Here is a 230,686-nt window from a genome sequence, read left to right on the forward strand (position 1 = left end):
GCAATTTTCTCACGTATGGTTACTGTTTTTGTTTGATCAGAATTTAGAAGCAGGATGGAAGCCGACGGTACGTCCCCCTCGTTTGGGCGGAAACGAACGTATTGGCGTGTTTGCTTCACGTTCTACCTTCAGACCCAACGGTATCGGCATGTCCGCAGTGGAAGTCAAAGGCATCAATAAGAAAGGCGATCAGGTCTATTTAGATCTTGGTAACGTAGACCTAGTCGATGGCACACCAATTATCGATATTAAGCCATATATCCCTTACTCGGATTCGATTACAGAAGCACAGGGGGGTTACGCAGAAGAAGAGCCCGAAACATCTCAGGTAGACTTCTCTTCCATTGCACTGGAAACACTCGAAAAGCGTAACGATACTGGTTATGTGAAAACAGTTCTCGAGCAAGTTCTGGCACAAGATCCTCGTCCGGCTTACAAGAAAAACAAGCCTGACAGCAAGGAATATGCGGTAAATTTGTTCGATTTAAACGTCAAGTTCACGGTTAGCGATAACTTAATAACAGTTACTGCGATTGAAAGCTTTTGACAAAGGCATTTGGCTGATATTATAGGCGGCTAACAATTTTCCCCTCGTGGGACCTTCATACTCCTGCCCATTCTGGCTTGAGTATCTAACTTTAATAAACGGATAAATTTAATGCGTACCAGTAATTATCTTCTTTCTACTCTGAAGGAGACTCCAAACGACGCAGAAGTAGTGAGCCACCAGCTCATGCTACGCGCGGGTATGATCCGTAAGCTGGCTTCAGGTCTTTACACCTGGCTGCCTACTGGTCTACGTGTGCTGCGTAAAGTCGAAAACATCGTTCGTCAAGAAATCGACAATGCAGGTGCAGTCGAAACTTTGATGCCCGTTGTTCAGCCGTTTGAACTATGGGAAGAGACAGGTCGTTCTGAGAAGATGGGTCCTGAGCTACTTCGCTTTACTGACCGTCATACTCGTCCGTTTGTTCTTAGCCCTACAGCTGAAGAAGTGATCACTAGCCTTGTGCGTAACGAAGTGAGCTCTTACAAACAGCTTCCGCTAAACCTGTACCAAATCCAGACTAAATTCCGTGATGAACGTCGTCCACGTTTCGGCGTAATGCGTGCACGTGAATTCTGCATGATGGATGCATACAGCTTCGACATCGACAAAGAAGGTCTAGAGAAATCTTACCAAGCGATGCACGATGCTTACTGTAAAGCATTCGATCGCATGGGTCTTGAGTACCGTCCAGTACTTGCTGACTCTGGCGCTATCGGTGGTAGCGGCTCTCAAGAGTTCCACGTACTTGCTGAAAGCGGCGAAGACCTAATCGCATTCTCTACTGAGTCTGATTACGCAGCGAACATTGAAAAAGCAGAAGCAGCAGCGCCTGCGGGTGATCGCGCAGAGCCAACTCAAGAGATGACACTGGTTGATACACCAAACGCGAAAACAATCGCGGAACTTGTAGAGCAGCACGGTCTACCAATCGAGAAGACGGTTAAAACTCTATTCGTGAAAGCGTCTGACGAAGTTGATGCTGACATCATCGCTCTTATCGTTCGTGGTGACCACGAGCTAAACGAAGTGAAAGCAGAAAACCTACCTCAAGTTGCTTCTCCACTAGAGATGGCATCAGAAGAGGAAATGCGTGCACTTATCGGTGCTGGCGCTGGTTCTCTAGGCCCTGTAGGTCTTAAGCTGCCATTCATCGTTGACCGCTCTGTTGCTGTAATGAGCGACTTCGGCGCGGGTGCAAACATCGACGGCAAACACTACTTCGGTATCAACTGGGATCGTGACGTTGAACTAGGTCAAGTTGAAGATCTGCGTAACGTAGTAGAAGGCGATCCAAGCCCATGTGGTCAAGGTACGCTAATGCTTAAGCGTGGTATCGAAGTTGGTCACATCTTCCAACTAGGTAATGTTTATTCAGAAGCAATGAACTGTGGTGTTCTTGGTCCTGACGGTAAAAACGTAATCCTAGAAATGGGTTGCTATGGTATCGGTGTTTCACGTGTTGTTGCTTCTGCAATTGAGCAAAACCACGACAAATACGGCATCATTTGGCCAGACGCACTAGCGCCTTTCCAAGTAGCTATCGTTCCTATGAACATGCACAAGTCTGAAGAAGTGAAAGAAGCGGCTGAGAAGCTATACGCTGAACTGACGGCTATGGGTATCGAAGTACTATTCGATGACCGTAAAGAGCGCCCAGGCGTAATGTTCTCTGATATGGAACTTATCGGTATTCCTCACACTATCGTGATCGGCGATCGTTCAATGAAAGAAGGCAACTTCGAGTATAAGAACCGCCGCACTGGTGAGAAAACCGCAGTTGCAATGGCAGACATCGTTGAGCACGTTAAAGCTCAACTTCAATAAGCTGCACTAAGCACATTGTACTGAATACATAGCGATGAAAAGGGTTGGCTTCGGTCAGCCCTTTTTTACGTCTGTTTTTATGGGTATAGACCCTCTCTGATATTTGCGTTGTTAATCTTTGGTTCAGATTCATCACCTTACACTGGATTTAATCTAGTAAGGAGGTCACTCATGGATCTAAAAAGTCTTCTTAACCAAGCGCTCAAATCAGACCTACTCAAGCAAGGCGCCGATGCTCTTGGTAAACAAACTAACAATATCAAATCTTCATCGAGCTCTAACCAACTGAAAACACTTGGTGCGGGCGCAATTGGTGGCGGTCTTATCGGCATGCTAATGGGCTCTAAGAAAAGCAAAAAGATGGCGAAGAAAGTGGGCACTGGAGCTCTAAAAGTCGGTGGCGCAGCGGCGTTAGGTGCTCTGGCTTACAAAGTCTACAACGATTGGCAAGCGAAGCAGGATACGCAAGGCGTCAACGAAACCTTCGATCCTGATGACAACAAACACGCGAAACTGATCCTTAAAGCCATGATTGGTGCAGCCAAAGCTGATGGTCATGTCGATGAACAAGAGATGGCTCGTATCGAACAAGCCCTGACAGAAATGGGCGCGGACGAACACGTAAGACAACTGGTTCATCAAGAACTTCACAAGCCTCTTGATCCTGCAGAAATTGCGCGCTTGGCAACATCACCGCAACAAGCATCAGAAATTTATCTCGCGTCATTGATTGTGGCAGATGAACAAAACTTTATGGAAAAAGCCTACTTACAAGAGCTTGCGAAGCAGCTCAATCTTTCTCCAGAAGTCACACTTCAATTGGAAGCACAATTACAGTGATGAATGTTTGCTCAAGTTGTCTGTGAATTTGAGCCAAAACAATTCTCTGCTTTGAGTTTCAAAACGGCTATGTGTATATTTGAGAGCAGTTATCATTTATTAAGGATTTAGCCATGCAAGTATACGGCTGTTGTGATTTGGTTCGTGAGCTTTACGCTCAAATTGGTAGTGGCGACCAAGCTTACGTTCCTCAAGCAATCTCATGTGCAGTAAGAGCACTAAATGATGTTGCTGCTGACGAGTCTTTACCAAAAGACGTTCGTGATAAAGCAGCATTTGCTGCAGCAAACCTACTGATCTCTGATTTCGAGGATAAGTAATGAATCTAACGAACTTCGAATCCATGGATCCAATCATGCTGATGAGCATCGTCAACATGAAGCTGCGTGATGACTTTGGTGGTGATCTGGATAAGTTGGTTGCATTCTTTGATATCGACCGAGCTGCACTTGAAGCAAAACTAGCTACGGCGGGCTTTGACTTTCTGCCTGACGCTGGCCAGTTCCGTTAATCGCTAACCAATACGGACAACGTAAGCAACGAATAGAAAAAAGGGCTTGATGCATTCATCAAGCCCTTTTCTTTTGTGCTTTGCGTAAGCTGATTAGCCGAACGAAGCCCAGATAACTGTCGCGACCAGAATCGGACAAACAAACTTCACGTATGCCGGCCACAGCTTACCGAACCAACCTTGAGTGAACTCCGGACAGCCTTGCTCAAGTTCTTTAATCTTCGAGTGACGGTTCCATACCCAACCACCAAATAAACAGAACAATAGCGCCGCCATAGGCTGTAAGTATTGCGTTGCGATAGTCGCAACCATGCCAAACAAAGCACCAAAGTTAAATACGATAACCACACTAAATAGCGCAATCAGACCACCTAAAACCCAACTCGTCGTGCTACGTTTGGTGTTAAATCGCTCACCCACCAATGCCACTGGGCATTCAAGCATCGAGATAGATGATGTCAGTGCCGCAATCGTCAGTAGTAAGAAGAAGACGATTGAGAACAGTTGACCAAGCAAACCTAAGCTATCAAACATCAATGGCAGAACAGTAAATACCAGCGTATCAGAACTCAATAGCGAACCATCTTCTGCGTAGATTTGAACGCCTTTTTGCATCGCAACGAACATCGCAGGCATCACCACGAGACCCGCAATAAAGGCAACCGCGGTGTCTACCATGGTTACGTTCATTGCCATCTTCGGTAGGTTCTCTTTCTTGCTTAAGTAAGAGCCGTAAATAAGCATCGAACAGCCACCAATGGTCAGAGAGAAGAAGCCCTGTCCCATTGCTGCAAGAATAAGCTTGCGATCCCATACTTTCTCGAAATCAGGCACTAGGTAGTGCTTCAAACCTTCCATCGCACCGTTTTGCGTCATGATGTAGATGAACAGCAGACCAAATAGAACAAACAGTGCAGGCATTAGTCGTGTAGACCATTTCTCAATGCCTTGCTTCACGCCGCCTTGTACGATCAAAATGGTTAATACATAAAATGTAATCGTACCAAACAAATTGCGCTCAACACTGAAGCCTTTCAACCATTGTGTTGCTGCCTCCATGCCCATAATGTCGGTAATAGCCCCCAACATAAAGCAAATCAACCAGCCGCCAACAATCGAGTAAAATGCCAAAACGGCACTTGGCACACTCAGACCAATCCAACCAACAAGACCACCAAGCTTTTTGCCTATTGGGTTGCCTGTTAGAGAGCGCATACTATCAACTGGGTTGGCTTGACCATGACGACCGATCGCCATTTCAACCACCAGCATTGGAAATGCAACGATAAGAATCATCACCAAGTAAACCAACAAGAAGGCACCACCGCCGTTACTTGCTGCTTGAGTAGGAAAACCCCAAATGTTACCTAGACCCACCGCAGCACCAGCTGCCGCTAAGATGAATCCAAGACGAGAGCCAAAATGCTCACGAGGCTGAGAAGAAGTTTGTTGTGTCATACCACTCACACAAAATACCAATGAACTAGCTGACTAGTACACTATAGCAATATCGTCTACTCAACAAGAGTGATTAGGTTAATTACTCGACAATCGGATCAATTAGCAGACATTCAGTTTGTAAATTTCCACGTACATCTCATATTCACCACGTATCCGTTTTTGTCCTTTTGATGAATTTATAAATCAGCGTGAAGTGAGCCGAAAAATAATGAGTCGGCTTGTAAAGCATGAATAGTTCAGCGTGATTTCGTGTTGAAAAGTGAAACATAACGCTTCGATTTTCTCTCCTGAGGTCTATTTATCAACTAGTTATCTAACTATATCTGTTCATGTTCTTGCGAACATCGAGTAACTCAAGGAGAGAAAAATGAAGTTCACTCTACTGCATGGTGCAGTGATAGCGACCCTTAGTGTTAGCTATCAAGCTCAAGCCTACAATTGCCAAACTTTACCTGTATGGGATAACACAACGGTTTATAACTCCGGTGACCAAGTGCAAACCAAAGGGGCTGCGTATGAAGCGGCGTACTGGACACAAGGTAATGATCCGGTAAACAATTCAGGTCCATGGGAGGCTTGGAAAGGTCTTGGTCAATGTGATGGTGGCAGTACAAACCTACCTCCTACGGTGTCCTTCTCTTCTCCCGCGAATAATGCGCAAATCCCAGAAGGCAGCGTGATCACCTTATTAGCCAATGCCGCAGATGAAGATGGTCAAGTCGCTCAAGTTGAATTTCTTGCCGGGAACCAAACCGTGGCTATTGTAACCCAATCCCCGTTTCAAGCTGACTGGACAGCATTGGAGGGGGTCTCTCAGTTAACGGCGATCGCAACCGACAATGAAGGTGCCGTAACCACAACCAATGTGTCTATCTTCGTTCAACCACAAACCGAACTACCACCGCCAGTCGTTTCTCTAACGAACCCAACAGGCACAGAAACACCAAGTGTAGGTGACACTATTTCGGTAACCGCCGATGCAGCAGACAGCGATGGTTTAGTCACCCAAGTTGAGTTCTTCATAAACAACCAATCGGTTGCCGTCGATACCACTGCACCGTACGAATACGTCTGGACTGCAGCAGTTGGAACTCATACCTTTAAAGCGCAAGCAACCGACGATTCAAACCTATCGACCATGAGTCAAGAAGTCTCACTCGTCGTCAGTGACTCCAACTCTGGTGGTTGTGCAGACGCCGTGCCTTATGTTTCCGGTAACCGCTATGAAGTCGCTACACTAGTCTCTAACCTCAACCAGAAATACCGCTGTGATGTTGCAGGTTGGTGTTCTTCTGATGCAGCCTGGGCTTATGAACCGGGTGAAGGTTTGTACTGGCAAGATGCGTGGACTGGCTTAGGAGCCTGCTCAACGCCGCCTCAAGTTGCTATTACCGCACCAAGTGAAGGTCAAGTCTTACTTGCTAGTAGCAATGTTGAGATCTCAGCAGATGCCAGTGATGCAGATGGTAACGTGAGTCAAGTTGAGTTCTTTGCTAATAGCACCAGCTTAGGCGTGGTCGCTCAAGCGCCATATTCCGTTTTATGGAATGCAACGCTAGTTGGCACAAATCAACTTAAAGCCGTTGCAACAGACAACGATAATAATATTTCCGAGTCTGTTGTTAACGTGACAGTGAGTGACCAAGACTTGGTGATTTCATTGACGTCACCGAGTGCAGGTCAAACCGTAGGTTTAGGTAAAAATCTCGTCCTAAGCGCGGATGCAACCTCATTAACCTCCGGCGTTAAACACGTCGATTTTATGGTGAACGGAGCAATTGTCGCAACAGACACGACGGCACCTTACTCGACGAACTGGACACCAGCCGCGATAGGCAACTTTACGGTAAGCGCTCAAGCCACCGACCTTTCAGGCACAACAGCACTCTCTGATGCAGCTTCAATTACCGTGGTCGAGAAAACCGAGAAACGCCACAAGTTGATTGGTTACTGGCACAACTTCGTGAACGGCGCAGGCTGCCCTATCCGCTTAGCTGATATGTCTGATGCATGGGATGTGATTGATATTGCCTTTGCAGAAAATGACCGCAACAGCGATGGTACCGTACATTTCAACTTGTACTCTGGAGACATCTATAGTGATTGTCCTGCATTAGATCCAACCCAGTTCAAACAAGACATGGCTGCATTGCAAGCCAAAGGTAAGAAGTTTGTTCTATCTCTTGGTGGCGCTGAAGGTACGATTACACTGAACACCGACCAAGATGAAGCAAACTTTGTATCGAGCCTGACCGCACTGATTGCCGAATGGGGCTTCGATGGTTTGGATGTAGATCTAGAAAGTGGTTCTAACCTACTGCATGGTTCGCAAATCCAAGCGCGTTTAGGCCGAGCTTTGTTGCAAATTGAACAGAACATGGGCGGCGATATGTACCTCACCATGGCACCAGAACACCCTTACGTGCAAGGTGGCTATGTGGCTTACAGCGGCATCTGGGGCGCATACATTCCAGTGATCAATGAGACACGCAGCACGCTCGACCTACTACACGTACAGTTGTACAACAATGGTGGTTTGCCAAACCCTTACTTACCAGGATCGGCACCAGAAGGCTCAGTGGATATGATGGTGGCGCAATCTAAGATGTTGATTGAAGGCTTTGAATTAGCAGATGGCACCATGTTTGAGCCACTGCGTGATGACCAAGTCGCGATTGGCTTGCCATCGGGACCGAGCTCAGCTAACTCTGGTCAAGCACCAACACAGAACATCCTTGATGCGTTAGATTGCTTAACCAAGGGCACTTCATGTGGCACAGTGAAACCAGCGTTCAACTACCCGAACTACGCTGGTGTGATGACATGGTCAATCAATTGGGATGAACACGATGGCTTTAACTTCTCAAAACCAGTGGGTGACAAGTTAACTCAAATGAATGCTGAATAACTCGAATAGATACTGAATAGTACCCATGTAAAAAGAGCGCCGATAATAGGCGCTCTTTGTTGTTTCTGCTTCGCAAATTAAATCGTGAAGACTTGATAGTCTTTTAGCTCTGGAATTTTCTTCAGCAGATCCTGTTCTTCACCAGCCATATCATCCAGTGATTCACACAAATCTTCCGCTTGTTTCTCTACGTCTTTCGAGTGCTCTGCTAGGCGTTCTTGTACCTTAGCTTGCAGTTCTGTCATGCTTTCAGACAGTGCAGTTAAATTCAAACCACCATCTTCTTTCATCTTGGCAGACAACGCATCAAAAGCGCTGGCTAGGAATTCTTTGTTGAAAATTTCTTGTGCCTTCTCGAAGTCCTTTGACCACGATTCTGTCATCGACTCAAAACTGTCAGCAGGCAGAATAAAATCACCATCTTTGTAGTAACGCGCTTCCACATCTGCGAAGAAGTCCTTTATCGCGACTTTAACATTATCAAACGAGTCTGGCGCATCAAGACTGACCGCAATGTCATCAATAATGTCGTTCGCTAATGCTAAGCCATCACTTGCCAGTTGTTTTGCTTGGGGAATATAAGCATTCATCTTCTCGCGGTAATTCTCGATTGCCGCTTTCTGATCATCATCAAGCTCAATCAGTTCGCCTTTAATGAACAGGTTATTGTCTTCATCGACAACCGCTTTTTCACCATTGGTATGTACGATTTCTAAGTTCTGACCATCCATACGAACTTCGTTGTTAATATCGACACGACACTGGGCTGCATAGCCACTGGCGCTGATGGTCAACAATGAGAGTGTGAGCAGTTTCTTCATTACTTTCTCTTTTTTCATGATTATTCCGCTTAACTATAACAACCAACTATGGATACGATGTCAGCAAATCGTCACGACTTCATAACAATTTGTTTTATCTCCAATTTTTACATCAATCTCTTCCCCTTCTTCTCTGCCAATCAAAGCACGACCAAGGGGAGATTTTGGAGTAAGTACAAATACCTCTTTGCCTTGCCATTTAACAGTCAGTCCACCAGAGCAAGGACCGATAAAAAAGGTTTTTTCAACATCGTTCTCGTCGACTAATTCCACATAAGCACCAACCGCGATACGAGCATTGACAAAGTCACGTAGGACAAGAGCACGGTACTGACGAAGCTCTTCTTCACTTTCTTGCACACGCATCGCTTGCCCGTGCGCCAGATACGAAGCTTCAAGTGCTAGGGTGTCGTACTTGTGCTCTGGCACTGTTTCTTCATCGGTCGCGGCGTCAATGGCTCTTTGTGTCGAGGCGTGAGCAACGTGCAATTTATCTTCAAGTTGTTGAATGATTATTTGGACTAAATCAGCTTTGTTCATACTTTTAGGGCGCGCGTTAGGCACTCAGGGTGTGTTAATGTAACCCAGTTTATCATCAAACCAAGGTTTCCCTATTATGCAAAGTGCCTCGCTTCAGCAAACGCTTCAATCTGTGTTCGGATTTGACTCATTAAGACCCGGTCAACAGCCGGTGATTGAAGCAGTGATGAACGGACACTCGGCAGCAGCCATCTTTCCGACTGGTTCGGGGAAATCACTTTGCTACCAACTTCCTGCAACCCAGTTACCACACCTAACACTGGTGATTTCACCACTTCTTGCTCTGATGAAAGATCAGCTCGGTTTCCTGCAAAGTAAAGGCATAGCTGCGGCATCTATCGACAGTAGCCAAAGCCGAGAAGAAGCGCAGCAAGTTATGGCCGGCGTGAAGAATGGGCAGATTAAGATTTTGATGATTTCGGTAGAGCGGCTCAAGAACGAACGTTTTCGTGAATTCATTCGTCAGATTCCGCTCTCTTTGATGGTTGTCGATGAAGCACACTGTATCTCGGAATGGGGTCATAACTTCCGTCCTGACTACCTTAAACTGCCACAATACCAACGTGAACTGAATATCCCTCAAACGCTCTTGCTAACCGCAACGGCAACGCCAGCGGTTATCGAGGACATGCAAAACAAGTTTAATATCGCTGGTGAGAACATTACGGTTACTGGCTTCTATCGTCCTAATCTCGATATTTCTGTGGTGCCTTGCGACGAAGAAAATAAGCAAACGCAACTGAATGACATCATTGCTACAACACCTAAACTACCGAGCATCGTGTATGTCACTCAGCAACAGACCGCTGAGCAAGTTGCCAGCTCTCTTATCCGTTTAGGCATCAATGCTCACGCTTATCATGCGGGTATGAAGAGCGACATTCGTGAGAAAATTCAACAACAGTTTATGGACTCGCAAATCGACTGCATTGTCGCAACAATCGCATTTGGGATGGGGGTAGATAAATCTGATATTCGCCGTGTTATTCACTTCGATTTACCAAAATCTATCGAAAACTACGCACAAGAAATTGGGCGCGCCGGACGTGATGGACAGCGTTCGGAGTGTATTCTTTTGGGCAATACCTCCGGCTTAACGGTATTAGAGAACTTTGTTTACGGTGACACGCCAGAGCCAAGCTCAATCAATTATGTACTGGAGCAAATTCGCGAGAACACTCCACAGTGGGAGGTGATGGCGTTGCGATTGTCTCGCGACAGCAACATTCGCCAACTTCCGCTAAAAACCTTATTAGTTTACCTAGAGCTAGCAAAAGTAATTGAAGCCAAATACAGTTATTTCGCAGAATATCGCTTCAAGTTTTTACAAGAACAAAGTTTCATCCTCAATCAGTTCCAAGGTGAGAGACGTCAGTTTGTTGAAGCCATTTTTGCTTGTTCAACCAAAGCCAAAGTATGGTGCCAAGTGGATTTAGAAGCATTATGGATGAACTATCAGTCTGAGCGCAGCCGTGTGGTTGCGGCGCTAGATTACTTCCACCAAAATGGCTGGATTGAATTAGAAAGCAAACAGCTTACAGATGTTTACTCGGTTCTCCCTGCCACTCAAAGCCAAGAAGCTATCTCTCAGCATTTAATTGAGTTGTTCCAATCCAAAGAACACAAGGACATTGAACGAATTCATACTATGTTGAGTCTGTTCCAATCGTCAGACTGTTTAAGTCACCAACTGGCGCAGTACTTTGCCGATCACGATGCTCCAACTCAATGTGGTCACTGTTCAGTGTGTCGTGGACAAGTCGCATCTTTTCCTCAACCACAACAAACACAACCTGAATTGGCACACCTATCCACTTGGGTTGATGAATTTGTCCAGCTTTCACCAACGGCGATTAGCAATACAGCTGTCGCACGCTTCTTATGTGGAATTAGCACACCAATTATCACGCAACTGAAAGCGAGCAAGTTACGCGGTTATGGGTCAATGGCAAATGTTTCTTTTGAACAAGTACTAAAGCAGGTTGAATTAGCGCGAGCTTAGAAGAAACTCAATTGACGCGCTTGTTGCTCAGGCTTGAGCATCACACTTAAGCCTAATAAGCGTATCTCTCGACCATTTTGGCGCTTGAGTATATCTCTTAACAGTTCTTTAAAGTCATCGAGCTCTAAATGAGGGTGGATGTGCTCAATTGTCGTGAGTTGAAAATCGGCAAATTTGAGTTTAATACCCTGTTTGATAATAGACTTATCTGGACTGGCTTTTTCCAAACGTTTCTCTAGTTCAGGGTAGAGCTTGTCTTCAATCACCTGCCAGCATTCATCGTAAGTCACAATGTTTTCGCTAAAGGTGCGCTCGACCCCAACCGACTTACGTTCACGCTCAACCACCACTTCACGATCGTCGATGCCATGACTACGTTTCCAAAGCGAAGCACCTTGGCGTCCAAATTGACGTAGCAGCTCACGATAGTCGCTGTTTTTGATATCCTCACATAGGTAAAAGCCCGCTTGATGTAGCTTCTCCAAGCTCACTTTACCAACTCCTGGAATCTTTTCTAACGGCAGTTTGTCTACGACTTCTTGAACCTTTTCTGGCGGAATAACAAATTGCCCATTGGGTTTATTCATGTCTGAAGCCACTTTGGCAAGAAACTTAATCGGTGCAATACCTGCCGATGCAGTAAGTCCAAGCTCATTCCAGATATCATTGCGGATCGATTCTGCGATTAAGGTTGCAGAACCCCGACAAGCAGTCGAGTCAGTCACATCAAGATACGCCTCATCAAGTGATAGTGGCTCGATAAGTGGCGTGTATCGCTCGAAAATGGTACGGATCTGTTGGGACACTTGTTTGTATACGTGCATTCGTCCCGGGACGACGAGCAAATGGGGGCAAAGTTGAAGCGCTCTGGCTGTTGGCATCGCACTGCGCACACCGAATTTACGCGCTTCATAGTTACAGGTGCTGATCACGCCGCGTTGTTTCTCATGACCGCCAACGGCAAGCGCAATACCACGATAACTGGGGTTGTCACGCATCTCGACCGCTGCATAAAAGCAATCCATATCAACGTGAATTATTTTTCTGACTCGCTCAATCACGTTCCGCACACAAATAAATACTGTTTAAAAAAACAGTATAGCTGTAAATACACGTATTGGAAATAGTGTTATCTGGAGTCAGGTAGCAACAATTTTTCATGGCATTAAAGTGACATTTCATTATTATTGACTTCTATAACACTAAAGTTGATTTATATACGAAAGTAGGGAAACTTTTTGAGTAATAAAATACTGGTCGTCGAAGACAGTCGCGCCTTTAATAACTACTTACAACAAATCTTAAATCAGGCGGGTTATGAAGTACTTGCTGCCGAAAGCTATGCGGAAGCACAATCTATTTTAACGTCTCAGCCTGAGCTTCTCTGTGCAGTTTTAGATTACTGCTTACCGGATGCGCAGGACGGTGAGATCATCGATTTAGTCCTTTCTCACCAACAAAAAGTCATCGTGCTTACGGCGATGTTACAAGATGATGCTCGTGAAAAGATGCTGGCAAAAGGCGTACTCGATTACATCTTAAAAGACAGCATGGCCTCCGTTTCTTACCTTCTTCCTCTGATTAAACGCCTGACCAACAACCAGCAACACAAATGTCTGGTTGTTGATGACTCAATGACGGTTCGCCGCCATGTCGTACAATTACTTGAGCATCAATACATCCAGACATTGCAAGCCGAGAATGGTCAACAAGCAATCGAAGTTATTGAACAAAATCCAGATATTACCTTGGTTCTGACCGACCATGATATGCCAATCAAAGATGGCATCACTATGATCCGAGAGCTTCGCCAAAAGCTCGATAAAAACCAATTGGCGATCCTTGGGATCTCTGGAAGTGATGACCACTCAATGACAGCGCGCTTTCTAAAAGCGGGAGCAAACGACTTTCTGTACAAGCCTTTTAATCAAGAAGAGTTCTTTTGTCGGGTCCATCAAATCTTGGATATGAAAGAAGCCACAACAGATTTATTTAGAATGGCGAACCAAGATTCACTCACTGGCTTATGGAACCGTCGCTTTTTATTTGGGCAAACATGTGACAACGATGAGCAACGCAATATTGCTATGCTAGATATCGATTTCTTTAAGAAAGTGAATGATAACTATGGTCATGATGGTGGCGATGCTGCACTTGTTATGGTCGCCAATATATTAAAAATCTATTTTCCTGATGATGTGATTGCACGATTCGGGGGCGAAGAGTTTTGCATCCAAGCCTACGGCAGCTACGACGACTTTGTGACACGTTTAGAGCAAATGCGTCAACGCGTAGAGAAAACTCCGATTCCTTATCAAGATGACCAGATTCAAGTAACCATCAGCGTCGGTGTTTCAAACATCAAGGGCAATTTAGATCAGCAAATTAAAATCGCGGATGACCGTTTGTATCAAGCGAAAGGAAACGGGCGGAATCAAACCGTATCTCAGTAGACGGCACTTAATGTCACCAACCTAATTCAATATTCAAACGGAAACCAAAGCCGAAAAAACAAAACCCAGCCATTGGCTGGGTTTTATCATTTTTATTATCGCATATTAAGCAATGCGATCTTTTTCCCATGCAGCAAGCTTCTCTGCGCGGGCTGCTTCACGTGCTTCGCGCTTCTTACGTGCATCACATGGTTCTGGGCAGTTACATACTTTCTCAATACCAACCGCACCTAGACCGCCACAGCTGCCTTTCACGACCTTCTTTTGGAAGATGTAACCAACTGCCATCGCTGCAATTACCGCAACAAAGACAGCAAAAGTAATTAGAAATGTACTCATAAGGACATGCTCACTTCTGTTGTTATTTCTTCATGAACGGCTTGTATGCTTCCGAAGCCAGCTCTTTAAAACCATCATCCGTTTTCACAATCATGAAAACAGGAATATTATTCTCATTTGCGATTTCCATGCCTTTGTCTTCACCTAGCACCATAAGACCAGTTGCAAGACCATCAGCTGTCATCGACGATTTATCCAGTACCGTTACAGACACCACCTTATGATGGATTGGTTTGCCCGTATGCGGGTTAATGATATGAGAGTATCGCACACCATTGCTCTCAAAGTAATTACGATAGTCACCGCTTGTTGCAATTGCCATGTCACCTGGTTCAATAATCTCTTGAATTGAACGCTCATCAACGGTTGGTTTTTCAATCGCAATACGCCATGGCACACCTTCACGGTTTATGCCTTTCAAACGCATTTCACCGCCAACTTCCACCATGTAGTTATGAATGCCTTCTGATTGCAGGTAATCTGCCACAACATCCACACCCCAACCTTTGGCAATCGTCGATAAGTCAACGTACAAGTTTGGAATATCTTTCGACAGCTTGTTACCTTCAACAGAAAGGTGATGGATACCAGTATTCGCTTTACGAGCTGCTAGCTCTTCATCTGTTGGAACCACATCTGGGCGCGCTTCTGGACCAAAGCCCCATAGGTTCACTAGTGGACCTACGGTTACGTCTAATGCACCTAGAGTAAGACCGTTCAAGCGAATCGCTTCTTTCACTACCGTTGCTGTTTGTGGCGATACTTCAAATGGCTCGCTAGTTTTATGTTGATTAAAACGGCTAAGCTCTGAATCTTCACGGTAAGTCGACATTTGATCGTTCACTTCTTCTAGCAATCGATCGATTTCAGTCTGAAGCGCTTCTGGTGAAGGTAAACCATCTTGCTCGATGTATTTAATGTTGTAAGTAGTCCCCATCGTTGGACCACTTAAATGAATTTGATCCGCAGGCTGCTCACAGCCAGCCAAAACCAATAGAGAAGCGAATGCAACAAGCCATTTTTTCACTTGTTTACTCCTATTATCGTTAAATTGATATGGAAAATGGGTTCTCTTGAGATAAACCGATTTCCTATATCAACTGTTGAATATCATTTTGTTTGTTACAAAAAATAATGGCTAGCCCTTATAGAGCTAGCCATAGATTCAATCACTTGGGAGGATTAACCACCGAAGTCATCTAGAAGGATGTTCTCATCCTCTACACCTAGATCTTTTAGCATACCGATTACAGCAGCGTTCATCATAGGTGGACCACACATGTAGTATTCACAGTCTTCTGGCGCTTCATGATCACGTAGGTAGTTCTCGTAAAGAACATTGTGAATGAAGCCAGTGTAACCATCCCAGTTATCTTCTGGCATAGGGTCAGACAGTGCACAGTGCCATACGAAGTTATCGTTCTCAGCCGCTAGGCCATCGAAGTCTTCTACGTAGAACATTTCGCGCTTAGAACGTGCACCGTACCAGAATGACATCTTACGCTTAGAGTGCAGACGTTTTAGCTGGTCGAAGATATGAGAACGCATTGGAGCCATACCTGCACCACCACCAACGAATACCATTTCAGCATCAGTGTCTTTCGCGAAGAACTCACCGAATGGACCTGAAATCGTACACTTGTCGCCTTCTTTTAGAGACCAGATGAACGATGACATGATACCAGGTGGTACATCAGGATTATTAGGCGGCGGCGTAGCGATACGCACGTTCAGCATAATAATACCTTCTTCTTCTGGGTAGTTAGCCATTGAGTAAGCACGGATCGTATCTTCGTTTACCTTAGACTCGTAACGGAACAAGTTAAATTTGTCCCAATCTTCACGGTACTCTTCAGGTACATCGAAGTCAGCGTACTTAACGTGGTGAGCTGGTGCTTCAATCTGGATGTAACCACCAGCACGGAAAGGTACTGATTCGCCATCTGGAATTTGTAGCTTAAGCTCTTTGATGAATGTCGCTTTGTTATCGTTAGAGATAACTGTACATTCCCACTTCTTAACGCCGAAGATCTCTTCAGGAAGCTCGATGTCCATGTCAGTTTTCATTGCAACCTGACACGCTAGACGCTCACCTTCACGTGCTTCACCTTTAGTAATATGGTCAAGCTCGGTAGGTAGGATGTCACCACCACCTGATTTAACTTTTACGCGACACTGACCACAAGAGCCACCGCCACCACAAGCAGAAGATACGAATACGCCAGCACCAGCTAACGCAGATAGTAGCTTACCACCTGGTTGTGTAACGATCGCCAGTGAAGGGTCATCGTTCACAGAAATTGTAATGTCACCTGTTGGTACAAGCTTAGACTTAGCGAAAAGAATCACTAGTACTAGCGCAAGTACGATCAGAGTAAACATCACTACACCAAGAATAATGTCCATTGACTATTCCTTAATTGTTGCGGTTTACCCGACTTACAGTTGAACACCAGAGAAAGACATAAAGCCTAACGCCATAAGACCTACAGTGATAAACGTGATGCCTAGACCACGTAGACCTGGAGGTACATCTGAGTACTTCATCTTCTCACGGATACCTGCAAGAGCGACGATCGCTAGCATCCAGCCCACACCAGAACCGAAACCGTAAACAACAGATTCAGCAAAGTTGTAGTCACGTTGTACCATGAAAGATACACCACCGAAGATCGCACAGTTTACTGTGATCAGCGGTAGGAAGATGCCTAGCGCGTTGTACAAAGGTGGGAAGAAACGGTCAAGAACCATCTCTAAGATCTGTACAAGTGCTGCGATTACACCGATGAAGGTGATGAAGTTTAGGAAGCTAAGGTCTACGCCCTCAACTAACGCGTTCTCTTTCAGAACTAGGTTGTAAACTAGGTTGTTCACAGGAACCGCGATAGTTAGTACTACCACTACTGCAACACCTAGACCGAAAGAGGTCTTAACTTTCTTAGATACGGCAAGGAAAGTACACATACCTAGGAAGAAAGACAGTGCCATGTTTTCGATGAAAATCGATTTAACTAGCAGACTGATGTAATGTTCCATGACGCCCTTACTCCTTCGCTTCTACTTGTTCTGGTTTCAGAATACGGATTACCCAGATTAGGAAGCCGATTAGGAAGAATGCAGATGGTGCTAGTAGCATCAGACCGTTTGGCTGGTACCAACCACCGTTGCTCACTAGAGGTAGAACTTCCATGCCGAATAGCTTGCCTGAACCGAATAGTTCACGGAAGAAACCTACAGTGATAAGAACGAAGCCGTAACCTAGACCGTTACCGATACCATCAATTAACGATGGGATTGGCGCAGATTTCATTGCGAATGCTTCAGCACGACCCATTACGATACAGTTCGTGATGATAAGACCTACGAATACAGATAGCTGTTTAGAGATATCGTATAGGTAAGCTTTAAGCACTTGGTCTACCACGATTACTAGCGATGCGATGATTGCCATCTGAACGATGATACGCACACTGTTAGGAATGTGGTTACGGATCAGAGAAACAGAGAAGTTAGACAATGCAGTTACGAAAGTTACCGCTAGTGTCATTACAAATGCTGTTTCTAGTTTAGTTGTTACTGCAAGAGCAGAACATACACCAAGAACCTGCAGCGCGATCGGGTTGTTGTCCAACACCGGCGCCATAATGCTCTTTTTAATGTTTTGTGCGCTAGACATTAGTTCAGACCTCCGTCACGAACTTTTGCTAGGAAAGGACCAAAGCCCATGTCACCTAACCAGAAGTCAAATGTACCTTGAACACCGTTACCAGTTAGTGTCGCACCAGATAGGCCATCAACGCCGTGTTCAGAACCTTCTGGAGCACCACCTTTAACAATCTTGATTGCTGGTTTGTGGTTCTCGTCGAATAGTTTCTTACCAACGAATTGAGCACGCCATGCTGGGTTTTCTACTTCACCACCAAGTCCAGGAGTTTCACCTTGCTCGTAGTAAGTAATACCAGACACAGTGTTACCGTCAGTTTCAACCGCAACGAATGCGTACATCATAGACCATAGACCGTTACCGTGAACTGGAATGATAACTTTAGAAATGTCATCACCACTTTTCACTAGGTAAACGATACCTGTGTTAGCACGACGTAGGATCTTAGCTTTGTCTTCATCAGCCGTTAGCTTGATAGACTCAGCAGGATCTTTAGCTGCTTTACGTTGGTCGTAGTTAGCTGCTGTAGAGCCGTCTTCAGCTTTCTCTACAAAATCACCAGTTTTGAAGTCAACTAGACGAGGTTCGATGTACTCAGCAAATAGCTCAGGAACTTTCTTACCTTCAGCGTCGATACCCGCAACTTCGATGATCTTAGATTGCTTATCTAGTACAGCGTTAGCTTTTTGCTGGTCACGCAGACCCACTGCTGCTGTTGATACGATGATTGAACAAACAAGGCTCAACCCGACAACAACACCCAGCGTCTTTTTAATGCTGTCGTTATTACTTGCCATAGCGTGCTAGTCTCCGCTTGATGTTCTTCTCGATAACTACATGGTCGAACAGAGGTGCGAACAGGTTCGCGAATAGAATCGCCAGCATCATACCCTCTGGGTAAGCCGGGTTAACTACACGGATCATCACACACATTGCACCGATTAGGATGCCGTACCACCATTTACCACCGTTAGTAAATGAAGCTGATACTGGGTCAGTTGCCATGAAGAACATACCGAATGCAAAACCACCTAGAACTAGGTGCCAGTGCCATGGCATGTTGAACATTGGGTTGGTGTCAGAACCGATCACGTTGAATAGTGTCGATACTGCGATCATACCGATCATTACACCTGCGATGATGCGCCATGAAGCGATTCGCATGTAAACGATCATCGCTGCACCGATCATTAGAGCAAGCGTTGATACTTCACCAATTGAGCCTGGGATGTTACCGATGAATGCATCCATCCAAGTGATAGGAGCGCCAGTGATGTTGTTGATCAATGCGCCGCTACCGCCGTGAGCCCATTGGCTAAGAGCAGTTGCACCAGAGAAGCCGTCAGCCGCAGTCCATACTACGTCACCCGAGATTTGCGCTGGGTAAGCGAAGAATAGGAAAGCACGACCTGCAAGAGCAGGGTTCAGGAAGTTACGACCTGTACCACCGAAGATCTCTTTAGCAACAACAACACCAAATGTGATACCTAGTGCCGCTTGCCATAAAGGTAGCGTTGGTGGAACGATAAGTGCGAACAGGATAGAAGTTACAAAGAAACCTTCGTTAACTTCGTGCTTACGCACCATACAGAAAAGCACTTCCCAGAAACCACCAACAATAAATACTGTTGCGTAGATTGGTAGGAAGTAAGTCGCACCTAGTAGCATCTTACTGCCAACGCCAGCTTCCGCACCGATGGTGCCACCAAGCATTTCTGTTAGCCAGTAGTGCCAGTTACCTGCGATAACTGTCGCTAGTTGGTCACCAGCGTACATGTGGTTAAGTGCTGCGATAGCTTGGCCACCCGCATTGTACATACCCCAGAACATTGCTGGGAATACTGCGAACCAAACCATGATCATGATACGTTTTAAGTCAACGCTATCACGAACGTGCGAGCTACGTTTTGTTACTAGACCTGGCGTGTAGAATAGTGTTGCTGCTGCTTCGTACAGTGCAAACCACTTTTCGTGCTTACCGCCTGGTTCAAAATGATGCTCGATATCCTCAATGAATTTCTTAAGCATGGATTACCCTTCCTTCACGATGGTATCTAGGCATTCACGAAGTAACAGACCGTACTCGTATTTACCAGGACATACAAAGGTACACAATGCTAGATCTTCTTCATCCAGTTCAAGCGCACCAAGTGCTTGAGCACTATCAGTATCGCCTGCACATAGATCACGAAGTAGCAGTGTCGGTTCCATATCAAGCGGCATTACGCGCTCGTAGTTGCCGATTGGAACCATTGCACGGTCACTACCGTTAGTCGTTGTTGTCATGTTGAACAACTGACCTTTGAAGATGTGACCAAGGAAAGATTTCGTGATTGAGAACTTGTTTTTACCAGGTACAGCCCAGCCAAACAGTTCTTTGTCACGACCTTCGCGTAACACAGAAACTTGTTGGTGGTAACGACCTAGGTAGGCATGTGGACCAGACGCTTGAGTACCAGAAAGTACCGAGCCTGAAATCACACGAACTTCACCAGGCATCAACTCGCTGTCAGTTAGGTCTTCAAGAGAAGCACCAACAACTGTACGAAGAAGACGTGGGTTGTTCACAACAGGACCAGCTAGAGACACAACACGATCAGTGTAAAGCTCACCCGTTAGGAAAAGCTGACCGAACGCGATAACGTCTTGGTAGTTGATGCTCCATGCCACATTTTCTGCATTCACTGGGTATAGGAAATGCATGTGGGTGCCAGCAAGACCTGCTGGGTGAGGACCATCGAAGACGTGTTCTTCTACGTTTGACTGAGAAGAGCGTGGCAAGCTAGTGCCAGACTTACATACGTAAACCTTGCCTTCTGTCAGGGCTGAAAGAATGTCTAGACCGGCAACGAATGCTTCTTGTTGTTCATTGATGATCAACTCAGGCTGTGCTGCTAGTGGATTAGTATCCATTGCAGTTACGAAAATAGCCTTAGTAGCAGACTCGATTGCTGGAACCTTGCTAAACGGACGAGTACGTAAAGCGGTCCAAAGACCAGATTCAACCAATTGAGTCTTGATCACTTCGCGATCTAGACCTGCTAGTTGAGCTGCTTCGAACTTATCAAATGTAACCTGCTCTTCGCCTGCTACTTCAATCACTACTGATTGAAGTACACGCTTAGCGCCACGGTTAATTTCGATCACTTTACCGGCTGCTGGAGCAGTGAACTTCACGCCAGGGTTCTTTTTGTCTTCAAAAAGAACTTGCGCTTTTTTCACTTCATCGCCAACGCGGACATGCATGGTAGGACGCATGCCAACGTACTCTTCGCCAAGCAAGGCGACTTTTTTGATGGTCTTACCATCATTAATCACCTGGGATGGAGCTCCTGCGATAGGAAGATCCAAGCCCTTCTTTATTGTAATCATACGCACTTGCACTACTTTTATCGGGAAAAAGATTCTTTTGATTGCGTAACTTTTAGACACGACATCAGTGTCCGGTTTTGATGTTGTTTAAAACATCAAAATCGCAACATCCTATTAATTATCTCGTCACAAATATTAGGCGAGATTTATCAGGTGCCGTAGTCTAGCATTTTTTAGGAACTTGATGCCATGACCAATCTTAGGAAAGGAGGGTTTATTTCGGTAGAACAAGGTCTAAAAGGTTAAAGAATAGTCATAAGTTTGACCGAACGCACAAATGCCAATTCCCATATATTTGATATGGAATAAAAACATTCATGCTTTGAAACATGCATTAATTTTCATTCATTTGTTGAAACACTGTTAACACTTTTTATAACCTTTATTTGTGCCACATTTTTGTCCCGAAAAGATGTAAAACAAAAAAAGATGGCCGAAACCATCTTTTTAAATCAGTGTTTTAATCGCGCTCTAGCGACCGCCACCCATACACATAGGACTATCTGGTGCCCCATCTTGTTCAAGCTTCCACTCTTCGTTGGTGTAAGTGTGGATCGCTAATGCATGAATGTGATTATCGAGCTCATCAGCCAATACAGTATGTACCTGACGGTGACGTCCAATAAGGCGCTGACCCGCAAATGCATCACTCACCACAATCACTTTGAAGTGACTTTCAGAACCCGGCGGAACGTTATGCATATAGCTCTCATTGATCACTTTCAAATAATTAGGTTGCAGCTCACTGTGCAGTTTCTTTTCTATGATTTCTTGGATCATATTCAGTCCTCATTGATGCCAATTCGGTAAGTATATACTCTAGTTTACTAAATGAAATCAACGAAACGCCCCGCTGCGAGTTCTTCAACGCCAGGTAGTTCGCTAAAAGCCTGTGAAAATCAGTAAATTTGACAGCTTTTTGTATCTTGAATCTTCATCATTTGCGACAATAATCACTAATTTCCGAATCTACTTACGTTTAGTTATGAAAACCGAATTGAATCTTCATGATCGTAGCCTGACCCTACATCGTTTCCCAATGCGCTCTAATGAGACTCTTCAAGCATGGGACGCAGGTGATGAATACCTCATCAATCACGTGGAAGAACTTGCACTGCCTGACAATCAAAATATCGTGGTTATTAACGATAACTTTGGTGCGTTGGCTTGCTGGTTTTCAGACAAACACAATGTCACTTTAGTCAGTGATTCTTTTATCTCCCACAAGGGAGCACAACAAAACCTAGAGCAAAATGGTGGCAACAAGGTCGCATTTCTCACCACCATGGATGAGATTCCTGCGAATGCAGACTTGGTTTTGTTACAGCTACCTAAAAGCAACCGACATCTTGTTTGGCTGTTGAGTCAATTGCGTAAAACGTTGCCCGCGACCTGCCCTATTATTGCGGTCAATAAAGCGAAAGAGATCCATACTTCGACACTGAAATTATTCGAAAAATACTTAGGCGAGACAAAAACCTCTCTAGCATGGAAAAAACACCGTCTAGTCTTCTCACACGCAAATGCGCAACCTGTTATGGAAGTAGACCCAATGACAGTATGGGGAGTTGACGGCGAAAACATCGAACTCAAAAACCTGCCAAATGTTTACTCTGGTGAAAGCCTGGATTTAGGGGCACGCTTTATGCTTCAACACCTCCCTCAAGATTCGGAGCTAAAACACGTCATCGATCTTGGTTGTGGTAATGGTGTTCTATCCGTAAAGATGGGGCAATTGAATCCCCAAGCACGCCTGACTTGTGTCGATGAGAGCTTTATGGCTGTCGAGTCTGCGAAACAAAACTTATTGGCGAATTTAGGAGAAGAGCGTGATATTCAGTGCATTGCCAACAACTGTTTGGATGGATTTAAATCAAGCAGTACTTGTATGGTGATGTGTAACCCGCCTTTCCACCAGCAGCAAGCGATTACTGATCACATTGCATGGCAAATGTTCTGCGATGCCAAACAAATACTGAACCAAGATGGCAAACTATTGGTCATAGGAAACCGTCACCTTGGTTACGATGCGAAGCTAAAACGTCTATTTGGCGACAAAAATGTGAAATTAGTCGCTTCTAACAATAAGTTCGTGATTTTACAGGCAACGAAAAATCCTGCTAAATTAGGCGCAAAGCAATAAAGTCCTGACTTTAGCAAAATGTTTAAAAGGAATAATAAGATGAAAAAACTGGTACTCGCGGCTTCGGTTGCTTTGCTTGCTGCATGTTCAGCGCCACAACAACCTCAACTGAATCTGATGCCTGAAACGACATTAAGCACAAACCCTATCGTACAAGGTAAGAGCTATAGCCTAACCAGTAAAGATGTACGCGCAGCACAATACGTTGCACTTGTTGACAACGGTCGTTCAAACATTTTGCCTCTTCATGCAAAGCAAAACCTACGCATTTCTCTTGAAGAAGCGCTAGAGAAGCAGTTCTCTTCTCAGGGCTTCCACTCTGATCTAAACAGCGACAATTCGATTGAGCTGCAAGTTCAAGAAGCGTTGGTGAACGTGAAGCATTCAGTGATGGAAAATCAAATGGATGCAAAAGTGGTACTAGAGATCACGGCGGAAACTCCGCAAGGCAAGCTTGTTAAGACCTATACTGGTACAGCTAAACGTTCGGGAACATTAAGCGCTTCAGATTCAGATATTGAGCAAACATTAAATGATGTTGTTGCTTTAACATTGAAAGAAATCGCGAATGACCCTGAGCTTCGTCAATACATGCAGGAGCGATTCTAATGCTACGCAAAGTTATTCTTTCTCTCGCGCTATTGAGCTGCAGTGTTTTCGCCGGTCCGAAAGTTGCGTTTGAAACAACACTGGGTAACTTCACCGTTGAGTTAAATGAGGAAAAAGCGCCAATTACTGTCGCTAATTTCCTTAAATATGTCGAAGACGGTAGCTACGAGGGCACCATTTTCCATCGAGTGATCCCTGGCTTTATGGCACAAGGCGGCGGCTTCAACCAAGATATGCAAATGGTGAAGACATACGCTCCAATTAAAAACGAAGGTAACAATGGTTTAAACAATGACCGTGCTACTATCGCGATGGCTCGTACCAACGCCCCAGACTCTGCTACTCGCCAGTTTTTCATTAACCTAGTAGATAACGACTTCTTGAACTATGGCGCTCGCCCACCGGGTTACGCTGTGTTTGGCGAAGTCACTGAAGGCTTTGACGTCATTCAAAAGATGGCACAACAGCCAACCAAATCTGTCGGTCGCATGCGCGATGTCCCTGATACGCAAATCGTCATCACCAAAGCAACACTGCTCAAATAGCCAAACTCATAAGCCCTTTGAATATTCGAAGGGCTTTCTCTTTTAGTGGCTCAATTTTAACGGATTGATTTATGTCTTCATTGCCTTCCATCACTTGGTTGGAAACGGTAAAAAGTTACCTTGATAAACGCCTGCTTTGGGTTTTCATGTTGGGTTGCTCCAGTGGCTTCCCATGGGTACTTATTGGTTCAAATATGTCGGGTTGGCTGAAAGATGCAGGTCTCACTCTGTCTGCTATTGGCTACTTCGGCAGTGTATTTGCGGTGTACGCAATCAACTTTATGTGGGCTCCTTTGGTCGATCGCGTCAAGCTGCCTGTATTACATCGCTTGCTAGGGCAGCGTCGTAGCTGGATCTTTCTATGCCAAAGTGTCGTGCTGGTCGCGACTCTATTTATTGCAGGTGTAAACCCAGCGGAAAACCTAGTTTTCACCTCACTGCTCGCACTGTGTATTGCCACCGCGTCAGCAACACAAGACATTGCGATTGATGCATTCCGTATTGATAGCTTTCCAAAATCAGAAGATTCGAAATTACCGCAAGCCTCCGCAATGGCAGTAATTGGTTGGTGGACTGGCTACTCTTTACCTGGTTATTTGGCATTCATCAATGCAGACAGTGTCGGTTGGAATGGCGTGTATTACGGCATGGCGTTTATTGTCATCATTTTGATGCTCTTCACTTTGCTGGTAGGTGAACCGAAAACACAGCGTGAACAACTTCAATCGGAAGCAGAGCAGCGCCATAAAGAAGTAGTTGGTTCTAAATTAGTCGCTTGGTTTACCGTTACCGTTGTAGAACCTTTCTTAGATTTCTTCAATCGAAATGGTGTTCGTGTTGCCATCACGCTTTTATTGTTTGTTTTCCTATTCAAGATTGGGGAAGCATTCTTAGGTCGTATGTCCATCGCTTTCTATAAAGAGATAGGTTTTAGCAACGAGCAAATCGGTTACTACTCGAAACTCATTGGCTGGGGTGCGACCATGTTGTTCACCTTTGTCGGCAGTATGTTCAACGTTAAGTTTGGTATTGTACGTGGCTTGATGATTGGTGGTATTGCAATGGCAGCAAGCAACCTGATGTTTGCTTGGATCGCGAAAGTCGGACCAAATGAACACTTGTTCTTGGCGACGATCATTGTTGATAACTTCACGACGGCATTCTCGACAGTGGCGTTTGTATCATTCTTGACGATATTGACCGGTCAAGCTTTCTCAGCGACTCAATACGCATTGTTGGCGTCGCTAGGTAACTTTGGGCGAACAACATTGGCGTCATTCAGTGGCGAACTGGTCGATTATCTGAATGATTGGACCACATTCTTCGTTATTACTGCCGTAATGGTTGTGCCAAGCTTGATCATGCTCTATTCATTGCGACACTACTTTACTGAGTTGCTGGAAAAGGCAAAACAAAGAAATTAAAGAAAAGATGATGAAGAAAGCCACCGAGATAAGGTGGCTTTTTGTTTGAGTTCCTAGCTTATGGATACATGCCTTTACCAAACAGATTGAAGATTCTCGCGACACCCTGTGTGAATATCATTGGCTCGGTCAGTACCGTCAAACATAAGCAGTCTTCACCGGGCTTAGTAAAAGGGCTATGTTTTACTGACGCATCTCTTACCAGCATATCTCCCACTTCGTAGTGACCATCTTCATCACTGAATCCACCATGGAGTACAAGTGTCGATTCTTGTCCTTTGTGCGTGTGCTGCGGAATACGAACATCTTCACTTATATACATAAGGTTAACGCGCGCATCTTCCCCTAAATCCAATTGAGCGCTATACACTTTTCCACCGTAACTCTTCCACTCCCCCACTAAATCTGAAAAGCGACTGAGCGTTTTCGGAAGCTTGAAATCTTTACCCGCAACCGCCACCTTCGCTACATCTTTAATAATAATGCTATCTGGTTTGGGTTCTGCCGTAATAATGTCGTTAAACATACTGTCAAACTCTGCATCGTATTCTGGTGAAATGTCATCAACGACAACATTCGCCTGTGCAGCTTCTAACTGATTTACATACGCTCGGCATTTGGAACAGTTTTCTAGATGTGTGGCAACCACCAGACCAGAAACTGCATCAATACTTCCGGAAGCGTAAGCTTCTAACAAGTTGTTATCTGGATGTTTGTTCATAATTGCTCCGTATGCATTGAATGCCTCAACTTCTCTACCGCGAGTCTCAATCGTGATTTCACGGTCCCCAAAGGTATGTCAAACAACTCAGCGACTTGTTGGTGTGGCAACTCTTCGAGGTATACTGCCTGCAAAACGTCCCTTTGATTCTTCGGCAGGATGTCTAAAAACTTCACCACCTGATCTTTGAGCATGTCTTGCTCTGGCGAATAATGGTCCACCAAATCAGGCGGGTAATAATCTGATGGCCAAATGTCGTCAGAATGGATGTGTAGGTCCTTACCCTTTTGCTTTCTTAGTAAATCAAAACAAAGGTTACGGATAATGGTGTAAATCCATGTCGACAAAGCACTCTTGGTACCGTCGTATAAATGAGCCTTTTGCCATACCGTTGCCATGGTTTCTTGCACCATCTCCATCGCAACTTGCTCGTTACCGACATGTTTGTAGGCGAACTGCTTAAGTTTTGGTGCATAGAAACGAAATACGAAAGCAAAAGCGTCTTTATCACGCGCTTTCACTTTATTCATGTATTCATTCCATTCGCTTCGCCCCAATTTTTGTGGGCTTTCACTCATCATAATCAGCCTTAATTGTTGGGAGGAGTCGCCCCCTCCCATCCTATGTTACTTGGTAATGTCACCAACAAGCAGACCAAAACCACCATTGTCATCAATTGCAATCGCCTGATATACCATGCCATTTTCTAGTGTAGGCAAAGGCGCAGGACCAATGACCGGAGTTTTATCACCTGGCGCTGTTACGGTTACAAAGTAATCGCCAGCAGTGACGTAAACATTTTGAGCACTATCTTTATACGCAAAGTTAGCTAATGCTGGATCACTTTGAGAAATATCTTGCGACGGTGTTAGATAAACATCCACACTTGCGGCTGCTGGATTTGCTGCTGCGTGAGTGACATTCAGTACCGCGCTTGTCGCAATCGATCTTCTGTTATCCGATACCACAAGAGGCTCTACCGCAAGTGGTACCGCAGTACCCACAGCGTAAACACTGTAAGACATGCCACTATCCAAAGTTACATCAGCATCGATAATAGGGTCAGTTAGCCCCGCATCAACTGTTGCATTGTAGGTACCTGCATCAACCGAAAGGTAATTAGAGATATCTTTAAACATCACGTCGTTAAGTACGACATTGCCATCCAGCGCGACGTCCACATTTGGTGCACCATCGACAAGATGCCCTACTCTCAACTCAGATTTGCTGCCTGTATTTAAAATAATAGACGACCCCATACCATCTAGCACTAGTAGCTTGACTGGTGAGCCCGAGATCGTGCCGCCGGTTTTAATGGCAGCAATGGTCAAATCTGCGTTTGCAGGGAGCGGTATGGTACCGGAGTCAAAAGCAACGTTACCACCTGCAACAAGACGAACTTGGTAATCACCTGCAGCAATATTGAGGACGTCTGTCGAGTCTTTATACCCAAGAGTGGTAATAGGCGAAGAAGAAGCAAGGTCTGCACCCGAGGCTGTTACATACAGGTCAACATCACCTACACCAGCAGCCGCATGCACAACTTGTACATCCAAACTGTTTTCATCAGCCATCGACATTGCGCTTCTTGTCACGATCAATGGCTCCACTGGATTAGCCGACCCCATTGCAGCATCACCAACAACAAATGCGGTGTATTTAAGGTCTGAGTCTAAATCCAACGACGTCTTATCAACCACGGTTGCAACTTCACCACCTGGCAGTTGTACGTCAACTTGTACCGAGTTTGTACCCTCGCGCAGTTTTACGTAACCTGAACCCACACCGTAATCCACCCCGGTTAACGCTGCTTGGTCGTTAATCCAAACATTCGCTAAAGGGGCATCTGCCGACGCGTGTACCGCTTGTAAATTCGAATATTCAATCGAGTCGCTGTCTGAACCACACGCAACAATCCCTAGCACAGCAACCAAAGTTACTGCGGTTTTAGTTAGTCCTTTCATATCCTAGTCTCTCTTTTCGGTGGGGCGTCTATGGCTTGATTGAGAAATTCCAATGCTGGCAGACAATCTTTTGCACCAACCAGCTTCTCAAACAACGCGCTGTCGAGCGGCAATAATTCAAGCCAACGTTGGGTGACCCACGAAGCATCATCATAAAAACGATGCTGGTAGAGCCTGCCCACCTGAGGAAACTGTTCATATATATGATCGAGCTGCTTGCTCAAATAAAGAAAGTTGGGAGTGGGCGTTGGTTCGCACCAATTTTCAATCCACTCAACCTCAGCATGACGAAGACCATCTGAATCTGCTCGTACGCGCGTGACAGTAAAACGCTTTTCACCAACAACGGTGATACCAAGAAGCCCATCACTCAATGTTTCGAAATCAACGATGGTGACCAAAGTACCAATAGACGACACATTCCCTACTGCTTTTGGATCCTCTCCACTACCAACAAGGCAAACGCCGAACCCGACATTTTGAACGCTGCATTCTTTCACCATGCGTTGATACCGTGGCTCAAAAATGCGCAAATTCATTTTTCCTTCTGGCAGTACAACCGAGGTTAAAGGGAATAACATGACTTCTTTCATTAAATCGTCCTCTTTGATTCCCAAACTCATACGAACGGTGTATTGGAGAGATCACTAACGATTTATGTTGGTTAATCGACTGGCTTAAAAAGTCATAAAAACGTTTACGCAAACGACATGCGTCACATATTTATTGCAAAACGATGCAACAAACAAAAAGTTCCGTGAAATAAACTTATTTCGTGACGAGCCTCACTAAAAACCTTCATTTTTGCATCCTTTATCACTTTCATTTGGGATTTTTATCGCTATTATTCCCGCCAATTGGAAAGCGCAGCAAAGATTGCGTGTTCTGAATCATTACAAACATAGAGAGTCCCCTTATGCGTAAATCACTTTTAGCTCTTAGCCTTCTAGCGGCTACTTCAGCTCCTGTAATGGCTGCTGACTACTCAGACGGCGACATCCACAAGAACGATTACAAGTGGATGCAATTCAACCTAATGGGTGCATTTGACGAACTTCCAGGTGAGTCTTCACACGACTACCTAGAAATGGAATTTGGCGGTCGCTCTGGTATCTTCGACCTATACGGTTACGTTGACGTATTCAACCTAGCGTCAGACAAAGGCAGCGACAAAGTTGGCGATCCTAAGATCTTCATGAAGTTTGCTCCACGTATGTCTATCGACGGTCTAACTGGTAAAGACTTGTCTTTCGGTCCAGTTCAAGAACTTTACGTTGCAACACTATTTGAGTGGGATGGTACTGATTACAAAACTAACCCATTCTCAGTAAACAACCAAAAAGTTGGTATCGGTTCTGACGTAATGGTTCCATGGTTTGGTAAAGTAGGTGTTAACCTATACGGTACTTACCAAGGTAACCAAAAAGATTGGAACGGTTTCCAAATCTCGACTAACTGGTTCAAACCATTCTACTTCTTCGAGAACGGTTCTTTCATTTCTTACCAAGGTTACATCGATTACCAATTTGGTATGAAAGAGAAATACTCAAGTGCTAGCAACGGTGGCGCAATGTTCAACGGTATCTACTGGCACTCTGACCGCTTCGCAGTGGGTTACGGTCTAAAAGGCTACAAAGACGTTTACGGTATCAAAGACTCTGACGCACTTAAGTCAACTGGCTTTGGTCACTACGTAGCTGTAACTTACAAGTTCTAATAGAACCCATAAGTTCCCCAAAAATGGCGCCTTCTGGCGCCATTTTTATTTGCTTTCCTTTTTTCCCTCATTATCCTTGCAGCAAACCTTTTTAATGAGAGCGTTTGGTGAATATTCTTATCCTTGGACCTGGAGCCGTTGGCTCACTCTGGGCGACCAAATTCCAACTTGCCGGACACAACGTCTCCTTGTGGGGAAGAACCTCAGATAGTAAGCAACTGCTTCAACTTGATGACTCTCCTGCAATTAATTTTGCTAATCAACACCTTCCTTCTGTACAAGCCGCAGACCTGATTGTTGTGACAGTAAAAGCATGGCAAGTGGACGAAGCGATAACCCCTCTTTTGCCGTATATCAACACTGATACCATTGTAATGCTGATGCACAATGGCATGGGAACAGCACCACTTTTGGAAACAAAGCTCACTGATAACCCTATCGTGATTGCAACCACCACACACGGTGCCTATAAACCAAGCAAAGCACAGGTTCTTCATACTGGTCATGGTCACACCCAATTAGGTGGTTTTAATACCAAAGGCAATCAATGCGAATTTCTCGCGCAAGTGATGAACCACGCTTTACCAGAAGTCAGTTGGAACCCAAACATCAATGCTGCGCTGTGGACCAAGCTTGCGATCAATTGTGCAATCAACCCCCTGACAGCCATCCATCAATGCAAAAATGGTGATCTTGCTGCTCCTGAGTTTGCAGTGACATTAAAAAGCATCACTTATGAGTTGGTAGCAGTCATGAACAAAGAAGAGATAAAGATCGATTTTGACTCTTTACATGCCACAATTATGCAGGTGGTTAACGCTACAGCTGCAAACTACTCTTCTATGAGACAAGATGTCCTTCACCAACGTCGTACCGAGATAGACTTTATTACTGGTTATTTGCTGCAAGCTGCCGAAAAACACCAAATTAGTACGCCAGAGAACGCAAAACTCTATCAACACATCAAACAGATTGAACAAAGCTGGACAGAACAATGAACAAAAAGATCTTAGTACCTATCGCTCCGGGCACAGAGGAAATGGAAGCGGTAACCGTTATCGATATGATGGTTCGTGCTGGCTATGACGTGACGGTAGCAAGCGCAGACTTCGATGGTGCTCTTATAATGAAAGCCTCTCGCGGTGTAACACTGACAGCGGATTGTAAATTGGTTGATATTGCTGACGATGAGTTTGATGCAATTGTTCTGTCTGGTGGTGTTGGCGGCGCAGAAACCTTCCGTGATAGCACCATCATGATTGAGATTCTGAAACAGCATATGTACGAAGGAAAACTGGTTGCCGCGATTTGTGCAGCGCCAGCTTTGGTTTTGCAACATCACAACCTTTACCCTGAAGCCCTGATGACATGTCATCCAAGCTTCCAATCTCATATTCCTGAAGACAAATGGCGAGCTAAACGTGTCACCATGGATGTGAATCACAACCTACTGACAAGTCAGGGACCAGGAACTGCACTTGAGTTCGCGATGGAAATCATTATCAAACTTTCCGGTAAAGAACATGGATGGATGGTTGCTGAGCCGTTAGTCACTATCCCAACACTGCATTATCACGAACTCGGTGACGAATAATGTTTGACGTAAACGCTGTACGCGAACAGTTCCCAGCCCTAAATCAAGACGTCAACCAATCGCCTTTGGTTTACCTTGATAGCGCAGCAACAACACAAAAGCCACAGTGCGTGATCGATGTGATTAGCCGTTACTACAGTGCACAAAATGCTAACGTGCACCGTGGCAGTCACAGCTTAACAGCCAACGCGACCAGTCAATTTGAAGCGGCTCGTGAAACCGTTGCGAAGTTCATAGGGACAAGCAGTTCAAAAGAAATCATTTGGACTAGAGGCGCAACCGAAGCACTAAACCTAATCGCACAAACTTATGCTCGCAGCACACTCCAAGCAGGTGATGAAATCCTGATCAGTGAAATGGAACACCACGCGAACATCGTGCCTTGGCAAATTGTCGCGGAACAAACGGGCGCGAAAATCGTTAAAGTTCCGATGACCTCCGATTGCCAATTCGATATCAATGCGTTTGAAACACTATTGTCGGAGCGCTGTAAAATCGTGGCGTGTGCACAAATCACCAATGTCACTGGCTCTCGTCAACCTATCGAGAAAATCATCGCAACGGCACATGCAGCAGGTGCGGTTGTTGTTGTTGATGGTGCTCAAGGTATCGTTCATGAACCGTTGAACTTGGCAGAGCTTGATGTTGATTTTTATGTCTTCTCCGGTCACAAACTGTATGCCCCCGCTGGGATTGGCGTACTGTATGGCAAACTTGAACTTTTAGAAGCAATGCCTCCATGGCATGGCGGCGGCAAAATGGTCGAAAGAGTCTCGTTTGAGAAAACCACCTTCTCTGCCTTGCCGGGTAAGTTTGAGGCAGGCACACCAAACGTCGCCGGCGCGATTGCTCTAGCGAAAGCCATCGATTGGTACCAAAGCTTCGACCAAGCCGCAGTAGAGGCACATCTGCATTCTCTGCAGGACAAAGCTTACCAAGCACTAAGCCAGTTGGACGACATTCAAATCCTCGGTTACCAACCGAGCGCTTCAGTACTTACCTTTGTGATGGATGGCGTTCACCACCAAGACATTGCCACGCTGCTTGATCAACAAGGTATCGCTGTTCGTGCCGGGCATCACTGTGCGCACCCTCTGATGGATGCGCTCAACGTTAAAGGCACGGTGCGCGTTTCTTTTGGTATCTACAATACGTTAGAAGATGTTGAAAAGCTGATTGCAGCAGTCGAGAAAGCGGTCGATATGCTTTAACAATCAAGATACCAATCTAGATACATAGAAAAAGGGTTGAAACCACTTGGCTTCAACCCTTTTCTTTGTTTTGTTCTTTGCGCGATTTTAACTAACGCCAACTACTGAGCCTGTGTTTTGATCTGCTCAACAATCGCTTTCAAACCATTACCACGCGATGGGCTTAGGTGAGCAATTAAACCGAGTTTTTCGAAGTAAGCATCAATATCAAACGCTTGAATTTGCTCTGCCGTTTTACCGTCGTACGCCGCCATCACCAAGGCAATCAAACCACGTACAATACGCGCATCAGAATCAGCACAGAAGTGCCATACACCGTCTTGCTCTTTGCTCACCAGCCATACTAGGCTTTCACAGCCAGATACCGTAACTTGCTCTGATTTAAGCTCTTCAGGCATTTGAGGCAACTTTTTACCCCATTGAATTACCTGACGGTAACGGTCTTCCCAACCTTTAAATTGCTGCATGGTTGCAGCGATGTCTTCACTGGTAATGTCAGTGCCAAACGGCGAAACAGGAAAATCAGTCATGATGCGCTCTCTTCTCTGAATTACTTCTTATGCTTTTGGATCAGCTTTTCAACGATACGAGATACCGCAACAAAACCAAACGTTGCTGTTACAACCGTCGCTGCGCCAAAACCACTCGCACAGTCCATACGTTTTGGACCTTCTGCTGTCGATTTCACGCCGCATACTGAACCATCGGCTTGTGGGTACTTCAATTGCTCGGTAGAGAACACACAATCGATACCAAACTTACGTGCTGGATTTTTCGGGAAGTTATGATGACGACGCAATGTGTCTTTGATCTTCTTAGCCAGTGGATCTTGGATTGTCTTGGTCAGATCTGCCACCATGATTTGGGTTGGATCGATTTGACCACCAGCACCGCCGGTTGTGATCACTTTAATCTTGTTACTACGGCAGTAAGCCAATAGCGACGCTTTTGCTTTTACGCTATCGATCGCATCCAACACGTAATCGAACTCTTTGCTCAAGTACTCGTGCTGGTTATCTGGCGTGATGAAATCGTCAATCAGATTGACCTTACACTCAGGGTTAATCAGCTTAACACGCTCTGCCATTACTTCAATTTTGCTTTGACCAACCGTGCCAGTCATCGCATGAATTTGACGGTTAATGTTAGTCACACACACGTCATCCATATCGATAAGCGTCAACTCACCAATACCAGTACGTGCCAGCGCTTCTACCGCCCATGAACCAACACCGCCAATACCAATCACACACACGTGTGCAGCACGAAGAATTTCTACTTCGCTGTTGCCGTAGAGACGACGAGTGCCACCAAAACGTTGGTTGTAGCTGTCAGATGCCGGAGTATCGAGTTCACGCATATTGAAGTTCCAGATGATCGATAGAAAAACAAAGAGTGCGATTTATACGCACTCTTTGAGGAAATGTCTAGATGATGAGAGGTGATTCCTCTCACTAGGCGCTTATTGTAACTTCTCTGGTGGTAAAGCCCAAGGCGCTTGCGTTGGTGTGTTTTCCAAACCCAACTTCCATACTCGACCAAAGTGCTTGTAATGACCCGCTTCGGTACCTGCACGTGGCCCCATACCATGGTACAAGTCGAGATGGTTTTGTTTTACCGCTCCGCCAGTGTCCAGCACAATAAGAAGGCGGAGTTGGTGCGCACCACTCCATGTACCGTCTTTATTAAGTAACGGTACTTCTGCCAAAATTGGCGTACCCATAGGAAGAATCGAGCGATCGCCCGCCACCGATGCCATTGGTAATAGAGGGATACCTGCAGAACCCGTTACCGGCGCATCCGCTTGTGGCGCGAAGAAGACATAAGACGGATTTTGCTCAAGCAACTCACGAACCGTTGCTTCATCGTTTGCCATTACCCATTCTTTGATTGCTTTTAATGACATCTTTTCACGTGGTACTTCTCCACGTTCAATCAAAATTCGACCAATGCTCACATAGGCTTTGTTGTTCTTGCCTGCATAAGCAAAATATTCCAACGTGTCATCATCTTCAAAATGAACAAAACCGCTGCCCTGCACTTCCATCATAAATGGGTCGATCATATTTGGCGCGTAACCCAACTCAAGCCCTTGCCCTTCTAGTGCGCCATTGTAGATTTCGGCACGAGTCGGACAATCTGAACTACACGTCGGCTTGCCATACACTGGGTATTTAAACTTTTCATTTGGCTCATGGCGTAATTCCATCACCGGAGAGAAATATCCAGTGAACAACACGTTGCCCTTTTTATCCCCACCACCAAGTTGCGCAGCCTGAATGCCATATGCACTCAAAGCTGTCGTATCGCCACTTTGCAATGCCCACTCGCTCAATTTTTCATACAACGGTTGGTACATTTTTGCCATTGAAGGAGAGTTAATCACCACCTGCTCTGCTTGCTTATTGAATTCAGTAAAGTCTTGCGGTTTGTTTGATTCCACCACATCCGTTTTATTTAGGATGTTTGGAAACTCGCCATCTAAATATTGTTGAGCGCGATCGTTTTGATCGGCAGCACAACCAAATAGCAAAGCTAAAGAGACGATAGGAAGGAGTTTTTTAAGCACGTGTTTTTTCCATAAAAGAAGATAGCAAAAGGATGGCAAACAAATGCACACGACGCAATTGAAAAGCTGCGACAAAGTGTATCAGCGCTAAGGCAAATGCTCTGTTTGCTGTCAATTTATCCATTTAAACTGGGTTGAGAATAATAACAGCAATGGAATCAAACGATTGTCCGGAAAATGTTTGTGAAAAGTCGCAAGAACATAAAGATGTGACAAAACGCGACGTCCTGCCATCATGCAACGAATCGCGCTTTAAAAGAGTGGGTTATCGAACCGCTAAGTTAGAGTGCCCTTCTAAATGAAAAACGGGCAGATAATGGGCATTCGCATCTAATTTCATCTCGGCATAGTGCTGCCCGACAAACTCAAAAGTGCGAACAGTTGAACCCACTTTATAAGACAAGCTATCACCATCGAACTCAAAGTCAGTAGCGACCGTGGAGCCACGAACCATCACCCCTCGTTCACTCAGGATGAACTCTTCGCGGGCATAAGGTGCAACATCTTGCTCCACCCACTTGCCATAAACGGTAGATTTAGGAATCGGCGGATTTACATAGCGCGTAATTAAGTCGCCGTACATCAAAAGAACGGCAATTGTCCCAACAAGCGCAGTTAACATCAGAGAACGTTCTGTCCACTTGCGTAATGTCGATTTGGTTGATGAATTTTGCTCGGTTTGAGCAGTGATCGCAGCATTCTTATTTACAACTGAAGACATGAGGCTCACGTAATTAAACTAGACCGGAGCATTGTACCCTCTTCGCCCAAACAGAACCAAGTATCATACTCTCGATGTTTGGACTCTATTCCAAAAAATTGCCTTGCCAACAATTGAATAAAAAGACAATATTAGAGCATAAATAAACACAAGGAATGGCTGTAGTGAAAATTCGTAGTACTGCTCTGGTTAAAGGATTCCGTCAATCCACGCCCTATGTAAACGCACACCGTGGAAAAACCATGGTGCTGATGTTAGGCGGCGAAGCGGTTGCTGATAAGAACTTTGGCAACATTATCAATGACATTGCATTGATGCACAGCCTTGGCATCAAAGTCGTCATCGTCTATGGCGCTAGACCACAGATCAATCAACTGCTGGAAAAACAAGACCTTACTACGCCATATCATAAGAATATCAGGATCACCGACGAAGCCGCACTTTCGGTAGTTATGCAAGCAGCGGGACAACTTCAGCTAGCCATTACCGCACGCTTATCTATGAGCCTTAACAACACACCAATGGCAGGCACGCAACTTAACGTTGTAAGCGGTAACTTTGTCATCGCTCAACCTCTTGGTGTTGATGATGGCGTCGACTATTGCCATAGCGGTCGCATCCGTCGAATCGATACCGATGCTATTCACCGTACACTCGATCAAGGTTCGATTGTGTTGCTCGGTCCTATTGCCAGCTCAGTAACTGGTGAATGTTTTAATCTGCTTTCTGAGGAAGTGGCGACTCAACTTGCGATCAAGTTAGGAGCAGATAAATTGATTGGGTTCTGTTCAGAACAAGGGGTCATTGATGACAATGGCAATGCGGTGGCGGAATTATTCCCTATCGAAGCCGAACATGTCATTAAAAAACTCACTGAAAATACATCCCCAGACAGCGATTACCACTCTGGAACTCTGCGTTTTCTTAACGGTTCGATTGCAGCTTGCCGAGCTGGAGTACCTCGAAGCCACCTTATTAGTTACAAGGTGGATGGCGCGCTTATCCAAGAATTGTTCTCTTTTGATGGTATCGGTACACAAGTCGTCATGGCAAGTGCAGAGCAAGTGCGCGGAGCCAATATTGATGATATCGGTGGTATCTTAGAATTGATTCGACCTTTGGAAGAACAAGGCGTGTTGGTGAGACGTTCCCGAGAACAATTGGAGCAAGAAATTGGTAAATTTACTATTATCGAAAAAGACGGTCTGATTATCGGATGCGCCGCCTTGTATCCCTATGTCGAAGAACGCAAAGCAGAAATGGCGTGTGTCGCCATCCATCAAGACTATCGCGATGGCAATCGAGGATTGTTATTGCTGAATTATATGAAGCATCGCTCTAAGTCTGACGACATCAACCAAATCTTTGTGCTCACTACGCACAGCTTACATTGGTTCAGAGAACAAGGCTTTTATGAAGTAGGCGTCGATTACCTACCAGGAGCAAAGCAAGGTTTGTATAACTTCCAGCGCAAGTCAAAAATCTTAGCTTTAGATCTGTAGAAACAACGAGCAAGGGCACGAAAACTACATATCTTATTATGCAAAGCATTACATTGATACTGGTCGCAATTTAACCTTTTCAATATACATACTGTTGGTTATACTCTGTTCAATGTTTGATTGAGTTTTAATCAATCAACAGTATGGATCTAGGTGAATGTTCTTCACCCTAAAGTGCTGAGAGCTTTGACAACTCAGCACGATACATCAAGGACAGCTGTTACTCTTAAAATGAATAAGATGAGCACTGTTATGAGAACCATTATTTGCAATTCGCTTCAAAGCTTTTGGGATATGGCAGACAACCAGTTTTTGGAAGGGCTTGATGTCCATTGCGTGTTCCCCGTCAATGATGCCATCAGAGATTTTATCTTGGCTTATCAGCAGCAGTACAAAATTCGCAGCGTGTCATTTACCAATGCGTTTACACAAAATTAAAAAAGACCGAGCATCGTGCTCGGTCTTTTCGTACGTATGCTCAGTAAAAGACCATAATTAATAACGTCGAGAATATAACGAATAGAATGATTAGCAGTATCAACCAAGCTAACCTTAATCAGCCATTGAGGACTTATGCTGCGTACATCGCTCAGTCCTCTTTTTCGACCAAGTCGAGGAAACGCGATGGCAGCCAGAAACCAAAGCCAGCTCAACCTCAGTATAATGCTTCCGTGTATAAGCGTATTGCTTAATCTCTTCAGGAGTGGCACATGTCAGAATTATACCGACAATCAGATACCAAAAAATGAGCAGACCACCAGCTATAAAAAATACGACAAACGATAGATCTACCAAAGACATGTTAAGTCCAACTACCTTTGATAATTAAGAGATGGATAGCCATGTAATCATTGAAATAATGACTGTTAACATCAGAAGCAACATTACCGTTGTATAAAACACACACACATAAATAAACCCTCGTCCGCACACACTCCGAATATCTGCCAGCCCTCGCTTTCTTCCCAACAGGGGGAAACATACGCTAGCGATCAAACCAACTCCATAGATAAGAGAGCCAAAATGAAAACCGGAACTGATGGCTAGCTCAACTTCAGAAAAATGTCGCTCATTGAAAGCGTATTGCTTTATATTTTTGGGTGTAAAAAAGACGAGAAAAGCACCTAACACCACAAACCAGGCTAATAACGCCCCCCCCGAGACAAAAAAGGTAACAAACGCAATATCTAATAACTGCATACGTCACCAATTCCTGTATTTGCAGCAATATTAATATCCGAATAATGTTCCTTATAAGTTCTTGCGGCCATTTTACCTATAGTGTAACTCCCAAAAGAAGACACTGTACCCAGCACTAGTGCACTGACCCAGCCAACAGGCGTTGCAAGAACAACTAGAGCTATCGCTGCGCCTGCGAGAGTGCCAACGGCTGTACTCGCCGCGGTTTCTACGATAATCGAACTCCTCTCTACATCAGTTTTAGCACGTGCAATTTGGTCACAAGCCAACCCAAGATTCACAGCGGTTAGAACCGTTCCTCCTTTTGCTACCGCTTTTGACAACTTAGCAAGTTTGTCTGTATTTTTCTTTATAGCAGATGTTGCTGGAACTCCCCCCTTCCTTGAAATCCTCATTGATTCACGCGCTTTCTGACCGTTAAAGAAGAGCTTTTCTGTGGGACCTAGATTTTTTGCGACCGTCTCCAACAGCTTTCTTCTGCGATAGTCATACTGACCTTTTGTTAATCTACCGGCTTTATAGTCTTGATAAAGTCCATCGAGCTTTTTGAGTTCTGATATGTTCCCTTTAGATTCACTCCCTAACAAAAATCCCATTGAAGCAAAACTAGCACCTATTCCAGCACTTGCAGGTCCCCAGTTATCATCTAACCAAGACAGCGCCCAAAAAGCTTCTCGCTCAGGTATAGATAATGCTTTAACTGTAGAATCAAACTGTTTTTGGTCTGCTTCAGAGATAGTTTGGGCATTTGCACTAATTGGTCGACTTTCAACACCAGTCGGAGTGTTTAACTTTCTAAGAATGAGCGATTGTCCAATCTTTATCTTATCGGGGTCATTGACTTGAGGGTTATCTGAGGTAATTTGCTGAAGTGCAGCTTTATATTCATTACTTCCATATCTGACTTGATAAAACTTGAGTATTATTTTTGATAAGGTATCGCCTGGTCTTACGCTATAGATCGAAGTATATCGATTAACGCTATTGAAGTGAGTTGTGTTCATGGAAAGCCTTAAGTGCACCAAAATGCATAAGATGATATCGCCAAGAATTCCAACACTTCAATTTTGAAAAAGAATTGCAGACATAAAAATGGCGGGATTACGACCCGCCACATAAAAAACATATTCAGTTCGTGAAAAATTCTCATTTTTGAATGAGTAAACTCAATTTCTAAGTCGCTCAACCAACCCACTTGCTCGAGTGGTTTTTACTTTAATACCGCGCTTGAGGACATTCATCTCAGCGTATATCGCAAGGCGTTTCTTCGCGCGAGTAATTCCTGTGTAGATCAGCTCGCGAGTGAGGATTGGACTGAAATCTGGCGGCAAAATCATTAGCGTGTACTCAAACTCACTGCCCTGTGATTTATGAATGGTCATCGCATATGCGGTTTCGTGCTCAGGGACTCGGCTTGGTAGTACCGACTTCACGCTGCCATCCGGCAGTTCAAAGAACACTTTGAGACGCGATTCACCTTCGCTGTCGTCTCGCATACAAATGCCAATGTCACCGTTATACAACCCCAAGCCATGATCATTACGCGTGACCATTACTGGTCTACCGTGATACCAAAGTTCATCTTGGGTTTGAATCAACTTACGTGCCGCGAGTGCTTTTTCGATACGCTGGTTTAAACCGGTCACACCAAAATCACCTTCACGGATGGCACACAATAATCGGCATTGATTAAAGGTATCCAACACGGCTTTGGCTTTGTGGGTCAGCGTTTCTGGCTCCCCAGCCTTCTGGTCAATCTCTTGCTGTCCGATGCGTTTTAAATAACGACCATATTCGGCAACCAAAGTCTGCATCATCTGATTGTAGTTTTGACTGCTCAGTGCGAAATGCTCGATATCAGCAAAATCACGATTCCACACGTCGTCTACTTTTGCGGCTGAGCCTGCATTGACCGCTTTCGCTAGCTGACCGATACCAGAACGGGCATCGAATCGGTAACTCTTTTGCAGCATACACAAACTATCGGCAATCGAAGCATTACTGTTGGTGCTGTACGCCAAGGTGTCAAAGCCTGTTAACTTCGCGACTGCAGACGCCTGCTCTTTGCCGAAGCCAAATGCGTGGAACGAACAGATATCACCTAGCACCGCACCTGCCTCTACCGATGCTAACTGGTCTTTATCTCCCAGTAGAATCAAACGCGCATGCTTTGGCAGCGCATCGACGACTTTGTACATCATCGGCAGATCGACCATGGAGGCTTCATCCACCACTAAAATATCGAGGTGCAGCGGATTTTGTTTGTTGTGACGAAACTCTGCACTGTTCGGGATCGCGCCCAACAGGCGATGCAAAGTGCTCGATTCGGTTGGAATCTTCGCTTTAAGCTCAAGCTCCACTGGCAGCTCTTGAATCGCTTTACCAATAGATTCCGTCAAACGCGCTGCCGCTTTACCTGTTGGCGCCACCAGCTTGATGGTGAGGTTTTTCTCTTGTCCTGCTTGCTCAATCAATGCGGCAAGCAGTTTGGTTACCGTAGTGGTTTTACCCGTACCCGGACCACCGGAAATCACCGCAAAACGACGCGTCAGTGCTACCGCTGCAGCGACCTTCTGCCAGTTAACACAAGCCGATAATGGTACAAGCTTGTCCAGCACTTGTAGATCGTGAACTTGTTTCGCTTGGCAGACTGCCGCATCAATGGCTGACCAATCAAGACTGTCTACAGTGACCACATCCAAATGGTCACAGACTAATTGCTGGCGTAGCACCTGGTTACTGGTTCCTGCCTCTGTCGCTTTGGCTAATGCATTGAACAGAAAGTGGTACTGACGAGCGAATAAATGATGCAGCAACTCAGACAAACGTGTGAACTCTTGAGGCTGTAGATTTACAGCCGCGCTGAGTTGATTGAGCTTGTCCGCCAACGTCACTTCATAGTGCCAGTAACGATGTAAGTAGAGACGCTCACCATCAAACATCATTGGCAAGGCTTCACCTTGAGCACCAACCAAGGCTGACGCTTGCAAAAGCTCAACCCAGTTAACACCTTGCAGCCGAGTATTAAGCGCTAACGCAGATTCACCAAACAGACCAAGCTTACTGGCAAGGTCCGCTGGTTGCCCTTGGCTATCAAACAGAGGCAAACAGATGTGTCCTTTCCCCAACTCACTGCTGACCACGCCAGCAATAAATGCCAGTTCTTGGCTGTTCGCTTGTTGCTCAACTTGCGAATAGATAAAGCGCGCGAACTGGAAATCCAACTGGCGAATCGCCCCTTTATTTGCTGGCGATTCTAACGTTGCCAATAGATCTGGTGTTGCCGCTAGATCTCGTGTTGCCACTGGGCTGCTTTGCTCAGAAAGAAGATCATTGGTTTTCATCAAATTAACTCCATCTGACCCGATTCGCTGGATCGCGTGTCAGGTGCTTGACCATCAATCAAATGATCCATCTCTTGTAAAAATTCAAAGGTTGGCTTGGCAGAAAAAACACCATGATCACTTTGCCCATCCATACCACGCAAGAACAGGTAATAAACGCCGCCAAAGTGCTGTTCATAATCATAATTTGGCAATCTGCTACGCAAGAAACGATGCAGCGCCAAAGCGTAGATTTGGTATTGCAGATCGTAGCGATGATCCGCCATCGCCGACTTCAACGCATCGCCATGGTAATGGAATACATCATCACCTAAGTGGTTCGATTTCCAGTCGAGGACGTAGTATTTGCCTTGGTGCTCAAACACCAAGTCAATAAAGCCTTTCAACATGCCTTGCACGGTTTGGAAACCCAAATCGCCCGCTTTGGCAGACAGCGGATCATGACGTTGAATCACGCGGTTCAATGCAGGTGCAGACAACACTTCAATCGGCAATAAGAATTCCATCTCAACCAAACGTTGCGCCGGACCTTTTTGATTGAGCAGCAGGGCTTTGCTATCCAACGGCGTTGCCAGCACGGTATCAATCAACTGTTGCAGGATTGGCAGCCACTCTTCATCAAGCTGTTCACTTTCCATCAAGCCGAGGATGATTTGGGTGTTCTCTTCCGTTGTCGCGGGCTGAGTAAACTCAATTTCCTCAAATAAGCTGTGCAGAAAAGTACCCGGACGTGCGCCACGCGGGAAGTTGAAGATAGAGCGTTCTGGCTCAACCAATTCCGCCTCATCTTGCTCTTCTGAAGAATCGATATCAAAGCCGGTAATTTCAATCGTCGCGTCATGCTCAGCATGATGAGAACCTTGTTTAACCAAGCCCGAGTAACTGGTGATTCGCCAGTTTCTATCAATTGGGTTTTGCAGCTCTTTAGCTGTCAACGCTTCTAACTCGGTTTGCTCCGCAACATACATCTCGTCATGTTGCTTTGGAGGATCACAAATCACGACGTTATCAAGATTCTCTTGTTGCTTCTTCAACCCAACAAACAGGTCGTTGATGCCACCCTCTTGACCATTTTGCACCAAGTAACCAATCGCACTGTGATGCACGCCGGTTGGCTCTTTGGTTGAGCGACCATTGCGCAGCGGCGAAGCGCCAATAAAGCAGGCATACACGGCTCGCGTTAGCGCTACGTATATAAGACGCAAGTCTTCAGCAAGGCGCTCTTTATCTGCTTGTTTTAACGACGCATCATTGCCCGTGATATCAAGTACGGTGCGATCGTTTTCAGCGTCGTAGTATTTGGCTTCACTTGCTTCTCGGTAACCAAACACAAATGGCAAGAAGACCAAGTCATACTCCAGACCTTTAGATTTGTGAATGGTGACGATTTGCACCAAGTTACGCTCTGATTCCAGACGCTGAATTTGGTCATCACTGCCACCTAGCCCATGTTCTGCATCGCTGATGGATTGCGCTAACCAACGCAGCAAACCGTGGTCGCTGTCTAATTCGTTGCTCGCTTGCTGCAATAGTTCACCAATGTGCATCAGATCGGTAAGTACTCGCTCACCGTTCTCACTTTGCGAGCTCGCCCCTTCTTCTAGCAAACGCTCAGCAATATGACGCTTACTGATCACTGCTCGCAGCATAGGAAGCACACCACGTTGCACCCAAAGCTTACGGTATTCTTTGAACTCGTTAACCGCGTTTTCCCACACGGTTTCATCGTTGTTGAGGGCGTCTAAGCTGGCTGCATCTAGAGCAAATAATTCTGATGCTAGGCTGGCACGCAATGCTCTGTCATTTTCTGGCGTTAACACCGCTTGCAGCAAACGCTGTAAGTCTTGTGCGACGGAACTGGTAAACACGCTATCGCGGTTAGAAAGATACACGCTGGCAATGCCTTGGTCTGCTAACGCCTGTTTGACCATGCGACCTTCGCTACCCGTTCGCACCAATACTGCAATGTCGCCCGCTTTGACTGGCTTTTGCTTTTCGCCATTGACTAGGCACGCTTGACCTTGTTGTGCCGCGGTCAAAATGGTTTGAATTTGGCTTGCTGTCGCCTCAGCCATAGCGGTGAGGTATTCGCCTTTGGGCAAAGGTTTATCTTCCGCTTCTTGCAGCCAATAAGTCAGTGCAGGTTGCTTTTGACCACCTATGGTCCAAACGCGTTTGTCAGCGCTTGGGCTGTAATCCACAGGGTGGAATGGAATGTCGGAGTCATAAATAAACGGGCTATCTGGCAGAGCAAAAATCTGGTTCACTGCCAATACCATATCGGCACTTGAGCGCCAGTTGGTGCCAAGCGTGTAGTGAGCACTAACTTGGTTACGAGCCTTGATGTAAGTGAAGATGTCCGCTCCACGGAAACCGTAAATCGCCTGTTTCGGGTCACCGATCATAAACAAACCGCACTCAGGATTATCCAAATAAATGCGACTGAAAATGCTGTATTGCAGTGGGTCGGTATCTTGGAATTCATCGATCATCGCAACCGGATAAAGCGTGCGAATGCGCTCTGTCAGTAGGGCGGTTTCATCGGTATCAATCGAGGCAGAAAGCTGAGTCAGCAAGTCATCGAATGACAACCATTGTTTCTGATTTTTTGCTTTTGCCAGCATCACGCGACAATGCTCAATTGCGTGAGCCAATAGCGGCGCTTTTAAACTGATTGGGTTGGCAAGGAAAGCTTCAATCGCCTCAAACACAGGGTGCTGTGGCGTAGTGCCTTTCGGAGTTTTCTCAAACAACACATTCTGGGCGAACTTCTCCAGCTTATCTGGATAGTCATAGCCCGTGGTTTCTGTCGCAGCCCATGCGTTGACCGCTTCTAACCATGTCGGCAAAGACTTTTTGGTGTAGCTGCGTTTGTTGACGTCGGAATCAGAAATCAGTGCGAGGAAGTCCTCTTGGTTATCACGCCATTGGGCTTTCAAAGCATCAATTTGCTTTAAGTTTTGCTCATGCAAATCGGCAAGGCTACCTTCCATTGCAGGAACAGAGAGACTTAGCGGCGCGCCTGTGAGGTAGTTGCTGATGTCATACAACAGATCCGATGGCGAGCCCCAGAGTTGGCGTACTTCTCCAGCCAAAGCGAATGGCAGAGGGTAGAAGTTACGACGCCAGTAATCGGCAACCACTTGAGCTTTAAGATGACTTTCGTCCGTAACAAACTCATTGTTGAAGCGACTACCGGATTCAAATGCGTTCTGCGTCAGCATGCGTTGGCAGAAACCGTGAATGGTGTACACCGCGGCTTCATCCATTTGGCGCTCTGCTTGCAAAAGGATCTCGGCGGCTTGCTTATGATCCTCAATTTCTTCCAATAAAGGTTGAATCACAGGATCTGAGCTTTTACCACGAGCGAATGCGATCCTCGCGTCGTGAATACGCGCACGAATACGATCACGCAGCTCCGCCGTTGCGGCTTCGGTAAAGGTCACCACCAGAATTTGATCCACAGTCAACGGCACGCGATGTTTCGTATTGGTAGTGCCATGCCCTAGTAGGAGTCGCAGATACAAACCCGCGATGGTAAAGGTTTTACCCGTGCCCGCCGAAGCTTCAATTAGCCTTGCACCATGCAGCGGAAAAGTCATGGTTTGCAGTGGAGTTGGAACTGACATTTGCGCCATAACGCTGAATCTCTCCAAGTATTCAACAAGGACATGTGGATCTTCAAAGGCGTTTCGCATCTAAAGATCAACAAACCCTATAATGTGATCTATCGTTAAAAATTTTATTAATGAGTCTAATAGGTTGGAATATTTAAACCTTTGTGGGATCTCACTCACGGTTATCATCACGGAGTACCGTTAGTATGCGCCTCACGAGATAAGCCAAGCCATTCAGGCGGCTACACTCAAACGAATCATGGTCCCTCTGACCTTGTGGCCGTACAGCGAACGCCCTACAAAAAATAATGATTTTCTGGCGGCCACCCTACTCTCTTCTTTATCTAAATAATCCAACTTATTCTTATACCCAAGTGACTTCAAGATACACGCTCCCGAAGGGCGAGTTGTCTTGGCTCGTATACTTCGTTGACGATTTTTAATTTAGAGCCACTAGATCTTCAAATCATCGCCTCGCCTACAAGCCAAGTCAATCTCGCAGAACCAAGCATCTTGAGGTTACTTGGGTATACTTTCAGCATCCATCGCCGTCAATCTTGCGCCTTGAAGAACCAATGCAGTCAGTGTGCGAACTTCTGCTGCAAGCTCATCATTCCAAGCAGACCAAATACGCGAAATATACGCATTGTTTCCTTCGCCTGGGCTCATGTACCCATCATTGAATGCGTCCGCCATTTTCTTCAGCGATTTCTCTTCGTCATCAGCCCAGTGGCCACGACTAAAGCCCGCCTCGACACACGCCAGTGCTGTTTTCGGGAAATATGGCAATGGCTTAGTCATGCCTTCAAAAAACAGACGTACTAATTCAGCAAGAAATTGTTTCGCTTGCTCAGCGTCCGCCATTGCAGGGTAAACTAAATGCACCGCGCCTTCCTTGCGGTCATAACCGATAACGTGGGTCTTTCTAGCCTGACCAGAGGCAGACATAGCAAGATGATCAATCCATGCAGCTAGGTAATCCTGCGCACGAATTTTACCGCTGCGGTAGCGAATCAAACCGGACTGATAGCATTGAGTTAACCAACCGGTTAGACGGATGTTTTTTCCTTCACCAAGCACATCGAAGGTAAGGTCGATTTCTAAATCGTCTTGCGGTGCGCCGGATAAAAACGCCAACTTATCCACCAGCTCTTCCGCTTGCACGCGGTTGGTTTCAAACTCGATATCACCAAATGCCCCAACCGGTAATTTGCCTTGCGCGCGTTGCTCACTCATGAAGTGCTTGAGTACGTCTGCTTTTGCGGACGGTTGAGTAATGGCGGTTTCGAGCAAGGTTTCTAATAACTCATCGCGCATCTGATAGCTTTCTAAGCCACCTAAAACAAACGGCTCATCGTCTTCCATCACAGGTAACGGCGGCTCGAACATCACTTTCAAACGACGGTTAAAGAAATACTGTACAGGCAAACGCCAGAAGCGTTGTAATTCCACCAAGTCCAATTCGATTGGGAAGGTTGCGCCAAGTAAGTAATCATCCAATGCGCGGTTAAACTCGCCACGCGCATGACCTTGCGATTGATTGCTTTGGGTCAACGCCGCTGGAATCCACTCTTTGGCATAGCTTGAGTGAGAACCTTGGAATGCACTTGGGCTGAATGGCACCATGGCATGCACGTTCACTAACTCGTTGAGTAGTTTATCTCCCGAGTCATCGACGGGCTGGTCTTGATCGCCATCTAGGCAGTAGTTCTGATGGCAATATTCCATCAATTCAGACACCAGAACAGACGGTACTCGTTCGGTGTTATCTTGAATAGAACGCCCAACGTAACTGATGTACAAACTTTGCTGCGCAGACAACATGGCTTCTAAGAATAGGTAACGGTCATCGTCTCGGCGTGAACGGTCGCCCGGTTTAGTACGACCCGTCATTAAGTCAAAACCTTCTGGTGGCATTGAGCGCGGGTAGACCCCATCGTTCATACCCAGCAGACACACGGTTCTAAATGGGATCGAGCGCATCGGCATCAAAGTACAGAAGTTCACTTGCCCGGCAAGGAAGCGCTGGCTGACTCGTGTTCCTGACAGCTTGTTTTGCAGATACTGGCTAACAATAGAAGGCGACAAGGCATCATCAAATGCCGCATCGGTTAGCTGTTCTTTCAGTTGGCTTAAAGTATCTCGAATCGACTTGAGCGCCATTTCCCCTTCTAGCTCAACAGAGAAGAAGTCATCCAACATCGCCACCAAGGTTTCACGCCATGCATCAATCGACTGAACATGGGAAAGTTTGCGACGATATTGGCTAATTTGTTGAATAAAGTGGGCTAACTTACCAGCAAGTTCTGCGCCCATGCCTTGCACTTCATTGTATGGCGAGAGGCTACCCTCTTGCGCTTCAAACAAACCGGCAGATTCTGGCATCGCGTAGCCTAATAACATACGCTGAATACCAAATTGCCATGTATTTTGGCGTGTTTCTGGCAGTTCAAATTCGCTGCCCGTATGGCTATCTAGCCCCCAGCGAATGCCGGATTCTTCTACCCATTGTTTGGCTTGAAGGAAATCATCTTCGCTTAAGTCGAATCGCTTCAAAATCGCCGGCGTTTCTAACAACTCAAGTAATTCAGAAGCCAAGCAACGTGTATTCGGTAAATTAACAAGTAGCATGAAAGCCGCCAAAATTGGGCTTTCTTGATCGGCCGTTCGGTCTGAAATCGAGTAAGGAATGAATCGTTCACCCGGCGCATTGCCGAATACCGCCTGAATCGCAGGGCTGTAGGCATTGATGTCTGCCACCATGATAATAATATCGCGCGGTTTCAGTGTTGGGTCAGCATCGAACATTGCCAAAAGCTGATCGTGTAGCACTTCCACTTCTCGCATTGGACTGTGGCAAGAGTGCAAGCTCAGAGATTTATCACCCAAACTCACCACTTGTTTGTGCTGACTGCTGTCGATTTGCTCGTCGTCTTGGTGCTCTTCTAAATTAAGAATGTCAGCTTGAAGTTGATGGAGCAGACTGTCGCGCTCAACATCAACAAAAGCTTCTATCTCATGGGATTCAAGCTGCGACAACAGATACATGTTATCGCGTCCAAGTTTGCCCATCGAAGCCAACAAACTGTTACCCACCACATCAGTATGCAGCTCATCCACCACGTTTTCTTCTAGTGAACCTTTTAGCTGCTCAGTCTCACCTTGCACTTCAGAATGGTCTTCTTGCCACACCACGTGCTGACGATGTTTTGCTGCTAAGCGAGCTAGGAATTTACGGTCGCGTACTTCACCCCAGTAATAACGACAGGGGTTAGTAAACATCAGATGGACATCAATATGTTCACCAATGGCTTTTAGCGCATCCATGTAACGTGGTGGCAGTGAAGAGATACCAAACACAAACAGACGCTTCGGCAGATGATCAAAATTGCCGTTGAAGTTTTCGAGCGTATCAATGAAGTGTTCGTACAAATTGGCACGATGATAAGGCGATTGCCCAAGGGTAACCGTGTGGTCGTACAATGCCTGCCACAAAATCGGCTGCCATGGATGCTCGTCTTCAAGTTCAGGCACCGTTTCTCCTGCTTCCCAGCTTGCAATCCACTCTGGGCGGTACACCAAATAGCCATCAAAGATATCGGCAATTTTCTCTGCTAATTGATACAGCTTGGAGTTGTCACTATCGTCTTGAAGATAACGTGCCAAAGGTTCGAATGACGCTTCGTTCAACAAACCCGGAAGCAAGTGCATCAGCTTCCACGTCATGGCTTCTTTGTTGAAGGCACTGCGCTTTGGCACATCAGCCAATACTTGGGTAAACATTTCCCAGATAAAGGTCGCTGGCAGCGGAAACTCTAGGTTTGCCGCAACACCAAACTCTTTCGCCAATTCCATTTTTAACCACTGAGACATACCCGGGCTCTGCACCAGAATTTGCTCTTTTTCGAATGGGTTTTCTAATGGGTTGATGCGAATCAGTTCAACAAGAAGTGATTTGAGAACATCGACCTGATTGGAGTGATAGACAGTAAACAAAGTAAGTGCACCGAATGCCAATGGAAACTGCTAGCAAGCTTAGCACAGCCGCATTTATTCCTAGAGCGATCTCGATAGCTTAAATAACAAAAGGTTAGAGAACACTCAAACTGTGCTCAAATAACCAACAACTGACATTTGTAAGCAACGTCTTACACGCAAATACAAAGCGTGACATCAGTCACAAGTATTTCATGATAAAAAACACTGTTTTATAATCATCACAAATTTTTATAACAATACCCATCATATTGAATATTGGTTTGAAACCAACAATTGGAGGCGAAATTGCACCTCTCTTCGGTGGATATCCACTCTAAGTTCAATTAAATGGGCGAGAAATACTGGAATATCAAAGTATGTTACGCAAACTTTCTTCTAATAGTGCTTGGCTGATGGCTTTTTTTGCCTGCTTTGCTCTTTATCTGTCGATCGCTTGTTACCCATTTTTGCTGTCAAATAGCCAAGCAGAACCGCTCACATTTCTGCAAAAGTACTACTTAGTCGCGACACAACTAGGCTGGCTGGGATTAATTGCTATGCCAATGATGTTAGGTTGTTTATTGCTATCTTTTCTGCCGACACGCATGTTTAAAGTCGTTGTGATCGCCATTGCAATCGCAATCTTGATCATGCTGAAAGTCGATATCCTCGTTTTCCAGCAATACAAACTGCACATCAATGGCCTACTGATCCGCATGTTCTTTGAAGGCGGTCGTGACGTATTTGAAATCTCTTGGATGAGCTGGCTGATCTTTGTTAGCGACATTGCACTGCTTATCATTGGTCTCGCATGTACCGTTTGGCTTAGTCACAAACTTGTTCAGAGCCGGGGGAAGTTTATCCTGCTCAGCATTTGGTTTGCTTTGCTGCTAAGTAGCCAGATGATCCACGCTTATAAAAATGCGCTCTACGATGATGAAGTCAGCCAATTTTCAAATAACTGGCCACTATATTATCCACTCACTGCACGCCAATTTATCTACCGTCACGGTTTAGTTGACCAAAGCATCGCATCTCAAAACCGAGTAGAACTCAAGAATATTGAAAGCAGTTCACTCAATTACCCATTGGCGCCTATTAAAGTCGAACGCAAAGATAAACAACCTAATGTCCTTTTCATACTGGTTGATGCGTGGCGCTACAGCGATGCAACACCTGACATCATGCCAAATGTCAGCAAGTTCACCGAAAAAACGGTCAACTTCTCTCAACACATGAGCGGTGGTAACTCTACTCAAGCGGGCATTTTCAGCCTGTTCTACAGCTTACCAGCAACGTATTGGAACAGCTTTTATGCGAGTCAGAAATCGCCTGTATTCATGGATACATTGCAAAACCAAGGCTATCGAATGGGCATTTTTGGCTCCGCACCATTAACCAGCCCACCTTTGTCTCGCACTGTCTTTAAGAAGGTGAAAGATCTTACGTTAAAGCAGACTGGCGAAACACAAATCGAACGAGATCAACAGATCACCGATGAGTTTATTCAGTTTCAAAAGCAGGATAGCGACAAACCATACTTTAGCTTCTTGTTTTATGACTCTGCCCACGGCACCAGTTTCCCAGAACCTGAATTTGCCAAATTCAAACCTTACTGGGAGCGCGTCGATCATATTCTGCTCGATAACGATTTTGACGCCTCGCTTTACCACAACCGCTATAAGAACTCGTTATATTTCATTGATAGTTTGATCGAAAAAGTTCTGAAAAACGTTGATCTGGAGAACACCATTATCGTGATTACCTCCGATCATGGGGAGGAATTTAACGATCATAAAATGAACTACTGGGGTCATACGGGTAACTACAGTGATACTCAAGTACACGTGCCGCTGTACGTTTATCTGCCAGATCATCAGCCGGAACAAATTAATTACCGCACAACGCACTTTGATATCGTGCCAACCCTAATGAACGAGCTATTCGACGTTAAAGGGGAAACCCAATCTTACAGTGTAGGACGAGACTTGTTTGACAATTGCGTTCCGCGAGATTGGTTCATCGCTGGAAGCTATTACAACTATGCGCTGGTAGGTAAAGAAACTATGTTAGTGGTAAACCCTGGTGGGCACTCTCAGCAACTCAATAACCAATTGAAAGTTGATAACGAACACCAAGTACCAGTGAACGCCATCCAACAATCGTTGGATGAAATGTCGCGCTTTTACAACAAGGGATAACCAGTCCCTAGTTTGATGAATTAGTATTGTGTCGAACTTTCCTGCCACCCTATTCGGGTGGCTTTTTTATCTACTCGTCAACATAGAATCTATTCGTCGACGTATAACCTAGTCTACCAATATAAAAAAAGCCTCTTGGCGAGAGAGACCAAAAGACTTTGCTTTACGAGTAAAACTTCAGCTTTATGCGTGATGTGTGGTCATCAAGCGTGGCTGAATGAGCAAGTTATTGATGTATTGCAAACCTACGTAAGTCACCACAATCGTTGCCACAATTAATTCGATGCCTGCTAGACCACGAACTTGTTGTACATAGTGCGCTGCTAGACCATTTGCTTCCATCCAATTTACTGTTTTGAACAGAGCTGTCGCACCAATCACCATTGGGAAGGTAAACGCTGCATAGCCAGGGCTAAATGGCAGTCTTAGCAGTTTAAAGAAAGCTAAGTAGATGATGGCTGTCATCAATACCGCGATACCAAACAATAGAGCAATAATCACTGGTGAAGGCGTCGCTGTTACAGTTAGGTAACCGGCCAACGATAGGCTTGCTGGTGCCGCCATGATTGCCATTGTTGGTTTTGCTGCATCTGGAATTTCATGAGTGAACATGAAACGGTAGATCATCATTGGCAGCATCACAGCGTAAGCCACCATACCGAAGATCAATGCACCATGTGCAATTGGTGCAAGCACTGGGTTACCAGAGAAAGACACGTCTGCAACGATAATACCCACTGGCGGTACGAACCAGCTTGGCACCATGTGGTGTAGTTCGAAATCTTTCGCGCGGTGGTACAAAAAGCTCACAAGGAACACGATATGTAAAGCTACCGCCACTAACCAAAGCACGTCACCTGCAACAGAGAAGAAATGCCCTAGTGAGTTTGAAACCACCATAGTTCCCATTGCGAAAGTTGGAACGACACTACCCACCACAGGGTGCGCAAGATCTTGTCTTAACAAGTGATTGTGAAAAAGAAATTTAACCGCCAAGATTGCTAGCAATACACTTGCAATACCTGCGCTAATCCACTGTCCATAGCCATGTAATTCGGCGAAGTTTTCCCAACTCCAACCCAAGCTCGCAATACCAAGAGCCAGACCCGCCATTGGGGTTGGTGCTCCCATTACTTTTGCTTTTGTTCTTTGAATCATTACGACCTCAAAATCTAGGCTAACTTTCTATGGGGTGTATATTACTCTTGCACTTCGTTCCAATATATCTAATTATTTAAAACTAACGTTCAGATTTACTTAACGGAATATCATGCCTAGTCATATCTCTCTTAAACAACTGAAAGTTTTTACTACGATCACTCAGCACAAAACGCTGACAGCGGCTTCAGAAAGCCTGTTTCTTTCGAAAGCAGCGGTAAGTATGGCGCTGTCTGAGTTAGAGAAACAAATCGGACATCACCTATTTGACCGGGTGAACAACCGCTTAATTCTCAACCAAGAAGGACAAAAACTTTTGCCCCTCGCGGATGAACTCCTCAACCGAGCTCGGGATATTGAGAGTGTGTTCGATGGCGACCAAACCTTATCAGGGCTGCTTCGCATCGGTGCCAGTGACACCATCGGCAACCAAGTTGCGCCTTACCTGTTAAGTGATTTTCGTGATGAAACGAATCACCAATCACAGAGTTTGTTCATCTCCAACTCTGCCCAGATTTGTGACATGTTGATCGCTTACGAACTCGACATCGCGCTCATTGAGGGCAAGACCATACACCCAGAGCTAGAATCAACGCAATTCAGCGAAGATGAAATGTGTGTGATTTGTCCACCTGATTACCCTAACTATGACGAAGGACCTATCAGCCTAAATGAACTCGAAGACACCGAGTGGATTCTGCGTGAAGCTGGTTCTGGTTCTCGAGAGTTTTTTATGCGCGTTATCGCTCCACGTTTAGAGCATTGGCATGAGGCTTTTCAGCTCAACACCACTGAAGCGCTGATCAATTCGGTATCTGCTGGGCTTGGTTTAGGTTGTTTGTCGCGCTTATCCGCAGAACCTGCAATTCGCGATGGTCGAGTGAAGATGCTCAACATGCCTTTGGATATGAAGCGCCGCTTCTGGCTTTTGATCCACAAAGAGAAGTATCAAAACCCACTTCTGCGCACGTTTATTGAATTCTGCCAAAATTGGGAACGCCCAGAGAACCCGCACCTTAAAGATGACTAGTTCGAGGTGGATAGTTCAAGGTAGAGAATCCAAGGTAGATAGCTCAAATGCTGGTCAGTTAGTTGTACCCGGCTCTCATTCTGAGGCTTGTCGCTAGACTTAATTGGTCAAAAACTGTATAAAAAGCCAGTATAAATTCATCAAGTTAGAGGACCAACCATGGCTGTAATCGTCAAGTACGTGGTAGAACGCAATGGAGAAGAGAAAATGACTTTTACCTCTAAAGCGGAAGCTGACGCATACGACAAAATGCTGGATATGGCAGACGAGTTATTCTCACTGCTAGGTAAAAGTGAACTTCTAGAAGACGAAGGTAAGCAAGAAGATCTTGCAATGTTCCTTGCGCAAAACAAAGAAGAAGTACTTTACGCTTTGGGTGCAAAACGTAAGCCTGCGCCAAAAAAAGCAAAGAAGCTTGAAGCTGTTGAAGAAGATAGCGAACAAGAAGACGCTGCATAAGCCTCTCATTTGTTTCAAAAAAACGTCGCACCATGCGGCGTTTTTTTATGCGTTGCATTAATCGCCATATATCTCTGAGAATATAAAGAACCGATTTGATATCCCAAATTGCTCTAAATTTCATGTTGCAGATTAGTGTGACTTAGATCTAATCTAAATGGGCACGGTGATGGGGTACCACCGGAATCGAAAGATTCAAACCGCTTTTAAAGCTGATGACTCCTACAGAAACGAGAACAGGTAAGGCCTGTTGGAAGTACTTTTGCCTCTAGTGTAAAAGTAAGAGTTCTGTAGTGAGCAATTCAACTCTTCTCCAACCCCGCTCCTGTTTTCTCAAAAATTAAAAAGATATCCCAAATAGTTGTTAACTCAACAAGGCGACAAACGCGTAAGCCTCCTGAACATAGTTTTTCTATTTGATGGAGCGAATAACAGCAGTCAACGCCGTTGAGTCTGACCAATATGCTGGATATCGTACACTGGGAAAACATTATGCAATACTCACACGAAATCCAATCAATGTGCCCGATTCAACGTGGCGATCTTCATGCATCTGCACCGATCCCTGTTGAAGGCGCAATGATCAATCCAAAAGACGTTATCGCGATTTCTGGTCTTAGCCACGGCGTTGGCGCTTGTGCTCCTCAACAAGGTGCAGCAAAACTGACCCTTAACGTCAAAAACGGCATCATCGAAGAAGCTTTGATCGAAACGATCGGCTGTTCAGGCATGACTCAATCTGCAGCGATGGCCGCAGAAATCCTAACCGGTAAAACCATTCTTGAAGCACTGAATACCGACTTGGTGTGTGATGCTATCAACGTCGCAATGCGCGAAATTTTCCTTCAATTTGTTTACGGTCGTACTCAATCTGCTTTCTCTGAAGGCGGCTTAGAAATTGGTGCGGCACTGGAAGATCTTGGTCAAACTCAACGCAGCCAAGTGGGTACTAGCTACTCAACCAAAGCAAAAGGCGTGCGTTACATGGAGCTGGCTGAAGGCTACGTAACAAAACTCGCACTAGACGAAAACAAAGAAGTGATTGGTTACCAATATCTCAACCTCGGCAAGATGATGAAAGCCATCAACGAAGGCGTATCTGCTGCAGAAGCCGCAGACAAAGCAACGGGCACTTACGGTCGTTTTGACGAAGCCGTAACGACCATTAACCCACGCCAACAATAATTGCCACCAAGAGGAAAGAGATTATGAACACTCCAATTACTGAATCTGTACGTCGCACATTAGACGAAATGCAACTTTCTTCTCTGGAAGAGGCTTACCAATACTGTATGGATCGTGGTATCGACCCTAAAGCACTAGTGATGGACACTCAACCTATCGCGTTTGAAAGCGCGGCAGATGCCTACACACTGGGCACCGCTTTGGCGATTTTCCGCGGAGCAAAAACAGCAGAAGAAGCAGCAAACATCATCGGTGAAGGTCTTCAGGCGTGCACTAAACCCGGCAGCGTGGCAGAGCAACGCCAAGTGGGTATCGGTCACGGTGCATTGGCGGCTCGTCTATTGAATGAAGAAAGTGGCTGTTTTGCTTTCCTTGCCGGTCACGAGTCATTCGCAGCGGCAGAAGGCGCAATCAAAATCGCATTGAACGTGAACAAATCACGCAAAAATCCGTTGAAAGTGATCCTGAATGGTTTAGGTAAAGACGCCGCTTACCTAATTTCACGCATCAATGGTTTCACTTACGTACGCACTCAATACAACTACCAAACTGGTGAGTTAGTGGAAGTAGAACGTCGCCGTTTCTCCCAAGGTCCACGTGGTGAGATCCTTTGCTACGGTGCAGACGATGTACGTGAAGGCGTGGCTATCATGCATAAAGAACAAGTGGATGTGAGCATCACTGGTAACTCAACCAACCCGACTCGCTTCCAACACCCAGTAGCAGGCATCTACAAAGCAGAACGTAACCGTGAAGGCATGCCTTACTTCTCTGTGGCATCAGGCGGTGGTACTGGTCGTACTCTACACCCAGATAACGTGGCGGCAGGTCCTGCCTCTTACGGTATGACCGATACCATGGGTCGCATGCACGCCGATGCACAATTCGCGGGCAGCTCTTCAGTACCTGCACACGTAGCGATGATGGGCTTCATCGGTATGGGCAACAATCCAATGGTAGGTGCAACTGTTGCACTTGCCGTAGCCGTCGGTGAACTTAGCCTTTAAGCCGATTTAATCGCTTTCTATCCAAAGCGATTAAATCCAACAAACCCAGTGTAGGGGGAGTGACTTCGGTCCTCCCCTTATTTTTTGCTATGCCCCTTTTCCAACTTCACTTTGTCTTTACCCCAAATCGGTCTGAGAAGGCTTTTGCGACACATTTCTCATCAGACAAACATATCTCTAAAAAGACAAAAGGTATCCATCTACAGACTTTCTCCATTTCCCCTCTTTAAACTCCCCAACACTCTCTTTATGATGACTGACAACTTAATTATTTCTTGTCAGTGAACAGACGAGACACAAGACTCAACACATGGAGATCAACTATGGCTTTCTTCTCTCTAGCCTTTGGTACGGCAACTAAAAATCGCGACGGCAAAATCATCGAAGCGTTTTTCCCAAACCCAGTTCTTAACCCAAGCGAAGCGCTTGTTAACGCACTAGCAGCAGTAGCAGGTTACGAGCAAGGCAACCAAGCTATCGAGATCTCTGCAGCACAAAGCGCAGAACTGGCAGCAGCATTTGAAGCAAACGGCGATGCGGCAAACGCTTCTTTCGCAGCAAAAGCAGCAGAATCAGCACAACCACTTGTACTGGTTATCCTTGCAACTGATGAACAGCCACAAAGCGTTGCTGAAGGCTTCCTAAAACTTCAACTTATCTCTAACCGCCTAGTTCAACCGCACGGCACGGTACTAGACGGTATCTTCGGTCTACTACACAACATCGCATGGACTAACGAAGGTCCAATCGACCTACCTGAACTGGCAGAGCGTCAAATCGAAGCTCGCCTAGCGGGTCGTGCACTAAGCGTAGATTGCGTAGACAAGTTCCCCAAAATGGTGGACTACGTGGTACCAACTGGTGTTCGTATCGCTGACACTTCTCGCGTACGTCTTGGCGCACACGTTGGCGAAGGCACAACGGTAATGCACGAAGGCTTCATCAACTTCAACGCGGGTACAACTGGCGTGAGCATGGTTGAAGGTCGTATCTCTGCTGGCGTAGTGGTTGGTAACGGTTCTGACATCGGCGGTGGCGCATCTATCATGGGTACGCTATCTGGCGGCGGTAAAGTTGTGGTTTCTATCGGTGAAAACTCGCTACTAGGCGCAAACGCAGGTCTTGGTTTCCCAATGGGTGACCGTTGTACTATCGAATCAGGTCTATACGTAACCGCTGGCTCTAAAGTGCGCATGCTAGATTCTGCAGGCCAAGAAGTAGAAGTAGTAAAAGCACGCGATCTTGCTGGTGTTTCTGACCTACTATTCCGTCGTAACTCTGTAACAGGTCAAATCGAGTGTCTTGCAAACAAGAGCGCGGTTGAACTGAACAGCGAACTGCATAAAAACAACTAATAAGAATACCCAAATAACCTCGAGATACTTGATTCAGCGAGGCTGACTTGGCTTGCAGGCGCAGCAACGAGTTGAAGATCTAGTCAATCTAAATCAAAGCTCGTTAACAAAGCATGAAAGCCAAGACAACTCGCCCTTTGGGAGCGTGTCACTATCACGATTCCCACGTCAAATAACTTGAAAATAGCGAGCTATTTCACTTCGTCATTTTATCAGTGACCAGACTCTGAACTGAGCATCTTGAAGTCATTTAGGTATTGCAGTGAATTAGCCCTACGAAAAATCCCCCAGCAGGAAACTGTTGGGGGATTTTTTATTGCCTGATAGAGGGCACATTGTTACGACATGGCGTGTGACGTAATACTGAGAACTTCAAATACTCAGCTTTTTTGAATTTTACTTGTTCAGAAAGTTGACTGCTTTATCAGGGAAGTCAGTAAACAAACCATCCACTTTCACCTGATTGTAGAAGATGTCCATCATGCCATCGAAGCTGTCGGTGTAAGCAGGAATACGCCCTGGATCCGCGCGGAAAGTATAAGGATGCACTTGCAAACCCGCGTCTTTTGCCGCTTTCATCAAAGGTTTGATGATGATGTTATCCTTGGTTGATTTGTCATCCACCAACATTGGTTTCCAAGGACCGATCCCTTCCGCGTATTCCGCGACCTTCTTCATACCATTGGCTTCAAACATCCAGTCATAACTGTATGGTGTTGCTTTTTCGCCTTTGTACTCCATGGTCTCGTTCCAATCGGTGTAAGCCATGAGCTGAACGAGCTTTAAATCCATGTCCATTGCGGGCATGAGTTCACTGTTGATGCGCTGAAGCTCATTCGCATCAAAACACTGAAGGTATACTTTGTCGTCTTGCGAATCGTAACCGTACTGTTTTAAAACTTTAAGCACCGCTTTTGAGATGTCTTTGCCTTCATGACGATGGAACCACGGCGCTTTGATTTCCGGGTAAATACCGATGTCATAACCCAGCGTTTTGTTTAAGCCTTGGATCAGCTCAATCTCTTCAGCAAAAGTAGGTACGGTGAAGTCTGATTTCCACATTGGGAATCGTGTCGGATAGCCAGCAACCTTGTTACCTTTATCATCAATGTTAAAGCCTTCAGTGACTCGCAATGATTTGATTTCTGCCAACGTGAAATCAATCGCATAGTAACGACCATCTTTACGAGCACGATCCGGGAATCGCTCAGCTACATCGGTCACGCGATCGAGGTAATGATCATGCAATACAACGAGTTGATCGTCTTTGGTCATCACCACATCTTGTTCGATGTAGTCTGGTTTCATCGCGTACGCCAACGCTTTTGCTTCTAAAGTATGTTCTGGTAGATAACCCGATGCGCCACGGTGCGCGATAACAAGCGGTTGTGCAATAGCTCCAGCTGAGATGCTCAGAGCGAGAACCGTCATGCAAACTGACGTTGTTTTCATTGTTCTTTCCTTAGCTTATTGAAGGGGCAGTATTCCACCGCCCCTTTAATGTTTTATGACGCCAATGCTTCTTTCTCACGCACTTTTTGTTCATGGTGAGCACGCTCGCCAAGAAATGCGTAAGTTAGACAAACGATAGAGGTGATACATGAACCAATTAGGATGATAAAGCCGCCATCCCAGCCGAAGTGGTCTACTGTATAGCCAAGAATCGCGTTTGCCGCTACCGCACCGCCCAAGTAACCAAATAAGCCAGTTAGACCTGCAGCCGTACCTGCCGCTTTCTTAGGAGCAAGCTCTAGCGCATACAAACCAATCAACATTACCGGACCGTAAATCAAGAAGCCGATTGCAACCAGCGCCATCATATCTACTGCTGGGTTACCTGCTGGGTTGAACCAGTAAACCAACACCGCTACGGTTACTAACGCCATAAATAGAATACCGGCAGGAGCACGACGACCTTTAAATAGCTTGTCTGAAATCCAACCACACAATAGCGTACCTGGGATACCAGCCCACTCGTATAGGAAGTAAGCCCAAGAAGATTTATCAACCGAGAAGTCCTTCGCTTCTTTAAGGTATACCGGCGCCCAGTCCAGCACACCGTAGCGGATCAGGTAAACAAACGCGTTCGCAATCGCAATTGACCACAACAACTTATTAGAAAAGACATACTTGAAGAAAATTTCCTTCGCCGTCATTTCTTTTTCGTGTGATTTGTCGTAATCGTCAGGGTAATCGTCTTTATACTCTTCAATTGGCGGAAGACCACAAGACTGCGGTGTATCTCTTACGGTGAACCAAATAAAGACAGCTACGAGCGTGGCAAAAAATGCAGGAACATAGAAAGCGGTGCGCCAATCGTCGTTGAATGCCCAAAGACCAAGGATGAACAGCGGACCAATCAAACCACCACCCACGTTATGTGCCACGTTCCAAACCGACACTATCTCGCCACGCTCTTTGCGCGACCACCAGTGAACCATGGTTCGACCACAGGCAGGCCACCCCATACCTTGGAACCAACCGTTTAGGAACAATAGAATAAACATCGCTGTAATGCTGCCAGTAGCCCAAGGCATAAAGCCGAAGCAGAACATCACAAGCGCTGACATTAATAGACCGCCACTTAAAAAGTAACGAGGGTTTGAGCGGTCAGAAACACTGCCCATTAAGAATTTTGATAAACCGTAAGCAATAGATACCGCAGCTAAGGCAACACCTAAGTCACCACGACTAAAACCTTGTTCAATAAGATAAGGCATCGCCAAGCTAAAGTTTTTACGAACTAGGTAGTAGCCAGCGTAACCAACAAAGATGCCGATAAAGAGTTGCCAACGTAAGCGGGAATAAGTGCCATCGATCTTATCGGACGATAAACGATCGATGTGCGCCTTAGGTTTGAATATTCCAAACATAGGAACCTCATTAATAATGTGAGCGATGGTAGGGAGTATAAAATCGCGAACGAGCAAAAAGGAGTTTCGTTCGAAAGTGAATGCATTTTATGAAATTCGATTTTTATTTCTGTGACAAATGTTGCATAAGAATTAAATTTCAGTAAATACAGAAAATTAGAGGCTTTTAATTAGACTGCGCTTCCACTTTCTGCAGATTTCGTTACTGTCCACATAGAACACGAAGTGCGCAAACGAACAAAATCAGCACAATATTAAGTGAATCAAGTGCTCAAATGACCACAAAAATGGATAAAAGATGGAAGTTGAAGAGACGAAGCACGTGATTTAAGCCATCAAACGCCTCAATTGTGGCGTGTTGCAACAATGTCACCGTGTTAACAATTAGGGTCAACATAATCCCACCGCTTCCAACGTACATTTAGAGGTCGTCTCCAAGCAAAAGATGGCATATGTGCTACGGGAAACGGTCTTCTTTCTTTGAGATGGCGTAGCTCTTAGCAACGAGCGAATGAATATCAGCAATCCCTTATCATCATTAGTGTTAGCTAGCTCTTTAGGGTTAGTTTTCGACCAATAATCTGAGTATTTTCCCACCATTCGCGAAGCAGGTTCACAAAACTCCTCTTACCAGTTTGTGCATTGATTTTCACATCGGTAGTTTTAGTCCATCAAAGCAAAATTGAAGACCATAATTCGTTTTATCGAGTTTCCTTTTTGAGCAAAAGATGCGTCAATTAACAAAAACGAAGAGTTTGATTAACAAATTTATGCTCAAACGCTCATTTTTAGCGCTCGTTTGTTTTCGCAAACGTTTATATATGCACAATAGAACCGTGCTAGATAAGCATAAATATTAAAGGACTCTTAACATGACAACGAACAAACACCCCTCACTGCTCGGAGAATGTTTGGCCGAGTTTATCGGTACAGGATTACTTATCTTTTTTGGCGTAGGCTGTGTTGCTGCACTCGTTTTGACCGGGGCTCAATTTGGTCAATGGGAAATCAGTATTGTATGGGGCTTTGGCGTCGCCATCGCTATTTACTGTACTGCGGGCGTATCCGGTGCACACATCAACCCTGCCGTAACTATCGCACTGGCGATGTTCCATGGATTTGATAAGGCGAAAGTTGTGCCTTATATCATTGCGCAAATGCTAGGTGCATTTTGCTCTGCTGCTTTGGTCTACAGCTTGTACAGCAACCTCTTTACGGATTACGAAATCGCACACAACTTCGTTCGTAGCAGCCAAGACGCATTAGCCACAGCGGGCATTTTCTCGACTTACCCACATGCTTCTCTCTCTTTCTTTGGCGCTTTTGCTGTGGAATTCGTGATTACTGCAGTGCTGATGTTTGCCATTCTTGCTCTTGGTGATGAGAACAATGGCGCACCTCGCGGCGCGATGAACCCTCTACTGATCGGTATCCTAATTGCGGTAATCGGCGGTTCTCTAGGTCCACTAACAGGCTTTGCGATGAACCCTGCACGTGACTTTGGTCCTAAGCTGTTTGCCTACTTCGCAGGTTGGGATTATGCCCTGACTGGCGCGCGTGAAATTCCATACTTTATTGTTCCAATTCTTGCTCCTATCGCAGGTGCTTGCTTCGGTGGTTGGTTGTACCCGAAAGCGATTGCTGCATATCTGCCAAAGCAAGGTCATGGCTGTACTATCCCTAACCAGTGCGAAACCGAAGAAGAAGCAGAACAAGCGCAAGCTTAACCCCTACCAATTCGAACATTTACTAAAATATAAATAACGAAACAAAAGGATTCTTACCATGACTGAGCAAAAATACATTGTTGCCCTAGACCAAGGCACGACAAGCTCTCGTGCTGTCATTCTGGATCATGACGCGAATATCGTAAGCGTCGCTCAGCGAGAATTTACTCAGATTTATCCAGAGGCTGGTTGGGTTGAACATGACCCAATGGAAATCTGGGCAACTCAAAGCTCTACCTTGGTTGAAGCACTTGCGAAAACCGGCATCCGTAGCGACCAACTTGCAGGTATCGGTATTACCAACCAACGTGAAACGACGATTGTATGGAACAAAGAAACAGGCAAACCGGTTTACAACGCGATCGTATGGCAATGCCGCCGCACTGCCGATATTTGTGAAGAATTAAAAGCGCGCGGACTAGAAGATTACGTTCGCGACAATACAGGTCTGGTTCTAGACCCTTACTTCTCGGGTACAAAAGTGAAGTGGATTCTAGATAACGTTGAAGGCGCACGTGAAGATGCTGAAGCAGGCAAGCTGCTATTCGGTACTGTTGATACCTGGTTGGTTTGGAAGATGACACAAGGTCGCGTCCACGTAACCGACTACACCAATGCTTCTCGTACCATGCTGTTCAACATTAATGACCTATGCTGGGATCAAAAAATGCTGGATGAGATGGGCATCCCTGCATCCATGATGCCTGAAGTAAAACGCTCATCAGAAATCTACGGTCAAACCAACATTGGTGGTAAAGGTGGTACTCGTATCCCAATTGCAGGCATTGCAGGTGACCAACAAGCCGCTCTTTACGGTCAGATGTGTGTTGAAGCTGGTCAAGCGAAGAACACCTACGGCACAGGTTGTTTCTTGTTGATGAATACGGGTCAAGAGAAGGTAACATCGAAAAATGGTCTGTTGACCACGCTAGCATGCGGTCCAAAAGGTGAGCCAGCTTACGCCCTTGAGGGTGCGGTATTCATGGGTGGTGCTTCAATTCAATGGCTACGTGATGAAATGAAGATTCTGGCTGGTGCCGAAGATTCAGAATACTTTGCGACCAAAGTTGATACTTCAAATGGTGTTTACGTGGTTCCTGCGTTTACTGGTCTGGGCGCACCATATTGGGATGCTTACGCTCGCGGTACGATTGTCGGTCTAACTCGTGGTGTAAACTCTAACCACATTATCCGTGCAACTTTGGAAGGTATCGCTTACCAAACTCGTGATGTGCTGGATGCAATGCAAGCAGACTCGGGCATCAAGCTCGCGAACCTTCGTGTAGATGGCGGCGCAGTGGCGAACAACTTCTTAATGCAGTTCCAGTCTGATGTTCTTAATACCGAAGTTCACCGTCCTCAAGTAACTGAAGTGACCGCTTTGGGTGCAGCATACCTAGCCGGTCTAGCGGTTGGTTTCTGGAATAGCATTGATGAGCTGCAAGACAAAGCAGTGCTCGATCGCACATTCGAACCACACGATGATGAAGAAAAACGTAACCGTCGTTACAAAGGTTGGAAGCGCGCAGTCAAGTGTGCTCAAACTTGGTCTGAGCTTCACGACGAAGACGATTAATTTCTGATAAACGATTAGTTTCCCCCTGATTAATCGTAAAGAGCGCCGACTTGGCGCTCTTTTTTTGCGTTCGATCGCGGATTCCCTATTCCCACGACTTCTCACAATGCGCTAATTCGAGCACAATAGAGCGAGTTTCTATATTCGAATTTGAAGCATTGGCGATTACCAGTGCACAAGGGAGTGCTAAGTGAAGCAAATACCAAGACACCAACAGATTGTTGAGTTGGTGAAAAAACAAGGCTACGTCAGCACGGATGAGCTGGTAGAAAAATTTAATGTCAGTCCTCAAACTATCCGTCGCGACTTAAACGACCTTGCTGATGAAAACAAGATTCGACGCTACCACGGTGGTGCTACCATTCCTCTCAGTTCAGAGAACACGTCATATAACACGCGTAAAGCGCTTAACTTCAATGAAAAAGATGTCATTGCGGAAGAACTAGTAAAGCACATTCCAGATGGCGCAACCTTGTTTATTGATATCGGTACCACGCCAGAAGCTGTCGCTCGAGCGCTCAATAAAAACCACAAACAACTTCGCGTGGTGACCAATAACATTAATGTTGCCACCATTCTTTTACCAAACCCAGAAATCAAAGTTATTTTGGCGGGCGGTGAAGTTCGCAACCGTGACGGCGGTATTGTCGGTGAAGCGACGCTCGATTTCGTCAAACAATTCCGCCTCGATTTCGGCATTTTAGGCATCAGTGGTATCGATTTTGATGGCTCACTACTGGACTTTGATTATCATGAAGTTCGCGTTAAACAGGCAATTATTGATAACAGCCGCAGTGTGTTCCTTGCGGTTGACCATTCGAAATTTGGTCGCAATGCGATGGTGAAACTGGGCAATATCGCGCAATTGAACATGGTATTCACCAACAAACAACCACCAGAAGAGATTCTTGCGATTCTAAAAGATGCCTCGGTTCCCCTTGAAGTGGTTGATACACAAATAGAAAGATCTGAGAACGAATAGCAAATTATCTCTCTTTCTATACGAATAAATGACCTCTGTCTTAATTAGGCAGAGGTTTTTTTTGTGCCCAAATCACACAAAACGCTCATAAACGAAAATAAATAATGACCACAAACGAAACCTAAGCTAGGATAAACTCATGTTCTAAAATGCTCGTTCGCTCACCAAGAGGTCAAATTTATGAGTATCCAACAAAATGCTTCCACGACTAACGCATCCCCTACTTTAGACCTGATCGTGATCGGTGGCGGCATTAACGGGGCTGGTATTGCTGCAGATGCTGCTGGTCGTGGTTTAAGCGTCGGTTTGTACGAAGCTAATGACTTCGCATCGGCAACCTCTTCTGCAAGTTCAAAACTGATCCACGGCGGATTACGTTACCTTGAACACTATGAGTTTCGTTTAGTTTCGGAAGCGCTCGCTGAACGTGAAGTGATCTTACGTAAAGCACCACATGTGGCTCTACCAATGCGCTTCCGTTTACCTCATCGCCCATTTTTACGCCCAGCTTGGATGATCCGCTGTGGTTTGTTCCTTTACGATAACTTGGGTAAACGAACCACACTGCCAGGCAGCAAAACTGTCAACCTAGCAAAATCAGGTCTTTTGAAACCTGAAATGAAAACCGGTTTCGAATACTCAGATTGTTGGGTAGACGATGCGCGCTTAGTCTTACTTAACGTTCTGGCTGCAAAAGAGAATAACGCAGAAGTTCGCAACTACTGCCGCGTAGAAAAAGCACACCGTGAAGGCGGCATTTGGCATGTCACTATTCATGACGTCACCACAGACCAACGTTTCGAACGTAAAGCGAAAGCTCTGGTTAACGCTGCTGGTCCATGGGTGAAACAGTTCTTTGATGAAGGATTAGAGCAAACCTCCCCTCGCAACATTCGTTTGATCAAAGGCTCGCACATCGTTGTTCCTCGTATCCACAACGAGCCGCAAGCCTACATCCTACAAAACAAAGATAACCGCATCGTATTTATGATCCCTTACTTAGATAAGTTCTCGATCATTGGTACCACAGATGTGGAATACAAAGGCGATCCGCGTGAAGTCGCGATCTCCGAAGATGAAGTCGATTACTTGATCGATATCGTTAACCAACACTTTGTCCACCAGCTAAGCCGCGAAGATGTGGTATGGACTTACAGTGGTGTACGCCCACTGTGTGATGATGAGTCTGACTCACCGCAAGCGATCACACGTGACTACACACTAGAGTTGGATGCTGAATACGACCACGCACCTTTACTTTCAGTGTTCGGCGGCAAGCTCACGACATACCGTAAGCTTGGCGAAGCGGCAATGAAGAAACTTGCACCTTACCTACCTGAAATGGGTAAAGACTGGACGGCAAACCAAACCCTTCCTGGTGGTAACTTCAGTTGCAGCCGTGAGCAACTTGCGAAGATGATTCATGCGAAATACTCGTGGGCATCAGAGGCAATGTTACTGCGCTACGTGACTCAGTTTGGTACACAAACTTGGGATCTGATGGAAGGCACTAACAGCGTAGAAGATCTCGGTCACTGCTTCTCAGAGCAAGCAAGTGGCGTATATCAACGTGAAATTGATTACTTGATGAATCACGAAATGGCGCTAACCGATGAAGACATCTTATGGCGTCGTACAAAACTTGGCTTATACATGAACGAAGAGGAGAAAATCGCACTGGCAGAATATCTAAAAGAGAAGCTGCAACAAAAGGTCGTTAGCCTCTCACAAGTAAGTTAAATTGGACTCTCCTAATACAAAGCCTGCACCCCGCAGGCTTTTTTTTTGGAGCTAAATTCTAATATCAACACCTTCTATCGAAAGCACAAAAAGTTTTAATTTCAGACAATTAACACTCTTACTTATTATTTTCTTCAGTCGGCAATTGCCCTCACCTCTAATTAAATCGGTATCCGATGAAGAAATCGCTATTCCTGAGCTTACTTCTCCTCAGTGGTTGCTCTGTTGCTCCTGAAGAAACACCACCTTGCGCATGTGATGACTACGTACCTCCCTATGTAAAGCCGCCAAGTGCATCTAACCAAGAGAATATCCAACAGTTACTGGCTTACATTGCGCAAAAAGCCAAAGATCGCTGGGGTGAAGATGAGTTCGTCGAAGCGGGAAAACACCGCTACGTGAAATACCTTGATGGTTATAACACCCGCGCTCATATCGACTTCGAAGCGGGAAAAATCTACGTTTCGACAATTTCCCAATACCAGCCAACGGAAAAGCTACAAAAAGCGATTGTACAGACACTACTCATGCCTGCCGATCCAGCACATGCGGAGTTGTTTAGTGACAAGGAAGCGGTATTACGTGGTAAGCCTTTTTTATTGGGGCAAGTTCTCGATCACGATGGAAAACCGATTGAATGGGAATGGCGCGCCAATCGTTACGCAGACTACCTACTCGACAACAAACTGCAAAAGAAAGCCATCAAACACGGCAGTGCTTACTATGTCGAAATCAACATGGTGAAAGATCATCTAGAACAACGCGAATACCAGTACGCTGGCTTGATACGTGACGCTGCAAAACGATATGGTTTATCAGAAGATCTGATTTTCGCCGTGATCAAAACCGAAAGTAGTTTTAACCCTTATGCGGTTTCTCATGCTGGCGCTTACGGCTTGATGCAAGTGATCCCAAAAACAGCGGGTGCGGATGTGTTTAATTTAGTAAAAAACAAACCAGGTATTCCTACCAAAGAATACTTATTCGATCCTGCCAATAACATTGATACTGGTGCAGCGTATTTCTATATATTGAAAAACCGCTATCTACGAGACGTGAAACATCCAACCTCGAAGCACTTTAGTATGATTTCCGCCTACAACGGCGGCACTGGTGGTGTGCTTTCGACGTTTGATAGCGACCGTAAGCGTGCAATGAATGAACTTAACAGCCTCAACCCAACTCAAGTTTATGATGCATTAACCACTCAACACCCAAAAGGGGAAGCGAGACGCTATCTACAGAAAGTTCTTTATTTCCAGAAAGACTTCAGCCAAGGGAATATCTAATTTTACCTAGCCACAAAACGAAAAACGCCGCTTAGTTCCACGGAGGTATAGAACTAAGCGGCCATGTAATTACACGAAAGACACCTATGGGTCTAAAACGTCAATTGGCTAGTTAATCACTCATATTCATACGAGCAATAACAGATACAGAGTATCGAACTCCGCCTTTTCTGGCACGAGCAAAACTCAGATTAGAATTCAACGTTTTTCACATTCTTAATAATTTCCTTACTATTAATGGGTTATTTGCTGAAGCAACATCAAACAAAAAAGGCTTAGCATCTCGCCAAGCCCTTCTTCACTTTCATTTTTCTTCGATTATCCCGGATGACCATCCACACGCGGAGTTATCAACATCACACCAAAACGCCACACAAACATACCAAATGCAAGAATCCATAATGCTGCGCTGATATCAATCCAAAAGAACATCTGTGAAGGAGCAAATATCACACCTAAGCTTCTCGCTAACGCCGCAGCAATCACCGCCGCAAACGCGATACTCATGTTCGGACCTTTGTAAATCATACGTCCAGTGTGCCCCATGGTGACACGAGTAATCATTGCTAGGATTAAGCCACCTAGCGCACCAATCGCAAACAAATGAATCAAGTTGTGGTTGGCAAACGCGTTATCCCAGCTGCCACGTAGGATAAGACTTAAAGGCAGACACAAATAAGCCGCATGTAAAGACCAAACAAGTGGCTCGCTCAGAGTCAACCAAGGTTTCCAGCGTAAGAATCGAACCAATTGGGTGATACCAGCAAATAACATCAGCGGCTTCCCAAGTTCAGCAAACGTCACAGGGAAGAAACTCAGTACAAACAACATGACCAAAGGTAGGTTGGCGAGCCAATCTAGCCACATCAGCGGTTGAGCTTTTTCAAAGTTGAAACGACGTGCAGTAAAGAAAGGGATTACTCGCCCACCCATGACAGAAAGCAGTAAAGTGAACCACCACAGCATTGCTTGCCACACAGCAGAAGAGGTAAATGGAGGCATACCTTTGACCGTGGCATAACTGGCAAAGTTCGCAAAGATTGCAAGTAAGAATAACGGAACAAAAAATAGGTTACGCCACCCTTTAGCACGATAAACTCGTATGCCGACCTCATACGCTACAAACAGTAAAAACAGCGCTTCAACACTGCTGGTTAACCAAAGTGGTGCAGGGGTCCAAAGTAGAACTCGAGGAGAAAGCCATAACAAAAACAAGGCTAGCAAGGTGTAGTGCTTCGTCCCATTAACCCCCGTCCAGTTTTGTACCGCAGTCAGAACGAACCCCACCACAATCGCCATAGAGAAACCAAACAGCATTTCATGTACATGCCACCACAAAGCCGGAACACTCAACGCGCTAGGCTGCCCTGTTTGAAACATCCATACCCACAACGCAATCGCGATGATGGCGTAAATAGAGCCAAACAGGAAAAACGGTCTAAACCCAAGTCGCAGCCATGCGGGGATTTTTTCTTCCACTTTTTTATCGGTGATATTCAGCATTGTGATGCCCTTACGTACCAATTCGTACTGTCGAAAAACTTAACGTCAACGATCTTAACACAAACATGCATAAAAAATACATGTTATAAGATCAGACTATCCTTTAGAGGTAAAACATTGCGCCTGATGCCGTGGAGGCATTTCCTCCCAAGAACGTCAAAATGCTGGGCTCAGTAAGAATGACTTAGATATCATATTTAGGTATAACGGATAGAACGGAATTCGTCGAAGTAAAAGGGAACAATCACGATGTATATATTTGGCTACGGCAGCTTAATCAATTCGGCCTCACGTGAGCTTACAGGGCAAACGGGTGAAGCAATTCCCGTTATTGCCCATGGGTTAGTGCGCTATTGGGGCAAAGTCGACGACAGCTATATCTTGTCACCGCTGGTTGTGAATGAAGGCGAAGGGCAAGTGAACGGTGTGCTGCTCGAAGTAGACCACCAAGCGCTGACTGAATTTGACCGCCGCGAACGTGGCTATCATCGTATTCAAATTCGTCCTGAACAAATCGAAACTGACATCAGCTTTAATCCAGATCATGAGATTTGGGTATACGTGAAAAGCGATCCCCTTCCACCCTGCACGCTCAGCCCAATCATGCAAAGTTATGTAGATACTGTTTTAGCAGGATGCTTGGAAGTCTCTCACGCGTTTGCTGAACACTTTGTTCGCCATACTATAGGTTGGCAACACGCCAAAGAGAATGACCGCCACCAGCCCAAGTACGGCAACCTTGCGGGTGTGCAAGATCATCATTATGAATTAATAGATAACCTGATCAAAAAGGGAGCCTAGTGGCTCCCTTCCATTATTCATATTCGACAAATATCTGATTAGAATTTGTAGTCTAGACCTACGTAAAAGCCATCAAAATCAAAATCTAAATCACCGCCATTTTCAACATCAATCGTGACTGAAGACGCACGGTAACCACCAGAAACAATCAGACCAGAAGCAAATTCATAACCAGCTTCAGCACCGTAGTTGAAACCAATATCGCTACCATCTGTTGATATTGAGCTAGAAGATGCAGTTGGAACATCCAACTTCAGGTCAACACCCATCACGCCCAAGCCAGCCACAGCGCCTAAGTAGAAACCTGTGCCTGTGAAGTAGTATTTAGGTTTCGCATTAAGATTCGCAGCGTAACCCTCAACTTCAATGCTCGCATTGTGCGCAGTGCCAAACTGATCGATGAAGTATCCGTTCTCTTTAAAGCTGCCAAAGTGAATAAACTCACCCTCAAAAGCTAATACAAACTGCTGAGAGGGCGCCATCTCTTTACCAACAGCGATACCAAAGCCTGTTGAAGACGATGAATCAATGTTCAACTCTGTATCGATCTCAGTGTTATGAATATCCGCACCAATATACCAACCACTATTTGCTTGAACCGACGCTGAAGCAACCACTGCACCTAAAGCCAATAAAGGCAAAACCTTTTTCATTATAATTTCCTATATTTTCATACTGTTAAACAGTTTTAAATCAAGAAAATTATAAATAAAGGTGAATATGAATCAACTCACTCATTTATAAAATGAGACACAAACCATAAGCATTTGTTATATAAATAAATTTAACTTACAGCTTAAACAATTCGCACGCCTGATGGCATTGCGCGTTCCGGTGTCAGTAATACGCTTTCCGACTCATCATCAGTTTCAGCGCACAGCAGCATACACTCAGAGGTTTCACCACGCATCTTAGCTTTTGCTAGATTACACAGCACTACCACTTGTTTACCCATTAGCTCTTCTTCTGTGTAGTACGGTACAAGGCTCGTGACCGTTTGCAGGGTTTTCTCACCGACATCGATCTGCACAATGTACAGCTTGTCTGCATTCTCGTGGCGCGCCACCTCAATAATTTTTCCAGTGCGAATTTCTAACTTTGCAAAGTCTGAGTAAGCGATCGTTTCCATTAATTAAAACCCCGGTAAAATTTTACTAAAACAAGTTCAACATTAACAGTTAAGGCTTTAAATACAAGAGGTGAAGATCGCATTTTGATGCGTAAAGGTCGTATGAATTGCAAATATCCTTTACCAAATATCACTCAGTTTCGGCCATCCCCACGCCGTAATCTCAACACCTTTGAAAATATCTTGAAAGCTTAGTGTTTGTTGATGGTGAAGCATTGGGCTGACCACACCTTCATAGATCAGCACAGAGCCAAGTTAAAGCTGCTTAAGACAATATCTCAATATCCAGTGAATGCTTGTTTAGTTGTTCCGGTGATGGAACGTAGGGCTGCAGTCACCTGTGCTGGCTCTATCATCAACCAAAGTCCACTCCCCAAAACAGACCATCGCTTTTTATCTCCTTCATCAAGAAATAAGAAAACAAATACATATATAGCTCTAAATCGATCTGAATGAGCGATAGCAAGACTTTCATGCAGGCAAATGACCTTATAGCTTTGAACGTAAATGCTCTTAGATTGCTATAGAGATAATTTTTCTCTTTTGTGACGGCATGTTGTGGAACGCTTGGATGACAAGCAATAAAGTCGCATATGAACATTTACGCACAAAGAGATTACTATGGAAAACCCTAGACCTAGATTAAGAAAGCTTTCAATTAAGAACTTTCGCTGCATCGGCAATACTCCTGTAGAAATAGAACTAGATGAAATTGTTGTTCTCGTTGGACCAAATAATGTCGGTAAAAGCTCAATCCTTAGAGCATATGAAGTCGCAATGGAAGAAGCCTCTAAAACAGGTCACCTGACCATCCATGACTTCCCAAATGAGTCTATAGACCCTGAAAACCTCCCAGAGATAATTATTGAAACCGTTATATTTGATGAGGGCCAACCGGGCAAACAATGGGTACTGACCGACGAGAAAACTGAAGAGAAATACGTAAAAGAAAAATGGACTTGGGAAGCCCCAGGAAAACCGACAAGAGTAGGCTGGGATGTCAAAGCCAACGACTGGCACCCAACTAAACGTCCTTGGGGAGCTCCAAATGTTGCACAGGCATACAGGTCAGAGCCTCACAGGGTTGATGCTTTCTCAGATCCTGAAACCCAATCGAAAGAGATCATCAAGTTACTACAAAGTGCTTTGACAGAGAGAGTTAAGGCACTTTCTGAAGAAGAGCTTCCAGATGGTGAATTAACCCCATATCAGAAACTACTGCACAACGTGATGGAACTACAAAAGATTGTAGTCAAAGACACAGAGCAGGAAATTGAAGCTGTCCAGACCGAAATGAAGAGAATGGTCAGCGAAGTATTTCCGGGATATGAAGTTAAATTTGATGCAAAACCAGAAGATGACGTTGAAAAGTGTATCAACCTGTTCAAAAACGACCCCGAGCTTCGAATGGGCCACGAAGATGGCCACCAAACATCAATTGAAAAGCAAGGTAGCGGTGCCAGAAGAACATTATTGTGGTCAGCATTAAGAATCATCTCTGAACAAAAACGGGCAAAAGCAGGAAAAGGAGCAGAAAGACCTCACCTTCTCCTACTCGATGAACCTGAACTGTGCCTGCACCCCACAGCCATTCGTGAAGCCTGTAAAGTCCTTTATGACCTACCGAAAAGTGGAAACTGGCAAGTCATGGTAACTACCCACGCTCCCGCTTTTATCGATCTATCTAGAGATAATACTTCAATAGTCAGAGTAGAAAGGTCCGGGGATGGGAATATAAAAGGTACCACTATTTTTAGACCACACAGAGCTAAACTAGACGAAGATGACAAAGCAAGATTGAAGCTTCTTAATGTCTTTGACCCTCACGTAGCAGAATTCTTCTTTGGTGGTAAAACCGTACTTGTAGAGGGTGACACAGAATACACAGCCTTCAAACACGTCATAGCAAAACATCCTGAAGCTTTTAAAGATACCCATATCGTTCGAGCACGAGGGAAAGCAACATTAGCCTCTCTAGCTAAGATATTAAATCAGTTTGGTGCACCATATGCGTTACTCCATGACTCAGATAGACCTCTCTGCAAAGCTAAAGAAGGCAAGAAGCCAAAAGCTAATCCAGCATGGGGAACTAATAAGAACTTGTTAGAAGTGGTTGGGCAAGCTCCTGATACAGCAAAAGTGCGACTGGTTGCTTCTGTCCCAAATCTTGAAGAAGCATACTTTGGTCAAGAGGTGACATCTGAAAAGCCGTATTCTGCATTGCAGATCATCAGTGATGAAAATGGGCAAGAATTCGCAAACCTTAAAAAGCTACTGGAAGCTCTGACAGATTTCACTAAACCTCTTCCAGGCAATGCCGTAGAGTGGAGTGAAATAGCTGATTTAGAGAAAGCTCTTAAATAGCATCGTAACGAGGCATAACTCGTAACATGTTATGCCTCGACCTTGCGATGTGGATAGTTCTACTCTTCTTTTTTATTCCTTGTTTAAACAAATACTTAACATATCACTTCTTGAATAAACGTAATCTTTTTAGCTCTTCGCTGCTCGTGATCACGGGACGCTATTTCTTCGCTTACCCCAATACCTCTATTTTTCACCTACCTTGTGTGCTCTCTGAGTTACAGTTAGCACTTGCCAGCAACAGCGATGTGTACAAAACCCAAATGGTTGACTGGATGAACAACAACTAATGCCCCAAATGCCATTATCTATGGTCTACATGTTAAAAACATAAACGACAAATCGCGGTGATATCTAATGACCGCGATTTTTGTTTTCTCACTATAAAAGGATTCAAACCTTTCTTGCATAAGATAACGTTTACACTTCATATATCTCTAATAAATTCATAGAGTAATGAGCCATTAGTTGCAATATAAATAGGTACCAATTGCACTTATTACACAATGGGTGTTTAATACTCCGGTTAACGTTTTTAGCCAACGAAAGGTTCCTCATGGCAACAATCAAGGATGTCGCGAAAGAAGCGGGGGTGTCAGTCGCTACCGTTTCTCGTGTGATCAACAAATCACCCAAGGCAAGCCAAACTTCTATCGATGCAGTGACTAAAGCGATGAGCAAACTTGGCTATCGCCCTAACGCGGCAGCACGAGCACTCGTCAGTCAAAGTACCAATACGATGGGCGTGCTGGTGAGTGATGTCTCAGACCCCTTCTTTGGCACCATGGTCAAATCGGTTGATAACGTCGCAAGAGAAAATGGTAAACACATTCTAATTGGCAATGGTTATCACAATCCAGAAGATGAACGACAAGCGTTAGAGCTGCTGATTAATAGCCGCTGTGAGGCGATTGTGATCCACTCTAAAGGCTTATCAGATGAAGAATTGATTGGCTATGCCAAAGAAGTAAAAGGGATGGTATTGATCAACCGCCACATTCCTGAGTTAGCAGAGCGTTGTATCTCTCTCGATAACCGTAAAGGTGCGTACCTCGCGACAGAATATTTACTTCGTCATGGGCATACCAAGATAGCTTGTATCGCTTCTTCACATGACATTGAAGATACCGATGAGCGTTTGCAAGGTTACCAAGCGGCGCTGAAAGACCACAAGATTGAACTGTCGAAAAGTTACGTTGAATATGGTGAACCAAACAGTGATGGTGGTGAAATAGCAATGACCAACTTACTGACTAAATCACTCGAAATCACCGGTGTCGTGGCTTACAACGATTACATGGCAGCCGGGGCACTTGCCGTATTAGATCAAAACGGAATCAGCGTACCAGAGAAAGTCTCTATGGTCGGTTTTGACGATGGTTTAATTGCTCGCTTCGTCAATCCAAGTTTGACGACAATTCGTTACCCAATTGAAATGATGGCAGAACGCGCTGCTCGACTAGCGTTGGCATTATCACGAGATGAACAAGTGGAAGAAGACACGATCATCTTCAGCCCAACCTTAGTTCGTCGCAACTCGGTTGACCGCCTCTAACTCTGCACCCAATCTAAAATACGAAATAAAAAAGCTCTGCTACAGAAGTACCAGAGCTTTTTTGTTTTTAGTTCAATCAAGCTTTTGACCTACTGTAGGCAAAAAGCTCATGGCAACCCAAAAGGCTAAAAATCAATACCTTAACTAAAAAGCAAAGTGAAACGTGGTACTGAATCGATACGCTTGCTCAGGTTCAAGAATACAACTTGGTTGCCCCCACTCAGCATGGTTCGGTGAATCTGGCAAAAACTGAGTTTCTAACGCCAAGCCCGCGTAGTCTTGGTATTCCCCACCGCGACGGTTTGGTGCACCCGCTAACCAGTTACCCGTATACAATTGCATGGCAGGCTTATTGGTCACGACAGACATATGCACTTTTCCATCCGGAGAAACCACCCGCGCAACGGGTTTTGAAACGTCGCGATGAGCATCAAATAGATAGCTGTGATCATAACCTTTCGCTGCAATCTGCTGCTCATCTTGTAAGAAATGCTCCGATACTGGCTTTTCATTTCTAAAATCAAAGCCTGTTCCTTTCACATCTTGCAATGCCCCCAAAGGAATGCCGACGTCATTAGTTGGTAGATATTGATCTGCTGCGATGGTTAAACGGTGAGAACGGCAATCCAAATCGGCTTCCGCACCAAGCAAATTAAAGTAAGCGTGGTTGGTTAAGTTCACTGGTGTTGCTTTGTCTGTCTTTGCGAAATACGCAATGCTCACTTGGTTGTCATCAGTCAGGGTATACGTCACATGGACTTCGAGGTTCCCCGGAAAACCTTGATCACCATCTTCAGACAACAAAGAAAACGTCACTTGCTGTTCGGACTGAGACTCAATGTTCCAGCGACGCTTATCAAACCCTTCCTCACCACCGTGTAAGCAGTTTCCCGCTTGGTTAGTGGAGACTTGAAATGCTTCGCCATCAACCTCAAAAAGCCCATTGGCGATGCGGTTTGCGTAGCGACCAACAATGACACCCATGTAACACTGTTGATGCATGAAACTCCCCATCGTCCCCACTCCGAGAAGCACTTCGCGCAACTCCCCATTCGCCAAAGGTAAACGACAACTCAGCCATGTCGCACCAATATCCATAAAGGAAACGCTCATGCCTGTGTTATTTTTCAGTTCGACCACCTTAGCAGGCTCACCATCAAAAGCAGCCTGCTGTGTCATCGTGATGGTTAATGGCTCGGTCATATCTCGCTCCTACTAAAGCTGCGGTGCGCTTAAAGCACTTCGACTAAGCTAGCGCCATTTTTCGCTTGGCACACGTAGATAGATTCTTTCAACCCCGTTGCTGCTTGGTATTTAGCTTCAACGGTTGCTTTCACGTCATCCACTAATGCAGGCGGTACAAGAGCGACAATACAACCGCCAAAGCCGCCGCCAGTCATGCGCACACCGCCTTGCTCACCGATGACCTCTTTCACCATCTCAACCAAAGTATCGATTTCTTTTACTGTGATTTCGAAATCATCACGCATTGAAGCATGAGACTCTGCCATCAACTCACCCATGCGCTTCATGTCGTGTGCGCGAAGAGCTTGTGCGGCTTCGACCGTGCGATCGTTTTCTGTGATCACGTGGCGAGCACGTTTTGCCACCATTTCATCCAGCTCAGACACTTTCTCGTTAAACTGCTCAATGCTCACATCACGGAGTGCTTTTACGCCGAAGATGCGCGCCGCTTCTTCACATTGCTCACGACGAGTGTTGTATTCGCTGTCTACCAAGCCACGTTTTTTGTTCGAGTTGATGATCACCACTGCCATGTCTTCTGGCATCGATACTGCTTCGGTTTCTAGGCTACGGCAGTCCAATAACATCGCGTGATTTTCACGACCTTCTGCCGAAATCATTTGGTCCATGATGCCGCAGTTACAGCCGACAAATTCGTTCTCTGCTTGCTGACCGTTCAGTGCAATTTCCGCTTGGCTGATTTCTAGATTGAACAACACTTTAAACGTTTGACCAATCACCACTTCCAATGCTGCCGATGAGCTCAAGCCCGCACCTTGAGGCACATTGCCGCTCACTGAGATATCCGCACCAGAAAATTGGTAACCGCGTGCGAGAAGAAACTTCACCACACCGCGAATGTAGTTGGCCCACATTTTGTCTTGTTGGAAAGTAATCTCTTGAGTGATATCGAACTCATCAACTGCGTTGCCGTAGTCCACAGATACCACGCGCACTAGGTTGTCTTCACGTTTTGCTGCTGCCACAACCGTTTGGTAGTTGATCGCACATGGCAATACAAAGCCATCGTTGTAATCAGTGTGTTCACCAATCAGGTTGACACGACCAGGTGCTTGAATAATGTGGCTTGGAGCGTAACCCAGCACTTGTTCAAAAGAGGTTTTAACGTTTTGGATTAAATCAGACATAGTAAAATCTCAGCATAAAATTTTTGTGTGAATTCTCGACAGCTTTCATATCTCGCAATCAGAAACGACATATTTGATTGTCTAACATTTGTCATTCCGGGCGAGCCCTAGCGAGCATCCGGAATCTACGTTCAGCGCACTCTGATGGTAGATTCCGTATCACGCTCGTTCCTCGCTGTACGGAATGACATATTTCGTATTTATCTTTAAGGTCTGTTGACCTTTCGAACAAAATTTAACCGCGAAAGATCAACAGACCCTAGTTACTGTTCTTTGTAATGCACATCGCTTAGGTCACGTAGGCGCTGTGCTGCTTGCTCTGCGGTTAAGTCGCGTTGGTTTTCTGCCAACATTTCATAACCCACCATGAACTTACGCACTGTTGCGCTACGCAGTAGCGGCGGGTAGAACAAGGCATGCAGTTGCCAATGATCGATATCAGTACCTTCTTCAAAGAATGGCGCGTAATGCCAACCCATTGAGTAAGGGAAAGAGCATTGGAATAGGTTGTCGTAACGGCTTGTCAGTTTTTTGATTGCAACCGCAAGGTCATCACGTTGCTCATCGGTTAGCTCACTCATTCGACGAATGTGCGTTTTAGGAAGTAGCATGGTTTCGAATGGCCACGCAGCCCAGTAAGGGACAACAGCAATCCAGTGCTCGGTCTCAACCACAGTACGTGAGCCATCTTTGAGTTCAGCTTGCACGTAATCCACCAACAAGTTACTGCCATGTTCTTGGTAGTACGCTTTTAAGTTGTGCTCTTTACGCTCAATTTCATTTGGTAAGAAGCTATTCGCCCAGATTTGACCGTGCGGATGAGGTTGAGAACATCCCATCGCTTCGCCTTTGTTCTCAAATGCTTGCACCCACACGTAGTCTTTGCCAAGCTCTTCGATTTGCTCATTCCAGGTGTCAATCACGCCACGAATTTTGTCGACTGGTAGTTCCGGTAGCGTTTTGCTGTGATCGGGAGAGAAGCAAATCACTCGGCTCAACCCGCGCACGCCTTGAGTCTTGAACAAAGGGCTGTCTGACTCAGGTGCATCTGGAGAATCCACCATCAACGCAGCAAAGTCATTCTTAAATACGTAGGTGCCTTGGTAATCTGGGTTTACATCTCCAGAAATGCGCTCGTTCGTTGGACATAGGAAACACTTCTCATCGTAACTAGGCAGTTGATCGATAGACGGTTTCTCATCGGCACCACTCCAAGGGCGTTTTGCACGATGTGGTGACACTAAAATCCACTGACCCGTTAGTGGGTTGTAGCGACGATGTGGGTGATCCACTGGGTTAAATTCAACATTCGACATCTTACTTACTCAACTTTTAAAATTTCTTTCATCTGCATTCCCCAATGAAATTGGAGTTGCTGCTAGGCGGCAAGCTTTCCAATATCCATGAGCATAGGTTTTCTATGTGATTGGAATTGGAAAGTGCAGGCGACAGCGCTGCAGCATCAATTACGCAGGGGAATAGCCTTGCGGGTTATTTGACTGCCATTTCCACGTGTCCGCCGTCATTTCAGTAACGCTGCGAGTCGCTTTCCAGCCAAGATCTCGCTCTGCTTTTTCAGTACTTGCCCAACATTCTGCAATGTCACCAGGACGGCGAGGACACAGCTCGTAAGGCACTGGCTTACCGCAAGCCAACGCGAACGCTTCCACCATATCAAGCACGCTAGAGCCCTTTCCCGTACCTAAGTTGTAAATGTGCAAACCAGCTTTATCACCGAGCGATTTCAGCGCTGCGATATGACCGTCCGCTAAGTCCATCACGTGGATGTAATCACGAACGCCCGTGCCATCTGGTGTTGGGTAGTCATTGCCGAATACCGACAGTTTTTCACGGCGACCGACTGCGACTTGTGCAATGAACGGCATGAGGTTGTTTGGAATACCTTGAGGGTCCTCACCCATGGTGCCGGATGGATGTGCACCCACTGGGTTGAAATAGCGCAGTAAAGTAATGCTCCAATCGTTTTCTGCGTTGAACAGATCACTTAAGCACTCTTCCACCATGTACTTGCTACGACCGTATGGGTTGGTGGTTGCGCCAGTAGGTGAGTCTTCAGTAATAGGTACAATGTCAGGGTCGCCGTACACCGTTGCGGATGAACTGAAGACAATGCTTTTCACCCCAGCTTTGCGCATACTGCGTGCCAAAACGAGCGAGCCATTCACGTTGTTATCGTAGTACTCCAACGGCTTCGCAACGGATTCTCCAACGGCTTTTAAACCAGCAAAGTGAATCACTGCTTGGATATCATGCTCAGCAAAAACCGAATCTAAAAAGGCTTCATCACGAATATCACCTTGATGGAAGACGGGTTGTTTACCTGTCAGCGCTTCAATACGACTAAGCACTTCTACTTTGGCGTTACACAAGTTATCGACAATGATTGGCTCCATACCTGCTTCAATCATCTGTACGCATGTGTGGCTACCGATGTACCCCATACCGCCTGTGATAAGAACTTTCACTTTTGCTTCCCCATTGTTGCTGCTCATGCTTGGTAATGATTTGAGCCTATTAACCAAGCAAATTCGCAGATCGCTTAACTGGTTAAAAGTCTACCAACCAAAACCGATCTAGATCCGTGATCAAATTCAAACTTGTGTAAACGTTTCCACAAAATTACACAACACATAAAACTTAATAAGATTAAAGAAAACTTATTCATTTAAGGAATCAAAACGAAAAAATACTGGACAAGATGTATAAACGTTTACATCTTCACAGCAACATTAAAAGGTGACGCGCAACGCAAGAAAGATCAGGCTTCGCTTTAGATCCCTGACATTGCTCTTACAAAACAAGGAGCAAAGCTCGTTACAGTAGCCCCGCCCCAAATGTAACCATTTGTAACAAGACTAAAATCCATGTCTTTTCTTTTATTGGGGCACATTGAGCACAAAGACCAAACCTAAAGGGCATCCATGCTACGCAAGCGAAACGAATTCCGAGACCACAATCAGGAAGTAAGATTGTTTAAAAACCGCGCCATCGTTGCTTTTATCGGCATGGTTATTTTGTTGGGAGGACTGGTTGCTAACCTTTATAACTTGCAGGTTAATCACTTCAAAGATTACCAAACTCGCTCGAACGACAACCGAATCAAGATCCTGCCAATAGCCCCTACCCGTGGTCTTATATATGACCGAAATGGCGTTTTGTTGGCTGAGAACCGTCCTGTTTATAACTTAGATATGATCCCAGAACAGGCGGGCGATCCAGATGCATTAATTGAAAAACTGCGTCACTATATTGATATCACCCCAGATCAAGTCGAATCCTTTAAAAAGCGTTACAAGCACACTCGCCGCTTTCGTTCTGTCACGATCATGAACGAACTGAATGACAAGCAAGTGGCGCGCTTTTCTGTTCATCAGCACGAGTTTAACGGCGTCTTTGTTACCGCAGATCTCAAACGTTACTACCCTTACGGCGAAGAACTGACCCATGTTTTGGGTTACGTTTCTCACATCAACGATCGAGACTTGCGTCGATTGGATGAAGAAGGCAAAGCACAGAATTATCAGGCAACGCAAAACATCGGCAAGTTAGGTGTTGAACGTTATTACGAAGACATCCTCCACGGCACCAAAGGCTACGAGGAAGTAGAGGTAAACAGTCGCGGTCGCGTGATTCGTACGATCAAATATGTGCCGCCAGTTCCCGGAAAAGACATCGTATTGAATCTGGATATTGAGCTACAAGAGTATGTCTACAAACAACTCAACCATCGCCAAGGCAGCGCAGTCGTGCTCGATCCACGCGACAATAGCGTATTAGCTATGGCATCAAGTCCGAGTTATGACCCAAACCCTTTTGTTAACGGCATCTCTAGCAAAGCCTACCGTGCCTTACTCAATGATCCAGCTCACCCACTTGTGAACCGTACAACGCTTGGCGTTTACCCTCCTGCTTCTACGGTAAAACCTTTTATGGCTGTCGCTGGGCTTGAAGAACACGTCATCACACCAAGTACCGTGCGCAACGATCACGGCCTCTGGCGTATTCCTGGCTCTAAACCAAATTCAAAAGCATGGCGAGATTGGAAACGTTGGGGTCACGGCAACGTGGATGTCACCAAGGCAATTGAGGAATCAGTTGATTCCTTCTTTTATCAGACCGCATTTGACCTTGGGATTGACCGCATTTCGAAATGGATGAATAAGTTTGGCTTTGGCTTGCCAACGGGCATCGATATTTACGAAGAAAGCAGCGCAAACATGCCGACACGAGAATGGAAAATCGCACGTCATCGCACCCCTTGGTATCAAGGTGATACGGTGCCTATCGGTATTGGGCAAGGTTATTGGACAGCAACACCAATGCAGATAGCCAAAGCAACATCATTCCTCATTAATCATGGCGAAATGAAAGCGCCACACCTTCTCAAAGCCGTGATTGAACATGGGGAAGACTTCAAAAACCAAGTCGATGTTAAACCAAAAGCGCTGCCTTCTATCGAAGGAGTACCAGAGAAGTTCTGGAATATTCCAATCAACGCCATGCGCTTGGTAAATAATGGGGCTCATGGTTCTGGTCGCCGTGCATTTAGAGGCGCAGAGTACAGCAGTGGCGGTAAGTCAGGGACTGCGCAGGTATTTGGTCTGCGCAAAGACGAAGTCTACAACTCCAAAAAACTCGCAAACCACCTACTCGACCACGCATTGTTTACCGCGTTTGCACCATACGATAAACCCAAATATGTGGCTACCGTGGTTATCGAGCACGGTAATGGTGGCTCTAAAGTGGGCGCGCCGTTCATTCGAAATGTGTTTGATCACTTGCTTGTCCATCACGACAAAGACGACAGCAATAAGGTGAAGTCTTAAATACGCCAGAACAAAACCCAATAAACAAAGCCTGAGTGGATGTCCTAGCCACTCGGGCTTTTGTTTGTTTTCCAGCACACCCCCACCCACCTAAATTCTATAAAATACAAAAAATGTGAGATAAATCAGAAGCGAATAACAACGAGAAGAACATCACTACCAATAACAACCCTTTCGTTTGCTAAAACGAAATCATCAATAGTTCACCCCTCATCACTAAGAAAATAAAGTTTTTGGATTTCACTCTTTTTAAACCGAAAGACAATTTGCGCAAATTGGAAAAGCAGAAGATTTGTGACAGCAAGCTCAACGAAAACAGGGATGGTGATTTCAAATGTAAGAGCAATAAATAATCAGTAAGGGAAAATCGATGAACTACAAGACTTTGAAAGCTAGTGGGTTGGCGGTTATAGTCTCGGCAGCTTACATAGGGAATGCGTACTCAATGGAAATAGCCAATGATGCAATGGCAATAACATTTGATAATAACTCAGGTGTCGTGTCATTGATCAACAATAATACGGATGAACAAATCACCCCAACTGAACTTTTCTTCATTACTCTACCGAATGAAACAACACTTCATACCAAAGATTTTAAGTTGGAAAAGTACAAGAAAGATGGTGACAGCATCAATCTCACTTTTGTTCGCAATGATTTTGAAGTGGATGTCACTTTGAACGTAATCAAACAACGATATGTGAGTGTTGATTACAAAATCAAAGCTGTTGGTAACGATCGCAAGATCAAAAAAATCACTTTCTTGCCAACCAAAAAACAAGCGCAAGCGCCTTATGTTGACGGTAGCATTAACAGCTCACCAATTATCGCGGATACGTTCTTCATGCTGCCGCGTAAACCAATTGTAAATACCTATGCTTACGAAACGAAAACCAACCTCAATATTGATATTGTCACTCCAATAAGCACAAACGCCCCATTAAAATATACAACTTATATCGGTACGTTTAGCGAAGTCAGTCAATTAAGACGCGACTTCAACAAGTTCATTGAAGCAATGCGACCACGTCCCTACAAACCATATTTACATTACAATTCATGGATGGATATTGGCTTTTTCACTCCTTATACAGAAAGTGACATTAAAGGACGAATGAAAGAGATTTATCATGAGTTGGTGGAAAAACGCGGCGTAGTTCTCGATGGGTTCTTACTTGATGACGGCTGGGATGACTTAACAGGAAACTGGGATTTTGGCTCAGCATTTGCTGATGGGTTTGGGAGCGTAAAAGAGCTAGCCGATTCAATGAATACTAGTGTAGGTTTGTGGCTTTCCCCTTGGGGAGGCTATAACAAGCCACGTGACATTCGCGTTTCACATGCAAAAGAAAATGGTTTCGAAACGGTGGATGGTAAGTTTGCTCTCTCAGGTCCGGTGTACTTCAAAAACTTCAATGACAAAATCACCAATCTGATTAAAAACGAGCATATTTCGTCGTTTAAACTTGATGGAATGGGCAACGCAACATCTCACTTAAAAGGCAGTCAATTTGCTTCCGATTTTGATGCGTCAGTTCAGTTGATAGAAAACATGCACAAGGCCAACGATAAGGTATTTATCAACCTAACGACCGGGACCAACGCAAGCCCATCATGGTTATTCTTCGCTGACTCAATTTGGCGCCAAGGTGATGATATCAACCTTTATGGTGATGGCTCTCCAACACAACAGTGGGTCACTTACCGAGACGCTGAAACATATCGTTCGATTGTCCGTAAAGGTCCATTATTCCCGATGAGTTCGATAATGCTTCACGGTATTGTCAGCGCCAAAAACGCTTATTATGGACTTGAGAAAGTACAATCCGATCAAGATTTTGCCGATCAAGTATGGTCATATTTTGCAACTGGCACACAACTACAAGAAATGTATATTACGCCAGATATGCTCAATTCAACTAAATGGGACACCCTTGCAAAAGCAGCTAAATGGGCAAGAGAGAACGCCGATGTTTTGGTGGATTCACATTGGATTGGTGGCAATCCAACTAACTTAGCGGTGTATGGTTTTGCGTCATGGAATGAAAACAAAGCCGTAATTTCGTTGCGTAACCCATCGGATAAACCACAAAAATATTACTTGGATCTCAATCGTGATTTTGAATTGCCTACAGGTGCAAATGGGCAGTTCAAGCTAAAAATGGCTTACGGTGAAAACAACACAATTCCATCTCACTACACCGACCCAGTAGTCATAACCCTGCAGCCACTACAAACTTTAGTCATCAACGCGAATAAATAACCAGTAATCAAAGAAAAGGCACTGTTATGGTGCCTTTGTTCGCTTTTTCTCAGACCTTAATACCATCAAATACGATAGAGCAACGAGTGCTTAACGTATTCTTCCGGCAGATAACTTCACTTCCCCGATCGCACAGTTTTACTAAAAGTTTGTGCATCCATAAGTAGCTGTTTACAATGGTGGGATTATTGCTTTTCTCACTGGGACAGTGAGCTTTGCCTACGGGAAGTGCACATGGCAACACTAAAAGATATCGCTACTGAAGCTGGCGTCTCACTCGCGACCGTATCGCGCGTGTTAAATGATGATCCGACTTTGAGCGTAAAAGAAGAAACCAAACACCGCATCTTAGAAATCGCAGAAAAGCTGGAATACCGCACCAGCAGTTCCAAAAAAGCCACCAAAGAGGCAAGACAAAAACACCACTTCTTAGCCTTGTATAACTACAAGCAAGAAGCCGAGGTGAATGACCCTTATTACTTGTCGATTCGTCACGGGATTGAAACCCAGTGTGACAAATTGGGCATTACGCTAACCAATTGCTACGACAGCATCATCGATGTAGAAACGCAAAAGATCACCGGTATCCTTCTGGTCGGTAAAACTGACAGCGCCGTGATTCGTAAATTGCCTAAACGTCTTACTGACAGCATTTGCTACATCGACTTCTCTGACAGCGATAGCACATACGACTGTGTTGATATCGATCTTGCGCGAATCAGTAAACAAGTGGTCGACTTCTTTGTTGAACAAGGCTACGAACGGATTGGTTTTATTGGTGGTCAAGATGAACCAAACACTGCAGACATTCGTGAAAATGCATTTGTAGAATACGGCAGCTTAAAAGGCGTGGTGTCAGAAGACGATATTTATCGCGGCGACTTCTCTAGCTTATCTGGTTACGATTTAGCAAAAGCCATGTTAGCAAAAGGCAATTTTCCTAAAGCGCTCTTTATCGCTTCAGACTCAATTGCAATTGGTGTTTTACGCGCGATTCATGAATTCGGTTTGAACATTCCACAAGACATTGCCCTAATCAGCGTCAATGACATCCCAACCGCCCGATTTACCTTCCCACCACTCTCAACTGTGCGCATTCATTCTGAGATGATGGGTATTCAAGGGGTAAATTTATTAGTAGAAAAATACCGCGACGGTCGCGCACTGCCTCTACAAGTGCATGTGCCGAGCAAATTAAAACTCCGCGGCACCACTCAGTAATTCCCTTCACATCATCAAATTTATAAAGCACTGAATATTCAGTGCTTTTTATTATCCCCTCTTTAAATCTAGCTATTTTTTATCCACTTTACCTAAGAAATCGGCTTGGGATGCCATTCCTTTATCCTGATCACATCTTGTTCAATGATCGTCCAATAAAACGTGACCAAGTTAAAGTTAAACGTTTTCACCAATTTATTTTAGTAAAACTTTTACTAATATCTTTTCCTAGATAATTCATCACTCTTTTTCAAATGACATCGGCTGCATTTCTTTTGGATAGCTTCAAGCATTGGACTCCTCCTTTGCCTGCTACCAAACTAAGCCGAGGGGAGAACAAACGTGAACAATTGGGAAAACTTCCTTCACCTGCATGAGAATCGTATGGCACCACGTGCTTACTTCTTCTCTTACGATTCAATTAAAAACGCACAAACATTCCAACGAGAACTGAGCAGCCGCTTCAAACTGCTAAGTGGTCAATGGACATTCAACTACTTCACCAATCCTCTCTTGGTGCCAGAAGAGTTTTACTCACAAAAAATGGAAGAATGGGGACAAATTACCGTTCCAAACATGTGGCAAATGGAAGATCATGGCGATCTTCAATACACAGATGAAGGCTTCCCATTCCCTATCGATGTGCCTTTTGTTCCGACAGATAACCCGACTGGCGCTTACCAACGCACGTTCACTCTGGGTCAGCAATGGGACAATAAACAAATCGTCATCAAATTTGATGGCGTTGAAACCTACTTCGAAGTTTACGTAAACGGTCATTACGTTGGCTTTAGCAAAGGCAGTCGCTTAACCGCAGAGTTCGACATCTCTTCTTATGTACAACAAGGTGAAAACTTACTGTCTGTACGTGTGATGCAGTGGGCAGATTCGACTTACATTGAAGACCAAGACATGTGGTGGACGGCGGGTATATTCCGCGATGTGTACCTTGTCGGAAAAGAGCACGTTCACGTCCAAGATCTGACTGTTCGTACTGATTTCGCCGACGATTACCAAAGTGCCACCTTAAGCTGCCAAGTTGAACTAGAAAACCTATCGACTACGGTTGCGTCTGGTTACACGCTGGAATATGCCCTTCAAGATAAAAGCACTGTGGTTGCAAGCGGTCAGTGTGATTCACTGACTATCCAAGACAACAGCCAAACAAGCTTTGCCATTGATGTGGTGAACCCAACCCATTGGACAGCGGAAAATCCATACCTTTACCAACTGTTCATTACGCTAAAAGACGCACAAGGCAATATTGTCGAAGTGATTCCGCAACGTGTTGGCTTCCGAGACATTAAAGTGCGTGACGGTCTGTTCTACATCAACAACCAATACGTAATGCTGCACGGTGTAAACCGTCATGATAACGACCACCTAAAAGGTCGTGCTGTTGGCATGGATCGCATCGAGAAAGACCTGATCTTGATGAAACAACACAACATCAACTCAGTTCGCACCGCGCACTACCCTAACGACCCACGCTTCTACGAGCTGTGTGACATTTACGGCTTGTTCGTAATGGCAGAAACCGACGTAGAAACCCACGGCTTCGCTAACGTTGGCGATCTCAGCCGCATCACCAACGATGCAGCATGGGAAAGTGTGTTTGTCGATCGCGCAGAGCGCCATGTTCATGCTCAAAAGAACCACCCTTCGATCATCATGTGGTCACTGGGTAATGAGTCTGGTTACGGCTGCAATATCCGCGCTATGTACAGCGCAACTAAGGCGATTGATGACACTCGCTTAGTGCACTACGAAGAAGACCGCGATGCAGAAGTGGTTGACGTCATTTCAACCATGTACTCACGTGCTCAGCTCATGAACCACTTTGGTGAACACCCGCACGACAAGCCTCGCATCATCTGCGAATACGCACACGCGATGGGTAACGGACCTGGCGGTCTGACGGAATACCAAAATGTGTTCTACAAGCATGACCACATTCAAGGTCACTACGTTTGGGAATGGTGTGACCATGGCGTATTAGCGCGCGATGAAAATGGTCAAGAGTTCTACAAGTACGGCGGTGACTACGGCGATTATCCAAACAACTACAACTTCTGTATGGATGGTTTGATTTACCCAGATCAAACGCCGGGACCAGGCTTAAAAGAATACAAACAAGTTATCGCACCAGTGAAAATTCACGCGGTGGAAGGCACAAAAGACCGCTTTACCATAGAAAACAAATTGTGGTTCACCAACCTGAATGATTACACCATCACTGCAGATATCCGAGCGGAAGGTGAAACGCTGCGCAGCGTGCAGTTTAAGGTCGAAGAGCTTGCAGCGAACAGCGCACGTGAAATCACGATTAATTTGCCTGAACTGGACGAGCGTGAAGCCTTTATTAACTTCACCGTGCGTAAAGACAGTCGAACTATGTACAGCGAAGCAAACCACGACATCGCGAGCTACCAGTTCCAGCTAAAAGAAAACACAGCAAGTGAAGCCGAGTTTGTTAACCACAATGCGCAAGCGTTAGTAACGACAGAAAGCCGCTTGGAACACGTGATTGAAGGCCACAACTTCACGCTGATTTTCTCTAAAGTCAACGGCAAGCTGACCTCTTGGCGCGTCAATGGTGAAGAGCTGATTCAATCTGAGCCTAGACTGAACTTCTTCAAGCCAATGATTGATAACCACAAACAAGAGTACGAAGGTTTGTGGCACCCAGCACACTTGCAAATCATGCAAGAGCACTTCCGCACGCTGCAAGTCGAAGCAACCGATGATTCGGTTTCGATCACGACCACCAGCATCATTGCACCGCCGGTGTTCGATTTTGGCATGCGCTGTACCTACCGCTACCAAATCAACGCACAAGGGCATTTAAATGTGGAACTGAGTGGCGAGCGCTACGGCGATTACCCGCATGTTATCCCTGTGATTGGTTTGGATTTGGGCATCAACGGCAGCTTTGACCAAGTCAGTTACTACGGTCGCGGTCCTGAAGAAAACTACCAAGACAGCCGCCAAGCCAACTTGATTGATGTTTACCACAGCACGGTAGCCGACATGTTTGAGAACTACCCGTTCCCACAAAACAACGGTAACCGCCAACACGTTCGTTGGGCATCACTAACGAATCGTCACGGGACGGGGTTGTTGGTGAAACCACAACAAGAAATCAACTTCAGCGCGTGGTTCTACACCAACCAAAACCTGCACGAAGCGCAACACACCATTGAGCTAGAAAAGAGCGGCTACATCACGCTCAACCTTGACCATCAAGTGATGGGACTGGGCTCAAACTCGTGGGGAAGCGAAGTGCTCGACTCATACCGCGTCTACATGGATGAATTCCGTTATGGCTTAACGCTGATGCCGCTCCAAGTTGGCGATTGCAGTGCACAAGCTATGGCAAACCATGATTTCGACAATGCGTTCTTCACTCAATCCAATACTCAAACAGCAAACGAGGCGTAATCCATGATCGTGTTAGACAACTTAGACCAATTCAAAGTCGTGTACCGCAATGGGCGTAAATGGCAGCGCTGTGTCGAGGCAATTGAGAACACCGTAAACCTTAAAGATGGCGTGATGTATTCCATCGGAGACTCCTTGGTTTACATGATTCAAGACGGCACAAAACAAACTGAAATGTTTGAAGGCAACCGCCGCTACTTCGACGTGCATTACTACCTTGAAGGTCGCGAAACGGTGGAGTTCGCTGACAAGAAAAACCTACAACCTGAGCAAGCTTACCAAGATGAAACGGACCGCGAGTTCCTTTCCGGTCAAGGGGATACTCGTGAGCTTTGTGAGGGCCAAGTAGCAATTTTCGATAACACCAAAGCCTACCGATTCCACGGTGATAACCGCGTTAGAAAGGTCGTGCTGAAAGTCACTATCGAAGACGGCTACTTCTTAAATAAATAACAAAAGCAAAGAACAAGAGAAGGGCTGCGCTCACAGCAATGCAAGCCCTTCCTCCCTACAATTCCAACGTGATTCATCGGAGATAGAAAATGTCTGAATCCAAACGTAATACGATAGGCAAATTCGGGTTGTTGTCCCTTACCTTTGCCGCGGTCTTTAGCTTCAACAACGTAATTAATAACAACATTGAGATCGGTCTTGCTTCAGCGCCAATGTTCTTCTTGGCAACCATTTTTTACTTTATTCCTTTCTGTTTGATCATCGCAGAGTTTGTATCGTTAAACAAAGACTCGGAAGCCGGTGTATATGCATGGGTAAAAAGCTCACTTGGTGGACGTTGGGCGTTTATCTCTGCCTACACCTACTGGTTTGTTAACCTATTTTTCTTCACGTCATTGCTGCCACGCGTTATTGCTTATGCGTCATACGCGTTCCTTGGCTATGAATACATTCTGACCCCACTCACCACAACAGCACTGAGTATGATTCTGTTTGCGTTCGCAACTTACGTATCAACTAACGGTGCGAAGATGTTGGGTCCAATTACCTCAGTCACTTCTTCTTTGATGCTGCTACTGACTATGTCGTACATCCTGCTTGCTGGCGCTGCATTAGTCGGTGGCGTTCAACCTGCCGACCCAATCACAGTAGAAGCCATGGTGCCAGACTTTAGCTGGGCATTCCTAGGCATTACCACTTGGATCTTTATGGCTGCAGGCGGTGCTGAATCGGTAGCGGTTTACGTAAACGACGTGAAAGGCGGCTCAAAGTCTTTTGTTAAAGTGATCATCGTTGCAGGTATCTTCATCGGCGTACTTTACTGTGTCGCTTCAGTGCTGATTAACGTATTCGTACCTAGCGAAACACTTAAATACACGGGTGGCTCTGTACAAGTATTTGAAGGTTTAGCGGCGCACTTCGGCTTGCCTGAAATATTGATGAACCGCTTTGTAGGCTTAGTGTCGTTTACCGCGATGTTCGGCTCTCTGCTAATGTGGACTGCGACACCAGTAAAAATCTTCTTCTCTGAAATTCCAGAAGGTATCTTTGGTAAGAAAACCGTAGAGCTAAACGAAAACGGCGTGCCTGCTCGTGCTGCTTGGTACCAATTCCTTATCGTTATTCCACTGATGATCATCCCGACTTTAGGCTCGAACACAGCGCAAGATCTGATGAACACGGTCATCAACATGACGGCTGCGGCTTCAATGTTGCCACCACTGTTTATCATGTTGGCTTACCTAAACCTACGCCTAAAACTGGACCATCTAGAGCGTGATTTCAAAATGGGCTCTCGTATGACAGGTATCGCTGCGGTTTCTGTACTTATCGTTATCTTTACTGTGGGCTTCCTAGCGTCAACCTTCCCAACTGGCGCAGACATCATGACGATTATTTTCTACAACGTTGGTGGCATTGTGATTTTCCTTGGCTTTGCTTGGTGGAAGTACAGCCAATACGAAAAATCACTCGACCAAGAAGAGCGCGCCAAAGAAGCAGCGCCAGCAACTCAAGCAATGTAAGCCTTACACATAACGCTTGATAGCACCTGACCACATTCGTCAGACCAAGGGCACCCATCGGTGCCCTTTTTTATACCCAAGTAACCTCGAAATGCTAGGTTCAGCGAGAGTGCGTTGAAGTAACGATATCTGCCACCAGCTGACGTAGCCACATCCCTTTGTCTTCATTGTTACGACTGGTGTGCCACAGCATAGCAATATCAAAATCGGCAACCGCAATCGGCGGCTGCACTGACACTAAGCCATCTGAAAACCCTTCTGCTGATGCCATTTTTTCCGGCACAATGGCAATCAAATTACGTTGTTTAAGCAGATTACGGATCGTCAAGAAGTTACGTGAAGCTACTGTTACCTTGCGGCTTAAACCATGTTCCGCGAGTTTTTTGTCTACCTGCGTACTTAAACTGCCATCTGGGCTCACCAAGGCTTGTTCAATATTGGCAAATGCTTCAATCGATAATTCAGTCTCACCGTTTAAAACCTGCTTATCGCATAGGCACACATGCTTTTCAGTGTAGAGATATTGGCTATCAAAGTTGTCATCGAGTACGGGCATGCTACCAAGAATGACATCGAGCTTGTCGTGTTCAGTAATGGCGACATAGTTGCTACGGTTAACATTGATAAAGCTGATTTGCGCTTCTGGCGCGCGCTTGCGAATTTCATCATAAAGCAGAGGGGCGAAGATGAACTCAGCGTAATCGGTAAGACCAATGCGACACACGCCAGTGTAGTTTTCTGGCTGAAACTCGGACTTAGTCAGCAAGTCTTTGGCAATGGAATCCAATAAATGATGCACTGTTGGCGCGATATGATGCGCGTGCTCAGTCGGATCCATTTTATGTCCTTTACGCTCAAACAGAGGGTCATCAAATAGCACACGTAAACGCGATAAGCTGTGGCTCATGGCGGACTGACTGACAAAACTCTTCTCGGCAGCCAAACTCACACTGCGATAGCGATACAGATACGAGAAAGTCACCAACAGATTCAAATCGATGTTACGCCACTGAATATCATCTTTCACACATCACCCAATCCTATTTCATTCATAGATGAAATTAAAACTATTAATTTGAGTCATCTTAGTACATTTCATACAGTAACTGGAGTGTTATTGGAGATTTAACAGGCTCAATATGTTTACCATTTTTAAAACCTTTTTTTGGCTTGGTTGGATCAGTTTCGGTGGTCCTGCAGCACACATCGGTTACTTCCGCCAAACATTCGTAGAAAAACTCAAGTGGATTGATGATAGCGAATACGCACAAATCGTGGCGTTGAGCCAATTTTTACCGGGACCGGGGTCAAGCCAAGTTGGCTTTGCATTAGGTTACAAACGCGGAGGTCTGGGCGGTGCTTGTATGGCGTTTCTTGGATTCACGCTGCCTTCGGTGATCATCATGTTGGCACTTGCAATGGTGAGCAGCCAAATCACGGATACGGCACTGTTCCAAAACATCGTACACGGCTTGAAGTTACTGGCTGTTGTGGTGGTCGCTGATGCGACATGGGGAATGTACAAAAATTTCTGCCAAAGCAAACTAACAGCGGGATTGTGTGTAGCAACCGCAATAGCGCTATTAGTTGCACCTAGCATCATGACACAAATGTTGGTCTTAGTAGTGGCAGGTTTGATTGGTACTCAATACCTAAAGAAAGAATCGACCACACCAGCAGAGCCGTTCAAACCGACTGTCGCTCCACTCGCTCTGTTTGCCGTACTTCTTGTTGGCTTGCCTTTGGTGGCTCACGCTCTACCGATGCTGGGGTTATTTAGCGACTTCTTTCAAGCCGGCAGTTTAGTGTTTGGTGGTGGTCACGTGGTTCTTCCATTGCTGCAAAATATTGTTGGCGATCAGCTCAGCCAAGATGCGTTCCTAACGGGCTACGCAGCAGCGCAAGCTGTACCTGGACCGATGTTTACCTTCGCAACTTACATTGGCTATGAACTATCGGATACACCAATTCTAGGGGCGCTAGTTGCAACACTGGGTGTCTTTCTTCCGGGCTTCTTGCTCTTACTTGGCGTGCTGAAAAACTGGCAAGCTCTAGCTGGCAAACCTGCGGTATCTGGCGCAATTAATGGCGTGAATGCCTCAGTAGTTGGTTTACTCTTAGCGGCACTTTACCAACCGGTATTCACTAGCGCTGTGATTGCTCCGATTGATATCGCATTAGTCATTGCCGGTTTCTACCTCCATAAAAAGCTCAATCTATCTGTACTTTGGATGATCGTATTCTTTGTCGCAGCAGGCATTGTGACCGGCATGATGTAGAGAGTGGCACAGACTTAATCAAGCAATAAACAACGGGCACTCAAACACGAGTGCTCGTTTTCTCAACTACGCTTATAGAATGTGGGAGAAATCAGGATGATGGACCATCTATGGCGCAAAACAATAACTATGACCTGCAACTTAACTGGCAACAGAAAGTTTCTCTTTGGCTTAGCGAACTGAAAGCAAACTTGCTCAAAGACAAAATTCTCTACTTCTATTGTGCTTCAACAACACTCCTCATCTTTTCGTGCTCTCTGTATCTTGATTCACCGATTCGTTATTCACTCACCACTTATTTCGAAACCATTGGGCTAGCAAGCTATATCACCTTCTTAGCATGGTGTACTTATTACTACTTCTCTCTCATTTTTCGTAAAGAGCCTAATCCTGCTAAGCAATTTCTCAATAAGCTTAGACGGATGTTTTTTCCTCTTACCAGAACGCTGTCTGTCATCGCATTGTTATTGGTTCTTACCATTGTGTTTTCTAACCACACGTTCTTAAAGTCACTGATCCCGATACTTCACCCGTTCTCCCTCGACAGCGCATTTATCGATATTGATCGCTTCCTGCACTTTGGCATCGATCCTTGGGTTATCACCCACACAATATTGCCGGGTCCGTGGGCGTCGCTGGTTATCAACACGGCTTACAACGCATGGTTTTTCTTTATGTGGGGAATGTTGATCTTCTTTCTGATCTACAAAAAGCAACCGCTACTTCGGCAGCAGTTTTTTCTGACATTTGTGTTGTCATGGATGGTGATTGGCTTCGTGCTTGCCACGTTGTTGTCCTCAGCAGGTCCCTGCTACGTTGAACCTTTAATGGACAACACCTACTTTTCGCCATTGATGCGGACGCTACAGGAACAAAGCCAATATCTACAAGACATTCAAGTGGGTCAGTTGTGGGCGCTTGCCACGCAAGATCACCTATGGAATGACTATATTGAACAATCGAATGGCATTGGCTCAGGCATTTCAGCAATGCCGAGTATGCACGTATCCATTGCAGTATTGTTGGCACTGAGCATCTATCAAATCAATAAAGTGGCAGGTTACGTGGCTTACGTATTTGCGCTGTTAATTCAAATAGGTTCCGTTCATTTGGCTTGGCATTATGCGATTGATGGATACCTTGCCACAATCCTTACTATATTGCTTTGGAAAGCCGTAGGAGCGTTTATCCATCGCTTTCCTCGACTGTTCGCTTGATAAGCCTGTCGACATAAAAAAGCCACGCTTACTAGGGCGTGGCTTTACCGAACTTGCTTTATTGAAGGAATGCCGTAGAGGTGTCTTTTTGCTCTCTGACCATAGAAAGTGCACGCTCTAAGTTTTTATTGGCTAAATCATAATAAGCAGGGTTTTTATCAATGGCTTGTTGTAAGTAAGGGATGGCTTCATCCGGCTTACCATTGAGGATTAGGAAATAACCAACATTATTTAACGCTTCAGGTTCAGTCATATGACGACTAAAGATGTTGAGTGCCTGTCGTGGTTGATCTTTTGCAATCGCAATTAACCCTAGGTTGTTTATCGCTTTTTCATTACTTGGTTGCAGCCCCAAAGCGGCTTTCGTAAAGTGTGTCGCTTTTGAATACTCTTTTTCCATGTAATAGGAGTAACCTAAACTCACCAATGCATTGACGTTTCGTGAATCAACATCCAACGCTTTTCGAAATAGAGTCTGAGCTAAATCGTGGTCCCCTCGAATATCGTACAAGACACCCAGCCCGGAATAAGCACCAACGGGTGATTTATCATCATAACGGTAGGTGGCAATGCTCTCTTTAGAAATGTTGTCTTTGGTGATGTTTGGATCACCACCTAAACGGATTTGATCAGCATTGAGCGCTCTTAAGTAATAGCTTTTACCTGCCTCTCGATCACCACGTTTGGTGTACATCGCACCAAGCTCTTGTAGCGAGCCTACGTTGTCTGGGTTTTCAGCAAGCGAAGCACGGAAGGATTTATCCGCAAGCTCTAAGTTATTACGTGCGAGATGGATACGCCCAACGGTGTACAGTGTTTTGTCTTTGTGTTGCGCATTGGGGAAGGACAAAGAGCGAATGTACTCGTACAGCGCTAGGTCCGCATTTTTATTACTCAAAGCGATATCACCGCGGGAAATCGCTTCTTCTTCTGTTTTCGGTGGCTCATCATTGGTCAGCGATTCAACTGGCTTACCGGAGTAGAGTTCCGAGTCAAAATCCGATGATGTATCGGTTGTTGAACATGCTGTAAGCAATAACAACGAAATAATGGCAAATCTCTTAATCCACATAACAAATCCCTTTTCTGCTCTTATTTAAATGCTTCAGCCAGTGAAATCAGCGCCGGACCTATCGCCACAATAAAAAAACATGGCCAAATAAACAGCACCATTGGAAACATCATTTTCACTGGGATTTTGGCAGCTACCTCTTCCGCTGCTTGTTGGCGCTTATCCCTATAATCTTCGGTGTATTCGCGTAAGGAGTTGACTAGGCTCCCCCCAATTCTTGATGCGTGACTGAGCATACTCACCAGCCCCATCAACTCATCTAACCCTGTTCTATAAACCAGTTCACGAAGTGCTTCAGGCATTGGCTTACCGGCCTGAATTTTGTTACATACAGTATCTACCTCGTCAGCCAACTCAGGGTGAGAAATGACCAGCTCATCTGCAACACGGCGTAACGCGGCATTAAAGCCGAGACCAGACTCTGTACACACCACCAGCAAATCCAACATATCTGGCACCCCAGCACGAATGGCCTTTTGGCGACTATTGATCATGCGGCGAAGAATAAAGTCTGGAATGACAAGTCCGACAAACACCGCCAATGCCATCAAGGTGTAGAGATATTTAGATTCTGGAATGGTTAAGTAAACGAGCACTGCGGCCATCACTCCAAAGATGGTGGTCACTGACTTAATGGCGTAGAACATCGACAGCGAATTACTTTGGTGAAAACCCGCATGCATCAGTTTATTACGTGTTGTTTGACGTTCTTTTTCGCTGGTTGGAGAAGTCAGTGGAGCCAATGACTCAAGCGTGTCTGCTACTTTGCTGTTTGTGGGGGTAGCCTCTCTCTTATCACCAGACAGCTCAGCAAGTTTTCTCTTGATCGGCGAATTGACACCAATAACAATCGAGCCAACAGTCATCACCACCAATACCGTCGTAATCAAGATCAATGCAAATAACAGAGTCTCTTGATTTACAGCGAGGTCACTCAACCATCCTTGAATATTTTCTATATCCATAGTTACACCTCAATGTTGACGATTTTTCGAATCCACAAGGTACCAACAAACAAAGACACCATGCCCCCCACGACCATCTTGACTCCCATAGGCGTGGTATGAAGCAATTCAATGTATTCAGGACGTACAAGTGAAATGATGACGTAGAGCCCAAATGGCGCGAGTACAAGCACCCAGGCAGACATTCGAGATTCCGCAGAAATGGTTTTGATTTTTCGCGCCAGTTTGAAACGAGCACGTAAGATTTGAGAAAGCTTCTCAATGTTCTCAACCAAATTACCGCCGGTTTCTTTTTGCAATAGCACCGCACTCGAGAACGCCAGCATTGATACAGTGGGGGTACGCTCTGACATTTGCATTATGGCTAGCCTCAAGTCATAGCCATAGTTTAAGAGGTTGAACGTATTAAGGAACTCAGGTCCAAGCGGTGCACTCATTTCTCTCCCTACCTCACCAAACGCTTGGGTAATGGGTTGACCCGCCTGCAATACACGTTTGATGATATCCAGTGCCTCTGGCAGTTGTTCCTCAAATTTCATCAACCTATCGGCAATCATTTTTTGAAGATAAAAGTAGATAGCAACCCAGCACGCAATGGTGACGCCAACACACATGTACCAGACCTGACCAAACAAGAAGATAACCAGACCAACGGCGACACCTGCAAGAAAAGACAAAAATAAGAAGCGCGTAAAGCCCATCGAAATGCCCGCTAGTTCGAGCTTTTTCTTCAAACCATCGAAGAGACTAAAATTCACTAACCAACGCTCTAACGGAGAAAGGTGCTTCAGCGAGTTCTCTCTAAGTAACGAGATACTTTCTTCATCAATGTGCTTGTGGCTATCGTGAATCCGTTTAATTAGTTGTTTATGTTTTACTTTTTTACCTGCAGACGGAAGTATTAACGCTTGGCTAATAAAGAAAACAGACAAAAATAACAGCACAAGAAAAAGTGGGAATTGGCTTTCCATAGCGCACTCTCCTAACGGGCTTTTTCGTTAAAGATTTCGAATGGTACGTCTAAGCCTCGTTTAACAAGATGATCGTGACAGCTAGGGACAATCCCTGTGGCTTCATAGTCCCCAAGAACGTTGCCTTCTTTGTCTACCCCTTTTCGACGGAAGGTGAAGATTTCTGACATGGTGATCACTTCTCCTTCCATACCATTAATTTCCTGCAAACTGACCATACGGCGCTTACCATCTTCTTGTCGTTCCATCTGGACAACGATGTTGATTGCTGAAGCTATCTGCGCTCTTAAGTTTTTCGTTGATACGTTCCACCCTGCCATGGAAAACATGTTTTCAATTCGACTCAATGCATCACGAGGAGTGTTAGCGTGGATCGTCGCAAGAGAACCATCGTGACCCGTATTCATCGCCGAAAGCATATCCACCGCCTCAGCACCACGAACCTCACCAATAACGATACGATCAGGGCGCATACGCAGTGAGTTTTTAACGAGATCACGCTGAGAGATTTCCCCTTTTCCTTCGATATTCGAAGGGCGCGTCTCAAGGCGAATGATATGTGGTTGTTGCAATTGAAGCTCCGCTGAATCCTCAATCGTCACGATACGCTGATCACTTGGGATAAACCCAGAAAGAATGTTCAATGTCGTCGTCTTACCTGAACCTGTACCGCCAGAGATCAAGATGTTCATTTCCCCAACAACAGCGGCATTGAGAAACTTACCCATTTCTGGCGATAGCGAGTTCAGTTCAAGCAAGTTATCCATGTTGAGCCTTTCTACGGCAAAACGACGAATAGAAACGGAAGGTCCATCAATAGCTAAAGGAGGGATGATGGCATTGAAACGAGAGCCATCCTTCAAGCGTGCATCCACCATAGGTGACGCTTCATCAATACGTCGACCTACTTGACTTACAATACGGTCAATAATATTGCGCAGGTGGCGCTCATCTAAAAAGGTGTGCGGCGTTTTCTCCAGCTTACCGAAGCGTTCAACATAAATGTTTTTCGGACCATTGACTAAAATATCGGAAATGGTTGGGTCATCTAAAAGCGGCTCAAGTGGACCAAGACCAAATACTTCATCCTCAATTTGGTGAATCACGCGGTTACGCGCTTCCGAGCTTAGGGGGTGAGTTTGGTCTTCCGCAATTAATTGAACTACGGCTTCCCTAAGCTCTTCTTTTGCTCGGTCTTCTTGCAAGTGGGAAAGTAGACCTAGATCCAAAGTATCGAGTAACTTTTTATGATAGTAATGTTTGATGGCAAGATCTTGTTCCAGCAGTTTTTTCTGCTCTTCAATCGCTTTTAGCTTAGCTTCAACCGGAGACATCGATGCTTTCTCTGCGCTCGATTCTTCACTTTCGACACGTTCAACGTCTTTATCTTTTGTTTGTGACTCTTTTTCGGCATCGACCTGACCAAACGCACTTCCGACGCTTTTTCTTTTGAAAAACATGACTCCCCCTTATTAAGAAAATAATTTCTTAATCCAACTTTGATTTTCCTTGGTTGGGCTTTCCAATAAATGTGAGATTTCAGCTAACGATGCTTTTATCGCACTGTTTTTCTTAGATTGAACAATTGGGTTACCTAAATTTGCACTCTCAATCGCGATAGCGAAATTATTTGGAACTAAGTGTATTGAGTGCCCACCAACAGCATTTTCAATATCTTTCAATGAAATGGTCGATTTTTTTTCGAATCGATTAACGATAAGTTCGACCTGATGATTATTTAAACCATAGTCCAGTTCTAAGGTTCTAATGTAATTTACTGCGTGTTTTACCGACGTGACGTTCTGTTGCATGACCAAGAATATATGGGTCGCCGGAGAGACAATCTGTTGAAAAACATGCTCAACACCATGAGACATATCAACAATAATATGTGAATAGAACTGTCTAAGAATCGGTAGTAATTTACTCACATCACTGGCATATCTATGATTATTCTGTAAATTACCCTGCTCGAAGCATAAATAATTTAACCCTGAAGGGTGCTTATGGACGAGCCCCTCTAATGAGAGTTCGTCCAAGTCATTAACGGAATCGATAACATCATTGATATTATATTTTGGCTTGCAGTTTAGGTAATCAGCAGCGTCACTGAACTGCATATCGAGATCAACCAGCAACACGTTACTCTTCGCATAACTGGATAGCTCGATCGCTGTATTGAGCGCTAGTGTTGTTGCACCTGAACCGCCTTTGGTATTGATAAATAAGGTTAGGTCACCCATTTTCTTGTTATAGACTTTTTCTTCTGCAGTGGATTTGAGCAGCGGGTAAAGCTCACCTAAATCAACCGTGCGTAAGAAGTAATCTGTCGCCCCTAATCGCAGCGCCATCTTTAAAGAGGCGGTGTCCGATTCATCACCAAAGACGATCAATGCAGTATGGTTGTGCTGCAAATTACTATCGCTAGAATAAACATGAGCGACCTTCTGAGCCCAACTTTCGCCAGTTTCAATGTAAATAAGATCTGGAATTTGCTTATTCTTAACCAAATCAAGGTTAAATAAACTGAGTTCAATCCATTCAATATTAACATTGACACATTGGGACAACTCATTCGTTAAATGCACTTTGAAATTGGACGTAGAATATACAACCCAAACTATCAAGTTTGTCTTTAAGTTTTTATAAGTGTCTTCATTCATTTTCACTGGCTTCAGCATATTGCTACTCCATCAGCAATCTTCTATGTCATTAGTTCCAATTCCCTCAGGTCTTAAAACCCCCAGACTTTCAGCTGGTAATATTGTTTCAAAAGCAGGTGTTGTTCCTACAGCATTAATTAAAGCAGCCAAAACAAAAAACTGAAAAGTATAATTAACCGCTCGTGCTCGAACATATTTTATCTGTGAAAGCTGCGCTCCGAGCGTGGCATCATCCGCTGGAGGGGTCGATAAAAAACCAGACACATCGACGTTTGCGCCCGAAGCATCGAGGTAAGCAATCTCCAAGTTACTCGCTGTAAAACCTGACGGATACAAATCCGACACCGCTGGTAAATTAGGGATATCATCCCGATCAGCGATATAGCAAACTGTCGCCAAACGTGCCGCTCTTCGAGTAACTTCATTCACCATTTGCACCGAGAAGAAATACACGGCAAATTCCATGATTAAAAACAGCACCAAAATAACAGCGAGTGCAATAACCGAGAACTCAACTTGCGTTACACCTTTTTGTCTAAATCGTCTTCGAATCATGGTCCTGTCCTCATGGTTGTCGTTGCGGCGATGCTAAATTGCAACGTTTGACTAGAGAACGGCATGGTCGAAAAGATGGGCACATAGTTATAAGTTGCCGACAACGTGACTTCTTTATTTGCCTGAGTTGGTTGGGTGATGGTGATGTCACCAACAGCAATATGATCAATGATGGGAGTCGTGCCAGCTGTAGGACTACCATAGACGACAACATTTTTAATGCTTGTCTCATCGGCAATCGAGTCGAACGTCAACGTTCCGTATGTATCAACGACAGCATACCGAGCCCCATTTTGTAGCGCTTTGTTCACTTCGGTGTATTGAATAAATGCTCGGCAAACATCAATCACGAGTACCGTTAACATAAGCAGCACTGGCAAGGCGATAATAAATTCGATGATGGCAAGACCCGATTGCTCTTTGTCTTTGTTTTTTATATTCAACATATTACGACGCTCCACTAAATGGATCTTTGTAGAGTTGAATGCGATAGAAACCTTTATCTGTCGGATCAACGCCCGTAGAGCCGTTGTTGATTAAGCAATCATACAAAAACTGTCCAAATACAGAAGATTGGCCAGAATTGCTCACTCTCTGTAGCAAAAAGAAGCAGCCAAAACCTAAGACATCAAAGTCTGTCTTACCTGTCGACTCTTCACAGTTCACGATTGGGATTCTTAAAATACGACGCCCATTTAAACCCGAGTTACCTGTATAACTGGATGAATCACAAGATGCGCCACCACTTTGGCAAGCACTCAACTCTTGCAGGTAATTTGCGTAATACAAATTCCCAGCGTAGGTTTCATCTGTTTGCGCTAACACATCAGGTTCTCGCACATACTTATCAGGTAATACTGTGCCATCATTTTTGATAGGACCAGAAAAGTCGTTGAGCCTTACATTTAATCCTTGAGCTACAGGACCTGCACTATTACCTGGTTTAGTTGTCACTGTGTCGCCAATTGCGGCACAACCGTTGTATGCTCCAGATAATGCATCTCTGACAAGTGCAGCACCGCTGTTACCGCCCCCCTGACCAAAATCCAATAACTGAAAATTACCCGGTCCCATGTCCGTATTGTTTTGGTCTCCAACTTTCAACTCATGTATCAGAGAAGGATCGGTATCCACATTAGGGTCGTAGTTTGCTGGCTTATATCCCCATGCGTCTTCTGCACTGCCCGTCGGTTCCCCACACATGGCAATGGGTGTCAAGTTACACGATTGGACAAATCCAGCACTTCGACCAGCAAGTGCACTGGCTGAAATGTTTTTATTTATTCCAAATAAACCGCTTAGAAACTGAGTTAAACCAATATCTGTAACTGCAACACGAACATAAACATCGTACGCACCTGTAGGAGCAGTAAAACTCGCCGCATCAACAAACGTTACTCTATCAAGTGAGAACGTCACAGACGTATTGCTGTTGTCGAACGTCAGTTCTGAGTTCCCATCAGACGCAGAGATATTATTCAACGTTGCAGTAGCAACCGCTGCCGCGGCAACGACATCCCCGTTTTCATCTGCGGCGACTGCACCAGCGAGAGCAGCAGCATCTACCGCGTTTTGTAAACGCGTTTTGTTTAAGACTTGGTGGTTAAGGTCAATACCAAATGCCGCCACGCCCAATAAAATCAGCAATACCATGCTGATCAACACCAAGGTAATCCCTTTCTGGGTTCGCCTTGTTGCCCTTTGCATTTTCCGTCGCATAGCCCCTCCTAAGTGATAAAATCACTTAATCATCTTTGGCTACCCCATTGTTATCGTATACCTCTAGAGTGGTCTGTGTGCGTTGCCCGCTCCCTTCTGGCAGATACCCAAGATTCTCGTACCATGCTTCCGGATTCAGTGTTTGTTCTGCACGTAGCTGACTAACAGAGATACCAAGCTCAGGGTCATTCGCACAGCCAAACAAGCCGAATGAAGTAAAACAAATGGTCATTATCATTATGTTTTTCATCTTATCCTCCACTTATAGGCTGTGCCCAAATTTGCCCTCAGAGCCACCTTCTGACGAACCGTATTGATCAAAACTATTACTTGTTTCTTCTTCTCTAATTTCATTGAGTTGGTATCGTTCAAAATCCAACTCGGCACCTTTACCCAACAGATAAAACTCCACATCGTTAGGGCTAACAAAACCATCCGTCGGTAAGGTGATTCGACGGCGGTCAATTGGGGTCGCGAGCCTTGGTGTCACTAAAATAACAAGCTCGGTTTCACCGGATGTAAACTCTTCACTCTTGAACAATCGACCTAGAACAGGAAGATCACTCGCCCCAGGGATACCATCAGCAACATTACGCGCGTTTTCACTCAATAAGCCTGCAATACCAATGGTTTGCCCATCAGCAAGCTCAATTGTTGTACCTGCGCTTCGTTTAGTAATTGGCGGGATAAAGAAAGTCGCATTGACTTCATTCGGGTTGAAGGTCAATACACCAGAGTTGGAGATCTCACTGACGTTGACATTCATCTTCAAGTTAATGCGCTTATCGCTAAGGATGTACGGCACGAAATCGAGTTGAACACCGTACTCTTTGTAGTCAATCGTGATGCCATCTTCATTTGGTACTGGGATAGGAAATTCACCACCAGCAACAAACTCGGCTTGTGTTCCACTCAAAGCAGTAAGGCTTGGCTCGGCAAGGACTTTTGCAACACCATTTTGTCTGGCAACGTCTAATGCAAACGTAAACAGTGTATTGCTATCGATGAATGAACCAAGGAAACCAAAATCTTCCACTGTTGGCACGTTCAAAATCGGACCGATATTATCGATACCGCCACCAGCAGTGGTTGCTCCCCATGTAAAGTCGCCACTCTTTTGAAAGAAATGAAAGTTTGAGTCAAAACGACGAACCAGTGTGCGTTGAACTTCAGCTACCGTCACTTCAAGCGTCACTTGCTGTGCGCCACCAATGCTCAAGAGATTGATCACCATACTGTCATCTCTTGTATCATCCTCATCTTCTTTTTCATCCGCGGCATCACCTGCTGCAAACGTTTCTGCAATCTTGACGGCGATATCCATATTTTGCTGATTGCTGACTAAGCCCCTTAGTACCACTTTTTCCTGCGCACTGTGGACCTCAATACTTTCGTCTGGGAGGAATTGGTAGAGTTTCGATTTCAGCGTGTTGAGATCATGGGTCACTTCGACATTAAACTGCTCAATTAAACGTCCTCTGCTATCCCAAACTGAAACGTTCGTGGTGCCAAGCTTTTTACCGACTAAAAATAGCTCGTTGGAACGCAAAACAATAATGTCTAATACCTCAGGGTCCCCTAATGTCACCTTTTTCGCCTTACCAGAAATAATTAACTGGGTTGACTGGTGATGAGCAACACTCACCACTTTCCCTGACTGCGCCGGTGCTGCATTAACAGACAAGCTGACAAAAAGTAACTGGCTAATGAGTAATATTATTCTTTTCATAAATCACCTAATTACTGACTCGGACATTGGATGCCTGAGATCCCTTAATAATGGTCACACTAGGTCGCGGTGTGTATTTTCGTGCAACGGGTGGTTTATCGACTTCATGAGGGTTGCGTAAAGCAAGCTGAATCGTGCCTTTGCTGTTTTCGGATAGCAGCTTTTCCGCCTCTTTCGGTGTCACTTCTAACGTCACAGCACGCACGATTACAGGTTTGTTATCATTGGTTTTCGCGGTTTGGTCTACGGCTAGAACTTTGATGTTTTTTAAGACTGTTTTGGTGGAAGCGTTTTTGCCTTTACCAGAACTGATGGTATTGAGAATATCGACTTTATTCCCAGGCAAAAGGAAGCCGGCAACCCCAATAACGTCATTAACTCGAATAGTAATCGCACGTTTGTTCTCTGGGATTAATGCAGCTAGCGTCGCCCCTTCTCCCGGCTGAGCAAGTCGATTTGGATTCACCATTTCTCCTGAATAGATGGTGTTTGCAACAATGCGACCAACCGCTTGCTCCGGTACTTTTAATGTTTCTTCTTTAATCCAATCCACTTCCATCAATTTGGTGGTTAGATGCTTTGCTTCTAAAACAGTGCCAGGCTCTAGTTCCATCGCAGCCACCAGTACCGGATGTCTTTCGACTTCTTCGAGTTCTACTGTTGGTTGGTTTTGACCATCAATCCATTGTTTTGCAATCAAAACAGCGGCAAGACCAAACACAATGGAGAGCAGCAATAACATGACAACTTGAGTCTTACTCATAACTAAATCTCCCTATTCATCCACTGTAAAATACAGCGCCCAAGCTCGGGTTAACGTGTCTGGAGAGACAAGCTTCTTTTTATCTTCAAACACTAAAATATCGCGACTGATTCCCAACAAATCTTTCGGTAAACAAGGGAAGAAAGGAACATGATTGTCGCGGTGTAATTGATGTAATGTGTCAAAAAAATCAGGACCAAGTGCCATCTTGAGGTCGCCAGATAAAGACAACCACAGAGCTTTGTAGTCTTCAGGGCTCAAAGGCTTAAACTCTATTTTGTAACCAAGTCGACGCAAGAAGGCTGGATCGGCCAACTGGCTCGGTGCAAAGTTAGAAGAGAAGGCTAATGTCAGCATGAAAGGAACAGTGACTTGTTGACCATTGGGAAGTGCTAGGTGGTCGAATAAATATTCCATCGGAACAATCCAACGGTTTAACAACGCGTCAACTGGCATCGCTTGGCGACCTAAATCATCAATGACGAGAATTCCGTTGTTAGCCATCATCTGCAGAGGGGCATTCCAGACCCGATTATGCTCACTATGGTTAACTTCCAGCATGTCCATGGTGAGCTCGCCACCAACTTGAATATTTGGTCGCTCACATAAAACCCAACGCTTGTCGTAATGGGTTTCAAGCTTTACAAACACTTTGGAATGAGAGTTATCCAGTCGGCGATGGTGTTGCTCAGAGAAGACTTTAATGATGTTGCCGTCTGCATAAACTGCATAAGGGATGAACACGGATGTACTCATTGCATTGAGTACTCTCGCAGCGACAAAACTTTTGCCCGTACCAGCATGCCCATATAACAACATTGCTCGACCTGAATTGATGGCAGGACCTAGAATGGGAATTAGACGCTCAGAGCCAAAAACATCTGAAAGTGCGCGCTCAACATCGACACGAGTAATGGGATGCTTGCGAAGATCTTGCCCTTCTACCACCTCCCAATATTCTTCCAAGGAAACGGGTATCGGACCAACATAGGCATCTTTTCTAAACGCAATATCGGCTTCCGCCAGACCAAGCTCTGTCAGGCTGTATCGAACGTTTGTGTAGGTATTGCTGAGCTTGTCACTGGTCGGTTGATAGACCTCAACCCAACTGCGCTTTCTCAGTTGTGCTAGCGCTAAATCTACAATCGTGGAGACCACTCCCAACCGTTGAGTCAACTCGACTAAATCGATTTTAGGATATGCAGACAAGTGTTTTAACACTAAATTTTCGACAACCGAAACTGGTATGCCAAGCCCTTCAATATTTGATGGGACTTTCGGCGGCGTTATTTGCGGCACAAGTTTTTCCCAATACACAGACCCCATTACAATTCCCCTCTGTACGTTGCCTAGTCAACTGAATATCTAACGCCAGTCTTTGTAATTTTTGTTGTTTTAATGTGTGTAGGAGAAATACGCTAATCCAATAACGATTACAGGTGCGAAAGGAATAACCAGCGGTTGTGCCGATTTCAATCCGGGAGTCACTTTGTATAAGCAATATCCCTTCACTTGATCTGAAAACTTCACGTAGGAGGATGAAACATGGAGAGCTAAGTAAAATAAGCTCACCACTCCTCCAGCAAGAATGATTCCGATAGATGCGTCCCCTAAATTACTCAACCCTATCCAAGCCCCTAATACGGCGAGTAACTTAACATCTCCTCCAGCCATTACTTTAAACAGATAAAGAACAAAGCAGACTGCAAACGCAACCAACCCGCCATAGAAATGATCTAGACCATTAGTACTAGGACTGAGTAATGCGCTTGCAGCAACAACGATTAACAGCAATAAAACGGCTTTGTTTGGTATCCGATGCTTTTGCGCATCAGACACGCCTATCGCAAAAAGTAATGACCAAATGACAATCTCTAGCGTCATTACGAATTGTTGATTTGAGATGCCACTGATGTGAACTTACCAGACAGCGTAGTCCAGAAGCCTGATGTCAAAAATGCAGTCACAATAAGTGCAGCACCTAGGATGTACTCAAGTAGAGTTAGACCTTCTTCATCTTCCATGAAGTCCTTGATTAGGTTGCGAAAGTTTTCCATAAGATATCCCCTTTTTAATGATTCTCGCTCGTTGATGACTCGGCTTACATGTGCGCCTAAATCATGTCTAAACCTTAGTCATCGAAAAATTGGGGAGTTAGGACTTTCTTGCCAAGCACTAGCACTTTCTTGCTAGAGAGGGCAACAAAATGCATTTGTAGCAAATGTGAGACAGTTACTACATCGATATGTGACACCTTTCACACTTGCAGGATATCTATATAAGCCTAAGCTTAATAAACGAAAGGTTTAGTTTTTAGCCTCACGGATCGAGGTTAGTTGAAGCCTTTTACGATCGACCTTCGGCAAAGTTCAAAATAAATGGAAGCAACATGACAGAACTTATAAAGGCCTACTGGATTGGAGACGCTCCTCAATCCCTGCCCAACACCTTTCGCTCAGTATTAGAGAGTACCTTCACCCTGATTAAGAGTGGTGATGACGTCTCGGTATTGAGTGACAGAGCATTCACTTATTTCTTTTACTGCCAATCATCAGAACACCATAGACCTCAGAAAAGCCTCCTTACTCTTTGCAAGAACCTTGATAAAAAGCTTATCGTGATCCATCAAGGTCAGCAGGAAAGCAATTTGCCACCAGAGCATATTGTGGCTGAATATCATCGCGTAGAAATGGACTCGACGTACGAGTGGATATCTCAAATCAAACTCAAATACTTTTCTCCTGAAAATTTCGATGAACAATTTCTTTCGTCGGAGAGCGCTTTAACTAAAAACGGTAAGTCTAATTTTGTCGATGTTGTCCACTATATCGCGAACAATGTACACAAAGATCTAAGAGAGGAAGAAGCCGCAGCACTTTGCCATTATTCCCCCAATTACTTTTCTAAACTCTTTCACCGAAAAGTTGGAATGTGCTTTCGCGATTACATCACGGAAAAGCGCATCTCTCTTGCCAAGAAAATGCTTACAGAAGAAGACTCAATGAAAATTGCCTATATTGCGTATCAATGCGGCTACCGTGACGTCTCGTATTTTTCTCGCATCTTCAAAAAGAAAACCGGACTTTCACCCGCAAGCTATCGGCAACAGTTTTAAAGAATGACGACTTGGGCAACTTTGTCTTCTCTAACGTAACCTTTCCCACAGATTTCATCAAAATGCATTCCCGTATAATGATTTAACATGCTAAAGTTAACAATGTTTTAACAACTATAAATACAAACGAGAGAAGACATGGAGTCATCTACAATGAATCAGCCTAACCTAGAACAGACCGCTGGTTGCGCTCTCCCGCCGCCAAATGAAATGATCCTTAAATGGGCAGAGGAACGCCCAAATGAGGTTTACTTAAAACAAATCATTAATCGACAGTTTGTTGAATTTACTTATGCCGAGGTCGCCGATAAGGCGCTTAAATTGGTTACCGCTCTGCGCAACCTGGGTGTTCAACCCGGTGAAAAAGTCGCATTGGTTTCGAAGAACTGTGCCGAATGGTTTATCTGCGATTTAGCCATGATGCTTGGCGACTACGTGAGTGTGCCAATTTTCCCGACAGCTGGCGCTGACACCATTGAGTACTGTGTTACCCACAGCGAAAGTAAAGCACTGATTGGCGGTAAGTTAGATGATCCAGCGGCAACGCAACAAGTGATCGATTCAATGCCAGATTTAATTAGCATTGCACTTCCTTACGATACTGCGCCGAAATGCCAATATCAGTTTACTGAGATTATTGCCGACGTAGAGCCAAGCGCAGAGCGTCCACAACACCATGATGACAAGCTTATGTCTCTCGTGTACACCTCAGGTACGTCAGGGCTGCCGAAAGGGGCAATGCTGACATACGGCGCGTTCAGTTGGTCCGTTCAACAACTGATCAATCACATTGGCATCCAAGAAAACGATCGATTGTTCTCTTATTTACCACTCGCTCATATCACAGAACGAGTTTACATCTTCGGTTCATCGATTATGGGTGGCGTAACGACGGCTTTCCCTGAGTCACTCGATACTTTCATTGAAGATGTCAAAATGCATCGCCCGACACTCTTCATCTCTGTACCGCGATTGTGGACGCTGTTCCAGCAACGTATTCAAGACAAACTTCCTCAGAAAAAGCTCAATATTCTGCTGAAGATCCCATTCGTTAATTCACTGATTAAGAAGAAATTGGCGGATGGTCTCGGCTTAGATCAAGCCCGCGTCCTTGGTTGTGGTTCTGCCCCAGTGTCGCCAGCACTGCTTGAGTGGTACCGCAGTGTTGGTCTAAACATCACTGAAGCTTGGGGGATGACAGAGTCTTTCGCCTACAGCACACTAAACTACCCATTCCGCGCCGATAAGATTGGCTCTGTGGGCAATGCCGGACCAGGTATTGAACTTAAGATCGCTGACGATGATGAGATCATGGTTCGCGGCAAAGGGCTGTTCTCTGGCTACTACAAAAATGACATCGCGACACAAGAGTCGTTTGACTCAGAAGGATGGCTTCATACTGGTGACATCGGTTCAATAGATGCGGATGGTTACCTCACCATTCAAGGTCGTAAAAAAGACACCTTCAAAACTGCCAAAGGTAAGTTTGTTGCTCCGGTTCCTATCGAGAAGAAACTGTTTGAGTATAGCCGCGTCGAAATGATGTGTTTGATCGGCTTAGGCTTGCCAGCACCCATTTTATTAGTTGTGCCACATGACTTCCCGAACTTTGATAAAGAACGTTACGCCCGCACCACACGCAAGGTTGTCGCTCGCATGAACCAAGAACTTGAATCGCACGAGCAAATCAAAGGGGTATTGATGATCCAAGACCCGTGGAGTATTGAAAACGGCATTCTAACACCGACCTTGAAGATCAAACGCCACGTTCTTGAGCAGAAATATCATGAAATCGGACACAACTGGCCAAAAGGCGAACTGGTTGTATGGGAAGAAGATTTATAATCTCTTACTCACACTCCGAGAACCAACAATTCAAACGCTCCCATAAAGGGAGCGTTTTTCATTTTCGACGATGATCAATCACGCCAAAATGGTTTCTGAATTTCCTTTTGGACTTCAGTTTCGTTGTAGCCGATATCATCCAAAAGGTGGTGAGGTAACTCAGACAAATGACGGCGTGTACGGTAGTTTTTTCTCCATACGGCTAATTTAGAAAAGATATACTGAACTAAGCTCTTGCGTGGCTTCGATGCTAAGTGACCACAGGTTTGCGTTGCATTGTTCATATACCCTCCTTGATTCATTCACATTGACCACTTAATAATCAGTGACTACCCTGTTATTCTCAAACGATAGAATCTGACATTGAGTTAAGGAAAACTAATGTGAAAGAACGCATGCCTCCGCTACAAGGGCTGTATTATTTCTACATCGCGGCAAAGGAAGGCAGTTTTAAAGCGGCTGCCAAATACTTATTTGTCACACCAGCAGCGATTAGCCAACAGATACGTCAATTGGAAGAATTTCTGGGTACCGACTTGTTTGTACGCCAACATCGAAAGATACTGCTCACCGCAGAAGGCGACTTGCTGTTTGCCCAAGCCGAACGAGGTTTCAATCACCTCCAACAGGGTGTGCGATTAATTAACCAAGATCCCAACCCAAATCATCTCTCCATCTCAACACTGCCTTCTTTTGCTCATCATTGGTTAGTCCCAAGGATTGCTGCATTTCGACAACGACATCCAGATATCTCGCTACTCATGGAGCCAACGAATGAACTGGTTTCATTTCAAGATAGCCAGATAGATCTCTGTGTCCGTTATGGTCATGGAGACTACCCGAATCTGGAATCACAATGGCTGATGGATGAAGTATTCTACCCTGCCTGCCATCCCATCTACCAAAAAGAGCATGGTATCTACAGCGTCCAAGATTTAAATAAAGCAGAGTTGATCGAAGATTTATGGCCGGACTTAGACTGGAACATGTGGCTCAACACATTAGGTCATAAAGCGGCAAAACCAACGCTCAAGTACAGTGGCTCGCATTTGGTTTTAGAAGGTGCTCTTTCGTTGCAAGGCGTAGCGTTGGTCAAGCACAGCTTGGCTTATCGATACATCCAAGAAGGAAAACTGGTAAGAATCGGTGACATAGGCATTCAGCCTAAGTATGCCTATTACCTTTGTGCGCCGACAGGATATTTAAAGCGTCAAAAAACACAGTTATTTAGTCAATGGATAAAAGAAGAGATTGCTGAATTTGAACGCAGTACCGTTCGAGACTTTGAAACGATTCAATTAAAAGAAGAATGAAGTAAGCAATAAATTTTGGACAACACCAGCTCCGTTCAGATAGACAAGTAAACAGATGTTAGATAGTAAAAAGCCCCGCACTAGGCGGGGCTTTGATGTCTTACAGAGTTAACTTAAGAATTACTTCTTAGCGTTACGCTCTTTAACGTCAGCAATTACTTGCTCAGCAACGTTGTTTGGACATGGCGAGTAGTGTGAGAACTCCATAGAGAACTGACCACGACCAGAAGTCATAGTACGTAGAGTACCGATGTAACCGAACATTTCTGATAGAGGTACATCACCCTTGATACGTACGCCAGTAGTACCAGCTTGTTGGTCTTTGATCATACCACGACGACGGTTAAGGTCACCGATTACGTCACCAACGTGATCTTCTGGAGTGAACACGTCAACTTTCATGATTGGCTCAAGAAGTTGCGCGCCAGCTTTAGGCATAGACTGACGGAATGCGCCTTTAGCAGCGATTTCGTAAGCGATAGCTGAAGAGTCAACTGCGTGGAAGCCACCGTCGAATAGTTCAACTTCTACGTCTAGAGTTGGGAAGCCAGCTAGAACACCGTGTTCCATCATGCTAGCGAAGCCTTTCTCTACTGCAGGCCAGAATTCTTTAGGTACGTTACCACCAACAACTGTTGACTTGAACGTGAAGCCTGAACCAGTTTCGCCTGGTTTGATACGGTAGTCGATCTTACCGAACTGACCAGAACCACCAGACTGCTTCTTGTGCGTGTAGCTGTCTTCGATTGCTTGAGTGATTGTTTCACGGTAAGCAACTTGAGGAGCACCTACTTCTAGCTCAACGCCGTAAGTACGTTTTAGGATATCTACTTTGATATCTAGGTGAAGTTCACCCATACCACGTAGGATAGTTTCGCCAGATTCTTCATCAGTCTCTACTTGGAATGATGGATCTTCTGCAACCATCTTACCGATCGCGATACCCATCTTCTCGCTGCCGCCTTTATCTTTAGGCTTAACTGCGATAGAGATTACTGGATCTGGGAAGATCATTGGTTCTAGAGTACATTCGTGCTTAGGATCACATAGAGTGTGACCAGTTTGAACGTTCTTCATACCAACTACAGCGATGATGTCACCAGCTTGAGCTGAATCGATTTCGTTACGCTCGTCTGCGTGCATCTCAACCATACGGCCGATACGCTCAGTTTTACCAGTTGCAGAGTTAAGGATTGTGTCACCCTTCTTCATGCGGCCTGAGTAAACGCGGATAAACGTTAGAGCACCGAAGCGGTCGTCCATGATCTTGAACGCAAGCGCTTTTAGTGGCTCGTCTGCAGATACTTTTGCTACTTCGCCAGTTGGCTCACCAGTTTCTGAATCTGTTAGAGGCTGTGGATCAACTTCTGTTGGTGATGGTAGGTAATCTACTACCGCGTCAAGAATAAGTTGGATACCTTTGTTCTTGTACGCTGAACCACAGTAAGTTGGGAAGAATGCTAGGTCACGTGTACCTTTACGGATACAACGTTTGATGTCTTCTAGAGATGGCTCTTCGCCTTCTTCTAGGTAAGCCATCATTAGATCTTCGTCTTGCTCTAGAGCAGTTTCGATTAGCATTTCACGGTATTCAGCCGCTTTCTCAACTAGATCAGCAGGGATGTCTTGAACTTCGTAGTTCTCTGGCTGGCCAGACTCGTCCCATACGTAAGCTTGTTGGCTTAGTACGTCAACAACACCTACGAAATCTTCTTCGATACCGATAGGTAGAGTCATTACTAGTGGAGTAGCACCTAGAACGTTTTGTACTTGGTCAACAACTTTGTAGAAGTCTGCGCCCATACGGTCTAGTTTGTTAACGAAGATCAGACGAGATACGTGTGATTCGTCAGCGTAACGCCAGTTAGTTTCTGACTGAGGCTCAACACCACCAGAACCACAGAATACACCGATACCACCGTCAAGTACTTTTAGAGAACGGTAAACTTCGATAGTGAAGTCAACGTGTCCAGGAGTATCGATGATGTTTAGACGGTGATCGTTCCAGAAACAAGTTGTTGCTGCAGACTGGATTGTGATACCACGCTCAGCTTCCTGCTCCATGAAGTCAGTAGTAGTTGAACCGTCGTGAGTGTCACCGATCTTATGGATCTTACCAGTTAGCTTTAGGATACGCTCTGTAGAGGTAGTTTTACCCGCGTCTACGTGAGCAAAAATACCAATGTTTCTGTATTTTGATAAATCAGTCATTGTCTTACTCTGTTAATAAGGTATAAAGTGCGCGCAGAGTATATCACATTCTGTCAATACTGATACCCTTGCGTGCGGATGGAAGAAAAAAAATTTTAACGTCGATTTTCCGTCCTCAAATAATAGTCAAACTTCGCAATATGTGTGCTTAATTCGACAATAATGAGGACAGATTCAACATTATTGTTACCCCTAGAATTGGGGCACAAGATAGCGTTTACAACTCATCAAATGCTTCGATAGCTTCCGATAGTTTTTTCACGCCGTGGATTTGCATACCAGGAATACCGCCCTTGGGCATATTCGCTGCAGGAACGATTGCTTTCTTAAAGCCGTGCTTAAACGCTTCATTCAAACGCTCTTGCCCACTTGGCACAGGTCGAATCTCACCCGCCAAGCCCACTTCCCCAAACACCACCACATCTTTTGGTAGTGGACGGTCGCGGAAACTCGATAAAAGCGCCATAACTAACGCAAGGTCAGCACTGGTCTCTGTGACTTTGACGCCACCAACGACATTCACAAATACATCTTGGTCTGCCATTTGTAGACCACCATGCTTATGCAGTACCGCTAGTAATAAAGAGAGACGGTTTTGTTCTAAGCCAACCGCGACACGACGTGGGTTTGCCAGTTGTGAATAGTCTACTAGCGCTTGAATCTCTACTAGTAGAGGGCGCGTACCTTCCCAAACAACCATCACGGAGGAACCCGACGTCTCCTCTTCACCACGAGAAAGGAAGATCGCCGATGGGTTGTTCACTTCTTTTAACCCTTGCCCTGTCATGGCAAAAACACCGAGCTCGTTCACTGCACCAAAACGGTTTTTGTGACTACGAAGCGTACGGAAACGGCTATCAGTCCCACCATCTAGCAACACGGAGCAGTCAATAATGTGCTCAAGTACTTTAGGTCCCGCAAGGGTACCATCTTTTGTTACGTGACCAACAATAAAGACAGCAACATTGTTTTGCTTTGCGTAACGCGTCAAGGCGGTTGCCGATTCACGTACTTGAGCGACACTCCCCGGTGAGGATTGAACATCAGAAACGTGCATAACCTGTATCGAGTCGATAACCATAATGCGTGGTTGCTCTTTCTCTGCAATCTGACAGATCTTATCGACATTCGTTTCTGACAGCATCTTTAAATGCTCTTTTGGCAAACCAAGACGGGAAGCACGCATCGCAACTTGCTGAAGTGATTCCTCACCCGTTACGTACAGCGTAGGCATTTGCGCCGACAACAAACACATGGTTTGTAGAAGTAACGTTGACTTACCTGCCCCTGGGTTACCACCAATCAAAATCGCCGCACCAGGAACCACACCACCGCCAAGTACACGATCGAGTTCTTTAAACCCACTGGTGAAACGCGGCACTTCTTGCAGATCAATCTCGGAAAGCGTCTGAACTTTTGATTCCGTCGCTGAGCCTGCATAACCAGATAAGCGTTCATTGCGCGCTACCGTTGGCGATGCAGCAATACGAACTTCAGTAATCGTGTTCCATGCACCACACGCATTACACTGCCCCTGCCAACGTGGGAAATCTGCGCCACAATCATTACAAACATACGCTCGTTTTGCTTTCGCCATGATGCCTCGATTTTTTCAACACTCGGTTTTTTCAACAAATGTGACCAAGCACTGCCATGTCTGACCTTATTGGACATGAACTCTTGATATACTCAAGTTTTGCTTTGCTTAGCCGATATAATTCGAATAACGACATACTTTAACAGAAATAATGCAGCAATCTGAAATTCTCTCGCTCGCAGAACGACTCATCCCAGTTTATGGCTCTGATGACTTTGACTTCGTCCTTGGTCAATTGACCGAGGGGGAACCGCCATCGGCCAAAATTCTTGTAAAGATGGAACTCAACCGTGTCATGGCACCTTGCAAGAAAAGCATTGATTTGCGAGGTCGAGTGAAAGGTGAATGTCGTGAATACTTATTAGATGGCATCCCTCATTGGTTGGATGACGTCGCTTTCAACGCTTACCACAAAAACTTAAAAAAATTCGGTGCTTACACTGAAGGCATGTGGGAAGCCTTGGTCAATACACGTAACAACTTTCGTGTAATGAGTAAAAACAACGGTAAGAATGAAGAACAATCGCTGACCGACCCTAAAAGTCCATTCCTTGCTGAACCGGTTCATCTTGGTTACGACTTAAAGCGCCAAGAAAAGCGCTTAAAAGTACAGTCTCAGGTAGAAATCATTCGCTCAAAAAGTCAAGTGATCCACGGTCTGAGTATTGACCTTTCTAGCTCTGGAGCAAAATTCAAAGTCCCAAGTGCATTCAAATACAGCTTGGGCGAAGTCATTCAAGTTACCTTTACCGAGTTTGCCAGCAAATCTCAGGTTGCCGGCGTTGAAAAACCAATCACTTATCGTGTGCTCGCAGTGGATGATTGCTACGAGAACGATGCTGTTCGTTATCTAAGAACCATTCGTTTGACCGAGACCAATGTCGTGGCTCGCTTGATTGATGAAGCTCTCAACAGCGCTGCAAAACGTGCTCGTCATGATAACCAAGATAAAATCATTCGCGCTCGCACGCGTGGTTACGAACATATCGCCCTGAAACACACCAGCAACCTCCCTCTGTTTTTTGAAGGCAGCGAACTCAAGCTCGCAATGCTGACACCAAATAACCAAAAGATGTGGCAATACTGGCATGATGAGCGTAACCAGCAAGTATTTGGTTCGTTGTTCAATCCGAAAAGGATGGCTTCGTTAATTGCGCCAGGGGTCAAAGGGGCTACCAACGTGCTCTATTCCTTTACTCATGAGCATGACAACAAAACGTACTTCTATTCAATGCTGCGCCCAGAAGCGACCAGAGAGCAGCGTCAATTGTTCTGGCACCTGGGAGCCAAACGCGCCAGTTGGCGTGCTTTCCGCATTTCGATTTTTGAACTGTCTCAACAAGAAAAAGAAGACCTTGCTGCGTTTTCTTCTGAGTTAGCCGAAAGTTCGCAAAAACTGACCCACGTAGGCATTTTGCAAGAAATTGCCGATGAGAAGTCTGGACAGGATTATTTGCTTACTGAAAAGCCTCGCGTGCCCGCGAATACACTTAATGCTTTTCGCCATCCACGTAAGATCATCGGCAATCCAAAAGGTATTTACTTTGACGCCCAATCTCGTCGAAAAGAGCCCCGTTATCGCTTCAAAACCCCTTTAGTGCTTAATACCGGAAGTGCGAAAGCTGCAGGCTTTACCATGGATATCTCTAAGCGAGGCTTGGGCTTACGCTTGGATGAGCCGACGGAATTACGCTCAGGGCAAGAAGTACGCATCAACTTCCGAGAGCTACAGTTATACGATAAGAAATTGCCTCTTTCAGAAGTCCCTTATCGGATTATTCGGGTGAGTCCCGATGGTCGTAGTGTGCAACTGGTCATAGATGAAGACAGCAAAACCATGCGTGTTATTGCTTTCTTCAATAGCATTATCGAGCACAACCAAGACAAACTCATCCCACAAAAAGAGATGCTGCCAAGTAACGCATTGTTGGAAAGGCTGCACAGTGTCCTACTCTCACGTATTTTGAGTACGCCAATCTTTATTAGTAAAAGCGCAGCCTCTTCGGTGAAAACTCCCGTTATTGGTGTCAACTTCCCATTAGCGAAGCACATCGAGTTATATGCACGCCTTGGTCACAATCAGCAGTTCTCTCTCGAACCATTATTTAAGGGACGATCTAGCACTCTGATCGCCGAACCAATTAAACGTATTGATGGCGCTCAGGCGAGACATCAAGATGTTTACATCAGCGTGGCGAAAGTTGGTAGCAAAATCACTGGGCTAGAGTCGAAGCTGCAACAAGATTTTACCAGTGTCAAAGAACGTATTCAGTTCATAAAGAAAGCCCGCATGATGGGTGAGTTTTACGCAACCCGTATTTCTACCGCGCCAATCTTTGATCCGATGACTTCTTTGCTGCGCCAAGATTTGAGTGATTTAACCCAATTTGGGGTTCATCAAGCCAGTAAACTAGAAAAAGAGCTGACCGCACTAGTTGGCTACAGCGAATTTGAAGACATTACTGAAGAAGTGATCGTGCGATTAGAACTGACTGAATAACAAAACACCGCCAAACTGGCGGTGTTTTTCTATCGTGTTTCGTCGTGAAAACCCAGATTATGGTTTCGCTTTCCAACTGATTTTCTGCTGCTTAACTAAAGCACCAGAAAGAATACACAGCACACCACCTAGACCTGCGAATCGAACGGCAGTTTGCGCTTGCTCTTCAACTTTAGGTTTAGCGTGATAAGCCACACCCAGCCCTGCAGCAGACATCATCACCAGATCATTTGCACCGTCACCGACTGCGACGGTATTGTGTTGCTCAATCTCGTACTCTTCTGCAAGCTCTACCAAAATGTCAGCTTTGGTTTGGGCAGATACAACATCGCCAAGCACTTCACCCGTCAATTTGCCATCAACAATTTCTAGTTGGTTGGATTGCGCAAAATCCAATCCCACTTTGTCTTTAATAAAGTCGGAGAAGTAAGTGAATCCACCAGAGGCAATCGCAGTCTTCCAACCCAATGCATTGAAGGTTGTAATCAACGCTTCGAAGTCTGGCATGAATGGCAGTTGGCTTCGTACCTGCTCAAGAATGGCTTCATCAGCCCCTTTCAGCTTACCAACGCGCTGACGTAAACTTTGTTCAAAGTCCAGCTCACCTTGCATGGCTCGTTCGGTGACTTCGGCGACTTCTTCGCCTACACCGGCAAGTTTAGCAATCTCGTCGATACACTCGATTTGAATCGCCGTTGAATCCATATCAAACACAACCAAACCCGGCGCAGAAAGATCCGGTACTTCATTTAAAGAAGCGTAATCCAGATTTAAGCTTTTCAGAATGGTTTCATGCTCTGACGTAAGGTTACCCGCCATCAATGCCACTTCATACTGACCTACCTTCCAAGTATCTAAAATTGGGTTGTAGAAGCCGGTAAAAAAATCGATGTCTTCAAAATTGCGAGGCTCAAGGTGCTCACCAAATACAATCCAGTTAGCCTTGGCTTTATCGAGCTGAGTAGCAAAGCGAGTTTCGGGTAGTCGTTTTAAAAGAGTCGTATGCCTTCTGATAGGCAAGCTTTTTGACGCGTCCATGTATATAATCCCTTGTGACTTTGCTAAAACGTTACCTCAACAAGCTAAAAAGGCAAGTCTTTGTTTTGTTTTGAATGGACGAGTAAAGAGCATGAGTGAATCCTTATTCTCAGTAAGGAATGCCCTACGAATTCTGGCGCTGATACTGCTGTGTGTGATGCTATTTGTCACCATCAAAAACAGTGTCGTGATCAGTAAGGGTAATGAGAAGATACAAGCGCAGCAGCTTGAAACCCTGACCAAAGTTTTGATTTCACAGGCGTCGTTATCTGCCAGTGAAATGATCATAAATAAAGACCAAGAACGTCTGCTTAAACTGACGAATCAGTTAGCACAAGACCGTCTGGTATTCGATGCGACCATCTATGACGCGCAAGGTGTGCGTCTTGCATCCAGCAAAGAAGCGCTGTCTGTACGAGAGGTACTTGGATTAGATACGCCACTTGCGACAGCGTCGATTGGACGTCAGCAGCTCGTTGAACCGGTACTGGCAGATGGCGCAGTGATTGGCTTTGTACGAGTGACTTTTGAAACCGGTCGTGTAACGGCAATCTCTGATCATCACTACCGTAAAAGTGATCGTTACATGTACATGATGGTACTGATGAGCTTTGCATGTGGCATGCTGTTCATCATGATTTTACGCAGACAGCCGATCCGCCGTAAAAAAGGTGAAAACCTATTGCTAACCAAGTAATTCAAAAACCAATTTATCAAAATAAAACAGCCCGCATGATGCGGGCTGTTTTTTTATGCTGATAAGCAAAAGAATAGAAGGCTGTTCGCCCTTACTCTTCATCACCTAGCAATACTGAATCAAGTGCGATTAGCATCATGTCGTTGAACGTAGTTTGACGTTCGTCTGATGTGGTTTGCTCGCCAGTTTTGATGTGGTCAGAAACAGTACAGATAGTCAGAGCTTTCGCGCCGTACTCAGCAGCAACGCCGTAGATACCAGCCGCTTCCATTTCAACACCTACGATACCGTACTTGTCCATTACGTCGAACATTTCTGGATCTGGCGTGTAGAACAGTTCTGCTGAGAACAGGTTACCTACTTTTACGTCTACGCCGCGAGCTTTCGCTGCTTCTTCTGCTGCGCGAACCATTTTGTAGTCAGCAATAGCGGCAAAGTCATGACCTTTAAAGCGGATGCGGTTAACTTTAGAATCAGTACAAGCGCCCATGCCGATAACAACATCACGTACTTTGATATCTTCGTTCACTGCGCCACAGCTACCTACACGAATCACTTTCTTCACACCGAAGTCTTTGATTAGCTCAGTCACGTAGATTGAACATGATGGAATACCCATACCGTGACCCATTACTGAGATCTTACGACCTTTGTAAGTGCCGGTGTAACCGAACATATTACGAACGTCACATACTTGAACTACATCTTCAAGGAAAGTCTCTGCAATGTATTTAGCACGTAGCGGGTCACCCGGCATTAGAACGACGTCTGCGAATGCACCCATTTCTGCGTTGATATGTGGAGTTGCCATGTTTCTTTTCCTTAACCTGTCTCTAGCGATCCGCACTGCTACTGGCGGTTTTGGCTAGAATATTCTCATTTCCGACAAGCAACATTTTCATGCTGCCAACATAAAACTAGGAGCAATCAAGCTCCTAGTTTTCAAAACCTACCTAATTATAGGAAGTTCTTACCGTAATCCATTGGTGATGTACCGAAGTAACTTGCCAATGTTTGACCGATATCTGCAAAGCTATCACGACGACCTAGTGAGCCCGCTGGTACTTTCTTACCATAAACAATTACTGGAATGTGCTCACGAGTATGGTCAGTACCAGGCCATGTTGGATCACAACCGTGGTCTGCCGTTAGGATAAGAACATCGTCTTCTTCCATTAGCTCTAGCACTTCGTTGATGCGACCATCGAAATACTCAAGTGCCGCAGCATAACCCGCTACGTCACGACGGTGACCGTACGCTGAGTCGAAGTCTACAAAGTTAGTGAATACGATAGTGTTGTCACCCGCTTCTTTGATTTGCTCTAGTGTTGCTTCGAACAATGCAGGGATACCTGTCGCTTTCACTTTCTTAGTGATGCCGCAGTTCGCGTAAATATCAGCAATCTTACCGATAGAAACCACATCACCTTGCTTCTCATCAACTAGCTTCTGAAGAACAGTTGCTGATGGTGGCTCAACAGAAAGGTCACGACGGTTACCCGTACGTTCAAATTGACCTTTACCAGGACCAATGAAAGGACGCGCAATAACACGACCGATGTTGTAATCTTCTAGCTCTTCACGTGCAATTTGGCAAAGCTCTAGTAGACGGTCTAGACCGAAAGTCTCTTCGTGACATGCAATTTGGAATACAGAGTCAGCAGACGTGTAAAAAATTGGCTGACCTGTCTTCATGTGCTCTTCACCAAGGTCATCCAATACTTGAGTACCTGATGCATGGCAGTTACCTAGGAAGCCGTCTAAACCCGCACGCTCAAGGATGCGGTCAGTCAGCTCTTTCGGGAAGCTGTTCGCTTTATCAGTGAAGTAGCCCCAATCAAACAGAACAGGTACACCAGCGATTTCCCAGTGACCAGATGGAGTATCTTTACCTGAAGAAAGCTCTGCTGCGTGACCGTACGCACCAATGATTTCTGCATCTGCGTCTAGGCCAGGTGCGAAGCGACCTGTTGACTCTTTATGTGCCATTGCCAAACCTAACTTAGATAGGTTTGGAAGACGAAGTGCACCTTGACGTTGTTCGTTATCTGCTAAGCCTTGCTCACACTGGTCTGCAATATGACCTAATGTGTCTGAACCTACATCACCAAATTGTTCTGCATCTGCAGCTGCGCCGATGCCGAATGAGTCTAGTACTAAAATAAATGCTCTTTTCATTGCTCGTTCCTTAGGCCCACTCGGCTTCTTATTATGGTTGAGTAGGCCTTGTGTAATTACTTATTCGATTAAAGATCTTCTGCACGGATTTGACGGTAAACCTCTGGAGTTGGTGTGTACTCACCACCTACAGTGATTGCACTGCGAAGTGCTTTAGCGGCTTCTTCCCATTGCTCTTCAGTACGAGCATGAATAACCGCAAGAGGTTTATCGCTATCTGCTACTTCACCTAGACGGATGAAGTTATCGAAACCAACTGCGTAGTCGATTTCATCTGTCGCAACGCGACGACCGCCGCCCATTGAAACAACAGCCATGCCGATAGCACGAGTGTCCATCGCAGATACAACGCCAGTTTCTGTTGCGTATACAGGTTTAATAATTTCTGCTTTTTCTAGGTAGTTATCGTAGTTTTCTACGAAGTCCGCAGGACCACCTAGACCAGCAACCATCTTACCGAAGCACTCAGCAGCTTTGCCGTTGTCTAGCGCTTCCATCAGTTTTGCACGTGCGTCTTCTGTGTTCTCAGCAAGTTTGCCAAGTACCAGCATTTCTGCACATGACGCCATTGTTACTTCAAGTAGACGTGGGTTACGGTATTCACCTGTTAGGAAGCGAACCGCTTCACGTACTTCCACTGCGTTACCCGCAGAAGACGCCAAGACTTGGTTCATGTCCGTTAGGATAGCGGTTGTCTTAGTGCCTGCACCGTTTGCTACCGCAACGATTGATTTTGCTAGCTCTTCAGACGCTTCATAAGTTGGCATGAATGCACCAGAGCCAACTTTTACGTCCATCACTAGAGATTCAAGACCAGCAGCAAGCTTCTTCGATAAAATCGACGCCGTGATTAGTGAAATGTTGTCTACAGTAGCCGTGATATCGCGAGTCGCGTAAACACGCTTATCCGCAGGAGCAAGATCACCCGTTTGACCGATGATAGCCACACCAGCATCTTTGGTCACTTGACCGAAAACATCGTTTGTTGGCGTGATGTTGTAGCCAGGGATAGACTCAAGCTTATCCAGCGTACCGCCAGTATGGCCAAGACCACGACCAGAGATCATTGGTACGAAACCACCACATGCAGCCACCATTGGACCAAGCATTAGAGAAGTTACGTCACCCACACCACCGGTAGAGTGCTTATCGACAATTGGACCACCAAAGTTCATGTGGCTCCAATCGATAACCATACCTGAATCACGCATTGCACACGTTAGTGCGATACGTTCTGGCATCGTCATTTCATTGAAGAAGATTGTCATAGCAAATGCAGCGATCTGACCTTCAGATACACTGTTGTTCGCTACGCCTTGAATGAAGAAGTTGATTTCGTCGGCTGTTAGAACTTCGCCGTCACGTTTTTTACGGATAATTTCTTGTGGTAAATACATTAGTGCCTCCCAAGCTCATTTTGAGCCATGGTATAAGTAGGATAGAAGAGGTTTGGTAGCACCAAAGTTGGTGCTACCGTTCAGACGTATTGTTGGAATTAGTACGCTGTTGGATCAGCGACTTCGTCCGATACTTCTAATGTATTTAGTAGGTTTGTAAGCAGGCTAGACGCACCGAAACGGTAATGACGAGCATCAACCCAGTTATCACCTAGGATTTCGTCAGCCATTGCTAGGTATGCCGCTGCATCTTCAGCAGTACGCACACCACCTGCTGGTTTGAAACCAACAGTTTCTGCAACACCCATGTCACGAATAACTTCAAGCATCATGCGAGCGTATTCAGGCGTTGCGTTTACTGGCACTTTACCAGTTGAAGTTTTAATGAAGTCAGCACCTGCTTCAATACAGATTTGAGATGCTTTCTTGATTAGCGCTTCTTCTTTAAGTTCACCAGTTTCGATGATCACTTTAAGAAGGATGTCACCACAAGCTTCTTTACATTGCTTAACTAGCTCGAAGCCCACTTTCTCATCACCCGCCATTAGAGCGCGGTATGGGAAAACTACGTCAACTTCGTCTGCACCGTAAGCGACAGCCGCTTTTGTTTCAGCAACAGCGATTTCAATATCGTCGTTACCGTGTGGGAAGTTCGTTACTGTTGCGATACGAACTTCTGGCGTGCCTTGCTCACGAAGTGTCTTCTTAGCAATAGGAATAAAGCGAGGGTAAATACAAATTGCAGCTGTGTTGCCTACTGCAGATTTCGCGTCATGACATAGTGAGATCACTTTTGCATCAGTGTCATCATCATTTAGCGTAGTAAGGTCCATAAGTTTCAGTGCACGTAGCGCTGCTGCTTTTAAATCGCTCATTTCTATCTCCGATCAATATTCAAAAAATTCACTACTCAGCCTCACATCACTTCTCTAACTATAATCAACAAGTCGAGACAGTGTGAGAAATTGGCTAAACAGTCTATTTATGAACGGACTTGGTTCCCTGAAGACTCGGCATATACTGCGAAAAAGTCATATGCCAATTGCTATCCTTGTCACCGCACAGTACCAGTTTGGCCTATGGCACAACAATCTATGATTGCGGTGTCTTTAATATCACATCAAACAATAAAACGCTTGTTTGATTTGATATTGAGGGCAATTCATTTGCCCATCGAGTATGTAATATTCACTCTATGATTAAGTGGTTATCATAACCACGATCTCGTGATTACTACATTATAGATATTCACCGCAAAACTGTAGCACCAAATAGAGCGCAAACGGTTTGTATCTCAAAATTTTCCAGCCCCTATTCCACCGACTGCGTAAGCCACTCACGTAGACCTACGTGCGGTTAAGTTTTCAGGTCCAAAAAACGAAAAATGCCCCGCAGCAATCTCTTGCTACAGGGCATGGTTTAAAACGGCGTCTATATATTAAGAACCGATTCTAATTAAAATGCTGCAAGGCTAAGGCAGAAGCCTGCGATAGTCGCTGCCATTAGGTTAGACAACGTACCAGCAAGAACTGCTTTAATACCCATGCGAGCGATATCTGAACGACGGTTTGGTGCAAGGCTACCTAGACCACCAAGTAGGATCGCGATAGAAGAAAGGTTCGCGAAGCCACATAGTGCGAATGAGATGATAGCTGTAGTCTTCTCAGACATTACTTCACCAGTTGCTGCAACTACTTGAGCGCTGTCACCTAGGTAAGGTGTGAAGTTCAAGTAAGCAACGAATTCGTTAATAACTAGTTTCTGACCGATGAATGAACCAGCAACAACTGCTTCGTCCCAAGGAACACCGATTAGGAATGCTAGTGGAGAGAACGCGTAACCTAGGATTAGTTCTAGAGTCAGTTCAGGCATACCGAACCAACCGCCGATGCCACCTAGCATACCGTTAACAAGCGCAATCAGACCTACGAACGCGATTAGCATTGCACCAACGTTTAGTGCTAGTTGTAGACCAGAAGCCGCACCGCCCGCTGCTGCGTCGATTACGTTAGCTGGTTTGTCGTCGCCACCGTCCATTGCTTCTTCGATGTCTTCGTGAGGCTGATCAGTCTCTGGGTGAAGAATCTTAGCGAATAGTAGACCACCTGGTGCTGCCATGAATGATGCTGCTACTAGGTACTCTAGAGGTACACCCATTGAAGCGTAACCTGCTAGTACACCACCAGCTACAGATGCTAGACCACCACACATTACCGCAAATAGCTCAGATTGAGTCATTTTTGGAACGAAAGGACGAACAACAAGAGGTGCTTCAGTTTGACCTACGAAAATGTTAGCTGCTGCAGACATTGATTCCGCACGAGAAGTGCCAAGCGCTTTTTGTAGTGCACCACCAAGAATCTTGATAACCCACTGCATTACGCCAATGTAGTAAAGAACTGAAATCAGTGCTGAGAAGAAGATCAGTGTAGGAAGAACGCGGAATGCGAAGATGAAGCCGCCGCCGCCGAATACTTCGAACATCTTGTCAGAAACAAGACCACCGAATAGGAATGATGAACCGTTGTTACCGTAGTTGATAACGTTAGAAACACCAGTAGAGAAACCGTTTAGTAGATCACGGCCCCAAGGTACGTAAAGAACGAATGCACCTAGGATGAATTGGATAGCAAATGCGCCACCCACAGTTCTTAGATTGATAGCTTTACGGTTATTGGAAAATGCAAATGCGATAGCAAGAAGCACTACCATACCGACTAGGCTCATAAACAGGCTCATAGTTTATGACTTCCTTATAAGTTATTTGTTGGCGTGTTACAAAATGGAGCTATAAAGCGGGGGCAATTATACTCATGCAGAATCAATTAAAGTAATGCCACCCTCACACTTTCTTATAAGATTCATCATTGATTCACTCTCGTTTGTGAGTCAACTCACAATAAGCAGGAAAACGTTTTCGCTTTTAAACAGCTTCTTTAGATTTTATTCACATATAAAGAAAGCAGAATTGCTATTTTCCCACAGCTGAGAAGCAATCGATTGCTTGCTTTTGCTATGTAAAGAAGTCAATTCATTGAGAACATGAATAAGTTGTGAGGGATGATTCGGCTCACCCTGATAGCCAAGTATAGGCATATCTGGGGCATCCGTTTCTAAGACGAGATGTTCAAGGGGTAATCTTTGAATTGCGTCGCGAGTTTTGTTAGCTCTCGGATACGTAATGGTGCCTCCGACGCCAATCGAAAAGCCTAATCGAACCCATTCCATCGCCTGTTGGTAGCTGCCTGAGAACGCATGCAACACCCCACCTTTTGGTAAATGTGCCGCTTTAACCATCTGAATAAGTCGATTGTGCGCTTTGCGGCTGTGCAGGATCACCGGTAAATCAAACCGCTTTGCTAACTCAAATTGCAACTCAAGCGCGCGCTCTTGTCGCTCAACTGGCACTTCGATAGCGAAATCCAAACCGCACTCTCCTATTGCAACGCATTGCCGGTTGGAAGAAGAAAGCAATGATTCCAACTCTGGAGCAAATTGCTCAAACTCTTGTTGGAGAAAATAGGGATGAAAACCCAGTGCATAATAGAGATGAGAATATTGATTGGCGAGGTCTTGAATGCGAGTCCAATTACTTGGCCCGACAGACGGAATAAGGATACGCTCTACTCCTTGCTCACGCGCAAGCTCAACTTGATATGCAAAGTCATCTTGGAAGACATCGAAATCAAAGTGGCAATGAGTATCAAATAGTTTCATTACTTGGCTTCTCTTGCTCTTCTTTCTTTGTTGAAGATGGCTCATTAGCTGGGTCTTGTTTGTACGGCACGCAACTGCGCTTTTGGTCGGGTGTTAGTCCCATCTCTTTGCACCAATCATCGTAGCGTTTAAGTCCTTTTTTAAACCAGTTCATTGCCCACCCTTTTTTAGCTCATAGAGTTCTTTGTAAACCAAATAAAAAAACCGCCGTTAACTAAGTGTATAGCTAAACGGCGGCTTATAATCTAGTACGCGATGTAAAGCGAGTTAGATTCGATTAGTGCTCACGTGTCGCACGGAAATCGATATCAGGGAAACGCTCTTGCGCTAGGTTTAGGTTAACCATGGTCGGTGCAATGTAAGTTAGGTTATCGCCACCGTCCAATGCTAGGTTCGTTTGGTTCTTACGCTGGAACTCATCCAGTTTCTTCGCATCGCCACACTCAACCCAACGAGCAGTTGCCACGTTCACGCCTTCATAGATCGCTTCAACGTTGTATTCTGACTTCAAACGAGCTACAACCACGTCAAACTGAAGTACACCAACCGCACCTACGATAAGGTCGTTGTTTTGCAATGGACGGAATACCTGTACCGCACCTTCTTCAGACAGCTGAACCAGACCTTTTAGTAGCTGCTTCTGCTTCAATGGATCTTTTAGACGAATACGACGGAACAATTCCGGAGCAAAGTTTGGAATACCAGAAAACTTCAGCGCTTCACCTTGAGTGAAAGTGTCACCAATTTGGATAGTGCCGTGGTTGTGTAGACCAATGATGTCACCCGCGTAAGCGTGCTCTGCACGAGAACGGTCACCCGCCATAAAGGTTACCGCATCTGAAATACTCACTTGCTTGCCAAGACGAACGTGGTTCATCTTCATGCCTTGCGTGTAAGTGCCCGATACGATACGCATGAAGGCAATACGGTCACGGTGTTTTGGATCCATGTTTGCTTGGATCTTAAATACGAAACCAGAGAACTTGTCTTCTGTTGCTTCAACATCACGCTCAACTGCTTGACGCGTTTTCGGTGCAGGAGCCCACTCCGTCAGACCATCTAGCATGTGGTCAACACCAAAGTTACCCAGTGCCGTACCAAAGTAAACTGGCGTTAGTTCACCCGTTAGGAATAACTCTAAGTCAAACTCAGGGCATGCGCCCATGACAAGTTCAAGCTCTTCACGAACGCTTTCTGCTAGGCTTTCACCTACTTTTTCGTCTAGCTCTGGGTTGTCTAGACCTTTGATGATGCGAACTTCTTGGATCTCATGACCATGACCTGATTCGTACAGAATCGTTTCGTCACGGTGAATGTGGTAAACACCTTTAAACTCTTTACCACAGCCGATTGGCCATGTGATTGGCGCACACATCATGCCCAATTCGTTTTCTACTTCATCCAATACTTCCATTGGATCACGAACGTCGCGGTCAAGTTTGTTCATGAAAGTTACGATTGGCGTGTCACGTAGACGTGTAACTTCCATTAGTTTACGAGTACGGTCCTCAACACCTTTCGCTGCATCGATAACCATCAGACATGAGTCAACTGCCGTTAGAGTACGGTAAGTATCTTCCGAGAAGTCTTCGTGTCCAGGAGTATCAAGTAGGTTTACCAGACAATCGTTGTAAGGGAACTGCATTACAGAAGTAGTAACCGAGATACCACGTTCCTTTTCCATTTCCATCCAGTCTGATTTTGCGTGCTGTGCGTTACCACGACCTTTAACCGTACCTGCTTTTTGGATCGCGTTTCCGAATAACAGTACTTTTTCAGTAATGGTGGTTTTACCCGCATCCGGGTGAGAAATAATAGCGAACGTTCTACGCTTAGAAACTTCGCCTAGAAAAGGTGTATTTGACATGAAACTGGTCTTCTTTGATGTCTGATGACTTGCTCGAAATTCAAACAAGCTTTATTCGATTCAATATTGCGCGGTATTCTCGCTTATTATTGCTTTAGGGGCAACTTTCCTCGTGAGTTTGTCCTCGCGAGTTTATAGATAACTACGTTGCTGAGCTTCGTCCTGCCAGTCCAGCAATTCGACTTCAGCAGCAATGGTAGAAGCCACTACAATTTGGTCCCGCCCATTTTGCTTTGCATCGTACAAAGCAATGTCAGCACGCTTTAGCCAAAGATCTGGTGTGTCATCATCGAGCAAGCACTCAGAAATGCCCACACTCAAAGACACTTTTGCATGGCGAGGATAATGTTTGGCGCGCACCTTATCGCTGATGCTACTCATCATAAATTGCGCGGTTTGATCGGAAAGTCCTTCAAACAAGATCAAGAACTCATCTCCCCCCAATCGAAACAGCAAATCGTACTCTCTTGAATAGTCATTGAGCGTTGTAACGATCTGACTGATCACCTCATCCCCAACATCATGACCGTACAAATCATTTACCTGTTTAAAATGGTCAATATCAATGACTGCTATTGAAGAGGTGGTACCGCTTCTTTTTTCATCTAAGGCTCGTAGAAGAAAAGCTTCTAACTGCCCTCGATTAAGAGCACCTGTCATCGAGTCTCTAGTAGAAAGAAACTTCAACCTATCCTGCAACTCAACAATTTTATGCACTGCCACATGTGCAACTATGGCGCAGCAAATTACCGCAACAACAAAACGTAAAGTGATGCTCCATTCAAGTTGATACCAAGCCGAGAATGTACAGCCAGCTATGATCCCCCCATTGGTAACCAACGCATCTTTACTCGGGATGATAAATACCAAAGCCACAATGACCGGAAATACCCAATACGTCGCGATGATGCCAAAGATATGCACACTTAAAACCACTGATAACCAAAGCAAAAACAGTGGAATACGATATCCAATTTTACTTTCACCAAGGATAAACAATGCAGCAAACTCAATAATGAAACTCAGTTGGAAAGCCAGTAAAACACACCCAAGGAATGTCTCCCCAATCAGGAGATTTTTAATACCAAGTGGCACAAATGTCGCCAAGGTCACCAACATTAAGACTGTTAGAACAGTTCCCCTACTCTGCTCATCAAACAACTGAGCAACAGGAGTATCGAATTTTTGCGGATACGGCATCGTAAATTCTTCCTCCCGACAAGATCTTGTTTCATATAATTTATAAACTTATAACCTACATGGTAATAAAGCGAACAAAAATAAGCTTGGCAAATCGGTCAAAAGGATGAAGTAAAATGCCAGAAAGTAAAAAGCCTCGGGAATTCCGAGGCTTATTAATGTGACGATGAACTTAAGGTGTGTGCAATTTATTTGCTATCCACAGACCTTACTTATTAAAAAACAGGTAGCTCATGATGATGGCATCTTCTTTCCCATTACCCGTTTTAGCTGGGTAATAGTTATAACGACGATCCACTTCATTAAAACCCGCTTGCTCATAAATATGGATTGCCGGGTGGTTGCTTTCACGTACCTCCAACCAAGCGCTTTCTGCTTTGGCTTGCTCGCAGTATTCGATAAACGCATCCAGTAATTTTTGCCCAAGCCCTTTGCCTTGATGAGATGGCGCTACGGCAATATTCAATAACGTCACTTCCCCAACAATATTCTGCCCATAGAAGTAACCCACCACCTGAGTACCTTCCAGCATCACATGATGACAAGCACCGCGACTGGATAAATCACGAACCAAAGATTCTGCCCAAGGGTGAGAATGCGCTTGCTGTTCGATTTGCCAAACTTGGTCAAGGTGCTCCGCACCCATCGGCGTAATTTCAATTGTCACGCGTTAGCTCCGTTAAGAGTACGAACAGATTTGTTGCCACAATGCACGGCGTTGTTCGTTGTTGCCATCAATATCTTGTAATAGCGGTGAAGTCAGTTGCTTGGCATTGATGCTGGCATCTGCCTCACAGCCTGCGAACCACACCCACTCTAGTTGATGCTCCCCCAGCATGGATAAGCGTTCAGGCTCTAGGTGCAGCGCGTCGTCAAGCGTGAGCTTAATGCTTTTTAAAACACGCTCAAACATCAAAGCTGTCTCGTTTTCTGGACACGTTGGCGATACCAATAGGAGTTTACAAGAACTTTGCAAATCCAATAATGGCGATTGATAGCCTTCCAGCCTTTCTGGGTGACTCAGCTCCCAAGTGCTGATCCCCATTTCATGTAAATATTGTTTCTCGTTAATTGACATCTTTTGTCACCTATTTGAACGAGGCAATCCTATCAAAATTTCGCATTTAAAGTCAGAGGTGTTATGAAGCTTTTCCAATCAATCGCTATTACGTTACTTATCGCCACCACCAGCTTTACCGCATTCGCTAAGGATAGCAACGATGGTTGGGAGCTGATCGCAGAGAAAACCGTGAACTTCCAAACAGAAACCGACACAGTAGAGCCAAACGGTCTGTTTCAAAACCGTAAATTCAGCAAGATCAAAATTAAGTGCACTCAAGGCACCATGAGTATTAAGAACATGAAAGTGACCATGACCGATGGCAGCGAGAAAAAACTCAAAACCATGGTTGGCACTCTGACCAAAGGCATGTCGACGCGCGCTTGGACACTGCCGGGTTCTGAAGATGCGAAATTCAAACGTTTAGAGATGGAATACAAAAGCTGGGGTAACATGACATTGAATGCTGCTGGCATGAGTAAAAAGGCAAAAATCGAAGTTTGGGGTAAAAAACGCGTCCAAGAACAGGATTAATCCACCTTTCCTCTTTTGCCAGTCAAAAAATCGGCTCAAAAACAAAGCCCGCTTTTTTCAGCGGGCTTTGTCATTCAATATTGGCAATTATAGCTCAGAGAATTCTGGAGAATAATCGATGCGACCAGAGCGTCCGTCACACTGACCTTCGACCAATTCTGCTACACGGAACGCACCTTGCGGTACTTCCCACGCACAGTCGAAGCCCATCTCTTCGCTGGCTGTAAAGCCTTGGCGCGCATAGTAATCCGGCTCACCCAATACCACACACACTGGGTAACCAAAATCACGCAGTGAATCAAAGCCTTCTTTGATTAACTCAGCGGCAATGCCTTGGCGGCGGTAATCTTCATGTACAGCCAAAGGCGCAAGACCTTGCCATGACAAATCTTCACCATTCAACGTCACAGGGCTAAACAACGCGTGACCAACCACTTCACCTTCATCGGTACATGCCACCAAAGACAGAGTGAGCTTACCGTTTTCACGTAAACGCATCACTAGGTTGGCTTCCGCATCCGTTGGAAAAGCGTGTTTTAATAAGCGGTCAATGGTGAGAATGTCCGCAGGGGCTTCAGTTCGAATAAGCATTCGCTACTCCGGTTTCTTGTGCAGGTGCTTGAACCCCTTTCTGAACAAAGTCAGCCAATTGGTTCAGTGCTACTTGCATCGCTTTTGGTAACTGCTCTAAGTCGACACTGTCCATCAGGTTTTTCACTTCTAAGCCAAGCTCAGTGTCGCCCTCGATAGAAAGACGACGTTGGAAGAACAGCGTATCAGGGTCTTCTTTGCGACCAGCAATAAGTACTAGGTCGTTAAGGTTACCACTAAAGCTTACATCTTCCTGAACCGGTTTCTCTGCTACCACTAATTTTTCATCTTGGTAGCTGATGTACCATGCTAAGTTCAAGTCTTTAATCGCAACTTTTAACCACTTGTCTTCAAGGAACTCAAAATCGCCATCTTCTAGGGCTTCTTTGAACACCATTTTCAAACCTTCCAATAAGGCTTTTTTCTGAACAGTTTGTGGCAATAACTGGACTGGAGATCGCAAAATTGATGCTGCGTTCTTTACTAGTTGACTGCGAATCTTGTTTAACACGCTAATTATCCGTTACTTTGTCATAAGGTTGTCTATCTTACGCAATAGAGTAATACCAGTACCTGTTATGTATCAATAAATCTGTTTGTTTTAGAAATAGGCAGTTTTACTCACCCAAGCGTCGTTTTTTTGACCTTACGTGTATTATTGACGCGAAGACGTGGATAAACGCTTTAATAACGGTATGTTCAAAGTTATAGTTATCAAAATAGCGTTTTTATTACACGGACGAATAATCAGGCTCATTGGAGATCGGTAACACCTTAATGCCTTCCCAGCAATTACAACATTGGTTTGCAACGCTTACCTCAAATAGCCCATTCTTTTTTGCCATTCTTGATAAGAAACACAATTATCGAATGGTAAGTGATCGCTATTGTGACATTGCAGGCTTAGGACACGACGACATCGTTGGTCTGAACGATAGCCAAGTACTGGGAGAGCAGTTCTATAAGAAGCTCGCACCCTACTACCAACGCGCGTTCAAAGGCGATCATGTTGAAGCGGAAATCACGCTTGACGAAACGGACCTTGAAACCAGCCTCCACTTTAGCCTTTCTCCAGTTCATGAAGAAAATGAAATCCGCTTCGTGGTCTTCCACGCCATCGATACGTCTGAGAAACAAATTCTGGTTCGTTCTTTAGAAGAGTCAGAAAGTAAGTTCGCCAAGTTAACCCAATTACTGCCTGACGGGTTGTTATTGGTAGAAGATGACATCATCATCTCTGCCAACCCAGCCTCCGCACGTTTACTCGGGTTGAACTCGCCTCATGAGCTACTTGGTGAAGAGCTGACTCGCTTGTTTATCGATGAAAACAGCAAAAAAGTCTTCACCCATCGCATCAGCACATTACTTTCTGAAAAACCTTTTGTGTGTCTGACCAGCGCCCGCTGTGGCTTCGAACGGAAAGTTCAGTTGCATGCTGATACCACGGCAATTCTTGGGAGTGAATCTCAAATCATTTTGATCCAAGATGCCGATGACGCGCCCAAGCTGCTCTCTTCTAATTCCAATGAAGACGCACACATCGATTCACTGACCAAGCTGTATAACCGCTTTGGCTTTACGAAACGATTAGAGCAACTGATTAAGAGCCAGACACCGTTGCTGGTTTTCTACCTCGACATCGATAACTTTAAGAACATTAACGACTCACTTGGTCACCACATCGGTGACAAAGTGATTCAAGAAGTCTCCGCCCGCTTAAAACGATCTTTACCTAATCAAGCCATCATTGGGCACTTGGGCGGCGATGAGTTTGGCATCATTCTGCCTGAGCCAGAAAACACTCGCATGGCGGAGATTCTCTCTGAGCGCATTATTTCTCTGATTAACCAACCTTTCGATCTTCATCACTTCAGTAAACGCCTTGCATGCTCTATCGGTAGTGTGCGTTACCCAGAAGATGGGCAAGATGCACGTATTCTGCTGCAAAATGCTGACACTGCAATGTATGAAGCGAAAGATCGCGGTCGGAACCGTCTGATTAAATTCAACGATCAGATGAACAAAGAAGCGCGCATGCGTTTATGGCTAGAAATTGAACTGCAGAAAGCCTTGCAGCAAAACGGGTTGGAAGTCTGGTACCAGCCGAAGGTTAACGCGCGCGACTTCAGCATTAACGGCGCCGAAGCGCTTGTACGTTGGAAGCACCCAGTCGAAGGCTACATCAGTCCGGGCGCATTTATACCTGTCGCCGAGCGTGCAGGCTTAATTGAACACCTTGGTCGCGTGGTCATGCGCGATGTGTTTAACACAGTAAAACGTTGGAAACTGCAAGGCATTCTACCGGGACGCGTGGCGATCAACCTCTCTCCAGAGCAGTTCGGTAATCCACAGCTGATCGACTACATGGAGAAGCTACTGCGCACCACCGAACTTGACCCAAGCTGCATTACCTTCGAGCTAACAGAAAGTGCGGTAATGAGCGACAGCGAACACACTTTGCAAATGCTTAATGCGATCAAGAAGCTTGGTTTTGCGCTGTCTATCGATGATTTCGGTACTGGTTACTCTTCCCTTTCCTACTTAGCACGCTTCCCTATCGATGAATTAAAAATCGACCGCGCGTTTATCAACGACATCGATACCCTACCGAAACAGGTAACAGTGATTGAGAATATCATCAATCTTGGTAAATCATTAGATTTGACCGTTGTTGCCGAAGGTGTAGAAACCCACCAGCAAGCAACACTGCTATCGAACCTGCAATGTAACTCGATTCAGGGCTTCCATTTCTACCGTCCTCAACCTAAACACGAAGTGGAAGAGTTGTTTGCGCAAAACCGCCGTCATAAGAACTGATCTCAACTGCAACAAAATCTGAGTGTTACCCCTTACTCTCAAGGGGTAAATCTCAACTTTATTGAGCTAAACCTAACTTAGGTCAATTTCGCTATTCATAATTCTTCATAAAATGCGGGCACCTTTTTATTCTCTATGATTGTGAGCATATGGAACTCTTGTGTCCTGCGGGTAACCTGCCTGCGTTAAAAACTGCGATTGATTGCGGTGCAGATGCCGTATACATCGGCTTTAAAGACGATACCAACGCTCGTCACTTTGCTGGTCTGAACTTCAACGGCAAGAAGCTAGAAAAAGCGGTGCAATACGTTCATGACCGCAACAAAAAGATCCACGTTGCACTCAACACCTTTGCCCATCCAAATGGTTTCGAACGTTGGACAAACGCTGTCGACAATGCAGCAGCACTGGGTGTCGATGCACTGATCGTGGCTGACATTGCGGTACTTGAGTACGCTGCTCGCAAATACCCAGAGCTCGAGCTGCACCTTTCTGTGCAAGCTTCAGCAACCAACGTTGCAGCCGTTGATTTCTACAAACAAAACTTCAACGTAAAACGCGTAGTACTGCCTCGCGTACTGTCTATCCATCAGGTAAAACAGCTTTCTCGCAATATCACCAGTGATGTCGAGCTAGAAGTCTTTGCTTTTGGTAGCCTGTGTATCATGTCAGAAGGTCGTTGCTACCTATCGTCATACATGACAGGTGAATCACCAAACACCGTTGGTGCATGTTCTCCAGCAAAATACGTCCGCTGGCAAGAGACTGAGAATGGTCTGGAGTCTCGTCTTAACGACATTCTGATCGATCGCTACAGCGCAGGTGAAAACGCGGGCTACCCAACCTTATGTAAAGGTCGCTTTGAAGCTGAAATTGAAGGCGAGAAAAAACGTTATCACGCACTGGAAGAACCAACCAGTTTGAACACCCTGTCGATGCTGCCAGAGCTATTTGCCGCTAATGTCGCTTCAGTAAAAATTGAAGGTCGCCAACGTAGTCCTGCGTACGTAGAACAAGTAACGCGCACATGGCGTGCAGCGATTGATCGCTACCAAGCAAACCCAGAAGCTTACCAAGTAGAAGCGGCTTGGGATGCAGCGTTGGCAAACGTGTCTGAAGGCACGCAAACCACTCTTGGTGCTTACCACCGTAAATGGCAGTAGAGGTTAAGATGGATAACTCAATGAAATACGCACTTGGTCCACTGTTGTACTTCTGGCCAAAGCAAGATGTTGAAGCGTTTTATGAACAAGCAAAATCAAGCTCTGCGGACATCATCTACCTTGGTGAAACCGTATGTTCGAAACGTCGTGAAATGAAGCCAGCACATTGGTTCGATATCGCGAAAGAACTCTCTGCATCTGGCAAACAAGTCGTGCTATCAACGATGGCACTATTAGAAGCGCCAAGTGAAGTGAACATCATGAAGAAGTACATCGACAACGGTGACTTCGCGATTGAAGCCAATGACGTGTCCGCGGTTCAACTGGCTTCTGAGCATAAAGTGCCTTTCGTCGTTGGTCCTGCGGTTAATACTTACAACGCTCACACGCTTAACTTGTTCCTAAAACAAGGTATGATCCGCTGGTGCATGCCAGTAGAACTATCGCGCGAATGGCTCAGCAACACGCTGGTTCAATGTGATGAACTTGGTATTCGTAATAAGTTTGAAGTAGAAGTCTTCAGCCATGGTTATCTGCCTCTGGCTTACTCGGCGCGCTGTTTTACAGCTCGTGCAGAAAACAAAGCCAAAGATGACTGCGAAACCTGCTGTATTAAGTACCCAACGGGCATTAAAGTAAGCAGCCAAGAGGGTCAGGAAGTATTTAACCTAAACGGCATCCAAACTCAGTCTGGTTACTGCTACAACCTGATCAACGATCTGCCAAGCATGGAAGGTCTGGTTGACGTGGTACGTTTGAGCCCACTTGGTCTTAGCACTTTCTCTGAACTGGATCAGTTCCGTTCCAATGAGAAAGGTACTAACCCAGGCAAGATCCAAGACCGCCAATGTAACGGTTATTGGCATCAGCTTGCGGGTCTGGAAGTGAAGAACATCTAACTCTTTCTCACGGGCTTCAAAGCAATAAAAAAGCGAGGTTATAACCTCGCTTTTTTATTTTTATTCGTCGTTAAGACGCTTGAATACTTGGCTCTACAGAGCTCTCGTTCATTAGCTTCTTTATATCGCGCCACAGCATTGTCATCACCACTAAGCTCAAAGCTATGTTAGACAATGGGAACGCAATCCAGATACCAGTAACACCGAATAGCTTTGGCATAATGAATAAGAACGGCAATTGAATCACCATATTACCAATGGTCACGAACATCGCTTTGCTGCCTTTGTTCACCGATTGGTAGTACGCTGCGGCAACCACCAAGAAGCCATCTAAGAACAGCGCAAACATATGGAGACGAATCCCCACTACCGTCGCATCAATAAGATGTTGGTCGGCGTTGTTAAACACGGACACAAACTCGTATGGGAAAATGTTCATCAGAATAACAAACGCAACCCCACCTAGCACCGAAGTCCCCATTGCAACCTTCAACAGCTTACGAATATTGTCTTGATTACGCGCACCATGGTTGTAGCTCACTAGAGGTTGCATACCATTGGCAATGCCTTCCGCAATCAAATAGTAAACCGTCACTATGTAGCCCAAGATAGCGTAAGCGCCAATAAGCAATGCACTGCCGTATTGGGCAAATAGCGCATTGTGCAGTGCCACCATCATTGAGCCATAGGCATACATAAAGAAGCTCGATGTGCCGATCATGACAATCTTAGGGATTACATCAAACTGCATTTTCAGATCGCCAGTCGACAGGCGCATCTTCGCTCTTGCAGTAAAGAAGTAACCAACACCAAGAATCGTCACCACCATCTGCGCTAACGCAGTTGCGATTGCCGCTCCTTTAAGCTCCCAGCCAAGCCAAGCAATAAAGATATAATCGAGCACGATATTGATGACGGCACCAATCACCATCAAGATGGTGGCTAAATTCGGGCTATCGTCATTGCGCAATAAGAACGGCACCGCAATTGACCCAAGCGAGAACACACACGCGACGCTTAAGATGTGCAGATACTGCAAACCAAGTTCATAAACACGACCTTCCGCGCCTTGCCAGCGAATAAAATCATCTGCGAAGAAGAACAATGTTGTTGCTACAACTGGCATCAAAGCGACTAAAAGCAATAAACCAGTAGAAAGGATGCGTTTCGCGCCCTCACGGTCTTTTTCCCCCTGCTTGATAGAGGCTAGAGCGCCCGTACCCACGCCCACCATCATACCGATACCGAGTATCGAGCCAATGATCGGCCACGCAACGTTGATCCCCGCTAATCCATCAGCACCTACATAACGACCAATAAAGATACCATCAACGACTTGGTATAAACCGTTGACCAGCATGGCTGCGACGGTCGGAATTGTGTATTTCCAAAACTGTTTATAAATAGAGTTTTGCATGACTACCACCAATAGTTAGCAAGGCTAACTAAATAGATAAAAGAATAAAAAATAGGTTTAGTTTCCGAGCGCTTTATCTAATAGCGCTTTCAATTGCTGTGCTTCTTTCGCATCCAACTTACACATAAGCTGCTGTGAAATGTCTTTATATACCACCTGTTCCAATGACATTTCTTCGATCACTTCTTCTGTTAGCAGCACGCGCTTAGAACGAGCATCTTCATTACAAGCAATACGCTTCACCAAGCCCTTTCTCTCCAAACGAACCACCATGTTTGAAGCCGAAGGCTTGGTAACTTGAAGCTCTTCCGCCAAGTCAGTAATGCGTATACCTTCTGAATGAAGCTGGATCACTCGCAAGTAATCAAACTCATTAAAGCTCAGGTGCGAAAGCGGATCTTCTTTGGCATACACTCGCCACGCCTTTGCACAAAAGCGTTCTAAATCGATCAGGCTCTTTTCTAATGCCATTACGTTTCGCCCATTTAGTTAGCAAGGCTAACTATTTTAGAGAAGCTCACCAAATTCTTCAAGCACAAAAAAGCCGCTCTAGTTGAGCGGCTAATGGCTATTTTTCTTCTTGCTTCTGTTGCTCAGCTTTGAGCTTAGCAAGTTGTTCTTGCTGCAACTGATCGTAGATTTGCGCCAGTTCCAAGAAGGAGTAACGGTGCTCTACGTATTCATAAACGTTGAAAGAGATTGCTAGCTTGTACAGTGAAATCGCATCAGCAATATCACCTTCTAGTTGGTAACGCTTACCAAGGTAGAAGTAAGTTTCTGTTAGACGCTCAGCAAGACGGTAGTTTTCACGCGTACCATCCATGATGGCTTTTAACGCTGCGTCATCAGATACATCACGCAACATGATGGCAACTAGAACCCAGCCCCACTCTTCACTGCGATCGCGTTGGTAACGCTTTTCTAGGTTCGCTTTCGCTTGCTCTGGATTTTGTTCTGCTTCGATAATGTACAACCATAACGCGCGGAATGGGTCGCTCGGCATTTCTTGGTAATGCTTGGTCATGTCTTCTAAAGCCAGATCGATACGACCACCATAGTAAAGCGCAATCGCGCGGTTACGCTCTGCGTATGAATTCTCTGGTGCAAGCTCTAATGTCGAATCAAATGCTTCGTAAGCCGCATCAAACTCACCAACTTGAGTGAAATACACCCCTAGTAGGTTAAAGATATCTGGTTGAGCAGGGTTAAGTTGCAAAGACTGATTAAAATCCAAACGGGCAAGATCACGCAAACCAACGCTGTCGTAGTAGTTACCGCGCTCGTAATGCATCTTAGCGCGAACTTCGTCACTCAAATCTGGACGTTGTAATAACTGAGAAAGACGAGCAATCTGGACTTCTTGTTGCACGCTTGGTTGTAGCGGTACCGCCATCGGAGGATAGATCCACTTTTGTGCCGATTGTTGAGAGGTGTTAGCACAACCGGTCAGCGCGATAGCGACACATAAACTTGCGGTTTGAAACCATTTCACTAATTGGTACTCCTGTTTGGACCGCTCTGGGTCTGTTTCTCTTTATGCACTATAGGATATTTAACTTCGCTTGAGGCTAAACTTGACGAAACAGGCCAAAAAAAAGGGGAGCGAAAATGCTCCCCTTTTATAGCATGCTTTCAGGCTCTTAAGCTAATAAAAGACCAAAAGTCGAATCTTAGATTACTCGCCTTTAGCTTCAGATGCGTCAGACGCTTCTTCTGCTGGCTTCTCTACTGCTTCTTTCATGCTTAGACGTACGCGACCTTGACGGTCGATTTCAAGAACTTTAACTTGAACTTCTTGACCTTCAGTTAGGTAGTCAGACACTTTCTCAACGCGTTTTTCAGCGATTTGAGAGATGTGTACTAGACCATCTTTACCAGGAAGAACCGTTACGAATGCACCAAAGTCAGCTAGACGTGCAACTTTACCAGTGTAGATACGACCTACTTCAACTTCAGCAGTGATCTCTTCGATGCGGCGGATAGCTTCTTTCGCTGCTGCACCTTCAGTTGCAGCAATCTTGATCGTACCGTCGTCTTCGATTTCGATAGTAGTACCTGTCTCTTCAGTTAGAGCACGGATAACTGCACCACCTTTACCGATAACGTCTTTGATCTTCTCTGCGCTGATCTTCATTGTGTGAATGCGAGGAGCGAATTCAGAGATGTCTTCACGAGCACCAGAGATAGCTTCATCCATTACAGATAGGATGTGCTTACGTGCGCCTTGAGCTTGGTTAAGCGCAATTTGCATGATCTCTTTAGTGATACCTTCGATCTTGATGTCCATTTGAAGTGCAGTGATACCAGTGTTAGTACCCGCTACTTTAAAGTCCATGTCACCTAGGTGGTCTTCGTCACCAAGGATGTCTGAAAGAACAACGAAGTCGTCGCCTTCTTTAACAAGACCCATTGCGATACCCGCAACAGAAGACTTGATTGGCACACCTGCATCCATAAGAGCAAGAGAAGTACCACATACAGAAGCCATTGATGATGAACCGTTAGATTCAGTGATTTCCGATACAACACGTACTGTGTATGGGAACTCATCAACAGAAGGCATTACTGCTGCGATACCGCGTTTAGCCAGTTTACCGTGACCGATTTCACGACGCTTAGGAGAACCTACAAAACCAGTTTCGCCTACACAGTACGGAGGGAAGTTGTAGTGTAGTAGGAAGTGATCTTTACGCTCACCCGTTAGTTCGTCGATGATTTGAGCATCACGCTGCGTGCCTAGAGTCGCAGTTACTAGCGCCTGAGTTTCACCACGAGTAAATAGTGAAGAACCGTGTGTACGTGGAAGAACACCAGTACGTACGTCTAGCGCACGAACCATGTCTTTTTCACGACCATCAATACGTGGGTTACCAGCGATGATGCTACGACGTACAACTGTCTTCTCTAGATCGTGGAAGATAGTGTGGATTTCTTTTGTGTTTGCTTCTGGATCTTCAGCAAGAAGAACTTCGTTAACTTCACCAGCAATCTCGTGGATGCGGTCGTAACGAGCCATTTTCTCAGTGATTTGGTAAGCTTCAACCAGTTTAGCTTCAGCAAGTTCAGCAATCTTAGTTACAAGCGCTGTGTTTTCTTCTGGTGCAACCCAATCCCAAGCAGGAGTAGCGACTTCAGCTTTGAATTCGTTGATTGCTTTGATTACCGCTTGTTGTTGATCGTGACCGAATACAACAGCAGATAGCATTTCTTCTTCAGTTAGGTTGTCAGCTTCTGATTCAACCATTAGTACTGCAGATTCAGTACCCGCAACAACTAGGTCTAGCTTAGATGCTTCTAGCTCAGTGTTGCTTGGGTTAAGTACTAGCTGACCGTCGATGTGACCAACACGTGCAGCACCGATAGGACCGTTGAACGGGATACCAGAGATAGCTAGCGCAGCAGACGTACCAATCATCGTTGGGATGTCTGGTTGAACGTCTGGGTTCACAGATACTACTGTCGCGATAACTTGAACTTCGTTTTTGAATGCATCTGGGAATAGAGGACGGATTGGACGGTCGATTAGACGAGCCGTTAGCGTTTCGCCTTCAGAAGGACGACCTTCACGCTTGAAGAAACCACCAGGGATTTTACCTGCTGCGTAAGTACGCTCTTGGTAGTTAACTGTTAGAGGGAAGAAGTCTTGACCTTCAACCGCTTCTTTTTTACCAACTACAGAAACGAATACTGCTGTATCGTCCATAGTAACCATTACTGCAGCCGTAGCTTGACGTGCGATAACGCCAGTTTCTAGAGTAACTGTGTGGTTACCGTACTGGAACGTTTTAACAACTGGTTTTTCGAACATTGTTATTCCTTGTTTCCAAGCGCATCGATTGATTTGCTTAGAGAGTATTGATTGATACCCAAGGCATTACGAATCGCGACTAGTAAAAACAAACTAACTTAGTATTCAGTTCACTTTTAATAGTCGCGACCTTTTGGTCGACGAGGTTGACTGTAATGCAATGAGCTTAGTGAAAATCTCTAAACGAGATTAAGCCGCGTGTAGTATAACGGCATAAGTCTGATTTGGCTAAGCTATAGCAGTCAAAATAAGTAACAGGCAACAAAAAAGGGGCATAAAGCCCCTTTTAGACAAACTGCTATGCAGTCGCTTATTAGCGACGTAGGCCTAGACGCTTGATTAGGTCTTGGTAGCGAGCTAGATCTTTACCTTTTAGGTAATCTAGAAGCTTACGACGACGAGAAACCATACGTAGAAGACCACGACGGCTGTGGTGATCGCCTTTGTGTGCTTTGAAGTGACCTTGTAGGTGGTTGATAGAAGCTGTAAGTAGAGCTACTTGAACTTCTGGTGAACCAGTGTCGCCTTCGCCTTGTGCGTATTCTGCAACGATTGCTGCTTTAGTTTCTGCATTCAGAGACATAATTCTCTCCTAATAAGAGTAGGTTAATATTTGTGCCAGCCAATCTCTGATTCAGCCGACACGAGGAGCGCGAATTATAAGGAAGTTTCCTCACTCGCGCAATATAAAAATACCGGCAATGATGCCGGTATTTTTTAAGCTTTGCGAAGTTACTCTTCGTCGCGGAAAACCACTAAACGTTTTGGTGCTACTTTTCCATCGTCGTTAACTTCTGCTACACCGATAAACAGCTTCTCTTCACCTGAAGTCATGCGAATTGGCGTACCCTCTGGCGCACCCAACACCTGCACGGGCATACCGTGTTGTACTAGGTTAGTCAGCTCTGCGTTTAGGTTTACCTCAGGTAAATCTTCAACGGCAGTGTCCATTGGCAGTAGCAGTGGATCAAGCAACTCTTTTGGTGCCACTTCATCACGATGCGCTTGCTCAAGCAGCTCATTAAGTTGCTCTAGCGTCACCATTTTTTCGTACGGGTATTTAGCAACACCAGTACGACGAAGCATAGTCACGTGTGCGCCACAACCAAGCATCTCACCTAGGTCATCAACAATTGTACGGATGTAAGTACCTTTTGAGCAGTGCACTTCCATCTCAACTTCATCACCTTCAAAACGGTGAAGTACGATTTCATATACCGTGATCTTGCGAGATTCACGTGGTACTTCAATACCTTTGCGAGCGTACTCGTACAACGGCTTGCCTTGGTATTTCAATGCTGAGAACATTGAAGGTACTTGGTCTGATTCACCACGGAACGTATCAATGCACGCTTCTAGCTTCTCCAGATTCACATCAATAGGACGTGTCTCTACCACTTCGCCATCAGAGTCAGACGTATCAGTGCGCTCACCCAGTTTTGCGATTACACGGTAGCGCTTGTCTGAATCCAACAAGAACTGAGAAAACTTGGTTGCTTCGCCTAAGCAGATTGGCAACATGCCCGTCGCTAATGGGTCCAATGCACCCGTATGACCCGCTTTCTCAGCAAAGTAGATACGCTTTACTTTTTGCAGTGCATCATTTGAAGAAATACCTGTTGGTTTATCCAACAAGATAACGCCATTAATTGGACGACCTTTACGACGACGAGCCATTACTCTTCCCCTGCCTGATCTTCTTCGCGACCAGAATCTTGTTGTTTGCGTTTATCTTCGCTCACAACTTCAGAAACTAGGTTCGACATGCGCATACCTTCTACTAGCGTGTTATCGTAGTAGAAACGGATTTCAGGCGTTAGACGTAGGCGAATACGCTTACCTAGCATCATTCGGATGTGTACTTCGTGCTCACGTAGCGCTGCTAGGCATGATTCTGGCGTCTGCTCACCCACGCATAGGAAAGTAACGAATACTTTTGCGTAAGCAAGATCTCGTGATACTTCTACATCTGAAATCGTAACCATGCCTAGGCGAGAGTCACGAACTTCGCGTTGAAGGATCATCGCTAGTTCTTTTTGCAGCTGCTGTGATACGCGCTGCGTGCGGCTAAATTCTTTTGACATATTCATTCTCTTAGATAGAAAGAATGGGGGGATGGTCAAGCCAGCCCCCCATGGTGTATTCAACAACCAATTACTATTTGTCTTTCAGACGGTTAGTAATTTTAGTCAATTAGTCTAGAGTACGTTTTACTTCAACGATTTCGAATACTTCGATCTGGTCGCCCACGCGAACGTCGTTGTAGTTCTTAACGCCGATACCACACTCGTAGCCATTCTTAACTTCTTGAACGTCATCTTTAAAGCGACGAAGTGATTCTAGCTCACCTTCGTAGATAACAACGTTGTCGCGTAGAACGCGGATTGGGTTGTTACGCTTAATTAGACCTTCAGTAACCATACAACCAGCGATTGCGCCCAGTTTCGGTGACTTAAATACGTCACGTACTTCAGCAAGACCAATGATTTCTTGCTTGAATTCTGGAGCAAGCATACCGCCCATTGCTTGTTTAACTTCGTCAATCAATTGGTAAATGATTGAGTAGTAACGTAGATCAACGCTTGCTGCTTCAATCGCACGACGAGCAGATGCGTCAGCACGTACGTTAAAGCCAAGGATGATTGCGTTAGAAGCTTCTGCAAGAACTGCATCAGTTTCTGTAATACCACCAACACCAGAACCAACGATGTTTACTTTCACTTCGTCAGTAGACAGTTTCAGTAGTGAGTCAGCAATCGCTTCCACAGAACCTTGTACGTCTGCTTTAAGAACTACGTTTAGCTCAGCAACTTCACCAGCAGTCATGTTAGAGAACATGTTCTCTAGTTTAGATTTCTGCTGACGAGCAAGTTTCACTTCACGGAACTTACCAGCACGGTAGTTCGCTACTTCACGTGCTTTACGCTCGTCACGTACTACTGTTGCTTCGTCACCTGAAGATGGTACGCCTGAAAGACCTAGGATCTCTACAGGGATAGATGGACCAGCTTCTGTGATTTCTTTACCTAGTTCGTCACGCATTGCACGAACACGGCCGTATTCTTGACCACAAAGAACGATGTCGCCTTTGTTTAGCGTACCTGATTGAACAAGTACTGTTGCTACTGGACCACGACCTTTATCTAGACGAGATTCAACAACAACACCAGACGCCATGCCTTCTGCTACAGCTGTAAGCTCTAGAACTTCAGACTGAAGAAGGATTGCTTCTAGAAGACCGTCGATATTTGTACCCTGTTTAGCAGAGATGTGAACGAACATGTTCTCACCACCCCATTCCTCAGGGATTACGTCGTATTGAGCTAGCTCATTCTTAACGTTGTCTGGGTTCGCGTCTTCTTTATCGATCTTGTTCACAGCAACAATCAAAGGAACGCCTGCCGCTTTCGCGTGCTGGATCGCTTCAACTGTTTGTGGCATTACACCATCGTCTGCTGCTACTACAAGAACAACGATATCTGTCGCTTGAGCACCACGAGCACGCATAGCGGTAAACGCCGCGTGTCCAGGAGTATCAAGGAACGTGATCATGCCGTTATCAGTTTCAACGTGGTAAGCACCGATGTGCTGCGTGATACCGCCCGCTTCGCCTGAAGCAACGTGAGTACGACGGATGTAGTCAAGTGTTGACGTTTTACCGTGGTCAACGTGACCCATGATTGTTACAACTGGAGCACGAGGTACTGCTTCTGCGTTTGTATCACGATCAGATAGTACTGCTTCTTCCAGTTCGTTCTCTTTACGAAGAACTACCTTGTGACCCATTTCTTCAGCAACAAGTTGTGCTGTTTCTTGGTCGATCACTTGGTTGATAGTCGCCATAGCGCCCATCTTCATCATTACTTTGATAACTTCTGTCGCTTTAACCGACATCTTGTTAGCAAGTTCAGAAAGAACGATTGTCTCACCAATTACTACATCTTGTTTCGCTACAGTCGCAGACTTGTCGAAACCGTGTTGCATAGAAGTTGGTTTAGCAAGTTTGCCTTTGTTACGACCCTTGCCACCACGTTGGTTACGACCACCACGTGATTGTTCTTCTTTGCCAGCTGATTTCTTCTTCTTACGACGTGCACCGCCTTCTTGTTGACGGTCAGCTGCATCTTCAGCTTCACGTGCGTAACGAGAAGTAGTTACGTGGTAGTCAGAGTTCTCTAGCTCTTTCTTCTTAGTCTCTTCTTCAGACCAACGAGCTTCGTTCTCTTCTGCAAGCTTACGAGCTTCTTCAACGAGTTTTGCAGCTTCTTGCTCTGCTTTACGTTGAGCTTCTTGTTCCTGACGTGCTTTTAGCTCATCAGCTTCTTTCTTAGCTTGCGCATTAGCATCCGCATTTTTTGCATTCATTTCTTTCTTAGCCTTATCAGCTTGTGCGCGTTTTGCCTTTTCTTCAGCTTCACGTTTTGCATCCGCTTCACGTTTCGCTTTCTCATCGGCTTCGCGCTGTGCTTTCTCTGCAGCTTCACGTTTGGCTTGTTCTTCAGCCTCACGCTTCGCAAGCTCTTCAGCTTCACGTTTTGCTGCTTCCTCAGCCTCACGTTTTGCGTCGTCTTCGATAGTGCTGCGCTTCACATATGTGCGCTTCTTACGCACTTCTACTTGAACATCCTTACTTTTGCCGCCACCTGCTGCAACACTTAGCGTGCTACGAGTCTTACGTTGAAGCGTCAGTCTAGTAGGTTCAGATTCGCCCGACTTATCGCCGTGCTCTTTCTTCAGGTGAGAGAGAAGCTTCTGCTTCTCCTCATCCGATACATGGTCAGAACTCGCTTTGTTCATGCCAGCGTCAGCAAGTTGTTCCATTAAGCGGTCGACTGGAGTACCAATCTCTTCACTCAGAGCTTTAACTGTTAATTGTGTCATGCCGCTTCCTCCTTGCTGATATTATGCTTCTTCGCCGAACCAACAGATGTTACGTGCAGCCATGATAAGCTCGCCTGCACGCTCTTCTGTCAGGCCTTCAATACCTTCTAAATCGTCGATACCTTGGTCAGCTAGGTCTTCTAGTGTTGCCACGCCTTTAGCTGCCAGTTTAAACGCCATTTCGCGCTCTAGACCTTCAAGACCTAGCAGATCTTCAGCAGGCTCTAGACCTTCGAATGACTCTTCTTGTGCTAGAGCGATTGTCGTTAGTGCGTCTTTCGCACGGCTACGAAGCTCTTCTACAAGCTCTTCGTTCAGACCATCAACTTCTAGTAGTTCGTTAACAGGAACGTACGCAACTTCTTCTAGTGTTGAGAAACCTTCTTCAACAAGCAATTGAGCGAAGTCTTCTTCAATGTCTAGGTACTTCATGAAGTTTTCGATAGACGCTTGAGACTCTTCAGCGTGTTTCTTCTGAAGATCTGCCACAGTCATTACGTTCAGTTCCCAACCAGTTAGTTGAGACGCTAGACGTACGTTCTGACCGTTACGACCGATAGCTTGCGCTAGGTTGTCCGCTTCAACAGCGATGTCCATTGAGTGAGCATCTTCATCAACGATGATAGAAGCAACGTCAGCAGGAGCCATTGCGTTGATAACGAATTGAGCTGGGTTATCGTCCCAAAGAACGATATCAATACGCTCACCACCAAGTTCGCCAGATACTGCTTGAACACGAGCACCACGCATACCAACACACGCACCTACAGGGTCGATACGTTTGTCGTTTGTTTTAACAGCGATCTTAGCGCGAGAACCTGGATCACGTGCAGCGCCTTTCAGTTCGATGATTTCTTCAGCGATTTCTGGCACTTCTACGCGGAATAGCTCAGCCAACATTTCTGGCTTAGAGCGAGTGATGAACAGTTGGAAACCACGCGCTTCAGGAGCAACTTTGTACAAAAGACCACGAACACGGTCACCTGGACGGAAGTTTTCACGAGGAAGTTGGTCATCACGTAGGATTACCGCTTCAGCGTTGTTACCTAGATCAAGTACAACTGTATCGCGGTTCACTTTTTTAACAACACCAGTGATCAGATCACCTTCGTTGTCGATGAACTGTTCTACGATTTGTGCACGCTCTGCTTCACGTACTTTTTGTACGATAACTTGCTTAGCAGTTTGAGTCGTAATACGGTCGAATGTAACTGACGGGATATCGTCTTCTACGAAATCACCTAGTTGAATGTCTGCATCTTCGTATTGTGCAGCTTCTAGAGAGATTTCTTTTGTTGGGTTTTCAACGTCTTCTACAACCAACCAACGGCGGAATGTTTCAAACTCACCTGTTTTACGGTCGATAGCTACACGTACATCGATTTCGATTTCGTATTTTTTCTTTGTAGAAGTCGCTAGAGCAATCTCAAGAGCTTCAAAGATACGCTCACGAGGTACCGCTTTTTCGTTCGATACCGCTTCTGCTACCGCTAAAATTTCTTTACTCATTGTATTTAGCCTCTAAGCTTCAAATTTTTTAGGGAACTAAAATTTAGGGATCAGGTTAGCTTTTGAAATATTACTTAGAGCAAACTCTTCTTGTTGCCCTTCACAAGTAACTGCGATTGTCTCACCATCTACGCTATGGATAATACCTTTCCACTTACGACGGTTTGCAACAGCCATTTTCAATACGATGCTGACCTCGTGACCAATAAATTGCTCGTAATGTGCTGCTTTGAAAAGTGGTCTTTCTAAGCCTGGAGAAGAAACTTCTAGGCTGTAAGCAACAGAAATTGGATCTTCAACGTCTAGTACTGCGCTAACCTGATGGCTTACTTCTGCACAAGCATCTACGTTGATACCATTTTCATGGTCGATGTAGATGCGTAGCGTTGAGTGCGCACCCGCACGAATAAATTCTAATCCAACCAACTCGTAGCCTGATGCCTCTACTGGAGCTTCAAGCATTTCAGTAAGTTGTCTTTCTAAACCAGTCATTTGAACCACTCCAGAAACAAAAAAAGGGCTCAGAGCCCAATCAAAAAACCAAGCAGTATCTGAGTTCATTTACAAAAACTCAGATAACAAAAAACCCCGAAAGTCGGGGTTTTATGCTGCTGGACCCTGATACGTTAAGAATAGCCAAGAAATGCTTTTCTTAACTCACAGTGTGGTTAGCACTGTGCAAACTTGCCAATCGAATCATCCTTTCCAACTGAAAGAAGAGATTGGTTGCGGGGGCCGGATTTGAACCGACGACCTTCGGGTTATGAGCCCGACGAGCTACCAAGCTGCTCCACCCCGCGTCCGACTTGATGAGCATTATACGCTCACACAAGTGATTTACAAGTTTGTAAATTCATGGTGCCGAGAGAGGGACTCGAACCCTCACACCTAAGGCACTAGCACCTCATGCTAGCGTGTCTACCAATTTCACCATCTCGGCTACATAAACCTTTACAGCTTATTGTGGAATCTCATCACCTGCTGGTGCTGGAACTTCACTTGCTGCATCTTTAACTTGTTCTACAACTGGTTGACCTAGTGTTGGGTCTACCCATTGTGACTCAGTCTTGTGCGTAGACATACGACCAAGTAGCAAGCTAACGATAAAAAATACGGTTGCTAAAATAGCAGTTGTTCGGGTTAAGAAATTACCTGAGCCGCTTGCACCAAACACTGTGTTTGAAGCACCTGCACCGAACGAGGCTCCCATATCTGCGCCTTTACCTTGTTGAATCAACACAAGGCCAATCACACCAAGCGCCGCCAACAGGTAAATCACAAGTAGAACTGAAAACATTTTTTTCCACCTATGTTCCAAATTGTTGAGCCAGCGCCGTTCAAAAACAATCGTGTTTATTTATGAACAAGGCTAGCGACCTCCTAACGGGAGGCGGAGCAATACTAGCGAAAGCCAGTAACGCTGACAAGGGAAAATTAGTAAAAAGTCACCACTAACGCATTAAGCGCTCAAAAAAAGGGCAAAAGATGCCCTTTTCTCTCGCAAAACAGGTTAAAGCAATGATTAACAACTTGCTTTTACAGCTTCTGCAATCTTAAGCGCAGAGCTTTGTACAAGTTCAGCATCTTCACCTTCTACCATGACTCGGATTAGAGGCTCAGTACCAGATTTACGTAGCAATACGCGACCTTTGTCACCAAGCTCAGCTTCCACTTCCGCTACTGAGTCTAGTACAACCTGCGCTTCAAGTGGGTTACTTTGACCTGCAAAACGCACGTTTTCTAGTACCTGAGGATAAAGCGTCATGCCTTGTGACAAGTCGTGTAGTGTCATATCACTGCCAACTACAGAAGCAAGAACTTGCAGTGCAGCAACAATTGCATCACCCGTAGTGACTTTGTCTAGTAAGATAACGTGACCTGAGTTTTCAGCGCCAATCTTCCAGCCTTTAGCAAGTAGTTGCTCCATCACGTAACGGTCACCAACTGCGGCACGAATAAATGGGATACCCAGTTGTTTTAGACCATTTTCCATACCTAGGTTGGTCATTAGCGTACCAACAACACCGCCTTTTAGTTCGCCACGACGCAGAGCATCACGAGCGATAATGTAGGCAATTTGGTCGCCGTCAATCTTGTTGCCCAAATGGTCAACCATCATGATGCGGTCGCCATCACCATCGAATGCAAGACCAAGGTGAGCTTGCTCTTCCACAACACGCTTTTGTAGGGCACGAACGTCTGTCGCACCGACTTCTGCATTGATGTTAGTGCCGTTTGGCTCAACACCCATAGCAATCACTTCTGCACCTAACTCTTTGAATACGTTAGGAGCGATGTGGTAAGTCGCACCATGTGCACAGTCAACAACGATCTTAAGGTTTGCTAGGCTAAGTTCTGACGGGAAGGTGCTCTTACAAAATTCAATATAACGACCCGCGGCGTCATTAAGGCGAGTTGCTTTACCAAGTTCAGCAGACTCTACACATTCGATATCTTTATCTAGCTCAGCTTCAATAGCCAGTTCGATGTCATCAGGAAGTTTAGTCCCCTCAGATGAGAAGAACTTAATGCCGTTATCGTAGTATGGGTTATGTGACGCTGAAATAACGATACCAGCTTCCGCTCGGAAAGTTTGTGTTAGGTATGCAACTGCTGGCGTTGGCATCGGACCAGTAAAGGTAGCCTTTAGACCTGCCGCAGCTAGACCAGCTTCAAGTGCAGACTCAAGCATGTAACCTGAAATACGGGTATCTTTACCGATGATAACTTTCTTAGTGCCTTGTTTTGCTAGTACACGACCAGCCGCCCAGCCAAGCTTTAGTACAAAGTCCGGAGTAATTGGGTATTGTCCTACTTTCCCGCGTACACCGTCAGTACCAAAATAACGTCTTTTATCAGACATAAAATTTCCTTAATTCTTTTAGATATTATTGTTCGTCATCTCAACAACTTTCATTGCCTCAATGGTTTCTTCAAAGTCATGTACTCGAATGATCTGCGCACCTTTCATCGCAGCAATTGTCGCGCAGACAACGCTAGCATTTGCGCATTCTGCTGCTGGTTTTTCCAACAATTTAAAGATCATTGATTTACGTGACATACCGGCCAAAATTGGCAGACCGAATTCATGAAACTTATCGAGGTGTGCCAGCATATGATAATTGTGTTCAATGGTTTTGCCAAAGCCAAAACCTGGATCAAGAATAAGTTGAGACTTATCGATGCCCACGGACTCACAGGCAGCAATGCGTTCTTGAAGAAATGCAGAGACATCATCCATCAGATCATCGTATTGAGGATTAGTCTGCATAGTGCGCGGTTGACCTTTCATATGCATCAAGCAAATAGGAAGGTTTGCTTTCGCGGCAACTTCTAACGCCCCCGGCTCTTGGAGAGCACGCACATCGTTAATCAAGTCTGCCCCAGCTTCAATAGCTTGACGCATGACTTCCGCTTTACTGGTATCAATAGAAATCCACACATCATGTTTTGCGCGAATCGCTTTGATTACAGGGACCACACGCTGCAACTCATCTTCTAATGCAACATCTGGAGCCCCTGGACGCGTAGACTCCCCGCCAACATCAATAATGCTAACGCCAGCAGCAATCATTTTTTCGACTTGAGCAAGTGCACGCTCTAACGAGTTGAATTTACCACCATCAGAAAACGAGTCTGGAGTGACATTGAGGATCGCCATAACATGCGAGTGGGAAAGGTCGAGAGATTTGTTGTTTGCTTTAATAATCATAGCTTTAATAATCACAACAGAAACAAAAACCCCGAGCCTAACTCGGGGTTTTTTATTAACGCTACTCTTTATTCAGAGTCTTTCTTTTCTGGAGCTTCACTTGAAGTCGCTTCTTGAGACGTTGGTTGTTCTACCGGTTTAGTCGGTTCAACTGGTTTCTCTTCCGCTTTCACTTCAGGTTTAGCCTGAGGCTTATCGTTATCTTCTGGTTTGTTTGCAGGCTTATCACCCCAACCAGCAGGTTCACGAATCTCAGTCTTACGCTCCATCAGGTCATCAATCTGGCCAGCATCAATGGTTTCATACTTCATTAGCGCATCTTTCATCGCATGCATGATGTCCATGTTGTCTTCCAGAATTTGCTTCGCACGGTCGTAGTTGCGGTCGATGATCTTACGAACTTCATCATCGATTAGCTTCGCTGTGTCATCAGACATATGTTTAGTCTGTGTCACGCTACGTCCTAGGAACACTTCACCTTCTTCTTCCGCATATAGAAGCGGACCAAGTTTTTCAGAGAAGCCCCATTGCGTCACCATCTTACGAGCAATATCAGTTGCACGCTCGATATCGTTCGATGCACCCGTCGATACTTTATCAGCACCGTAGATTAGCTCTTCAGCAAGACGACCACCGTACAAACTAGAAACCATAGATTCTAGGTGTTGGCGAGACATGCTCACACGGTCTTGCTCTGGTAGGTACATAGTCACACCAAGCGCACGACCACGTGGAATGATAGAGACTTTGTACACAGGGTCATGTTCTGGTACTAGGCGACCAACAATCGCGTGACCTGCTTCGTGGTAAGCTGTTGATTCTTTTACTTCTTCAGACATCACCATTGAACGGCGCTCTGCACCCATCATGATTTTGTCTTTCGCTAGTTCAAATTCAACCATAGAAACGTTGCGCTTGTTACCACGCGCAGCAAATAGGGCTGCTTCGTTTACTAGGTTTGCTAAGTCAGCACCAGAGAAGCCAGGTGTACCACGTGCGATTAGAGAAGGCTCTACGTCACCTGCTAGAGGTACTTTGCGCATGTGTACTTTAAGAATCTGTTCACGACCACGTACGTCTGGAAGACCAACAACAACTTGACGGTCAAAGCGACCAGGACGCAGTAGTGCTGGGTCCAACACGTCTGGACGGTTAGTCGCTGCGATAACAATGATACCTTCGTTACCTTCGAAACCATCCATTTCAACGAGCATTTGGTTTAGGGTTTGTTCACGTTCATCGTGACCACCACCTACACCAGCACCACGCTGACGACCTACTGCATCAATCTCATCGATAAAGATGATACAAGGTGCCGCTTTCTTCGCTTGTTCGAACATGTCACGCACACGAGACGCACCAACACCAACAAACATTTCTACGAAGTCAGAACCAGAGATAGTAAAGAAAGGCACTTTTGCTTCACCAGCAATGGCTTTCGCTAGAAGCGTTTTACCAGTACCTGGAGGACCAACCATAAGTACACCTGTCGGGATCTTACCGCCCAATTTTTGGAATCGGCTTGGATCGCGTAGGTAGTCAACCAGTTCTTTAACGTCTTCTTTTGCTTCATCACAACCTGCGACATCCGCAAAAGTCGTCTTGATCTGCTCTTCGCTCATCATACGAGCTTTGCTCTTACCAAAAGACATGGCGCCTTTACCGCCGCCACCTTGCATTTGACGCATGAAGAAAATCCACACACCAATCAGTAAGATCATAGGGAACCAAGAAATGAAGATTGTGCCAAGTAAGCTTTGCTCTTCAGGAGGCGTGCCTTGCACTTTCACGTTTTGGTTAATTAGGTCATCTAGAAGCTTTTGATCGTACACAGGCATGTAAGTGACCATTTTGGCACCGCCGCCACGACGAACAAAACTAATTTCACCGTCTTTAAAAGTTGCTTCTTGAATCTGGCCTTGGCCAACTTCCTGTACAAACGTGGTGTAATCCACGGTTCTGCCATTGCTCTCTCCAGGGCCAAAGCTCTGGAATACCGACATCAACACGACAGCGATAACAAGCCACAGAATTAAATTTTTTGCCATGTCACTCAAGGTGTCAGCCTCTCGATAACTAATTGTAATTAAAGGTAGGGTACTACAGTTTATTAGCTGTAGCTATAGTGTTAACCATGCTCTAAACGAGCGAAATAGTTAACCTTTGTAACCAGTGGCTACAACAAAGACTTCTCGTGAGCGAGCTCGCGATGAGTCTGGTTTTCTGATTTTTACGACTTTAAACATGTCTCGGACTTCTTTCACAAATTGATCGAAGCCTTCACCCTGGAAAACCTTTACGACAAAGCTACCATTAGGTGCTAGAACTTGTCGACACATATCTAAAGCCAATTCAACTAAATACATAGCTCGTGGCTGATCTACGGAATTGTTACCAGCGATGTTTGGAGCCATATCAGACATTACTACGTCCACCATCGAAGGTTGGATTCTTTCCAATAGAGCGTCTAAAACCGCCTCGTCACGAAAGTCACCTTGCAAAAAGCTTACACCAGCGATTGGATCCATAGGTAATAAGTCACATGCGATGATTTGACCTTCTTCACCTATTATCTTAGCAGCATATTGAGACCATCCACCTGGAGCGGCGCCTAAATCGACGACTGTCATCCCAGATTTCAACAATTTATCTTTTGTTTGGATCTCTTCAATTTTGAAGTAAGCACGAGAACGATAGCCTTTTTTACGAGCTTCGTTCGCATATTTATCGTCAAAGTGTTCTTTCAACCAACGACCAGAACTAGCCGAATGTTTTTGTTTACTCATCTTAATCCCAACAAGGCGTAATTAGGAGCTATTGTTTTAATAGGCTCAACCTATTACTCAATAAATTATAGTCTTCAGCAATAGATGGCGTTAAAATAGCTTTTTTCAACCCTTATTTTAAAGAAAATTGGCCGCGTAATGAACCTAAGCACCAAACAAAAGCAGCACCTAAAAGGCCTGGCTCACAGTTTAAAACCTGTTGTGCTAATGGGCGCAAATGGACTTACAGAAGCCGTGCTAGCAGAAATTGAAATCGCTCTTGACCACCACGAACTGATCAAAATTAAGGTTGCATCAGAAGACCGTGAGACAAAACAGCTGATCATCGACGCTATCGTACGTGAGACGGGCGCTGAAAAAGTTCAGACAATCGGTAAGGTACTTGTGCTATACCGCCAGTCTGAAGAGCGTAAAATCGAAATCCCACGTAAGTAATATCTGCTTGCGCAGCGGAAGAAGAAAAGGTCGCCATAGGCGACCTTTTTTGCATCTAGAGTTTATTTCAGCTAACCGTTAGAACACGAAGTTAGATGTACTCAACGCTGTCGATTTCGAAGTCTTTCGCTCCGCCAGGAGTTTGAATAACAACTTCGTCACCTTCCATTTTACCGATCAAGCCACGAGCAATTGGTGAGCTAATCGAAATACGACCCGCTTTAATATCTGCTTCGTCATCACCCACGATTTGGTAGGTTTTCTCTTCTTCTGTATCACAGTCAATCAGAGTAACGGTTGAACCAAAAATCACCTTACCAGTGTTGTCCATCGTTGTTACGTCAATGACTTGAGCAACAGATAGCTTGTATTCAATGTCACGAATTTGTGCTTCACAGATCCCCTGCTCTTCACGAGCTGCATGGTATTCTGCGTTTTCCTTCAAGTCGCCTAGTTCACGCGCTTCTGCGATTGCTTCTGAAATTTGCGGGCGGAGCTTTAGTAGACGATCGAGTTCTGTACGTAGCAACTGTTCGCCACGTAGTGTCATTGGAACTTTTTCCATTATATAACCTCAAGGCCAAAGGTGTCTTTGGACAAAAAAATCCCACCCAATCATAGGGACTGGGTAGTACGTTCAAAGATTCTGTTTTGGTTAGTTTAAACAAACTAGGGTGTGAAATCACCTTAATTCGATTTCGCGACTCAGTTGTGTGGTTAATACCACGCCATCAATCGTTTTTAGATTTACGCATCATCGCAATTTATTGAAAAACAACACTGTTCATTACACTAAAAACATCAAAAAAGATAAAAACAAATCAATGTCAGACTAATGTTAGGCAAGATATAATCATTTAAAAACAACACTTTAAGATGAAATAACAACCAATTGAACAGTGTTCATTAGTTGGATTTATATCATTTTACTAACTCATAAGGAAACTTTAGCAGTAAAACATGTCCGGCAAGTTATTTCGTTATGGCTTTTTCGAGTGTGGGCATTTGCCGCGAATGAAACTATACGAACAACAATAGCTTGTGAGAGATAACCTCTCCCCCATAAAACAATGATTATGGACAGCTAACTAGGACAAATAAGATGAAAAAGACTCTAATTGCTCTTTCTGTATCTGCAGCAGCTATGGCAACTGGCGTTAACGCAGCTGAACTTTACAACCAAGACGGCACTTCTCTAGAAATGGGCGGTCGCGCTGAAGCACGTCTATCTATGAAAGATGGCGACGTAGCGGACAACTCTCGTATCCGTCTAAACTTCCTTGGCACACAAGCAATCAACGACAACCTATACGGTGTTGGTTTCTGGGAAGGTGAATTTACTACTGCTGAAGAAGGCGGCGTAGACGGCAACAGCAACCTTGACACTCGTTACGCATACGCTGGTCTAGGCGGTGCATTCGGTGAAGTTACTTACGGTAAAAACGACGGTGCGTTAGGCGTTATCACTGACTTCACAGATATCATGGCGTACGCTGGTAACTCTGCTGCTGACAAACTAGCTGCAGCTGACCGTTCAGACAACATGCTGTCTTACAAAGGTCAATTCGAAAACCTAGCAGTTAAAGCTAGCTACCGTTTCGCTGACCGCGTAGAAAACGCAGCTGGTACTGAGTACACTGATAACGGCGAAGATGGCTACTCTCTATCTGCTATCTACACTCTAGGCGACACTGGTCTTGACCTAGGTGCTGGTTACGCAGACCAATCTGACGCTAACGAATACATGCTTGCTGCTTCTTACACAATGAACGACCTATACTTTGCAGGTCTATTCACTGACGGTGAAAAAGAAGCAACATTCAAGAAAACTGTAGATTACACTGGTTACGAACTAGCAGGTGCTTACACTCTAGGTCAAACAGTGTTCACAACGACGTACAACAACGCAGAAACTAACAACGAAACTTCTGCAAACAACTTCGCAGTTGACGCGTCTTACTACTTCAAGCCTAACTTCCGTGGTTACGTATCGTACAACTTCAACCTAATTGATGCTGGCGATGCTATGGGCTCAACGACTTCTGCTAACTACAAAGCAACGAAGATCGATTCTGAAGACGAGCTAGCTCTAGGTCTACGTTACGACTTCTAATTCAGTCTTACGACTTGAAGATAAAATGCTCGCTTATGCGGGCATTTTTTATATCCAGAATTCTGCGATTTTTCGGTATATACTCAATTGCATAACTAACCTCACGAACTATTACTATGCGCTTACGTTGGTCATTGTTACTACTCTCTAGCCTTACTCCACTTCTTTCTTTTGCTTATCCCCACCAAGAGGTGCTGCCAGACGGAGCACGTATCAGTTTGGTTGCTGAAAAACTTAATGGGCAAAGTGGGCTAAAAGGCATTCATCCTACTGAGCAGTATTTCCCCCCAGCAAGTACATTAAAAGTTGTCACAGCCTTGGCAGCAAAGCTTGAGCTGGGCAATGGCTTTACTTTTCGTACAACGTTAGAAAGCTCAAACTCTGATGCCGTCTTCACTTTTTCCGGCGATCCTACGCTTGTAACGCAAGATCTTAAAACCATGCTGACACGAGCGAAAAAAAACGGTCTAAACCGAATCAATGGGGATCTTTGGTTAGATAACAGCGCTTTTACTGGCTACAACCGTGCCGTTGGATGGCCATGGGATATTCTAGGCGTTTGCTATAGCGCACCAGCATCTGCTGTGACACTGAATGAAAATTGCGTTCAAGCATCGATATACACACAAAAAAACGGTACAACTCGTGTTTATGTTCCTGAGCATCAACCAATTAATGTCACCACCAGCGCTCAAACCGTGTCAAAAAGCGTCCAGAAGAGCCGTCATTGTGATTTGGATCTCATCGCTAACCCAAACAACCAATATCAACTAACCGGCTGCTTAGTAGACCGTGGCGATAAACCACTCCCCCTCAAGTTTGCAGTGCAAGACCCTGAAGGCTACACAAGCCAAAAAGTAGAGAAATTGCTCAAGCAAGTCGGCATTTCATTAAAAGGAAAAATTCGAGTCGGCAAAGCACCTGAAAAGTCACGCAAGTTATTGGCAGTACACAAATCAAAACCATTACCACAGTTGCTTGATGAGATGTTAAAACGCTCAGATAACTTAATTGCCGATACTCTTACTAAAACACTTGGCGCTAAGTTCTTTGTGCAACCTGGCAGTTTTACTAACGGCACTGAAGCAATCAAACAAATCATTTTCTCCAATACGGGGATCGACATTCGCAATGCCCGATTAGAAGATGGGTCAGGTTTATCACGCAATAACCGCATTTCAGCGAAGTCGATGGCTGCTATCTTGCGCTACATTTGGCAACACGAACAAGAACTCAACTTGATAGCAATTATGCCAAAGTCCGGTGAATCAGGAACATTGCAGTACCGCCAGAGTATGCGTAAAGCTCCTATTAAAGGACAGTTGATTGCAAAAAGCGGGTCCTTGTACGGCACGTACAATATGGCGGGGTATGGGCTTGATAAAAACGGCAAACCAAACACGCTATTTGTTCAGTTTGTGTCGGACTATTTCCCAGAAAAAAGGGACGATAACAAGCCTGTCGTCGCCCCGATTACTCGTTTTGAGAAATTGTTTTACCAAGACATTGTGAGTTTTAGTCAGGCAATGCCTAAGAAGTAGTTCACCACGGTAAAGTAGATCCACATACCTGAGATATCGACGATCGATGCTAATACTGGGCTCACCAATACGGCGGGGTCCAGTTTACATGCACGCGCTATGATAGGAAGTAATCCGCCAAGTGTGGTTGAGATAGTCACCTGAATAAATAACGCAACCGCAATGGCTAATGCGATATCTTCCAGTGCAAAGCCCCCTGTTGATTGCCCACCACTAAATAGCATGATTCGACCAATCATCACGATCGCAATCGCCAAGGCAATAAACAACGCTACACGACTTTCTTTCCACAAAACTTCTAACCATTGGCGTTTCTTTAACTCTCCAGTGGCGAGTGCGCGAATGACTAAGGTCGCAGCCTGAGTTCCGGTATTACCACCAGCAGCAGCGATTACGGGCATATACACGGCAAGCAATACAAGTTGACTTAAAGTATCCTCATACTGAGCAATGATCAAACCCGACACTATCCCTAAAAGGGCAAGAGCAATGATCCAACCAATACGCTGCTTCACATGTTCCAACACACTAGTCGATAAGTAGCCATCTGGTGTATCGACTTCCGACATATGCAAACCTAATTGGTGAGCATAGTGACGAGCACGTTTATCATATCCAGCTTGTTCAAGTTGAGCGATAAGGCTATTCACATAGCCAACCGAGCAGTGCTGCAAAATACCAACCGCCTCATCAATAGGCATGATCGTTAGTAGGTGCAATTGTTGCTCTTGTTCGTATTGCAAAAAGGCATTACGAGCGGCACCAATCTCCACTTCTGAGAAGTTTGGTGTTGTTTCAATAAAAGTGTTGTTCATTACCGTCATGGCGAATCTCCCGATTGGCATTGGTAACGACCATCGACAACGCACGCAAAAAGCTTTCTGCACACCCGACTTGTATAAATACAAATGCAGGACGCGCGAAAACATCAATGCCAAAGCACTGTCTATTCAGAATTTATGAAAGGAAATAATAAAAGGAAAACTAGAAGAAAAGATGCCTCACCACTAAGGTAAGGCGGAGATCGCCAATACCGAAGCGGGTTATTTCGCTCCCTTAATCTTACTCACCCAACAACTGGGAGGATGGTCGGTATTGTTCATGTAAATCTCCGATAAAGCTGCTCACGTAGCAGCGCGCGTATAGTAACAAAGTTCGACCATTTTTACAGTCAATCTCGCGTGTATTCACCAAATTTTAATACAAAAAAAGCGCCTATAAGGCGCTTTCATTTTGAACAGTTATTGATTACTTAATAGTAATACGTGCGAATTTACGTTTACCTACTTGGAATACGTAAGTGCCTGCTTCAGGAGCAAACTTCGCATCAACAACTTTCTCGCCTTCGATCTTAGCTGCGCCTTGCTTAACCATGCGCATAGCTTCAGAAGTTGAAGCACATAGACCCGCTTCTTTCAATAGGTTTGCTACGGGCGTGCCAGTCTCAAAATCAAACTCTGGCATTTCGTCAGGAATTTGGTTTTTCGCGAAACGGTTAACGAACTCTTGCTCTGCCGCATCTGCATCTGCTTCACTGTGGAAGCGTGCAATGATTTCTTTTGCTAGCAGTACTTTGATATCACGAGGGTTCTTGCCTGCTTCTACATCCGCTTTAAATTGTGCAATTTCTTCTAGAGGACGGAAAGACAACAGCTCGTAGTAGCTCCACATTAGATCATCAGAGATTGACATGATCTTACCAAACATTTCGCTTGGTGCTTCGCTGATACCAATGTAGTTACCAGAAGATTTAGACATCTTCTTCTCACCATCTAGACCGACTAGAAGTGGCATCATAAGAACAACTTGTGGTTTTTGACCGTGAGATTTTTGCAACTCGCGCCCCATCAGTAGGTTGAACTTCTGGTCAGTACCACCCAGTTCAACGTCAGTTTCCATTGCTACTGAGTCCCAACCTTGAAGTAGTGGGTACATGAACTCATGGATAGCAATTGGCTGACCACCAGCGTAACGCTTTTTAAAATCATCACGCTCTAGCATACGAGCAACAGTTTGGTTTGCAGCAAGACGGATCATGCCTTCTGCACCAAGCTCAGATAGCCACTCAGAGTTGAACTGAATTTTTGTCTTAGCTGGGTCTAGGATTTTGAACACCTGTTCTTTGTACGTTTCTGCGTTACGTAGCACGTCTTCACGGCTTAGCGGTGGACGAGTTGTGTTCTTGCCTGTTGGGTCACCAACCATTGCAGTGAAATCACCGATAAGGAATGTCACTTCATGACCTAGTTCTTGGAACAAGCGAAGCTTATTGAAAATAACCGTATGGCCTAGGTGAATGTCAGGTGCTGTTGGATCGGCGCCCAATTTAATACGTAGAGGACGACCTTCTTTAAGTTTTGCGATCAGCTCTTCTTCTGGAATCAGCTCTTCAACACCGCGCTTAATCTCGGCTAGTGCAGCTTCAATGCTCGCCATTCTTGTTCACTCCCACAGATTTGGCAAAAATATAATAGCTGAACATCTTACTTGAATAGCGATGCATTTTGAAACACGTTAGACTAGGTAGTTGTCAATTTTTACGTTTAATTTAGTAATCAAGTACCTCATGCATTCGATTTTTGTCCGACTCCCACTCTTGCACAAAGTACTGATCGGCTTTTTTAGTGCGCTTATCATCGTCGCGCTATTTTTCTTACCCGATCCGCAAGACCTCGATCCGCAGCAAAGCCGCCTTAAAGTTGGCGAGCATTATCCAGTGTCGATATCTGTCGAATCACCAGAGCGCAGCGCTTCTTCTAATCTTCCTTCTGTCTTGCGTTGGGAAACATATAAGGTCAAAAATGGGGAAAGTGCAGCGGTACTTTTTAACCGCGTCGGCTTATCCCCTCGTCTTTTGCATGAACTGATCACTTCAGATAAAGAAATCAAACAGCAGCTCTCTCGTCTTCGTCCAGGAGATAAGCTGAAATTTGGGTTTGATGAAAACAACGACTTTGTTCAACTTCAACGCACGCTGAATGCGTTTGAAACTTTCCGCATTAAGCTGCAAGGCAACAAATACGTCTCAGAGATCGATAAAAAAGAAGTCGATTATCAGTACAACTACGCTGAAGCGACGATTAAATCTAACTTCTGGAATGCCGGTATTTCATCTGGGTTGAATGCAAACCAAATTATGGAGCTAGCAGGCATTTTTGGTTGGGACATCGACTTTGCATTGGATATTCGTAAAAACGATACTTTCCGTGTGCTTTACCAAGAAGAAGTCGTCGAAGGTGAAGTCATTGGGCGAGGAAAAATTATTGCTGCAGTGTTTAAGAACCAAGGTGATACCTTTACTGCAATTTTGGATGAAAAGAGCGGCAAGTATTACGATGAAAATGGTCGAGCCATGAAGAAAGCCTTTTTGCGTGCGCCATTGGACTTCCGTCGCGTAACGTCTAATTTCAACCCTCGTCGTTTACACCCTGTCACTGGTAAGGTTCGTCCTCACCGAGGCACCGACTACGCTGCGCCTGTTGGCACACCGATCTGGGCTGCTGGTGATGGTGTGGTACAAAAGTCTGCCTACAATAAGTTTAACGGCAACTATGTGTTCATCAAACACAGCAACACTTACATTACCAAATACCTGCATTTAACTAAACGCATGGTTAAGACAGGACAACGAGTGAAACAAGGACAAACCATTGGTACGCTCGGCGGCACTGGGCGGGTTACGGGACCTCACTTGCACTACGAATTCTTGGTAAACGGAGTACACAAGAACGCTAGAACAGTTAAGCTTCCGCAGTCAAAATCTTTAACGGGTAAAGCAAAACAAACCTTCATGGCGAACGCAAAAGTGAGCATGGCAAAACTAGAACGCTACAGTAAGTTGCTCGCAATGAAATAAATAAGTCGTGATTCACGACAATACCTAAGAGGCAGCTTACGCTGCCTCTTTTGTTTCAGGTTCATCAATATTGTGCTCTCTACCTAGCATCAATAAACATGGAGTAAGCACTAGAGTTAACACGGTTGCAAATGCGAGCCCACCAGCAACTGCAGTTGCTAATTGAGACCACCACTGCGTACTCGGCGCACCAAATTCAATCTTCTGGTAAACTAAGTCGATGTTCATCTCTAGCACCATTGGCAGCAAGCCAAGTATCGTCGTTACTGTGGTCAACAATACAGGTCGCAGACGCTGTACTCCGGTACGCAAAATTGCCTCTGACTTTTCTAGCCCTCGTTTACGCATCTGATTGTAAGTATCTATCAATACAATATTGTTGTTCACAACAATCCCGGCCAGTGCGATCACCCCAATGCCCGACATAATAATGCCGAATGGTTTTTGGAAAATCAGCAATCCAGCAAACACACCGACCGTAGAGAAAAGCACTGCACTTAGGATCAAAAAGGCTTGATAGAAGCTATTAAACTGAGTAATCAAAATAAGCGCCATCACACCAAGAGCAACCATAAAAGCATTTTGCAAGAAAGCGGAAGAGTTCTCTTGCTCTTCGTTTTGCCCACGAATTTTAAACTCAATCCCAGCAGGTAAACCCAATTGCGCCACTTCCGCCGTTATCTTTGGTAGCTCCAGTGCGAGGTTATACCCCTCAACCATATCCGCTTTGATATTTACCACTCGGCGCCCATCAACTCGGCGAATCGTATCCTGCTTATGATCCGGTTTAATTTGAGCAAAGTTAGTAATCGGTACTAAGCCCGCAGCCGTTTTCACTCTTAGCTGATCAAAACGCCCAATATCACGCTTATCTTGCGGATAACGTACTAAGATATCGACTTCTTCATCGGCATCATCCGGAAGATAATCACCAATCTTCAAACCGTTGGTAACAAACTGAACGGTGTTTCCAACCAACGTTGCATCGGCCGCAAAGCGAGAAGCATCGTCTCTGCGGATATCAATCTGCCAATCAATTCCTTCTTTATTCGTTGTATCACTTAAGTTAGTTAACGCAGGGTTACGATCAGCCCAGTAACGAACCATTTTGGCGGCACTGTCCAATTGATCGATACTTGAGTTTTGCGCCGACATTTCAATCACGAGATCATGCTCAACTGGTGGTCCTGCATCGGGGAATTTGTATTCCAACTCAACACCGGAGAATTGATTGGTGGTTTGCTTAAGTTCCTCAATAATATCTTTGACTTTACGGCGATATTGCCAATCCACCGGCGTGATCTGAATTTGACCAATCTCATCACCATCATTTGAATCGGAACCAGTACGTGTGTAGACGCTTTCAAACTCATCATGCCCTAGCATTACTTTCTCAATTTCTTTCATTACGATGTCTTTCTCATTGATCGACAAATCACCATAAGAACGAACTTTGACCGTAAAGAAGGCGGGATCCACTTCAGGAAAGAACTCCGCACCTAAGCCGGCTTTGTTGTAAGTAAAGCCAACACCACCCGCGAGCAAAATTGCGCTGAGTAACACTTTCAATGGATGTCGGATCGCGATAGACAGGGTTTGGTAATAAAGCTTGGTAATGCCTGTCGCTTTATCAAATTCACCATTATGCAGGTCAACCATTTCTTGCTGACGCTGTGCATCGACGACTTGAGGCTTACCAATGATTCCACCAATCACAGGGACGAAAAGTAATGCCATCATTAGCGAAGCACTGAGGGTTGCAATGAGAGTTAATGGTAAGTATTTCATGAACTCACCAGTAATATCCGGCCAAAATAGCAGTGGTGCAAACGCTGCCAAAGTGGTTGCTGTAGAAGCAGTAATCGGCCATGCCATACGTTTTGCTGCATCCCTATATGCTTCTTTACGTGGTGTGCCCTCTTGCATCCGCCTATCAGCAAATTCCGTAACAACAATGGCACCATCGACTAACATGCCTACAGCCATAATCAGTGCGAATAGCACCACGATGTTGACGGTCAAACCAAAAACCGACAACACCAATAAGCCAGTTAAGAAAGAGCCCGGAATAGAAATACCAACTAACAGTGCCGTTCGAACACCCAGAATGGCAATGATGACAATAACGACCAGAATAATTGCAGACAGAATGTTGTTTTGCAGATCGCTAAGCATCAGCTTAACGTCATCAGACTGATCCCAAGTGTATTTAACTTGCAGGTTATTCGGCCAACCAGTCTGCTTTTGCGCTTCAATCAGAACTTGTTTAACGAGCTCAACCGTTTCTATGATGTTTTCACCGGCACGCTTTTTCACATTGAGCACCACCGCTGGTTCACCATCTAGCCGAGCAAAACTTTCAGGGTCACGGAAGGCTCGGCGCACTGTCGCGACATCACCAAAAGTGATCACCTCTTTGCCATTTACCTTGATCGGCAGCTCTAATACATCTTTTAACGAATCGAATACGGAAGGGACTTTAACCGAGAAGCGACCATAACCAGTATCGACAAAGCCAGCAGCAACCACTCGGTTGTTTAAAGCAATCAAATTGTAGATATCGGCTTGATCCAAACCGTAACTTTCCATCAATAACGGATCGACCACGATCTCAACGATATCTTCGCGATCCCCCGCAATATCGACTTCCAATACCTGACGATAGCTTTCCAACTTATCACGTAAAGCTCGTGCGATTTGTACTGTTGTACGCTCAGGGACTGTGCCATACAGAACCAGAGTGAGGACAGGCTCTTCAGATGCGAATGTTACTTCGTTAACTGTTGGCTCATCACTGTCTTCAGGCAATTTAGGTTTAGCAAGATCCACCGCATCACGAACATCAGCCATAGCTTCAGCTAAGTCAACGCCGACACTGAACTCTAGAGTAACCGACGCATGTCCCTCTGAAGCAATCGCGGTCATCTCCTTAACGCCTTCTATTGAACGAAGCTCTTGCTCTATCGGACGAACCAATAAGCGCTCCGCATCGGTCGGGGAAATACCTTGGTGACTAACCGAAACATAGATAATAGGGATGGTAATGTCGGGGCTCGACTCTTTCGGAATCGTAATGTAGGTGATCACTCCGGCAATCAAAATCATCACCAACAATGTAAGCATGGTACGTGCACGCGATAACGCAGCATCAATCAAAGCAAACATATTGCCTCCTTATTGCTGGTTCGCAGCTTCAATGGCATCGTCGACTTTTGTCGCCATCACTAAATCACCATCACGTGCAAAACCTTGTCCAAGCACAATGATGTCAACTTGGTCTCCTAAGCCGGATAACCAGACGCCGTCTTTCTCAGCTTTGACCAGTTGGATAGGCACAAAGTGAACATGCTGATCACGAAGCGTTTTGATACCAAGATTGCCTTCTTCATCTAACGCCAACATGGCTGCGGTCACTTTCACTGCCAGAACTTCACTTAGCGACAGTACCACTTCAGCACTGACACCCGCAGGCATCGCACTCTCTCGATTATCAATCTCGATTTCTATAGGGAATGTGTTGGTCGAAGTTGAAGATACGCGCCCAATATAACGAATGGTGCCTTGATGATGGATGTTATCAATGGTTCTAACATCGGCTTGCTGACCTTGTTTTAAATACTGAATATGACGTTCACTCACATCCGCTTCAATGACTAACTTCTCTAAGTCAATTACAGTGGCTATTGGGTCGCCGACGCCAACGAAATCTCCCACTTCAACGAATCGATGGTCCAGAATGCCGTCAAAAGGGGCTCTTACTTTGGTATTTTTAAGTGCAGTTTCAACATTGCTTAAGTTTGCTCGGGCATCGACAAGTGCCGCTTGAGCAGTGGCAAAAGCAACTTCACCTTGCAACCCTCTATTCTTCAAAGATTCTGCGGCTTTAAATTCTTTTTCTTTTACACGCAGCATTGCTTTGGCGCGTTTAAGTTGAATATCTAGATCGCGCTCATCAATGTTGGCAATCACCTGCCCTTGTTTAACACTTTGTCCTTTTTGCACGTTCAAGCTCACAATCTTACCTGCGACTTCTGCCCCTAAACGAGCTTGCCGATTCGGCGCAGTTCGACCGTAAAGTTCAATCGTTTTACTGGTTGGTTGTGCTTCAAAAGAGTTGAACATCACCTTTGCGACAGGCGTATCATCTGATTGAGAGGATGGAGGAGAGACCGATTCGTCTTGAGCATTGAGTTGACCCATTGCGAGCCAAGCAGCCAAAGCGATAACAAGCGTTAGAGAGACTAGCCATGGACGTTCGACAAAGCGACGTCCGAAAGAAGTTCCAGACATATAAAGTCCTTTTTATTTTTACCCCCACTTCATCGTGAAAGCGAGGGGGCGTTTACGTGACTTCCTGCTACGTAAAACTCAGGCAGCCAATTGGCTGCCTGTTGTCGTATTAATTACACACTGAATGATGCACCACAACCACAGGTTGTCGTCGCATTTGGGTTATTAACAAAGAAGCGAGCTCCTTCTAAACCTTCTGTGTAATCAACCACGCCACCGATTAAGTATTGCAGGCTCATTGGGTCTACAACCAGTGTTACGCCACTGTTTTCGATCGTAGTATCACCTTCATTTACGCTCTCATCAAATGTGAAGCCATATTGGAAACCGCTACAGCCGCCGCCAGTAATGTATACGCGTAACTTCAGTGCTGGGTTTTCTTCTTCCGCAATCAGCGCTTTAACGCGTGATGCTGCTGCATCAGAAAAAGACAATGGTACGTTTACTTCGCTCACGAAGACCTCTCTCACTCGTGTAATGCGTCAAGCCTGTAGCGAGACGTCAAATTTGTGCTAATTAGAGCGATTATCCAATACCTGACCAACTCGTTCAAGTATTCACCGACGATTCTTTAGATCAGATGCTGATATGTAAGATTCCACCGCCAGACAACACATAAATTACCCAAAACGTTTCTAACTTGAGATTAGCTAGGTACAATGCGCTCCACTTGGTCCGAGCAATCAAAAGAGGATAACCCCATGACCAAATCATCAGAGCTATATCAAAAGGCTCAGCAAACCATTCCTGGCGGTGTGAACTCACCAGTTCGTGCATTCAACGGCGTTGGCGGTTCTCCGCTATTTATCGAACGAGCAGACGGTGCCCTGATTTTTGATGCCGATGGTAAAGCGTACATTGATTACGTTGGCTCTTGGGGTCCTATGATTCTAGGTCACAACCACGCAGTTATCCGTGAAGCAGTTATCGATGCTGCACAACGCGGCCTAAGTTTCGGTGCGCCAACTGAAATGGAAATTGCCATGGCCGAGCTTGTATCTGAGCTAGTGCCATCTATGGAACAAATCCGCATGGTAAGTTCTGGTACGGAAGCAACAATGAGTGCTATCCGTCTTGCTCGTGGCTTTACTGGTCGTGACAAGATCATGAAGTTCGAAGGCTGTTACCATGGTCACGCAGACAGCTTGCTAGTAAAAGCAGGTTCAGGTGCACTAACTCTAGGTCAACCAAGTTCTCCTGGCGTTCCTGCCGATTTTGCGAAGCACACACTAACGGCAACATTCAACGACTTAGATTCAGTACGTGAACTATTCGCCGCAAACAAAGGCGAAATCGCATGTATCATCGTTGAGCCAGTAGCGGGCAACATGAACTGTATCCCTCCAGTAGAAGGCTTCCACGAAGGTCTACGCGAAATCTGTGACCAAGAAGGTGCTCTACTGATTTTTGATGAAGTAATGACAGGCTTCCGTGTAGCTCTAGGTGGCGCGCAAGCACACTACAACATCAAACCAGATCTAACGACACTAGGTAAAGTGATCGGTGGCGGTATGCCAGTGGGTGCTTTTGGTGGTCGTAAAGAAGTCATGCAATATGTTGCGCCAACAGGTCCTGTATACCAAGCGGGCACACTTTCCGGTAACCCAGTAGCAATGGCGGCAGGCTTTGCATGTTTGAACCTGCTAAAAGAAGAAGGTAACGAGAAACGTCTTGCTGCAAAAACCAAACAACTTGCTGAAGGCTTCAAAGCTCTTGCTGAAAAACACGGCATCCCAATGGTAGTAAACCAAGTGGGTGGCATGTTTGGTTTCTTCTTCACTGACCAAGAAACCGTAACGTGCTACGAAGACGTGACTAAGTGCGATGTCGAGCGCTTTAAGCGTTTCTTCCACCTAATGCTAAAACACGGTGTATACCTTGCACCATCAGCATTCGAAGCAAGCTTTGCTTCTCTTGCTCACGGTTCAAAAGAAATCGACGCAACACTAGAAGCTGCGGATCGTTGTTTCGCAATTCTGGCAGAAGAATCAAAATAAGCGTTCCTTCCCAGAACATAAATTCCAAAAAAAGGACCTTCGAGGTCCTTTTTTATTATTTGAATTATGCTTGCCAATTAAAGATGACTAAGATGGCAAGAATCCCAAGAACAATCCCAAACCAAGGAATGCGTCTGGCCTTCTTTTCGTTCTGGCATTTCTTATCGCTGTTACAACAACCCATTTTTCCATCTCTTGATTGATAACCACCTGATTTGTGGTCATTATAACAAGGTCAACTGCACCTTCCCAATTCAGCTATGTCATAAGCTTGAAAGAATCGTCGGTGCAAAGTAATAAAGATTTTGCGCTGTGGTATAAGGCGTAAACGTAAATATTCCGTAATTTGGATTAATCACATGCCGAATAATGTAAAAATCACGTCGAGTCATCGAGTGCTAGTTGTTGCGCTGCTCGCCGCTGCTTTTGCCTGCTATTTGTTGGTCGAACCTTACATCAACTCGATCGTCATGGCGTTTATCATTTCACTGCTCATGTTCCCAATACATGAATGGTTTGAACGAAAACTACCTAATCACAAAAACTTGGTCTCACTGCTCTCTTGTGTGGTTTTAACCTTTATTATCGTGATTCCATTACTATTTGTTTTTGCCGCTATCGTGCAGCAAGGTTCGGTATTTTCGCAAAATACCTACAAGTGGGTAACCAATGGTGGCATCCAAGATATTTTCCAACATCCTTGGGTAGTCAAAGGTTTAGCGTTGGTTAATGAGTACTTACCTTTCGACAAAATCGAACCACAAGCCATCGCAGAAAAGATCGGGCAATTCGCAACATCATTTGGTTCAAACCTTGTAGCTATAAGCGCAAAAATCCTAGGTGATGCAACGAATTTCCTAATGGATTTCTTCCTAATGTTGTTCGTTTTGTTCTTCCTGTTACGTGACCACGACAAGATCATTTCAGCAATGCGTCATATTCTGCCCCTCTCACGCAGCCAAGAAGACAAAATTCTGACCGAGATTGAACAAGTCTCGAAATCCGCTGTAATGGGGTCATTCTTAACCGCGATTGCTCAAGGCTTTGCTGGTGGTATCGGTATGTGGCTTGCAGGCTTCCCTGGTTTATTCTGGGGAACCATGATGGGCTTTGCATCATTTATCCCTGTAGTTGGCACAGCACTAATTTGGATTCCAGCCGCAGCGTACTTGTTCTTAACCGGTGACACCACTTGGGCAATCTTCTTGACGGTATGGAGTGTCGTGGTAGTCGGCTCTATCGACAACCTATTACGCCCTCTGCTAATGCAAGGCAGCGCGGGTATGAACACGCTAATGATATTTTTCTCTCTATTGGGTGGTTTGCATCTATTTGGTTTGATCGGTCTTATCTACGGTCCACTGATTTTTGCCGTCACCATGGTGTTGTTTAACATCTACGAAGAAGAGTTTAAGGATTTCCTCAACCAACAAGACAACAGTTAGTCGCTGCTTAATCACTTCAAGCTTGGGGCAGATTGTGCGAAAATCTGCCCCTAATTATTTCTGATGAACCAAATTTATGTCTGCTTATATTGCTCCTAGCCAAATAGCTCAGCGCCAACTTGAGTACTTTAACGGAAAACACGTTTTAGTCGCTGGTGAAGTTGAAGATCTATTTCCTCTCGAGTTAGTGGCTCATTGTGAGTCAGTGGAGGTTTTTACTTCTAACTACAGCTACTACCGTCAAATTCGCACATCGAACAAGGTGAAGAGCCACTTTGGCTCAGAGTTTGATATTGAGACACAAGCAGACATGGTGCTTCTGTACTGGCCAAAAGCTAAATCTGAGGCAGAATACTTGCTGGCAATGTTGATGGCGAAACTTGGCATCAATACAGAAATCGTCGTCGTTGGTGAGAACCGTTCAGGTATCAAGAGCATTGAGAAAATGTTCAAAGAGTACGGTCCAGTGAACAAGTACGACTCAGCTCGCCGTTGCTCATTCTACTGGGGTACTTGCCTTAACCAGCCAAAGCCTTTCAATCAAGCAGATTGGTTTAAATCCTACACCGTCACTTTGGGTGAGCAATCACTTACAGTTAAGAGCCTTCCTGGTGTATTTAGCCATGGTGAGTTTGATTTAGGCAGTCAATTACTGCTTGAGACTTTACCTAAACTATCTGGCAAGGTGCTCGATTTTGGCTGTGGTGCAGGAGTGCTGGGTGCATTCATGGCAAAAGCCAACCCAGATATCGCGATTGAGATGTGTGATATTAACGCTTATGCCATCACATCAAGCCAAGCAACATTAGAAGCGAATGGCATAACTGGACGTGTGTTTGCTTCAGACATCTATTCCGATACGGCAAAAGATTATCGCTTTATCGTCAGTAATCCGCCGTTTCACAGTGGTCTAGATACAAACTACAACGCTGCGGAAACACTCTTGGGTCAAGCACCACAATACATGACTAAACAGGGTGAAATGGTGATTGTGGCAAACAGCTTCTTAAAATACCCACCAATTATTGAGCAAGCATTCAATAATTGCGAGACGCTAAATAAGACCAATAAATTCTCGATATACTACGCGAAAAAATCCTAATCTCTCTTTGCGCAGGTGAAATCCTGCGCAAACCTTTGCCAAAATTCATTCAACTCAACGAAAAACTGCGTCTCTCCCCACGCTTTCCAATCAACTTTCTTGTCAAAGAAAAAAAACTCGTTAATTTTGTTAATTCTATCGAATTTAACTTCTTGTCCGTTTTTAACGAGAACCTTGGCAAGCCCCAGTAAATTGGTCGCTGCCCTTTTATGAGTTGTAATCTTATCCATGTTTAAATTCTACAAAAAGCAGAAATTTAAGCGCCTGCAAAGCACGCTAATGACCGCGTTTTTGGTTCTTAGTATCACGCCACTGACGATAACTGCGATTTTCTTCCTGCAATCACACAGTAAAGATCTTCAAGAACAAAGCACATCGCACCTTCTTTCAGTTCGTGATACCAAACAACAACAAATCATCGACTACTTTGCAGCTCAAGAGACTGAAGTCATGGGCTTCGTACGCTCCGAACTTGCTTACGCCAGCGGCGGACGATTCTACGGTTTGGTCAATGCGTTTAGTCGCTTGGGTCACGATATTGATGAAGCCAGAGAAAACGCACAGCAGCGCTATATCAAAGGCAGTGGCGATCAAATCAAAACCTCGATTTTACCGGAATCATCTAACTACGTTGGCAGCGAACGTTACCGCCTATTGCACAAACGTTACCACTGGGCATACCTAGAGCTGTTAAAGCGATCTGATTTTAATGACATTTTATTGGTTGATATTGATGGTAATGTCACTTACTCAATCAATAAAGACGACAACTATGGCACTAACCTACTGACAGGACGCTACAAAGATACGGCGCTAGGGCGCACCTTTAAACGTTTGTCTGAAGATGTAAGTGCACGTCGTAAGGTCAATGAAGATTACACGCCAGTTGTCGTGTCTGACTTTGATATCGAAAACGGTAAACAAGTCGCTTGGCTCGGCGCACCGATTGTCCAACAAGGCTACCTGCACAGCTATGCGATGTTCCGCTTACCAAACAACGGCATTACTAAGCTTATTGCTGAAATCAACCGCGATTCCTCGATTGAAACCTTACTAGTGGGCAGCGATCATAAACCTCGCACCATTAACACCAAACAGGAAGAAATCCAAAACAGCTTAGAGATTGTCGATAAAGCACTCGCAGGCGACACAGAAGTAGGTACTTACAGCAACCGCTTGGGTGAAGAGATGATTGCGGCATTTGCACCAATTGAAACTCGCGGTCTAACTTGGGCGATTGTCGTACAACTTCCAGAAAAAGAAGCCTTTGCTCGAGTCCACCAGCTCGAGAAGCTGTTTGTTATTGCGATGCTGATTGCGATCATCTTGGTTGTGATCGCCTCACACTACTTATCTAATTTCATCACCTCCCCGCTTCTTAAGCTGACTTGGGCAGCAGAGAAAGTATCTGCTGGTGATCTGGACGAAACGACCTTTAATACAGAGCGTAAAGATGAAATCGGTCGACTCGCGATCAGCTTTGAGCGCATGCAACGCTCAATTCGAGAAAAGATCCAAACCATTAAGCAGCAAAATGAAGAGCTAGAAAGCAACATCAAATTGATCCAAAAGCAAAACGAAGAATTGCAGTTGGCAGATAAGCTGAAAGATGAGTTCCTAGCGACAACCTCTCACGAGTTACGTACACCATTACACGGTATGGTCGGCATTGCAGAGACTTTAGTATCTGGTGCTAATGGTGCAATTCCTGCGAGTCAAAAATACCAATTGGATATCATCATCAAAAGTGGTCAACGTTTGGCAAATCTTGTTGACGATTTATTGGATTACCACAAGATGCGCTATGGCAGCATGGATATCCAAAAATCGGCAGTGAGCCTAGCAAGTGCGACTCGCTTAGTGCTTGAGCTTTCAAGTCACCTACTAGGCAACAAGACGATTCGTATCATTAATCAGGTCCCTGCCGATCTAAAAGCGGTGTCTGCCGATCCACAACGCTTGGAACAAGTACTGTACAACCTAATTGGTAATGCAATTAAATATACTTCTGAAGGTAAGATCGTAATTTCTGCCACCGTCGTGGACGATCAAGTCCGCGTACAAGTGGTTGATACTGGCCAGGGTATCCCGGCTGAACATCTTGAGCATATCTTTGAACCTTTAATTCAAGCCGGCCAAGACGCTAGTCGCTACCGTCAAGGCGCTGGTTTGGGTTTATCAATCAGCCGTCAACTTATCGAATTGATGGGTGGATCGTTATATGTAAGTAGTCAACCAATGGTCGGCACTACATTTAGCTTTACTCTGCCACTTGCTAATGAAGAAGAGATTCAAGCAACACAGAGCCTTGCGGCGCGTGGACACTTCCAAATTCCAGAAGCGAACTTTGAAAACAACGACGACTTATCATTACCAGAGAACCCTGATGGTCCGCTGTTGTATGTTGCTGATGACGAACCGGTTAACTTACGCGTTCTTGAAAGCTTCCTAAGGCTTGAAGGCTACCGCGTACGCACTATTTCTGATGGTCCTGAAACACTTGCTTTAATCGAGCAAGAAAAACCAGAGTTGCTTCTACTCGATATCATGATGCCAGGCATGAGCGGCTACCAAGTATGTAGTGAGCTTAGAGAGACCTATGATCACGCAGAGCTTCCAATCATTATGTTGACAGCATTAAGTCAGACAGAAGATCGAGTAAGAGGCTTCGAAGCAGGTGCGAATGACTACTTAACCAAGCCATTCAATAAGCAGGAACTCGCCGCACGTATTCAAGCGCACTTAACCGCAAGTAAAGCAGAAATGCGCCACATCGAGAACAAGTTACTGGAATCGGAGCTGCGCCAGCGTGCTGAAGTAGAAGCTAGCTTGCTTGAGACTCAAGGTCGATTATTAGAACAACTAGAATCAGCACCTGAAGCCATTATTTGCCTTCGCGAGGATCAACGTATTCGCTTTGCGAACGAAGCGGCATGCAAGCTATTTAAACGCAGCTTAGAGCAGTTAAAACGCTCTTCGGCAGATGAACTTATTGCACCTAAATTCCTGACAGTTAAACAACCACATTACTGTGGCAAGATTGATATTTACATCGAAGATATTCGTCAAAACATTGAAGCAGACATTCTCAAATTACCTGAAGGATCTGGTCTAGATGTTATGTACATCTTTAACGTAGGCGGTGGTGCAAACGCAGCTCGTATCCACAATCTAGAGACCGCGGTTGAAGTTCTATCAAGTTATGCGTTTGACGGTGATAAAGACCAATTGCAGAAGCTAAAAGAACTTGGCGGTGAGTTTACTCGCCTTGCAGATAAAGCATTGGGGAACAAGAAAGATAAACAAGAGCTGATGCGCGAAGTATTAGTCGATACGATGACTCATGCATTGGAATACTGGGAATCAGTGACTGGAGAAACTAAGTTTGCTTTTGCGGAGCAAAGTGGTTTATGGCGTGTCTACCTCGACCGCAGTACGTTGCAAACTCGGACACTCGATAAATACATGCGCATTGAGACATTACCAAAAACACCGCGCTGGAGAACAGTTCTAAGCTCAATCGAGTTCATTCTTGAGCACTGTAAAGAACAAAGCCCTGAACGAGCTTACATTGAAGCGCAACGCGATAAAATGCAAAGGCTCCTTACAAGTTAATACCAAACAGCAAATACTAGCCCCGCCACTTAGGCGGGGCTTTTTTATCCCTGCCATTATCCATTGCGCAGTAATGCTTCTCCATACTCACCGTAAGAAGCAAGCAATGAAGCTTACAGAGCAGCGATGGGACTGAGCAATTAACGTATAAGAAGCTGGAAGCAAGCTATCAAAACCAAAAGCAACGGCATTTGTAGAAACAATTCAAGTCGTGTTATTCCTTGCTCATTCCTTACCGTAAATTTTCTTAAAAAGTACCTTTAAAACACTTCCTTTCCTGAATAAAAAAAGCATAATCAGCAGCCCATTTTTGCTGTTAAAACACACTTATTTTTCCTCAACAAGGGAAAATTGAGCAACATTTGATACAGATTGCGAAGTCAATCACAACAGAACGGCAGATTAAATTTCACCTAGTTAATTAACAAAAATTTCAGGTGTGAGCCAGATCCCCAATGCAATACAACCACAGAAAAGCCTCTACATGACTACATAATTAAGTAAGTGAACACTAACACACAATGTTAAAGTGGATATAAACTGCGACGCATATCAACGTTTATTTTTTAGCCTTGGGTGACTTAAAAACGAGCAAAATGACGTTTATGACGGAGTTGGTATGGTTTTTAACGTTTTTAACGGGAATCGAGTTTGATTATTTTGTGGATAAGGTGTTTTCTTACTCCTGCCTAAGGCCTACAGGCCACTCTTAGAGCGACGCAAATTACAGTGAAGCGAAGAGGTGGGCCTTGGAGAGTGTTTATCAATTGATGACATTCAATTCCATTAGTGAAATGAAAGCAAATAGTAAGGAACAGCTATGCTTGCCAATATTAAAAAAACAGCACTAGCAACAGCAATTATTGCAACGGCTACTACAGGTTTCGCATCAGTAGCTACAGCCGCTGAGCGCAGTGAACTGACTATCCACCCTAAAGAGTTTACAACTTTTGTTCGTAACTTTAACCCTTTCTTGGGTGCAACAAACCTGCACACAACTACTGACTTTATCTACGAGCCACTAGTTGTTTTCAACGAAATGCACGGCAACACGCCAGTATTCCGTCTAGCAGAAAACTTCCAAATGTCTGACGACCTAATGAGCGTAACTTTCGACATTCGTAAAGGCGTGAAATGGTCTGACGGTCAAGCGTTTACCGCTGATGACGTTGTTTACTCTTTCAACCTAGTAAAAGAGAAGCCAGAACTAGACCAATCTGGTATCAACTCTTGGGTTACTGGCGTAGAGAAAGTTAACGATTACAAAGTTAAGTTCCGTCTAAGCGAAGCAAACTCAAACGTTCCTTACGAAATTGCTAAAGTACCAGTCGTACCTAAGCACGTATGGAGCAAAGTAAAAGATCCTTCAACGTTCACGAACGAGAACCCAGTAGGTACTGGTCCGTTTACAGAGATCGACACTTTCACTCCGCAACTATACATCCAGTGTGAAAACCCGAACTACTGGGATGCAGCTAACCTAGACGTTGACTGTTTGCGTGTTCCTCAAATCGCGAACAACGACCAGTTCCTAGGTAAGATTGTTAACGGTGAAATGGACTGGACTTCTTCATTCGTTCCAGACATCGACCGCACTTACGCAGCAGCAAGTCCTAAACACCACTACTGGTACCCGCCAGCAGGTACTCAAGCGTTCGTAGTTAACTTCAAGAACCCAGATGCAGCGAAGCACGAAGCACTAACTAACGTTGACTTCCGTCGCGCATTCTCTATGGCTCTTGATCGTCAAACTATCATTGATATCGCATTCTACGGCGGCGGTACAGTGAACGACTTCGCATCAGGTCTTGGCTATGCATTCGAAGCTTGGTCTGACGAGAAGACTCACGACAAGTACAAAGGTTACAACTCGTACAACGCTGAAGGTGCTAAGAAGCTTCTAGCGAAAGCTGGCTTTAAAGATGTAAACAAAGACGGTTTCGTTGATACGCCATCTGGTAAGTCTTTCGAGCTACTGATCCAATCTCCAAACGGTTGGACTGACTTCAACAACACTGTACAGCTTGCTGTTGAGCAACTTGCAGAAGTAGGCATCAAAGCACGTGCTCGTACGCCAGACTTCTCTGTGTACAACCAAGCAATGCTTGAAGGTACTTACGACGTTGCGTACACCAACTACTTCCACGGTGCAGACCCATATACTTACTGGAACAGTGCTTACAACTCAGCACTACAATCTGGTGACGGTATGCCTCGCTTCGCGATGCACTTCTACAAGAACGACAAGCTAGATGGTCTTCTAAACAGCTTCTACAAGACAGCTGACAAGCAAGAGCAGCTAGAAATCGCTCACGGTATTCAGCAAATCATCGCTCAAGACCAAGTTACTATCCCTGTGATGTCTGGTGCTTACATGTACCAATACAACACAACTCGCTTCACTGGTTGGTGGAACGAAGAAAATCCTAAGGGCCGTCCAAACATTTGGGCTGGTATCCCAGAGCGTCTACTTCACGTACTGGACCTAAAACCAGTTAAATAAGTAGAAGTTCATTTCTAGCGGCACACATCCCGTGTGCCGCCTATAAAAATCCCCTTGTGACCAAACCAACATATGGCGCTCGTCGTCAGGGGATTTTTCGCTCTAAATTTCGCTAGGAGCGACCTGAAACCAGAAACAGGGAAAAAATCTGGGTGAGTAAGGTGTGAGTTATGGGTTATTTTTTAAGACGTTTGTCGTTCTATCTTGTCGCGCTCTTGGTTGCAGCGACGTTAAACTTCATTATTCCGCGAGCAATGCCTGGTGACCCAGTTACCATGATGTTTGCTAACGCATCAGTACAGGTAACGCCAGAGCGAATCGCAGCAATGAAAGAGCTGCTAGGTTTCGTAGATGGTCCAATTTACATTCAGTACCTGTCATACATCAAAAACATTCTAAGCTGGGAGCTAGGTACTTCTATCCAGTTCTACCCGCTTTCAGTTAACTCTCTACTAGGTGGTGCATTCGGTTGGTCATTGTTCCTAGCAGGTACTGCAGTAGTGCTATCGTTCTCGATTGCTTCTGTACTAGGTATCTTCGCAGCTTGGAAACGTGGTAGCCGATACGACGCATTCGTAACACCGGGCACACTTATTGTTCAGGCGATTCCACAAATGGTAATCGCGATGCTAGCACTGTTCATCTTTGCCATCGGTCTTAAGTGGTTCCCATCAGGCTACGCATACACCCCGGGTACTGTGCCAGATTGGACAAGCTGGGAGTTCCTAAAAGACGTTGGTTACCACGCTATTCTTCCATTGTTCTGTGCGACGATTGTTCAGATCGGTGGCTTCCTAGTAAACATGCGTAACAACATGATCAACCTTCTTGCTGAAGACTACATCACGATGGCAAAAGGTAAGGGTCTGAGTGAAAACCGTGTGGTATTCAACTACGCAGCTCGTAACGCACTACTACCAAGTGTAACCGCACTTTCAATGTCTCTAGGTATGGCAATCGGTGGTCAGCTAATCATCGAAATGATCTTCAACTACCCAGGTCTAGGTACGGTTCTTCTTAACGCAATTCACGCACGTGACTACCAAGTACTTCAAGGTCAGCTAATCATCATGACGATGTTCATGCTTTGCTTCAACCTAATGGCTGACATGCTGTACATGATTCTAGACCCTCGCCTACGTAAGGGAGGCAAATAATCATGAAAGAACTATTTAAACTGATTTTAGGTAACACGTTCGCACGTGTTGGTTTGGCAATTATCTCGGTATTCATCTTTGTAGCAGTAGCTGCACCTTTGATTACTCAACATGCGCCAGATAAGCGCACTGGTAACCCACATGAATACCCTGGTTTTGTTGTAAAACAAGCACAAAATAACCCTGATGGCTGGGTTGCAAAAAACCTAGCAGATGATCGTCGCACGCTGCTGATGTCGAAAAAAGCAGACCACGTTCTAGGTACATCTCGTATGGGGCGTGATATCTGGTCTCAAGTTGCTTACGGCGCTCGAGTATCGCTGGGTGTTGGTTTCGGCGCGGGTATTATCGTGTGTTTCTTAGCAACAGTTATTGGTATCTCAGCGGGTTACTTCGGCGGTCGTGTCGATGACGTATTGAGTGCTGCAATGAACATTATGCTGGTAATCCCACAATTACCATTGCTCTTTGTACTCGCAGCCTTCATCGGAGAGGCTGGACCGCTCACCATTGCATTGATTATCGCCGGTACCTCCTGGGCTTGGGGAGCACGTGTTGTGCGAGCTCAAACCATGGCACTACGCGAGAAAGAGTTCGTTAAAGCAGCAGAGGTTCTTGGTGAATCATCCATTCGCATCATCTTCGTTGAGATTTTGCCAAACCTTATCCCAATCGTAGGCGCAAGCTTCATCGGTTCGGTAATGCTAGCAATCAACACAGAAGCCGTCATCTCGTTCCTAGGTCTAGGCGATGCCAATACCATCAGTTGGGGCATCATGCTGTACAACGTACAAACTTCATCAGCAATGCTTATCGGAGCATGGTGGGAAGTGCTAGCTCCTTGTATTGCACTGACTCTATTGGTTACTGGTCTTGCTCTACTGAACTTTGCAGTAGATGAAATTGCTAACCCACAACTTCGTTCTCACAAAGGCATGAAGCGCTGGAAGAAAATGGCAGCACAAGACAAGAAAGAGCGTGAGCCAGAATTGGCACCACAAAATGCACTATGGAGCGGAGATAAATAATCATGACTGCACCACTAATTTCTATCCGTAACCTATGCGTAGACTACATTACAGACGCGGGCGATGTCCGCGCATGTAACAACGTTAGCTTCGACATTGCACCAGGCGAAGTATTCGGTCTGGCTGGTGAATCTGGCTGTGGTAAATCCACTGTTGCTTTCTCGCTAATGCGCCTTCATAAGCCGCCAGCGTTTATCACAGGTGGTGAAGTTATTTTCAATGGTGAAGATATCCTCAAATACAGCGATGAACGCATGCAAGCGTTCCGCTGGAGCGAAATGTCGATGGTATTCCAAAGTGCGATGAACGCTTTGAACCCAGTACTAACGATGGAAGAGCAGTTCTGTGACGTCATTATGCGCCACACCAACATGACTCGCGCTCAAGCAAAAGTACGTGCAGAAGGTCTATTGGAAATCGTAGATATCCACCCTAGCCGACTAAGCGATTACCCACACCAATTCTCTGGCGGTATGCGTCAGCGTCTGGTTATTGCTATCGCTTTGGCTCTGAACCCGAAAATGATCATCATGGATGAACCTACAACGGCACTAGACGTGGTAGTTCAACGTGAGATTCTGCAAAAAATCTATGCACTTAAAGAAGAATTTGGCTTCTCGATTCTGTTCATCACTCATGACTTGTCATTGATGGTCGAGTTCTCTGACCGCATCGGCATCATGTACTCGGGCGAGTTGATTGAAGTCGCGCCTTCTAAGCAAATTTTGGAAAGTCCTTACCACCCTTACACCAAAGGTTTGGGTAGCTCTTTCCCTCCACTAACTGGTCCTAAGACCAAATTAACTGGTATTCCGGGCAACCCTCTGAACTTATTAGAAGTTCCACAAGGCTGCCGTTTCCAAGCTCGCTGTGACCGCGTCCATGAAGCTTGTACAAGAGTACCAACTCAGCTACGTCAAATAGAACCTGGTCGTCTCTCAAACTGCCACTTGTACGGCGACACCATTGCTCAAGCTAAGGTTTAACAACAAAAAATAACGCTAGCTAAGAAGAAAATTACACTGGAGAGAATTATGAGCAAACAATTCGGCGAACTGCTGATTGAAGGTAAAAATGTCGTTAAAGACTTCCCTTTAAACAGTAACTCAATCAAACAATCTAAGATGCGTGCAATCAACGACGTATCTTTCAAAATGTACAAAAGCCGCGGTTTGTCAGTAGTAGGTGAATCTGGTTCAGGTAAATCTACTACCGCAAAAATGATTGCGAAAATGTATGCACCAACGGATGGCATCATCGAATACAAAGGGCGTGACATCCAAGACATCACCTCTCGACACGATTTGATGACCTACCGTGAAGGCGTACAAATGGTATGGCAAGACCCGTTTGGCTCGCTAAACCCAACACACAACATCTTCCACCATATTGCTCGCCCACTGCTGATCCACAAAAAGATCGCTCCGGGCAACAAGAAAGAGTTGGAAGAGCGCGTGTATGATTTGTTGGAACAAGTTGGTCTGATTCCACCAAAAGAGACGGCACAAAAGTTCCCGCACCAGCTTTCTGGTGGTCAGCGTCAACGCGTGAACTTAGCTCGCAACATTGCGGTTGGTGCAGAAGTGGTATTGGCTGACGAACCAACATCAATGCTTGATGTATCGATCCGTGCTGGTGTTCTCAACCTAATGGAAGAAATGAAGTTTGAGAAGCAAATGTCTCTGCTTTATATCACTCACGATATCGCGACAGCACGTTACATTGCTGAAGATCTTGCAGTTATGTACGTGGGTCACATGGTTGAATGGGGAGACACTGAAGAAATCATCCACGATCCGCAACACCCATACACACAACTACTGGTTTCAGCGGTACCCGATCCATCGAAGTCAATTCACGAGAAGTTGAAAGGTAACAAAGGTGAAATCCCACTGTGGACACCAGAATCAGTCGGTTGCCCATTTGCAGGACGCTGCGTTCATGCCACAGAAAAATGTCGTGAGCGACTGCCAGGTGTGACTCAATTGTCCGATAACCATTTTGTTCGTTGTTACTTATTCGAAGATTAATCATAACGAGGGTCAGGTATCAATCTGACCCCTTTTTCCCTTTGTATTTTATTGTTTCCCGGAGAAATTGAATGCTGCTACTGACTAACCATATTGGTTACGAGCGTCTGGGTCCTAAGAAAGCGATCATCCAGACGAGTCAACCACGTCTGTCTTCTTATACTGCTTTATTGGTTTGTGCCGACAGCCACCAAACTGTTGCGACACTGACAGTAGAAAAGCAAGGCAAAGTGGCAAACTGGCATCAAGGTCATTTTTACCTTGTCGACTTTTCTTCATTTAACACTCCCGGTAACTACTACCTTCGCTTCGATCATTTGCGCTCATCTCACTTTGAGATTGGAGAGCATGTTCTTCTCGATCGTACGCTGTCTGATGTGATCCATTATTTTAAATCTCAACGCTGCGGCGGCATTTTCGATCAACAAGATCGCCAAGCACCGCTACTTAACTCTAGCGAAACCGCAGATGTTCACGGCGGTTGGTATGACGCATCAGGCGACGTCAGTAAATATCTAAGCCATTTGTCATACGCAAACTACCTAAATCCACAACAGACACCGATGGTAGTTTGGAACATGTTGAAAGGATTATCTCTGCTCGAAGGTAACGACAAACTGGCTAATTTCACGGCCACTCGTCTTGTTGAAGAAGCGTTATTTGGCGCAGACTTCCTTGTTCGTATGCAAAATGAAAAAGGCTTCTTCTACATGACTGTGTTCGACAAGTGGAGTAAAGATACAGCGCAACGCGAGATTTGCGCGTATGAAACTCAACTTGGTCATAAGTTCGATGACTATCAAGCAGGCTATCGACAAGGTGCAGGCATCAGCATTGCAGCATTAGCTTCAACAGCACGCCTAGATGTTCATGGCGAATTCGACCAACAAAAATACCGTAATGCGGCAGAAAACGGCTACTGGCACCTAAAAGAACACAACACCCAATACTTGAACGATGGTGAAGAGAACATCATCGATGAATACTGTGCGCTTCTTGCCGCTGTAGAGCTATTTAAGACCACCAAAGAGATACGCTACCTAGAAGAAAGCCGCGTATGGGCAAAACGTCTTTCAACTCGCCAAACAAGTGATGAGAACATTCAACACTTTTGGAGTGCTAATCAAGATGGCAGTCGACCTTACTTCCATGCAGCAGAAGCAGGACTTCCTGTGATCGCACTATGTGAATACTTAACCATCGAAGACGACTCTGAGCGCGTATCGGTAGCAAAGCAAATCATCACTCAAGCGTGTGAATTTGAAGTCTCTATTACCAACAAAGTGAAGAACCCATTTGGCTATCCACGCCAATACGTAAAAGGCGTAGATGAAGCGAAACGGGATGCGTTCTTTGTCGCACACAACAACGAATCAGGTTACTGGTGGCAAGGTGAGAATGCTCGCCTAGGTTCACTGGCAACCATGGCTTATGGGGCACTCCCTTTCATTGAGTCAAAAGCGCTAAAACAGCAGCTTTCTAAACTCGCACAAGATTCTATTAACTGGATTGTGGGGCTGAACCCATACGACATGTGTATGTTGGATGGTCATGGTCGTAACAATCCGGACTATCTTCCTCAATACGGTTTCTTCAATGCAAAAGGTGGCGTGTGTAATGGCATTACCGGCGGTTTCGAAGATGAGGAAGACATTGCATTTAATCCACCAGCGCAGAAAGACGACATGCTTCAGAACTGGCGCTGGGGTGAACAATGGATCCCACATGGTGCTTGGTTCCTACTCGCGGTGATGAGTCAGGCTCAGCACATCTCGACTTTAGCCAACTCTCAAGCCTTCAAGGAGCAATAAACATGGGGATGTATTTTGTAGGTATTGATGGAGGCGGCACGTCATGCCGCGCTCGAATCAAAGATGCACAAGGCAACTTCATTGGTGAAGCCAAAAGCGGCAGTGCAAACATCATGCTGGGCGCAGACATCGCGATGGCGTCGATTCTTGAATCTATTGCTTCAGCGGCAGCACAAGGCGGGCTAACTCAACAAGATTTCGCTTCTATGCACGTAGGTCTGGCTCTAGCAGGTGCGGAACATAAAACCTCTTGGCAAGCATTCATGGCTTTGGAACACCCATTTGCCAGTATGACACTCAATACCGATGCTTACGGAGCATGTATTGGTGCGCATAACGGTGAAGATGGCGCAATCATGATCGCAGGAACAGGTTCATGCGGCATTTTCCTCAAAGGTCTCGAGCAACATGTCGTTGGCGGTCGTGAGTTCCCAATCTCCGATCAAGGTGGCGGTGCAGTCATGGGGTTGCGTCTGATCCAACAAGTCTTGCTGGCAGAAGACGGCATTCGCGAAAAAACACCTCTAGCAGCACACGTAATGGCACATTTTGAAAATGATATCGACAACGTAGTGGCATGGTCTAAGCAGGCTCTACCTCGCGATTACGGTCAATTCTCTCCAGCAATTTTCCAACATGCTGAACAAGGTGATGCACTGGCGATTGAAATGCTAAAGCAAACCGCAGCCGATATAGAAATGTTCTTAGTCGCGCTGAATAAGCGTGGGGCTACTCGTATCTGCCTAATGGGCAGTATCGCAGAGCGAATCCTGAACTGGTTATCTCCACCAGTTCAACAGTGGGTGGTTGAACCTCAGTTTGATGCGATTGAAGGGGCCATTATGTTTGCTGGTAAGCCAGAACATAACCTTTACTCGGTGAGTGTTGAGTAGGAGTGAACATGGAATATCGTGTTGATTTAGTGGTCCTTTCTGAACAAAAACAAAACTGTCGCTTTGGACTCACCTTTCATAATTTGAGCGACCAAGACCTAAACAGCTGGGGCTTAACTTTTGCTTTCGATCGTTACATTCTTCCAGATAGCGTTTCAAATGGTCAACTTACTCAGATTGGTAGTTTTTGCACACTCAAACCAGAAGGTATAGTGCTGGCTGCCAACCACCACTATTACTGTGAATTCAGCATTGGCTCTAACCCATTCCGTTATTATTCGGATGGCTTTAATGAAGCAATGATCGACTTTGTCGTTGATGGTCAACCTCAACGTGCTCAGGTCGACGTCACCCCTATTGTTTTGGCTTCACCATATCGGGAACGCAGCGATATTCCAGCAAGCTTAACGCACGCTCAACCGTTACTGCCAAAACCAAACCATATTGAAGTCAGCGACCACTCGTTCACTTTTGACGAACAAGCTGGCGTTGCAATTTATACCGACTTAGCTAACTCAGCCAAAGCGTGGTTACTAGAAGAGCTCCAGCGTATTCACCAATTTACACTTTCTTCTTCTAACAGCGGCAAAATCATTTTCAAAAGCAACCCAACACTGGATGAGGGGGCATATAAGCTCAAAGTATCAGAAGAGTCGGTCAAGATTGAAGCAGGCTCTTCATCTGGCTTTACCCATGCTTGTGCAACTTTATTGCAGCTACTAAAACGAGATGAAGCAACCAAAACCATGGAAGCAGTGTGCTGTTCGATTATAGATAGCCCACGCTTTCGTTATCGCGGCATGATGTTGGACTGTGCTCGCCATTTCCATTCCGTAGAGCAAGTAAAACGCCTGATCAACTTGTTGGCGCATTACAAGTTCAACACGTTCCATTGGCATCTCACTGACGATGAAGGCTGGCGTGTCGAGATCAAATCACTGCCTCAGCTTACGGAAATTGGCGCATGGCGTGGTATCGATGAAACCATCGAGCCACAATACACCCATTTATCTCAACGCTACGGCGGCTTCTACACGCAAGAAGAAATCCGAGACGTTATCGCATTTGCAGAGCAACGTGGTATCACCATCATTCCTGAAATTGATGTACCTGGTCATTGCCGCGCCGCAATTAAGTCTCTGCCTCACCTCTTAATTGAAGCAGAAGACACCACTGAGTACCGCAGCATTCAGCATTACAACGATAATGTCATTAACCCAGCTCTTCCGGGCAGTTACGAGTTTATCGACAAAGTACTTGAAGAGATCGCTGCTCTATTCCCTGCTCCTTATGTTCACATTGGCGCGGACGAAGTGCCTAACGGCGTGTGGTCGAAAAGTCCTGCTTGCCAAGCCCTAATGGAGCAATTGGGTTACACCGATTACAAAGAGCTGCAAGGTCACTTCCTGCGTCATGCAGAAGACAAACTGCGCAAACTGGGTAAACGCATGCTGGGTTGGGAAGAAGCTCAACACGGCAACAAGGTCAGCAAAGATACCGTGATTTACTCATGGTTGAGCGAAGAAGCAGCATTGAACTGTGCTCGCCAAGGCTTTGATGTGGTGCTGCAACCTGCACAAACTACTTATTTGGATATGACCCAAGACTACGCACCAGAAGAGCCTGGAGTGGACTGGGCTAACCCGCTGCCATTAGAGAAAGCTTACAACTACGAGCCGTTAGCAGAAGTGCCTGCTGACGATCCAATCAGAAAACGCATTTGGGGCATTCAAACCGCTCTATGGTGCGAAATCATCAACAACCCATCGCGCATGGACTACATGATTTTCCCTCGCCTGACTGCCATGGCAGAAGCATGTTGGACTGAAAAACAACACCGCGATTGGACCGACTATTTATCACGGTTGAAAGGACACCTACCTCTGCTTGACATGCAGGGAGTGAATTACCGTAAACCGTGGAAGTAATACCAAGCCAGATGCCAACGTATCACGCTTAAAGAGTTTTTAAATTTTTGGCTGCAGGCGCAGCTTAGTAAAAAGGAAATACACAAATGAAATACGGCTATTTCGATAACGAGAATCGCGAATACGTCATCACTCGCCCTGACGTACCAGCACCATGGACAAACTACCTAGGTACTGAGAAGTTCTGTACAGTTATCTCGCACAACGCGGGTGGCTACTCGTTCTACAACTCTCCAGAATACAACCGTGTTACTAAATTCCGCCCAAACGCGACATTCGATCGCCCGGGACACTACGTTTACCTGCGTGATGATGAGACAGGTGATTACTGGTCAATCTCTTGGCAACCTGTTGCGAAAAGCCTAGATGAAGCAAACTACGAAGTTCGTCACGGCTTGTCTTACTCTAAGTTCAAATGTGAATACAGCGGTATTACCGCGACGAAAACATTGTTCGTTCCAAAAGGTGAAGACGCTGAAATCTGGGATGTAGTGATTAAAAACACCTCCGACAAACCACGCACGATCAGCGCATTCTCATTTGTTGAGTTCTCATTCAGTCACATTCAATCTGATAACCAAAACCATCAGATGTCTCTTTACTCAGCAGGTACGGCTTACAACGAAGGCGTGATTGAGTACGACCTGTACTACAACACGAACGATTTCGAAGGTTTCTACTACCTAGCTTCAACATTTGACCCAGACTCATACGACGGTCAACGTGACAGCTTCCTCGGTCTATACCGTGACGAAGCAAATCCGTTAGCAGTGGAACAAGGTAAGTGTTTCAACACCGCACAAACTTGTTACAACCACTGTGGCTCTCTGCACAAGCAATTTACCATCCAACCAGGTGAGGAAGTTCGCTTTGCTTACATTCTAGGTATCGGTAAAGGCAACGGTGAGCGTCTGCGTGCTAAGTACCAAGATCTTGCAGAAGTTGACAACGCATTTGCTGGTATCAAAGCGCACTGGGATGAGCGTTGTGGCAAGTTCCAAGTGAAATCACCAAACGAAGGTCTAGACACCATGATCAACGCTTGGACGCTATACCAAGCGGAAACTTGTGTCGTTTGGTCTCGCTTTGCTTCATTCATCGAAGTGGGTGGTCGTACTGGTCTGGGTTACCGCGATACAGCGCAAGATGCGATCTCAGTTCCTCATGCTAACCCTGCAATGACGCGTAAACGTATCGTTGACCTGCTACGCGGTCAGGTGAAAGCGGGTTACGGTCTACACCTATTTGATCCAGATTGGTTCGATCCAGAAAAAGCTGACGTTAAACCATCGAAATCACCAACAGTTGTTCCTACTCCGTCTGATGAAGACAAGATTCACGGTATCGAAGACACATGTTCGGATGACCATCTATGGTTAGTCCCAACCATCTGTAAGTACGTGATGGAAACGGGTGAACATAGCTTCTTCGACGAAGTGATCCCTTATGCTGACGGTGGTGATGCCACGGTTTATGACCACATGAAGGCAGCACTAGACTTCTCGGCTGAATACGTAGGTCAAACCGGTATCTGTAAAGGTCTGCGTGCAGACTGGAACGACTGTCTAAACCTCGGTGGTGGTGAATCTTCAATGGTGTCGTTCCTACACTTCTGGGCACTGCAAGAGTTCATCGACCTAGCGAAATACTTAGGTAAACAAGCTGACGTTGAAAAATACACGGAAATGGCAGCAAACGTTCGTGAAGCATGTGAAACACACCTTTGGGATGACGAAGGTGGTTGGTACATCCGTGGTCTAACGAAAAATGGTGACAAGATCGGTACAGCGCAACAAGCGGAAGGTCGAGTACACCTTGAGTCAAACACGCTTGCGGTACTTTCAGGTGCGGTATCTCAAGAGCGCGGTGAAAAAGCGATGGACGCAGTCGATGAGAACCTGTTCTCTGAATATGGCTTACACCTAAATTCACCATCATTCGCAACACCAAACGATGACATCGGCTTTGTTACTCGCGTTTATCAAGGCGTAAAAGAAAACGGGGCAATCTTCTCACATCCAAACCCATGGGCTTGGGTAGCTGAGGCTAAATTAGGTCGTGGTGACCGTGCAATGAAGTTCTACGATGCACTAAACCCATACAACCAGAACGACATCATCGAAAAACGTATTGCAGAACCTTACTCGTACGTACAGTTCATCATGGGTCGTGACCACCAAGACCACGGTCGTGCAAACCACCCATGGTTAACAGGTACATCTGGTTGGGCTTACTTCGCCGTAACCAACTTTATCCTCGGTGTGCGTACAGGCTTCGATGGCCTGACCATCGATCCTTGTATCCCAACGAACTGGCCAGGTTTCGAAGTGACTCGTCAATGGTTAGGTGCAACGTACAACATCAAAGTCGTTAACCCTGATTCAGTGAGCAAAGGCGTTAAGTCGATTACCGTAAACGGTGAAGCGGTAAGTGGTGCATCAGTGCCAGTTCAAGCGCAAGGTTCAGTAAACGAAGTTATCGTTACTCTAGGTTAATCATCTTTTAGGGGAGTCCTTCTCCCCTTTTGGTTTATCCGGTGCACTTGAGTTTGATAAGCGCATCGGTTCGCTAGCAAAGATTTAAGAAGCGGTGGGATGCCGCTCTTATCGAGGATCGAATTATGATCAAATTTGGTACAGGTGGTTGGCGTGCATTTATCGGTGAGGAGTTCACCAAAGATAATGTACGTTTGGTTGCTCAGGCAGTCGCAAACATTACGAATAACGAATCCGTGGCTGATCGTGGTTTTGTCATTGGTTATGACCGCCGCTTTCTTTCTGATAAAGCTGGTCGTTGGTTCGCTGAAGTATTAGCGGCAAACGGCATTGTGGTTAGCTTTATCGACAAGTTTGTTCCAACGCCTATCGTGATGTTCAAAGCGAAGGACATGGGTTGTGCTTACTCAGCATGTATTACCGCATCACACAACCCTGCCGATTACAACGGCATCAAAGTCTTCATTGAAGGCGGTCGCGACGCTGATGAAATCATCACACAAAAAATCGAATCACAAATATCAACGCTAACGACACAAGATGTAAAAAGCGTCGACTTTGAACAAGCGGTTGAAGATAAGCTGATTCAAATCATCAACCCGATGAACGAGTTTGTTGACTCAATCATTGACTTTATCGACATCGAGGCGATCAAAAAGGCAAATCTACGCGTATTGATCGACCCTATGTTTGGTGTTGCAAAAAACGCACTTCAAACGGTACTGATTAATGGTCGCTGTGAAGTCGACGTGATCAACGATGGCAAGAACCCAGACTTTGGTGGATTGATGCCATCGCCAAGTGCAGCAACGCTTTATCGCTTGATGCACCTTGTTGAGCAGGAAGGCTATGACATTGGTATCGGTACCGATGGCGATGCAGACCGTCTTGGCATTATCGACGAGAAAGGTAACTTCATTCATCCAAATGAAGTGTTACTGCTGCTTTACTACTACTTGCTTGAATACAAAGGCTGGACAGGCTCAGTAGTGCGTAATATCGCAACTACACACTTACTCGACAAAGTCGCGGAAGACCACGGAGAAAAGTGCTTTGAGGTTCCTGTAGGCTTTAAACATATCAGTTCTCAAATGGAAGCTGACGATTCACTGATTGGCGGTGAAAGTTCTGGCGGTCTAACCATTCGCGGTCACATCAAAGGTAAGGATGGCGTATTCGCATCAAGCCTATTGGTGGAAATGATTTCAGTAACCGGTAAAAAACTGTCTGAGTTACTCGATGAAATCTACGGTAAGTACGGCTATGCGTATATGGCTGAAGGCGATTGCAAATTCAAACCTGCGCAAAAAGACGCGTTGTTCAACAAGATTTATATTGAGAAGCAGTTACCTGAGTTTGAGTTTGAGATCGAAAAAGTCAGCTACGAAGATGGTGCGAAAGTTTACTTCAAAAACGGTGGTTGGATTATCGCTCGTTTCTCTGGTACCGAACCGTTGCTACGTATTTTTGCAGAGATGCAAGATAAGGACACTGCGGAACGTGTTCTTCAACAGTTTAAAGACTTCTTGTCTTTATAACTGACACCTTGTGCCCGCTTCGAGCACATAACCTATAGGTGAAGAACACTTGCCCGGCTTTAGCGCCGGGCTTTTTTATGGTGCTGAATTTGGGCTTAACTGATTACACAAAAGCCAACACGCCTTGTGTTTCCACTTTTACTGCTACGCTATCACCGACATTCAACGCTTGCGTTGACGTCGCTAATAAACGGTCGCCGTTAACATCAATCACATAACGGCAGTGATCACCCATAAAGTGTTGCTCAAGCACTTTGACCGCACTTTCTTCATCAGCGGCAATCTGTACATGCTGAGGACGAAGTAACAGCGCACAGTCTCCATTCATCTTAATGTCTTGCTGAGCGTTCGCTTCCACCACGCCAAGGTGTGTATCAAATTCGTTCTCAGAGATTCGCTTTGCAGCAAGGTAGCTACCACCACCTAGGAAGTCAGCAACAAACTTACTCGACGGTTGATAGTAAAGTTCAGAGGCAGTGCCGTACTGTTCAATCACACCATGGTTCATCACTGCCATCTTATCGGCAAAAGCAAAAGCTTCTTCACGACTGTGAGTTACAAAGATCGCAGTAACTCCCTGCTCCTTAAAAATCTTGCGAATTTCACGGATCAGCTCGTGACGCACCTGAGTATCGATGTTAGAAAATGGTTCATCAAGCAACAGAAGATCCGGCTTATACGCCAGTGAACGAGCAATCGCAACACGCTGTTGCTGACCACCTGACAGCTGATGCGGGTAACGTTCACCAAAGCCTTTAAGATGAACTAAGCCCAACATTTCCTCTACTTTCAGCAGCTTTTGTTGCGCTGTTTCATTCTTTAAACCAAACGTAATGTTCTCGGCAACCGTCAGGTGCGGAAACAAGGCGTAATCTTGAAAGATCATGCCAATATTACGCTGCTCTGGTGGTAACCAATTTTTACCGTCATCAATAGTGAGGCAGTTCAGGCTCATTTGACCTGAACTTAGCGGAAGGAGACCTGCAATGGCTTTCAGAAGCGTTGTCTTACCACAACCACTTGCGCCTAATAGACAAACAATTTGCCCCTGTTCCACTTCTAAGGACAAAGACTCAAGAACAGTTTGTGACTCATACTGGCAAGTAAGATTTTGAATGGATAATGCACAGCTCATTAATGACTTTGCTCCAGTGAACGGTTAACAACAACAAGCGGGATTAACCCAACAAGAACCAGTAATACGGCGGGTAATGCAGCAAGTTCTAAATGCTCATCCGAGGCAAAGTTATACACGTACGTCGCCAAGGTTTCGAAGTTAAATGGGCGCAGCAATAACGCGGCATTGAGTTCTTTCATCGACTCAATGAACACCAACAGACCAGCAATTAAGGCACCACGCTTAACCAATGGAAAATGCACACGCCACAACATAGTGTTTGGTGTACAACCCATCGTACGCGAAGCCATATCCAACGATGGCGAAATCTTATTTAGGTTACTCTCAACGCTACCGATCGCGACAGCAGAGAAACGAACAACCATCGCGAAAATCAGAGCAAACATAGATCCTGAGAAGATCAGTCCCGGTCTACCCCACTCCATCGCTTTAGCAATATCGTTCACGCGATGATCCATAAACAGCACCGCTACCATCACACCTATGGCGAGCACAGTACCAGGTACCGCATATCCCATTGAAGATAGGCGCATAAAGGCTAAACTTGAACGTCCACCATTGACTCGCTGACTAAAGTTTACCGTTAAAGCAATCGCAACACCGATGATTGCAGCCACGACTGACACCACCAAACTATTCCATGCATATTCACGAAACTCCGGTGTCCAGCTTTGCGCAAAGTAAGTAATAGCGTAATCAATCAACTGTAGCAGAGGGAAAATAAATGCGATCGCAACCAAGCCCCAACACCAAACTAATGCGCCCCACTTTTGCCAACCTTGAAGTTCATAGCGAAAATCTTCATGACTATTAAACTGGCTTTGGAACAGCTTCTGCTTGCGGCGACTGTAGCGCTCAGCACTTAACAGCAACACAACTATCACCAACATCATGGCTGAAATTTTCGCTGCGGCATTCAGGTTCGAATACCCAAGCCAAGTATCATAAACCGCAGTGGTAAGTGTGTTCACTGCAAAATAGCTGACGGTGCCGAAGTCACCAATGGTTTCCATCGCGACCAGAGATAAACCAACGGCGATAGAAGGTCTAACAAGCGGTAAAGAGATACGCCAAAAGCTCTCCCAAGGAGAACACTTCAGTAAGCGTGCACTTTGTAACAAAGAGACGTTCTGTTCCATAAATGCCGCTCGGCAGAGTAAGTAAACATATGGATAAAGAACCAGAGAAAGAACAAAGGTCGCACCACTCAAGGTACGAATATCAGGAAACCAGTACTCACCAGGTCCCCATCCGGTTATATCACGTAAGAAGATCTGGATCGGTCCGGCAAAATCAAACCAATCCGTAAAAATGTAACCAATGATATAACCCGGCATAGCAAGAGGCAGAACCAATGCCCATTGTAACCATTTCTCGGTTGGCAGTTTGCACATAGCCATAAACCAAGCGCTTGGGATACCGAGAATCAAAGAAAGAATCATCACACCAGAAGTCAGAGCAACGGTGTTATAGATGTAGGTTGGCATGACCGTCGACATCAAATGCGTAAACAAGTCATCCGTCTCGCCAATGGCGGTATAGAAGATCGCTAAGATCGGCAAAACCAGTAACAGGGTGATCACCCCACTACTGGTTTTCCATAGAGAATGTTTATTCTTCATTGCCTAAATACTGCAAGGCTTTATGAAATACAAATGCAGTTGCAAATACATCTCATATCCTTTAATCAAATGGGGGTATAGTTATACCCCCACATGGAATTAAAGGTCAAATTTCACTTCATCTAGTAGCTTAATTGCAGCTTCGTGGTGAGAAGCAATGTCATCTAGAGAGATAGTATCTGCTTTGAAGTCACCCCAAGATTCCACAAGTTCAGAACGCTTAACGCCTTCTTTTACTGGGTACTCGTAGTTTACTTCTGCATACATTTGCTGCGCTTTGTCACCCGTTAGGAATTCCATTAGCTTCACAGCGTTGTCTTTGTTTGGAGAGAACTTCGCCATTGCCATACCAGAGATATTTACGTGAGTACCTGTTGTCTCTTGGTTAGGGAAGTTGATGTATACCGCGTCAGCCCAAGCTTTTTGCTCTTTGTCGTTAACCATCTTACCTAGGTAGTAGCTGTTACCTAGAGAAACGTCACATAGACCTTCTTTGATTGCTTTAACTTGAGCGCGGTCGTTACCTTGAGGCTTACGAGCTAGGTTCGCTTTAACGCCTTCTAGCCACTCTTTTGTTTCAGCTTCACCGTGGTGCGCGATCATAGAAGACACTAGAGATACGTTGTAAGGATGCTTACCGCTACGTGTACAGATTTTACCTTTGAATTCAGGCTTTGCTAGGTCTGCATAGTTGAAATCGTTACCTAGCTTACCAACACGGTCACGTGAAGAGTAAACGTTACGAGTACGTAGAGTGAGAGCAAACCACTCGTTTTCTTTATCTTGGTACTGTGCAGGTACGTTTTCTTCGATGATTTTGCTGTCTACCTTTTGAACCAGACCTTTGTTTGTCAGTTCAGCTAGACGGCTGATATCTGTAGTAAGGATTACGTCAGCAGGGCTGTATTCGCCTTCCTGAGCCAACTTCTCTGCTAGACCTTTTTTCGCAAACTTAACGTTTACTTTGATACCAGTTTCTTTAGTGAACTCGTTGAACATAGGTTCAACTAGGAAAGGTTGACGGTAAGAGTAGACGTTCACTTCTTCAGCAGCCATTGCTGTTGGAGCTAGAGTTGCGCAAGTAATCGCTGAAAGAGTTAGCAGTTTTTTCATTGTTTAATCCTTTACCATGCTAATGATAACGTTTATCAGTTGCGTTATTATATGCATGTTCAATAAGAAAACAATTAATCCATAAAAAAAACCTACTCGTCAGAGCAGGTTTTTGATGATTTACTTTGTAACGAATTGTGTCGTTATGACTGTTATTTCACAGTCACGAATTCTGGGTAAGCGCCAACACCACAGTCGTGCATATCCATACCTTCCAACTCTTCGTCTTCCGACACTCGGATACCAATTGTTGCCTTCAGAATTGCCCATACCACAAGGCTTGCACCGAATACCCAAGCGAAGATAACAGCAGCACCTAGAAGCTGTGCACCAAATGTGGCATCACCATTACTTAGCGGCACAACCATAAGACCAAAGAAGCCACACACACCATGAACTGAGATAGCACCTACAGGATCATCAATCTTCACTTTATCCAGACCAATGATACTGAACACAACTAGCGCACCAGATACCGCACCGATAGCCACAGCATAAAGTGGTGATGGTGATAGAGGATCGGCAGTGATTGCTACAAGACCTGCCAAGGCACCGTTCAGAATCATCGTTAGGTCAGCTTTACCCCAAGTGGTTTTACACACTAGTAGAGCTGCAATTGCGCCTGCCGCTGCCGCTGCGTTAGTGTTCAAGAAAATTTGACCTACCGCTGTCGCGTTCTCAAAGTCAGAAACCATTAGTTGAGAACCGCCGTTGAAACCGAACCAACCAAACCAAAGGATGAATGTACCTAATGTCGCTAGAGGCATGTTTGAACCTGGAATTGGGTAGATTTCACCATTTTTGCCATATTTACCTTTACGAGCACCCAGTAGTAATACGCCAGCTAACGCTGCTGCTGCACCCGCCATGTGTACAATGCCTGAACCAGCAAAGTCACTAAAGCCAGCTTCTGATAAGAAACCACCGCCCCAAGTCCAGTAACCTTCCATAGGGTAGATAAATGCCGTCAGTACCGCAGAGAAGATAAGGAAAGACCAAAGCTTCATGCGCTCAGCAACTGCACCAGATACGACTGACATTGCTGTAGCTACGAATACAACTTGGAAGAAGAAGTCCGACTCTAGAGAATGATCTGCCCCTTCACCTTGTGTGCCAATTAGCGCACCAAATGATGGTAGCCAGCCGCCTTCGCCATTATCAACATACATAATGTTGTAGCCGACCAATAAGAACATGGTACAGGCAATCGCATATAGACAGATATTTTTGGTTAGAATTTCGGTGGTGTTTTTAGAGCGAACTAAGCCCGCTTCCAGCATGGCAAAGCCTGCTGCCATCCACATTACCAACGCACCGGAAATGAGGAAGAAAAAGGTGTCGAGTGCGTAACGTAATTCCGTTACCGTTGTTGTTAATTCCATGATAGTTCTCCAATCCCTTGAATTCTTAAAGTGCTTCTGCGTCCATTTCACCAGTACGAATACGCACGGCTTGGTTTAGGTCGTAGACAAAAATCTTGCCGTCACCAATTTTTCCGGTTTGAGCCGCTTTAGTGATGGCTTCTACCACGCGTTCCACATTGTCTGCATGGGTCGCGATTTCTAGTTTTACTTTTGGTAGAAAGTCGACTTGGTATTCAGCACCACGATATAGTTCCGTGTGCCCTTTTTGGCGACCAAAACCTTTAACCTCAGATACTGTCATCCCTTCAATACCGACATCAGCCAATGCTTCGCGCACATCGTCTAATTTAAAAGGCTTTATAATGGCATTAATGATTTTCATTGAATCTTCTCCGCAGCTTTCATCCTGAAACACTTGTATTAATCCAAGCTGCGTGCCAACTTTTTATCTACTTGATTTATATGAATTTATTAAAAATAATAATCTTATAAACAAAAAGGGCGCACCACATCGGTGCGCCCTTTTCACAAATATAAGGCAACCCTAATTAGACTACCCAAAATTGTGCATTAAATGTTCAAAAAGTCTTTCCACTGCTCTATCAAGGCACAAAAGTCCTCAATACCACAACTCGCAGTACTCTCAGCATCATAGAAATCGAACTCACTTTCCATCTCGACTTCATAGTCGTGACCCAGTACGTTTTCTTGAACCAGAACTTCATCGCCGACGATCATTAAACTTATCTCAGATCCAGTTAATCTATGCTCTTGAGATGGCGAAGAAAATGCCTGTTCAACCAAGCTTTCAACTTGCGCAATCTTAGCCGGATCTTTGCCAATTTCTTCTTGTAGCCAGCGACCTACAATCTCATGCCCCATACTACATTTGACATAATATTCGCCCATCAATGTATTGCGGATGAATTCAAACTCCATCGAGATCGCCTTTTCGTATCAATTTGGTGCGGAGTATACAGGGAGATATGGGATGGGAGAAGCGCGAGACGCGGAGCTCTCTCAATCGCTTGTTTAAAAGAGATTCCCGACAGCACTCCTTTGTCGTTTTCAGGAATGACATCGTTTTTACTCTTGGCTATTTAATCGTCATCCTCAAGAGCGAGGTACGAGCGAGCTGGGGATCTCTCGCAATGCGTTATCTAAAAAAACGCCCACCAAATGGTGGGCGCTTATCAAGTATTAGCAAAGCTCACTAAGAATTATGCAGGCTCTTGGAAAATCACTTCTGCCGCTTTCTTGGTGTACTGATCCATCTTGTGGAAGTTCAAGTATCGGTATGTGTCTGCTGCTGTCGCATCAATTTGCTTCGCGTATTCTAAGTACTCTTCTTTGGTTGGAATCTTACCTAGAATTGCACCTACCGCTGCTAGCTCCGCAGACGCAAGGTAAACATTAGCACCCGTACCAAGACGGTTCGGGAAATTACGCGTTGAAGTCGACATTACCGTCGCTTTATCTGCTACGCGTGCTTGGTTACCCATACATAGAGAACACCCTGGCGTTTCAATACGTACACCAGCACGACCATAGATACCGTAGTAACCTTCCTCTGTCAGTTGGTCACGGTCCATCTTGGTTGGCGGTGCCACCCATAGACGAGTATTTAATTGACCACCGTATTGCTCTAGCAATTTACCTGCTGCACGGAAGTGACCAATGTTAGTCATACAAGAACCGATAAACACTTCATCAATCTGTGTACCTTGAACTTCAGATAGAAGACGAGCGTCATCTGGATCGTTCGGTGCACATAGGATTGGCTCGTGAATATCTGCTAGGTCGATTTCAATGATGTGCGCATATTCTGCATCCGCATCTGCTTCCATCAACTCTGGGTTTGCTAACCACTCTTCCATCGCTGTGATACGACGCTCGATAGTACGACGATCGCCGTAACCTTCCGAGATCATCCACTTAAGCATAGTGATGTTTGAGTTTAGGTATTCCTCGATAGACTCTTGAGATAGCTTAACTGTACAGCCTGCCGCAGAACGCTCTGCTGATGCATCAGACAGCTCGAATGCCTGCTCTACAGTTAGGTGCTCAACGCCTTCAATTTCTAGTACACGACCAGAGAATTCGTTGATCTTACCTGCTTTCTCAACCGTCAGTAGACCTTGTTGGATTGCGTAGTAAGGGATGGCATGTACCAAGTCACGTAGCGTGATACCTGGCTGCATTTCACCTTTAAAGCGTACCAAGATTGACTCTGGCATATCCAGTGGCATAACACCTGTCGCAGCTGCGAATGCTACGAGACCTGAACCTGCTGGGAATGAAATACCAAGAGGGAAACGTGTATGTGAATCACCACCCGTACCAACGGTATCAGGTAGAAGCATACGGTTTAACCATGAGTGAATTACACCATCACCAGGACGAAGCGATACACCGCCACGGTTCATAATGAAGTCAGGTAGTGTATGGTGCGTATTTACATCGACTGGTTTTGGATAAGCAGACGTGTGACAAAATGACTGCATCACGAGATCAGCAGAGAAGCCTAGACACGCAAGGTCTTTTAGTTCGTCACGTGTCATTGGACCGGTAGTATCCTGAGAACCTACCGTTGTCATCTTCGGTTCACAGTATTGACCTGCACGTACACCTTCTACGCCACATGCTTTACCCACCATCTTCTGAGCCAAGGTGTAACCTTTATCAGAAGCTGAAGGGTCAACAGGCTTAGCAAAAAGATCGGTTTCTTCTAGACCAAGTGATGCACGAGCACGGCTTGTTAAGCCACGACCAATAATCAGTGGAATACGACCACCAGCACGAACTTCATCAAGCAACACTTTGCTCAGTTCAAAGCTAGAGATCTCTTCACCGTTTTTACGCACAACACCTTCGTATGGGAAGATATCAATCACATCACCCATGTTCATGTTTTGCACGTCTAGTTCAATTGGTAGTGCACCAGAATCTTCCATCGTGTTGTAGAAAATTGGGGCGATCTTACCACCTAGACAGATACCACCCGTGCGCTTATTTGGTACAAATGGGATATCTTCACCCATAAACCAAAGCACTGAGTTAGTTGCTGATTTACGCGAAGAACCGGTACCAACAACATCACCTACGTATGCGAGTGGAATGCCGTCTTTTTGCAGTTCTTCAATTTGATTGATAGGACCAACGCTGCCTGGTTGATCCGGTACAATGCCATCACGTTCCATTTTCAGCATCGCTTTTGCGTGTACTGGAATATCTGGACGAGACCAAGCATCTGGAGCTGGAGACAAGTCATCGGTGTTGGTTTCACCGGTTACTTTAAATACTTTAACAGTAATCTGATCCGCGACTTTCTTCTTCGATGTGAACCATTCAGCATCAGCCCACGATTGTAGAACTTGTTTCGCGAATGCATTACCTGCTTTAGCCTTCTCTTCAACATCATAGAAAGCGTCAAACATCAGTAGAGTATGAGACAGCGCTTTTACAGCAATAGGCGCTAGTAGGTCATCTTCTAGGAATTCAACTAGAGGAGCGATGTTGTAACCGCCTTGCATTGTACCTAGTAGCTCAGCTGCCTTTTCACGGCTCACAAGTGGTGATTCCACTTCACCTTTTGCTACCGCCGTCAGGAAACCCGCTTTTACATAAGCAGCTTCATCTACACCTGGTGGGATACGGTTCTCTAGTAGGTCAAGAATAAAAGCTTCTTCACCTTGCGGGGGATTTTTCAGAAGTTCAACAAGTCCAGCAACTTGTTCAGCGTCTAGCGGTTTAGGAACAACTCCTTCGGCAGCACGCTCTTCGACGTGTTTACGGTAGGCTTCAAGCACGACTTTTTTCCTCTCATTGCGGTTCCTCCTTTTTAATTACTATTTTTCAAAGTAAAGGAGTGAACATCCTTGGAAACTTGGCTCTCCATTGCCCTTGTTTTCATTCAATTCTGATTGAGAAACAGCGCCGTAGAGGCCAAACTGTGGGCGAAAGGATAGCAAATTTAACGTTAAATTAAAATCTCATCATTTTGACCAACATAGCAACTTACGACTAAAGTCCGGTAAATTTTGGCTAAATATGCGGAGATTTTGCTGTCCTATTCCCGGTTATTTAAATGATGTTCCAACGATCAAGTACACGGCATCTAAATTCTGCTCTGTACGACCGTATGCCAACATAACGGGTCCTATTGGCGAATCAACACCAAAGAAAATTGATGCGGCATTGTACAGCGGTGCCTCATTCAGCTTGAGATCGTTATCCGACCAAACACCACCATGTTCAAGGGATGCACCAAGGTAAACTGGCGCTTCAAACAGCCCAAAGTCGTTATCCATCCATTTATAACGATACACCAAACTGGTATAGAATAAGTTTTGTCCAATCAGACTGTTACGAGGGATACCAGACAAATTTAAGAAACCACCTAGCTCTCTAGGGTCCAAAGGTACAAAAGAGTTTTTACTCTCAACAAAGCTGTATTCCGCTTGACCGACTAAAGTATGACGACTGTGAGTCACCGCCCCCTTAAAACGAGCGGTAATTTCATAAACCGTATCTTCAATACTGTTTTTTGCGTTTTCACCTCGGAGATCTTCTGGGGTTTTGTCATGAGAAACAAGGTAGTCCAAGTCAATCAGCATGCCACGAGTCGGAAATGCAAAGTCATCCAGTGTATCTAAGCGATAGTTGGCAAATACCCCCAATCGCTCGTAGTCGAGCTCACCCGCAGACTGAATGGTGGAGGCCTCTATCGTCCCTTTGGTATAGCGACCACCAACTCGGAATTCTTGCCACAAGGTTGGTTGCACACCCGCTGCCAGCTCAGTGATAAACTCGGTATAAGAAACGGGTAAATAGTCATAAACGGAGCCGATATCGGGGTTTTCAAACTCGTCATCGATAGGTAAGTTCCGGTTCTCAGTGTTGTAATTGAGTTTTCCAGAAACAAACAATTCCTGACTCGAAAGTACTGGAGAGTACAACTCCGCTTCAATCAGTTTATCAGTGCCCATATCAACATTTAGAGTCAGTTCCGCACCGTGAGAGTTCAGATTGGTGAAGTTTGCTGACACGCCGATTCCGTACTGGCTGTCAGTGTTAAAGTCATCTTCTAGGAAGAAGCGAAAATTGAGGTAGTTCGGTCCCCATGACTTTTCGTTTACCTCAAAGACCAATAAATTAACGTCATCGATCTCTTCGAAGTGGTAAGTGATCAATTCAAAGCGATCCAGCGCATAAAGGTTTTCGACCGCTTTTTCGATTTCGTCTGTTTTTAATGGTCGCCCAGTATCAAGCTCTAGACGGTTAGTCAGCAACACATCGCTGTAGTGCGTATTGTTCACCAATACAATCTGATCAACCACGCGCTGATCACCATATTCCAGATTTTTACGCGCATCTTGCTTGTGCTCAATGTACTTTTGGTACTCGGCGTTCGACACACTCAAGCCTTTCAATTTGGACTCAAGACTCTTGGTGATCTCATAACCAGCCTGAAACGCATCGGGCATTTTATTGAACTCAACCGTCTCCATTTGCCCTACATTAGGACGAATATAAACATCATCTCCGCTTAGTGTTTCGGCTTGCTCTTGGGTACTACGACGAACAAGATAGTTAGAAAGCTGATCAGCAACGGTAAACAAACCGGTAAAGTCTTCTTTGTTTTTGTAGTCAGTACTGATATCCACCGCAATAACGATGTCGGCCCCCATAGCACGAGCGACATCTACGGGCATGTTATTGACCACACCGCCATCCACCAGCATATGACCATTTAGTTCATAAGGAGGGAGTGCGCCTGGAACAGACATACTTGCCATCATTGCATCAACAAGATAGCCGTTATCAAGCACCACTTCTTCCAATTCAACAATGTCAGTGGCGACCGAGCGGTATGGGATAGCAAGGTCATCGAAAGAGTCAAAACGACCAAGGTTACCTGTCGTTTCACGCAAAATACGAAGCATATTCTGCCCTTGAACGACACCAGTCGGTGAACGAACTTCACCAAACCTTAAGCCTAGATCTGTCGTGATTTGATAACGGTCTTCATATTCTTTGTCGCGGACGCGACGTTGGCTGCGGTCAACACGGTCTCGATAGCCGCTGTTCCAATCCACACTGTAGATAAAGCTTTCAATTTCATCCGCGCTCATGCCAGTCGCATATAAACCACCGACATAAGCGCCCATGCTAGTGCCGGTAATGATATCAACCGGAATATGCATCTCTTCAAGCGCCTTCAAAACCCCGATATGGGCGGCACCTTTTGCACCACCACCAGCAAGCACGACGGCAATTTTAGGGCGAGGATGATCATCACTGATGTGTTTGGCAAAGGAAGGAGTGGCAATCAAAAAGGAGCAGACCCACAGTGCAATAAAACGCAACCATGAGCTTGAGATCGACTTTTTGAACATTCACTTCTTCCTTTATTGAATATTTAACACCTACTTGTACTAAGAATTGAACAACTGCACAAGTCAGTGATGGTGTTTTTGATGGTCTTACCAATCAAATAAATTATTCAACCAGTTCGACTTTTTCTCGCATTGTTGTTTGATTTGCCCAGTTTTGTCCCACACTGGCAATTTGTACTCACTACGACAATTGATTTCTAACGCGCCGTTCGCTGCTTTTTGGAAGCCAAGTGTCGTCACCTCTTTTGGCCAAGGTAGCTCCAACCTTTCAGGAATACGCTGTTTCAAGTATTCCGCGTAAACACGCAATGCACCGCTTGAACCTGTCAACTTGGTAGACTTATTGTCATCGCGCCCAAGCCAAATCGTGGTAACTTCACGCCCATCAATACCCACAAACCAACTGTCACGACTGTCGTTACTCGTACCCGTTTTTCCTGCTAGTGCTGCCCAAGCAAACTGACTTTGTAGGAATCGTCCTGTCCCTTGTGCGACACCTTGCTTCATAGCATAGGTCGTTAACCAAGCCGCTTGTTCATCTACTGCTGGAGCTGACCGAGGTAGAGATTGATAAAGCACATTGCCGTCCATATCGACAACCGAACGCAGCGCCGACAGCTTGGCACGCTTACCAGAGTTAGTCAGCGTTTGATACATTTGCGCTACTTCAAACGGTGTTAATGAAAATGAGCCCAAGAACATGGATGGCACAGGGCGAATTTCATTCTTATCAACACCAAGGCGTTCTAAGGTATTAGACACCTCTGGGATACCAAGCTGCATCCCCAAACGAACGGTTGGTACATTCAATGATTTTGCCAAGGCTAAATACAACGGAACATCACCACGAAACTTACGGTCGAAGTTGCGTGGCGACCAAACGGAGCCTTTGCTCCCCTTCAAACTCAGAGGCGTATCATGAAGCGTTGTCCCAAGGTTGTATTTTTCAGGTTGCTCCAATGCCGTCAGATAGATAGCAGGTTTAACCAATGACCCAATTGGACGACTGGCATTCAGTGCACGGTTAAAGCCTTCATACCCGACACGTTTACCGCCAACCATTGCGCGAATTTCACCGCTATGACGATCCACGGCAACAGCAGCCGCTTCAAGCTCCTTACCTGCACGTTTTGCCAGTTCAGGGACTTTCTTCGCAATGGCTTTTTCGAGTTTACTTTGCGATACAGGATCAAGAGAGGTAAATAAGCGTAATCCGGTTTCTGCTTTGAAGTTGTCACCCACCTTCTCTTTCAGTTCGATATTCAGTTGTTGGAAATACGCAGGCTGTCGACTAGCGATACGTGGCTTGCTTTGTGTATCAAGTGGACGACTCACCGCTTGTTCGTATTGCTGCGCAGTCAGCATGTCTTGTTGCATCAGTAGACGCAGTACTAAGTCACGACGCGTCTTAGTACGTTCTGGGTAGCGAATAGGGTTGTAGTAAGATGGTCCTTTTACCATTCCCACTAGCATTGCAAGCTGATCGATACGTAGCTCTTGGATAGGCTGACCGAAGTAATAGCGTGATGCCAAAGCGAAACCATGAATCGCATCACCACCGCTCTGACCCAAATATACCTCGTTGAGGTAAGCTTCCAGAATACGGTCTTTGCTGTAACGATAATCGAGAATTAATGCGATATACGCTTCACGCACCTTGCGCCACAAGGTTTTATCACGAGTCAGGAACAAGTTTTTCGCCAACTGTTGAGTTAGCGTACTGCCGCCTTGTACGGTACGACCCGCTTTGATGTTCGCCACTAAAGCACGGGCAATGGCAAGTGGTGATACACCATCGTGTTGATAAAAGTCGCGATCTTCCGTCGCTAATAATGCATCAACTAAGATCTCCGGGAATTGATCGCGACGTAAGAACAAACGTTGCTCATTTTGGTCTTTTTCCAGCATTCCCAACATCTTAGGTTCAATGCGTAAGTAGCCAAGATCACCTTTCGACTCTAAAGATTGAATACGTTGTAAGCCGCTGCTTGAGAAATGCAACATCACATGACGATCAGGCTCTGGCCCGTCAGCAAATTCAAACGGACGACGAATCAGTTCAATACGCGTTGAAGAAGATGAATACTCACCTGGGTAACGAGGCTGGCTGACTTTACGGTAGTTCAGCACATCGAGTTCATTACGCATCTCTTTAATCGTAATGTTCTGTCCTGGGCTTAAATTGAGAATGCGGGCATAAACCACCGTAGGCAGATCAAACAACTGGCCATCAAAGCGATCTTTAACCACACTATCTAGGTAAATACCGACAAACAATAACACCGCAGCCAAGGCAACGCCGGCTTTCCAACTGAACGACCAAATGACTTTAAGCCAAGAACGTTTACCATTGTTTGTTTTTTTCGCTGGTGATTTTCTTGGGCGTTTTGCGCCACTTTTCTTAGTCGTCGTTTTACTTGACGCGGTCTTCTTGGCTGGCGCTCGCTTTGCACCGGGCTTTTTAGTATCAGTCATTGTTCAATTGTCTTTTTGTTTTGGTTGTCGCTACATGCGTCGCTGGATCGTCAGGCCAAACATGCTTAGGGTAACGACCTTTCATTTCTTTCTGTACTTCTTTGTAGCTTCCCACCCAGAATGCGGCGAGATCTGTCGTCACCTGAAGAGGGCGTTGTGCTGGAGAGAGTAATTCAAGCACCAGGCGCTTTCGTCCCTGTGCCACAGTTGGTGAAGTACTTTCACCAAACACCTCTTGCATACGGACAGAAAGCACAGGCTCATGACCACACTGATAACGAATTCGCTTTTTCGAACCAGTTGGCAGGCGGTACTCTTCAGGCAACCACTCATCAATATGCTGATTCAACGGCCATCCCAATCGAGCATTTAGTGCTTTCACTAAATTTACCTTTGCCAAGTCTTTCACTGAGGCAACCGTACTCATGTATGGCTCTAACCACTCTTCTAAGCTCGCCAGCAAATCAACGTCATCAAAACTTGGCCAAGCCTGCTCTGGTAACCATTCCACTGCGCAGCGAATACGTTCTAGTAAATTCTCCGCTGCTGGTGTCCAGTTTAGACTTTGTAAGCCCTGACGGCGGACATAGGTGAGTAAAGCTTGTGTCATTTTTTCTTTGCCTGGGCTTGGCAAGGCATCCCGCTTGATAATCAAACGCCCAAGCTTAACTTGACGCTCAGCCATCAATCGACCTTTTTTCTCATCCCAATCAACCACATCATCTGTTGTAAAGAGATGCTCAAACACTTCTTCTAACTCATTGATATCTAGTTCACAAGCCAGATTAATTTGACTAGAGTTGGAATGCGATCGCATTAAATCAATCGCGATTAAGTAATCACAATCGCCTAAAGTTTCTTCTGGTCGGCACTCAGCACCATGTCCGTTGGACAATGTAAAACGCCCATGTTGATTCGAACGTTGCTGCGCGACACGATCAGGAAATGCAAGGCTTAATACTAACGGCAGTGCTCGCTCATCAACCTCTGATAGACTGAACATCGTATCCAGTTTAAGGGCGACGGTTTGAGATCGCTTATGCAATATCGATTTTTTCGGATGTGTACCACTCACCCAACGATGTAAGCTGTGTGCGATATTCGTGATATTACGCTCTGGCTCTTCAATAAGAGCGACCGCAGCCAGTGCAGTGTTTAGCATTTTTACGTCATGTTGCTGTGCTTGAATTAGCATAGCTGCCGAGCGAGGTTCTACGCCAAGCTCATGAGCAATTTTGCCCTCAGGAGTCAGTTGACCTTGCTCAGAAAGCAGCCCTAACGCAATTAACAACTGCTTAGCTTGAGCAAGAGATGCCGCCGAAGGAGTGCTGAGCCATTTGAGCTCGGAAATATCTCCCGCTCCCCAAAAGGCTAACTCCATCACTAGGCTCGCTAAGTCTGAGTGCAGTATTTCTGGCTGTGGCACTTGTGGTTGCTGCTTAAATTGGCTTTCAGAGTAAAGGCGAACGCAAATCCCCTCTTCAATACGCCCTGCACGACCAGAACGTTGAATCGCAGACGATTGTGCCACTCGTACTTGCTCTAATCGCGTAAGCCCATTCTTCAAATCAAAACGCGCCACACGCTCTAATCCAGAATCAACAACTAGTCGAATACCTTCAATGGTCAAAGAAGTTTCGGCAATGTTAGTCGCGAGCACGACTTTGCGTTTATCTCCAGAAGCAGGAGCGATGGCTTTTTGCTGCTCGGCAAAGCTAAGTTGACCGTATAACGGACACACTTCTACGTTATCAGGTAGGTGTACTAAACGCTCTTGCACTTGCTTGATGGCACCAACACCCGGAAGAAAAGCAAGCAAAGAACCAGACTCTTTCTGAATTAAACTTTCTATTGTTTTTGCCATTGATGTCGGTAGGTGATCGTTGACTCCTAGCGGCAAGTAACGAGTCTCTACCTCAAAACTGCGACCTTGAGACTCTATATATGCCGCCTCTGGCAGCAAGGTTTGCAACGCACCTTGATCGAGCGTTGCCGACATCACAACAAGCTTTAAATCATCTCGTAATGCCTCTTGAACCTCCAAACTGAAAGCCAACGCGGTGTCTGCGTGAATGCTGCGCTCATGAAATTCATCAAAGATCAGTAAATCGATGCCGTTTAATTCAGGGTCACTTTGGATCATACGGGTCATGATCCCTTCAGTCACAATTTCAAGTTGCGTGTTTTTACTCACCTTCGTTTCACCGCGAACTCGGTACCCAACACGTTCTCCGACTTGTTCACCTAACTGCTGTGCGAGATAACGAGCGATATTACGCGCCGCCAGACGTCGAGGCTCCAGCATCACGATTTTGCCTGTCACAGATTGTTTTTGTAGAAGTTGCAGTGGGAAGTACGTGGATTTACCAGCACCTGGTGCGGCTTTGAGGATCACTTGATGTTGATTTTTGACCGCCGTAAGTAATTGTGGCATCACGGCTTCAATCGGCAATTGTGACAAAGGAAATACCCTGTGGTGTAATGTTGGCAACATTGTACATAAAAACACTCTTGGCTAAATAAGCAAATGCAATTCGAACCCGCTCTAGAGTCAGCGACTCTGCTCAAACGCTACAAACGCTTTCTTGCCGATATCGAACTGGATAACGGTGAGATTCGAACAATTCACTGTGCGAACACTGGCGCAATGACAGGCTGTGCCACTCCGGGCAACAAAGTTTGGTACTCCACTTCCGATAACCCAAAGCGCAAATATCCGAACAGCTGGGAACTCAGTGAAACCGCACAAGGGCATCGGATCTGCATTAATACCGCTCGCGCGAACCAATTAGCCGTAGAAGCAATTGAAAATAATGTCATTTCAGAGTTGTTGGGATATGACCAACTTCAAACTGAGGTGAAATATGGCAATGAAAATAGCCGAATTGATATCTTGCTCAGCGCAAGCGACAAATCAAAGTGTTATATAGAAGTGAAGAGCGTCACCCTACTTGATGAAGAAAGCTCATCAGGACAAGGTTATTTCCCTGATGCCGTGACTACCAGAGGGCAAAAGCACCTGAGAGAGCTCACAGAAATGGCACAAAATGGAAGTAGAGCCATACTTTTATTCACTGTTTTACATTCAGGTATTGAAAAAGTATCCGCGGCGCACCATATAGACGCGAAATATTCAACGTTACTAAAACAAGCACAAGACGCTGGAGTGGAAGTTCTCTGCTATAAAGCTGAGTTAAGCAACACTGAAATCAAACTAATCTCGGCGATTGAATTTATCAATTAAGAGAAAAAATGATGTCATCTTCACAATGATGATAAGTTTGCAATTCAGTAATTGCCTGCACCGCCTCTTTTTGCTATAGATACCCGCCTTAAATTGACTGCAAAGCAGTTGACTAGGTGTAAGTAGGAGATGCTGTATGCCAGAATCAAAGAAGAAAACGATAGGCATCCTAGCCATTGCCGGTGTGGAGCCATATCAGGAAAAGCCTGGTGAAGAATACATGTCACCAGAGCAGGTTGAACACTTTACAAAGATCTTAACAGCTTGGCGTAATCAGCTCAGGGAAGAAGTCGATCGCACTGTACACCACATGCAGGACGAAGCAGCAAACTTCCCAGATCCAGTTGACCGTGCTTCTCAAGAGGAAGAGTTCAGCTTAGAACTGCGTAACCGTGACCGTGAGCGTCGTCTGATCAAGAAGATCGAAAAGACTCTAGATAAAATCACTGAAGACGACTTTGGCTTCTGTGAATCTTGTGGCGTAGAGATCGGCGTTCGTCGCCTAGAAGCGCGTCCAACTGCAGACCTTTGTATTGACTGTAAAACACTTGCAGAGATCAAAGAGAAACAGATGCAAGGTTAATCAATCTGGCATTATGATTATTGAAAGGGAGCTCAGGCTCCCTTTTTGTTTTAGCTAACTTCGCAACGTCGAGTTTGTCGCTTTTTATACCCGTATAATTTCGAGATATACGCATGACACGCTATGTAGGTCGATTCGCCCCATCCCCTTCTGGTCCATTACATTTTGGTTCCCTCGTCGCTGCATTGGGCAGCTATTTCCAAGCGAAAGCTAACCAGGGTACTTGGCTCGTTCGTATTGAAGACCTTGATCCACCAAGAGAGATGCCAGGAGCGGCTGAGGCTATACTGAATGCGCTAAAAGCATATCAACTGCACTGGGATGGCGAAGTGGTCTATCAAAGTGACCGTCACGACCTTTATCAGACGCAAATTGATACTTGGTTAGAGAATGGTGACGCTTACTATTGCCAATGCACGCGCAAGCAAATCAAAGAGCATGGTGGTTATTATCCCGGCACTTGTCGCGACAAAGGCTTGAAAGAAGGCGCGATTCGCCTAAAAATGACCAAGCCCATCGCTAATTTTCTCGATCAGAAGCATGGCTTGATGACCATGCCTCCTGCGTTAGTAAATGAAGATTTCATTATTAAACGTCGAGATGGATTATTTGCCTATAATCTTGCGGTAGTATTAGATGACATTGACCAAGGGGTGACTGAAGTCGTCCGTGGAGCCGATTTAATTGAACCTACAGGTCGTCAAATCAGCTTGTACCAAATCCTTGGAAAACCAGAAGTTAGCTACTTACATTTGCCATTAGCGATGGATACTAATGGCAACAAGCTGTCGAAACAAAATCATGCGACAGCGATTGATGTCGATAATCCGAAGCCTGCTCTGCTGCACGCCATGACGTTTTTAGGCTTCCATATTCCAGAAGCCATTCAAGCCGCTAATGTAGATGAAATACTGCGTTGGGGATGTAAAAATTGGTGTTTAGAGCAGCTTCCAGCAGAGATCGAGATCACACCGAGATTCTCAAACGGCACTGCGTAGGCTATTATTAGCCGCAAAATTGGCCCTAGAGGCGTAAAAAACTAACCAAAGCAAGATTGGATTAAACCCAGTTATTGCCAGATGCACATGAATACAAACGACTATACAACAAGCGAATCTGCCATGATCCCAGAACTCGCTCTCAATGTAATTACTCGTGAAGAGCACAACATTTCGCGTAAGCAGATCAGTGACAATGCACTGAAGGTGCTATACCGACTAAACGGTGCCGGTTTCGATGCTTTTCTTGTGGGTGGCGGGGTTCGAGACTTACTGCTTGGACAGAAACCAAAAGACTTTGATATCGCAACCAACGCGACTCCAGAACAAATCAAGCAACTGTTTAGAAACTGCCGTTTGATTGGTCGTCGCTTCCGTCTCGCCCACATTATGTTTGGACGTGACATCATCGAAGTTGCGACTTTCCGCGGTCACCACCAAGAGCAAAAAAACAAGAACGTTTCACAGCAGTCTAAAGAAGGCATGCTGCTTCGTGACAATGTTTACGGCACGATTGATGAAGATGCAGAGCGCCGTGACTTCACGATTAACTCGATGTACTACAACATCGCAGACTACTCAATTCACGACTACGCGCGTGGTATTGAAGACCTAGAAGACCGCCTTGTTCGCCTGATCGGTGATCCAGAAACCCGCTATCGCGAAGACCCTGTGCGTATGCTGCGTGCGATTCGCTTTGCCGTGAAACTCGACTTCGACATCGAAGAAGACACCGCCGCACCAATTGAAGAGATGTCAACGCTACTACGCGACATCCCATCTGCGCGCCTGTTCGAAGAATCGTTAAAGCTGCTTCAATCAGGTCATGGTCTAGAGACCTATCACCTCCTGCGTGAGTACAACCTATTCCAACAGTTGTTCCCAGCAATTGCTGAGCACTTCACGGAAGAATACGAATCTCACACCGAGCAAATGCTCGATTTAGTGCTTGATTCAACCGACATGCGTATTGAAGAAGGCAAGCGCATTAACCCAGCATTCATGTTTGCTGCAATGCTGTGGTACCCGCTATGTGCGATGGCAGATAAGTTAATGGAACAGCGTAATCTGTGCCATTACGATGCCATCATGGAAGCGAGCAACATCATTCTTGATGACCAAGTTCGTACGATTGCTATTCCACGCCGTCATACCGCCACTATCCGTGAAATTTGGCAACTGCAATTACGTCTTCCTCGACGTAATGGTAAGCGTGCATTCCGCCTAATGGAGCTCAACAAATTTAGAGCTGGCTTTGATTTTCTTGAAATGCGCGGTGAAATTGAGGGTGGCGAGACTCAGAAGCTTGCCAAGTGGTGGGAAACTTTCCAAAATGCAGGCCGAGAAATGCGCCAAGCAATGGCAGGTGACCTTGATAGCCAAGCACCTAAAACCGGTCAACGCCGCCGCAAAACCTATCGCAAGAAAAAGAGTAAGCCAAAATCATGATCACAGCATACATTGCGGTAGGCAGTAACTTGGCTGATCCCGTCAGCCAAGCGAAACAAGCGATTGAGGCTCTAAAATCAATCCCAAACTCTGAGTTTGTGCAAGCCTCTTCGCTCTACAGCAGTACGCCGATGGGACCACAAAACCAACCGGATTACATCAATGCGGTTGTGGCGATAAAAACCAATTTGACGCCTCTTGAGCTACTCGATTGCACCCAAGCGATTGAGCAAGAACAAGGGCGTGTCCGTAAAGATGAACGTTGGGGACCAAGAACCTTGGATCTCGATATAATTCTTTACGGCAATGAGGTGATTGATTCCGAAAGACTGACAGTTCCACACTATGGAATGAGAGAGCGCGAGTTCGTACTCTACCCTCTTGCGGAAATTGCACCAAGTTTACAACTCCCAGACGGGACCGAGGTATCGTCACTACTTGAGCAAGTAGATCGTAACGGCCTCAGCATTTGGCAGTCATAGCCAACTCCTAGTGAGGAAAAAACAATGAAAAAAATGACCATTAACGACCTGATTAAGTGGAAGCAAGAAGGTCGTAAATTTGCTACTTCAACTGCATACGATGCGAGCTTTGCCCAACTTTTTGAAAGCCAAGAAATGCCTGTTTTATTAGTAGGTGACTCTCTAGGTATGGTTCTGCAAGGTAAATCAGACACGTTACCCGTTACTGTTGAAGATATCGCTTATCACACCCGCTGTGTACGCGCAGGCAGTCCAAACTGTCTATTGATGGCTGATATGCCATTCATGAGCTACGCTACGCCAGAGCAAGCGTGTGAGAACGCAGCAACGCTAATGCGTGCTGGTGCAAATATGGTAAAAATCGAGGGCGGCGACTGGTTAGTTGATACCGTTAAGATGCTAACTGAACGTGCTGTACCAGTATGTGCTCACCTTGGTCTAACCCCTCAATCAGTCAATATCTTTGGTGGTTACAAAGTGCAAGGCCGCGATCAAGAAAAAGCCGATCGTATGGTAAAAGACGCACTGGCACTGCAAGAAGCTGGTGCTCAAATTGTTTTACTAGAGTGTGTTCCTGCTGAATTAGCGGCTCGTATTACGCAAGTTCTTGATGTTCCAGTAATTGGTATTGGTGCAGGTAATGTGACAGATGGTCAAATTCTTGTAATGCACGATATGTTTGGAATTTCGGCGAACTACATGCCAAAATTCTCGAAAAACTTCCTTGCTGAAACAGGCGATATGCGCAAAGCCGTGGCTCAATATATGGCTGATGTTGAAAGCGGTGCATTCCCAGACGAAGCTCATACCATTGCCTAGAGGATAAATGCATGCAAACTTTTGCGGAAATCTCAGCGATTCGTGAACAAGTAAAAACCTTTAAGCGTGAAGGTCGTAAAGTGGCGTTTGTTCCAACTATGGGCAACCTCCATGAAGGTCACTTAACACTTGTTCGTAAAGCTCGCGAATACGCGGATGTCGTTGTTGTAAGCATCTTTGTAAACCCGATGCAGTTTGACCGTGCAGACGATTTAAACAACTACCCTCGAACTCTAGAAGAAGATTTGAGCAAGCTAGGTGGTGAAGGCGTAGAAATCGTGTTCACACCAACACCTGAAATCATCTACCCAGAAGGCTTGGATAAACAAACGTTTGTTGATGTTCCTGGTCTGTCTACCATTCTTGAAGGTGCTTCTCGCCCAGGTCATTTCCGTGGCGTTACTACCATCGTTAACAAGCTTTTCAACATCGTTCAACCTGATGTTGCGTGCTTTGGTGAAAAAGACTTCCAACAACTTGCCGTGATTCGCAAGATGGTTGAAGACTTGGCAATGGACATCGAGATTATTGGCGTACCAACAGTACGTGAGATGGACGGTCTTGCAATGAGCTCACGCAATGGTCTTTTGACGATTGATGAGCGTCAACGTGCACCAGTGCTAGCTCGTACAATGCGTTGGATTAGCAGCGCAATGCGTGGCGGTCGTGATGATTACGCATCAGTGATTGAAGACGCAAGCGATCAGCTTCGTGCAGCAGGTCTTCAACCAGATGAAATCTTCATCCGTGATGCTCGTACACTTCAAGCAATCACTGCAGAGACAACCCAAGCGGTAATCTTGATGTCAGCATTCTTAGGTAAAGCCCGCCTAATCGACAACCAAACGGTTGATATGGCAGTAGAAACCAAAGAAGATGAATCAAGCGAAGAAAGCTCAGCAAGCGCAGAGTAAATCTAAATCTTAAATAAAAAAGGTCGGCACTAAGCCGACCTTTTTTGTATCTAGTAATGAGATTTATGAATAGACGCATTGAAGTCCTTCAGGGCGAGTCTTAAATCGCTTGTGCAACCACATCCACGCGGGAATATCTCGTTTTATCATCCCTTCAATCTCTTGATTCAAAATACTCGCGGCTTTAACTGGATTTCGTCGTTCAAACTGCCCACTCAGATCCTCACCAATGTAAAGCGTATATCGGTTATCGTTCATGACCGTCACTCCGGACATCACCGCACACTTGGTTGCATCAATTAATACACTCGATCCCGCCGTACTTGCCGCCTGTTCAACGGCAAAGAAAGGAGCAAATACCGAATTGTTCACCCCATAATCGTGATCTGGTAGGTACCACAGCCGCTGACCATTTTTCAGAACTTTAAGCATCGACTTTACGTCTTTTCGGTCTATCATTTGATGCCCACAGCGCGTTCGACCACGATGCTGAATAAACTCATAAGCAGGGTTTGAGTTCGGGCGATACACACCGTACCCTTTCGCAAATTGGCTAAAAATACGCGCCGTCATCTCTAAGTTAAGATGGTGGCTGCATATCACCAGCACACCACGTCCATTTCTTTCTTGTTCAAGAATGCGCTCTTTACCAACCACCGTCACCAAACGTTTTACCCGCCAATCGGGCCAAAACCAAGCCATGCCCGTTTCAATCAGTGCCATGCCGGTGTATTTAAAGTTTGCCTTCACCAACTCCTCACACTGGTGTTCATTATATTCAGGGAAACAGAGCTTGAGATTACGCTTAGCAATTTTCCGGCGGCGCTTCATTGGCAGCATTGCAAGGGAGCCAATACCTCTTCCCAGTACTCGCAGCAGCGGATACGGTAGCGCATTAACAACAAACGCGAGCAAGCCAAATGCAAACCAGACAGACCAGTATTTAGGGAGAAGCAATTTCAAGGTGAAAGGTGGGGACGGAACGGTATTCATGGCTTGACTCATTTACAACAAATGCATTTACAGAAATGAGTAAAACCTAGCATGTAAAAAGTCGAAAAATTGTATGGGAATGTATAGAAATGCATAAAGAAAGAGCAGCTCTCATCGCTGCTCTTTCAACATCTGTTTATGTTAGCTTCTCAAGCCAATTCCTTTGGTCACGAGGTAATGTGCCACGGCATAAAGCGCAACAACGAATACCGTCAGCACGCTAAATGACGTCACAATGCCAACATCAGAAACCCCGAGAAAACCGTAACGGAATGCGTTCACCATGTAGACGATAGGGTTCAGCTTCGACACACCTTGCCAGAACTCAGGCAACAGGCTGATAGAGTAGAACACGCCACCTAAGTAGGTCAGAGGCGTCAATACAAACGTCGGGATTATAGAGATATCGTCGAACGTTCTTGCATAAACTGCGTTGATTAAGCCACCTAGTGAGAACACAACTGATGTCATAAATACCGTCGCGATAATGATGCCCCAGTGGTCGACTTGCAGATCCACAAAAAACAGAGACACAAACGTCACAATAGTTCCCACCAATAAACCACGCACAACGCCTCCCATGACAAAACCGAGGATGATCACGTAGTTTGGTACCGGTGCAACCAGAAGCTCTTCAATATTACGCTGAAATTTCGAGCTAAAGAACGATGAGGCCACATTGGAATACGAGTTGGTGATCACCGACATCATAATCAGACCAGGCACAATGTACTCCATGTAACTAAAACCGTTCATGTCGCCAATGCGAGAGCCAATCAAACTACCAAAAATGATGAAGTACAGCGTCATTGTAATCGCTGGCGGAACTAGCGTTTGTACCCAAATACGAGTAAAGCGATTGATTTCTTTGGTGAGCAGGCTGCAAAAAGCCGTCCAATATAACTTGTACATTATTGGTTACCTCCGCGAACGATGCTGACAAACAACTCTTCCAAGCGGTTCGCTTTGTTACGCATAGACAGCACTTTTACGCCATGTTCGGAAAGCTGACTGAATACTGAGTTCAACCCCTGGCTCTTATCCAGTTCAATTTCTAGCGAGCCATTTATCATAACCTGACTATTCACCCCTTTAAGCTCTGGCATCTCACCGTCAAACTCAACATCGAGAATGAAGGTTTCAACACGAAGCTTACCAAGCAGCGCTTTCATCGTCGTATTCTCAATAAGCTCACCTTTGTTGATGATACCGATATTGCGACACAACATTTCTGCTTCTTCAAGGTAGTGAGTCGTTAGAATGATAGTAATACCCTGCTCTTGGTTAATCTCTTTTAAGAAATCCCACATCGAGCGACGCAATTCGATATCGACACCAGCGGTTGGTTCATCAAGGATCAACAACTGTGGCTCATGCATTAAAGCGCGAGCAATCATAAGACGGCGCTTCATACCACCAGATAGATTACGCGCACGTTCTTTGCGTTTTTCCCACAAATCGAGCTTTGTCAGATACTTCTCGGCACGTTCTTTCGCCTGAATCTTTGACACGCCATAGTAGCCTGCTTGCTGCATCACAATCTGTTCAACCGTCTCAAATTGGTTGAAGTTGAATTCTTGTGGCACCAAACCTAGGTTTTGCTTTGCTAATTCAAGATGCGTATCAATGTCGTAACCAAAGACCTTGGTCGTGCCTGAAGTTTTGTTTACCAAAGAAGAGATAATGCCAATCGTAGTGGATTTACCTGCACCATTTGGTCCTAGAAGCGCGTAGAAGTCACCTTTTTCTACTGTTAGGCTAATACCCTTCAACGCTTCAAATCCGCCCGCATAGGTCTTGCGAAGCTGTTCAATTTCTAATGCGTACATTGCGTAATAATTGCCATCTGTTGATGAATCGTGAATGCCAATACCGATAGAGAGTTGATATGACTCAGCGGTCAAAGCGGTATTGCACTGAAGTTGAATTAGTTTATCGTTGAATAACGATGAATACAAATAAACCTTTCTATAAAATTAGAAATAACTATAAATCCCCGACTCCGTATACTAAAAAGCGCCGCCAAACAACTTTGGCAGCGCTTTTAAAAAACAAAACAAGATTACATTGTTAGCATTTGATGCTCATCTGTTTCTACATGCTTTATCGCAGCATTCAATGCCTCATAACGGAACTTGTAAGTGTTCTCATCAGGGACTAAATCAATCACGTGGAACTTCTCTAATTGCTCACGTGTGCGTTGGTTTGGACACAGCAAGTAAACTTCACACTCCGCATCCAACGCATCTTTGATCGCATTCTCAAGCGCTAAGCCTACCGTAACATCAATCATCGGCACATCAGTCAGATCGAGGATCATCACTTCGTAATCCGAAATACTGGAGTGTTGACGAGAAATGGCTTTCGAAACACTGAAGATCATTGGTCCAGACAAGTAGAAGAACAAGACTTTACCATTGGCTCGATCAAGCAGTCCTCGTTCACTGTCCGTAAGCGGAACATCATCTTCATCGGCATCACTGATGGCCTTAACTTGGCGTGCTTGCTCACGACTCAAACGCTCAATGATGATGATATTAGAAATAAATACCCCTAACCCCACAGCAACAATCAAATCAACAAAGACCGTCAGCAGCATGACGCCATACATAACCGCCATACCTGGGAAGCTCACCTTATGAGCACGTTGGATAAAACTCCAATCAAGAATATTGAAGCCAACATACACTGCAATACCCGCCAGCACAGCCATCGGGATAGGTTCGGTCAAGCCACTTGCAACCAAAACCACCAGCGCGAGAATCAGCGCACGAATAACACCAGACAAAGGAGAACGAGCCCCTACTTGGATATTGGTTACTGTACCCATTGTGGCACCAGCACCTGGTAAAGCGCCAAACAAACCAGAAATCATGTTTGCCAAGCCTTGACCACGTAGCTCCTTGTCTGAGTCATGCTCTTTACGTGTTAATGAATCACCGATTACCGCAGTTAATAGCGTATCAATACAACCCAACGTACCCAGAACTAATGCATCAATGACCATCTCGGTGAACATCGCAGGATCGATATGTGGCACGACCAAAGAAGGTAAGCCTGCTGGGATTTCACCAATTCGACGAATGTCTTCTGCATCAAACAAAATCACCGATAACAACGTAACCGCTACTAGCGCGACAAGTTGGGCGGGTACGTACTTACGATACTGCTTCGGAAAGAAGAATAAGATGCCTAATGTCAGCAAGCCCAAAAACAACTCGCTAAACTTCAGGTTAGAAATGGTATCAGGCAATGCCGATAATGTGCCTATAACCCCACCAGAAGGTGCAGCATGACCGAGTAAAGGCGACAACTGCAAGATAATCAGAATCACGCCAATCCCTGACATGAATCCCGAGATGACACTATAAGGCATGAGTGTCACGTATTTACCGAGTTTCAATGTACCAAGCACAATTTGAAACGCCCCGGCCATCATCACAACGGTGAATGTCATTGCCATTCCCGTCTCTGGGTACTTCGCCATCATGCTAGTCAACACGGCGGTCATGATCACTGTCATAGGACCGGTAGGCTCAGAAATCAGAGTGTTGGAACCACCAAACAGTGACGCGAAAAGCCCCACCATGATCGCACCCCATAAACCTGCTTCTGCGCCAGCGCCAGATGCGACACCAAAGGCTAACGCAAGAGGAAGTGAAATAATGGCCGTGGTGACGCCACCAAACAGATCCCCTTTCAAGTTGATATCCTTAAAGCGACTACCGAACATTGAATTTGCTCCCTGCATTAAAAAGACAAAATGCCATCAATCTAACAAATATTTCGCCAAAGAAAAAAACACAATAAAACCACGAATTCGCTAGGCTTGTTCGCATACTGAATGATGTCTGCATATTTTATGATTTTCACAGCGAGAACTAGTCAGATGAGTCATCTTGAATGAATATTTAACGGGATCGAAATTGTAACATTGTGTATAGTTACAGCGCTGATCGCTTTATAAGCACTGGTGAGTGGTTGGTTTTTTTAATTTTTAGGGAAGTAGATGTCAGATGCCGGAAATTAAACAATTATTCGAAAATAACTCTAAGTGGTCAGAAGAAATTAAATCTGATCGTCCAGAATACTTTGCAAAGCTTGCAGAAGGTCAGAAACCAGACTTTCTTTGGATTGGATGCTCAGACAGTCGCGTTCCTGCAGAGCGATTGACCGGTCTTTTCTCTGGCGAGTTATTTGTTCACCGAAACGTTGCGAACCAGGTCATCCACACAGACCTAAACTGCCTCTCTGTGGTGCAATACGCCGTGGACGTATTGAAAGTAAAACACATCATCGTATGTGGTCACTATGGCTGTGGTGGCGTTAACGCCGCTATTGATAATCCTCAACTAGGTCTTATCAATAACTGGTTACTTCATATCCGTGACCTTTACTTTAAACATCGCCCATACCTAGACCAGATGCCTCTTGAAGACCGCGCTGACAAACTGGGTGAAATCAACGTAGCTGAGCAAGTCTATAACTTAGGCAACTCCACCATCATGCAAAATGCGTGGGAGCGTGGTCAGGACGTTGAGATTCATGGCGTAGTTTACGGGATTGAAGATGGTCGCCTTGAATACTTGGGAATTCGTTCAAACTCAAAAGAGACCGTGGAAGCCTCTTACCAAAAAGCGCTCTCAACCATTCTTAACTCAGACAACAAATTGCTTTGTCGCTGAGTTAAAAACATAAGCCGAACCAAATAAAAGAAAACGCCCGTTAATTGCTTAACGGGCGTTTTTTGTATTCTTCTATCAAGACTAATGATTACTCTTGAGGCACCACTTTACCAATGAACGGTAGATGACGGTATTTTTGAGCGTAGTCGATACCCACACCAACTACGAATTCATCAGGAATAGCAAAACCGACATAATCAACTGGCACTTCAACTTCACGACGTGATGGCTTGTCTAGCAGCGTACAAATCGCAATAGACTTCGGCTCACGTAGAGACAGGATTTCACGGATCTTGTTCAGTGTGTTACCTGTATCAATGATGTCTTCCACGATCAGTACGTCTTTGCCTTTGATGTCGTCATCAAGGTCTTTCAGGATACGTACGTCACGAGAGCTTTCCATCGTGTTACCGTAGCTAGAAGCGGTCATAAAGTCGACTTGGTGAGTCAGTTCGATTGCACGAGCCAAATCGGCCATAAATACAAATGAACCGCGTAGCAAACCAACCAGAACCAGATCTTCGCTACCTTGGTAACGTTCTGTAATTTGCTTGCCTAATTCACGAATACGTTCCTGAACTTCTTGCTCAGAAATCATGACTTCTACTGTATGTTTCATACTGTGCTCAATTTTCTTTGTGGGTTGAGGTAGGTCGTACGCAAACGATCACCTTATCTTGCGGCGTGTAGTGTAACACCCCACTCAATAGGTGGAAAGTCGCATCCCATTTCGTTGAATTCTTGGATGAAAGTCTTAATTTTAGAACTTATATCATTGAATGAAACATCAATAATGACATTACTGTCTATAAATTATGCATCAGATGTTGACCTTGCACATATGCACCATTACACTCATCAATGCTTTAAGCAACTATTAAAATAATCAATTAGGGGACTATCCCCAAAATATCAACTCAAATGGCAAGGAAAATGGATTATGGACTCAATTGCAAAGAGACCTCGTACTAGGCTTTCCCCTCTAAAACGTAAACAGCAACTAATGGAAATCGCTCTTGAAGTGTTTGCTCGTCGCGGCATTGGTCGTGGTGGTCACGCTGATATTGCAGAGATTGCTCAAGTTTCTGTTGCGACAGTATTTAACTACTTCCCAACTCGCGAAGACTTGGTGGATGAAGTTCTGAATCACGTGGTTCGTCAATTCTCGAACTTCTTATCAGATAACATCGACTTAGACATTCATGCACGCGAGAACATCGCTAACATCACTAACGCAATGATTGAACTAGTAAGCCAAGATTGCCATTGGTTGAAAGTTTGGTTCGAGTGGAGTGCATCAACACGTGATGAAGTGTGGCCACTATTCGTAACGACAAACCGCACCAACCAACTGCTGGTGCAAAACATGTTCATCAAAGCTATCGAACGTGGGGAAGTTTGTGATCAACATGAACCGGAACACTTGGCGAATCTGTTCCATGGTATTTGTTACTCTATCTTCGTACAAGCAAATCGCTCTAAGAGCGAAGCCGAGCTATCAACACTCGTTAGTGCTTACCTAGATATGTTGTGCATCTACAACCGCGATCACTAAGCTAAAACGCGAGTTTAACTAAATGAAAGGCTGACACTGGAGTGTTGGCCTTTTTCGTTTTAGACAGCTGCGAAGCTGGATTTTATTTTGCCTTTCTAGGAACAAGTTCAGCCAACCCCTTCTTAATCGAAACTCCTTTCATGATTATCCAAATACATACCTCTCGATTCCTTGGTGTTAAACCAAGAGATTTCCAACTATCAAGCACAATCGCCTAAAAGGAGACCTCATTCCCTCTTCAAGTTCCGCGCATAAAAAAACCGCTGACGAATCAGCGGTTTTTATCATTCAAGTTTTAAGACTCTCGGTCTTCAAAAGAAATTATTTTTTCTTTTTAACTGCTTTTTTGTTTGGAAGGTCAGTGATTGAACCTTCAAATACTTCAGCAGCTAGACCCACTGACTCGTGTAGAGTTGGGTGAGCATGGATAGTTAATGCGATATCTTCAGCATCACAACCCATCTCAATAGCTAGACCGATTTCACCAAGCAGTTCGCCACCGTTAGTACCAACGATTGCACCACCAATAACACGGTGAGTCTCTTTATCGAAGATTAGCTTAGTCATACCGTCTGCACAGTCAGATGCGATTGCACGACCTGATGCAGCCCATGGGAATGTTGCCACTTCGTAGTTGATGCCTTCAGCTTTCGCTTCTTTCTCAGTCTTACCAACCCATGCCACTTCTGGCTCAGTGTAAGCAATTGAAGGAATAACTTTAGGGTCGAAGTAGTGCTTCTTGCCAGAGATAACTTCTGCAGCAACGTGACCTTCATGCACACCTTTGTGAGCAAGCATTGGTTGACCAACTACGTCACCGATCGCGTGGATGTGAGGAACGTTAGTGCGCATTTGCTTATCAACGTTGATAAAGCCACGCTCGTCCACCTCAATGCCCGCTTTTTCAGCGTCGATAAGCGCACCGTTTGGAACACGACCGATAGCAACAAGAACCGCATCGTAGCGCTCAGCTTCTGCTGGTGCTTTTTTGCCTTCCATTGAAACGTAGATACCATCTTCTTTCGCTTCAACTGCTGTTACTTTCGTCTCAAGCATTAGCTTGAACTTGTCTTTAATACGCTTAGTGAAGACTTTAACGATGTCTTTGTCCGCAGCAGGGATAACTTGGTCAAACATCTCAACTACGTCTACTTTAGAACCTAGTGAGTGGTAAACCGTACCCATTTCTAGACCGATGATACCACCGCCCATGATAAGCAGCTTTTCAGGTACTTCTTTCAGTTCTAGAGCATCCGTTGAATCCCAAATACGTGGGTCTTCATGCGGGATGAATGGCAGTTTGATTGGGCGAGAACCCGCAGCAATGATAGCGTTGTCGAAGTTAACCGTTGTTGACTCGCCTTCGCCTTCTACAAGGATAGAGTTAGGACTTGTGAACTTACCGTAGCCGTTTACTACAGTAACATTACGCATCTTAGCCATACCGCTAAGACCGCCAGTCAGTTGATTTACAACTTTCTCTTTCCAGATACGGATTTTGCTGATGTCTGTTTGCGGTTCGCCAAACACAACACCGTGCTCAGCCATCGCTTTCGCTTCTTCGATAACTTTTGAAACGTGAAGAAGTGCTTTAGATGGAATACAACCAACGTTTAGACATACACCACCAAGAGTGCTGTAACGTTCAACTAGTACTGTTTCTAGACCTAAGTCCGCACAACGGAATGCAGCTGAGTAACCAGCAGGACCAGAACCAAGTACAACAACTTGGGCTTTAATTTCTTTGCTCATTGTGACCTCTTGTAGTCATTATCCCTAACAGGCTGAGTAGATGTTCTTAAATTATTAGGCTTTCAAACGATCAATATTTTACAGAGATGTTAACAGTGTGAAAGCAGCTTTAAGTTAGCCTGTGAGCTAGACAACAATTCATCTTTCAGATTCTGAACGATGTGAGAAATTGTCGTCTAAAAATAGTCTTTTATATAAAGAAGTAAGGTGACCCGAAAGCCACCTTAACTATTACTTTCTATATTACAGTACTAGGCGACGAATGTCTGATAGTGCACCGTTTAGGAAAGTAATGAAGCGTGCACCTTCTGCACCATCAATCACACGGTGGTCGTATGATAGAGACAGTGGAAGCTGTAGACGTGGTTCGAACTCTTTGCCGTTCCACACTGGCTTCATTTCAGATTTAGATACACCTAGGATACCTACTTCTGGCGCATTTACGATTGGCGTAAACGCTGTACCGCCGATACCGCCAAGGCTAGAGATTGTGAAACAACCGCCTTGCATGTCAGCTGCCGTTAGCTTACCTGCACGTGCTTTCTTAGAAACTGCCATTAGCTCTTCAGATAGCTCGTAAATGCCTTTCTTGTTCACGTCTTTAAATACAGGAACAACAAGACCGTTTGGCGTATCTACTGCGATACCTACGTTCACGTACTTCTTAAGAATGATGCTTTCGCCATCTTCAGAAAGTGAAGAGTTAAACGCAGGGAACGCTTCTAGTGCTTTCGCTACTGCTTTCATGATGAACACAAGAGGAGTGATCTTCATGCCAGTGTCTTTCTTCGCTTCGATTGCATTCTGCTCTTTACGGAACGCTTCTAGCTCAGTGATGTCAGCGTTGTCCCACTGTGTAACGTGAGGGATCATTACCCAGTTACGGTGTAGGTTTGCACCAGAAATCTTCTTGATCTTAGAAAGCTTCTGAACTTCCGTCTCACCGAACTTGCTGAAGTCAACTTTTGGCCAAGGTAGTAGACCAAGCGCTGCGCCGTCGCCCTTACCAGATGCTGCCGCACCAGCGCCAGACTCAAGACGCTTAAGCGCATCTTTAACGTAAGCTTGAACGTCTTCTTTTAGGATACGGCTCTTACGACCAGTACCTTTAACCTTAGATAGGTTAACGCCAAATTCACGAGCAAGACGACGGACAACTGGAGACGCGTGTGCGTAGTCGTTGTTCTCTTGGAAATCGTTCGCTGCAGGTGCAGCTTCAACTTTTGCTGCTGGAGCAGGAGCCGCTGCAGGTGCTGGAGCTGCTGCTTGTGCAGGTGCTGCAACAGGAGCTGGAGCTGCGCCAGCTACTTCGAATACCATGATTAGAGAGCCAGTCGTTACTTTATCGCCAGCTGCAATCTTGATTTCTTTTACCGTACCAGCGAATGGAGCTGGAACTTCCATTGAAGCTTTGTCACCTTCAACAGTGATTAGAGATTGCTCTTCTTCTACTGTGTCGCCAACTTTAACCATGATCTCAGTAACTTCAACTTCGTCACCGCCGATATCTGGAACATTCACTTCTTTGTCAGCTGCTGCCGCTGGAGCTGCTGGAGCTGCTGGAGCTTCTACTCGGTCCGACGCCTCGGCTGCTGGAGCCGCTGCTGCGCCTGAACCGGCAGTTTCGAATACCATGATTAGAGAACCAGTTGTTACTTTATCACCAGCAGCAACTTTGATCTCTTTTAGAGTACCGGCGAATGGTGCTGGTACTTCCATTGATGCTTTGTCGCCTTCAACCGTTAGAAGAGATTGCTCTTCTTCGATGCTGTCGCCAACTGCAACCATGATTTCAGTAACTTCTACTTCGTCGCCACCGATATCTGGAACGTGAACTTCTTTCAGTTCTGCCGCTGCAGGAGCTGCAACTGGTGCAGCTTCAACTGCTGGAGCTGCCGCAGGAGCCGCTTCTACAGCGGCACCTTCAGCTTCGAAAATCATGATTAGAGAGCCAGTCGTAACAGAATCACCTTCTGCTACTTTGATTTCTTTAACGATACCTGCTTGAGACGCTGGAACTTCCATAGAAGCTTTGTCGCCTTCAACAGTGATAAGAGACTGCTCTTCTTCAACCTTGTCGCCAACGCTTACAAGAATCTCAGTAACTTCAACCTCATCCGCACCGATGTCAGGTACATTAATTTCGATTGCCATTGCTTATTTACCTTCTAGTTAAGCGCTGTATTAAGCGTAAAGTGGGTTTGTTTTTTCAGTGTCGATGTTGAACTTAGCAATCGCTTCAACGACGACTGACTTCTCAACATCACCACGTTTCGCTAGCTCAGTAAGAGCTGCAACAACTACGTAGCCCGCGTTAACTTCGAAGTGACGACGTAGGTTCTCACGGCTGTCAGAACGACCGTAACCATCAGTACCAAGTACTTTGTAAGACTCAGAAGGCATGAATGCACGAACTTGCTCAGAGTAGTTCTTCATGTAGTCAGTCGCTGCGATTGCTGGCTCAGTACCCATTACTTGTGCAATGTAAGGTACTTTTGCTTCTGCTTCTGGGTGAAGCATGTTGTAACGCTCTGCGTCTTGACCGTCACGAGTTAGCTCGTTGAACGATGTAACAGAGAACACGTCAGATGCGATGCCGTACTCTTCGCTTAGGATAGTCGCTGCTTTACGTACTTCGTTCATGATAGTACCAGAGCCCATTAGCTGAACTTTAGACTTGTCACCTGCGTAAGACTCAAGCTTGTAGATACCCTTACGGATACCTTCTTCAGCGCCTTCTGGCATTGCTGGCATTGCGTAGTTTTCGTTCATTACCGTTAGGTAGTAGAACACGTTCTCTTGGTTCTCACCGTACATGCGACGGATACCGTCTTGCATGATTACTGCAACTTCGTAAGCGAATGTTGGGTCGTAAGAGATACAGTTAGGAACTGTATTCGCCATGATGTGCGAGTGACCATCTTCGTGCTGTAGACCTTCACCGTTTAGCGTTGTACGACCTGCAGTAGCACCTAGTAGGAAACCACGAGCTTGTTGGTCACCAGCCATCCACGCCATATCACCTACACGTTGGAAACCAAACATTGAGTAGTAGATGTAGAACGGGATCATTGGTAGATCGTTCGTGCTGTATGACGTTGCTGCTGCAACCCATGAAGCCATTGAACCTAGTTCGTTGATACCTTCTTGTAGAACCTGACCTGAAGTTGCTTCTTTGTAGTAAGAAACGATGTCGCGATCTTGAGGTGTGTAGTTCTGACCGTGCGGGTTGTAAATACCGATCTGACGGAATAAACCTTCCATACCGAACGTACGAGCTTCGTCACAGATGATAGGAACGATGTTCTTACCAATGTTCTTGTTCTTAAGCAGGATATTAAGAGTACGAACGTAAGCCATTGTTGTAGAGATATCACGCTTCTGCTCACTTAGTAGCGGAGCGAACTCTTCTAGCTCAGGTGTTTTGAATTCTTGAGTGAACTTAGGTAGACGCTGTGGCGTGTAACCTTTTAGTTCTTTACGACGAGCGTGTAGGTATTCGTACTCCGCTGTACCTTCTTCAAGTTTCAGGTATGGAAGTTCTTTCACTGCTTCGTCAGTTAGGATGTCTTGAAGACCTAGACGATCACGTAGGTGTAGTACGTGAGTCATATCCATCTTCTTAACTTGGTGCGCGATGTTCTTACCTTCAGCCGCTTCACCCATGCCGTAACCTTTAACAGTCTTCGCTAGGATTACTGTTGGACGACCTTTAGTTTCTGCTGCGTTTTTGTAAGCTGCGTACAGTTTAGAAGACTCGTGACCACCGCGCTTAAGTGCGAAGATTTCGTCATCAGTCATGTCTGCAACTAGTGCTGCAGTCTCTGGGTACTTACCAAAGAAGTGTTCACGTACGTAAGCACCGTCTTTAGATTTAAATGTTTGGTAGTCACCATCTACAGTTTCGTTCATCAACTGTAGAAGCTTGCCTGTTGTATCTTTAGCAAGTAGAGCATCCCAGTTGCTACCCCAGATAACTTTAACAACGTTCCAGCCAGCGCCTTTGAATAGACCTTCTAGCTCTTGGATGATGCTACCGTTACCCATTACAGGACCGTCTAGACGCTGTAGGTTACAGTTGATTAGGAATGTTAGGTTGTCTAGTTTCTCACGCGCAGCGAAAGAAAGTGAACCACGTGATTCTGGCTCATCCATTTCACCGTCACCTAGGAATGCGTATACACGCTGTGCAGACGTGTCTTTCAGACCACGACCGTCTAGGTACTTAAGGAAACGCGCTTGGTAGATCGCAGAAATTGGACCAAGACCCATAGATACTGTTGGGAACTGCCAGAACTCAGGCATCAATTTAGGGTGCGGGTATGATGGGATACCTTTACCGTCTACTTCTTGACGGAAGTTGTCTAGCTGCTCTTCAGTTAGACGACCTTCAACGAATGCACGAGCGTAGATGCCCGGAGAGATGTGACCTTGGTAGTAAACTAGATCGCCACCGTCCGTCTCGTTTGGAGCACGGAAGAAGTGGTTGAAACAAACTTCGTAGAACGCCGCTGCTGACTGGTAAGAAGCCATGTGACCACCTAGGTCTAGGTCTTTCTTAGAAGCACGCAATACGATCATGATTGCGTTCCAGCGAATAATCGAACGAATACGACGCTCAAGAGTTACGTCACCAGGGTAAGCTGGTTCTTGTGCTGCTGGAATAGTGTTGATGTAGTTTGTGTTGATGCCAGTTGGCATATCAACGCCGTCTAGACGTGCTTTTTCTAGAACGGTTTCTAATAGAAACTGTGCACGTTCTACACCTTCTTCACGAACAACTGATTCAAGGGCTTGTAGCCAATCTTGAGTTTCCAGTGCATCTACGTCATGCTTCATGTCAGACATGGCGATCTATCCTTCTGTTGGTTGGATCTACTTATTTAAGTAAGCGGTTCTTGTATTAAGAATCGTTACCTTGCTGAATTCGACGCAGAGAACGCTCTCGTCGAGACTCTTCTCGAGTCAAATCCAACAATGTTTCTTCAATATAAGCTAAATGTGAGTGAGACATTTCACGTGCCTTTTCAGGCTGACCAGAAACAATCGCATCCACGATATTAGCTCTGTGTTTACTTACTTTATCGACCACTTCATCGCGGCGATGTAAGAGCTTTAGATTCTGTAGAACATTTTGCTCAAGCAAAGGCGCAAGGCTGCGAACAATATGAAGCAGGACGACATTGTGTGCCGCTTCAGTCAAAGCAATCAGAAACTGCATCACTGCAGCGGCTTCTGCCTCAACGTTATCGCTTTTTTGCTCTTCGCTAATTTGATTCAAACAAGCTTGAATGCGTGCAAAATCTTCATCGGTACCACGCAAAGCTGCAAAGTACGCTGAAATCCCCTCCATCGCATGGCGCGATTCAAGTAGGTCTAACTGCGTTTCTGAGTGAGTCGACAACAAGTTCAACAACGGATCTGAAAAGCTTTTCCAGATGTTTTCACTAACGAATGTGCCACCGCCTTGACGACGAGTAAGCAAACGCTTTGCTTCTAAGCGTTGAATGGCTTCACGGACAGATGGACGAGACACATCGAACTGCTTAGCGAGTTCGCGCTCTGGTGGCAACTGCTGCCCCGGAGACAATGTTCCTTCCACAATCAACCTTTCTAGCTCTTGTTCAATAACATCAGAGAGCTTGGGCTGACGAATCCTTTGATAAGCCATAATTTATTGTTCTTCTACTCTTGCAGGTAATTGGTAATACCAATTTTAAGATGGTGCAGAAATTAACATAATTAAAACGCCACTGTCCAGCCAAAAATTGACCTAAATCATAGAATGAGCTTACAACCAACACTCTGATAACAATCGACTATTAAAACAGCAATAAAATTGGTCTTACCAATTACATAAACAAAACAGATGGGAGCTCTGCGTGCTAGTAATTTTGATCAACAAAAACAAAAAATGACAAAATTATCCGTACATTTTTTCACCAACCGCTGTTTTGAGCGTTCAAAATGTAGTTAACTTTTAACAAGCATTCATATTTCTCGTATCAAAAAAAGGCATACTTGAGTGTATGCCTTATTTATTTCTGTTTTTTGAATTTACACTTTCGCTACAAGTTAGCGTTGTATTTGTTGCCTGAACTTGACCCAGTCAAAGCTTAGACCAGGATCGGCTTTTCTCAAGGGAGCGATATACTGATGCCCCGTGATTCGGGGTAAGGTGATTTTGGGGTAAGAATGCATGACCGCATGAGCCAAAGCTGTAAGTGATTGATATTGCTCTTCTGTATAAGCCACAAACTCAGTGCCTTCTAACTCAATGCCAATCGAATAGTCATTGCAACGTTCACGACCAGCAAAGCTAGATTGCCCTGCATGCCAAGCTCTATCTAAAAACGAAACAAACTGAACAATTTCGCCATTACGCTTTATTAAGCAATGTGCCGAAACACCCATTTTGTGAACTACTTCAAAAAATGGATGTGCTTTAGGATCGAGATTGCCAGTAAAAAAGTCCTCTATATATGAGCCACCAAACTGGCCTGGCGGCAAACTGATGTTGTGAACCACCAGCAGAGAGATGTCATCTTTGTCTGAACGAGCATCAAAGAATGGCGATGGAACATGCTTTGCTTGCGTCAACCAACCACTCTCGATTTTTAGGCACATATCAACCTCTCTACTTTGCAAATTAACTGCTGAAATTATTGACACCGGAGAGTATCATTCGTTGCCATCTCCCTTTCAAGACAAGATTTGCGATGAAGAACACACACAACAGCCAAGAACGCCTAGAATACCTTAAGCAACAGCTTCCATTAGAAATCACTCGTGCCGTAGCCGATACCCTAAAAGAAGACCTAGGTGGCACATTGGATGCAGACAGAGACATCACCGCATCGCTTATCCCAGCAGACGCTATTAACACAGCAACCATCATTACTCGTGAACACGGTGTATTTTGTGGTCAAGCATGGGCAGATGAAGTATTTAAACAACTGGGTGGCAAAGTCGCGATCGAATGGCATGTAAAAGATGGTGACAAGGTTGAACCAAACCAAACACTTTGCACACTGACTGGTCCTGCTCGTGATTTGCTCACTGGCGAGCGCAACGCGATGAACTTTATTCAAACCCTTTCAGGTTGCGCGACCATTACCGCTGAGTACGCAGAGAAAATTGCTCACACAGAGTGCCGCCTATTAGATACTCGTAAAACCATTCCGGGCTTACGCAGTGCGCTAAAATACGCAGTAGCCTGTGGCGGTGGTTTCAATCATCGTATCGGTGTATTCGATGCCTACCTTATTAAAGAAAACCACATCATTGCATGTGGCGGGATCACTCAAGCGATTACCACAGC

The 230,686-nt window shown here is 45.2% G+C and carries 187 protein-coding genes, 2 tRNA genes and 1 riboswitch (2 of these 190 running past the window's edge); of the genes, 77 read left to right on the top strand and 112 right to left on the bottom strand.

From position 1 onward, the window contains the following. The 5 genes from tsaA to J4N44_RS12965 all read left to right on the top strand — a co-directional run. Positions 1 to 547, top strand: the 3' portion of a protein-coding gene (gene tsaA / locus J4N44_RS12945; protein WP_252044520.1) for a tRNA (N6-threonylcarbamoyladenosine(37)-N6)-methyltransferase TrmO. The gene continues 149 nt to the left of window position 1, outside the view; 547 of the gene's 696 nt are visible here — the last part of the coding sequence; its start codon lies off the left edge, out of view; its stop codon occupies positions 545 to 547. 111 nt (positions 548 to 658) lie between these two features. Next, positions 659 to 2,374 (top strand): proline--tRNA ligase, encoded by a 1,716-nt coding sequence (locus tag J4N44_RS12950; RefSeq protein WP_252044521.1) that lies wholly within the window; start codon positions 659 to 661, stop codon positions 2,372 to 2,374. A gap of 171 nt (positions 2,375 to 2,545) precedes the next feature. Next, entirely contained in the window at positions 2,546 to 3,214 is a 669-nt protein-coding gene (locus tag J4N44_RS12955) for a tellurite resistance TerB family protein (RefSeq protein ID WP_047512749.1), read from the top strand. A 113-nt stretch (positions 3,215 to 3,327) separates the two neighbouring features. Continuing rightward, a complete protein-coding gene (locus J4N44_RS12960; RefSeq protein WP_005446221.1) occupies positions 3,328 to 3,534 on the top strand; it encodes a YaeP family protein in 207 nt (68 codons plus the stop codon). Then, positions 3,534 to 3,725, top strand: coding sequence for a DUF4250 domain-containing protein (locus J4N44_RS12965; protein ID WP_009698654.1), 192 nt, complete (start codon positions 3,534 to 3,536; stop codon positions 3,723 to 3,725). Before J4N44_RS12960 ends, J4N44_RS12965 begins: the two co-directional genes overlap by 1 nt. A gap of 93 nt (positions 3,726 to 3,818) precedes the next feature. Here the strand turns inward: J4N44_RS12965 and J4N44_RS12970 are convergent, their stop codons facing one another. Next, positions 3,819 to 5,183, bottom strand: coding sequence for a sodium-dependent transporter (locus J4N44_RS12970; RefSeq protein ID WP_005446225.1), 1,365 nt, complete (start codon positions 5,181 to 5,183; stop codon positions 3,819 to 3,821). A gap of 370 nt (positions 5,184 to 5,553) precedes the next feature. Between J4N44_RS12970 and J4N44_RS12975 the strand changes: the two genes are divergently transcribed. Beyond that, complete coding sequence (locus J4N44_RS12975; protein ID WP_252044522.1) at positions 5,554 to 8,094, top strand: Ig-like domain-containing protein; 2,541 nt, start codon at positions 5,554 to 5,556, stop codon at positions 8,092 to 8,094. A gap of 77 nt (positions 8,095 to 8,171) precedes the next feature. Here J4N44_RS12975 and J4N44_RS12980 read toward each other — a convergent pair whose 3' ends face one another. Further along, the gene (locus J4N44_RS12980) at positions 8,172 to 8,915 is read right to left on the bottom strand and encodes a YggN family protein (RefSeq protein WP_026000226.1); all 744 of its coding nucleotides are present in this window, start codon (positions 8,913 to 8,915) and stop codon (positions 8,172 to 8,174) included. Positions 8,916 to 8,975: 60 nt separating this feature from the next. After that, positions 8,976 to 9,455, bottom strand: coding sequence for a GreA/GreB family elongation factor (locus J4N44_RS12985; RefSeq protein ID WP_252044523.1), 480 nt, complete (start codon positions 9,453 to 9,455; stop codon positions 8,976 to 8,978). Between the two features lie 76 nt (positions 9,456 to 9,531). Between J4N44_RS12985 and J4N44_RS12990 the strand changes: the two genes are divergently transcribed. Further along, positions 9,532 to 11,457, top strand: a complete 1,926-nt coding sequence (locus J4N44_RS12990) for a RecQ family ATP-dependent DNA helicase (RefSeq protein WP_252044524.1) — start codon at positions 9,532 to 9,534, stop codon at positions 11,455 to 11,457. Here the strand turns inward: J4N44_RS12990 and dinB are convergent. Continuing rightward, positions 11,454 to 12,518 (bottom strand): DNA polymerase IV, encoded by a 1,065-nt coding sequence (gene dinB / locus J4N44_RS12995; protein WP_503064192.1) that lies wholly within the window; start codon positions 12,516 to 12,518, stop codon positions 11,454 to 11,456. The two genes, J4N44_RS12990 and dinB, sit on opposite strands and share 4 nt — an antisense overlap. A gap of 177 nt (positions 12,519 to 12,695) precedes the next feature. Between dinB and J4N44_RS13000 the strand changes: the two genes are divergently transcribed. Further along, positions 12,696 to 13,910, top strand: coding sequence for a diguanylate cyclase (locus tag J4N44_RS13000; RefSeq protein WP_252044526.1), 1,215 nt, complete (start codon positions 12,696 to 12,698; stop codon positions 13,908 to 13,910). 105 nt (positions 13,911 to 14,015) lie between these two features. On the opposite strand, the gene nqrM is transcribed toward J4N44_RS13000, so the two are convergent. The 9 genes from nqrM to bolA form a co-directional block, all read right to left on the bottom strand. After that, a complete protein-coding gene (nqrM, locus tag J4N44_RS13005) occupies positions 14,016 to 14,249 on the bottom strand; it encodes a (Na+)-NQR maturation NqrM (RefSeq protein ID WP_005436655.1) in 234 nt (77 codons plus the stop codon). Between the two features lie 22 nt (positions 14,250 to 14,271). After that, complete coding sequence (locus J4N44_RS13010; RefSeq protein ID WP_017817737.1) at positions 14,272 to 15,276, bottom strand: FAD:protein FMN transferase; 1,005 nt, start codon at positions 15,274 to 15,276, stop codon at positions 14,272 to 14,274. A gap of 155 nt (positions 15,277 to 15,431) precedes the next feature. Next, positions 15,432 to 16,655, bottom strand: a complete 1,224-nt coding sequence (gene nqrF / locus J4N44_RS13015) for an NADH:ubiquinone reductase (Na(+)-transporting) subunit F (protein WP_005450955.1) — start codon at positions 16,653 to 16,655, stop codon at positions 15,432 to 15,434. A 33-nt stretch (positions 16,656 to 16,688) separates the two neighbouring features. Continuing rightward, entirely contained in the window at positions 16,689 to 17,285 is a 597-nt protein-coding gene (gene nqrE, locus J4N44_RS13020; protein ID WP_005436652.1) for an NADH:ubiquinone reductase (Na(+)-transporting) subunit E, read from the bottom strand. 7 nt (positions 17,286 to 17,292) lie between these two features. After that, positions 17,293 to 17,925, bottom strand: coding sequence for an NADH:ubiquinone reductase (Na(+)-transporting) subunit D (locus J4N44_RS13025; RefSeq protein ID WP_005450954.1), 633 nt, complete (start codon positions 17,923 to 17,925; stop codon positions 17,293 to 17,295). After that, entirely contained in the window at positions 17,925 to 18,710 is a 786-nt protein-coding gene (locus tag J4N44_RS13030; protein ID WP_005450952.1) for a Na(+)-translocating NADH-quinone reductase subunit C, read from the bottom strand. Before J4N44_RS13030 ends, J4N44_RS13025 begins: the two co-directional genes overlap by 1 nt. Then, positions 18,700 to 19,941, bottom strand: coding sequence for an NADH:ubiquinone reductase (Na(+)-transporting) subunit B (locus J4N44_RS13035; protein WP_005427308.1), 1,242 nt, complete (start codon positions 19,939 to 19,941; stop codon positions 18,700 to 18,702). The genes J4N44_RS13030 and J4N44_RS13035 overlap by 11 nt, the downstream gene beginning before the upstream one ends. A gap of 3 nt (positions 19,942 to 19,944) precedes the next feature. After that, positions 19,945 to 21,285 carry a Na(+)-translocating NADH-quinone reductase subunit A gene (locus J4N44_RS13040; protein WP_005450950.1) on the bottom strand — a complete coding sequence of 447 codons (1,341 nt, stop codon included), beginning with the start codon at positions 21,283 to 21,285 and terminating at the stop codon, positions 19,945 to 19,947. 471 nt (positions 21,286 to 21,756) lie between these two features. Then, the gene (bolA, locus tag J4N44_RS13045) at positions 21,757 to 22,065 is read right to left on the bottom strand and encodes a transcriptional regulator BolA (protein WP_005436644.1); all 309 of its coding nucleotides are present in this window, start codon (positions 22,063 to 22,065) and stop codon (positions 21,757 to 21,759) included. 205 nt (positions 22,066 to 22,270) lie between these two features. Between bolA and J4N44_RS13050 the strand changes: the two genes are divergently transcribed. The 4 genes from J4N44_RS13050 (at position 22,271) to J4N44_RS13065 (ending at position 26,006) form a co-directional block, all read left to right on the top strand. Further along, entirely contained in the window at positions 22,271 to 23,428 is a 1,158-nt protein-coding gene (locus J4N44_RS13050; protein ID WP_029790424.1) for a methyltransferase, read from the top strand. A gap of 39 nt (positions 23,429 to 23,467) precedes the next feature. Then, a complete protein-coding gene (locus tag J4N44_RS13055; RefSeq protein WP_005450947.1) occupies positions 23,468 to 24,037 on the top strand; it encodes a YajG family lipoprotein in 570 nt (189 codons plus the stop codon). Further along, the gene (locus tag J4N44_RS13060) at positions 24,037 to 24,582 is read left to right on the top strand and encodes a peptidylprolyl isomerase (RefSeq protein ID WP_005450945.1); all 546 of its coding nucleotides are present in this window, start codon (positions 24,037 to 24,039) and stop codon (positions 24,580 to 24,582) included. Before J4N44_RS13055 ends, J4N44_RS13060 begins: the two co-directional genes overlap by 1 nt. Before the next feature lie 71 nt (positions 24,583 to 24,653). Beyond that, positions 24,654 to 26,006 (top strand): AmpG family muropeptide MFS transporter, encoded by a 1,353-nt coding sequence (locus tag J4N44_RS13065; protein WP_005450942.1) that lies wholly within the window; start codon positions 24,654 to 24,656, stop codon positions 26,004 to 26,006. A 58-nt stretch (positions 26,007 to 26,064) separates the two neighbouring features. Here J4N44_RS13065 and J4N44_RS13070 read toward each other — a convergent pair whose 3' ends face one another. From J4N44_RS13070 to J4N44_RS13085, 4 genes are read right to left on the bottom strand one after another with little or no spacing between them, the layout of a single operon-like run. Next, a complete protein-coding gene (locus J4N44_RS13070; RefSeq protein ID WP_005450940.1) occupies positions 26,065 to 26,727 on the bottom strand; it encodes a ChrR family anti-sigma-E factor in 663 nt (220 codons plus the stop codon). Next, positions 26,724 to 27,308 (bottom strand): RNA polymerase sigma factor, encoded by a 585-nt coding sequence (locus J4N44_RS13075; RefSeq protein ID WP_005450938.1) that lies wholly within the window; start codon positions 27,306 to 27,308, stop codon positions 26,724 to 26,726. The genes J4N44_RS13070 and J4N44_RS13075 overlap by 4 nt, the downstream gene beginning before the upstream one ends. Before the next feature lie 45 nt (positions 27,309 to 27,353). Then, positions 27,354 to 28,691, bottom strand: a complete 1,338-nt coding sequence (locus J4N44_RS13080) for a DUF4397 domain-containing protein (RefSeq protein ID WP_252044528.1) — start codon at positions 28,689 to 28,691, stop codon at positions 27,354 to 27,356. Continuing rightward, complete coding sequence (locus J4N44_RS13085) at positions 28,688 to 29,284, bottom strand: LON peptidase substrate-binding domain-containing protein (protein WP_005450933.1); 597 nt, start codon at positions 29,282 to 29,284, stop codon at positions 28,688 to 28,690. The genes J4N44_RS13080 and J4N44_RS13085 overlap by 4 nt, the downstream gene beginning before the upstream one ends. A gap of 323 nt (positions 29,285 to 29,607) precedes the next feature. On the opposite strand from J4N44_RS13085, the gene J4N44_RS13090 reads away from it, so the two are divergent. The 4 genes from J4N44_RS13090 to csdA all read left to right on the top strand — a co-directional run bounded on the left by J4N44_RS13090 (position 29,608) and on the right by csdA (position 33,213). After that, entirely contained in the window at positions 29,608 to 30,408 is an 801-nt protein-coding gene (locus J4N44_RS13090; protein WP_015297182.1) for a nucleoside-specific channel-forming Tsx family protein, read from the top strand. 107 nt (positions 30,409 to 30,515) lie between these two features. Continuing rightward, positions 30,516 to 31,406 carry a 2-dehydropantoate 2-reductase gene (gene panE, locus J4N44_RS13095; protein ID WP_009698666.1) on the top strand — a complete coding sequence of 297 codons (891 nt, stop codon included), beginning with the start codon at positions 30,516 to 30,518 and terminating at the stop codon, positions 31,404 to 31,406. Continuing rightward, entirely contained in the window at positions 31,403 to 32,002 is a 600-nt protein-coding gene (locus J4N44_RS13100; protein ID WP_009703907.1) for a DJ-1 family glyoxalase III, read from the top strand. The genes panE and J4N44_RS13100 overlap by 4 nt, the downstream gene beginning before the upstream one ends. After that, positions 32,002 to 33,213: a cysteine desulfurase CsdA gene (gene csdA, locus J4N44_RS13105; RefSeq protein ID WP_252044529.1), complete on the top strand. Its 1,212-nt coding sequence runs from the start codon at positions 32,002 to 32,004 to the stop codon at positions 33,211 to 33,213. The genes J4N44_RS13100 and csdA overlap by 1 nt, the downstream gene beginning before the upstream one ends. A gap of 101 nt (positions 33,214 to 33,314) precedes the next feature. On the opposite strand, the gene csdE is transcribed toward csdA, so the two are convergent. The 4 genes from csdE to J4N44_RS13125 all read right to left on the bottom strand — a co-directional run bounded on the left by csdE (position 33,315) and on the right by J4N44_RS13125 (position 36,503). Then, positions 33,315 to 33,743: a cysteine desulfurase sulfur acceptor subunit CsdE gene (gene csdE, locus J4N44_RS13110; protein WP_005450927.1), complete on the bottom strand. Its 429-nt coding sequence runs from the start codon at positions 33,741 to 33,743 to the stop codon at positions 33,315 to 33,317. A 20-nt stretch (positions 33,744 to 33,763) separates the two neighbouring features. Next, positions 33,764 to 34,573 carry a tRNA cyclic N6-threonylcarbamoyladenosine(37) synthase TcdA gene (gene tcdA, locus J4N44_RS13115; RefSeq protein ID WP_005427322.1) on the bottom strand — a complete coding sequence of 270 codons (810 nt, stop codon included), beginning with the start codon at positions 34,571 to 34,573 and terminating at the stop codon, positions 33,764 to 33,766. Between the two features lie 102 nt (positions 34,574 to 34,675). Continuing rightward, positions 34,676 to 35,782, bottom strand: a complete 1,107-nt coding sequence (gene mltA / locus J4N44_RS13120; RefSeq protein WP_005450926.1) for a murein transglycosylase A — start codon at positions 35,780 to 35,782, stop codon at positions 34,676 to 34,678. 265 nt (positions 35,783 to 36,047) lie between these two features. Next, positions 36,048 to 36,503, bottom strand: a complete 456-nt coding sequence (locus J4N44_RS13125; protein ID WP_005450924.1) for a DUF2850 domain-containing protein — start codon at positions 36,501 to 36,503, stop codon at positions 36,048 to 36,050. A gap of 164 nt (positions 36,504 to 36,667) precedes the next feature. Here J4N44_RS13125 and argA point away from each other — a divergent pair, with 164 nt between their 5' ends. Both argA and J4N44_RS13135 read left to right on the top strand, forming a co-directional pair. Next, positions 36,668 to 38,005, top strand: coding sequence for an amino-acid N-acetyltransferase (gene argA / locus J4N44_RS13130; RefSeq protein WP_009698671.1), 1,338 nt, complete (start codon positions 36,668 to 36,670; stop codon positions 38,003 to 38,005). A 252-nt stretch (positions 38,006 to 38,257) separates the two neighbouring features. Then, a complete protein-coding gene (locus tag J4N44_RS13135) occupies positions 38,258 to 38,443 on the top strand; it encodes a hypothetical protein (protein ID WP_005450921.1) in 186 nt (61 codons plus the stop codon). A gap of 387 nt (positions 38,444 to 38,830) precedes the next feature. Here the strand turns inward: J4N44_RS13135 and J4N44_RS13140 are convergent, their stop codons facing one another. The 5 genes from J4N44_RS13140 to recC form a co-directional block, all read right to left on the bottom strand. Continuing rightward, complete coding sequence (locus tag J4N44_RS13140; protein ID WP_005450918.1) at positions 38,831 to 39,205, bottom strand: hypothetical protein; 375 nt, start codon at positions 39,203 to 39,205, stop codon at positions 38,831 to 38,833. Then, positions 39,193 to 40,209 (bottom strand): LysM peptidoglycan-binding domain-containing protein, encoded by a 1,017-nt coding sequence (locus J4N44_RS13145; protein WP_009698672.1) that lies wholly within the window; start codon positions 40,207 to 40,209, stop codon positions 39,193 to 39,195. Before J4N44_RS13145 ends, J4N44_RS13140 begins: the two co-directional genes overlap by 13 nt. A gap of 162 nt (positions 40,210 to 40,371) precedes the next feature. Continuing rightward, complete coding sequence (gene recD, locus J4N44_RS13150; protein WP_252044530.1) at positions 40,372 to 42,549, bottom strand: exodeoxyribonuclease V subunit alpha; 2,178 nt, start codon at positions 42,547 to 42,549, stop codon at positions 40,372 to 40,374. Next, entirely contained in the window at positions 42,549 to 46,187 is a 3,639-nt protein-coding gene (gene recB / locus J4N44_RS13155) for an exodeoxyribonuclease V subunit beta (protein WP_252044531.1), read from the bottom strand. The genes recD and recB overlap by 1 nt, the downstream gene beginning before the upstream one ends. Positions 46,188 to 46,685: 498 nt before the next feature. Further along, on the bottom strand, positions 46,686 to 50,162 hold the full coding sequence (gene recC, locus J4N44_RS13160) for an exodeoxyribonuclease V subunit gamma (RefSeq protein WP_252045111.1): 3,477 nt from the start codon (positions 50,160 to 50,162) through the stop codon (positions 46,686 to 46,688). A 359-nt stretch (positions 50,163 to 50,521) separates the two neighbouring features. Here recC and J4N44_RS13165 point away from each other — a divergent pair, with 359 nt between their 5' ends. Further along, positions 50,522 to 52,345, top strand: a complete 1,824-nt coding sequence (locus J4N44_RS13165) for a DUF3413 domain-containing protein (protein ID WP_239923256.1) — start codon at positions 50,522 to 50,524, stop codon at positions 52,343 to 52,345. Between the two features lie 183 nt (positions 52,346 to 52,528). On the opposite strand, the gene J4N44_RS13170 is transcribed toward J4N44_RS13165, so the two are convergent. Next, a complete protein-coding gene (locus tag J4N44_RS13170) occupies positions 52,529 to 53,503 on the bottom strand; it encodes a TDT family transporter (RefSeq protein ID WP_252044532.1) in 975 nt (324 codons plus the stop codon). Between the two features lie 112 nt (positions 53,504 to 53,615). Between J4N44_RS13170 and J4N44_RS13175 the strand changes: the two genes are divergently transcribed. The 5 genes from J4N44_RS13175 to dapD all read left to right on the top strand — a co-directional run bounded on the left by J4N44_RS13175 (position 53,616) and on the right by dapD (position 58,539). Continuing rightward, a complete protein-coding gene (locus J4N44_RS13175) occupies positions 53,616 to 54,533 on the top strand; it encodes a LysR substrate-binding domain-containing protein (protein ID WP_005450906.1) in 918 nt (305 codons plus the stop codon). Between the two features lie 159 nt (positions 54,534 to 54,692). Further along, positions 54,693 to 54,992 (top strand): YebG family protein, encoded by a 300-nt coding sequence (locus J4N44_RS13180; RefSeq protein ID WP_005380208.1) that lies wholly within the window; start codon positions 54,693 to 54,695, stop codon positions 54,990 to 54,992. Between the two features lie 156 nt (positions 54,993 to 55,148). Continuing rightward, positions 55,149 to 55,224: riboswitch (Fluoride riboswitch) on the top strand. 260 nt (positions 55,225 to 55,484) lie between these two features. Beyond that, positions 55,485 to 56,177, top strand: a complete 693-nt coding sequence (locus J4N44_RS13185) for an iron-sulfur cluster assembly scaffold protein (protein WP_005386501.1) — start codon at positions 55,485 to 55,487, stop codon at positions 56,175 to 56,177. Between the two features lie 23 nt (positions 56,178 to 56,200). Beyond that, positions 56,201 to 57,184 (top strand): GGGtGRT protein, encoded by a 984-nt coding sequence (locus tag J4N44_RS13190; RefSeq protein WP_009698677.1) that lies wholly within the window; start codon positions 56,201 to 56,203, stop codon positions 57,182 to 57,184. 323 nt (positions 57,185 to 57,507) lie between these two features. After that, the gene (gene dapD, locus J4N44_RS13195) at positions 57,508 to 58,539 is read left to right on the top strand and encodes a 2,3,4,5-tetrahydropyridine-2,6-dicarboxylate N-succinyltransferase (protein ID WP_005391708.1); all 1,032 of its coding nucleotides are present in this window, start codon (positions 57,508 to 57,510) and stop codon (positions 58,537 to 58,539) included. A 396-nt stretch (positions 58,540 to 58,935) separates the two neighbouring features. Here the strand turns inward: dapD and glpQ are convergent, their stop codons facing one another. Together glpQ and glpT are read right to left on the bottom strand one after the other, a co-directional pair. Further along, positions 58,936 to 59,991, bottom strand: a complete 1,056-nt coding sequence (glpQ, locus tag J4N44_RS13200; protein WP_005450899.1) for a glycerophosphodiester phosphodiesterase — start codon at positions 59,989 to 59,991, stop codon at positions 58,936 to 58,938. Positions 59,992 to 60,044: 53 nt separating this feature from the next. After that, complete coding sequence (gene glpT, locus J4N44_RS13205; protein ID WP_029790411.1) at positions 60,045 to 61,412, bottom strand: glycerol-3-phosphate transporter; 1,368 nt, start codon at positions 61,410 to 61,412, stop codon at positions 60,045 to 60,047. 872 nt (positions 61,413 to 62,284) lie between these two features. Here glpT and J4N44_RS13210 point away from each other — a divergent pair. The 5 genes from J4N44_RS13210 (at position 62,285) to mltC (ending at position 68,726) form a co-directional block, all read left to right on the top strand. Continuing rightward, positions 62,285 to 63,139: an MIP/aquaporin family protein gene (locus J4N44_RS13210; protein ID WP_005450895.1), complete on the top strand. Its 855-nt coding sequence runs from the start codon at positions 62,285 to 62,287 to the stop codon at positions 63,137 to 63,139. 58 nt (positions 63,140 to 63,197) lie between these two features. Further along, positions 63,198 to 64,715, top strand: a complete 1,518-nt coding sequence (gene glpK, locus J4N44_RS13215; RefSeq protein WP_005450894.1) for a glycerol kinase GlpK — start codon at positions 63,198 to 63,200, stop codon at positions 64,713 to 64,715. Between the two features lie 190 nt (positions 64,716 to 64,905). Then, the gene (locus J4N44_RS13220) at positions 64,906 to 65,697 is read left to right on the top strand and encodes a DeoR/GlpR family transcriptional regulator (RefSeq protein WP_005450892.1); all 792 of its coding nucleotides are present in this window, start codon (positions 64,906 to 64,908) and stop codon (positions 65,695 to 65,697) included. Positions 65,698 to 65,877: 180 nt separating this feature from the next. After that, positions 65,878 to 67,437, top strand: a complete 1,560-nt coding sequence (gene glpD / locus J4N44_RS13225; RefSeq protein WP_005450890.1) for a glycerol-3-phosphate dehydrogenase — start codon at positions 65,878 to 65,880, stop codon at positions 67,435 to 67,437. A gap of 176 nt (positions 67,438 to 67,613) precedes the next feature. Further along, positions 67,614 to 68,726, top strand: a complete 1,113-nt coding sequence (gene mltC, locus J4N44_RS13230; protein WP_017189193.1) for a membrane-bound lytic murein transglycosylase MltC — start codon at positions 67,614 to 67,616, stop codon at positions 68,724 to 68,726. Positions 68,727 to 69,044: 318 nt separating this feature from the next. Here the strand turns inward: mltC and J4N44_RS13235 are convergent, their stop codons facing one another. Beyond that, positions 69,045 to 70,229 carry an NnrS family protein gene (locus tag J4N44_RS13235; protein WP_252044533.1) on the bottom strand — a complete coding sequence of 395 codons (1,185 nt, stop codon included), beginning with the start codon at positions 70,227 to 70,229 and terminating at the stop codon, positions 69,045 to 69,047. Between the two features lie 249 nt (positions 70,230 to 70,478). Between J4N44_RS13235 and J4N44_RS13240 the strand changes: the two genes are divergently transcribed. Beyond that, positions 70,479 to 71,030, top strand: a complete 552-nt coding sequence (locus tag J4N44_RS13240) for a gamma-glutamylcyclotransferase family protein (RefSeq protein WP_005450884.1) — start codon at positions 70,479 to 70,481, stop codon at positions 71,028 to 71,030. A gap of 38 nt (positions 71,031 to 71,068) precedes the next feature. On the opposite strand, the gene J4N44_RS13245 is transcribed toward J4N44_RS13240, so the two are convergent. Together J4N44_RS13245 and J4N44_RS13250 are read right to left on the bottom strand one after the other, a co-directional pair. After that, positions 71,069 to 71,683 carry an outer membrane beta-barrel protein gene (locus J4N44_RS13245; RefSeq protein ID WP_252044534.1) on the bottom strand — a complete coding sequence of 205 codons (615 nt, stop codon included), beginning with the start codon at positions 71,681 to 71,683 and terminating at the stop codon, positions 71,069 to 71,071. 143 nt (positions 71,684 to 71,826) lie between these two features. Beyond that, complete coding sequence (locus J4N44_RS13250) at positions 71,827 to 72,159, bottom strand: tRNA-binding protein (RefSeq protein WP_009698684.1); 333 nt, start codon at positions 72,157 to 72,159, stop codon at positions 71,827 to 71,829. Positions 72,160 to 72,780: 621 nt separating this feature from the next. Here J4N44_RS13250 and J4N44_RS13255 point away from each other — a divergent pair. Both J4N44_RS13255 and J4N44_RS13260 read left to right on the top strand, forming a co-directional pair. Beyond that, positions 72,781 to 74,523, top strand: coding sequence for an ATP-dependent nuclease (locus tag J4N44_RS13255; RefSeq protein ID WP_252044536.1), 1,743 nt, complete (start codon positions 72,781 to 72,783; stop codon positions 74,521 to 74,523). Positions 74,524 to 75,079: 556 nt separating this feature from the next. Further along, entirely contained in the window at positions 75,080 to 76,078 is a 999-nt protein-coding gene (locus J4N44_RS13260; protein ID WP_009698687.1) for a substrate-binding domain-containing protein, read from the top strand. Between the two features lie 144 nt (positions 76,079 to 76,222). Here the strand turns inward: J4N44_RS13260 and galM are convergent, their stop codons facing one another. The 4 genes from galM to galE form a co-directional block, all read right to left on the bottom strand. Continuing rightward, positions 76,223 to 77,281, bottom strand: coding sequence for a galactose-1-epimerase (galM, locus tag J4N44_RS13265; RefSeq protein WP_252044537.1), 1,059 nt, complete (start codon positions 77,279 to 77,281; stop codon positions 76,223 to 76,225). Between the two features lie 29 nt (positions 77,282 to 77,310). Continuing rightward, positions 77,311 to 78,471, bottom strand: coding sequence for a galactokinase (gene galK, locus J4N44_RS13270; protein WP_252044538.1), 1,161 nt, complete (start codon positions 78,469 to 78,471; stop codon positions 77,311 to 77,313). A gap of 263 nt (positions 78,472 to 78,734) precedes the next feature. Then, positions 78,735 to 79,787, bottom strand: coding sequence for a UDP-glucose--hexose-1-phosphate uridylyltransferase (locus J4N44_RS13275; RefSeq protein ID WP_005449058.1), 1,053 nt, complete (start codon positions 79,785 to 79,787; stop codon positions 78,735 to 78,737). A gap of 150 nt (positions 79,788 to 79,937) precedes the next feature. Continuing rightward, the gene (gene galE, locus J4N44_RS13280) at positions 79,938 to 80,957 is read right to left on the bottom strand and encodes a UDP-glucose 4-epimerase GalE (protein WP_026000219.1); all 1,020 of its coding nucleotides are present in this window, start codon (positions 80,955 to 80,957) and stop codon (positions 79,938 to 79,940) included. 456 nt (positions 80,958 to 81,413) lie between these two features. On the opposite strand from galE, the gene mrdA reads away from it, so the two are divergent. The 6 genes from mrdA (at position 81,414) to J4N44_RS13310 (ending at position 92,219) form a co-directional block, all read left to right on the top strand. Further along, positions 81,414 to 83,318: a penicillin-binding protein 2 gene (gene mrdA / locus J4N44_RS13285; protein WP_252044539.1), complete on the top strand. Its 1,905-nt coding sequence runs from the start codon at positions 81,414 to 81,416 to the stop codon at positions 83,316 to 83,318. Positions 83,319 to 83,688: 370 nt separating this feature from the next. Further along, a complete protein-coding gene (locus J4N44_RS13290; RefSeq protein ID WP_101960265.1) occupies positions 83,689 to 85,581 on the top strand; it encodes an alpha-amylase family protein in 1,893 nt (630 codons plus the stop codon). Positions 85,582 to 85,815: 234 nt separating this feature from the next. Beyond that, a complete protein-coding gene (ebgR, locus tag J4N44_RS13295; RefSeq protein ID WP_050925639.1) occupies positions 85,816 to 86,802 on the top strand; it encodes a transcriptional regulator EbgR in 987 nt (328 codons plus the stop codon). 342 nt (positions 86,803 to 87,144) lie between these two features. Further along, positions 87,145 to 90,243: a beta-galactosidase subunit alpha gene (gene ebgA / locus J4N44_RS13300; protein ID WP_252044540.1), complete on the top strand. Its 3,099-nt coding sequence runs from the start codon at positions 87,145 to 87,147 to the stop codon at positions 90,241 to 90,243. A gap of 3 nt (positions 90,244 to 90,246) precedes the next feature. After that, complete coding sequence (locus J4N44_RS13305; protein WP_009698695.1) at positions 90,247 to 90,696, top strand: beta-galactosidase subunit beta; 450 nt, start codon at positions 90,247 to 90,249, stop codon at positions 90,694 to 90,696. Between the two features lie 89 nt (positions 90,697 to 90,785). Next, positions 90,786 to 92,219, top strand: a complete 1,434-nt coding sequence (locus tag J4N44_RS13310) for an amino acid permease (protein ID WP_005449069.1) — start codon at positions 90,786 to 90,788, stop codon at positions 92,217 to 92,219. A gap of 100 nt (positions 92,220 to 92,319) precedes the next feature. On the opposite strand, the gene J4N44_RS13315 is transcribed toward J4N44_RS13310, so the two are convergent. Beyond that, entirely contained in the window at positions 92,320 to 93,246 is a 927-nt protein-coding gene (locus J4N44_RS13315; RefSeq protein WP_009698696.1) for a LysR family transcriptional regulator, read from the bottom strand. Positions 93,247 to 93,358: 112 nt separating this feature from the next. Here J4N44_RS13315 and chrA point away from each other — a divergent pair, with 112 nt between their 5' ends. Then, positions 93,359 to 94,498, top strand: coding sequence for a chromate efflux transporter (chrA, locus tag J4N44_RS13320; protein ID WP_053052965.1), 1,140 nt, complete (start codon positions 93,359 to 93,361; stop codon positions 94,496 to 94,498). 110 nt (positions 94,499 to 94,608) lie between these two features. Then, a complete protein-coding gene (locus J4N44_RS13325; RefSeq protein ID WP_252044541.1) occupies positions 94,609 to 95,715 on the top strand; it encodes a phosphatase PAP2 family protein in 1,107 nt (368 codons plus the stop codon). Between the two features lie 58 nt (positions 95,716 to 95,773). Here the strand turns inward: J4N44_RS13325 and J4N44_RS13330 are convergent, their stop codons facing one another. The 14 genes from J4N44_RS13330 to J4N44_RS13395 all read right to left on the bottom strand — a co-directional run bounded on the left by J4N44_RS13330 (position 95,774) and on the right by J4N44_RS13395 (position 108,209). Further along, the gene (locus J4N44_RS13330; RefSeq protein ID WP_017189178.1) at positions 95,774 to 96,787 is read right to left on the bottom strand and encodes a tetratricopeptide repeat protein; all 1,014 of its coding nucleotides are present in this window, start codon (positions 96,785 to 96,787) and stop codon (positions 95,774 to 95,776) included. 20 nt (positions 96,788 to 96,807) lie between these two features. Beyond that, on the bottom strand, positions 96,808 to 97,752 hold the full coding sequence (locus J4N44_RS13335) for a type II secretion system F family protein (RefSeq protein ID WP_252044542.1): 945 nt from the start codon (positions 97,750 to 97,752) through the stop codon (positions 96,808 to 96,810). 2 nt (positions 97,753 to 97,754) lie between these two features. Then, on the bottom strand, positions 97,755 to 98,723 hold the full coding sequence (locus tag J4N44_RS13340) for a type II secretion system F family protein (RefSeq protein ID WP_005449080.1): 969 nt from the start codon (positions 98,721 to 98,723) through the stop codon (positions 97,755 to 97,757). Between the two features lie 11 nt (positions 98,724 to 98,734). Continuing rightward, complete coding sequence (locus J4N44_RS13345; RefSeq protein ID WP_005449081.1) at positions 98,735 to 100,183, bottom strand: TadA family conjugal transfer-associated ATPase; 1,449 nt, start codon at positions 100,181 to 100,183, stop codon at positions 98,735 to 98,737. Positions 100,184 to 100,195: 12 nt separating this feature from the next. Next, complete coding sequence (locus tag J4N44_RS13350; RefSeq protein ID WP_252044543.1) at positions 100,196 to 101,404, bottom strand: AAA family ATPase; 1,209 nt, start codon at positions 101,402 to 101,404, stop codon at positions 100,196 to 100,198. Positions 101,405 to 101,416: 12 nt separating this feature from the next. Beyond that, complete coding sequence (locus J4N44_RS13355; RefSeq protein WP_009698701.1) at positions 101,417 to 101,941, bottom strand: TadE/TadG family type IV pilus assembly protein; 525 nt, start codon at positions 101,939 to 101,941, stop codon at positions 101,417 to 101,419. After that, complete coding sequence (locus J4N44_RS13360; protein WP_252044544.1) at positions 101,938 to 102,387, bottom strand: TadE/TadG family type IV pilus assembly protein; 450 nt, start codon at positions 102,385 to 102,387, stop codon at positions 101,938 to 101,940. The genes J4N44_RS13355 and J4N44_RS13360 overlap by 4 nt, the downstream gene beginning before the upstream one ends. Before the next feature lies 1 nt (position 102,388). Then, positions 102,389 to 103,660 (bottom strand): pilus assembly protein TadG-related protein, encoded by a 1,272-nt coding sequence (locus J4N44_RS13365; RefSeq protein WP_252044545.1) that lies wholly within the window; start codon positions 103,658 to 103,660, stop codon positions 102,389 to 102,391. 25 nt (positions 103,661 to 103,685) lie between these two features. Beyond that, positions 103,686 to 103,910 (bottom strand): hypothetical protein, encoded by a 225-nt coding sequence (locus J4N44_RS13370; protein WP_005449087.1) that lies wholly within the window; start codon positions 103,908 to 103,910, stop codon positions 103,686 to 103,688. A 12-nt stretch (positions 103,911 to 103,922) separates the two neighbouring features. Then, the gene (locus J4N44_RS13375) at positions 103,923 to 105,389 is read right to left on the bottom strand and encodes a type II and III secretion system protein family protein (RefSeq protein WP_050936969.1); all 1,467 of its coding nucleotides are present in this window, start codon (positions 105,387 to 105,389) and stop codon (positions 103,923 to 103,925) included. Between the two features lie 7 nt (positions 105,390 to 105,396). Continuing rightward, positions 105,397 to 106,152 carry a Flp pilus assembly protein CpaB gene (cpaB, locus tag J4N44_RS13380; RefSeq protein WP_005449090.1) on the bottom strand — a complete coding sequence of 252 codons (756 nt, stop codon included), beginning with the start codon at positions 106,150 to 106,152 and terminating at the stop codon, positions 105,397 to 105,399. A 12-nt stretch (positions 106,153 to 106,164) separates the two neighbouring features. Continuing rightward, positions 106,165 to 107,478 (bottom strand): DUF8689 domain-containing protein, encoded by a 1,314-nt coding sequence (locus J4N44_RS13385; protein ID WP_005449096.1) that lies wholly within the window; start codon positions 107,476 to 107,478, stop codon positions 106,165 to 106,167. 69 nt (positions 107,479 to 107,547) lie between these two features. Then, the gene (locus J4N44_RS13390) at positions 107,548 to 108,036 is read right to left on the bottom strand and encodes an A24 family peptidase (protein ID WP_009698707.1); all 489 of its coding nucleotides are present in this window, start codon (positions 108,034 to 108,036) and stop codon (positions 107,548 to 107,550) included. Then, positions 108,036 to 108,209, bottom strand: coding sequence for a Flp family type IVb pilin (locus tag J4N44_RS13395; protein ID WP_005449099.1), 174 nt, complete (start codon positions 108,207 to 108,209; stop codon positions 108,036 to 108,038). The genes J4N44_RS13390 and J4N44_RS13395 overlap by 1 nt, the downstream gene beginning before the upstream one ends. A gap of 332 nt (positions 108,210 to 108,541) precedes the next feature. On the opposite strand from J4N44_RS13395, the gene J4N44_RS13400 reads away from it, so the two are divergent. Both J4N44_RS13400 and J4N44_RS13405 read left to right on the top strand, forming a co-directional pair. Further along, positions 108,542 to 109,267, top strand: a complete 726-nt coding sequence (locus tag J4N44_RS13400) for a helix-turn-helix domain-containing protein (protein WP_009698709.1) — start codon at positions 108,542 to 108,544, stop codon at positions 109,265 to 109,267. A 153-nt stretch (positions 109,268 to 109,420) separates the two neighbouring features. Continuing rightward, positions 109,421 to 111,112, top strand: a complete 1,692-nt coding sequence (locus J4N44_RS13405; protein ID WP_005449101.1) for an AMP-binding protein — start codon at positions 109,421 to 109,423, stop codon at positions 111,110 to 111,112. A gap of 74 nt (positions 111,113 to 111,186) precedes the next feature. On the opposite strand, the gene J4N44_RS13410 is transcribed toward J4N44_RS13405, so the two are convergent. Next, a complete protein-coding gene (locus tag J4N44_RS13410; RefSeq protein WP_009698710.1) occupies positions 111,187 to 111,396 on the bottom strand; it encodes a DUF1127 domain-containing protein in 210 nt (69 codons plus the stop codon). Between the two features lie 99 nt (positions 111,397 to 111,495). On the opposite strand from J4N44_RS13410, the gene J4N44_RS13415 reads away from it, so the two are divergent. After that, positions 111,496 to 112,425, top strand: coding sequence for a LysR substrate-binding domain-containing protein (locus J4N44_RS13415; RefSeq protein WP_017189169.1), 930 nt, complete (start codon positions 111,496 to 111,498; stop codon positions 112,423 to 112,425). Between the two features lie 120 nt (positions 112,426 to 112,545). Here J4N44_RS13415 and fusA read toward each other — a convergent pair whose 3' ends face one another. Together fusA and radA are read right to left on the bottom strand one after the other, a co-directional pair. Continuing rightward, positions 112,546 to 114,636, bottom strand: coding sequence for an elongation factor G (fusA, locus tag J4N44_RS13420; protein WP_005449112.1), 2,091 nt, complete (start codon positions 114,634 to 114,636; stop codon positions 112,546 to 112,548). A 217-nt stretch (positions 114,637 to 114,853) separates the two neighbouring features. Then, a complete protein-coding gene (gene radA / locus J4N44_RS13425; protein ID WP_005439523.1) occupies positions 114,854 to 116,233 on the bottom strand; it encodes a DNA repair protein RadA in 1,380 nt (459 codons plus the stop codon). A 151-nt stretch (positions 116,234 to 116,384) separates the two neighbouring features. On the opposite strand from radA, the gene J4N44_RS13430 reads away from it, so the two are divergent. Further along, positions 116,385 to 118,733, top strand: a complete 2,349-nt coding sequence (locus tag J4N44_RS13430) for a PilZ domain-containing protein (RefSeq protein ID WP_005449113.1) — start codon at positions 116,385 to 116,387, stop codon at positions 118,731 to 118,733. Between the two features lie 57 nt (positions 118,734 to 118,790). On the opposite strand, the gene serB is transcribed toward J4N44_RS13430, so the two are convergent. Continuing rightward, entirely contained in the window at positions 118,791 to 119,771 is a 981-nt protein-coding gene (gene serB / locus J4N44_RS13435) for a phosphoserine phosphatase (RefSeq protein ID WP_069217935.1), read from the bottom strand. Between the two features lie 91 nt (positions 119,772 to 119,862). Between serB and J4N44_RS13440 the strand changes: the two genes are divergently transcribed. Then, the gene (locus J4N44_RS13440; protein WP_009698713.1) at positions 119,863 to 120,468 is read left to right on the top strand and encodes a YtjB family periplasmic protein; all 606 of its coding nucleotides are present in this window, start codon (positions 119,863 to 119,865) and stop codon (positions 120,466 to 120,468) included. 91 nt (positions 120,469 to 120,559) lie between these two features. Here the strand turns inward: J4N44_RS13440 and deoD are convergent, their stop codons facing one another. From deoD to J4N44_RS13495, 11 genes are all read right to left on the bottom strand, one after another. Further along, entirely contained in the window at positions 120,560 to 121,279 is a 720-nt protein-coding gene (gene deoD / locus J4N44_RS13445) for a purine-nucleoside phosphorylase (RefSeq protein WP_005449118.1), read from the bottom strand. Between the two features lie 146 nt (positions 121,280 to 121,425). Next, the gene (locus J4N44_RS13450) at positions 121,426 to 122,646 is read right to left on the bottom strand and encodes a phosphopentomutase (protein ID WP_252044546.1); all 1,221 of its coding nucleotides are present in this window, start codon (positions 122,644 to 122,646) and stop codon (positions 121,426 to 121,428) included. A gap of 68 nt (positions 122,647 to 122,714) precedes the next feature. After that, complete coding sequence (deoA, locus tag J4N44_RS13455; protein WP_005449121.1) at positions 122,715 to 124,043, bottom strand: thymidine phosphorylase; 1,329 nt, start codon at positions 124,041 to 124,043, stop codon at positions 122,715 to 122,717. 98 nt (positions 124,044 to 124,141) lie between these two features. Further along, entirely contained in the window at positions 124,142 to 124,918 is a 777-nt protein-coding gene (deoC, locus tag J4N44_RS13460; protein WP_005449122.1) for a deoxyribose-phosphate aldolase, read from the bottom strand. A 580-nt stretch (positions 124,919 to 125,498) separates the two neighbouring features. Next, a complete protein-coding gene (locus J4N44_RS13465; protein ID WP_005449124.1) occupies positions 125,499 to 126,782 on the bottom strand; it encodes a NupC/NupG family nucleoside CNT transporter in 1,284 nt (427 codons plus the stop codon). 204 nt (positions 126,783 to 126,986) lie between these two features. Continuing rightward, positions 126,987 to 127,760, bottom strand: a complete 774-nt coding sequence (locus tag J4N44_RS13470; protein WP_017817703.1) for a TatD family hydrolase — start codon at positions 127,758 to 127,760, stop codon at positions 126,987 to 126,989. Continuing rightward, positions 127,747 to 127,914 (bottom strand): DUF5363 family protein, encoded by a 168-nt coding sequence (locus tag J4N44_RS13475; protein WP_005449128.1) that lies wholly within the window; start codon positions 127,912 to 127,914, stop codon positions 127,747 to 127,749. Before J4N44_RS13475 ends, J4N44_RS13470 begins: the two co-directional genes overlap by 14 nt. Positions 127,915 to 128,037: 123 nt before the next feature. Continuing rightward, complete coding sequence (gene prfC / locus J4N44_RS13480; protein ID WP_005449129.1) at positions 128,038 to 129,627, bottom strand: peptide chain release factor 3; 1,590 nt, start codon at positions 129,625 to 129,627, stop codon at positions 128,038 to 128,040. A gap of 132 nt (positions 129,628 to 129,759) precedes the next feature. Then, positions 129,760 to 130,827: a GGDEF domain-containing protein gene (locus tag J4N44_RS13485; protein WP_252044548.1), complete on the bottom strand. Its 1,068-nt coding sequence runs from the start codon at positions 130,825 to 130,827 to the stop codon at positions 129,760 to 129,762. Between the two features lie 208 nt (positions 130,828 to 131,035). Continuing rightward, positions 131,036 to 131,494 (bottom strand): ribosomal protein S18-alanine N-acetyltransferase, encoded by a 459-nt coding sequence (rimI, locus tag J4N44_RS13490; protein WP_252044549.1) that lies wholly within the window; start codon positions 131,492 to 131,494, stop codon positions 131,036 to 131,038. 12 nt (positions 131,495 to 131,506) lie between these two features. Further along, entirely contained in the window at positions 131,507 to 131,905 is a 399-nt protein-coding gene (locus tag J4N44_RS13495; protein ID WP_005449132.1) for a DNA polymerase III subunit psi, read from the bottom strand. A 63-nt stretch (positions 131,906 to 131,968) separates the two neighbouring features. Here J4N44_RS13495 and J4N44_RS13500 point away from each other — a divergent pair, with 63 nt between their 5' ends. After that, positions 131,969 to 132,421 (top strand): DUF2541 family protein, encoded by a 453-nt coding sequence (locus tag J4N44_RS13500; RefSeq protein WP_005449133.1) that lies wholly within the window; start codon positions 131,969 to 131,971, stop codon positions 132,419 to 132,421. A gap of 87 nt (positions 132,422 to 132,508) precedes the next feature. Here J4N44_RS13500 and J4N44_RS13505 read toward each other — a convergent pair whose 3' ends face one another. Together J4N44_RS13505 and ubiT are read right to left on the bottom strand one after the other, a co-directional pair. Then, positions 132,509 to 133,012, bottom strand: a complete 504-nt coding sequence (locus J4N44_RS13505; protein WP_038898002.1) for a GNAT family N-acetyltransferase — start codon at positions 133,010 to 133,012, stop codon at positions 132,509 to 132,511. Continuing rightward, positions 132,996 to 133,523 carry a ubiquinone anaerobic biosynthesis accessory factor UbiT gene (gene ubiT / locus J4N44_RS13510; protein WP_005431915.1) on the bottom strand — a complete coding sequence of 176 codons (528 nt, stop codon included), beginning with the start codon at positions 133,521 to 133,523 and terminating at the stop codon, positions 132,996 to 132,998. Before ubiT ends, J4N44_RS13505 begins: the two co-directional genes overlap by 17 nt. A 266-nt stretch (positions 133,524 to 133,789) precedes the next feature. Between ubiT and J4N44_RS13515 the strand changes: the two genes are divergently transcribed. From J4N44_RS13515 to J4N44_RS13525, 3 genes are all read left to right on the top strand, one after another. After that, entirely contained in the window at positions 133,790 to 135,829 is a 2,040-nt protein-coding gene (locus tag J4N44_RS13515; protein ID WP_005449136.1) for a sensor domain-containing protein, read from the top strand. Between the two features lie 149 nt (positions 135,830 to 135,978). Beyond that, the gene (gene ubiU, locus J4N44_RS13520; protein WP_005431919.1) at positions 135,979 to 136,992 is read left to right on the top strand and encodes a ubiquinone anaerobic biosynthesis protein UbiU; all 1,014 of its coding nucleotides are present in this window, start codon (positions 135,979 to 135,981) and stop codon (positions 136,990 to 136,992) included. A gap of 20 nt (positions 136,993 to 137,012) precedes the next feature. After that, a complete protein-coding gene (locus J4N44_RS13525; protein WP_005449138.1) occupies positions 137,013 to 137,891 on the top strand; it encodes a U32 family peptidase in 879 nt (292 codons plus the stop codon). A 70-nt stretch (positions 137,892 to 137,961) separates the two neighbouring features. Here J4N44_RS13525 and vmrA read toward each other — a convergent pair whose 3' ends face one another. From vmrA to rlmE, 17 genes are all read right to left on the bottom strand, one after another. Beyond that, the gene (gene vmrA / locus J4N44_RS13530) at positions 137,962 to 139,308 is read right to left on the bottom strand and encodes a sodium-coupled multidrug efflux MATE transporter VmrA (protein WP_009698720.1); all 1,347 of its coding nucleotides are present in this window, start codon (positions 139,306 to 139,308) and stop codon (positions 137,962 to 137,964) included. Between the two features lie 57 nt (positions 139,309 to 139,365). Continuing rightward, positions 139,366 to 139,779, bottom strand: coding sequence for a MarR family winged helix-turn-helix transcriptional regulator (locus J4N44_RS13535; protein ID WP_050907048.1), 414 nt, complete (start codon positions 139,777 to 139,779; stop codon positions 139,366 to 139,368). Between the two features lie 97 nt (positions 139,780 to 139,876). Further along, entirely contained in the window at positions 139,877 to 140,800 is a 924-nt protein-coding gene (nlpI, locus tag J4N44_RS13540; protein WP_005449143.1) for a lipoprotein NlpI, read from the bottom strand. 183 nt (positions 140,801 to 140,983) lie between these two features. Continuing rightward, entirely contained in the window at positions 140,984 to 143,116 is a 2,133-nt protein-coding gene (gene pnp, locus J4N44_RS13545) for a polyribonucleotide nucleotidyltransferase (RefSeq protein WP_005449145.1), read from the bottom strand. A gap of 313 nt (positions 143,117 to 143,429) precedes the next feature. Next, positions 143,430 to 143,699 (bottom strand): 30S ribosomal protein S15, encoded by a 270-nt coding sequence (rpsO, locus tag J4N44_RS13550; protein ID WP_005449146.1) that lies wholly within the window; start codon positions 143,697 to 143,699, stop codon positions 143,430 to 143,432. A gap of 149 nt (positions 143,700 to 143,848) precedes the next feature. Next, a complete protein-coding gene (truB, locus tag J4N44_RS13555; protein WP_005449147.1) occupies positions 143,849 to 144,793 on the bottom strand; it encodes a tRNA pseudouridine(55) synthase TruB in 945 nt (314 codons plus the stop codon). After that, positions 144,793 to 145,200, bottom strand: a complete 408-nt coding sequence (rbfA, locus tag J4N44_RS13560) for a 30S ribosome-binding factor RbfA (protein ID WP_005449148.1) — start codon at positions 145,198 to 145,200, stop codon at positions 144,793 to 144,795. The genes truB and rbfA overlap by 1 nt, the downstream gene beginning before the upstream one ends. A gap of 109 nt (positions 145,201 to 145,309) precedes the next feature. Next, complete coding sequence (gene infB, locus J4N44_RS13565; protein WP_252044550.1) at positions 145,310 to 147,997, bottom strand: translation initiation factor IF-2; 2,688 nt, start codon at positions 147,995 to 147,997, stop codon at positions 145,310 to 145,312. Between the two features lie 21 nt (positions 147,998 to 148,018). Continuing rightward, positions 148,019 to 149,506, bottom strand: coding sequence for a transcription termination factor NusA (gene nusA, locus J4N44_RS13570; RefSeq protein WP_005449151.1), 1,488 nt, complete (start codon positions 149,504 to 149,506; stop codon positions 148,019 to 148,021). Positions 149,507 to 149,542: 36 nt separating this feature from the next. Further along, a complete protein-coding gene (gene rimP, locus J4N44_RS13575) occupies positions 149,543 to 149,998 on the bottom strand; it encodes a ribosome maturation factor RimP (RefSeq protein WP_005449153.1) in 456 nt (151 codons plus the stop codon). 231 nt (positions 149,999 to 150,229) lie between these two features. Continuing rightward, a tRNA-Met gene (locus J4N44_RS13580) sits at positions 150,230 to 150,306 on the bottom strand. Between the two features lie 56 nt (positions 150,307 to 150,362). Then, positions 150,363 to 150,446 (bottom strand) — tRNA-Leu (locus J4N44_RS13585). 18 nt (positions 150,447 to 150,464) lie between these two features. Then, positions 150,465 to 150,803: a preprotein translocase subunit SecG gene (gene secG / locus J4N44_RS13590; RefSeq protein ID WP_005449155.1), complete on the bottom strand. Its 339-nt coding sequence runs from the start codon at positions 150,801 to 150,803 to the stop codon at positions 150,465 to 150,467. A gap of 225 nt (positions 150,804 to 151,028) precedes the next feature. After that, positions 151,029 to 152,369: a phosphoglucosamine mutase gene (gene glmM, locus J4N44_RS13595; protein WP_252044551.1), complete on the bottom strand. Its 1,341-nt coding sequence runs from the start codon at positions 152,367 to 152,369 to the stop codon at positions 151,029 to 151,031. An 18-nt stretch (positions 152,370 to 152,387) separates the two neighbouring features. Further along, positions 152,388 to 153,218, bottom strand: a complete 831-nt coding sequence (gene folP, locus J4N44_RS13600; RefSeq protein ID WP_009698723.1) for a dihydropteroate synthase — start codon at positions 153,216 to 153,218, stop codon at positions 152,388 to 152,390. 68 nt (positions 153,219 to 153,286) lie between these two features. After that, positions 153,287 to 155,266 (bottom strand): ATP-dependent zinc metalloprotease FtsH, encoded by a 1,980-nt coding sequence (gene ftsH / locus J4N44_RS13605; RefSeq protein ID WP_009698724.1) that lies wholly within the window; start codon positions 155,264 to 155,266, stop codon positions 153,287 to 153,289. 108 nt (positions 155,267 to 155,374) lie between these two features. Further along, entirely contained in the window at positions 155,375 to 156,004 is a 630-nt protein-coding gene (gene rlmE / locus J4N44_RS13610; RefSeq protein WP_005439450.1) for a 23S rRNA (uridine(2552)-2'-O)-methyltransferase RlmE, read from the bottom strand. A gap of 138 nt (positions 156,005 to 156,142) precedes the next feature. On the opposite strand from rlmE, the gene yhbY reads away from it, so the two are divergent. Continuing rightward, positions 156,143 to 156,439, top strand: a complete 297-nt coding sequence (yhbY, locus tag J4N44_RS13615) for a ribosome assembly RNA-binding protein YhbY (RefSeq protein WP_005425257.1) — start codon at positions 156,143 to 156,145, stop codon at positions 156,437 to 156,439. 91 nt (positions 156,440 to 156,530) lie between these two features. On the opposite strand, the gene greA is transcribed toward yhbY, so the two are convergent. Next, entirely contained in the window at positions 156,531 to 157,004 is a 474-nt protein-coding gene (gene greA / locus J4N44_RS13620; protein ID WP_005439449.1) for a transcription elongation factor GreA, read from the bottom strand. Between the two features lie 537 nt (positions 157,005 to 157,541). On the opposite strand from greA, the gene J4N44_RS13625 reads away from it, so the two are divergent. Both J4N44_RS13625 and dacB read left to right on the top strand, forming a co-directional pair. After that, on the top strand, positions 157,542 to 158,552 hold the full coding sequence (locus J4N44_RS13625; RefSeq protein WP_017817695.1) for a porin: 1,011 nt from the start codon (positions 157,542 to 157,544) through the stop codon (positions 158,550 to 158,552). 116 nt (positions 158,553 to 158,668) lie between these two features. Then, positions 158,669 to 160,093: a serine-type D-Ala-D-Ala carboxypeptidase gene (gene dacB / locus J4N44_RS13630; protein WP_252044552.1), complete on the top strand. Its 1,425-nt coding sequence runs from the start codon at positions 158,669 to 158,671 to the stop codon at positions 160,091 to 160,093. Here the strand turns inward: dacB and J4N44_RS13635 are convergent. Next, a complete protein-coding gene (locus tag J4N44_RS13635; protein WP_005449167.1) occupies positions 160,072 to 160,917 on the bottom strand; it encodes a magnesium transporter in 846 nt (281 codons plus the stop codon). The two genes, dacB and J4N44_RS13635, sit on opposite strands and share 22 nt — an antisense overlap. 424 nt (positions 160,918 to 161,341) lie before the next feature. Further along, complete coding sequence (tyrS, locus tag J4N44_RS13640; protein WP_252044553.1) at positions 161,342 to 162,529, bottom strand: tyrosine--tRNA ligase; 1,188 nt, start codon at positions 162,527 to 162,529, stop codon at positions 161,342 to 161,344. A 130-nt stretch (positions 162,530 to 162,659) separates the two neighbouring features. On the opposite strand from tyrS, the gene shyC reads away from it, so the two are divergent. Beyond that, positions 162,660 to 163,949 carry a peptidoglycan DD-endopeptidase ShyC gene (shyC, locus tag J4N44_RS13645; RefSeq protein ID WP_005449171.1) on the top strand — a complete coding sequence of 430 codons (1,290 nt, stop codon included), beginning with the start codon at positions 162,660 to 162,662 and terminating at the stop codon, positions 163,947 to 163,949. A gap of 36 nt (positions 163,950 to 163,985) precedes the next feature. Here shyC and J4N44_RS13650 read toward each other — a convergent pair whose 3' ends face one another. From J4N44_RS13650 to erpA, 3 genes are all read right to left on the bottom strand, one after another. Next, positions 163,986 to 167,114, bottom strand: coding sequence for an efflux RND transporter permease subunit (locus tag J4N44_RS13650; RefSeq protein ID WP_252044555.1), 3,129 nt, complete (start codon positions 167,112 to 167,114; stop codon positions 163,986 to 163,988). A gap of 9 nt (positions 167,115 to 167,123) precedes the next feature. Continuing rightward, positions 167,124 to 168,239 carry an efflux RND transporter periplasmic adaptor subunit gene (locus tag J4N44_RS13655; RefSeq protein WP_050904161.1) on the bottom strand — a complete coding sequence of 372 codons (1,116 nt, stop codon included), beginning with the start codon at positions 168,237 to 168,239 and terminating at the stop codon, positions 167,124 to 167,126. A gap of 113 nt (positions 168,240 to 168,352) precedes the next feature. Further along, positions 168,353 to 168,694, bottom strand: coding sequence for an iron-sulfur cluster insertion protein ErpA (gene erpA, locus J4N44_RS13660; RefSeq protein WP_005449174.1), 342 nt, complete (start codon positions 168,692 to 168,694; stop codon positions 168,353 to 168,355). A gap of 246 nt (positions 168,695 to 168,940) precedes the next feature. Between erpA and hemL the strand changes: the two genes are divergently transcribed. The 3 genes from hemL (at position 168,941) to rsmC (ending at position 172,783) form a co-directional block, all read left to right on the top strand. Continuing rightward, positions 168,941 to 170,236 (top strand): glutamate-1-semialdehyde 2,1-aminomutase, encoded by a 1,296-nt coding sequence (hemL, locus tag J4N44_RS13665; protein ID WP_061065370.1) that lies wholly within the window; start codon positions 168,941 to 168,943, stop codon positions 170,234 to 170,236. 359 nt (positions 170,237 to 170,595) lie between these two features. Continuing rightward, positions 170,596 to 171,681, top strand: coding sequence for an AI-2E family transporter (locus J4N44_RS13670; RefSeq protein WP_005449176.1), 1,086 nt, complete (start codon positions 170,596 to 170,598; stop codon positions 171,679 to 171,681). Between the two features lie 76 nt (positions 171,682 to 171,757). Then, entirely contained in the window at positions 171,758 to 172,783 is a 1,026-nt protein-coding gene (gene rsmC / locus J4N44_RS13675; RefSeq protein ID WP_009698733.1) for a 16S rRNA (guanine(1207)-N(2))-methyltransferase RsmC, read from the top strand. On the opposite strand, the gene J4N44_RS13680 is transcribed toward rsmC, so the two are convergent. After that, positions 172,780 to 173,013, bottom strand: coding sequence for a hypothetical protein (locus J4N44_RS13680; protein WP_029790366.1), 234 nt, complete (start codon positions 173,011 to 173,013; stop codon positions 172,780 to 172,782). The genes rsmC and J4N44_RS13680 overlap by 4 nt on opposite strands. Here J4N44_RS13680 and J4N44_RS13685 point away from each other — a divergent pair. The 11 genes from J4N44_RS13685 (at position 173,012) to J4N44_RS13735 (ending at position 191,781) form a co-directional block, all read left to right on the top strand. Further along, the gene (locus tag J4N44_RS13685; RefSeq protein ID WP_009698734.1) at positions 173,012 to 176,398 is read left to right on the top strand and encodes a response regulator; all 3,387 of its coding nucleotides are present in this window, start codon (positions 173,012 to 173,014) and stop codon (positions 176,396 to 176,398) included. The two genes, J4N44_RS13680 and J4N44_RS13685, sit on opposite strands and share 2 nt — an antisense overlap. A gap of 820 nt (positions 176,399 to 177,218) precedes the next feature. Continuing rightward, positions 177,219 to 178,901 carry an ABC transporter substrate-binding protein gene (locus J4N44_RS13690; RefSeq protein WP_005446317.1) on the top strand — a complete coding sequence of 561 codons (1,683 nt, stop codon included), beginning with the start codon at positions 177,219 to 177,221 and terminating at the stop codon, positions 178,899 to 178,901. A gap of 170 nt (positions 178,902 to 179,071) precedes the next feature. After that, positions 179,072 to 180,058, top strand: coding sequence for an ABC transporter permease (locus tag J4N44_RS13695; protein WP_005446316.1), 987 nt, complete (start codon positions 179,072 to 179,074; stop codon positions 180,056 to 180,058). 2 nt (positions 180,059 to 180,060) lie between these two features. After that, positions 180,061 to 181,086, top strand: coding sequence for an ABC transporter permease (locus J4N44_RS13700; RefSeq protein ID WP_009698735.1), 1,026 nt, complete (start codon positions 180,061 to 180,063; stop codon positions 181,084 to 181,086). Between the two features lie 2 nt (positions 181,087 to 181,088). After that, the gene (locus J4N44_RS13705; protein ID WP_005446313.1) at positions 181,089 to 182,072 is read left to right on the top strand and encodes an ABC transporter ATP-binding protein; all 984 of its coding nucleotides are present in this window, start codon (positions 181,089 to 181,091) and stop codon (positions 182,070 to 182,072) included. Between the two features lie 48 nt (positions 182,073 to 182,120). After that, the gene (locus J4N44_RS13710) at positions 182,121 to 183,116 is read left to right on the top strand and encodes an ABC transporter ATP-binding protein (protein WP_005446311.1); all 996 of its coding nucleotides are present in this window, start codon (positions 182,121 to 182,123) and stop codon (positions 183,114 to 183,116) included. A 71-nt stretch (positions 183,117 to 183,187) separates the two neighbouring features. Beyond that, on the top strand, positions 183,188 to 184,927 hold the full coding sequence (locus J4N44_RS13715) for a glycoside hydrolase family 9 protein (RefSeq protein ID WP_252044556.1): 1,740 nt from the start codon (positions 183,188 to 183,190) through the stop codon (positions 184,925 to 184,927). A 2-nt stretch (positions 184,928 to 184,929) separates the two neighbouring features. Beyond that, a complete protein-coding gene (locus tag J4N44_RS13720) occupies positions 184,930 to 185,820 on the top strand; it encodes a glucosamine kinase nucleotide-binding domain-containing protein (RefSeq protein ID WP_009698737.1) in 891 nt (296 codons plus the stop codon). 8 nt (positions 185,821 to 185,828) lie between these two features. Then, entirely contained in the window at positions 185,829 to 187,748 is a 1,920-nt protein-coding gene (locus J4N44_RS13725) for a beta-N-acetylhexosaminidase (protein ID WP_252044557.1), read from the top strand. An 86-nt stretch (positions 187,749 to 187,834) separates the two neighbouring features. After that, complete coding sequence (locus tag J4N44_RS13730; RefSeq protein ID WP_009703764.1) at positions 187,835 to 190,243, top strand: glycoside hydrolase family 94 protein; 2,409 nt, start codon at positions 187,835 to 187,837, stop codon at positions 190,241 to 190,243. 125 nt (positions 190,244 to 190,368) lie between these two features. Further along, positions 190,369 to 191,781, top strand: a complete 1,413-nt coding sequence (locus J4N44_RS13735) for a phosphoglucomutase/phosphomannomutase family protein (protein ID WP_252044558.1) — start codon at positions 190,369 to 190,371, stop codon at positions 191,779 to 191,781. 103 nt (positions 191,782 to 191,884) lie between these two features. Here the strand turns inward: J4N44_RS13735 and J4N44_RS13740 are convergent, their stop codons facing one another. From J4N44_RS13740 to hrpB, 10 genes are all read right to left on the bottom strand, one after another. Beyond that, positions 191,885 to 192,916 carry an ABC transporter ATP-binding protein gene (locus J4N44_RS13740; protein WP_252044559.1) on the bottom strand — a complete coding sequence of 344 codons (1,032 nt, stop codon included), beginning with the start codon at positions 192,914 to 192,916 and terminating at the stop codon, positions 191,885 to 191,887. Then, the gene (locus J4N44_RS13745) at positions 192,916 to 194,541 is read right to left on the bottom strand and encodes an ABC transporter permease (RefSeq protein WP_017189149.1); all 1,626 of its coding nucleotides are present in this window, start codon (positions 194,539 to 194,541) and stop codon (positions 192,916 to 192,918) included. The genes J4N44_RS13740 and J4N44_RS13745 overlap by 1 nt, the downstream gene beginning before the upstream one ends. Positions 194,542 to 194,640: 99 nt before the next feature. Continuing rightward, positions 194,641 to 195,654 (bottom strand): Fe(3+) ABC transporter substrate-binding protein, encoded by a 1,014-nt coding sequence (locus J4N44_RS13750; RefSeq protein WP_005446300.1) that lies wholly within the window; start codon positions 195,652 to 195,654, stop codon positions 194,641 to 194,643. 152 nt (positions 195,655 to 195,806) lie between these two features. Beyond that, positions 195,807 to 197,036 carry an ammonium transporter AmtB gene (locus J4N44_RS13755; RefSeq protein WP_005446299.1) on the bottom strand — a complete coding sequence of 410 codons (1,230 nt, stop codon included), beginning with the start codon at positions 197,034 to 197,036 and terminating at the stop codon, positions 195,807 to 195,809. Positions 197,037 to 197,061: 25 nt separating this feature from the next. Next, a complete protein-coding gene (locus J4N44_RS13760) occupies positions 197,062 to 197,400 on the bottom strand; it encodes a P-II family nitrogen regulator (RefSeq protein ID WP_005439398.1) in 339 nt (112 codons plus the stop codon). A gap of 188 nt (positions 197,401 to 197,588) precedes the next feature. Continuing rightward, complete coding sequence (locus J4N44_RS13765) at positions 197,589 to 197,957, bottom strand: YacL family protein (RefSeq protein WP_009698742.1); 369 nt, start codon at positions 197,955 to 197,957, stop codon at positions 197,589 to 197,591. Positions 197,958 to 198,238: 281 nt separating this feature from the next. Continuing rightward, the gene (gene acnB, locus J4N44_RS13770) at positions 198,239 to 200,827 is read right to left on the bottom strand and encodes a bifunctional aconitate hydratase 2/2-methylisocitrate dehydratase (protein ID WP_252044561.1); all 2,589 of its coding nucleotides are present in this window, start codon (positions 200,825 to 200,827) and stop codon (positions 198,239 to 198,241) included. Positions 200,828 to 201,097: 270 nt separating this feature from the next. Continuing rightward, positions 201,098 to 203,416, bottom strand: a complete 2,319-nt coding sequence (locus J4N44_RS13775) for a patatin-like phospholipase family protein (protein WP_017189145.1) — start codon at positions 203,414 to 203,416, stop codon at positions 201,098 to 201,100. An 87-nt stretch (positions 203,417 to 203,503) separates the two neighbouring features. Then, on the bottom strand, positions 203,504 to 205,891 hold the full coding sequence (gene mrcB / locus J4N44_RS13780; RefSeq protein WP_009698745.1) for a penicillin-binding protein 1B: 2,388 nt from the start codon (positions 205,889 to 205,891) through the stop codon (positions 203,504 to 203,506). Further along, positions 205,884 to 208,352 carry an ATP-dependent helicase HrpB gene (hrpB, locus tag J4N44_RS13785; protein ID WP_252044562.1) on the bottom strand — a complete coding sequence of 823 codons (2,469 nt, stop codon included), beginning with the start codon at positions 208,350 to 208,352 and terminating at the stop codon, positions 205,884 to 205,886. The genes mrcB and hrpB overlap by 8 nt, the downstream gene beginning before the upstream one ends. Before the next feature lie 66 nt (positions 208,353 to 208,418). On the opposite strand from hrpB, the gene sfsA reads away from it, so the two are divergent. The 7 genes from sfsA (at position 208,419) to panC (ending at position 214,380) form a co-directional block, all read left to right on the top strand. Continuing rightward, on the top strand, positions 208,419 to 209,135 hold the full coding sequence (gene sfsA / locus J4N44_RS13790; protein WP_005446293.1) for a DNA/RNA nuclease SfsA: 717 nt from the start codon (positions 208,419 to 208,421) through the stop codon (positions 209,133 to 209,135). A gap of 136 nt (positions 209,136 to 209,271) precedes the next feature. Then, positions 209,272 to 209,718, top strand: a complete 447-nt coding sequence (dksA, locus tag J4N44_RS13795; protein ID WP_005439389.1) for an RNA polymerase-binding protein DksA — start codon at positions 209,272 to 209,274, stop codon at positions 209,716 to 209,718. 113 nt (positions 209,719 to 209,831) lie between these two features. After that, on the top strand, positions 209,832 to 210,716 hold the full coding sequence (gene gluQRS, locus J4N44_RS13800) for a tRNA glutamyl-Q(34) synthetase GluQRS (protein WP_005446291.1): 885 nt from the start codon (positions 209,832 to 209,834) through the stop codon (positions 210,714 to 210,716). 81 nt (positions 210,717 to 210,797) lie between these two features. After that, positions 210,798 to 212,165, top strand: a complete 1,368-nt coding sequence (pcnB, locus tag J4N44_RS13805) for a polynucleotide adenylyltransferase PcnB (protein ID WP_005446289.1) — start codon at positions 210,798 to 210,800, stop codon at positions 212,163 to 212,165. Then, on the top strand, positions 212,162 to 212,647 hold the full coding sequence (gene folK / locus J4N44_RS13810; RefSeq protein ID WP_029790349.1) for a 2-amino-4-hydroxy-6-hydroxymethyldihydropteridine diphosphokinase: 486 nt from the start codon (positions 212,162 to 212,164) through the stop codon (positions 212,645 to 212,647). Before pcnB ends, folK begins: the two co-directional genes overlap by 4 nt. 24 nt (positions 212,648 to 212,671) lie before the next feature. Further along, on the top strand, positions 212,672 to 213,466 hold the full coding sequence (gene panB / locus J4N44_RS13815; protein WP_009698748.1) for a 3-methyl-2-oxobutanoate hydroxymethyltransferase: 795 nt from the start codon (positions 212,672 to 212,674) through the stop codon (positions 213,464 to 213,466). An 11-nt stretch (positions 213,467 to 213,477) separates the two neighbouring features. Continuing rightward, a complete protein-coding gene (panC, locus tag J4N44_RS13820; protein ID WP_009698749.1) occupies positions 213,478 to 214,380 on the top strand; it encodes a pantoate--beta-alanine ligase in 903 nt (300 codons plus the stop codon). 63 nt (positions 214,381 to 214,443) lie between these two features. Here the strand turns inward: panC and J4N44_RS13825 are convergent, their stop codons facing one another. The 4 genes from J4N44_RS13825 to J4N44_RS13840 all read right to left on the bottom strand — a co-directional run bounded on the left by J4N44_RS13825 (position 214,444) and on the right by J4N44_RS13840 (position 219,106). Beyond that, positions 214,444 to 215,373: a Kdo(2)-lipid IV(A) acyltransferase gene (locus tag J4N44_RS13825; protein ID WP_026138215.1), complete on the bottom strand. Its 930-nt coding sequence runs from the start codon at positions 215,371 to 215,373 to the stop codon at positions 214,444 to 214,446. A 141-nt stretch (positions 215,374 to 215,514) separates the two neighbouring features. Beyond that, positions 215,515 to 216,285: an ABC transporter permease gene (locus J4N44_RS13830; protein WP_005446280.1), complete on the bottom strand. Its 771-nt coding sequence runs from the start codon at positions 216,283 to 216,285 to the stop codon at positions 215,515 to 215,517. Beyond that, complete coding sequence (locus J4N44_RS13835) at positions 216,285 to 217,202, bottom strand: ABC transporter ATP-binding protein (protein ID WP_005446278.1); 918 nt, start codon at positions 217,200 to 217,202, stop codon at positions 216,285 to 216,287. Before J4N44_RS13835 ends, J4N44_RS13830 begins: the two co-directional genes overlap by 1 nt. A gap of 233 nt (positions 217,203 to 217,435) precedes the next feature. Next, the gene (locus J4N44_RS13840) at positions 217,436 to 219,106 is read right to left on the bottom strand and encodes a SulP family inorganic anion transporter (RefSeq protein WP_009698752.1); all 1,671 of its coding nucleotides are present in this window, start codon (positions 219,104 to 219,106) and stop codon (positions 217,436 to 217,438) included. Positions 219,107 to 219,389: 283 nt separating this feature from the next. On the opposite strand from J4N44_RS13840, the gene can reads away from it, so the two are divergent. Next, positions 219,390 to 220,058 (top strand): carbonate dehydratase, encoded by a 669-nt coding sequence (can, locus tag J4N44_RS13845; RefSeq protein WP_005446273.1) that lies wholly within the window; start codon positions 219,390 to 219,392, stop codon positions 220,056 to 220,058. An 88-nt stretch (positions 220,059 to 220,146) separates the two neighbouring features. On the opposite strand, the gene hpt is transcribed toward can, so the two are convergent. Then, positions 220,147 to 220,677, bottom strand: coding sequence for a hypoxanthine phosphoribosyltransferase (hpt, locus tag J4N44_RS13850; RefSeq protein WP_005446271.1), 531 nt, complete (start codon positions 220,675 to 220,677; stop codon positions 220,147 to 220,149). Positions 220,678 to 220,998: 321 nt separating this feature from the next. Between hpt and opaR the strand changes: the two genes are divergently transcribed. Then, positions 220,999 to 221,613, top strand: coding sequence for a transcriptional regulator OpaR (gene opaR / locus J4N44_RS13855; RefSeq protein WP_005446268.1), 615 nt, complete (start codon positions 220,999 to 221,001; stop codon positions 221,611 to 221,613). A gap of 321 nt (positions 221,614 to 221,934) precedes the next feature. Here the strand turns inward: opaR and lpdA are convergent, their stop codons facing one another. The 5 genes from lpdA to ampD all read right to left on the bottom strand — a co-directional run bounded on the left by lpdA (position 221,935) and on the right by ampD (position 229,992). Then, a complete protein-coding gene (gene lpdA / locus J4N44_RS13860) occupies positions 221,935 to 223,365 on the bottom strand; it encodes a dihydrolipoyl dehydrogenase (RefSeq protein ID WP_005446266.1) in 1,431 nt (476 codons plus the stop codon). A gap of 243 nt (positions 223,366 to 223,608) precedes the next feature. Further along, on the bottom strand, positions 223,609 to 225,519 hold the full coding sequence (gene aceF / locus J4N44_RS13865; RefSeq protein WP_252044563.1) for a pyruvate dehydrogenase complex dihydrolipoyllysine-residue acetyltransferase: 1,911 nt from the start codon (positions 225,517 to 225,519) through the stop codon (positions 223,609 to 223,611). A gap of 30 nt (positions 225,520 to 225,549) precedes the next feature. After that, positions 225,550 to 228,213, bottom strand: coding sequence for a pyruvate dehydrogenase (acetyl-transferring), homodimeric type (aceE, locus tag J4N44_RS13870; RefSeq protein ID WP_005446262.1), 2,664 nt, complete (start codon positions 228,211 to 228,213; stop codon positions 225,550 to 225,552). Between the two features lie 55 nt (positions 228,214 to 228,268). Further along, entirely contained in the window at positions 228,269 to 229,036 is a 768-nt protein-coding gene (gene pdhR, locus J4N44_RS13875; RefSeq protein WP_009699648.1) for a pyruvate dehydrogenase complex transcriptional repressor PdhR, read from the bottom strand. 404 nt (positions 229,037 to 229,440) lie between these two features. Further along, positions 229,441 to 229,992: a 1,6-anhydro-N-acetylmuramyl-L-alanine amidase AmpD gene (gene ampD / locus J4N44_RS13880; protein ID WP_252044564.1), complete on the bottom strand. Its 552-nt coding sequence runs from the start codon at positions 229,990 to 229,992 to the stop codon at positions 229,441 to 229,443. 92 nt (positions 229,993 to 230,084) lie between these two features. Here ampD and nadC point away from each other — a divergent pair, with 92 nt between their 5' ends. Continuing rightward, on the top strand, positions 230,085 to 230,686 hold the 5' portion of the coding sequence (nadC, locus tag J4N44_RS13885; protein WP_074050812.1) for a carboxylating nicotinate-nucleotide diphosphorylase. 286 nt of this gene lie beyond the right edge of the window; the window shows 602 of its 888 coding nt (coding positions 1-602); the start codon lies at positions 230,085 to 230,087; its stop codon lies off the right edge, out of view.

Origin of the sequence: Vibrio sp. SCSIO 43155, from assembly GCF_023716605.1 — a bacterium.
Classification (GTDB): Bacteria; Pseudomonadota; Gammaproteobacteria; order Enterobacterales; family Vibrionaceae; genus Vibrio; species Vibrio harveyi.

Coding starts and splice junctions, on each gene's coding strand:
- rimP (WP_005449153.1), bottom strand. CDS start 149,998: ATGACTGGTTTAGAAAGACAACTTACTGAAATGCTTGAAGCTCCAGTA.
- J4N44_RS13035 (WP_005427308.1), bottom strand. CDS start 19,941: ATGCTTAAGAAATTCATTGAGGATATCGAGCATCATTTTGAACCAGGC.
- csdE (WP_005450927.1), bottom strand. CDS start 33,743: ATGACTGATTTTCCTGTTTCGCCGTTTGGCACTGACATTACCAGTGAA.
- J4N44_RS12950 (WP_252044521.1), top strand. CDS start 659: ATGCGTACCAGTAATTATCTTCTTTCTACTCTGAAGGAGACTCCAAAC.
- glpK (WP_005450894.1), top strand. CDS start 63,198: ATGACTGAGCAAAAATACATTGTTGCCCTAGACCAAGGCACGACAAGC.
- glpT (WP_029790411.1), bottom strand. CDS start 61,412: ATGTTTGGAATATTCAAACCTAAGGCGCACATCGATCGTTTATCGTCC.
- aceF (WP_252044563.1), bottom strand. CDS start 225,519: ATGGCAATCGAAATTAATGTACCTGACATCGGTGCGGATGAGGTTGAA.
- radA (WP_005439523.1), bottom strand. CDS start 116,233: ATGGCGAAAGCAAAACGAGCGTATGTTTGTAATGATTGTGGCGCAGAT.
- J4N44_RS13440 (WP_009698713.1), top strand. CDS start 119,863: ATGAGTGAATCCTTATTCTCAGTAAGGAATGCCCTACGAATTCTGGCG.
- J4N44_RS13470 (WP_017817703.1), bottom strand. CDS start 127,760: ATGAAACTATTTGATACTCATTGCCACTTTGATTTCGATGTCTTCCAA.
- J4N44_RS13185 (WP_005386501.1), top strand. CDS start 55,485: ATGCAATACTCACACGAAATCCAATCAATGTGCCCGATTCAACGTGGC.
- J4N44_RS13840 (WP_009698752.1), bottom strand. CDS start 219,106: ATGTTCGGTAGTCGCTTTAAGGATATCAACTTGAAAGGGGATCTGTTT.
- nqrF (WP_005450955.1), bottom strand. CDS start 16,655: ATGGACATTATTCTTGGTGTAGTGATGTTTACTCTGATCGTACTTGCG.
- vmrA (WP_009698720.1), bottom strand. CDS start 139,308: ATGCAAAACTCTATTTATAAACAGTTTTGGAAATACACAATTCCGACC.
- J4N44_RS13190 (WP_009698677.1), top strand. CDS start 56,201: ATGAACACTCCAATTACTGAATCTGTACGTCGCACATTAGACGAAATG.
- folK (WP_029790349.1), top strand. CDS start 212,162: ATGATCACAGCATACATTGCGGTAGGCAGTAACTTGGCTGATCCCGTC.
- nqrE (WP_005436652.1), bottom strand. CDS start 17,285: ATGGAACATTACATCAGTCTGCTAGTTAAATCGATTTTCATCGAAAAC.
- csdA (WP_252044529.1), top strand. CDS start 32,002: ATGTTTGACGTAAACGCTGTACGCGAACAGTTCCCAGCCCTAAATCAA.
- J4N44_RS13325 (WP_252044541.1), top strand. CDS start 94,609: ATGGCGCAAAACAATAACTATGACCTGCAACTTAACTGGCAACAGAAA.
- J4N44_RS13525 (WP_005449138.1), top strand. CDS start 137,013: ATGAAATACGCACTTGGTCCACTGTTGTACTTCTGGCCAAAGCAAGAT.
- J4N44_RS13765 (WP_009698742.1), bottom strand. CDS start 197,957: ATGGAGTTTGAATTCATCCGCAATACATTGATGGGCGAATATTATGTC.
- dksA (WP_005439389.1), top strand. CDS start 209,272: ATGCCAGAATCAAAGAAGAAAACGATAGGCATCCTAGCCATTGCCGGT.
- J4N44_RS13500 (WP_005449133.1), top strand. CDS start 131,969: ATGAAGCTTTTCCAATCAATCGCTATTACGTTACTTATCGCCACCACC.
- infB (WP_252044550.1), bottom strand. CDS start 147,997: ATGACACAATTAACAGTTAAAGCTCTGAGTGAAGAGATTGGTACTCCA.
- J4N44_RS13655 (WP_050904161.1), bottom strand. CDS start 168,239: ATGTCTGGAACTTCTTTCGGACGTCGCTTTGTCGAACGTCCATGGCTA.
- J4N44_RS13090 (WP_015297182.1), top strand. CDS start 29,608: ATGCGTAAATCACTTTTAGCTCTTAGCCTTCTAGCGGCTACTTCAGCT.
- bolA (WP_005436644.1), bottom strand. CDS start 22,065: ATGATCCAAGAAATCATAGAAAAGAAACTGCACAGTGAGCTGCAACCT.
- J4N44_RS13070 (WP_005450940.1), bottom strand. CDS start 26,727: ATGAACAAACATCCAGATAACAACTTGTTAGAAGCTTACGCTTCCGGA.
- J4N44_RS13290 (WP_101960265.1), top strand. CDS start 83,689: ATGAACTACAAGACTTTGAAAGCTAGTGGGTTGGCGGTTATAGTCTCG.
- J4N44_RS13050 (WP_029790424.1), top strand. CDS start 22,271: ATGAAAACCGAATTGAATCTTCATGATCGTAGCCTGACCCTACATCGT.
- J4N44_RS13390 (WP_009698707.1), bottom strand. CDS start 108,036: ATGACGCTAGAGATTGTCATTTGGTCATTACTTTTTGCGATAGGCGTG.
- cpaB (WP_005449090.1), bottom strand. CDS start 106,152: ATGAGTAAGACTCAAGTTGTCATGTTATTGCTGCTCTCCATTGTGTTT.
- J4N44_RS13140 (WP_005450918.1), bottom strand. CDS start 39,205: ATGCAGTTATTAGATATTGCGTTTGTTACCTTTTTTGTCTCGGGGGGG.
- nqrM (WP_005436655.1), bottom strand. CDS start 14,249: ATGAGTACATTTCTAATTACTTTTGCTGTCTTTGTTGCGGTAATTGCA.
- deoA (WP_005449121.1), bottom strand. CDS start 124,043: ATGTATTTACCACAAGAAATTATCCGTAAAAAACGTGACGGCGAAGTT.
- J4N44_RS13755 (WP_005446299.1), bottom strand. CDS start 197,036: ATGGAATTAACAACAACGGTAACGGAATTACGTTACGCACTCGACACC.
- J4N44_RS13125 (WP_005450924.1), bottom strand. CDS start 36,503: ATGTCTTCAGTTGTAAATAAGAATGCTGCGATCACTGCTCAAACCGAG.
- J4N44_RS13260 (WP_009698687.1), top strand. CDS start 75,080: ATGGCAACAATCAAGGATGTCGCGAAAGAAGCGGGGGTGTCAGTCGCT.
- J4N44_RS13695 (WP_005446316.1), top strand. CDS start 179,072: ATGGGTTATTTTTTAAGACGTTTGTCGTTCTATCTTGTCGCGCTCTTG.
- J4N44_RS13690 (WP_005446317.1), top strand. CDS start 177,219: ATGCTTGCCAATATTAAAAAAACAGCACTAGCAACAGCAATTATTGCA.
- J4N44_RS13030 (WP_005450952.1), bottom strand. CDS start 18,710: ATGGCAAGTAATAACGACAGCATTAAAAAGACGCTGGGTGTTGTTGTC.
- opaR (WP_005446268.1), top strand. CDS start 220,999: ATGGACTCAATTGCAAAGAGACCTCGTACTAGGCTTTCCCCTCTAAAA.
- J4N44_RS13355 (WP_009698701.1), bottom strand. CDS start 101,941: ATGATTCGAAGACGATTTAGACAAAAAGGTGTAACGCAAGTTGAGTTC.
- J4N44_RS13625 (WP_017817695.1), top strand. CDS start 157,542: ATGAAAAAGACTCTAATTGCTCTTTCTGTATCTGCAGCAGCTATGGCA.
- J4N44_RS13335 (WP_252044542.1), bottom strand. CDS start 97,752: ATGGATATAGAAAATATTCAAGGATGGTTGAGTGACCTCGCTGTAAAT.
- glpQ (WP_005450899.1), bottom strand. CDS start 59,991: ATGAAAACAACGTCAGTTTGCATGACGGTTCTCGCTCTGAGCATCTCA.
- hpt (WP_005446271.1), bottom strand. CDS start 220,677: ATGAAACATACAGTAGAAGTCATGATTTCTGAGCAAGAAGTTCAGGAA.
- J4N44_RS13180 (WP_005380208.1), top strand. CDS start 54,693: ATGGCTGTAATCGTCAAGTACGTGGTAGAACGCAATGGAGAAGAGAAA.
- J4N44_RS13395 (WP_005449099.1), bottom strand. CDS start 108,209: ATGGAAAACTTTCGCAACCTAATCAAGGACTTCATGGAAGATGAAGAA.
- deoD (WP_005449118.1), bottom strand. CDS start 121,279: ATGGCAACTCCACATATCAACGCAGAAATGGGTGCATTCGCAGACGTC.
- rpsO (WP_005449146.1), bottom strand. CDS start 143,699: ATGTCTCTGAATGCAGAAACTAAAGCAGCAATCGTTGCAGAATACGCA.
- J4N44_RS13060 (WP_005450945.1), top strand. CDS start 24,037: ATGCTACGCAAAGTTATTCTTTCTCTCGCGCTATTGAGCTGCAGTGTT.
- J4N44_RS13495 (WP_005449132.1), bottom strand. CDS start 131,905: ATGTCAATTAACGAGAAACAATATTTACATGAAATGGGGATCAGCACT.
- dacB (WP_252044552.1), top strand. CDS start 158,669: ATGCGCTTACGTTGGTCATTGTTACTACTCTCTAGCCTTACTCCACTT.
- mltC (WP_017189193.1), top strand. CDS start 67,614: ATGAAGAAATCGCTATTCCTGAGCTTACTTCTCCTCAGTGGTTGCTCT.
- J4N44_RS13350 (WP_252044543.1), bottom strand. CDS start 101,404: ATGCTGAAGCCAGTGAAAATGAATGAAGACACTTATAAAAACTTAAAG.
- J4N44_RS12955 (WP_047512749.1), top strand. CDS start 2,546: ATGGATCTAAAAAGTCTTCTTAACCAAGCGCTCAAATCAGACCTACTC.
- J4N44_RS13505 (WP_038898002.1), bottom strand. CDS start 133,012: ATGCTTATTCGAACTGAAGCCCCTGCGGACATTCTCACCATTGACCGC.
- prfC (WP_005449129.1), bottom strand. CDS start 129,627: ATGTCAAATACACCTTTTCTAGGCGAAGTTTCTAAGCGTAGAACGTTC.
- folP (WP_009698723.1), bottom strand. CDS start 153,218: ATGATTATTAAAGCAAACAACAAATCTCTCGACCTTTCCCACTCGCAT.
- J4N44_RS13400 (WP_009698709.1), top strand. CDS start 108,542: ATGACAGAACTTATAAAGGCCTACTGGATTGGAGACGCTCCTCAATCC.
- J4N44_RS13700 (WP_009698735.1), top strand. CDS start 180,061: ATGAAAGAACTATTTAAACTGATTTTAGGTAACACGTTCGCACGTGTT.
- J4N44_RS13065 (WP_005450942.1), top strand. CDS start 24,654: ATGTCTTCATTGCCTTCCATCACTTGGTTGGAAACGGTAAAAAGTTAC.
- J4N44_RS13330 (WP_017189178.1), bottom strand. CDS start 96,787: ATGTGGATTAAGAGATTTGCCATTATTTCGTTGTTATTGCTTACAGCA.
- J4N44_RS13485 (WP_252044548.1), bottom strand. CDS start 130,827: ATGCCGTATCCGCAAAAATTCGATACTCCTGTTGCTCAGTTGTTTGAT.
- glmM (WP_252044551.1), bottom strand. CDS start 152,369: ATGTCTGATAAAAGACGTTATTTTGGTACTGACGGTGTACGCGGGAAA.
- galM (WP_252044537.1), bottom strand. CDS start 77,281: ATGACCGAGCCATTAACCATCACGATGACACAGCAGGCTGCTTTTGAT.
- J4N44_RS13475 (WP_005449128.1), bottom strand. CDS start 127,914: ATGAACTGGTTTAAAAAAGGACTTAAACGCTACGATGATTGGTGCAAA.
- fusA (WP_005449112.1), bottom strand. CDS start 114,636: ATGACTGATTTATCAAAATACAGAAACATTGGTATTTTTGCTCACGTA.
- J4N44_RS13410 (WP_009698710.1), bottom strand. CDS start 111,396: ATGAACAATGCAACGCAAACCTGTGGTCACTTAGCATCGAAGCCACGC.
- mrcB (WP_009698745.1), bottom strand. CDS start 205,891: ATGACTGATACTAAAAAGCCCGGTGCAAAGCGAGCGCCAGCCAAGAAG.
- J4N44_RS13715 (WP_252044556.1), top strand. CDS start 183,188: ATGCTGCTACTGACTAACCATATTGGTTACGAGCGTCTGGGTCCTAAG.
- J4N44_RS13235 (WP_252044533.1), bottom strand. CDS start 70,229: ATGCTGAATATCACCGATAAAAAAGTGGAAGAAAAAATCCCCGCATGG.
- J4N44_RS13240 (WP_005450884.1), top strand. CDS start 70,479: ATGTATATATTTGGCTACGGCAGCTTAATCAATTCGGCCTCACGTGAG.
- J4N44_RS12980 (WP_026000226.1), bottom strand. CDS start 8,915: ATGAAGAAACTGCTCACACTCTCATTGTTGACCATCAGCGCCAGTGGC.
- J4N44_RS13740 (WP_252044559.1), bottom strand. CDS start 192,916: ATGAGCTGTGCATTATCCATTCAAAATCTTACTTGCCAGTATGAGTCA.
- J4N44_RS13170 (WP_252044532.1), bottom strand. CDS start 53,503: ATGATTCAAAGAACAAAAGCAAAAGTAATGGGAGCACCAACCCCAATG.
- J4N44_RS13255 (WP_252044536.1), top strand. CDS start 72,781: ATGGAAAACCCTAGACCTAGATTAAGAAAGCTTTCAATTAAGAACTTT.
- J4N44_RS13135 (WP_005450921.1), top strand. CDS start 38,258: ATGAGAACCATTATTTGCAATTCGCTTCAAAGCTTTTGGGATATGGCA.
- J4N44_RS13405 (WP_005449101.1), top strand. CDS start 109,421: ATGAATCAGCCTAACCTAGAACAGACCGCTGGTTGCGCTCTCCCGCCG.
- glpD (WP_005450890.1), top strand. CDS start 65,878: ATGAGTATCCAACAAAATGCTTCCACGACTAACGCATCCCCTACTTTA.
- J4N44_RS13340 (WP_005449080.1), bottom strand. CDS start 98,723: ATGGAAAGCCAATTCCCACTTTTTCTTGTGCTGTTATTTTTGTCTGTT.
- J4N44_RS12975 (WP_252044522.1), top strand. CDS start 5,554: ATGAAGTTCACTCTACTGCATGGTGCAGTGATAGCGACCCTTAGTGTT.
- J4N44_RS13275 (WP_005449058.1), bottom strand. CDS start 79,787: ATGTCGAATGTTGAATTTAACCCAGTGGATCACCCACATCGTCGCTAC.
- J4N44_RS13710 (WP_005446311.1), top strand. CDS start 182,121: ATGAGCAAACAATTCGGCGAACTGCTGATTGAAGGTAAAAATGTCGTT.
- J4N44_RS13100 (WP_009703907.1), top strand. CDS start 31,403: ATGAACAAAAAGATCTTAGTACCTATCGCTCCGGGCACAGAGGAAATG.
- tyrS (WP_252044553.1), bottom strand. CDS start 162,529: ATGGCGAGCATTGAAGCTGCACTAGCCGAGATTAAGCGCGGTGTTGAA.
- J4N44_RS13515 (WP_005449136.1), top strand. CDS start 133,790: ATGCCTTCCCAGCAATTACAACATTGGTTTGCAACGCTTACCTCAAAT.
- J4N44_RS13775 (WP_017189145.1), bottom strand. CDS start 203,416: ATGTTCAAAAAGTCGATCTCAAGCTCATGGTTGCGTTTTATTGCACTG.
- galK (WP_252044538.1), bottom strand. CDS start 78,471: ATGTCTGATTTAATCCAAAACGTTAAAACCTCTTTTGAACAAGTGCTG.
- dapD (WP_005391708.1), top strand. CDS start 57,508: ATGGCTTTCTTCTCTCTAGCCTTTGGTACGGCAACTAAAAATCGCGAC.
- J4N44_RS13365 (WP_252044545.1), bottom strand. CDS start 103,660: ATGCGACGGAAAATGCAAAGGGCAACAAGGCGAACCCAGAAAGGGATT.
- J4N44_RS13705 (WP_005446313.1), top strand. CDS start 181,089: ATGACTGCACCACTAATTTCTATCCGTAACCTATGCGTAGACTACATT.
- J4N44_RS13465 (WP_005449124.1), bottom strand. CDS start 126,782: ATGAGCCTGTTTATGAGCCTAGTCGGTATGGTAGTGCTTCTTGCTATC.
- J4N44_RS13310 (WP_005449069.1), top strand. CDS start 90,786: ATGTCTGAATCCAAACGTAATACGATAGGCAAATTCGGGTTGTTGTCC.
- ubiU (WP_005431919.1), top strand. CDS start 135,979: ATGGAACTCTTGTGTCCTGCGGGTAACCTGCCTGCGTTAAAAACTGCG.
- J4N44_RS13075 (WP_005450938.1), bottom strand. CDS start 27,308: ATGATGAGTGAAAGCCCACAAAAATTGGGGCGAAGCGAATGGAATGAA.
- J4N44_RS13685 (WP_009698734.1), top strand. CDS start 173,012: ATGTTTAAATTCTACAAAAAGCAGAAATTTAAGCGCCTGCAAAGCACG.
- tcdA (WP_005427322.1), bottom strand. CDS start 34,573: ATGCGTGAACTCGATACTCCGGCATCTGACAGCTACAACCAACGTTTT.
- rsmC (WP_009698733.1), top strand. CDS start 171,758: ATGTCTGCTTATATTGCTCCTAGCCAAATAGCTCAGCGCCAACTTGAG.
- J4N44_RS13175 (WP_005450906.1), top strand. CDS start 53,616: ATGCCTAGTCATATCTCTCTTAAACAACTGAAAGTTTTTACTACGATC.
- deoC (WP_005449122.1), bottom strand. CDS start 124,918: ATGAGCGATTTAAAAGCAGCAGCGCTACGTGCACTGAAACTTATGGAC.
- J4N44_RS13210 (WP_005450895.1), top strand. CDS start 62,285: ATGACAACGAACAAACACCCCTCACTGCTCGGAGAATGTTTGGCCGAG.
- J4N44_RS13825 (WP_026138215.1), bottom strand. CDS start 215,373: ATGAATACCGTTCCGTCCCCACCTTTCACCTTGAAATTGCTTCTCCCT.
- ftsH (WP_009698724.1), bottom strand. CDS start 155,266: ATGGCAAAAAATTTAATTCTGTGGCTTGTTATCGCTGTCGTGTTGATG.
- pdhR (WP_009699648.1), bottom strand. CDS start 229,036: ATGGCTTATCAAAGGATTCGTCAGCCCAAGCTCTCTGATGTTATTGAA.
- mrdA (WP_252044539.1), top strand. CDS start 81,414: ATGCTACGCAAGCGAAACGAATTCCGAGACCACAATCAGGAAGTAAGA.
- J4N44_RS13535 (WP_050907048.1), bottom strand. CDS start 139,779: ATGGCATTAGAAAAGAGCCTGATCGATTTAGAACGCTTTTGTGCAAAG.
- J4N44_RS13830 (WP_005446280.1), bottom strand. CDS start 216,285: ATGTACAAGTTATATTGGACGGCTTTTTGCAGCCTGCTCACCAAAGAA.
- lpdA (WP_005446266.1), bottom strand. CDS start 223,365: ATGAGCAAAGAAATTAAAGCCCAAGTTGTTGTACTTGGTTCTGGTCCT.
- J4N44_RS13450 (WP_252044546.1), bottom strand. CDS start 122,646: ATGAAAAGAGCATTTATTTTAGTACTAGACTCATTCGGCATCGGCGCA.
- rbfA (WP_005449148.1), bottom strand. CDS start 145,200: ATGTCAAAAGAATTTAGCCGCACGCAGCGCGTATCACAGCAGCTGCAA.
- pcnB (WP_005446289.1), top strand. CDS start 210,798: ATGCACATGAATACAAACGACTATACAACAAGCGAATCTGCCATGATC.
- J4N44_RS13040 (WP_005450950.1), bottom strand. CDS start 21,285: ATGATTACAATAAAGAAGGGCTTGGATCTTCCTATCGCAGGAGCTCCA.
- J4N44_RS13370 (WP_005449087.1), bottom strand. CDS start 103,910: ATGAAAAACATAATGATAATGACCATTTGTTTTACTTCATTCGGCTTG.
- J4N44_RS13055 (WP_005450947.1), top strand. CDS start 23,468: ATGAAAAAACTGGTACTCGCGGCTTCGGTTGCTTTGCTTGCTGCATGT.
- can (WP_005446273.1), top strand. CDS start 219,390: ATGCCGGAAATTAAACAATTATTCGAAAATAACTCTAAGTGGTCAGAA.
- J4N44_RS13430 (WP_005449113.1), top strand. CDS start 116,385: ATGCAGCAATCTGAAATTCTCTCGCTCGCAGAACGACTCATCCCAGTT.
- J4N44_RS13680 (WP_029790366.1), bottom strand. CDS start 173,013: ATGGATAAGATTACAACTCATAAAAGGGCAGCGACCAATTTACTGGGG.
- J4N44_RS13835 (WP_005446278.1), bottom strand. CDS start 217,202: ATGTACGCATTAGAAATTGAACAGCTTCGCAAGACCTATGCGGGCGGA.
- J4N44_RS13720 (WP_009698737.1), top strand. CDS start 184,930: ATGGGGATGTATTTTGTAGGTATTGATGGAGGCGGCACGTCATGCCGC.
- ampD (WP_252044564.1), bottom strand. CDS start 229,992: ATGTGCCTAAAAATCGAGAGTGGTTGGTTGACGCAAGCAAAGCATGTT.
- gluQRS (WP_005446291.1), top strand. CDS start 209,832: ATGACACGCTATGTAGGTCGATTCGCCCCATCCCCTTCTGGTCCATTA.
- secG (WP_005449155.1), bottom strand. CDS start 150,803: ATGTTTTCAGTTCTACTTGTGATTTACCTGTTGGCGGCGCTTGGTGTG.
- truB (WP_005449147.1), bottom strand. CDS start 144,793: ATGGCTCGTCGTCGTAAAGGTCGTCCAATTAATGGCGTTATCTTGTTG.
- J4N44_RS13085 (WP_005450933.1), bottom strand. CDS start 29,284: ATGAAAGAAGTCATGTTATTCCCTTTAACCTCGGTTGTACTGCCAGAA.
- shyC (WP_005449171.1), top strand. CDS start 162,660: ATGCATTCGATTTTTGTCCGACTCCCACTCTTGCACAAAGTACTGATC.
- J4N44_RS13360 (WP_252044544.1), bottom strand. CDS start 102,387: ATGTTGAATATAAAAAACAAAGACAAAGAGCAATCGGGTCTTGCCATC.
- J4N44_RS13165 (WP_239923256.1), top strand. CDS start 50,522: ATGTTACGCAAACTTTCTTCTAATAGTGCTTGGCTGATGGCTTTTTTT.
- J4N44_RS13760 (WP_005439398.1), bottom strand. CDS start 197,400: ATGAAAATCATTAATGCCATTATAAAGCCTTTTAAATTAGACGATGTG.
- J4N44_RS12965 (WP_009698654.1), top strand. CDS start 3,534: ATGAATCTAACGAACTTCGAATCCATGGATCCAATCATGCTGATGAGC.
- J4N44_RS13305 (WP_009698695.1), top strand. CDS start 90,247: ATGATCGTGTTAGACAACTTAGACCAATTCAAAGTCGTGTACCGCAAT.
- pnp (WP_005449145.1), bottom strand. CDS start 143,116: ATGTTCGAAAAACCAGTTGTTAAAACGTTCCAGTACGGTAACCACACA.
- recB (WP_252044531.1), bottom strand. CDS start 46,187: ATGGCGCAAATGTCAGTTCCAACTCCACTGCAAACCATGACTTTTCCG.
- J4N44_RS13745 (WP_017189149.1), bottom strand. CDS start 194,541: ATGAAGAATAAACATTCTCTATGGAAAACCAGTAGTGGGGTGATCACC.
- hemL (WP_061065370.1), top strand. CDS start 168,941: ATGACCAAATCATCAGAGCTATATCAAAAGGCTCAGCAAACCATTCCT.
- J4N44_RS13750 (WP_005446300.1), bottom strand. CDS start 195,654: ATGAAAAAACTGCTAACTCTTTCAGCGATTACTTGCGCAACTCTAGCT.
- nusA (WP_005449151.1), bottom strand. CDS start 149,506: ATGAGTAAAGAAATTTTAGCGGTAGCAGAAGCGGTATCGAACGAAAAA.
- J4N44_RS13080 (WP_252044528.1), bottom strand. CDS start 28,691: ATGAAAGGACTAACTAAAACCGCAGTAACTTTGGTTGCTGTGCTAGGG.
- panB (WP_009698748.1), top strand. CDS start 212,672: ATGAAAAAAATGACCATTAACGACCTGATTAAGTGGAAGCAAGAAGGT.
- J4N44_RS13375 (WP_050936969.1), bottom strand. CDS start 105,389: ATGAAAAGAATAATATTACTCATTAGCCAGTTACTTTTTGTCAGCTTG.
- J4N44_RS13635 (WP_005449167.1), bottom strand. CDS start 160,917: ATGACGGTAATGAACAACACTTTTATTGAAACAACACCAAACTTCTCA.
- J4N44_RS12990 (WP_252044524.1), top strand. CDS start 9,532: ATGCAAAGTGCCTCGCTTCAGCAAACGCTTCAATCTGTGTTCGGATTT.
- J4N44_RS13145 (WP_009698672.1), bottom strand. CDS start 40,209: ATGAACACAACTCACTTCAATAGCGTTAATCGATATACTTCGATCTAT.
- greA (WP_005439449.1), bottom strand. CDS start 157,004: ATGGAAAAAGTTCCAATGACACTACGTGGCGAACAGTTGCTACGTACA.
- J4N44_RS13245 (WP_252044534.1), bottom strand. CDS start 71,683: ATGAAAAAGGTTTTGCCTTTATTGGCTTTAGGTGCAGTGGTTGCTTCA.
- J4N44_RS13345 (WP_005449081.1), bottom strand. CDS start 100,183: ATGTTTTTCAAAAGAAAAAGCGTCGGAAGTGCGTTTGGTCAGGTCGAT.
- J4N44_RS12960 (WP_005446221.1), top strand. CDS start 3,328: ATGCAAGTATACGGCTGTTGTGATTTGGTTCGTGAGCTTTACGCTCAA.
- J4N44_RS13385 (WP_005449096.1), bottom strand. CDS start 107,478: ATGGGGTCTGTGTATTGGGAAAAACTTGTGCCGCAAATAACGCCGCCG.
- J4N44_RS12985 (WP_252044523.1), bottom strand. CDS start 9,455: ATGAACAAAGCTGATTTAGTCCAAATAATCATTCAACAACTTGAAGAT.
- chrA (WP_053052965.1), top strand. CDS start 93,359: ATGTTTACCATTTTTAAAACCTTTTTTTGGCTTGGTTGGATCAGTTTC.
- J4N44_RS13250 (WP_009698684.1), bottom strand. CDS start 72,159: ATGGAAACGATCGCTTACTCAGACTTTGCAAAGTTAGAAATTCGCACT.
- J4N44_RS13730 (WP_009703764.1), top strand. CDS start 187,835: ATGAAATACGGCTATTTCGATAACGAGAATCGCGAATACGTCATCACT.
- serB (WP_069217935.1), bottom strand. CDS start 119,771: ATGGACGCGTCAAAAAGCTTGCCTATCAGAAGGCATACGACTCTTTTA.
- sfsA (WP_005446293.1), top strand. CDS start 208,419: ATGCAATTCGAACCCGCTCTAGAGTCAGCGACTCTGCTCAAACGCTAC.
- aceE (WP_005446262.1), bottom strand. CDS start 228,213: ATGTCTGACATGAAGCATGACGTAGATGCACTGGAAACTCAAGATTGG.
- J4N44_RS13650 (WP_252044555.1), bottom strand. CDS start 167,114: ATGTTTGCTTTGATTGATGCTGCGTTATCGCGTGCACGTACCATGCTT.
- recD (WP_252044530.1), bottom strand. CDS start 42,549: ATGAAAACCAATGATCTTCTTTCTGAGCAAAGCAGCCCAGTGGCAACA.
- J4N44_RS12970 (WP_005446225.1), bottom strand. CDS start 5,183: ATGACACAACAAACTTCTTCTCAGCCTCGTGAGCATTTTGGCTCTCGT.
- J4N44_RS13735 (WP_252044558.1), top strand. CDS start 190,369: ATGATCAAATTTGGTACAGGTGGTTGGCGTGCATTTATCGGTGAGGAG.
- panC (WP_009698749.1), top strand. CDS start 213,478: ATGCAAACTTTTGCGGAAATCTCAGCGATTCGTGAACAAGTAAAAACC.
- J4N44_RS13725 (WP_252044557.1), top strand. CDS start 185,829: ATGGAATATCGTGTTGATTTAGTGGTCCTTTCTGAACAAAAACAAAAC.
- ebgR (WP_050925639.1), top strand. CDS start 85,816: ATGGCAACACTAAAAGATATCGCTACTGAAGCTGGCGTCTCACTCGCG.
- yhbY (WP_005425257.1), top strand. CDS start 156,143: ATGAACCTAAGCACCAAACAAAAGCAGCACCTAAAAGGCCTGGCTCAC.
- rlmE (WP_005439450.1), bottom strand. CDS start 156,004: ATGAGTAAACAAAAACATTCGGCTAGTTCTGGTCGTTGGTTGAAAGAA.
- J4N44_RS13670 (WP_005449176.1), top strand. CDS start 170,596: ATGCCGAATAATGTAAAAATCACGTCGAGTCATCGAGTGCTAGTTGTT.
- J4N44_RS13025 (WP_005450954.1), bottom strand. CDS start 17,925: ATGTCTAGCGCACAAAACATTAAAAAGAGCATTATGGCGCCGGTGTTG.